Source organism: Nocardia sp. NPDC051052, assembly GCF_044456045.1.
Classification (GTDB): Bacteria; Actinomycetota; Actinomycetes; order Mycobacteriales; family Mycobacteriaceae; genus Nocardia.
This window is the reverse complement of record NZ_JBITFL010000014.1, coordinates 57,672-234,968: the sequence shown is the minus strand read 5'-3', so window position 1 is coordinate 234,968 and position 177,297 is coordinate 57,672. Positions and strand designations below refer to the sequence as shown.

The 177,297-nt window shown below is 65.8% G+C and carries 135 protein-coding genes and 2 pseudogenes (1 of these 137 cut by a window edge); 61 read left to right on the top strand and 76 right to left on the bottom strand.

The features are described 5' to 3' along the window. Positions 1–297: 297 nt before the first annotated feature. Positions 298–1,095 carry a hypothetical protein gene (locus ACIBCN_RS36925; protein WP_396996607.1) on the bottom strand — a complete coding sequence of 266 codons (798 nt, stop codon included), beginning with the start codon at positions 1,093–1,095 and terminating at the stop codon, positions 298–300. A 169-nt stretch (positions 1,096–1,264) separates the two neighbouring features. On the opposite strand from ACIBCN_RS36925, the gene ACIBCN_RS36920 reads away from it, so the two are divergent. The 5 genes and pseudogenes from ACIBCN_RS36920 (at position 1,265) to ACIBCN_RS36900 (ending at position 5,390) form a co-directional block, all read left to right on the top strand. After that, positions 1,265–2,059, top strand: a complete 795-nt coding sequence (locus ACIBCN_RS36920; RefSeq protein WP_396996606.1) for a TniQ family protein — start codon at positions 1,265–1,267, stop codon at positions 2,057–2,059. Positions 2,060–2,978: 919 nt separating this feature from the next. Beyond that, on the top strand, positions 2,979–3,494 hold the full coding sequence (locus ACIBCN_RS36915) for a hypothetical protein (protein WP_396996604.1): 516 nt from the start codon (positions 2,979–2,981) through the stop codon (positions 3,492–3,494). Positions 3,495–3,745: 251 nt separating this feature from the next. After that, a pseudogene (locus ACIBCN_RS36910) lies at positions 3,746–3,949 on the top strand (DUF664 domain-containing protein); the annotation flags it as partial. A 97-nt stretch (positions 3,950–4,046) separates the two neighbouring features. Beyond that, positions 4,047–4,301: a DUF664 domain-containing protein gene (locus ACIBCN_RS36905; RefSeq protein WP_396996603.1), complete on the top strand. Its 255-nt coding sequence runs from the start codon at positions 4,047–4,049 to the stop codon at positions 4,299–4,301. Positions 4,302–5,228: 927 nt separating this feature from the next. After that, positions 5,229–5,390 carry a hypothetical protein gene (locus ACIBCN_RS36900; RefSeq protein WP_396996601.1) on the top strand — a complete coding sequence of 54 codons (162 nt, stop codon included), beginning with the start codon at positions 5,229–5,231 and terminating at the stop codon, positions 5,388–5,390. 605 nt (positions 5,391–5,995) lie between these two features. Here the strand turns inward: ACIBCN_RS36900 and ACIBCN_RS36895 are convergent. The 3 genes from ACIBCN_RS36895 to ACIBCN_RS36885 form a co-directional block, all read right to left on the bottom strand. Beyond that, the gene (locus ACIBCN_RS36895; protein WP_396996600.1) at positions 5,996–6,142 is read right to left on the bottom strand and encodes a hypothetical protein; all 147 of its coding nucleotides are present in this window, start codon (positions 6,140–6,142) and stop codon (positions 5,996–5,998) included. A 171-nt stretch (positions 6,143–6,313) separates the two neighbouring features. After that, a complete protein-coding gene (locus ACIBCN_RS36890) occupies positions 6,314–6,451 on the bottom strand; it encodes a hypothetical protein (protein WP_396996598.1) in 138 nt (45 codons plus the stop codon). A 168-nt stretch (positions 6,452–6,619) separates the two neighbouring features. Continuing rightward, positions 6,620–7,738 carry a helix-turn-helix domain-containing protein gene (locus tag ACIBCN_RS36885; protein WP_396996616.1) on the bottom strand — a complete coding sequence of 373 codons (1,119 nt, stop codon included), beginning with the start codon at positions 7,736–7,738 and terminating at the stop codon, positions 6,620–6,622. Between the two features lie 1,010 nt (positions 7,739–8,748). Between ACIBCN_RS36885 and ACIBCN_RS36880 the strand changes: the two genes are divergently transcribed. The 4 genes from ACIBCN_RS36880 (at position 8,749) to ACIBCN_RS36865 (ending at position 12,272) form a co-directional block, all read left to right on the top strand. After that, positions 8,749–9,282, top strand: a complete 534-nt coding sequence (locus ACIBCN_RS36880) for a hypothetical protein (protein WP_396996596.1) — start codon at positions 8,749–8,751, stop codon at positions 9,280–9,282. A 60-nt stretch (positions 9,283–9,342) separates the two neighbouring features. After that, entirely contained in the window at positions 9,343–10,635 is a 1,293-nt protein-coding gene (locus tag ACIBCN_RS36875; protein WP_396996595.1) for a hypothetical protein, read from the top strand. 433 nt (positions 10,636–11,068) lie between these two features. After that, a complete protein-coding gene (locus ACIBCN_RS36870; protein WP_396996594.1) occupies positions 11,069–11,476 on the top strand; it encodes a hypothetical protein in 408 nt (135 codons plus the stop codon). A gap of 58 nt (positions 11,477–11,534) precedes the next feature. Continuing rightward, complete coding sequence (locus tag ACIBCN_RS36865) at positions 11,535–12,272, top strand: copper homeostasis protein CutC (protein ID WP_396996592.1); 738 nt, start codon at positions 11,535–11,537, stop codon at positions 12,270–12,272. Between the two features lie 45 nt (positions 12,273–12,317). Here the strand turns inward: ACIBCN_RS36865 and ACIBCN_RS36860 are convergent, their stop codons facing one another. The 3 genes from ACIBCN_RS36860 to ACIBCN_RS36850 form a co-directional block, all read right to left on the bottom strand. Further along, positions 12,318–13,223: a cutinase family protein gene (locus ACIBCN_RS36860; protein ID WP_396996591.1), complete on the bottom strand. Its 906-nt coding sequence runs from the start codon at positions 13,221–13,223 to the stop codon at positions 12,318–12,320. A 361-nt stretch (positions 13,224–13,584) separates the two neighbouring features. Further along, entirely contained in the window at positions 13,585–14,673 is a 1,089-nt protein-coding gene (locus ACIBCN_RS36855; RefSeq protein WP_396996589.1) for a fatty acid desaturase family protein, read from the bottom strand. Between the two features lie 291 nt (positions 14,674–14,964). Continuing rightward, positions 14,965–15,777 carry an IclR family transcriptional regulator gene (locus ACIBCN_RS36850; protein WP_396996587.1) on the bottom strand — a complete coding sequence of 271 codons (813 nt, stop codon included), beginning with the start codon at positions 15,775–15,777 and terminating at the stop codon, positions 14,965–14,967. 306 nt (positions 15,778–16,083) lie between these two features. On the opposite strand from ACIBCN_RS36850, the gene ACIBCN_RS36845 reads away from it, so the two are divergent. Beyond that, positions 16,084–16,284, top strand: coding sequence for a DUF5988 family protein (locus tag ACIBCN_RS36845; protein WP_396996586.1), 201 nt, complete (start codon positions 16,084–16,086; stop codon positions 16,282–16,284). Between the two features lie 68 nt (positions 16,285–16,352). Further along, entirely contained in the window at positions 16,353–16,946 is a 594-nt protein-coding gene (locus ACIBCN_RS36840; protein WP_396996584.1) for a GNAT family N-acetyltransferase, read from the top strand. A gap of 44 nt (positions 16,947–16,990) precedes the next feature. Here the strand turns inward: ACIBCN_RS36840 and ACIBCN_RS36835 are convergent, their stop codons facing one another. The 5 genes from ACIBCN_RS36835 to ACIBCN_RS36815 all read right to left on the bottom strand — a co-directional run bounded on the left by ACIBCN_RS36835 (position 16,991) and on the right by ACIBCN_RS36815 (position 20,535). After that, entirely contained in the window at positions 16,991–17,317 is a 327-nt protein-coding gene (locus ACIBCN_RS36835) for a hypothetical protein (protein WP_396996583.1), read from the bottom strand. 60 nt (positions 17,318–17,377) lie between these two features. Further along, positions 17,378–18,523 (bottom strand): alpha/beta hydrolase family protein, encoded by a 1,146-nt coding sequence (locus ACIBCN_RS36830; protein ID WP_396996582.1) that lies wholly within the window; start codon positions 18,521–18,523, stop codon positions 17,378–17,380. A 126-nt stretch (positions 18,524–18,649) separates the two neighbouring features. Continuing rightward, positions 18,650–19,039, bottom strand: a complete 390-nt coding sequence (locus tag ACIBCN_RS36825; RefSeq protein WP_396996581.1) for a hypothetical protein — start codon at positions 19,037–19,039, stop codon at positions 18,650–18,652. Positions 19,040–19,187: 148 nt separating this feature from the next. Continuing rightward, the gene (locus tag ACIBCN_RS36820; protein ID WP_396996579.1) at positions 19,188–20,201 is read right to left on the bottom strand and encodes an NAD(P)-dependent alcohol dehydrogenase; all 1,014 of its coding nucleotides are present in this window, start codon (positions 20,199–20,201) and stop codon (positions 19,188–19,190) included. Between the two features lie 100 nt (positions 20,202–20,301). Further along, positions 20,302–20,535, bottom strand: a complete 234-nt coding sequence (locus ACIBCN_RS36815) for a hypothetical protein (protein ID WP_396996578.1) — start codon at positions 20,533–20,535, stop codon at positions 20,302–20,304. A gap of 19 nt (positions 20,536–20,554) precedes the next feature. On the opposite strand from ACIBCN_RS36815, the gene ACIBCN_RS36810 reads away from it, so the two are divergent. Beyond that, complete coding sequence (locus ACIBCN_RS36810; RefSeq protein ID WP_396996577.1) at positions 20,555–21,208, top strand: hypothetical protein; 654 nt, start codon at positions 20,555–20,557, stop codon at positions 21,206–21,208. Here the strand turns inward: ACIBCN_RS36810 and ACIBCN_RS36805 are convergent, their stop codons facing one another. Then, on the bottom strand, positions 21,209–21,907 hold the full coding sequence (locus ACIBCN_RS36805; protein WP_396996576.1) for a response regulator: 699 nt from the start codon (positions 21,905–21,907) through the stop codon (positions 21,209–21,211). It abuts the gene before it with no gap. Then, complete coding sequence (locus ACIBCN_RS36800; RefSeq protein WP_396996575.1) at positions 21,897–23,135, bottom strand: sensor histidine kinase; 1,239 nt, start codon at positions 23,133–23,135, stop codon at positions 21,897–21,899. Before ACIBCN_RS36800 ends, ACIBCN_RS36805 begins: the two co-directional genes overlap by 11 nt. Positions 23,136–23,300: 165 nt before the next feature. Between ACIBCN_RS36800 and ACIBCN_RS36795 the strand changes: the two genes are divergently transcribed. Further along, positions 23,301–23,879, top strand: coding sequence for a hypothetical protein (locus tag ACIBCN_RS36795; protein ID WP_396996574.1), 579 nt, complete (start codon positions 23,301–23,303; stop codon positions 23,877–23,879). Between the two features lie 90 nt (positions 23,880–23,969). Here ACIBCN_RS36795 and ACIBCN_RS36790 read toward each other — a convergent pair whose 3' ends face one another. The 3 genes from ACIBCN_RS36790 to ACIBCN_RS36780 form a co-directional block, all read right to left on the bottom strand. Further along, entirely contained in the window at positions 23,970–24,152 is a 183-nt protein-coding gene (locus tag ACIBCN_RS36790) for a 2-hydroxymuconate tautomerase family protein (protein WP_396996573.1), read from the bottom strand. 100 nt (positions 24,153–24,252) lie between these two features. Beyond that, positions 24,253–25,125: a LysR family transcriptional regulator gene (locus tag ACIBCN_RS36785; RefSeq protein ID WP_396996571.1), complete on the bottom strand. Its 873-nt coding sequence runs from the start codon at positions 25,123–25,125 to the stop codon at positions 24,253–24,255. Positions 25,126–25,154: 29 nt separating this feature from the next. Further along, positions 25,155–26,339, bottom strand: a complete 1,185-nt coding sequence (locus ACIBCN_RS36780; RefSeq protein ID WP_396996570.1) for a glycoside hydrolase family 76 protein — start codon at positions 26,337–26,339, stop codon at positions 25,155–25,157. A 283-nt stretch (positions 26,340–26,622) separates the two neighbouring features. Here ACIBCN_RS36780 and ACIBCN_RS36775 point away from each other — a divergent pair, with 283 nt between their 5' ends. Next, complete coding sequence (locus ACIBCN_RS36775; RefSeq protein WP_396996569.1) at positions 26,623–28,062, top strand: short-chain fatty acid transporter; 1,440 nt, start codon at positions 26,623–26,625, stop codon at positions 28,060–28,062. Here the strand turns inward: ACIBCN_RS36775 and ACIBCN_RS36770 are convergent. From ACIBCN_RS36770 to ACIBCN_RS36755, 4 genes are all read right to left on the bottom strand, one after another. Further along, positions 28,029–28,928 carry a response regulator gene (locus ACIBCN_RS36770; RefSeq protein WP_396996568.1) on the bottom strand — a complete coding sequence of 300 codons (900 nt, stop codon included), beginning with the start codon at positions 28,926–28,928 and terminating at the stop codon, positions 28,029–28,031. The two genes, ACIBCN_RS36775 and ACIBCN_RS36770, sit on opposite strands and share 34 nt — an antisense overlap. Positions 28,929–28,969: 41 nt before the next feature. Beyond that, entirely contained in the window at positions 28,970–30,289 is a 1,320-nt protein-coding gene (secY, locus tag ACIBCN_RS36765; RefSeq protein ID WP_396996567.1) for a preprotein translocase subunit SecY, read from the bottom strand. A 174-nt stretch (positions 30,290–30,463) separates the two neighbouring features. Continuing rightward, positions 30,464–31,024, bottom strand: a complete 561-nt coding sequence (locus ACIBCN_RS36760; RefSeq protein WP_396996565.1) for a DoxX family protein — start codon at positions 31,022–31,024, stop codon at positions 30,464–30,466. A gap of 37 nt (positions 31,025–31,061) precedes the next feature. Continuing rightward, entirely contained in the window at positions 31,062–31,820 is a 759-nt protein-coding gene (locus ACIBCN_RS36755; protein WP_396996614.1) for a DODA-type extradiol aromatic ring-opening family dioxygenase, read from the bottom strand. Between the two features lie 98 nt (positions 31,821–31,918). Here ACIBCN_RS36755 and ACIBCN_RS36750 point away from each other — a divergent pair, with 98 nt between their 5' ends. Next, entirely contained in the window at positions 31,919–32,374 is a 456-nt protein-coding gene (locus ACIBCN_RS36750) for a MarR family winged helix-turn-helix transcriptional regulator (protein WP_396996563.1), read from the top strand. Positions 32,375–32,380: 6 nt separating this feature from the next. On the opposite strand, the gene ACIBCN_RS36745 is transcribed toward ACIBCN_RS36750, so the two are convergent. Both ACIBCN_RS36745 and ACIBCN_RS36740 read right to left on the bottom strand, forming a co-directional pair. Further along, positions 32,381–34,309 carry a M3 family metallopeptidase gene (locus tag ACIBCN_RS36745; RefSeq protein ID WP_396996561.1) on the bottom strand — a complete coding sequence of 643 codons (1,929 nt, stop codon included), beginning with the start codon at positions 34,307–34,309 and terminating at the stop codon, positions 32,381–32,383. Between the two features lie 61 nt (positions 34,310–34,370). Then, positions 34,371–35,981 carry a DUF6119 family protein gene (locus ACIBCN_RS36740; RefSeq protein ID WP_396996559.1) on the bottom strand — a complete coding sequence of 537 codons (1,611 nt, stop codon included), beginning with the start codon at positions 35,979–35,981 and terminating at the stop codon, positions 34,371–34,373. A gap of 325 nt (positions 35,982–36,306) precedes the next feature. Between ACIBCN_RS36740 and ACIBCN_RS36735 the strand changes: the two genes are divergently transcribed. From ACIBCN_RS36735 to ACIBCN_RS36715, 5 genes are all read left to right on the top strand, one after another. Beyond that, a complete protein-coding gene (locus ACIBCN_RS36735; RefSeq protein ID WP_396996558.1) occupies positions 36,307–37,257 on the top strand; it encodes an AraC family transcriptional regulator in 951 nt (316 codons plus the stop codon). A gap of 174 nt (positions 37,258–37,431) precedes the next feature. Next, positions 37,432–39,381 (top strand): hypothetical protein, encoded by a 1,950-nt coding sequence (locus tag ACIBCN_RS36730; RefSeq protein WP_396996556.1) that lies wholly within the window; start codon positions 37,432–37,434, stop codon positions 39,379–39,381. Continuing rightward, on the top strand, positions 39,382–40,881 hold the full coding sequence (locus ACIBCN_RS36725; protein ID WP_396996554.1) for a hypothetical protein: 1,500 nt from the start codon (positions 39,382–39,384) through the stop codon (positions 40,879–40,881). Next, entirely contained in the window at positions 40,878–42,347 is a 1,470-nt protein-coding gene (locus tag ACIBCN_RS36720) for a glycosyltransferase (protein ID WP_396996552.1), read from the top strand. Before ACIBCN_RS36725 ends, ACIBCN_RS36720 begins: the two co-directional genes overlap by 4 nt. Further along, on the top strand, positions 42,344–44,020 hold the full coding sequence (locus ACIBCN_RS36715; RefSeq protein ID WP_396996551.1) for an ArnT family glycosyltransferase: 1,677 nt from the start codon (positions 42,344–42,346) through the stop codon (positions 44,018–44,020). Before ACIBCN_RS36720 ends, ACIBCN_RS36715 begins: the two co-directional genes overlap by 4 nt. Here ACIBCN_RS36715 and ACIBCN_RS36710 read toward each other — a convergent pair whose 3' ends face one another. Then, entirely contained in the window at positions 44,021–45,166 is a 1,146-nt protein-coding gene (locus ACIBCN_RS36710) for a beta-mannosidase (RefSeq protein ID WP_396996550.1), read from the bottom strand. 138 nt (positions 45,167–45,304) lie between these two features. Then, positions 45,305–46,480, bottom strand: coding sequence for a PucR family transcriptional regulator (locus ACIBCN_RS36705; RefSeq protein ID WP_396996549.1), 1,176 nt, complete (start codon positions 46,478–46,480; stop codon positions 45,305–45,307). Positions 46,481–46,629: 149 nt separating this feature from the next. On the opposite strand from ACIBCN_RS36705, the gene ACIBCN_RS36700 reads away from it, so the two are divergent. From ACIBCN_RS36700 to ACIBCN_RS36665, 8 genes are all read left to right on the top strand, one after another. Then, complete coding sequence (locus tag ACIBCN_RS36700; RefSeq protein ID WP_396996548.1) at positions 46,630–47,007, top strand: hypothetical protein; 378 nt, start codon at positions 46,630–46,632, stop codon at positions 47,005–47,007. 455 nt (positions 47,008–47,462) lie between these two features. Beyond that, positions 47,463–48,806: a DegT/DnrJ/EryC1/StrS family aminotransferase gene (locus tag ACIBCN_RS36695; RefSeq protein WP_396996547.1), complete on the top strand. Its 1,344-nt coding sequence runs from the start codon at positions 47,463–47,465 to the stop codon at positions 48,804–48,806. Further along, positions 48,803–49,972 carry an MFS transporter gene (locus ACIBCN_RS36690; RefSeq protein ID WP_396996545.1) on the top strand — a complete coding sequence of 390 codons (1,170 nt, stop codon included), beginning with the start codon at positions 48,803–48,805 and terminating at the stop codon, positions 49,970–49,972. Before ACIBCN_RS36695 ends, ACIBCN_RS36690 begins: the two co-directional genes overlap by 4 nt. Beyond that, positions 49,969–50,913, top strand: coding sequence for a sulfotransferase (locus tag ACIBCN_RS36685; RefSeq protein ID WP_396996544.1), 945 nt, complete (start codon positions 49,969–49,971; stop codon positions 50,911–50,913). Before ACIBCN_RS36690 ends, ACIBCN_RS36685 begins: the two co-directional genes overlap by 4 nt. A 4-nt stretch (positions 50,914–50,917) precedes the next feature. After that, positions 50,918–51,757 (top strand): SDR family NAD(P)-dependent oxidoreductase, encoded by an 840-nt coding sequence (locus ACIBCN_RS36680; protein ID WP_396996543.1) that lies wholly within the window; start codon positions 50,918–50,920, stop codon positions 51,755–51,757. Between the two features lie 49 nt (positions 51,758–51,806). Further along, on the top strand, positions 51,807–52,682 hold the full coding sequence (locus ACIBCN_RS36675; protein WP_396996542.1) for a family 3 encapsulin nanocompartment shell protein: 876 nt from the start codon (positions 51,807–51,809) through the stop codon (positions 52,680–52,682). Positions 52,683–52,690: 8 nt separating this feature from the next. Beyond that, positions 52,691–53,998: an NAD(P)/FAD-dependent oxidoreductase gene (locus ACIBCN_RS36670; protein WP_396996540.1), complete on the top strand. Its 1,308-nt coding sequence runs from the start codon at positions 52,691–52,693 to the stop codon at positions 53,996–53,998. Positions 53,999–54,008: 10 nt separating this feature from the next. Beyond that, a complete protein-coding gene (locus ACIBCN_RS36665) occupies positions 54,009–54,728 on the top strand; it encodes an aspartate/glutamate racemase family protein (protein ID WP_396996538.1) in 720 nt (239 codons plus the stop codon). Positions 54,729–54,795: 67 nt separating this feature from the next. Here the strand turns inward: ACIBCN_RS36665 and ACIBCN_RS36660 are convergent, their stop codons facing one another. From ACIBCN_RS36660 to ACIBCN_RS36645, 4 genes are read right to left on the bottom strand one after another with little or no spacing between them, the layout of a single operon-like run. Then, positions 54,796–56,031 carry a SpoIIE family protein phosphatase gene (locus ACIBCN_RS36660; protein WP_396996536.1) on the bottom strand — a complete coding sequence of 412 codons (1,236 nt, stop codon included), beginning with the start codon at positions 56,029–56,031 and terminating at the stop codon, positions 54,796–54,798. Further along, on the bottom strand, positions 56,028–56,834 hold the full coding sequence (locus tag ACIBCN_RS36655) for an alpha/beta fold hydrolase (protein WP_396996534.1): 807 nt from the start codon (positions 56,832–56,834) through the stop codon (positions 56,028–56,030). The genes ACIBCN_RS36660 and ACIBCN_RS36655 overlap by 4 nt, the downstream gene beginning before the upstream one ends. Before the next feature lie 49 nt (positions 56,835–56,883). Further along, positions 56,884–77,664, bottom strand: a complete 20,781-nt coding sequence (locus ACIBCN_RS36650; protein ID WP_396996613.1) for a non-ribosomal peptide synthase/polyketide synthase — start codon at positions 77,662–77,664, stop codon at positions 56,884–56,886. After that, positions 77,664–92,942 (bottom strand): amino acid adenylation domain-containing protein, encoded by a 15,279-nt coding sequence (locus ACIBCN_RS36645; RefSeq protein WP_396996532.1) that lies wholly within the window; start codon positions 92,940–92,942, stop codon positions 77,664–77,666. The genes ACIBCN_RS36650 and ACIBCN_RS36645 overlap by 1 nt, the downstream gene beginning before the upstream one ends. Positions 92,943–93,422: 480 nt before the next feature. Between ACIBCN_RS36645 and ACIBCN_RS36640 the strand changes: the two genes are divergently transcribed. Next, complete coding sequence (locus ACIBCN_RS36640) at positions 93,423–96,737, top strand: AfsR/SARP family transcriptional regulator (RefSeq protein WP_396996530.1); 3,315 nt, start codon at positions 93,423–93,425, stop codon at positions 96,735–96,737. Here the strand turns inward: ACIBCN_RS36640 and ACIBCN_RS36635 are convergent. From ACIBCN_RS36635 to ACIBCN_RS36610, 6 genes are all read right to left on the bottom strand, one after another. After that, positions 96,636–97,202 (bottom strand): VanZ family protein, encoded by a 567-nt coding sequence (locus tag ACIBCN_RS36635; protein ID WP_396996529.1) that lies wholly within the window; start codon positions 97,200–97,202, stop codon positions 96,636–96,638. The genes ACIBCN_RS36640 and ACIBCN_RS36635 overlap by 102 nt on opposite strands. Before the next feature lie 74 nt (positions 97,203–97,276). Beyond that, positions 97,277–98,665 carry a PQQ-binding-like beta-propeller repeat protein gene (locus ACIBCN_RS36630; RefSeq protein ID WP_396996528.1) on the bottom strand — a complete coding sequence of 463 codons (1,389 nt, stop codon included), beginning with the start codon at positions 98,663–98,665 and terminating at the stop codon, positions 97,277–97,279. After that, positions 98,665–100,044, bottom strand: a complete 1,380-nt coding sequence (locus ACIBCN_RS36625) for a hypothetical protein (protein ID WP_396996527.1) — start codon at positions 100,042–100,044, stop codon at positions 98,665–98,667. Before ACIBCN_RS36625 ends, ACIBCN_RS36630 begins: the two co-directional genes overlap by 1 nt. A gap of 171 nt (positions 100,045–100,215) precedes the next feature. Next, the gene (locus tag ACIBCN_RS36620) at positions 100,216–101,241 is read right to left on the bottom strand and encodes an alpha/beta fold hydrolase (protein WP_396996525.1); all 1,026 of its coding nucleotides are present in this window, start codon (positions 101,239–101,241) and stop codon (positions 100,216–100,218) included. Between the two features lie 30 nt (positions 101,242–101,271). Beyond that, positions 101,272–101,766, bottom strand: a complete 495-nt coding sequence (locus tag ACIBCN_RS36615; protein ID WP_396996524.1) for a DinB family protein — start codon at positions 101,764–101,766, stop codon at positions 101,272–101,274. A 39-nt stretch (positions 101,767–101,805) separates the two neighbouring features. Then, positions 101,806–102,432 (bottom strand): class I SAM-dependent methyltransferase, encoded by a 627-nt coding sequence (locus tag ACIBCN_RS36610; protein ID WP_396996523.1) that lies wholly within the window; start codon positions 102,430–102,432, stop codon positions 101,806–101,808. A gap of 86 nt (positions 102,433–102,518) precedes the next feature. On the opposite strand from ACIBCN_RS36610, the gene ACIBCN_RS36605 reads away from it, so the two are divergent. Continuing rightward, positions 102,519–103,100: a helix-turn-helix domain-containing protein gene (locus ACIBCN_RS36605; RefSeq protein WP_396996522.1), complete on the top strand. Its 582-nt coding sequence runs from the start codon at positions 102,519–102,521 to the stop codon at positions 103,098–103,100. A 61-nt stretch (positions 103,101–103,161) separates the two neighbouring features. Here the strand turns inward: ACIBCN_RS36605 and ACIBCN_RS36600 are convergent, their stop codons facing one another. The 3 genes from ACIBCN_RS36600 to ACIBCN_RS36590 form a co-directional block, all read right to left on the bottom strand. Further along, the gene (locus tag ACIBCN_RS36600; protein ID WP_396996520.1) at positions 103,162–103,554 is read right to left on the bottom strand and encodes a nitroreductase/quinone reductase family protein; all 393 of its coding nucleotides are present in this window, start codon (positions 103,552–103,554) and stop codon (positions 103,162–103,164) included. Positions 103,555–103,675: 121 nt separating this feature from the next. Continuing rightward, positions 103,676–104,470: an adenylate/guanylate cyclase domain-containing protein gene (locus ACIBCN_RS36595; protein ID WP_396996518.1), complete on the bottom strand. Its 795-nt coding sequence runs from the start codon at positions 104,468–104,470 to the stop codon at positions 103,676–103,678. A gap of 35 nt (positions 104,471–104,505) precedes the next feature. Further along, positions 104,506–107,121, bottom strand: a complete 2,616-nt coding sequence (locus ACIBCN_RS36590) for an AAA family ATPase (RefSeq protein ID WP_396996516.1) — start codon at positions 107,119–107,121, stop codon at positions 104,506–104,508. Positions 107,122–107,348: 227 nt separating this feature from the next. On the opposite strand from ACIBCN_RS36590, the gene ACIBCN_RS36585 reads away from it, so the two are divergent. The 4 genes from ACIBCN_RS36585 to ACIBCN_RS36570 all read left to right on the top strand — a co-directional run bounded on the left by ACIBCN_RS36585 (position 107,349) and on the right by ACIBCN_RS36570 (position 109,445). After that, positions 107,349–107,489 (top strand): hypothetical protein, encoded by a 141-nt coding sequence (locus tag ACIBCN_RS36585; RefSeq protein ID WP_396996515.1) that lies wholly within the window; start codon positions 107,349–107,351, stop codon positions 107,487–107,489. Positions 107,490–107,541: 52 nt separating this feature from the next. Then, positions 107,542–107,988 (top strand): ester cyclase, encoded by a 447-nt coding sequence (locus tag ACIBCN_RS36580; RefSeq protein WP_396996514.1) that lies wholly within the window; start codon positions 107,542–107,544, stop codon positions 107,986–107,988. A 20-nt stretch (positions 107,989–108,008) separates the two neighbouring features. Beyond that, positions 108,009–108,362, top strand: coding sequence for a hypothetical protein (locus tag ACIBCN_RS36575; RefSeq protein WP_396996513.1), 354 nt, complete (start codon positions 108,009–108,011; stop codon positions 108,360–108,362). 72 nt (positions 108,363–108,434) lie between these two features. Continuing rightward, entirely contained in the window at positions 108,435–109,445 is a 1,011-nt protein-coding gene (locus tag ACIBCN_RS36570) for a hypothetical protein (protein WP_396996512.1), read from the top strand. Between the two features lie 4 nt (positions 109,446–109,449). Here the strand turns inward: ACIBCN_RS36570 and ACIBCN_RS36565 are convergent, their stop codons facing one another. Further along, the gene (locus tag ACIBCN_RS36565; protein ID WP_396996510.1) at positions 109,450–109,830 is read right to left on the bottom strand and encodes a PLDc N-terminal domain-containing protein; all 381 of its coding nucleotides are present in this window, start codon (positions 109,828–109,830) and stop codon (positions 109,450–109,452) included. An 833-nt stretch (positions 109,831–110,663) separates the two neighbouring features. On the opposite strand from ACIBCN_RS36565, the gene ACIBCN_RS36560 reads away from it, so the two are divergent. Beyond that, a complete protein-coding gene (locus tag ACIBCN_RS36560; RefSeq protein WP_396996509.1) occupies positions 110,664–113,033 on the top strand; it encodes a hypothetical protein in 2,370 nt (789 codons plus the stop codon). A gap of 475 nt (positions 113,034–113,508) precedes the next feature. Next, positions 113,509–113,998: pseudogene (locus ACIBCN_RS36555) on the top strand (MerR family DNA-binding transcriptional regulator). On the opposite strand, the gene ACIBCN_RS36550 reads toward ACIBCN_RS36555, so the two are convergent. From ACIBCN_RS36550 to ACIBCN_RS36525, 6 genes are all read right to left on the bottom strand, one after another. Then, positions 113,995–114,882 carry an aromatic prenyltransferase gene (locus tag ACIBCN_RS36550; protein ID WP_396996508.1) on the bottom strand — a complete coding sequence of 296 codons (888 nt, stop codon included), beginning with the start codon at positions 114,880–114,882 and terminating at the stop codon, positions 113,995–113,997. The pseudogene ACIBCN_RS36555 and the gene ACIBCN_RS36550 sit on opposite strands and share 4 nt — an antisense overlap. A 120-nt stretch (positions 114,883–115,002) precedes the next feature. Next, entirely contained in the window at positions 115,003–115,509 is a 507-nt protein-coding gene (locus ACIBCN_RS36545; protein ID WP_396996507.1) for a hypothetical protein, read from the bottom strand. A 263-nt stretch (positions 115,510–115,772) separates the two neighbouring features. Beyond that, on the bottom strand, positions 115,773–117,209 hold the full coding sequence (locus tag ACIBCN_RS36540; protein ID WP_396996505.1) for a CHAD domain-containing protein: 1,437 nt from the start codon (positions 117,207–117,209) through the stop codon (positions 115,773–115,775). 52 nt (positions 117,210–117,261) lie between these two features. Next, complete coding sequence (locus ACIBCN_RS36535; protein ID WP_396996504.1) at positions 117,262–117,906, bottom strand: endonuclease; 645 nt, start codon at positions 117,904–117,906, stop codon at positions 117,262–117,264. 10 nt (positions 117,907–117,916) lie between these two features. Next, entirely contained in the window at positions 117,917–119,254 is a 1,338-nt protein-coding gene (locus ACIBCN_RS36530; protein WP_396996503.1) for an NAD(P)/FAD-dependent oxidoreductase, read from the bottom strand. A gap of 46 nt (positions 119,255–119,300) precedes the next feature. Continuing rightward, a complete protein-coding gene (locus ACIBCN_RS36525) occupies positions 119,301–119,762 on the bottom strand; it encodes an SRPBCC family protein (protein ID WP_396996502.1) in 462 nt (153 codons plus the stop codon). Positions 119,763–119,954: 192 nt separating this feature from the next. On the opposite strand from ACIBCN_RS36525, the gene ACIBCN_RS36520 reads away from it, so the two are divergent. Further along, positions 119,955–120,155 (top strand): hypothetical protein, encoded by a 201-nt coding sequence (locus ACIBCN_RS36520; RefSeq protein ID WP_396996500.1) that lies wholly within the window; start codon positions 119,955–119,957, stop codon positions 120,153–120,155. 70 nt (positions 120,156–120,225) lie between these two features. Here ACIBCN_RS36520 and ACIBCN_RS36515 read toward each other — a convergent pair whose 3' ends face one another. Both ACIBCN_RS36515 and ACIBCN_RS36510 read right to left on the bottom strand, forming a co-directional pair. After that, a complete protein-coding gene (locus ACIBCN_RS36515; protein ID WP_396996499.1) occupies positions 120,226–120,558 on the bottom strand; it encodes a plasmid stabilization protein in 333 nt (110 codons plus the stop codon). 122 nt (positions 120,559–120,680) lie between these two features. Then, entirely contained in the window at positions 120,681–120,926 is a 246-nt protein-coding gene (locus ACIBCN_RS36510; RefSeq protein ID WP_396996498.1) for a CsbD family protein, read from the bottom strand. 296 nt (positions 120,927–121,222) lie between these two features. Between ACIBCN_RS36510 and ACIBCN_RS36505 the strand changes: the two genes are divergently transcribed. Further along, positions 121,223–122,461, top strand: coding sequence for an MFS transporter (locus ACIBCN_RS36505; protein ID WP_396996497.1), 1,239 nt, complete (start codon positions 121,223–121,225; stop codon positions 122,459–122,461). Next, positions 122,458–123,090, top strand: a complete 633-nt coding sequence (locus tag ACIBCN_RS36500; protein ID WP_396996496.1) for a CGNR zinc finger domain-containing protein — start codon at positions 122,458–122,460, stop codon at positions 123,088–123,090. The genes ACIBCN_RS36505 and ACIBCN_RS36500 overlap by 4 nt, the downstream gene beginning before the upstream one ends. A 50-nt stretch (positions 123,091–123,140) precedes the next feature. On the opposite strand, the gene ACIBCN_RS36495 is transcribed toward ACIBCN_RS36500, so the two are convergent. Beyond that, complete coding sequence (locus tag ACIBCN_RS36495) at positions 123,141–123,884, bottom strand: class I SAM-dependent methyltransferase (RefSeq protein WP_396996495.1); 744 nt, start codon at positions 123,882–123,884, stop codon at positions 123,141–123,143. Positions 123,885–123,954: 70 nt separating this feature from the next. Here ACIBCN_RS36495 and ACIBCN_RS36490 point away from each other — a divergent pair, with 70 nt between their 5' ends. From ACIBCN_RS36490 to ACIBCN_RS36460, 7 genes are all read left to right on the top strand, one after another. Next, positions 123,955–124,527: a CGNR zinc finger domain-containing protein gene (locus tag ACIBCN_RS36490; RefSeq protein WP_396996494.1), complete on the top strand. Its 573-nt coding sequence runs from the start codon at positions 123,955–123,957 to the stop codon at positions 124,525–124,527. Positions 124,528–124,626: 99 nt separating this feature from the next. Further along, positions 124,627–125,556 carry a TauD/TfdA dioxygenase family protein gene (locus ACIBCN_RS36485; RefSeq protein ID WP_396996493.1) on the top strand — a complete coding sequence of 310 codons (930 nt, stop codon included), beginning with the start codon at positions 124,627–124,629 and terminating at the stop codon, positions 125,554–125,556. 236 nt (positions 125,557–125,792) lie between these two features. Beyond that, positions 125,793–126,437, top strand: coding sequence for an ABC transporter permease (locus ACIBCN_RS36480; RefSeq protein ID WP_396996492.1), 645 nt, complete (start codon positions 125,793–125,795; stop codon positions 126,435–126,437). A 23-nt stretch (positions 126,438–126,460) separates the two neighbouring features. Beyond that, positions 126,461–127,765 (top strand): ATP-binding cassette domain-containing protein, encoded by a 1,305-nt coding sequence (locus tag ACIBCN_RS36475; protein WP_396996612.1) that lies wholly within the window; start codon positions 126,461–126,463, stop codon positions 127,763–127,765. Then, positions 127,762–128,493: an ABC transporter permease gene (locus ACIBCN_RS36470; RefSeq protein ID WP_396996491.1), complete on the top strand. Its 732-nt coding sequence runs from the start codon at positions 127,762–127,764 to the stop codon at positions 128,491–128,493. The genes ACIBCN_RS36475 and ACIBCN_RS36470 overlap by 4 nt, the downstream gene beginning before the upstream one ends. Beyond that, positions 128,490–129,470 carry a glycine betaine ABC transporter substrate-binding protein gene (locus ACIBCN_RS36465; RefSeq protein WP_396996490.1) on the top strand — a complete coding sequence of 327 codons (981 nt, stop codon included), beginning with the start codon at positions 128,490–128,492 and terminating at the stop codon, positions 129,468–129,470. Before ACIBCN_RS36470 ends, ACIBCN_RS36465 begins: the two co-directional genes overlap by 4 nt. Before the next feature lie 78 nt (positions 129,471–129,548). Beyond that, positions 129,549–130,427: a type II CAAX prenyl endopeptidase Rce1 family protein gene (locus tag ACIBCN_RS36460; protein WP_396996489.1), complete on the top strand. Its 879-nt coding sequence runs from the start codon at positions 129,549–129,551 to the stop codon at positions 130,425–130,427. Here ACIBCN_RS36460 and ACIBCN_RS36455 read toward each other — a convergent pair whose 3' ends face one another. Next, positions 130,428–130,847 (bottom strand): nitroreductase/quinone reductase family protein, encoded by a 420-nt coding sequence (locus ACIBCN_RS36455; RefSeq protein ID WP_396996610.1) that lies wholly within the window; start codon positions 130,845–130,847, stop codon positions 130,428–130,430. It lies immediately after the preceding gene. Positions 130,848–131,020: 173 nt separating this feature from the next. Beyond that, on the bottom strand, positions 131,021–131,614 hold the full coding sequence (locus ACIBCN_RS36450; RefSeq protein WP_396996488.1) for an HIT family protein: 594 nt from the start codon (positions 131,612–131,614) through the stop codon (positions 131,021–131,023). 559 nt (positions 131,615–132,173) lie between these two features. On the opposite strand from ACIBCN_RS36450, the gene ACIBCN_RS36445 reads away from it, so the two are divergent. Continuing rightward, positions 132,174–133,088 carry an NmrA family NAD(P)-binding protein gene (locus ACIBCN_RS36445; protein WP_396996487.1) on the top strand — a complete coding sequence of 305 codons (915 nt, stop codon included), beginning with the start codon at positions 132,174–132,176 and terminating at the stop codon, positions 133,086–133,088. Here the strand turns inward: ACIBCN_RS36445 and ACIBCN_RS36440 are convergent. Then, a complete protein-coding gene (locus ACIBCN_RS36440; RefSeq protein ID WP_396996486.1) occupies positions 133,085–133,939 on the bottom strand; it encodes a MerR family transcriptional regulator in 855 nt (284 codons plus the stop codon). The genes ACIBCN_RS36445 and ACIBCN_RS36440 overlap by 4 nt on opposite strands. Before the next feature lie 154 nt (positions 133,940–134,093). Between ACIBCN_RS36440 and ACIBCN_RS36435 the strand changes: the two genes are divergently transcribed. After that, a complete protein-coding gene (locus ACIBCN_RS36435) occupies positions 134,094–134,891 on the top strand; it encodes an alpha/beta fold hydrolase (RefSeq protein ID WP_396996485.1) in 798 nt (265 codons plus the stop codon). A 3-nt stretch (positions 134,892–134,894) separates the two neighbouring features. On the opposite strand, the gene ACIBCN_RS36430 is transcribed toward ACIBCN_RS36435, so the two are convergent. The 11 genes from ACIBCN_RS36430 to ACIBCN_RS36380 all read right to left on the bottom strand — a co-directional run bounded on the left by ACIBCN_RS36430 (position 134,895) and on the right by ACIBCN_RS36380 (position 148,082). Continuing rightward, entirely contained in the window at positions 134,895–135,353 is a 459-nt protein-coding gene (locus ACIBCN_RS36430; RefSeq protein WP_396996484.1) for an SRPBCC family protein, read from the bottom strand. Between the two features lie 124 nt (positions 135,354–135,477). Then, positions 135,478–136,356: a helix-turn-helix domain-containing protein gene (locus ACIBCN_RS36425; protein ID WP_396996483.1), complete on the bottom strand. Its 879-nt coding sequence runs from the start codon at positions 136,354–136,356 to the stop codon at positions 135,478–135,480. A 19-nt stretch (positions 136,357–136,375) separates the two neighbouring features. Next, positions 136,376–136,570, bottom strand: coding sequence for a hypothetical protein (locus tag ACIBCN_RS36420; protein ID WP_396996482.1), 195 nt, complete (start codon positions 136,568–136,570; stop codon positions 136,376–136,378). 97 nt (positions 136,571–136,667) lie between these two features. Further along, entirely contained in the window at positions 136,668–138,383 is a 1,716-nt protein-coding gene (locus ACIBCN_RS36415; RefSeq protein WP_396996481.1) for a fatty acyl-AMP ligase, read from the bottom strand. Next, positions 138,380–139,120 (bottom strand): 4'-phosphopantetheinyl transferase family protein, encoded by a 741-nt coding sequence (locus tag ACIBCN_RS36410; protein ID WP_396996480.1) that lies wholly within the window; start codon positions 139,118–139,120, stop codon positions 138,380–138,382. The genes ACIBCN_RS36415 and ACIBCN_RS36410 overlap by 4 nt, the downstream gene beginning before the upstream one ends. Further along, positions 139,117–139,875, bottom strand: coding sequence for a thioesterase II family protein (locus tag ACIBCN_RS36405; protein WP_396996479.1), 759 nt, complete (start codon positions 139,873–139,875; stop codon positions 139,117–139,119). Before ACIBCN_RS36405 ends, ACIBCN_RS36410 begins: the two co-directional genes overlap by 4 nt. Continuing rightward, positions 139,872–140,939: an HAD-IIIC family phosphatase gene (locus tag ACIBCN_RS36400; protein WP_396996478.1), complete on the bottom strand. Its 1,068-nt coding sequence runs from the start codon at positions 140,937–140,939 to the stop codon at positions 139,872–139,874. The genes ACIBCN_RS36405 and ACIBCN_RS36400 overlap by 4 nt, the downstream gene beginning before the upstream one ends. Before the next feature lie 22 nt (positions 140,940–140,961). Beyond that, a complete protein-coding gene (locus tag ACIBCN_RS36395) occupies positions 140,962–142,119 on the bottom strand; it encodes an acyl-CoA dehydrogenase family protein (RefSeq protein WP_396996476.1) in 1,158 nt (385 codons plus the stop codon). After that, positions 142,119–142,391: an acyl carrier protein gene (locus tag ACIBCN_RS36390; protein WP_396996475.1), complete on the bottom strand. Its 273-nt coding sequence runs from the start codon at positions 142,389–142,391 to the stop codon at positions 142,119–142,121. The genes ACIBCN_RS36395 and ACIBCN_RS36390 overlap by 1 nt, the downstream gene beginning before the upstream one ends. Positions 142,392–142,428: 37 nt before the next feature. Further along, positions 142,429–143,271, bottom strand: coding sequence for a 3-hydroxyacyl-CoA dehydrogenase family protein (locus ACIBCN_RS36385; RefSeq protein WP_396996474.1), 843 nt, complete (start codon positions 143,269–143,271; stop codon positions 142,429–142,431). Beyond that, entirely contained in the window at positions 143,268–148,082 is a 4,815-nt protein-coding gene (locus ACIBCN_RS36380; RefSeq protein ID WP_396996473.1) for an SDR family NAD(P)-dependent oxidoreductase, read from the bottom strand. The genes ACIBCN_RS36385 and ACIBCN_RS36380 overlap by 4 nt, the downstream gene beginning before the upstream one ends. A 716-nt stretch (positions 148,083–148,798) precedes the next feature. Here ACIBCN_RS36380 and ACIBCN_RS36375 point away from each other — a divergent pair. The 10 genes from ACIBCN_RS36375 to ACIBCN_RS36330 are packed head-to-tail and all read left to right on the top strand — an operon-like array spanning position 148,799 to position 159,591. After that, positions 148,799–149,908: a 4-hydroxyphenylacetate 3-hydroxylase N-terminal domain-containing protein gene (locus ACIBCN_RS36375; RefSeq protein ID WP_396996471.1), complete on the top strand. Its 1,110-nt coding sequence runs from the start codon at positions 148,799–148,801 to the stop codon at positions 149,906–149,908. A gap of 28 nt (positions 149,909–149,936) precedes the next feature. Further along, the gene (locus tag ACIBCN_RS36370; protein WP_396996469.1) at positions 149,937–150,959 is read left to right on the top strand and encodes a methyltransferase domain-containing protein; all 1,023 of its coding nucleotides are present in this window, start codon (positions 149,937–149,939) and stop codon (positions 150,957–150,959) included. Further along, on the top strand, positions 150,952–151,932 hold the full coding sequence (locus ACIBCN_RS36365) for an arginase family protein (RefSeq protein WP_396996467.1): 981 nt from the start codon (positions 150,952–150,954) through the stop codon (positions 151,930–151,932). The genes ACIBCN_RS36370 and ACIBCN_RS36365 overlap by 8 nt, the downstream gene beginning before the upstream one ends. Then, positions 151,925–153,043, top strand: a complete 1,119-nt coding sequence (locus tag ACIBCN_RS36360; protein ID WP_396996465.1) for a pyridoxal phosphate-dependent aminotransferase — start codon at positions 151,925–151,927, stop codon at positions 153,041–153,043. The genes ACIBCN_RS36365 and ACIBCN_RS36360 overlap by 8 nt, the downstream gene beginning before the upstream one ends. Continuing rightward, positions 153,030–154,172: an acetyl-CoA carboxylase biotin carboxylase subunit family protein gene (locus ACIBCN_RS36355; protein ID WP_396996463.1), complete on the top strand. Its 1,143-nt coding sequence runs from the start codon at positions 153,030–153,032 to the stop codon at positions 154,170–154,172. The genes ACIBCN_RS36360 and ACIBCN_RS36355 overlap by 14 nt, the downstream gene beginning before the upstream one ends. A 51-nt stretch (positions 154,173–154,223) precedes the next feature. Beyond that, positions 154,224–154,850, top strand: coding sequence for a GNAT family N-acetyltransferase (locus ACIBCN_RS36350; RefSeq protein ID WP_396996462.1), 627 nt, complete (start codon positions 154,224–154,226; stop codon positions 154,848–154,850). Between the two features lie 40 nt (positions 154,851–154,890). Then, the gene (locus ACIBCN_RS36345; RefSeq protein WP_396996461.1) at positions 154,891–156,123 is read left to right on the top strand and encodes a cytochrome P450; all 1,233 of its coding nucleotides are present in this window, start codon (positions 154,891–154,893) and stop codon (positions 156,121–156,123) included. Continuing rightward, positions 156,123–157,067 carry an NAD(P)-dependent oxidoreductase gene (locus tag ACIBCN_RS36340; RefSeq protein WP_396996459.1) on the top strand — a complete coding sequence of 315 codons (945 nt, stop codon included), beginning with the start codon at positions 156,123–156,125 and terminating at the stop codon, positions 157,065–157,067. Before ACIBCN_RS36345 ends, ACIBCN_RS36340 begins: the two co-directional genes overlap by 1 nt. Positions 157,068–157,090: 23 nt before the next feature. Then, positions 157,091–158,281, top strand: a complete 1,191-nt coding sequence (locus tag ACIBCN_RS36335) for an MFS transporter (protein ID WP_396996457.1) — start codon at positions 157,091–157,093, stop codon at positions 158,279–158,281. Further along, a complete protein-coding gene (locus ACIBCN_RS36330; RefSeq protein WP_396996455.1) occupies positions 158,281–159,591 on the top strand; it encodes a cytochrome P450 in 1,311 nt (436 codons plus the stop codon). The genes ACIBCN_RS36335 and ACIBCN_RS36330 overlap by 1 nt, the downstream gene beginning before the upstream one ends. Positions 159,592–159,619: 28 nt before the next feature. On the opposite strand, the gene ACIBCN_RS36325 is transcribed toward ACIBCN_RS36330, so the two are convergent. From ACIBCN_RS36325 to ACIBCN_RS36285, 9 genes are all read right to left on the bottom strand, one after another. Further along, the gene (locus tag ACIBCN_RS36325) at positions 159,620–160,393 is read right to left on the bottom strand and encodes an ATP-binding cassette domain-containing protein (RefSeq protein WP_396996453.1); all 774 of its coding nucleotides are present in this window, start codon (positions 160,391–160,393) and stop codon (positions 159,620–159,622) included. Further along, positions 160,390–161,214: an ABC transporter ATP-binding protein gene (locus tag ACIBCN_RS36320; protein WP_396996452.1), complete on the bottom strand. Its 825-nt coding sequence runs from the start codon at positions 161,212–161,214 to the stop codon at positions 160,390–160,392. Before ACIBCN_RS36320 ends, ACIBCN_RS36325 begins: the two co-directional genes overlap by 4 nt. Further along, positions 161,211–162,107 (bottom strand): ABC transporter permease, encoded by an 897-nt coding sequence (locus tag ACIBCN_RS36315; RefSeq protein WP_396996450.1) that lies wholly within the window; start codon positions 162,105–162,107, stop codon positions 161,211–161,213. Before ACIBCN_RS36315 ends, ACIBCN_RS36320 begins: the two co-directional genes overlap by 4 nt. Further along, positions 162,104–163,054, bottom strand: a complete 951-nt coding sequence (locus ACIBCN_RS36310; RefSeq protein ID WP_396996449.1) for an ABC transporter permease — start codon at positions 163,052–163,054, stop codon at positions 162,104–162,106. Before ACIBCN_RS36310 ends, ACIBCN_RS36315 begins: the two co-directional genes overlap by 4 nt. A 10-nt stretch (positions 163,055–163,064) precedes the next feature. Continuing rightward, the gene (locus ACIBCN_RS36305) at positions 163,065–164,591 is read right to left on the bottom strand and encodes an ABC transporter substrate-binding protein (protein WP_396996447.1); all 1,527 of its coding nucleotides are present in this window, start codon (positions 164,589–164,591) and stop codon (positions 163,065–163,067) included. A 132-nt stretch (positions 164,592–164,723) separates the two neighbouring features. Continuing rightward, complete coding sequence (locus ACIBCN_RS36300; RefSeq protein ID WP_396996446.1) at positions 164,724–165,740, bottom strand: TauD/TfdA family dioxygenase; 1,017 nt, start codon at positions 165,738–165,740, stop codon at positions 164,724–164,726. A 15-nt stretch (positions 165,741–165,755) separates the two neighbouring features. Beyond that, positions 165,756–167,027 (bottom strand): hypothetical protein, encoded by a 1,272-nt coding sequence (locus ACIBCN_RS36295; protein ID WP_396996445.1) that lies wholly within the window; start codon positions 167,025–167,027, stop codon positions 165,756–165,758. 6 nt (positions 167,028–167,033) lie between these two features. Further along, the gene (locus ACIBCN_RS36290) at positions 167,034–168,626 is read right to left on the bottom strand and encodes an NAD(P)/FAD-dependent oxidoreductase (protein WP_396996444.1); all 1,593 of its coding nucleotides are present in this window, start codon (positions 168,624–168,626) and stop codon (positions 167,034–167,036) included. Positions 168,627–168,628: 2 nt separating this feature from the next. Further along, entirely contained in the window at positions 168,629–169,060 is a 432-nt protein-coding gene (locus ACIBCN_RS36285; protein WP_396996443.1) for a hypothetical protein, read from the bottom strand. Between the two features lie 283 nt (positions 169,061–169,343). Between ACIBCN_RS36285 and panC the strand changes: the two genes are divergently transcribed. The 3 genes from panC to ACIBCN_RS36270 are packed head-to-tail and all read left to right on the top strand — an operon-like array spanning position 169,344 to position 172,060. Beyond that, entirely contained in the window at positions 169,344–170,177 is an 834-nt protein-coding gene (gene panC / locus ACIBCN_RS36280; RefSeq protein ID WP_396996609.1) for a pantoate--beta-alanine ligase, read from the top strand. Positions 170,178–170,206: 29 nt separating this feature from the next. Beyond that, positions 170,207–171,178, top strand: a complete 972-nt coding sequence (locus ACIBCN_RS36275) for a hypothetical protein (protein WP_396996441.1) — start codon at positions 170,207–170,209, stop codon at positions 171,176–171,178. Positions 171,179–171,193: 15 nt separating this feature from the next. Beyond that, entirely contained in the window at positions 171,194–172,060 is an 867-nt protein-coding gene (locus ACIBCN_RS36270; protein WP_396996440.1) for a P1 family peptidase, read from the top strand. 16 nt (positions 172,061–172,076) lie between these two features. On the opposite strand, the gene ACIBCN_RS36265 is transcribed toward ACIBCN_RS36270, so the two are convergent. The 5 genes from ACIBCN_RS36265 to ACIBCN_RS36245 all read right to left on the bottom strand — a co-directional run. Further along, positions 172,077–172,649, bottom strand: a complete 573-nt coding sequence (locus ACIBCN_RS36265; RefSeq protein ID WP_396996438.1) for a LuxR C-terminal-related transcriptional regulator — start codon at positions 172,647–172,649, stop codon at positions 172,077–172,079. A gap of 146 nt (positions 172,650–172,795) precedes the next feature. After that, positions 172,796–174,223 carry a cation:proton antiporter gene (locus ACIBCN_RS36260; RefSeq protein WP_396996437.1) on the bottom strand — a complete coding sequence of 476 codons (1,428 nt, stop codon included), beginning with the start codon at positions 174,221–174,223 and terminating at the stop codon, positions 172,796–172,798. A 57-nt stretch (positions 174,224–174,280) separates the two neighbouring features. Continuing rightward, positions 174,281–174,757: a PaaI family thioesterase gene (locus ACIBCN_RS36255; RefSeq protein ID WP_396996435.1), complete on the bottom strand. Its 477-nt coding sequence runs from the start codon at positions 174,755–174,757 to the stop codon at positions 174,281–174,283. Then, complete coding sequence (locus ACIBCN_RS36250) at positions 174,754–175,563, bottom strand: alpha/beta fold hydrolase (protein WP_396996434.1); 810 nt, start codon at positions 175,561–175,563, stop codon at positions 174,754–174,756. Before ACIBCN_RS36250 ends, ACIBCN_RS36255 begins: the two co-directional genes overlap by 4 nt. After that, a protein-coding gene (locus ACIBCN_RS36245; RefSeq protein WP_396996433.1) for a long-chain-acyl-CoA synthetase crosses the window boundary here: on the bottom strand, positions 175,560–177,297 show its 3' portion. It continues 44 nt past the right edge of the window; only the last 1,738 of its 1,782 coding nucleotides appear in the window; the start codon falls outside the window, past its right edge — the gene reads right to left on this strand; its stop codon occupies positions 175,560–175,562. Before ACIBCN_RS36245 ends, ACIBCN_RS36250 begins: the two co-directional genes overlap by 4 nt.

Sequence of the window (177,297 nt, the reverse complement as noted above, 5' to 3'; positions counted from 1 at the left end):
TCTCACAGTGCTCACCGGCCGGCGGCTCAGAGACCAGCATCCCGAAACTGGAAGCTATCCGCGTGCGGTTCGCTGATCTACACCCATTAGGGTCTCAGAACTCGTGGCGGAATCTCAGTGTCCTGTGACAGTCAATCTTGCTCTGTGCCAGTGAATCTTGCTCGTCCGGCCAGTTCTGCTACTACAGTTTGCTCGTTGTCTTGATCGTATCGGGCGGGATGGTGGCCGGTGGCGGATGCTGCTGTCGAGTGGGCGCAGACCTCGGCTGGGCTGGTTGAGCTGGACTTCGTCTTGATGTCAGTTGACCCGGACAGGGGTGAGGTCCACGCCGGCCGGAGGGCGGATCCGGCGGAAGGTGCCGTCGAAAGCGGTGACGTAGAGAGCCCAGCCATCACCGTCACGGCCGATGCGAACCGAGGACGGACCGTCATAGGCGCTGGAAATGCCGCTGGCGACCGTACAGGTTGCTCCGGTAGTGGGATCGAGGCGGTCGATTTCGCCGGCGATATGCCCTGCGACGTATAGGGTTCCGGACCGAGTGCTGGTGAGATCGTCGTCGCCGGGTAACAACCCTGGCAGCCGGCCCACGACCGTCCACTGCTGGGGTGTATCGACCGGGATCCGGTAGACCTGGCCGGTGAACAGATCATCGGTGAACACGGCGGTGTGGTCCGGACTCAGTGCCAGGCCCTCACCATGGGGCACCGGCGACCAGTCGGGCTGCACGACACCGGTGTCCCGATGGTAGCGGGACACCCCCGCGGCGGGGGTTCCCTCGGTGCCGACCCACGTGGTCAGCAGGTCACCGTCGGGCAGCCGCAGCAGTCCGTTCCCGGCCAGCGGCCCTACGGTGGTCACCGTGCCAGTCGTCATGTCCAGCGCCTTGACGGCACCGTTGCCCACATCCATGATGTCCAGGGTCGTGCCGTGGAGTTGCAATCCGGCGGCCTTGGTGCCGTCGAGCACGACCTCGGCGTTCCCGGCCGAGTCGATGTCGTATACCTTGCGGGCTTGCATGCTGGACACATAGAAGCCGCCATGGCCGTCGGCTTCGAGATTCTCCAGCTCGCCGAGTCCTTTTGCGAGCGTGTCCATCTGCCATCCAGCACATTCCGACACCGGACCGGCGTGCGCGGTCGCGTTCGACAATGTTGCGGCGATTACCGCAGCGGCAACGGCGGTAGCCCGAATTCGGTTGGCTGAATACCCCATAGCGCGGAACACTACGTGATCACCGTGTGGCAGGCGCCACGCCGGAGATCTCTTGCTGGACTTGATCAACCGATCCCGCCCTCTCGGCGGCCCAGCCGAGCGGGCGGTGGTGCTGCCCCGCACGGTCACGCCGATCACCGGCGAGCAGTTGAGCTCCTACCTGCCACGGCTGGCCCGAGCCAACCACCTCACCCTCGCCGAGGTTCTGGCCGTTCTGCCACCCTGGTTCGCCACAAAAGTCAACAACCCCGACGAACTCGCCCAGCACCACATGCTCGCACCCGCGACCACCGGCGCGCTATCGGCACTCGCTCGTCTGGCCCGGACAACCCCGCAGCGCCTGGCCGGGGCGCTACCAGCCTTCGGCGCCACCCACACCCGCGGACCGGTCCGCGCCACCACCGCCTGCCACCTCTGCACAGCCCGACGCGGCGTCGGCGAACCTATCCCCGTCCACCTGCCCGTTCACCTGAAAGTCTGCACCCGCCATGGTATTTGGCTCAGCGATACCGGCCAGCCCAACCTCGACGTCACCGCCTGCCCCGACATCATCGCCGCCCAGCATCGCATCAACCGGCTCCTGCGCCAATGCACACCCCAGCAGCTGATCTACGCCCACGAATCCGCCCTCGCGGCCATCACGCCCTGGCCAGCCACACAGGACGCGATCCCGCTGCACTGGCGGCACCGGCTACCCGCCCTCCAGACCCTCAACCACCACCGCGGCCTCAGCACCGACCACGACGCCTACACCCGCGCAGCGAAATTTCCCGACGCTATCGCCCTCGTCCCGGAGATCCTCAGCGCTCGCGAAAACGAGCAAGATCTAATGGCACGATCACCCTAATCCGGCGACCCCAGCGACCCTGACCCGCACCAGTTCGCCATTCAAAATTCCTCACCGCAGGTCAGCACACCCACCACGAGGACGATTCACTGGCACAGGACACTCAGAATGTTTGGCGGTGACGTGGCGGATCCGCCACGGTTTTGAGATTCGGCTCCCCCTGCTGGCTGATTGGTGGATGATCTTCGTCAGTTAGCTTCCGCAACAGGAGGTTTCGAGTTGGCGAGCGCGAAGGCCCACCAGGGTCTCGACGGCCGGTCGGCGTTGATGCTGTTCAGGTTGACCTGACACCATGCCCGGGTTCAGCACGATTCCGCCAGCATCACGAGCCTCTCACCGGCTCCGCCCCGCCATGTGCTGACGATATACGTTCGGCCATGTTCGTTGGGGATGCAGACCTGCCCTGGAAGATCCACGTGGTCTGCCACCTCCGTCGCCCAGAAGGCCATTCGCTCGCCGGGTTCGAGCCAGACCAATTCCGCTCCATCGGCGCCGGCACGCTCGACGACGACCAAGCCGGTGGCCCGTCGAACGAAGCCGCGGGCCTCCCGCTCAGTCAGCCACCGTCGCTGCCGCCGCCACACGGTGCCGTCGGGGCCGACCCACTCGAGTCGCGACGACCGCCACAACGAATCCTCCACACACCGAGTATGTGCCGCTGACGCAACCTCTTTTACGGTTCGGCGACCGGCCAAGCCTGCGCTAGTGCTGTGTCAGCCGACGTTCGGTAGGTAATCGGGGTGTCGGATCTTGGAGCTGACGGCGAAGTCAACGGACCGAGCCGGGCAGTGCAAGCCGACGCCCGGTACCGCAGCAACCTATTCAGACGCGGGACTAGCTGGGGTGAACGTTCTTCGCCAGTTATGTTTCATGCCAGGAGGATTCGGGTTGGCGGGTGCGGTGCAGGCACCCTGGTGACATGGAACGGTCCAAAGATCAAAAACTGAGCGATGCAATTACAGAAGCCGGCGCTGCCTCATGGTCCGTCAGGGCCGCGGCAGGGCGGTTCCTGGCGGCAGCGCCTGAGATCGAGGCCGTCGCCGACGTCCTGCACCGCCTCCTCCTCGACGCTCAGAACACTGCAGTGACATCGGATACGGCCGCCGCCCTCTTGGCACGCGGGGACCTGCCCGGTCTACGTGCCGTTCTCGCAGCCCTTGCCCAGACGACTGACGACGATGGCGGAACCGCCGAGCAGCTCAGTGCGGAACTCGACTGTGACCCACGCTGGACGACCCGCGACAGCGTCGCCGAGCTCATCCGGCAACTCCAGACCCTGACGTCCGATACGGACCCAGGGGTTCGTGACGAGGCTCGGTGGCGACTCTCGCGCCTTGATCAACAGGCGATCGCGGATCACGGCATACAGCTGCACCTTGGAATTCCAAGCTCCGCCGCGGTGGCGTGGAACGATGAAGGAATGCCACAGTTTTGAGACTGGAGGCAGTGGCGGGGCCTGAGACTGGATCTGAAAGCCACAGGTCACAGCGTCATGAGATGCCACGACTTTCGGGACCCTACATATGGGACGTTCGCACCTGCAACCTGGTCGCCCCACAGATTGGCCGACCACGCGCGCGGATCGCATGTTGAGCCCAACGGCGGCGAGTGACAGGCTCGTGAACCGTGATCGATGACTTCGCAAAAGAGTACCTGCACAGCGATTTACGAGAGATACGCGAGGCAATGCTCTGGAAGCTCGACGGGCTCTGCGAGTACGACATCCGCAGGCCCCTGACTCCAACAGGCACCAACCTTCTCGGCTTGGTCAAGCACCTGTCGATCTGGGAGTCCAGGTACTTCGGCGAGGTGTTCGATCGACCGTTCCCTGAGCTTCTGCCTCGATGGGACGACGCCGACGAGCGCGGCGCCGACATGTGGGCGACCGAGCACGAGACGCGTCAGGCGATCACCGACCGTTACCGTCGAGTCTGGAAGGCATTCAGACGCGACGATCACCGCACTCGCCATCGACTCCCCGGGCCACGTGCCATGGTGGCCCCGCCCCGACGTGAAGCTGTTCAACATCCTGGTCCACATGCTCACCGAGACCAGCCGACACGCAGGACACGCCGACATCCCGCGCGAACAGATCGACGGCTCGACGGGGACAACAGCGCAATACACGCCATTACCGGACGTTCGTCCCATGTCACAGAATGTTGAGCCACGCGCTTCGTTCCCAAGGATTGGCTCAGAATTCGGGCTGAGGCGCACCTTGCTTGATCGGCTGACCCGGTAGTGCGGCATGTCATCGGCGATCGCAGCACCTGACGCGAACCAACCACGAAGGATGGTTCCTATACCGGGGAGACTTAATCCAACTCGCTATCCGACCGGGCCTACTCCGAGTAGTCGCTTTCTGCCTCAATGGGCGGATCGGTTTCGTAGTCTTGATCTACCGCGAGGCGCCTGGAGGTGACAGGCGGAGTGGGCTGTTCGGTTGCGGCAGAGTCGGTCTCGGCGTCTCGGTCCGGGGTGGGCTGCTCTTCGGTAGACACTGACTGTTCCCCTCGATGGTGGAATGAAGCGCTGCTACCAGCCTAGCCCCCTCACGTGAAACTGCGGAAGGGACAGAAGGTCAGCGTTCCAAGAACAGAGCACCGGCGAGCGGTTCGATCACCAAGGGCCCGTTCGTGATTCGAAGCCGGACTCGACTGCCACCTGCCAGCCGATCACGTTCGGTGATCATCGTCGTCGCATACTCGACTGCCAGCGCCCGGATCTGCGGCTCCATCACAACGACACATCACCCGCCACTCTGCGGATGTAGGCAACTCGGGCAATATCGTGCGTGGGGCGGCCGAGTCGAATGCTATGCCAGGTCAACCGATCCGGAGTGAGCTCTGCTGGCTGATCGGATGCCCGCGCAGCGGTGCGAGCTCAGGCATTTCCGGACGTTGGCTTGGGCGGACGCCCCCACCGAAACGTCGTACCTCCCGACACGTTTCTCCGACACTCACCGGGCAGGGGGCGACTAGGGAATCCGGGCGTGGCGGCCCAGTCTCGGTGAAATGATCGTTTTCGAGAGATCCCGACGACGCGCCGTTCGGGGATGACGTTGGCGCGAGATCTCAGTAGGAGATCCTCAGATCCCTTGCGGGCGCGTAACATTGATGCGTCCAGGCTATCGAACGGCGATGCCTGAACACGCCTAGGAGGAGATGCTATGAGCAGCGAGTTCGAGGAGAGGGAAACGGCGGCGCAGAACATGTACAAACGAGAGCAGGAGGAGAAGAAGCTCAAAGCCTTGCAGGAGCAGCTAAGCAAGGTTCGGCAGGAGGCCGATAGCTTGCAGCGGCAGGTCGACGAGGCGAAGGCCCGAAAGTAGAAGATCCGTCTAGCGGTCGGTGAGGTCGACGCGCGCCATGATGTTCCGGTACCAGCGGATACCGGGGGAATCACCTCGCCACAAGCGTTGAACTGGTTCTCTGTCCGTATCGGTGGCTGTGGATCCAACCCGGCCGTGTCGACCCCTTCGTGGCCTCGCTGTTGGCGGCAAGAGTCAGTTGCTCGATGCGCGTCATGCATTCTGCTGTGGACGTCAGTGACTCGTGCAGATCCCGCTACCCCAACAGATTCGAGTATGGGCCACCCCAGGCGCGTCACCCGCTAAGCCTCTATCCGACCCACTCTCGGGAAGTAGCAGCGTCGAACACAACGGTGTAGCACCCTCAATTCGACACTACCGCGCATTCTGTGGACACGCCTATCCCGCGTAACACGCTCGTCAGTAACGTCAGATTTCACCGATATCAGCTGATCTCAGCTTCGTCGCCTGACGTCATGACTCACCGATAAGCGACGTCGGAGTTCACCGCCCTAGCCAACTCGGAGCACCGTGTCGGCTGCGCCTGCACGAGCATACGGTTTCGCGCCTGCCCCCAGTGGAGTACTTGATCGGGGCCGTTGCGAGTTCCGATTTCACCGGCTCATCTACGCGACGAGCAGTGTTCTAGCACGCTCGTTGAAGCCCACCACCAATGGATGCGGCCCGAACGCCACCATTCGTTGCTGGATGTCTCGAACAGCTTCCACCGACCGCGAGGACTTGACCTTGCTCGACAGGTTCACCGTTCGCACGCTGGCAGCGTAAGCCGCGTAAAGGTCCCGGTTCTGAAGGTGGCTGACAGGCAAGGCCGCATGCGACAACGCACCGCGCCGGGCTCGATTCTGGCTGCGGGCGTATGCGATTGAGCGCTTGGCGTGCGGTGCAGCTTCATCCGGCTGCCCAAGATCCCGGAAGGCGTTCGCCTACTCGCCACAGATATATGCCTCATCAATGAACTCCGCCCACTCGGCTTCCCGCTCCGGCTCGACTTGTTCGAAGGCCCGCTCAGCCGCATTGACCGCGTGCGCGGTGCCGACCTTGTCACCAGTCGCTGCTAGCACCCGTGCCTCGAGCGTCCACAGGTCGGCAAGGCAAGCCGCGGAGTACTCGATTGCCGAGGGTTACATCCCGCGAGGATGCACCTATGTCGAGCCCGATCCGAAGGACGGACCGAGCTGGGGGCTCACAGCGCCAGTCGCCCTCTTACGGTTGAACTCTTGCGGCTTCGCTCAGCCCCCGGCCAGCAACAGTTCGATCTCGCCGACTCGGCGATCGAGCCGGGCAGAATGCACCGCGTCCGCCGCCTTACGAGCAGCAGCGATCGTCGCCTCGGCCGCATCGAACTCACGGTTCCGTAGGTACGACTCCGCTAGCCACGTTTGGTACAGCGCCACCTCTCGAGGGTGCTCCTGTGGGTAGTCCTCAATCGCCTGCAGAAGTAGCGGACTGGCGAGGCCCGGCTGGCCCAGCTCAACAAAGCAGCGTCCAGCCATCACATTGATTTCAGAGCGATCCAACCAGTAGACCCATTCCGGCTCTTCGATGTCTGCCGACCGCCGCTCGTACGCATCATCGACCGCATCAAGGGCACGCATCGTCCCGTCCCGATCACGAGACCGAGCCGATGCCCATGCAACTCGCTCTGTCAGAAGTGCTTCAACTACTGGCGTAGCGTCTCGTGCACCAGTTACCGCAGTCTTTGCAAGAAGCGCTGCGTCCGCCGGATCGCCGATGTTCGAAATCTGATAGGCGAGGCTCGATAACAACTGACCGGCTAACACTCGATTTTCTGCCGCTGTCGCGGCCTTATGCCCGTCTAGATACGCGCGCTGAGCCTGCGCGTACCGACCGGCGTCGCTGGCAACCCATCCAACAAGTTGTGCCAACTCCCCGGCGCTAGTCCGGAGCCGCCGACCGATCTCATCGGTGTAGCTGCACTCCTTGATGGCCCAGCGAGCGTCTTCGAACTCCCGGTCGACCAGAGGCAGTAAGTCTTTTCCACCGACGTGGTCGTCCAGGTGACGCAGTTCGATCACTCGGTTCTCTAGGTCGGTCGCCAGGTCGTTTCCGACGCGTCGCCCGGAAGCAGAATGGATCGTCGCCACAGAGTCGGCTACAAGCCACTCGTGCGCGATACGAATCGGATCATCCGGAGGTGCCATCAGAGCATCTACAGGGACGTTCAACGCGCGCGAATACGCGGTGATGTGCTCGGCCCTGATGTCCCGCTGACCGTTCTCCAGCATCCCCAGAAGCGACTTGGAGTAGTGAGTTCGCCCAGCAAGCACCGCCAGGCTAACTCGCTGCGATTCGCGAGCGAGTCGGAGAAGTGCGCCGGGACTATCCATCGCGTCGCCGAATCCGATCTGTGGACCTTTGTGGACACCGAACCTGTTCTGCGTCAAGCGGTATAGCACGAGACTACTACTCAACGCCCGGCTGGGAGTTGGACCAAGATCCGCATCGACTTCCGCTTCGGGTGCTTCCTTCGTACTACCGGAGGCCGGGCCACCTAAGCCGTAGTCGACGCAGGGGAGGTCGGCAGATGCCGAACAAGCTTCCACCACGCGACCCGTCCAACGGGCCACTTGTCCAGCGATGGACAGCGCTCACTGAATCCGCCCGGTGCTGGGGTGCCGCACCAACCCTCAGCACCGGGAGGCACCACCGGGAGGTGACGTAATGAACCGAGATCGGTTGCGTACCAACGAATCCCCCGATAGCCGGAAGGTCGTGACGTGGCGGCTCGTAAGTCGCGACTGTCAGGTACTCAACTTTCGGAATCGGGCCGATTCGTCGCCGGCCTACCGATGGCCCAGTGGGACTGAACTCCCGCTGCACCGGGATTAGTGATACTCGACGGCCCGCCATCGCTGTGGGAAGCGCGCGAGGCGTTCTACGACCATCACGACCTGTGGGACGCCCTACGCCATGACTATTGGGTCGCGCTACTCGATCCGACCGATCAACCAAACCCGTTGGGAGCGTAGAAGATGACGACGAAATGTGAGTGCGGGTCTGACCCATGGATCAAGGCATCCCAGCGCAAAGGCGGGGCCGCGATGTTCCACAAGACCACGGGTGAACTGCTCAGGGTTGGTTGCACGTCCATGCTCTGCCTTGGCATGGTTCCGGTGGTTGACGGGAAGATCAGCGATCACGACGGGATAATTCCGGGCCGCTGCCGGTGGGTCGGAACGCGGGTCGTGGACGACCGCGCTGACTTCGTGCCCGACACTACGAAGTCGGGGGCGCGGTCATGAGGATGTTCGAGGACCGATCTCTGTCGTGAGCTGCTTGTATCTTGATCCGTGCACGCGGACACTGGCCCGTTCCGGCCATAACGAGAGGGGTAGACGTGAGTGACGACGAACAGCTGACGATGGATCTCGGCGTCGAGCGAACCGAGTGGGGCAAATGGGTCGACCCCAACCGCCGCAAAGCGCAAGCACAGAAATTCATGGACTACGCAGGCATTGGCGAAATCCCTGCGGAGCCGTGGCCGGAAGACTCGCCCGAGGTCAGACGGCTAGATCCGATCGTCGCGGAGCTGTTCCCAGATATGGCTACTGCGGCAGCTCCTGAATGCGCCGACATGGTCGATGCATTTATTTGCTTTATGGGAGAGTGCTTTGTCAGGTTCACCAAGGCCGAATGGATCGAATACAAATGGTTCGGCCGTGAACATTCTTTTTATGACCACGTCAATCCAGCACTTCGATTCGACACGCTAGACGAAGACGTAGACACAATATGGGGCCTAATGGAAAGCGTCATAGAATACGACGCGGATGTCCATGACGGAATGTTCTCGACACTCGCCGAAATATTTCGCGAGTATGCAGCCTATCACCAAGAGAAGCTTGATTCAGAAGCGTCGTCCGCTCCGTAGCCCTCGCCTCGTAATACCTTTCACTCGCATGTTCTGCACACCGGGGGGGTGTGGCCAGCTATGTCCGACGAATACGACAGAGACCGCGATAGATTCGACAACAACTCGCGTGGCAGGATATTCGAGAACGGTGCCGACCGATTCTTTCACGACCGCGAGAATGGGTACGTCCAGGGCTCCCGCACATTCGAGACCATCAAAGGCAATATTCAGTTCGACCACGTCAAAGAGGCCAACGGGCACACGTTCTCCATAGAGGATAAATCCGGTGGGGTTGGAGGGCAGAAAGACAAAAAGCAGCTAGAGGCGATACGGGAGCTTCTCAAGGCGAACGACAAGCACCAGCACTTGCTGCGATCGGTCGAACGTGAGCCGGTCGCGAAAGACCTACAGAAACTGATTGACGGATTGCGTCGGGACTTCCCGAATCAATTTCAGCATCAGGTAATATCAAGAACCGACGCTCGGGAAATTTGGGCGAGAGGTCTTGCCGTCGAGCGAGGGAAAGCGCAGCAGCTCGAACTATCCGGAATCAGGGAAAAGGCGCGGGAAGGGAAAGCGCAGGCGCTAGAAAATCGTCGGGCGAAGATCGCAGAGATCGCCAAGGCGCGCGATCGTAAAGAGCGCGCTCGGGAACGGCTCACGAATATACGGGAAATCGTGAAGGCACGGGAGGACAAGGACCGCGCTAGAGCCGCTAGCGAGCTGGCCGCTAGACGGGTGGCGCTGGAGTTCCCGGCTCCTGATCAGCTCCGTCGAATTGAAGCGCCGACAGCCGACCGAGCCAAAGAAGGCAAAACGCCGGAGGCCGAGCGCGATCGGGTCACCCGTGAGGCTGCCGAGAAAGCCGTACGGGAATTTCAGGCCCGACTTGCGGCTGGGTCAACCTCGACAGGTAAGGCGCCAGAGAAGACCACCCCGGAGCGTGAATCGCCCGAAGCCGCCCGCGCCAGGATCGAGCGCGAAGCCCGTGCACAGGTATTGCGCGAATTCCCATTCCCGGTGCCTAAACAGTCCCAGGAGCGAGAAACAGTCGAGATCGGGGAACGACCTACCCCGGAGCTTGCCGACGCTGCCAGCACCGAACGCGAGGCGGCAGACAAGGCGCAGGCAGCCGAGAAGGAGCAACAAGCTCGGGAGACGGCGAGAGAGCAGGACGCGGCTCGCAACGCAGCGTTCGAGCGACTCCAGGAACAGGGTCGGCTTACGGAAGTGGAACGGCTGCACTGGCTAGGGCAAGCCACCGATCCTCGTGGGGCAGTGCGGGAACCACCCGGTCACGCGACGAGTGTTGAACGTGGCGGGACCGGACAGGCACAAGGCCGCGACCGGGGACAGTCCCGCGACCGTTAACCAGACGATACCGATCTGAAAGCACTGCCGCGCCCCTCCAGGGCTTGCCGCCTAATTGTGTCGGCGAGTTTTCCATCCAGCCAGGATTCCACGATGCCGATAATGAACTGTCGGGCTTGCGGTTTCGACATCGATTTCTTGGGGGTGCCTCCCCGAGCCCTCGTGTGCCGACCCGTAGGTCCACTGATAGCCGGATGACAAGCAGATGCAGTGAACGCTTTCAGCTGAGTTCTACTGACTCCCCAGCTCTGTTCCCAAATCCGCTGTGCGGAACAACCGATCACGAAGAATGACAAGACAGCCTGCCCGACCCCTGGCAAAACAATCCGGTTGTGGTGTGTCGGGACACGGTTCTACGCCATGCCCGACGGTTCTCCGATGGAGGTGCTCGATACAGGTGGCCACAGCAAGTACGGGCGATAGTCTCGACGCCATGACCTCACGATTCGGTTCCGTCACCACAATCACGGGGGCGAGCCCGGCAGTGATCTCACTTCTCCGCCGCGCCGCACAAGTCGCTGAACAACACGGCCGCAACGATCTGGCACCGGAGGACCTCCAAGTTGCGTTGCTCCAGGGGGTTCCATGGTCAACGCTCGAGGTGTGGTGGCCGCAAGTCGGCGGGACGCCATTACAACGCGGTGTCATCAATGATTTCGACCCGTCGGCGCCGCAAAAGGCGTTGACCTATACAGAGTTGGTGGCGTTGGTGGCGTCAATGGTGCCTGGCCCGCCCGCACGTGCGGAGTTGAACCCAGAAGAGCCGATCACAGTCACCTATGAGCTGTCAGGACCGGACGCCGACGAGTTCCGGCAGGCGATCGAAGGCGCCACACAGTGATCCCGAGCTGCGGTCCGTCGGCAGGCTGTCCAGTTGCGGTTAAGGGATACTCGGCGGTGTGCGCGTAGAGATTTGTGTTGAGTCGGTTGGTGGGGTGCGGGTTGCGGAGGGGGCGGGGGCGGATCGGGTCGAGTTGTGTAGTGGGTTGTCCGATGGGGGGTTGACGCCCAGTGCGGCGTTGATCGAGGACGCGGTGGGGCGGACTGTGAAAACGCAAGTGCACGTGTTGATTCGGCCGCGGTCGGGGGATTTTCAGTACTCGGCGGATGAGGTTTCGGTGATGGTTCGGGATATTCGGGCGGCTCGATTGGCGGGTGCCGACGGGGTTGTGGTTGGTGCGATCGATGCGGCCGGGGCGCTTGATCCGGTGTGCGCGGCGTTTGTGGACGCGGCGGAGCACATGGATATCACGTTTCATCGGGCGATCGATGTCAGTGCGTCTTCGCGGCATGCCTTGGATCAGGCGATCTCGTTCGGTTTCACTCGCGTGCTCACCTCAGGCCGGCAACGGTCCGTGCTGGATGGGGCACCGGTGATCAAAGATTTGGTGCTGCATGCCGGCGGGGCGATCGAGGTGATGGCGTGCGGTGGTGTCCGGCCATCGAATGCTGTCCAGGCGATCGAAGCGACCGGGGTCTCGGATCTGCACGCGGCGGTCCGCACGCCGGTGCCGGGTGCCGCGAACAGCGCGGCGTTGTTCGCGGGAGTTGGTGTCCCCCAAGGCTTCGATCATTTCGACACCGATCCCGCCGAGGTTGCCGCGCTCTGCGAGATCGTGCACGGTCGAAGCCACTGAGTGAGCCGCGGTCCGGCCGCTGTTCGCCGCCGGACCGCGCTGCGCTCAGCGAGTCGCGTCGATCAGGCGTTGCCGCAGCCAGGTGAGCGGGGTAGCACCGCCGCCGATGGCATAGCCGGGGTAGCTCTGGTGAATCCCGGACTTCAAGAAGTCGTCCACCTGACGCTTGCGCTCTTCGTACGCCGAGTTGTTCAGCTGGTCGGCCAGCAGGCCGAGACCGCCGGCCGCGAGAGCGTCGGCGATCAGCTGGTTGGCTTGCTGCTGATAGTTGCCGAACAGCGCGGGATTCGGGTTGGAGATCTGCGCGAAGAGACCGGCGAAACGGGCGGCGAAGTCGCCGTCGGGGGTCGCGCAGTACAGGTCGCCCGCGGCGCAGAACGTGTAGGTCTGCGGGCTGAGCCAGCCGAAGCCGCCGATCCGCGGACCACCCGCGCCCGCGCCGGCGACGGGCGGGCCGATCAGGGTGTCGGTGGGTGAGCGACGCGGATCGGAGATGAGCCCGACCAGCGCGACGCGGTTGGGCGAGACAACGCCGAGCCCGGTGCCGATCTCGGCGGCCAGATCACCGGCCGCGTCCGCGCCCTGGCTGTAACCGAGCAGCGCGAATCGAGTGTTGTCGCAGTGCTGCGCCATCGTGGAGACCAAGCCGCGCGCATGGTCGATAGCCTCCCCCTTGGAACGACCGTAGACGTCGCCCTCCCAGGGGAACGCCGTCGCCGGGTACACGACATAGTCGGTCCGGACGTTGCCCGGCAAGTTGTCGGCGACCGCCGAGAGCATGCCCTTGCCTGGATCGGTATTCGAGGTCTCCCAGGTACCGGGAACCGCTACGACATACATTTCGGGGCAGTCCTGCGGGGCGGCCTGTGCGGTCGACGCGACGCCGACCGGTAGCGCGGCCGTGACCATCGCTGCCGCGCAAGCGGCCGTGTTCTTCCATCGCGATAACATCGTGTACTCCGTGTTCACTGCCGGGCATTGCCCGGTCGGCGAAGGCGCTCGGTGTCCGTTTGAGCGCCGATGACTGTCTTTTCTTCAGGTGGATACTTCAAGTTGTCGTCGGGAACTTCCCCGCAGATGGGATCAGTGTCCCCAGAAAGTCCGTCCAGCGCCAGCCTGTTCGACAGTACGTGAGGAGTATTCGCGTCGACGTGCGGATTTCGAATCGGTGACGGATCGGCGGTATCCCGGACGGATCGTTGCGGCGCGATGAATCCGCACTCGACCAGGCCGGTGCGGATATCGCCTTTCGGCCACCCAGCGAACGCCGAAACGTGCGGGGCGTGGCATCGTCGGTCAGGTCCGTATGTGGTTATGCCTCAATCTGGTTCACCGACCCGGCCGGCCGGGTCGCTTGGCCGACGGTGTGCAGGTGCCCCAGCGCCTGGGCGTAGGAGTCGAAAAGGCCAGTCTCGCAATAGGGCACCCCGATCTCGCCGCAGAACTGCGCCACCATCGGCTGCGCCCGGCGCAGGTTCACCCGCGGCATGGACGGGAAGAGGTGATGCTCGATCTGGTAGTTGAGGCCGCCCATCGCGGTATCGACCAGAAAACTGCCACGTACGTTGCGGGAGGTGAGCACCTGGCGGCGCAGGAAATCGGTGGCATCGTCCTCGGCAAGCACCGCCATTCCCTTGTGGTTCGGCGCGAAGGTGCAGCCCATGTAGAACCCGAACAGGCCCTGCTGCACCACGATGAACGCCACCGCTTTGGCCGGCGAGAGAATCAGGAACACCGCGGCGAGGTAGCCGGCGGCATGCGCGGCGAGCAGCACACCCTCCCAGACCCGATTCGGGATGGACCAGCGCAGCACCGCCCGCACGCTGGAGAAGTGCAAGCTGCCCGCCTCGAGCAGCAGCATCGGAAGGAACAACCAACCCTGGTGGCGGAAAATGAAGCGCCGGAAGCCTTTACCGGTCTTGGCCCGATCGCCGGAGTGCGCAAGGATGCCCATGATGTCGGGATCGGCGCCCTCGGTGTTGGGGTGCGCGTGATGCCGGTTGTGATTGCTGGTCCACCAGCCGATGCTCAGCCCGATCCCGAGATTGCCCGCGATCACCCCGTACAGGTAGTTGGCCCGCCGGGTGCCGAAGATCTGCCGATGCCCGGCATCGTGGCCGAGGAAGGCGATCTGGGCGAACACCGCCGCCAGGAACACCGCGGGGACCAACGTCCACCACGAGTCACCGAGCCAGCAGAACGCGGCCCAGCCTGCCACGAACGCGCCACCGATGACGACGCTCTTGCCGAGGTAGTACCGCAGCTGCCGGTCGAGCAGTCCAGCGTCCCGCACCCGCCGCAACAGCACCGCGTACTCGCTGCCGCGCTTCGGCGTACGGGTCTGCGCCGTCGATGGCGATTGCGCGGCGTCCGGCCCGCCGGGATCCATGTAGTCCAACACGTCCGCGACCGTACTCGTCGCGGCGGCGGATCTCGGTGCCGCCGAGCCGGTAGATCTTCCTGTTACCACGGGGCGCCTACGCATCCTGCTAGCAGTGGGTGTTCTGTTGGCTCTAACTGTCGCCTGCCGGGCCGCCGCCGACTACAGCGGGTATCGGAAGTCGGCACCCCGCGGCTTGCCTGTCGCCATCCAGGATGAAGCGACGAGGCCACGATCAGGTGAACGCGTGTCCGGATCGGCGACACATCTGCGTGACAATTCGCTGGCGGCGTAGGCGGTTCATCCCGCCCCTCAGCACGTGCGGCTCATGTCCTCTTGCCTGGACGACGCGTGCCTGGCGTGCGCCGCGGCCCGGACCGCGACCGATACGGCGAAGGCGGTCTGCCGGATCTGCATGCTCGCGCGTTCCACGTCCAGACTCGACGTCGCGTCGCCGATGGCCACCGCCGCGATCGGCTGATGCCGCTGCCGGTCCAGCACCGGGCTGGCGACACAGCGGACGCCGCGCACGAATTCCCCGTCGTTGACGGCGATTCCGATGCTGCGCGCCGCGTCCAGCTGCGCGCTCAGTTCATCGATGTCGGTGATCGACCGCGGGGTGACCGCGGCCAGCGCGCCCGGCGGGGCCAGCTCGAAGGGGCGGTCGTGCGCGTAAGCCAACAGGATCTTGCCGATCGCGGTGCAGTGCGCCGGTGCGAAGGTGCGACCATAAGACGGCGTTCGCGCCGCCAGGTGGCCGTAAATCCGTTCCAGGTAGCGCACCTCCGAACCGGAAAGCACGCCGAGCGAAACCATCGCCCCGGTGCGCACGTGCAGATCGACGAGGAACGGTATCGCCGACGCGCGGAGCAGTTCGTGGTCCTCGGGCAGCGCCGCGATGTGCACCAGCCGTGGCCCGACGATATAGCCGACCTCCTGCCGCTCGACCAGGCCGTTGGCGCTGAGGATCTTGAGCAGCCGCCACACCGTGGTCTTCGGGATGCCGGCCCCGCGGGCGATGTTCGACAGCGCTACCGGAGTCGCCTGGTCCCCCAGCAGATCCAGCACGCGAGCCGCTCGACTCACCAGATCGTCGGCGTCGGCGTCGGCTGACACACGCATCATTTCAACTCCCTTACGAAGCCCTCGTCCCCGAGCTCGCGAATACGCACCCTACGTCAGCGGCGACGCGCGGCGGCACTGCCGCCACGGCCTTTGCACGTACACCGTGCAAAGGCCGTCGCCGCAGCTGAGGCCCGGATTCATGATCGAAACCCCGGTCCGGCACGGGGCCGGCGCGACCATTCGAGTGACGTTCCATTGCGCGGAACACGGCCTTCATTGCCGCTGGGCGCCTGCCTAGTGTCCTCGGTAGTCGGTAACCCCCGACGTTCTCGGCAGATAGCAAGACAGGTGAGCACGGTGTCACAGATGATCGATATCGTCCTGGTCGGTGGACCATCCGCGGAACCCCAGCTCTGGCACATCGATGCGGCCACCGCGTCCGACTCGGTGAAGGTGCCCCGGCTGAGTGGCTACGAACACTTCGATCCGACCGGCTTCGACGTCGAACTCGACGGGCGCCACCTTCCGGTCTACCTGTGGTCGTTCCGCACCCGAGCCGCCGAGTGAATCGGCTCCGAGCACATTGTGTGCAGGGGGCACGCGATTCCCTGCGTGTGCCGGTTAGCGTGTCGGGCATGCCAGTACTACCGGTACCCGATCCGCCGCTAACCGATGACATTGTCGCGCTACGTCTTTGGCAGAACAATGACCTTGATCAACGGCTCGCGGGCTACGCCGATCCGGAGTTCCAGCGCTTTACGTTGTCGACCGACGAGCCGGTCACCGAGGCGCGTATCCGCGAGCACATCGAGCAGGAGGAGCGCGCGCGGGCCCGCGGCGAGAAACTCAGCCTCGCCATCGTCGACGCCGCCGCGCTGGACCAGGTGTGGGGCGGATGCTCGGTGTACGACATCAATCTCGACCAGCGACGCGCGGGCGTCGGCTACTGGCTCACCCCGCAGGCCCGTGGCCGCGGCGCGGCAACCAGAACCGTTCGCCTGCTTGCACAGTGGGCATTCGACGTGCTCGACCTCGCCCGCCTGGAACTGGCCTGCGCCCCCGACAACATCGCGTCCCAGCGGGTCGCGGTGCGCTCCGGCTTCTTTCTCGAGGGAATCATGCGCTCGTATATGCGCTTTCAGGGCGGACGACGCGACACCATGCTGTTCAGCCTGCTGCCGGGCGACCTGCGCGATGCGGACCGGCCCGATCGACAGCCGACAGAATGAAGGTTCCGCCTGCGGGGCAGGCGGAACCTTTTCTGTGCGGTAAATCAGCGATAGAGCCAGACGCCCCCGCCGCCGAGCGCGATGACCCGGTCCAGCTGGTGCGGCACACCGTTGTCGTCGTTCTGCGTGCAGTCGTACGGGAACAGCGAGTAGTGCCCGTCACCGCCGCTGCACATGATCGGACGGCTGGTGCCGTACGGGCTGATCACGATCCGCGACGACAGCCGCAGATTGTTCTGGGACATGAACTCACCGGACCAGTCGTGCCGGTTGGCGAGCACCGCGTCGGCGTCAGGGTCGGCAGCGGCGATCGGAGCAGCGAACATCAGAGCGGCGGCACCGATACCTACGCATGCGAGTATTCGTTTCATGCCTTGACTATCGGTGATACCGGCAGACTATTACAACTGCCAGGTATCGCCCGCCCATAGTCACTGATTGTTGGACCGCACCTCGGGGAAGGTGGAGGCCAGATCGTCCAGGGACGGTCGCGCGATGCCCCGCAGGTGCTGATCGAAGAACGCCGCGACGTAGGTGCGCGTGATATCCACCGCTCGATTGCCAGGCAGCGCGGTCTTGCCCGACGCACCGGCCTGTTCAGCCAGCGTGCCGGTATCGGCGAACGAATCATGCTCCGCGCCAACGACAGTCATCCATCGCTTCCAGCCGTGCAGTCGAGTCCACGCCTCGTCCCAAGACGGATCCCCGCCGCCGGGACTGGTCTGGCCATCGACGCCGAGCATCAGGAAAGGCCGCTCGCCGAGCCCGTCGGCCGGCACTTGGAACGATCCATCCATGTTCACGCCGGCCCGCACTCGCGCGTCGATCGCCATCGCGGCGGCCGTGCTCGCCCCGCCGATCGAGTGGCCCGCCATGCCGATCCGCGTGGCATCGATGAGGTTGGCATGCGGCCAGATCGGGGCGGGGCCGGTGAGACGGTCGAGCAGGAAGGACGTATCGCGCGCCCGGGTCTCGGCCATCAGCGTGAACGCACCGTCCTCGCCGATGCGCTCGCACGCCACGCACGGGGACATCCGACCGCCGGGAAACTCGGTCCCGAACGACTCACCGGCGTGATCGACGGCGGCCACCACATAGCCTCGGCTGGCGAGCTCCTCGCTCACCGCGGTGAGGGTGAAGCGGGCCGCGGTGAAGCCGGGTGACAGCACCACCAGCGGATAAGAGCCGTCGACCGGCGCGGCATCGACCACGGCGTGGGTACCGGCCTTACTCAGCGCCTGCACCGGAACGCCCGTCAGCCCCGCGCCCTCGATCAACGATCGACTCTCCTCGTCGGTCGCGTACGGCGCGCGGACTCCCTCGCTCTGCTGCGCCGGGTAGTACATGCTGACCAGCAGCTCGCGGGATTGCGTCGGCGTCCACGGATCCTGCCGTGCCGCATCGACCAGGTGCAGCACATTGCGGCCGACCGTGAAAGAACCAGTGGGAGTGGGCAATTGGGTCCCCGGGGTCGATACCGCCGAACGCGGCGGCGCCGTCGTTTCGCTGTCGAGCGCCCACACGAGCCCGGCCGCGGGCACTGTCAGGGCGAGCATGATCGCGGCTACAGCGCGCATCTTCCGAACTCCTCTTGTCGTCGGCGCACCCGGCGGCAATCACCAAGTGTTCGCCGTCGATCTTGCGCAGCCGTCGGCAAATCAACGCCAGACCGATGACAAAACGAAGTAAGAAAGCGAGGACTCTCAGCCCGGATAGACGTAATGGGTCGGGCCGAAGCGCCCCGTCTGGGCGGAGCCGGCCCACGGCACGTCGAGCGGCGCCTTGTTGAGTTTGTGTGGGTTGCCGTCCAGGTCGGCTTGCCAGCAGTCCTGCTGGACACCGTGGAAGCTGGTGCACACGATGCGGGTGCTGGTGCCGAACGGTGAGCTCAGCCGGTGCCGGTCGGAGAACGGATTCCAGTAGTCGGCGTCGCTCGGGACGGCGAAGTCCTTCGTCTCGTATACCGACAGGGCGCCGCCGTTGTCCGAGGGCCATTCGTCGGCGGTGGCCGTTCCGGCACCGATCAGTAGTGCCGCGGCCGCCACCGAGGCGAGCGCGGCACCGCGCGCAAGACGTTCGGAGTTGATGGTCATCGACATCCTTACCCCTTCCGTAGTCGCCGAGGTATCCCGGTCGGTCTCGACTTTAGAGGTGTTCGCCGATGCGCACGACCGATTGGCGCGCCCCGCAATGTGGCATGCGGTGAAATGTTGCGGGCCATGATGTTTCGGGGACGGTTCGTCAGCTGCCCGGCCGCACGATCGGCTTGATCGAGCCCGGGTCGACGCGGGCGCTCGTCAATGCCGCCGTTACCTGATCCAGGCCGAACCGGCCGGTCACCAGCCGGTCGAGGTCGACCCGGCCGCTGGCCGCGAGCTCGATCGCGGTCGGCCAGGTGTTGGCGTAGCGGAAGGTGCCGGTCAGCTCCAGCTCATGTTCCTGTAGATAAGGCAGCGGCAACGGCACATCGTCGCCGCCCATGCCGATGAGCACCACCCGTCCCGCCCTGGCCACGGTGCGGATCGCGGCACCGATCGCCGCCGGCTGCCCGGAGCATTCCAAGAGGACATTCGGCTCGAACCCGATCGCGCCGAGTTCGGTGACGCTGACGTCCACCGCTCGCGTGCACCCCAGTTCGGTAGCCACGGCGAGCCGCCGCGGGTTCACATCGGTGATCACCACCTCGGCCGCGCCGAATGCCAGCGCGGTCTGCGCGGAGACGAGCCCGATCGGTCCGGCACCGTTCACCAGCACTCGATCGCCCGGGCGCACGCGTCCCTTCCGGCACGCCCAGACACCCACCGACAGCGGCTCGAGCAGCGCCGCCGCCTCGTCGGTCAGCGAGTCCGGCACCGGGTGCGCGAATTCCTCGTGCAGCACCACATATTCGCAGAACGCCCCATCGATCGGTGGTGTGCCGAAGAATCGCATATTCGGGCACAGGTTGTAGCGGCCCGCCCGGCATTGCACGCAGGTGAAGTCCGGTACGCCCGGCTCGAGCGAAACCCGTTGCCCGACAGCATGACGTCGAGCGTTGGCACCGAGCCCGATCACCACCCCGGACGCTTCGTGACCGAGTACCAGCGGCCGCTCGACGATGTGCCCGCCGATCCGGCCGTGCTCGAAGTAGTGCACGTCGGAGCCGCATACCCCGACCGCCCCGACCTTGATCAGTACCTCGGCCGGGCCAGGTTCGGGCACAGCGCGTTCCACGATCGTGATCTCGCCGACCGTCGCCAACACCGCTGCGCGCATGTCGTCACTGCCTTCCGGAGCCCAGCATCCCGCATCGATCAGAACACCGAATATCGGCCGCGCGCAGCGGAATGCGCCGGTTCAGCGTGGCGGGGTCCGGTCAGCGCCGAAACAACCGGCGTAGGCGGGCAAGAATCCCCCGGCCCTCCGCCGGTGCCGGATCAGCGGTTTCGACAGCCTCCGCCGACGTCGCCTGGGCGAATCGCACGTGCAACTGTTCACGAACCTGGTCCGGGGTGTACGCCCGACGGCGCCGCTCGGCGCGCACAACCACCACACCGGTAGCCACCACTCCGGCCGCACCCGCCAATCCCACTGCTTTCCACCACCTCATTCCGCATAGGCTACGGGTCATGACGGGGACGAGCATCAATCTCGACCGAGCGCTCGAGCTCACGAGAACGGGCGACATCTGGCTGTTCCGTGGCCATTCGGCGGCTGACCGGGCGATCAGGATGACAACGAACAGTCCGGTGAACCATGTCGGCATGTCGGTCGTGCTCGACGACATGCCGCCGTTGATCTGGCACGCGGAGCTCGGCCGGTCGCTGCCCGACATGTGGTCCGGCGCCACGCACCGCGGCGTCCAACTACATAATCTGCGCGATGCGGTGCTGGTGTGGGCGCACCGCTACGGTCAGCGGGCGTGGTTGCGTCAGCTGAACCTGCCTGCCACCCGCGAGATGGAAGACAGCCTGCTGCGCACCATCGCGCGCCTCGACGGCACGCCCTTCCCGTCCACCGCCGGTCTCGCCGGGCGCTGGCTGCGCGGCCGGGTGAGCCTGCCGCTGCCCAAGCGACGCCAGGCGGCCGCCCGCGAGCTGGAGCAGGCGTATTGCGCGGAGATCGTGGCCGCGACCTATCAGGCGATGGGGCTGCTTCCTCAGCATCGCAGCCCCAATTGGTATGACCCGGGCCGCTTTTGGAGCGGCGACGGACTGCGCCTCACCGGGGGCTACGAATTGGGTGACGAAATCGCGGTCCAGACACCGGCAAAGCCGGACTGATCAGTTGTTGCCCGGCACCACGATGCCGGTTTCGTAAGCGAGAACGACCAATTGGGCGCGGTCGCGGACGTCGAGTTTGGTGAGCAGGCGCCCGACGTGGGTTTTGACGGTCGCGACACTCACGTAAAGCGTGTCGGCGATTTCGGCATTCGAGCGGCCGGCGGCGATGTGCTCCAAGACTTCTCGCTCGCGGTCGGTGAGCGCGGCCACCGCGCCGGGCAGCGACGACGGCGCCGAAGGCTGGCGGGCGAACGCGCTGATCATCCGACGGGTGATGCTCGGCGTGAGCAGGGCGTCACCGTTGGCGACCACCCGGATCGCGCGCAACAACTCCTCGGGCGGTGAGTCTTTGAGGATGAAACCGCTTGCGCCGCTGCGCAATGCCTGGAAAACGTGCTCATCTTGATCGAACGTCGTCACTATCAACACGTGCGGCCCGTCCGTGCCGCCTGCCGCGATGTGCCGCATCGCCTCCAGGCCGTCCATGATCGGCATCCGGATGTCCATCAGCACGACATCGGGTCGCAACTGCCGGGTGAGCCGGACCGCTTCGCCGCCGTTGCTCGCCTCGCCGAGGACGGTGAGGTCCGCCGCGGAATCGACGAGAACGCGGAACCCCGCCCTTACCAGTGCTTCATCGTCGGCGATCAGTACCCGGATCGGGTCGCTGCCAGTCGGTTCGGCGGTCTCAGTGGACATAGTGATCCTCATCGATCGGGAAGTACGCGGCGACGGCGAAGCCGCCCTCGGGTCGCGCCCCTGCCTCGAAACGGCCGCCGAACAACGACACTCGTTCACGCATCCCTACCAGGCCCAGACCCGAGCCACTCGCGTCGCGCGGCTCGGACGAGTCGGCGACCGGTCCGTCGTCGGTGACGGACACGGCCAGCTCATGCGGCGCGTGCCGAATCTCGATCCTGGCGCGGGCGGTGTGCGCGTGCTTCACGACGTTGGTGAGTGCTTCCTGCACGATGCGGTAGACAGTGGTCTGCAGCAGCGCGGGGCACGCGACCGGTTCGCCGGTGACCCGGTACTCCACGACCAGGCCGTCGTGATGCAAGCCGTCGACGAGGTCGGCGATCTCGTCGAGCCCGGGTTCGTCCGAGGCCGGCTCGCACCCCGGTTCGCGGATCTGCGCCAGCACCCGCCGCAGTTCGTTCAGCGCGGACCGGCTGGCCGTCTCGATCGCGCCCAGCGCCTGACGGGCCTCGCCCGGCTGCTCGTCGAGCAGTAACCGAGCGACTCCGGAGCGGACGGCGACCATGCTCAAAGTGTGCGAGATCAAATCGTGCACGTCGCGCGACACTCGCAACCGTTCCTCGGCTCGGATCCGGCGTTCCTCCTCGGCGGCCCAATGCCGTTGCTGCGCGGCCATACTGCTCCGGTAGTCGCGTCGGGTACGGATCATGTCGCCTGCCAGCCAAGCGGGCACGGCGATCAGTAGCTGCACGGCGTCTTGGTCCTGATCGGGATGCAGGTGCGTACCGACCAACGCGGCAATGCAGATGGCGACGAGCGCGGCACCGGTGGCGAGCAATGAATCGCGGCGCGAGCGCCGGTCGGCCAGCGTGAGCACGGCGACGCCGAAGGCCGGCCCGGTATTGCTCACCCACGGCGTGAATCGAACGCCGAGTAGCGAGGCGAGGCACAGCACCGCGGTCACCGCGATGAGCACGGCGAGCGGCCAGCGACGCCGGACCAGCAGCGGGGCCACCGCGGCGGCGCCGAGTATCGCGATGGCGGCCGTCGAACCGATCCCGCTGACGGTGCCCACCAGCAAGGGCAGGGTGAACGCGGCGAAACTGCCGACCGCGATCGCGATGTCGATCGCGTCCGGACCGGCATTGCCCGGCCGGTGCCGGAGCGGCGTCAGCCGCTGATGCCACGGCCGCGCGGTCTGGTCCGGCGGCAAGGAAGTGATTGCCATAGCGCAGACGGTAATCGGCCAGGGAGTACCGGCACATCGCCCCGAGGTCGAGCGCGCGAATCATCCGCAAGTCGGACAGGTCGTGCGATATCCGTCCAGAGCGGGTGGCGATCTCGTGGCCACGGGATGACGACAACGCCCAGGTCAGCGGACGACAGTTGGGACATGAACACATACGGCACTAGGTCAGTCAGCGCTCGCTCCGAGGACATCCAGTCGTGGCTGTCGCGCCCGCTGCTCGCCATCGCCGCCACGTCGCTCACGCTGGGCATCGTGTCCGGTGGGGTGAGCTACTTGAACCGGTCCCCGGAGCACGAGGCGCACGTCGAAGGGACGGCCGCTGTCCTGCCGCACACCCTGCTGTTCGTGCTGGCCGCCGCCCTCATCTCCGTCGTACTGCGTCGGCGCGGCATCGACTCGTTCCTACTGCTCTTACTGGCTCCCGTCAGCACGTCCGCGGCGCACCGGCTGGTGCGCACGCTGCGGTCGATCCTGACCCACCCGACCGCTCTCTTGCGGCTGCTGCTCAGCATCCTGCCGATCGCCCTGCTCGTGTATAGCCCGTTCCGTATCGGCATGCAGGTCCTCGGCGGCCTCGACCCGAACTTCACCGTGAACGCCTGGGGCGGCCCGACCTATCTCGGCGCGATGGCGTTTCACTATTTCGACGGAGCACTGCTGATGGCCGCGGCGGCCGCCTTACTGAACGTGCTGCTGTTGCCGAGCAAGCAGGCGAGCCGGTAACCCGCGTGGCTGCCAACCACGGTGCCGCCCTGCGCAGTTCGTCGCGACCGACCCCGCCGAGTTCCGGCGGGGTCCAGTCGCGCCGACCGACTACTTGTCGGCAATGAACTTTCCGCCGACCGCGTAACCATCGGCCGGGAACTCCTCGATCCAGACGTGCACCGACTCGGCCGGCGACTTGTAGGCGTCGACGAACGCATCGGTGATCCGGCGGACCAGCTCGCGCTTGGCTTCGTCGGTCTTGGGCAGCTGCTGGACGATGACGTTCGGCATCGGTTTTCCTTTCTCGGTGTCCGCTCGGCTCGAGCGGGCCTACCGACAAATCTGCTGCATATCACCTGCTTGACCAAGACCCGGTTCGCGCACGCAGCGATCACCGATGGTGATCGTCGAATTCGCAGGCGGCGAGCAGGATCTCCAGCGCCAGCGGCGGCGCGGCGCTGCGCACGATGAGCGCGGTGTCCAGCGAAAGTCCCGGCGCGGCAAGCGAACTGAACACCACCCTGGTGCTGCGCAGCTGCCGGGCGTGCGCGGCGTAGACGACGGTCCAGCTGGTGTCCGAGCCGATCATCGCCAGGGTGTCGGAGAGCGCGGAACTGACCGGACCCGGCACCGGCTCGAATCCGGCCTCGTGACAGGCGTCGACAACGAGGTCGACCAGCGGCGCGTTGGCGCGACGCTCGGTGAGTCGCAGCGGGTAGGGCGCGAGCTCGGCCAACGCGAGTTCCGGTGCGTCGGCCAGCGGGTGCCGCGCCGAGATCGCGACAAGCAGCGGGTCCTCCCACACCGGGATGCGCCGCAGACCCGGATGGTCGACCGGACCGCGGACGAACGCGGCGTCGAGTCGCCCGTCCAGCACCTGTTCGACGCGCGCGCGGGTGGACGCGGACACGGTCTCGACCCGCACCTGCGGCACCAGCCGCTCCATGATGCGATCCAGATGATCGCCCAGACCGGTGCTGGTGCCCAGCCGCAGTGTCGCGCCGGCGACGAACCCGGTGATCGAGGCCTTCGCGCGCGCGGCCGAGGCCAACGCGTCGCGCGCACCGGGCAGGAATTGCGCACCCGCCTCCGTCAGCACGACCCGCCGCGGCGACCGATCGAACAGTTCGACGCCGAGCTCGCGTTCCAGCTGACGAACCTGCTGGCTGACCGCCGACTGCACGATGTGCAGCCGCTCGGCGGCCCGCCCGAAGTGCAGCTCCTCGGCGACGGTGACGAAGTATCGGAGTTGACGCAATTCCACCGGCCCGACCCTACGGGCAGGTGGTGTCGCTACAGTCCGGCGGCGGTGAGTTGGTAGTCGGCCTCGAGCAGCATCCAGCCGCTCAGTTGAACGGAGAGATCGCGGGCCGGGTTCGCCGACGCGGCCGTTCTGCCGTTCGACAGATGCAGCGGATTCTCCGGCTGATCGGGCACACTGGCCTGCTCGGACCAGTCCGCGCCGAACAGTGGGAGGCCGTTCACGTCGGCGCGGTGCGTCCAGGCCGACTGCGCGGAGGCGTGCACGATGCGCGCGGCGGTGGTGTCGCCCAACGTGATTGCGGCCAGCGCCAGGTAGCGGGCAAGGATGCCCATGAAGAGCCCGCCGTCGCCGCCACCGGCGCCGACTATCACGCCGTTCTTGGTCATTCCGGTACCGGTCGCGGTGATCAGCGCGGTCGCTCGACGGCGCTGCTCGGACGACCCTGTGCGCGTTGCCAATTCGGATTCCAGCCCGATGGTTGTGCCCTGGTTATAGGTGTAAACGGCAGGCTCGACTTGGGAACCCGGTTCATGGACACCGTCGATGATCAGACCAGAGTTGTTCGCGCGCAGCCGAGTATCGAGAAAATCGGCGAGCTGAGTGGCGCGCGCGAGGTCACCGAGCCTGGCCAACGCGATGCCGGTCGACGCATTGGTGCACGAGTTGTAATAGTCCGAGCCGACCCGCCACCGCATCGCACCGACCGCCGGATCCCAGCCCTCGTCCAGCGCCGCCCGCAGATCATGGATGCCGTCGGCGAATTCGACACCGAGCGTCCGATCGGCCCGTTCGAGAGCCAACAGCAGCCAGCCCATGTCGTCGTAGTACTGATTCGTCCAGCCGGTGAGGTTGCGCGCACGAATACCGTGCACTATCGCGGCAACTCGATCCCTGCGCTCAGCCGCGGGAGCGCGCAACGCGGCGTCGACCGCACAGTCCACCAGATGCGCCTGAAACCAATAGTTCCACTCTTCGAAGACCTCTTCCAAGGGCGACGGCGGCCAAGCCGTGACACCGAGCAACGTCCCTGGCAAACCCCACAGCGGCCGCAGATGCCGCACCGAAATCGCCTGCTCCGCAAGCCCCGCCCGCCGCGCACTCTCCGCCTGCGCCTGCGCGGACGCCACTACCGGGGTCGCGGCCACACCGAATCCCACCCCGGCCGCCGCCCACAGCACCGCCCGCCTACTGACCCCACTCCGACCGCGACGCATCGACCGACCTCCTTCGCGAGCGACTCTATCCGCTACTCCCCCGGGCAATCCGGCAACTCGACCGCAGGGAGCATCGTCCCTCGCTGACGCTGTGTGATCGGAAATTTGGGCATTGATGCTCATCGATCGCCCAGACCATCGGCGCTTTCTGCGCTTTCGCAGATGACACCTGCGCAATTCCCCCTTGTCTGCGCACAGGTGGGCACCAATACTGACCAACCGAACCCGTGTGCGGTGCGTCACACGCGTGCGGGCAGCGTTGGGAAAGTAGAGGAACAACTCCATGACGTCCACGATTGAAGAAGCCGGCTCCGAAACGGGACTAGCGCGGATCGCGCAGTCGCTCGCACGGTGGACGGAGAAATGGTTCCCGGACGCGTATGTCTTCGCATTGGCGGGTGTATTCATTGTCGCCCTTGCCGCGTTCGTCAACGGCTCGTCACCCAAATCAGTCGCCACCGCCTTCGGTGACGGCTTCTGGGATCTGACCGCGTTCACCCTGCAGATGACGATGGTGGTGCTCACCGGCTATGTCGTCGCCACCTCCCCACCGGTCGCCCGGCTGATCGACAAGCTCGCCGTCATGCCGCGATCCGCGGCAGGCGCGGTGAGTTTCGTTGCGCTGCTTTCGATGTCGATTTCGTTTCTGAACTGGGGCCTGAGCTTGGTCTTCGGCGGACTGCTCTGCCGGGCGATCGCGCGGCGCACCGACCTGCGGGTGGACTATCGCGCACTCGGCGCGGCGGCCTTCATGGGGTTGGGGGGCGTATGGGCACTTGGCCTTTCGTCCTCGGCCGCGCAGCTGCAGGCCACCGCCAGTTCGCTGCCGCCCGCGCTGCTGAAGATCACCGGCGTGCTCGACTTCGGACGCACCATCTTCACCTGGCAGTCCCTGCTCATGTGCGTCATCCTGATGGCGCTGACCGTGGTGATCGCGCATCTCTCGGCACCGAAGGGCGAGGCCATCAAGACCGCCGAGCTACTCGAAGTCGACCTGGACGACCAGCCCGAGGAGGTGACGCCGCGCTCCCGGCCCGGTGAATGGCTCGAATACAGCCACATCCTGCCGATCCTGGCCGGGCTGCTGACGTTGGCCTGGTTGCTCTTCCAGCTGCTCGACAAGTCCGTCCTCACCGTGGTCAGCAGCCTGAACAGCTACCTGCTCGTCTTCCTGGTCCTCGGCCTGGTACTGCAGGGCACGCCGCGCAGGTTCCTGCAGGCGGTCACCCTCGCCGTGCCCGCCACGGCAGGCATCCTCGTCCAGTTCCCGCTGTACGCCGCCATGGCCGCGATCCTCACCAAGGCGAAAGGCCGTGGCGGATTTACCGTTTCGCAGCACCTCGCGGAGTTCTTCACCAGCATCGGTGGCGGCGGCAGCTTCGCCGTCGTGATCGCCATCTACACCGTGGTGCTCGGCATCTTCGTCCCATCCGGCGGCGGAAAATGGCTGGTGGAAGCGCCTTACGTGATGCAGTCGGCCACCGACGTGCACATGAACCTCGGCTGGACGGTGCAGATCTACAACGTCGCCGAGGCGCTGCCCACCCTCATCAATCCGTTCTTCATGCTGCCACTACTGGCCGTACTCAAACTCCGGGCGCGCGATCTCGTCGGATTCACGTTCCTGCAGTTCATCTTCCATCTACCGGTGGTGCTGCTGCTGGTGTGGTTGCTCGGCTTGACGTTCGACTACGTCCCGCCGATCATTCCCGGCGCACCGTAACTCGCACCGCCGAGAATGGTGTACTGCGGGAACGCATCCGGCGCGGAAAGCGCTTCCCGCGCGACGATGCGACGGGTGTGCGCGTAAACGGCCGCGTGCACCCGATCGCGAACGCCCAACTTGGCCAGCACATTCGAGACATGCGTCTTCACGGTCTGCTCGCCGACGCCGAGCGCGTCGGCGATCTCCGGGTTCGTATACGCCTTGGCGATGAGCAGCAGCACCTGATGCTCGCGCGCGGTGAGGGTCTCGACCTCCGGCGCACTGGGGAATGGTTCGATCCCGGTGGTCAGCCGGGTGACCAAGCGACGGGTCAGGCCCGGATCGATCAGCGCGTCGCCGCGGGCCGCCATCCGGATGGCCGAGACCAGGCCGGTGGACGGCAGCGTTTTGACGAGGAATCCGGAGGCGCCGAGACACAGTGCGCGGTAGAGGTTTTCATCGGTGCCCGAGGTGGTGAGCGTGAGAATACGAGTGGCTCCACCGAGCGCCGCGACCGCGTCGATGGCCGCCGGTCCGTCCAGACCCGGCATGTCGAGATCGAGGAGCGCGACATCGGGCCGCAACCGCTCGATCTCCCGGATGGCGGCGAGGCCGTGGTCGACCTCCGCGACGCATTCGATGTCCGGCTGAGCCCCGATCGCCGCCCGCAGCCCCGTGCGGAATACCACGTGATTGTCGGCGAGCAAGACCGAAATCGTTGCGCGCGAGGTGGACTCGGTGTCAACCCGGGATACATCGATGTGCCGGTCACAATCGACCGGCTGATGGGTGTCGACCGCGCCGCCTGCCGCCGCCGAGGCGGTGGGCACGCCGGTCACCGACAGCGTCGCCGCGGTGATAGCTAGGACGAATGAGGACGCCACCCGGCGCAGTGGGTGGGTCGACGCACCTTCCGGCCGGATGTTCAGCGCAGGAACCCTTCGTAGTTCTTGGTCATCAGTTGACTCTCGAGCTGTTTGATCGTATCCAGCCCGACGCTCACCACGATAAGCGCGGAGGTACCACCGAACGCAAGACTCGGCACCGAACCGGAGCCACCGATGCCGAGCAGCAGGTTCGGCAGCACGGCCACCGCGCCGAGGTAGACGGCGCCGGGCAGGGTTATTCGGCTGAGCACGAAATTCAGGTAGTCCGAGGTCGGCTTACCGGGCCGGTAGCCCGGCAGAAAGCCGCCGAACTTGCGCATCTCGTCCGCGCGTTCCTGCGGGTTGAAGGTGACCGCGACATAGAAGTAGGTGAAGAACACGATCATCGTGAAATAGATCGCGACGTACACCGGGCTGCCCGGATTGACCAGGTACTTCTGAATTATCTCCTGCCACTTGGACTGCGGGCCCGAGCCGTGCTGCGTCAACTGCGCTAGCAACTGCGGCAGATACAGCAGAGACGACGCGAAGATCACCGGGATGACACCGGCCTGATTCACCTTCAGCGGCAGATACGTCGACGAACCCCCATACATCTTCCGCCCGACCACCCGCTTGGCGTACTGCACCGGAATCCGGCGCTGGCCTTGCTCGACGAAGATCACGCCGATGATCAGCAAGAACACCGCGACGCACACGGCAGCGAACAGCAACCCGCCCTTGCTGTCCAGAATCGACTTGCCCTGGCTCGGAATCTGCGCCGCGATACCGGTGAAGATCAGCAGCGACATGCCGTTGCCGATGCCGCGCTCGGTGATCAACTCGCCGAACCACATGACCAGCGCCGCGCCCGCCGTCAGCACCAGCACGATGATGATCATCCCGAACAGCGAGCTGTCGGACAGGATGTCCTCGGGACACCCGCGCAACAACTGTCCTCGCGCGGCGAGCGCGACCAATGTCGATGCCTGCAGCACCGCGAGTGCCAGCGTCAGATAGCGGGTGTACTGGGTGATCTTCGTCTGGCCGGTCTGGCCCTCCTTGCGCAGTTCCTCGAACCGCGGGATCACCACGGTCAGCAGCTGAATGATGATGCCCGCCGTGATGTAGGGCGTGATCCCGATGGCGAATACCGAAAGGTGCAGCATCGCACCGCCGGAGAACAGGTTGATCAGCTGGTAGATCCCCGCGGATTCACCGCCGGAGACGATGGCGATACAGGCGCGCACCGATCGGAAATCGACGCCGGGCGATGGCAGGGTCGCGCCGAGCCGATACAGCGTGAGCAAGCCCAAGGTGCACAGAATCTTCCGCCGTAGATCCGGGGCTCGAAAAGCCGATACGACGGCGGAAAACACACAATCCTCCTGGCGAACGACGCTGGTGGACAGGGCGATACCGCCGGGAACGCGGGGATTCGAACCTGCCAAGGGCCTTCGACGCTACGGAGTTTCCGTAGCCGTCCACGTCGCCCGTGAGTTGGACTTATGCCTCCCCCAACTGGGGGAAATTCACCTGTTTACGCAGGTGGCTTAGTTCCGCACCACCAATACCGCACCGGCGGCGAGCAGCGCGAGCACGAGGGCGGCGAGGCCGTACACCAGTCGGTGCGCGCGCAATACGGGCACGAGGCGGTCGACGGCATAGCGGCCGGGCCCGGTCAGGGTGATGGTCGCGGCGGCCGCGGTGAGGATCAGTTCGTACTCGATGCCCTTGGGCGCGAAGAAGGCGCCCGTGCCCTTGACCGCGAGCGCGTTGAGCATGGTGCCGACCACCGCGGCACCCGCCAGCGGCGTCAGCAGTCCGATCGCGAGCGCGAGTCCGCCGAAGGTTTCGGTCACCCCGGCGACCAGCGCCATCGCCTCACCGGCCGGATATCCCTTGCTGGTGAAGAACTGCCCTGTTCCGTCCAGGCCGCCACCACCGAACGCGCCGAACAGCTTCTGCGCACCGTGCGCGGCCATGGTCAGCCCGACCGCGATGCGCAGCAGGAGCAGTCCGGCGTCATAGGCATGCGGGGTGGCGGCATGCCCTGTCGTCTCGATCGGAGCAGAGGTGGATTCGGTGCGCGAAGTTGTTGCGGTGTAACTCATCTGGTGTTCCTTTCGGGTGGGGAGAGGTCGGTCGGAGTCAGCCGAATTGGAGGGAGCGTTTTGCCAGGCCGAGCCAGAAGCCATCGATCACGCTGCGCTGGGTGGCCAGGTCGGCGTCGGCGGCGCCGAGTGCGACGAACAGCGGCGCGAAGTGTTCGGTCCGCGGATGTGCCAAATGCGCTGCGGGAGCTTTGTGTTCGAAGTCGAGCAGGGCATCGACATCGCCCGCGGCCAACGCGCGCTTGCCCCATTCGTCGAACTCGGCCATCACCGGGTGCACCGATCCGTCATCGTTGAGTGCCCGCAGGTTGTGTGTGAAGAATCCACTGCCGACGATCAGCACGCCTTGGTCGCGCAACGGTGCCAGCTTGCGGCCGAGCGCGAGCAGCCCCGACGGGTCCAGGGTCGGCATCGACATCTGTAGCACCGGCACGTCGGCATTCGGATACATCGCCACCAGCGGCACGTACGCGCCGTGGTCGAGTCCGCGATCCGAGGCGTCGTGCACCGACATGCCGGGTCCGCGCAGCAGTCCGCGCACGTCCTCGGCCAATTCCGGTGCGCCGGGCGCGGGGTAGGTCACCCCGTAGTAGTGCTGCGGGAAGCCCCCGAAGTCGTAGATCAGCGGAACCGTGCCTGTCGCACCGATGGTCAGCGGCGCATCTTCCCAATGTGCCGAAATCATCAGCACCGCTTCGGGTTTCGGCAGTTCCGCCGACCATGCGGCCAGCTGGCCCGGCCAGATCGGATCATCGGCCAGCGGCGGGGCACCGTGCGACAGGTAGACAACGGGCATCCGCATCGCTCTCAACCCTTCCATGTAGTTCAAATTTGAACAGCTACCCTGATGGTAGGTTATTGTTTGAATTTGAACAACCTCGAGAGGGTGGGCCGATGGCCGAGCCGCGCTGGCTTGACGACGAAGAGATGCGCGCCTGGGAAGCGTTCCTTGCCGCGACGGCACTGCTCAACCGTCGCATCGAACAGCAGCTCAAGGACGAGGCCCACCTGTCCCACACCCAGTACGAGGTGCTCGTACGACTGGCCAGAGCCCCCGGCGCCGAACTCCGGATGACCGAACTCTCCGCCGCCCTCTTCACCTCGAAGAGCGGCCTCACCTACCAGATCGACCAGCTCGCCAAGGCCGGCTTCGTCCGCCGCAGCCCCGCCCCCGACGACCCACGCGGCATCGTCGCCACCCTCACCCCCGCCGGACTCCGCAAACTCGAAGCCGCGGCCCCCGGCCACGTCGCCCTGGTCCGCGATCTACTGATCGACGTACTGACCCCCGCCCAGCGCAAGGCGATCGCGGACGGCCTCGGCGAAGTAGCGACCAGGCTCCGCGGCTGACCGGACTTATGCAGCCGACTGTGGCACCGGCGCGCGATCGAGCCACGCCGCGAAGGCGTCGAACGTAAAGGGGCGACCGAGGAAGTCTGCGACTAGATCGGCTGCGTCGCGTGACCCGCCGGGAGCCAGGATCAAGTCGCGGTACCGGTGCGCCACCGAGGGTTCGAACAGGTCACCGGAATCAAAGGCCGAGAACAGATCTTTCGCGATGACCAAGCTCCACAGATACGTGTAGTACGCGGAGGTGTAGCCCGCGAGGTGCCCGAAGGAAGCTTGGAAATGGGTGCCAGGCAACGCGGGAATCACGCCGTAGCGTTCCATCGCTGCCGAGACCGCCTCGGTGTGATCGGCAGGCCGGTCGCGGTGCAGTAGATAGGACACCGCGGTGTAGCCGACCTGGGTCTGCACGCCCATTCCCTTGCCGAAGTCTTTCGCCGCCCGCATCCGTGCCACCAGCTCGGCGGGGATAGCCGCGCCGGTCTCGTCGATGGCGAAGGTGCCGAGAATCGTTGCGTCCCATGCCCATTCTTCGAGCATTTGGGAGGGCGCCTCGACAAAGTCCCACTCGGTGGCCACGCCGGAGAACCGGACCCATTCCTGCCGCCCACCGAGCACATGATGGATCAGGTGCCCGAATTCGTGGAACAGCGTGACGACGTCTTGGTGTTCCATCAGCCCGCGCGAGAAGTTGCACACCAGGACTCCCTCGGGCAGCAGGCGGTCGGTGACACCGCTGACGAGGTCGAATTGCGCGGCGTGCTTGTATTTGCCCTCGCGCGGATGCAGGTCGAGATAAATTCGGCCGCGCCGTTCACCTTCGGCATACACGTCGTAGGCGGCGACATCCTCATGCCAGCGCGGCACGTCGACCTGCTGGTATTCCAGGCCGAACAGCCGCCCGGTGACGTCGAGCAGTCCGGCCCGCACCCGGGTGAAATCGAAGTACCGGCGCACCTCCCTGGCATCGACGTCGAATTGTTCGCGCCGGATCAACTCGGTGTAGTAACCGATGTCGGAACGATCAACAGTGCCTGCGGGGTCGTCCTCGCGTCGTCGCGCGAGCACCGCGTCCAGGTCGCGCCGGCCCGCGTCGGCCGCGGCAGTCGAGATCCGCTCGATGAAGTCGGCTATGGCGTCGCCGGTGCCGACCATCTTGACCGCCGCGTCGTAATCGGGCCAGTTGTCGTAGCCGACGAGCCGCGCCTTCTCGTGCCGAAGATCGAACATCTCATGCAGGACAGCGTCATTGACGGGCCAACCGCGACTCTCGAACTCGATCGTGAGGTCGCGGCGGGCCTCGGCGTCGCGGGCATACGCACGGAACGGGCGGTAGTCCGGATAGTCGGTGGTGACCGCGATCAATCCGTCCTCGCCGGGCGGATGCGCCTCGACGAAGTCCGCGGGCAGCCCCTCGAGCTGTTCGGCGGCGACCCGAATCGCGCGTACGTCATCCCGGATGGCCCGGCCGAAATCCTGGTCGAGCACGGTGAGTCGCTCGGAGATCTCACGCAGCCGAGCACGCGTCTGATCGTCGCGGTCCACCCCACTACGCTGAAAATCGCGCAGCACATGATCACGCATCCGCAACGCGGGCTCATCCATACCGGCCGAGTCGGTGGCCGCGACCACGTCGTAGAGCGCCCGATCGAGATCGCGCTCGGTCCGGACCCGATCCACCTGCTGAACCAGCTCCTCGCCACGCCGACGCACGACGGCATCGGGATGGACTTCGACGAATAGCGAGGCAGCCGAGCTGGCACCACGCAGCGCGATGTCCGCGTCATTCCACAAGCCGAGCACCGCGGCGCTATCGCGGCGGCTGCCGTCTTTGAGCAGGTCCAGCGTCGCGGAGACAGTCTCCAGCCTGCTGAACACGTAATCGGCGAGCCAGTCGGACCAGTCGGCTGAGGGCAAGGCAAGCGGCTGCGAACTCATTCCCCGACAGTAACCGCCGCCCTCACGCCAGTCATGACAGAGCTTTCGGCTCAGCACCAACTCACTTCATGATCGCCGTGTGGTCGATCTTTGCGATCGCGACCTTGAAACCCCTCCCGCCGACTGCTTCGCCATGCATCTTCAGTGCGGCGCGGGAGAAGAAGTACATGATTTTCTCTAGATCGCCCTCTTTGGCAGTCGCGATCGCGTAGACCACCGTCCACTCACTGGCCGATCCGAATTCGGCCGAAGGGTCGAGGCGATGCAGGTCGGCCATCACCTTCTCCCGATAGTCGTTGTCGTCCGCCAACATCCGTGCTGACACCGAGCCTTGCTGGAACAGATGACTCATCTTGTCGGAGCCATCCATCCGTTTGACGCACAGCAACTTCTTGTCCCGGGTCAGCACGTCGCACACCTCGATCTTCACTCCGGGCCGACCACGGTAGAGCTGTCGATCGAGGACGATTGCGTCCGAGAGTTCTTGTCCGAGAAAGTTGTTGTATCGTTCCTCACCGTATTTTCCTGGCACATTGTCCAGCAGGAACTGGTCGTCCCAGGGCGGCAGTTTCAGATCCTTCGTCATATCGACGATACTGTCGCGCATGTACCGGTTTACCAGCTCGACGTAGTCGTTGTTGATCCTAATCCAGGCCCCCGCAGTGAGTGCGTAGTCTTGCGGACGACCATTGAGATTGCTTTTGGCGGAACCAACTACATAGTTCCGTAGCGGCTCTCTCTCGTTGATCGGCTCCCCGCCTAGGTCAAACGCCTGAACCTTTACCGCGTTGAGCGGGTCAGCCCACCCATCAACGTCATCAATGGCGGAGTAGACGTCGTCTGTGAGTAGTTCCCACACAGTTTCGCCCGCACGACGACGGGACAGCCGGAACACATCAGCAGCGAGGTCTGAGTCGTCGGGGAGCGCGAAGCCGATTTCGCGATCCCGTCCTCGCATCGCCTCGGCGATCTGGAGATCCAGCTCGGCGATCTTCTCCTTGTCGGTTTCTCTCCGGAAGTAGTCCAGGAACGGGAAAATCGAGGTGTAATCGTCAGATACGTAGAGCTCCAGCACTTTTCCAAGTCTGTCCGACAACGCCGTGAAGTCGAAACTGTCGACATTCAGCTGCAGGGCATCGGAACCGTTCACGGTTTTGGCGAAACCGGGGATCTTGACTTCTCCACCGAACCTACGAATCCATTCCTCATCGGTCAGCAGCCCAAGAGCGAATGCATCGTTGGGTGTCGGCAACCGACTTGTCGCGTTGCGCCGCCCCTTGCCGAGCCCTCGCGTGTCGGCGAGGTTGACTCGGTCCGGGTCGATCGAATTCGCCGCAACCTTCAACCCGAAATCGTGCTCTATCAGGGATCTATCGATTGCCTGGAAACCGTGTCCGAAAGTGATCGCGAAGACTCGAGCATGTGCCGCAACGAGCAACACCGCTCCGGCCGACCTGCCAGTAATCGGCTCGTCTTCATCGACCTGGTCCAACAACGGAACCAGATAGTCATGCCAGCAGACCGGCTTGTCGCACCCCTGATAGACAAACAGCCGCCACTGCACCCCCTCCTCGGCAGGGATGAGCGGTCGTTCCTTATATCCGCTGGGTTGCCGTAGGCATTCCGGCGAAAGGTCCGCATGTTCTCGCAGTAGATATACGGTCACTCGCATGAAAGCTCTACCCCCACACTGCAGAGGGACAACCTGAATGCTCGCACTTTCGGGTGGCGGCAGTTCATCATCGGGGCGGATGTACCGCGCGCGCCCGACAGCCCTTCTAGTCGCTTGTTCAATTCGACATAACTAGCACTAGATTCATGGCACACTCTCAGCGATCCTCTGTCAAGAGGCAGCTCAGCCTGCATAGGTGAGAACTGTTCCTTCCTAACCGATGTGTTATTGGTACTCTGCACGCAAAGGCTAGGGGGAGAACCAGATTCGGTGCCACCGGATCTGCGCACACCTGACACCGAATTTGCGCAGGAGAGGGGGCTACGTGGCGGATCTGGAGTATCAGAGAGAAACGTTCTCAACGCTCCACGTCTCCGACGGAGACCGGGCCGACTATTGGACACGTCATGTCCGAATGAACCACGGTGAGTTGCGGTTCGATTTCGGCCAACATCGCGATTTCGTCGGCAGAACCGAGGTCCAGCGGTGCGGCGCCTACCAGCTGGTCGAGTTCGAATCCCTGCGCATCCGCTATCAGCGAACCACCGCCCATCTACGCAACGACGACGACCGCAGTGCGCGGCTCGTGATCCCACTGCACGGACGCATAGAGCTCGCTCAAGGAGAAGGCGCGGCAGTGCTGACACCCGGACAGATGGGCATGGTTTCCCTGGATCGTCCGCTGAGCCTGGCACATGACGACAATGCCCACGCTTGGATTCTCACCGTCCCAGCCGAGGACATTCCTGCCGATCTCGACAACGGCGTGCCGATCACCCTCGACTCACGACAAGCGATCCTCGCGACAGTGCTCGCGATGACCAAAGAACTCGCCACGCATCGCGAGACCATGTCCGGGTGGGAATTCGCGGAGATCGCCGGTCGGCTCGTTGACCTACTAGGGCGGTCCATCCATGAACGGCAGGCACCATATCTGGATCGCCTCGCGTCGATCGCCAAGGATGCCGCGACCTACGTCCAGAAAACCTCCGACGACCCCGCCATTACTCCACACTCCGTGGCGGATCATCTCGGCTGCTCGCGACGCCAGCTCGAACTTGCACTGCGGACAACCGACACTCCCCCGGCACAGCTCATTCGCGAGGCCAGATTGAAGCAGGCCCGGCGGCGCCTTCAAGATCCGTTCAACGTCAGCACGATCGATGCCATCGCTTTCGAGTCCGGATTCAGGTCGCTCAGCGCGTTCAGGGAGGCGTTCGCGAAGCAGTATGGTCTCCGCCCCGGCCAGGTGCGGAAGGCTTACCCTCGCAAGTAATACAAGCCGCCTGATGGTTGCCGGAGGGCGAATTAACGCCCAAATCTGGCATGTCGTGGACACATCAACGCAGGTCCACCCTAGGATTCGACCTGTAGGTCCAGGATTCGCTCGCGCGGTGCTGGCCGGACTTGGCCAGGTCTGCTGCCGCGGTTGACACCAGGGAGACCGCTCATGACCTTGCGTGCACAGTCCGGCGCGACAGCGCGGCGACTACCGGGTTGGCGTCGATCCGTTGCGCTGGTCGCGGCGGTTTTGGCGGTGTCGGGGGTGCCGATCGCGACGGCCGAGCCGGGTGATGTGCCGCTCGGGTTGTCTGCGCTCGGGCTTGGTACGTCGTTGAGATTCCCCGGGGCCGAGCATCAGGTTTCGGTGAACATTCCGTTGTTGCCGGGGCTGGTGCCGACCGCACTGGTCGGCACCATTCAACTTCCGCCGCATGTGGCGCGCGGGTCGCTGGAGGTGCATTCGGGTGAGCGGCTGATCGATCGGGTCGAACTGCCGCTGGTGCCGCGCGCGCCGATCCGGTTGTCGCTGGGCGGTGCCGAGGTGGTCGATAACGCGATCGCGGTGACGGTGACCTCCTCGCTGATCTCCGAGGCCGGCGCCTGCGTCATCGACTGGCTGGGGCGGCCGCTGACCATGATCGAGGCCGGCGTCATCTACAACGGCACGGAGCAGCAGCCAGCGACGGTCGCGGACTTCCTGCCACCCGTGTTGCAGAAGCTGACGGTGTATCTCCCCGCCGATCCGAAGCAGGTCGAGAGCGCCGCGGCGATGTCGCTGACCACCGCGGTCATCGCCCGCTACGGCAATCAGCAAGTGGCGGTGGATGTCCGGCCGATGCAGCCGGGCGCGGCGGTGCCCGATCATCCGCCGGGCTTGCTCGAGCGCCAAGTGGTGATCGGCGAAACCGCCGACCCGGGACTGCGGTTGGCGGGCGAGCCGACGCCGGTGCTCACGATCAACGGCAATGAGAAGACCCTGCCCGACCAGATGCGGCTGCTGGTCAGCGATCTGGCCAAGGTGGCGATCTCCTCGGCCGCGACGGCGGTGGCGCTGCCGCCCGCACCCCAACTCGCGCCGGACAGTACGACTCTCGGCGCACTCGGTCAGACTCAGCTCAGCTCGACAGCGATCGGCCCGGTGCGCGTCGAGGTGGGAATCGACCAGTCGCGCCTCGGCCGGCCGAGCAAGGATGTGCGAGTTCGGTTGCGCGGCAGCTACACCCCGCTGCCGGATACCTTGAACGGTCAGCTCACGGTGAGCGCGGGTGAAACCTATATCGACAGCTGGCCGGTGGACGGTTCCGGCCGGATCGACCGGTGGATTTCCATCCCGAATTCGACCCTGGGTCGGTTCACCACCTTGTCGGTGACCTACCAGCAGGCGGGCCTCACCCACGGCTGCGGCCTGGAAGCGCCGCTGACACTGACGATCGATCCGAGCAGCGAGGTCACCAGCGCCGTCGCGACACCGCCGATCCCCGGCGGCTTCGGCGCACTGCCACAGGCTCTCCTGCCCGATGTGCAAATCGGTTTGCGGACACCGGGTTTCGCGGACACCGTGCGCGCGGTGACGGTACTGACCGGACTGCAGCGGCTCACCACTATCCAGTTGCGCCCAGAACTGGTGACCTTCGACCAGGCGGTCGCGAGCAAATCACCTGCGGTCCTGATCGCGACCAACGGTGAAGTGCCGGAGTCGATTCAGCTGCCACTGCGGCAGACCGACGCGGGCCTGGCCTTGACCGGTGAGGACGGGAAGACGATCAGCAGGATCACCACCGACCCGAAGACGCCGTTCGCGTCGCTACAAAGCACCTGGTCCGGTGGCCGAACGATCGTCGTCGGCGCGTCGAGTGACACCCCCGAGCATCTGGACCGGGTACTCGGCTGGCTCAACGCCGATCTGAACCGCTGGTCCCGACTGCACGGCGCGGTGCTGTTCCAGGCCGGGGATCGGCAGCCGGAGTTCCTCGATCCGGCCACCGCCGCCGCCAAGACCGCCGACAGTTCCGAAATGACCTCGCTGGCAAAGATTCTCACCGGAGCCGGGGCCGCCGTGGTGCTGATCGGGGTGCTGGCTGCAGTGGCCGTACTGCTGCGGCGCGGCAGGCGGTAGATGTCCACCGGCACGGTATCGCGCGGCCACACCCGCGGGACCGTCACCAGAATCGCGGCGCGGCTGGTGCTGATTCTGCTCGCCACCGCCGCCGCGTTCTGGACCACCTGGGTTCGCCTGCTGCACGATACGTGGACCGGATCGAGCATCGGGTTCGTCTTCGTGCTGCCGGTGCTCGCGATATTCTCGGCGATCGGAATCACCCTGCGCCGCGGGCCGGAGCTACCGATTCACGACCGCCAGACCGATCTGATCGTCGGCGTGATCGGACTCGGATTGTCCGCCTGCACACTGGGTTTGCTGACACCGCGCTATCGCTATCTGTACGAGATGCTGCACCTGGACCTGCTGGCGGCCTGGCTGTTCGTCATCTCCGCGTGCGTTCTGCTGTTCGGCCTGCGCCCGACCACCCGGTATTGGCCATGCTGGCTGCTGCTGCTCGCCGCGTTCCCGCCACCGTATCGAGCCATGCGCGTCATCGTCGGCGGCGGCAGCGTCTCGGCGGGCGCGACCATACTGCTGCTTGCCGCGTTCGCCGCCGCGATCGCGGTGGGCCGCAGCAGAACCCGCGCCTGGGTCGGTGCGGGCCTGGCGTTCGCCGTCGGCTGCGCGGTGCTCGCGGGGCTGCGGATCTGGTTCCCCACCGCGCGCGTGCTCGTCTATCAGGCGGTTCCGTCGGTGATCGCGGTGCTGGTCGTCGCGATGGTGATGTATGTGGACTGGCGTCGCCGCCGCGGGACATCGCTGCGCCCGCTGGACCGCGAGCTGGACCCGCTCACCGCACCGCAGGCGTGGGCCGCCGCGGCGACGGTGGCCGCCGCCGCGATCCTCATCATGATCATTCCGATTCCGCCGGATTACGACCGCGGCTTTCCGGTGATGCCCGGACTCGTTGTCGCGCAGCCGCATACCGTGCCGCCCGGCTGGAACCAGCTCAGCGAGCGGCAATTTCCGTGGGCGCAGCACTACTTCGGCCAGGGCACCTCGATGACCAGGCAGCTGCTGCGGGCCCAGGAACCCAACCCGCTGTGGGACAACGAGTCTCGGCGTCGCCGCCTCGTCATCGACACCGTGCGCGCCAAGGATCAATACGCGATCGATCGGTACCCGGAATTCGTGCTCTACAACATGCCTCAGCCAAGGATCAGCCCGCCGACCCGGATCGATCTCGGCCACGGCATCACCGCCCGATTGAATACCGTGCTCGACGATCGACGGCTGCTCAGCTGGACCTGGCTCACCTGGAATTGGAGCGGCACGGACGGTGCGGAGCGGATCAGCCTGATCGCGGCGGACAACCACGAGTCCGATGCCGCGTTCCCGCCACCGCAACCCTCGATGCTCGGCATCTTCGAGAACTTCCTGCATCAGTTCCTGCGCGGGAAAGCCGTTGTCCTGGACTCGGAATCCGCGGACGTCGACGCCGACACCGAGCACAAGGACCGTGACATGCTGCTGTCCGTCGCCCGGGCGATCGTCGCCGGAACCGAGCGCTCATGACGGCCACGGGTGGCCCGGAACCGGGCTCGGCCAGCGCCCGCGCGCTGCATTCAGCGGTGCACGGCCTGCGCGAAGCCGACCCGATGGCGTCGGCCTCGGTGGCTTTCCTGCCGTGGCAACGCAATACGGCGCTTGCCCTGGTGCTGCTGATCGCGGCGTGCGCGGTGTTCTTCCCGATGGGCACCTGCACCGTGCTCGTCGCGCTGTGCACTCTCGGCTATCTCACCGCCATGGGCGACCGGCTGCTGATCTTCCGGCGCGGGATGGCCAGGGACGCGATCATGACCGTCAGCGACGAGCGAGCGCTGGCGCTGACCGACGCGGAACTGCCGCCCTACACGATTCTCGTTCCCGCGTACGGCGAACCGGAGGTAGTCGGCGATCTGATCGGCGCGATGACGGCGCTCGACTATCCCAAGGACCGCCTGCAGGTGCTGCTGTTGCTGGAGGAGGACGACTCCCCCACCATCGAGGCGGCCCGGCGCGCGGGCATCGGCATGCTGGCCAGCGTCGACCACGTCACCATTGTGCTGGTGCCGGCGGCGCAACCGCGCACCAAGCCCAAGGCCTGCAACTACGGTCTGCACCAGGCCACCGGCGACATCGTCACCATCTACGACGCCGAGGACATCCCCGAGCCGCTCCAATTACGGCGCGTGGTAGCGGCTTTCGCGGAACTACCCGACGACGTGGTCTGCATCCAGGCCAAACTCGCCTTCCACAACGGGCGGCAGAATCTGCTCACCGCCTGGTTCACCGCCGACTACGGACTGTGGTTCGGATTCCTGCTGCCGGGACTCATGCGCAGTAAGGCGCCGATTCCGTTGGGCGGCACGTCGAATCATTTCAAGCGCGACGTGGTGACCGATATCGGCGCGTGGGATCCGTACAACGTGACCGAGGACGCTGATCTCGGGGTGCGCATCGCGGTGTCGGGTTATCGCACCGCCGTGATCGATTCGACCACGCTCGAAGAGGCAAACCCGGACCCGATCAACTGGGTGCGGCAGCGGTCCCGCTGGTACAAGGGCTATCTGCAGACCTGGCTCGTGCACACCCGGCGGCCGATCCGGTTGTGGCGCAGCATCGGCACGGTCAGTTTCATCCGGTTCACGCTGATCCTCGCGGGCACCCCGATTATCGCCTGCCTGAATCTGGTGTTCTGGTTCATCACGCTGTCCTGGATTCTCGGGCAGCCCTCGGTGATCGGCGAGCTCTTTCCCTCCGCCGTCTACTTTCCGTCGCTGATCGCGATGATCATCGGCAACGGGGCGACGATCTACATGAATCTGCTTGCCTGCCGGGAGAACAACCGGTCGGATCTGCTGCTGGCCTGCCTGACGGTGCCGCTGTACTGGCTGCTGATGAGCATCGCCGCGGCCAAGGGTTGCTATCAGCTGGTGCGCAATCCGTCGTACTGGGAGAAGACCTTTCACGGCCTCGGCACCAAGGAGGCCACCGAGTGAGAGTGCGCTGGATCTTCCTCGCGTCGACGCTGCTGTACCTGGCCGCGGGTGCCTGGTTGAGCGCGGGCCACGGCTTCCTGATGGGCGACGCGCTCAGCCGGGTCTCCGCCACCCAGGCGACGCTGTTCAGCCGGGACCCGCACCTGTCGGCGATCGGATTCGTCTTCACGCCGTTGACCTCGCTGGCTCAGTTGCCGATGGTCGCACTGGCACAGTGGTTTCCGGGCATCACCACCTGGGGGCTGTCCGGTGTGCTGATGTCGGCGTTGTTCATGGCCGGTGCGGTGGTGCTGGTGTTCGGCATCGGCACCGATCGCGGCGCGCCGCTCTGGCTGAGCGGGGGCGTCGCGCTGGTGTTCGCGCTCAATCCGATGGTGGTGTTCTACGGCGCCAACGGAATGAGCGAGGCGCCGTTCCTGTTCTGCCTGTGCTGGGCGATGCGCAGGCTGCTGCGCTGGATGCGCACCGATGACGCGAACGACCTGACGGCGTGCGGCGTCGCACTCGGGCTCGCCTACCTCACCCGGTACGACGCGCTGGCGCCCGCGGCCGCCGCGGGGGCGCTGGTTTTCGCGGTGACCTACCGGCGCAGTCGCTGCGAAAGCCACCGATGGCATTGCGCCGTCATGGATTTCATCCTCGTCGTGCTGCCGGCGGCGGCCGCGTTCGTGGTGTGGGCGGCCACCAGCTGGCTGATCACCGGGCAGGCGTTCCAGCAGTTCAGTTCGCAGTACGGAAACTCCTCGATCCTGCAGCAGTCGAGTTCAGCGGCGATCGAAACCACTGCGGCGCTGGAGTATTCGACGGCCGCGACGCTCATTCTCGGGCCGGTGCTCCCGCTGCTCGTGCCGATCGCCGGCGCGCTCGCGGTGCGCAGGCGCGACCCGCAGGTGGTGGTGCCGATCCTGCTGTGTGGTGCGGTGCTGGCCTTTCAAGCGTTCAGCTACGCGAGCGGGTCGACGTTCGCGTTCCTGCGGTTCTACGTGGCGGCGATACCGCTGGCCGCGGTCTTGACGCTGCAGGTGGCGCCCGTGCGCGGGCTCCCGCCGAGCCGCAGGCCGGGCAGGCACGCGAAAACGGCAGCACCGGAACCGGAACCGACCTCCGGCAGGCACCGCGCCCGCGCGGCCCTCGGCGCACCGGCCGTCGGCATGGCGCTGACCCTCGCACTGCTGGCCGGTGCGATTCCGTTGACGGCGTGGGGAATGTCGAGTCATGCCATCTCCGTGCAGGAGTACTCGCTGGGCGCGGTGCTGTTCCCGGATCCGGACAACGCCTCCGAGCGCCGGGCCGACGAACGCCGGATCGCCGCCACCTTCGGCACCGAGCGGCGGCTGGCGAACTATCTGGACGCGATGGCGCTGCCGCGCGGTGCGGTGCTGATGGATACCGTGTACGGCTTCGCCGTTGTCGTCGCGTCGCACCGGCCCGACCAGTTCGTGGTGCCGTCGGATCGTGACTTCGTGAAGGTACTCAACCGGCCCGCCGAGCGCGGCGTGAAATACATTCTGGCGGTGCCGAATACCGGACGCGGCACCTCGGACGCGGTGAATCGGCGCTATCCCACCCTCTACGAGAACGGCAGCGGCATCGCTACATTGGTGCTGGAGGTGCCCAATGACGGTGCGGGTCAGCCGGAGTGGCGGGTATACCAGGTGCTCGGGGCGGACTGATCAACCCACGGTGGTCCGCTGGGCGACCAGCGACCAGAGCGGATCCTCGGGGCCGACGTCGAAGGTGCACTGATCGGGGCGCGGATCGGGGACGAATGCCCAGATCAGCGCACCGGCCGACCCGGCGGCCCGCTGCGCGACGAACTTCGCGTCCAGATACCCGCGCCGGTCCTGGATGCTGCCGCAGGATCCGGCCTCTTCGCCGATCTCGGCCACCAGCAATGGTTTTCCCAGTTCCGCGGCCTGACGCAGCCGAACACCCAAGCCGTTCCACTGGTCGCCCGGCAGCGAGCCACGGATGTAGTCGTGGTACTCGACCACATCGACGTTCGGGGACGCGCTGACCGTGCGGAACTCGTCACCCTGGGTGCCACATTGGCCGCCGCCCGCGTACCCGGCGAAGATCAGCCGGTGCGGATCCAGTTCTCGCACAATGCTTCCGGCGTCGTCCATGAACGTGCGCAGCACCGCTGCCGCGTCAGGCGGGCAGGTGCGGGCGGGCAGATCGCAGTGACTTCCCGTGCAATTGCTCGGCTCCGGTTCGCCGACCAGTTCCCACCCGGCGAGGACCGGAACGCTCTTCCACCGGTCGACGGCGGCCGTCGTCCAGTCACGGAAGCTCATCACGGACCGGCCATCGACCGGTTGGACGGTGGTCCAGCCCTTGACATACCACTGTCGCTGTTTGAACTGCTCATCCGCGCAGCCGCCGTCCTGCGGCGACAGCACCGGCAGCACGATCTGCCCGTACTTCTCGGCGGCGTTGAACACCGCGTCCGCGGCGCTGAAATCCACCGCGCCGGTTCGCTTGTTGATCGCCAAGGCTTGGAAGAGGTTAAAGCGGGTCAACGAGTTGGCAGGCAGCGCACCGAAGTAACTGTCCAGGTCGGTCTGCGCGCCGCACCCGAAGTTCACCGACCAGTTCGTCGCCAATTGTGGCGCGTTGAACCCGGCGGGCCACCACGGCGCGCCACGCAGCCGCAGTCCCTGCGGCGAGGCCGTGACGGCCGCCTCGGCCGCCGGGCGCGTTGCCCGCGGCGGTCGTCCGTCTTTCGGTGTGAAGGGATGATCCGAACAGCCGCACACCCCGAGTAGCAGGGCGGCGACAGCCAGCAGGCTGGCGCGACGCGCCCCCTTGGCAGCCATCGCCCCGTCTAGCGCATGAGCGCGGACTCGACGGTGAAACCCGGGCAGTCCTGCGCATTACGCGTGGTCACAGCCTCACGCTACGCGCCGCACCGACGCCCGACACGGCACCACGCCCTAGGCGCTCGCTCGGTTCCCTCATCGGGCGGCCGTTCCGATCTGGTCGTATCGCCAGCTGCGCAGCGCCCACCACCAACGCAACGTGTGCTGGACGGCTCCGGCGCCGGGCGGCGGATCGAGTGCCACCCCGGTGAGTTCCTGGAGTCGGCGCAGGCGGTATTTGACGGTGTTGGTGTGCACGTGCAGCGCGGTTGCTGCGGCGTCGAGCCGACTGTCGTGATCGAGATAGGCGAGGGCGGTGGCGACCAGCTCCCGATGGAATCTGTCGCCGGTCGACAACGCCTCCAGCAGCGGTCCGGCCAACAGCCGGTCCAGATCGGGCGCGGCGCGCTGCGCGAATTCCAGGGTGACGTCGGCGGCCAGATCACCCAGCAGCACCAGCCCCCGCAGACCGAGATGCAGTCCCGCGTCGCGGGCCGCCCCGCACAGCCCATAGGTGGTCGGCAACTCCGCTATCGCGCACGCGGGACTGGCCACCACCAAGGTTTCGCCGACGGCATCGGCGGCGGGCAGGCTGCCGACCACTCCGCACAGCACCCCGTTGACCAGTCCGAACAGTCCGCCCTGCACGGCAAGACGGGCTTCGAGCCGTTGCACTGCCTGCGCGCCGTACTCCGCGGTGACCAGGCAATGCGCGCGCCCGGCGTGGTCGATCCCGGCGCGGCGCAGTAGTTCGAAGTCGAGCTCAGCACCGCCGAGCATGAGTTGGCGGAGCAGCTGGTTGCGCTGGTCCCGATCGGTGCGGGCCTGCCGTAGTTCGGTGGCGCGGTGCGCACGGGTGGCCTGATGTTCCTGCTCGACGGCTAGTCCGTGCAGTTCGAGGACAACATCCAGCAACGCGTCCGGATCGGCTCCCGCCGTTCGTAGATATTCGACGAGGACCGACAGCGCCACCGAAGCGTCGGCCCGCATGCCTTCGTGCATCGCCTCGAGCGGCACTCCCTGCTCGGCGCAGTCGGTGCCCAGCTGGCGTGCCACATCCAGCTCCGCCGCCGCGAGCGGGCGTTTCTCGGACAGCGACCGTAGCGTCGCGGTGCCGATCCGGCGCAGGTAGCTCGATCTCTCCCCCTGTGGTAGCGCGGCGAGTTGCGCGGACTCGATGCGGACCGGTTCCGCCAGCGGGCCGAGCAGGTCGAGATTGTGACTCAGCTCGCCGACCAGCCTCCGCAACGCTTGCTCAGGTAGATCGCCCATCGCGGTCTCCGTTGTCTCTCATCGACAAGTTTCAGCTGCAACGTTAGCCCCGACCAGACTATTAGCGGAAGATTTGCTGATGTTTCATTGAGACAGGCCGATCAGAGCCTGTACGCATCAATCCATTCGCGCCAGGAAAGTGAGCCCTCATGAACATTCGAACCATCGCCCTCGCCGCCGCCACCGTTGCCACCGGAGCCGCCGCAGCGGCCGTGATCGGCGCCGGATCCGCCTCGGCCGTCGTGCCGATCGCCGCCCCCGAGGCCGGTATCTACGGAGTCCAGCTCTCCCCGGGCGAGACCCAGGCCATGGCCAACGGCCCGCTGCCCGCGCTGATCAGCCAGGTGGTCCCGCATAGCGCCCTCAGCGTGGGCATCGAGGACGACTCGGCACTCGACCAGGACGACGACAACGTGTACGCGTCGCTGCGCGAGGTCATCGGCGAGGCCGCCAGCCGCCCCAATGGCAAAGTCGATCTTTTCCTCGCCCCCGGCCCGGAACTCGTCATCTTCCAGGATTGGTCCTGAATTTACCGGCGACAGACACCAATACCACTGTGTCACTGAGCATCTCGACCAGCATCGAGCACGAATCGACGCGACCATCGGCGGGGAATGGTCACGGCGCAGCGCGTAGGTCACCATATCCAGCCGCCGACCGGTGGCCTACGCGCTGATCCAATCCAGCCCTCGAGCGAGGGTTTGTCGCACGGTCTGCACCAAACCCATTCGGGGGCGACTCCTTTCGTGCCATGGCGCAGCAGTGCCACGCATGCGGACCGCAATTTTGGCCAACCGTACAAGTTGTTCCCAGGCAAGCCCCAAGATCCGATGTCATTGGCGAGCAATCGATTTCGGGTATCCGAAATGAAATCTCGGTGTACCGTTTGCCGGAAACGTCCTGTCGAGTTTCCGACGGAACTCGACGGGCGATGCGAGCGATAGCTCGCCAAGCTTTTCTGGTAGTTGGGCAGGGAATTACGATGGCGGACAACGAAGTCGACCATTCAGCGGAAAATAGGCAGTTGTCCGGTACCCGGATTGCCGCCGATGTACAACTGGCTCTCGACGGTGGAAATCCCGTTAGACAAGAACCATGGCCGACTTACGACCGCGGTGCGGTGTGCGTCCATCCGGATGACGAAGAAGCGGCACTGCGCGCGATCCGCAGCCACCTGTACTTCCGATACGACTATCGGTCCCCGCAGGAGACCGAGTGCGGGCAGTTCGAGGCGGAACTGTGCCGCTATTTCGAGTGCGAACACGCACTGGCTACGTCGAGCGGCACCACGGCCCTGGCACTGGCCATTATGGCCGCCGGTATCGAACCCGGCAGTCTGATCGCCTGTCCCGGTTTTACTTTCGCCGCCACCCCGAGCGCCATCATCCTCGCCGGCTGCACGCCATTTCTGGTCGACGTGGACGAAAACCTCCATTTGGACGTCGCCGACTTACGGAGCCGGTGGACCACGCAGGTCAAGGCCATCATGGTGGTGCATATGCGCGGCTTTGCCGGAGATATGGCCGCGCTGATCGGTTTCGCCGAGGAAATGGGTGTGCCGATCTTCGAGGACGCGGTCCCGGCGCTCGGCGCGGAACTCGACGGCCGCAAACTCGGCACCTTCGGCCTGGCCGGCGCCTTCAGCACCCAATCGGACAAGGCGCTCAACAGCGGCGAGGGCGGCTTCCTGCTCACCGACGACAGCACCCTGTTCGCCCGCGCCACCGTGCTTTCCGGCGCCTATGAGGGGCGGCTGCGGCGGCACTTCCCGGACGGCGCGCCGCCGATCGACACCGATCTCGAGCTGCCGCTGCTCAGTTTCCGGATGGATGAGATCCGGGCCGCGCTGCTGCGCGCCGAGCTCGGCAAATTGCCGAACCGGCTGGCCGCGTTCCGGCGCAACTACGACTACGTCGCGACGGCACTGGCCGATATCGCCGGGATGCACATCCGGCGACCGGTGGCACCCGGCGCCTACCTGGGTGAAGCGTTCATCTTCCTGGTGCCCGCCGGGGCTGCGCAGTGGTTCGCGCGGGCGCTGTGCCACGAGGGCATCGAGGCGCGCAATCTGGGCTCGGACGACGATCACAATATCCGGGCCTTCTGGAACTGGCGGTTCATGTTCCGCGGCATGGAGACCGCGGCCATCAAGGAGCTGCTGCCCAACGCGACGCGCTATCTGCAACGGGCAGTGGACATTCCGCTGTCCTCGACGCTGACGCAGGCGGACTGCGACCAACTCGTCGCCGCGGTGCGCAAGGTCATCGGCGCGCTCACCGCGACCTCCGACAAAGGCTCCAGTTCCGCGTGGGCCGGACAGCGATGACGGCGCCCTCCGATACGGGAGCGTTCCCACGCCTGGCCCTTGCCGGCGTGTTCGGCGGGCTGTTCTGCGGATACCTCGGCTTGTCCGCGGCGATTCCGGTGCTGCCCGCGCACGTGCGGGATCAGTTCGGCGCGGGTGATCTCGCGGTCGGGCTCGCGGTTACCGCCACCGCGCTCACCGCGCTGCTCACCCGCCCGATCTTCGGCGGCCTGGCGGACAAATACGGGCATCGTTCCGTCATGCGGTTCGGCGCGCTCGCCATCGCGGCGGGCGGGCTGCTCTACTTCCTGCCGATCGGCCTGGCGGGCCTGATGGTGGCGCGCCTGCTGGCGGGCGTCGGCGAGGCCGCGCTGTTCACGGCGGGCGCGGTCTGGACCGTCACGCTGGCCCCGCACAACCGGCGCGGCCAAGTGATCGGGCTCTACGGCGTCGCCATGTGGGGCGGCATCTCACTCGGCACCGCGCTCGGTGCGGTGTTGCGGCACTTCGGCATCGACGTGGTGTGGGCCTTCTGCGCGGCGGTGCCGCTGGTCGGACTGATCTCGATCAGCATTGTTCCGCCACAACCGCACGTCGAGCCGTCGGGTGGTGGGCGCGGACTGCTACTGCGGCCCGCCGTGCTGCCCGGTCTCGGCCTCGCACTCGGGGCAGCAGGCTACGTCGGGCTGGCCGCGTTTGTCATCACCGGCCTGCAGGAACGCGGAATCGACTCGGGCGTCATCGTTTTGAGCACCTTCAGCGCGGTGTACGCGGGCACCCGGCTGGTCATCGGGCACCTGCCGGACAAGCTCGGGCCGCGCCGGGTCGCATCCTGGTGTGGCGCGGGCGAAGCCGCGGGACTACTGATCATCGCGTGGGCGCCGAACCTGCTGGCCGCGGTGGTCGGGGCCGTGGTGATGGGTGTCGGATTCTCGCTGCTGCACCCCTCACTGGCCTTGATGGTCATGAACAACACCGAAAGCGCCAAGCAGGGCGCCGCACTCGGCGCCTACACCTCGTTCTGGGATCTCGGGCTGTTCGTCTGGGGCCCGGCCACCGGGGCCATCGCGACTGGGTTCGGCTACCCGGCCGTCTTCGTGGTCGGCGCGGGCTGCGCACTCGCGGCCTCGGTGCTGGCCATGACGATCCGGCAATCGGTGACCACGGAGAAGGCGGTCGGCAGATGACGAACACACCCGCGGACAACGCGCCGCTGAAGATCCTGTGCATCACCGGGTGGTGCCGCAACGGCAGCACCATCATCGGCAATATCCTCAACGAGATCCCCGGCTTCTTTCACGTCGGCGAGCTGCATTTCCTGTGGAAGAACGCGGCGGGCCGCGGCGTGAACGAGGACTGCGGGTGCGGGCGAAAGCTGGTCGACTGCCCCGTCTGGTCCACGGTCCTGCCGGTCGGGCAGCCCGCGGGAACCACCTTCGTCGAGCACGCCGACGCGGTGATCCAACGTCAGCTCGGTAGCGTCCGGACCAGACACACCTGGCGGGTGCTCCGGGGCCTGCGCACCGAGCAGCTCCGCGCGCACGCCGCACTGATGACCCAGGCCTACCAAGCCATCGCCAAGCGCAGCGAGTCACGCGTGATCGTCGATACCTCGAAGGTTCCCGGCGAAGCGGCGCTGCTCGCACACCTCGACGGCATCACCCCGTACTACGTCCATCTGGTGCGCGATCCCCGCGCGGTGGCCCAATCATGGAGTAAGCCGAAGGAATACGTGTACGCCATGGGGCCGGGGAAGAGCACCGGCTACTGGACCGGCTTCAATCTCGCCTCGCACGCGATCACCAAACGCTATCCGCAACGGTCCATGTTCCTGCGGTATGAGGACTTCATCGCCGATCCGGCGGGCACGATCGACCAACTGCTGCGACTGATCGACAGCGATCCCGCGGCCAACCCGGTCACCGATCGAACGGTCGAGTTGCACACCAATCACACGGTCACCGGAAACCCGGACCGGTTCCACACCGGCGCCACCGTCATCCGCCCGTCCGACGACTCCTGGCGGACCGGACTGTCGAAGGGTGCCAGGCGAACGGTCGCGGCACTGTCGTGGCCGCTCTCGCGCCGGTACGGATACGGCGCCGCGGACTCGAACGGAAAGGGCTAGTCGAGTGGATCTGGGTCTGGAGAACAAGGTCGCGCTGGTAGCGGGCGGATCGAGCGGCATCGGCCTGGCCATCGCCAGGGAGCTTGCCGCCGAGGGTGCGCACGTGGCCATCGGTGCGCGGGATCCCGAGCGGCTGGTGGCGGCCGAACGGGCCATCAAAGAGGTTGCGCGCGGCCGGGTTTACGCCACCAGCGTGGACATCACCGACAGTGCGGCGGCCCGCCGCTGGATCGACGAGGTCGTCGCGGAGTTCGGCGGGCTGCACATCGTCGTCATCAGTGGCGGTACGCCGCCGACCGGTAACGCGGCGGCGTTCGAGATGTCGGACTACCGGGGGGCGGTCGACGCGGTGCTGATGCCCGCCGTCGACGTGGCGCTCACCGCGTTACCTCATCTCCGGAGAGCGGCTTGGGGCCGACTGCTGTTCGTCGCATCGGAGACGGCGAGTGTCCCCATCAGCGGCCTGGCCATGTCCGGCGTGACCCGCGCGGCCATCGTGCGGTTCGCCCAGTCCCTCGCCGCCGAGGTGGGCCGCGACGGCGTGACCGTCAACGTGCTCGCACCGAGCGCGACCCGCACTCCCCTGCTGGAACGCGTTGCGGCACAACGAGCCACCGACGGCACGGTCGAAGCACAGTTCGATGCGATGGGCACGCATACGGCGGTCGGCCGGATCGCCCATCCGGAGGAGATGGCCGCCGCTGCCGCCTTCCTGGCGAGCGCGCGGGCCTCCTACATCACCGGCACGGTCCAGCTGGTCGACGGTGGCGCGAGCGTGCTCGGCCCGACCTCGGCGCACCTGCCCTGGGAAGCCGAAGTGATCGGTTCCGGGAAACCGGAGTGAACAGCACCGCTCTCGGCGCAGTCGCCGATGACATGGAAGGAATCACTACATGCTGAAGACCGAAGGCATCAAAGAGACGCTCGCGCAGGTGGTCTCGGATCGGAAGAAGGAGCTTTCGCCGGGGCGGATGTTCGTCGAGGCCTGCGCGGAAAAGGGACTCGACGCGTCGGTCGAGTACGACGTGACCATCACCGACACCCTCACCAGCTCGCGGCGCAAGCCGCGTTACCCCGCGCGCAATGTACTCAAAGCCATTGACCTGTCTCGTGATCCGCGCAAGTTCTATTGGCACGAGAGCGCGCCGGGCACGGCGGACGCACCGATCGAGGGTGCCGAGGTCCGGCGCGAACTGGCCAGCCGGTTCCACAAGTCGCCGATCCCGGAATTGCTCACCACCACGGCCTGGGTGCAGGTACCGCCCGAAATGTGGGCGGACCCGGAGACTTTCGAATCGTTCATCAACTATCGGTTGATCGTCCGGCTCTGCACCGCCGAGAACTACACCATCATCAGTGGCGAGGGCGGCCTGCTGAACATCCCCGGTATCGCACGGATAACCAGCCCCGGCCCCTTCACCTCGACGATCCTGTGGGCCTGCAACGAGGTCGAGCAGATGGGCGGCACCGCCGATGGGCTGATCATCAACCCGGTTGACTACTACCGCGCCCTTGGCACCAGCCGCCTGATGGCGGACCTCGAAGAGAACGGCGTGTTCATCTGCCGCACCCGCCTGGTCGAACCGGGCAGCGCCATCGTCGGCGACTTCGGCCATGGCGCACAGCTTTTCGATGCGGGACGGTCGGTGATCCGTTTCGCCGAACCGCCGCCGGGGACCTTCGCCGAGCCGGGCGCGGCGGTCAAGGCCGAGATCTACGAGCGGGTCGTGGTCAACCTTCCGACCAACTTCTTCGTCGTGACCGTGTAGGTCGGTCCGTGACGAGTGAGCAGGCGGCCCCCGTGCCCAAGGGCACGGGTGACCGCAGCGACCCGGACGTGGTGGTCGTCGGCGGCGGGGTCGCCGGATTGTTCTGCGCCTATCACCTGCGCCGCGCCGGGGCCTCGGTCACGGTGCTCGAACGTGGGGCGCTCGGTGGGCCGCAGTCGTGTTCGTATGGGAATACGGGTTTCGTCGGCACCCACGGTGCCGCGCCACTGGCCGAGCCGGGGATGCGGTCGCTGCGCTCGCTCGGCATGCTCAGTGCGGACGCGCCCTTTTACGTCAAGCCGAGCGCGGACCGCGAATTGCTGCGCTGGCTGCGGCTTTTCGGGCGTGCCTGTACCCCGGCGGCCGCTGCGGCGGGTTTCCGGACACTGATCGGGATGAAGAAGCGCAGTCTCGAAATACTCCTCGAGCTGTGTGAATCACCAAGTATCGCCGCCACTTTCGAGTCACCGGGAATCGTGCTGGCCTACAAGACCGCCCACGGATTCGCCGACGCCAGCCGAGCCGTCTCGCGCACCGTCGCCAACGGAGTACCGCTGCGTGTCCTCGGCCCAGGGGAACTCGAGGAGCTCGAGCCGAAGACTCGCTTCGACATTCGTGGTGCCCTGTACAACCCGGACGGCGCGTATCTCCAGGTGCCGGAGTTCGTTGTCGAATTCGGCCAGGTGCTGCGCGAGATGGGCGTCGAGATCCGCGAACACACCGACCTGACCGGCTTCGAGGTCACCGCGGGCGCAATCGAACGGCTGCACACGAATCGCGGGGATTTTCACCCCGGTGAGGTGGTCGTCGCCGCGGGCGCATGGTCGACCGAGTGCGCGCGCATGGCTGGCGTCGGCCTGACGCTGCAACCGATCAAGGGTTACAGCGTCACCATGGACATGCCGCCCGGTGGCCCCAGCCGACCGGTGTTGCTGAGTGAGGGCCGCATGGCGATGGTGCCTCTGGGTGACCGGCTACGCATCGGGGGCAGGCTCGAGCTGATCGGAATGAGCACCGCCATCTCCGAACGGCGCGTGCGGGGAATGCTGCGTACTGTCGGCGAATACCTGCCCGACTTGGCGGAAACGCGAACCCGCGAGACCTGGAGTGGTTTGCGTCCCTGCACGCCGGACGGGGTGCCACTGATCGGCCGCACCGGCCTGCGCAACCTCGTGGTCGCAGTCGGCTACGGCCACATCGGCATGGGACTCGCACCCGCCGGTGGCGAACTCATCAGCCACATCCTGGCCGGCCAGGATCCGACCACCGACCCGACCCCACTACAGCCGGACCGTTTCGACAGCATTATCTCTTAAGGCGTTACCAGTGATCGAAAACCCAGGTGTCAAGGGCGACACCATCATCGGCGTGCTCTGCCTCGACACCGCATTCACCAAAATCCCCGGCCACATCCGCAACCGCACCACCTTCGACTTCCCCGTCATCTATCAGGTGGTGCACGGCGCGACCCCGCAACGAATGGTCACCGAAGCCGACCCCACCCTGCTCGAGCCATTCATCATCGCCGCCAAGGAACTCGAAGCCCAAGGGGCAGCGGCAATTACCAGCGGCTGCGGCTTCCTGGTCATCTTCCAACAACAATTGGCGGACGCCGTCCAAATACCCCTGTACAGCTCCAGCCTGATCCAAGTCCCCATGGTCCACCGCATGCTCGCCGCGGACCGCAAAGTAGGCCTACTGGTAGCCAAAAAAGCCGCCCTGACCCGACGCCACCTCCAAGCGATCGGCGCCGAATCAGTACCCATCTGCATAGCCGGAATGGACAACCAACCAGAATTCCGCGAGGTAATCCTCGAAGGCCGCCGCAACAACCTGAACGCCGACCGCCTAGGTCAGGAAGTCCTACACGAAATCGACCAACTGGCCGCCGCCAACCCCGACATGGGCGCCCTGGTAATCGAATGCACCGACCTGGTCCCCTACGCCCACACCATCCAATCCCACCTAGCCCTCCCCGTCTTCGACATAGTCACCCTCACCCAAATGGTCCACCAAACCCTCACCCACCGCCCCTTCCCCCGCTAACGGCGAAATCCACAGTCCGAATAGGGCCGTGGAACCGGTGCGAATCCCGAAAATGTGCGCGGATTGTCTAGGTGGGGAGGCTTAACGCGAGCAACGCGGTGTCGTCGTCGACGCCTTCGCCGAAGCGAGCCAGCAGGTCGGTCACCGCGCCGACTACTCCGGGTGCGGTGGTCGGGGCCAGCGGGCCGAGGAAGGTCAGCAGCTCCTCTTCGGTGTGGCGAACGGAGCCTTTTGTGCGCGCTTCGGTGAGGCCGTCGGTGTAGAGCAGCAGGGTGTCACCGGGGTCGAGACGGAATTCGATGCTCGCGAAGTGGGCGTTGGGTAGCGCGCCGACCAGTTGGCCGCCGGGGATGTCGAGAAACCGTGCGCCGCCGGTTGCCCCGAGCAGGACCGCGGGCGGGTGGCCGCCGCTGGCGAGAATGACGGTGCAGCCGTTGGCATCCGGGATCAGCTGGCCGTAGATCACGGTGCAGAAGCGGGGATCGATGCCGTGGTATTCGTGGTTGAGCACGGTGTTCAGGATGGCCAGTGCCGCGACGGGATCCGGGTCGGAGGCGGCCGCGGCGCGCAGGGTGTATCGGGCCAGCGAGGTGACCGCGGCCGCCGGGGCGCCCTTGCCGGAGACGTCGCCGAGGAAGAACCCCCAGGTGTCCCCTGCCAGTGGAAACAGGTCGTAGAAGTCGCCGCCCACCTCGTCGATCGATGCGGGATGATAGTAGGCGGCGACGTCCATTCCGGGGATCGTCGGCAAGGTGGGCGGGATCAGCGTCCGCCGTAGCGTGGTGGCGAGTTTCAGCACGCGGTCGCGTTCCCGGTCGGCATCTTGGCGGGCGCGCAACAGTTCTTGCTCGTAGGCGCGGCGGTCGCGGGCGTCGAAGATGGTGGTGCGAATCAGCTGCGCGGTGCCGTCGGGCCCGGTTTTGACCACCGACGTCACCAGCACCGGTAGTCGAGTCCCGTTGGCGGCCTTTAGTTCCAGTGCGAGCCCGCCGATTTCGCCGTGCATGCTGAGCGTCGGCGCGATATGCGTCTCGTGATAGATCCGCCCGCCCACGCTCAGCAGATCGGTGAACCGCCGTCGGCCCACCAGTTCGTCGCGTCGGTAGCCGAGCCAATCGAGCAACGTGCCATTGATTTTGGCGATCGTGCCGTCCATCAGCGTGGAAAGGTAACCGCACGGGGCGTTTTCGTAGAGGTCTTCGGCGCTGTCTTCCAGCAGCGCCGAGAAGGCCGGATTCGCGCCGACATCGTCGGGCTCGCCGCAACCACCGCTGCTGCGGTCGTCGTCGGCCTGGCGGATCATGGCGCGCTCGCCGCCGCGAAGTCCGCTATCGCTCGAAAGGTGGCCTGGGGTGCGCTCAGCTGCGGGCAATGTCCGGTCGCGTCCAGGGTCACGAGGGTGCTGCCCGCGATCTGGTCGTGCACGAACCGGCCGACCTCGGGCGGGGCGATGGCGTCCTCGCGGCTCTGGATGATCAACGTCGGCACGGTGACATGCGCCAGATCGGCACGATTGTCGGACAGGAACGTGGTCTGCGCGAAGACCCGCGCGATCGCGGGGTCGGTGCGGCAGAAGCTCTCGGTCAATTCCGCGCCGAGCTCGGGCCGTTCGGGATTGCCCATGATCACCGGCGCCATGGTCGCCGACCAGCCCAGATAGTTGCTGTCCAGCGATTCGAGCAGCTCGTCGATGTCCGCGCGACTGAACCCGCCCCGGTAGTCGCCGTCATCGATGTAGCACGGGGAGGGCGTCAGCAGGACCAGCTTGGCGAACCTGTCAGGGTCGCGGACAGCCGCCAAGACGGCGATCATCGCCGACACCGAGTGCCCGACCAGCACCACGTCACGCAGCTCCAGCTCGGCGCACAGCTCGACAATGTCGGCGGCATACCCGTCGAGCGTGCTGTACCGCTGCGCCGACCACGCCGCCAGATCCGACTTGCCCGCGCCGACGTGATCGAACAACACCACCCGGAACCGCTCGGCCAAGGCGGGCGCGACGAGCCGCCATAAATTCTGGTCGCACCCGAAACCGTGCGCGAGCAGCACCGTGGGACCGTCGTCTCGACCGATCACCACGACATTGTTCTTGCTGCTCGCATTCACTTGGCCATCCTGCCACCTCGCGGCCCGAAGGCGCGCGGTGGCGTACCGATCACAGCAGGGTGTTCAGTATTCGGCCGACCAGACTCATCATTTCGGGGCGATCGAAGTCGCCGTGCGCACAGTCCACCTCGATGACCTCGAGATGGCCGCCGAGGTATCCGTGCCAGGCGTGTTCGAGCTCGTTCTTGGCGTCGACCGTTCGGTTCCCCTCCTGATCGAGCGTCGCGCCGAAGACTGTCATGTCGCCGTCGTAATGCGGCGAGGTGTAGCCCTCCCACAGTCGGCAGTTGTTGACGAGGACCTTGGTCAGCCGTTCCACCAACTCCTGAATGACCGGCGCGTCCAGCTGATCGCCGAACCGGTCGTCGGCCCAGGCCCGGATACCGACCATGGCCTGCTCGTCGGTGACGTCGGAATCCGCGGCCGCCCCCTGCGGCGGCTGACTGTCCAGGACGCCGAGGAATCCGACTCGCATTCCCCGCCTGGACAATTCGGCGGCCATCGCGTGCGCGACCACGCCACCATAGGACCAGCCGAGCAGATGGTAGGGCCCCTCGCTCTGCAGCGTCTGCAGCCGATCGATGTAGTCCGCCACCATCTCCGCCATGGAGGCTGCCGTCGGTCCGCCGTCGAGGCCGCGAGACTGAATGGCGTACACCGGCCGATCGGGCAGGTGCCGGCCGAGCTGCTGGTAGAACCAGCCGAGACCACCGCCGGGATGCAGACACCACAGCGGTTCCCGCGAGCCGGAACTCTTCAGGATCAGGATCGGATCGAAATCCGTGCCCGCGGCGCCGCCTTCGTCGAGCCTGGCCGCCAGCTCGGCGACGGTGGGCGCGTCGAAGATCACCCGAACCGGCAAATCGACACCGACCACCGCCCGGATCCGGCTGGTGAGGCGGGTGGCCAGCAGCGAATGCCCACCGAGTGCGAAGAAGTCGTCGTCGATGCCGACACGGTCGAGGCCGAGGATCTCGGCGAACAACTCCGTCAACGTCCGCTCGCGTTCGTCGCGCGGGCCGCGATACTCGTTGGCGGACAATACTTCCGGGTCGGGCAGTGCGCCGCGATCGATCTTTCCGTTCGCCGTCAACGGCACGCTGTCGAGCACCAGCACGGTCGCGGGCACCATGAACTCCGGCAACCGCTCATCGGCCCACCGGCGCACGTCGGCGGCCAGCAGGCTCGCCTGCGGGCTGTTGGCGTACCTCGCCGGTTCCGCTACCGCTGCCGGGGACAGGTACACGCCGGTCAGCGGGCGATCCTTGGCCGTCTCGGTCTCGACGAAGACCGCGTCCATGTGTCCTGCCACCGCCGACCAGGTGACCGCGGTGGTGTATCCGAGTTGCTGTCCGAGGACGTGCAGGTCTTCGGGCAGCAGACCCGCGTCGAGTCGCGCGGCGTGGTCGGCGACCACGCCTTCGAAACCGACCGCGAGCGGAACGAGTTGTGCGTCGGCCTGCACCGGATTGCCCGCCCGGATCTGCTGCACGGCTTCGATCTGCCCGGTCAGTCCGGCATGCGGGATCCCGAGGACCCGGATGCCGTCGGGATGCCGGGTGCGCAACAGTGCGCGCAGCCAAACATGGTCACAGAACTGGACTTTCGGCGCGTCGGCGACCGACAGTGTGGTCGCCGGGGTCTTGCGCAGGACCACGTCGTATCGATATCTGGTCAGCTCGTTCACGGCGTATCCGCGCTTCAGCTCGATATCGACGCCGTCGAAGTCGAGGGCACGACTCACGGCCAGGAAGTACTCGGGCGAGAGCAGCAGCTCCTGCTCCGCGGCGATGTCCCGGCGCACTCGGTCGCTGACGGCCGCTGGATCGTCGCCGCCGTTGCGTGCGATCTGGACCGCGGTGGTGAACTCCGCCAGCAGCGCCAGATTACGGATATCGCCGAGGAACACGGCACCGCCGGGAGCGAGCAGGCCCAATACCTGTTCGAGTACTCGACGCAGATACCGCTCGCCGGGGAAGTACTGGATCACCGAGTTCAACACCACGGTGTCGAAATAGCTCTCCGGCAATCCGTCGATGTCGTCCGCGCCGCGCACGCTCAGCTCGACCCGGTCGGCCCAATCCTCGTTCAGCTCACCCAATCGCGCCCGCAGCGTGGCGATTGTCGCGGCCGAGAAGTCCGTGGCCCAGTACTCGTCGCATTCCGGAGCCAGCTGCGACAGCAACAGGCCCGATCCGACACCGATCTCGAGTACCCGCCGTGGCGCGAGCGCGCGAATCCGCTCGACCGTGGCCGACTGCCAGACCCGCATCTGGTCCAGCGGAATCGCGGCTCCGGTGTAGCTGCTGTTCCAGCCGCCGAAATCGGCACCGAACGGAGCACTTTCGGTATCCGCACCGCTCTCGGTGTCGTCCGCGGCGGAATACAAGTCGTCATAGACCCGCTGCCACTGCCCGACCAGTTCGTCTTCACCGACCACCGGTCCGGACCGCTCGGGCACCACATAGCCGATCAGCTGCTTGCCGCCGATGTCGGTCTCGCGCACGACCACTACGGCTTGGGATACCGAAGGATGTTGCGCCAGCACGGTTTCGACCTCGCCGGGTTCGACTCGGAAGCCGCGGATCTTGACCTGATCATCGACTCGGCCGACGAACTCCAGTGCGCCCGCCGAGGTCCAGCGCACCACATCGCCGGTGCGATACAACCGACCGCCTGCCGGGTCGAAGGGGTCGGCGACAAACCTGGTCGAGGTCAATCCAGCCCTGCCCCGATATCCCCGCGCCAATTGGGCACCGGCTACATACAACTCACCGGTGACGCCAACTGGGACCGGCAGCAAGCGCGAATCCAGCACGTACGCCCGCATATTGAGCAACGGCCGCCCGATCGGCACGGACCCCTCCGAGTCCGCGTCGGCAGCGAAGGTCGTCGCGAAAACGGTGGTCTCGGTCGGTCCGTAGCCATTGACCACCGCTACCTCAGGGGCCACGGCCTTGACCCGGCGCACCAAGGCCGAGGAGAGTTCGGCACCACCGGCAATCACCTGGCGCACACCCTGGAATGCATTGCCGGGCATAGCTTCGACGCGCTCCAGCAACACCGACAGCAGCGCCGGTGTCGCGAATATCCTCGTCACCGATCGCCTGGCGACCAGGTCGAGCATTTCACCCGGATCCGAACGCAGCTCACTGGCTATTACCAGACCGCCACCGGCACACAATGCCGCCCACATCTCGTAGGTCGACGCGTCGAAGGCCATCGACGAATGCACCAGCACCCGCTCGGCCGGTCCGGTCAACCATCCCTGCGAAACGTGATTCACCACGTTACGGTGTGTGATGCCAACACCTTTGGGGATGCCGGTAGAACCGGACGTGTAGATCACATAGGCCAAATTCTGCGGCCGCACCACCACCTGATCGAAGCTGTCCGACCCGTCAATGGTCTCGAGAGCATCCAAATACAAGCGCGGAGTGGCGGTAGCAGGCAGGGTGTCGGCGGTGTCATGATCGGTCACGACGACGACCGGGGCGGCATCGTCGAGGATGAACGCCAGCCGCTCCGACGGATACGCCGGATCGATCGGCAGATACCCGCCGCCGGCTTTCAATACCGCCAGCAACGCCACGATCAGTTCCGCGGATCTGGGCAAGGCGACCGCGACGACATCGTCCGGACCCACCCCACGCGAGATCAGCACACGCGCAAGCGTGTTCGCCCGGGTTTCCAGGTCCCGATACGAGAATTCGGTATCGCCACAGATCACCGCGGCTGCCTGGGGCGTACGAGCGACGTGGGCCTGGAACAGCTCGACCAGGGTGATGCCCTCGACGTCGACCGTGGTGTCGTTCCACCTGTCCAACAGCAAGTCGCGTTCGTCGGCATCGAGTACATCGATGGACCCCACCGGCGTACTCGGGTCCGCCACGACCTGCCGCAGTATCCGGGCCCACCGCGCCGCCATTGCCTCGACCGTGGACCGGTCGAACAACTCGGTCGCATATTCGACGAACCCGCCCCACTGTTGACCGGCAGGCGCATCGGCGATATTGAAGAACAGGTCGAACCGCGAGGTCGCGATGGATGCGTTGTAAGGCTCGACCTCGACTCCCGGCAAGTCGATCGTTGACAGGGTGTTGTTCTGAAATGCCAACGACACCTGGAACAACGGATGATGTGCCGCCGACCGCGTCGGGTTGAGCAACTCCACAAGAAACTCGAACGGTGCGTCCTGATTCTCGTACCCGGCCAGCGCTTTCGCCCTGACCTCGCCGAGAATTTCGGCAAACGACGCGGTGGGAGCCACTTTCGCCCGCAGCACCCAGCTGTTGACGAAGAACCCGACCAGATCGGTCAACGCCTCGTCGGTGCGGCCGGCAACCGGTGCGCCGATCGGAATGTCCTCCCCCGCGCCGAGCTTGAACAACAGCACCGCCAAGGCCGACTGCAACACCATCGACATCGTCGCACCCTCGCGGGCGGCCAATCGTTCCAGTCCCGTCCTGGTGTCGGCATCGATGCTGAAGAAAACCATGTCGCCGCGATAACTGGCGACCCGAGGCCGCGGCCGATCCGTCGGCAACCGCAGTTGCTCCGGCAAGCCGTCGAGTTCACGACGCCAATAGTCGAACTGTTGTGAGAGCACGCTGTCCGGGTCGGTCTGCGAACCCAGCAAGTCCCGCTGCCACAACGTGTAATCGACGTACTGCACCGGCAGCGGTGACCACCCTGGCGCTCGATCCTCAGCGCGCGCGGAATACGCCACCGAGAGATCCCGCAGCAACGGCGTCATCGACCAGCCGTCACCGGCAATGTGATGGATCAACAAGACCACGACACACTCGTCCACGCCGTATCGCACCACCGTGACCCGAATCGGGATCTGCGTCGACAGGTCGAACCCGTATCGCGCCGCCTCGATCACCGCCGCGTCCACCTCAGCGGGCTCCACGTCGGTGATGCTCACCGGGACCTCGACACTGCCGGCATCGAGCACCTGCTGTGTCGGGACACCGTCGGCTTCGACGAAGATGGTGCGCAAACTGTCGTGCCGGACAACGACATCACCGACCGCGGCGGTCAACACCGACACGTCCGCCCCGCGCAACCGCACGGCCAGCGGGATGTTGTAGGTGGCAGAGGGCCCCTCCAGCCGATGGATGAACCACAACCGCCGCTGCGCGAACGACAAGGGCACCACATCCGGACGCGGCCGCGCCAGCAACGCCGGACGCACCCGCACCCCGGCATCGAGCCGAGTCACCAACTGCGCCACCGTCGGAGCATCGAACACCGTCCGGATCGGCACCTCGACGCCGAGCACCACCCGAATCCGACTGATCAGACGGGTAGCCAGTAGGGAATGACCACCCAACTCGAAGAAGCTGTCGTCGACCCCGACCTGTGTCAGCCCCAAGACCTCGCCGAACAACTCGGCCACCATCCGCTCCTGGAGCGTGCCCGGCGCCCGATACGCCACGGAGGACACCAACTCGGGCACGGGCAGCGCGGCACGGTCGAGTTTCCCGTTCGCGGTCAGCGGCACCGAGTCGATCACGATCACCGCGGCGGGCACCATGAACTCCGGCAGGCGCTCGGCGGCGAACCGGCGCACCTGTCCGCCATCGAGTCCGTCGCCCTCGATCGAGCTAGCCCGGCCGGCGACCACATACCCGATCAGCTGCTTGCCGCCGACGGCGGTGCCGCGCACCACTACGACAGCCTGGGAGACCGCGGGGTGCTGAGCCAGTGCGGTTTCGACTTCACCAGGTTCGATCCGGAAGCCCCGGATCTTGACCTGATCATCGACCCGGCCGACAAACTCCAACTCGCCCGCGGCATTCCAACGCACGACATCACCAGTGCGGTACAACCTGTCACCAGTTGGGTCGAACGGATCAGCCACAAACCGCTCAGCGGTCAACCCAGCGCGACCGCGATAACCACGCGCCAACTGCGCACCGGCCAAATACAACTCACCGGCAACCCCGATCGGCACCGGCTTCAACCACGAATCCAGCACGAATGCACGCACATTGGCCAGCGAGGAACCGATCGGAACCGAACCGCCGTCGAGGCGTTGCGCAGATTCGAACTGTCGTCGGATCGCGAACGTCGTTGTCTCGGTAGGGCCGTACGTATGCACGATGCGCGTCTCGGGGCACATCCGCAACGCACGGTCGAACACCTCCGGCGGCATCTCCTCGCCACCAGTCCACACCTGGCGAAGCCCGGCGAGCGCCTCGGGGCAGTGGTCGACGAACAACTCGAACAACCGGGTGGTGAGGAATGCCGCGGTGACCCCCCTCGCCACGAGCAGCCGGCCGAGCGCCGCGATATCGGTGCGTTCCGACTGCGCGACAACTACCCGGGCACCGCCCAACAGCGGAACCCATATCTCATAGGTGGAGGCATCGAATGCGACCGAGGAATGCACCAGCACCCTGTCGTGCGCACCTCCCCGCCAATCCGGCTTAGTCGCGAAGGCCACCACGTTGCGGTGGGTGACGGCAACACCTTTGGGGACACCGGTGGAGCCGGAGGTGTAGGTCACATAGGCCAGATTCTGTGGCCCCACCGCGACAACCCGATCCAGACCGGGCCCGTCCGGCGCGAGTGTTTCGAGGTAGAGGTGCGGCGCCTCGGCAGCGGGCAGCAGTGGTGCGGTAGCGGAATCGGTCACGACGACAACCGGCGCAGCATCGCTGAGGATGAACGACAACCGATCCGACGGATAAGCCGGATCGATCGGCAAATACGCACCACCGGCCTTCAACACGGCAAGCAACGCCACGATCAGGTCTACCGATCGGGGCAAGGCAACCGCGACAACATCATCCAGGCCCACCCCACGGGAAACCAGCACCCGCGCAAGACGATCGGCACGAATATCGAGCTCTCGGTACGTCGGCTCGTCGTCACCGTAGACAACCGCGACGCTATCCGGTGCCGCGGCAGCCTGCGACTCGAACAGTCCGTTGATTGTGGTGTCCGGGAATTCCGCGGTGGTGTTATTCCACCGACGCAGCACCAACTCGCGTTCGTCGCTGCCGAGGACATCGATCGATCCCACCACGACATCCGAATCCGACACGACCTGCCGCAGAATCCGCGCGAACCGGGTCGCCAACGCCTCGACCGTGCGCCGATCGAACGAATCGGTGCGGTATTCGAAGTGCAGTCGCAAGGCTGGGGCCGCATTGGCTACGACCGTCAGGGGGTAGTGCGAGGGCGTTTTGGGTTCTACATCGGTGATCGCCACACCGGATGAGGCCGCGACCGCACCTATTCCGGCCTGGTCGACGGGATAGGACTCGAACCCGATCAGGGTGTCGAACAAGACATTCAAACCGGTCGCCTGATGGATATCGACCAACCCGACGTGATGATGGTCGAACAGCGCGGCTTGCCGGGCCTGCAGCCCGGTCAGCACGTCGGTGAGGGTGTCGCGGGAACCGAACCGCACGCGCACCGGCACGGTATTGATGAACAACCCGACCATCGAATCCACACCCGGCAGCACCGGCGGACGACCCGACACGGTCACGCCGGTGATCACGTCGTGCCGGCCGGTCGATACGGCCAGCAGAATCCCCCACCCGCCTTGCACAACAGTGTTCAGCGTGATGCCAAGGGCCGTGGCCCGGCGGCTCAATGCCAGCGCCGTCTCCTCCGGCAGCGGTACCTCGACCCGCGCTACCTCGCCCACGACGGCATTCCCGGCGTCGGCCTTGCCGGCGAGGAGTGTCGGCTCACGCACGCCGTCGAGTTCCCGAGTCCACGCCTCGATGGCCGCCCGGGAATCCTGCTCGCCCAACCACTTCAAGAACTCTTTGAAGGCGGGTGGTTGCGGCGATACGGTGGTGTCGGCACTGGAACCGTAGCGGCCGAACAGGTCTCGGATCAGCATTGGCAACGACCAGCCGTCCACCAGCACATGATGGGCGGTGAATACCAGCTCAGAGCGCACATCGGACAGCAGCACCAGCGTCAATCGCAGCAACGGCGGAACCGTCACATCGAAATGGGTGTGCTGATCCTCGATCAGCAGCCGCTCCACCGCCGCATCACGTGCGCTATCGTCCAGCTCACGCAAATCCAGTACACACCAGGGCAATTCGACACCGTCGACAACGACCTGCACCGGATCACCATGGGCGCCCGCGACAAAGCCCACCCGCAGATTCGGATACCGGTCCAGCATCCATTGACCGGCCGCCCGCATTCGCTGCGGATCCACCCGTCCGGACAACCCGAAAACGACCTGCATGTGATAGGCGTCGAACCCCGAACCCGCGAATACCTGGTGGAACAACAACCCCGACTGCATCGACGTCAACGGCCACACGTCCGCCAACCCCGGATACCGAGCCGCCAACACCTCGATCTCACCCTGACCCAACGGTGCCAACAGGTCCGACGACGTCAAACCCCCCGCACCCGGCACGGTGGCATGCCGGGCCAACCCCATCGCCGCGCTCCGCCACAGGTCGGCCAGCTCCCGAATCTCGGTGTCCGCCAACACTCCCGCAGGGGCGGCGAATACCGCCTGCAACACCGGACCTTCGTCGGTATCGACCACCAACATGTTCACCGTCAGCACCGACATCGCAGGCATCGCCGGATCCAGCGGCGTAATCATCTGTCCGACATCGGCCGAGGGCGTCCAGCCCGCTCCTCGCAGGCGCGGCGGCAACAGGTCCATCGAGGTGACCCGGCCCAGGTAGTTGAATCCGATCTGGCCGGTCGAATACTGTCGCAGCACAGCGGCTGTCTCGGGATTGAGGTAGCGAAGCAACCCGTATCCGATGCCCTTGTCCGGCACGCCGCGCAGTTGCTCCTTCACCGACTTCACCAGTGTCCCCGCGGCCGGACCACCGGCGCACAGCTGCTCCCACTCCAGTGCCGACGCGGCCAATCGAACCGGGAACATGCTGGTGAACCAGCCGACCGTACTCGAAAGATCGGCACCGGGAACAGTGTCCTCCTCGCGGCCATGGCCTTCCAACCGGATCAGAACCGATTCCGCACGCACACCGTGCTCGTCGCGCCAGCGGGTCACCGCGGCAGCCAAGGCCGCCAGCAACCCGTCTTCTACGCCGCCACGGAACACCGCGGGCAACATTGTCAACAGCGGTTCGGTCACCGACACCGGAATCTGGACCTGAACATGCTCGACGGTGGCCATCACGTCGATCGTGGGGTCCAGTGCCCGGCGTCCCAATATCGGATCAGGTCCGTCGAGAACCGAAGACCACCAAGACAACTCGGCCACCCGCTCCGGCCGGGCCGCTTGCTCGACCAACCCGTGTGCCCAGCGCCGCATCGAGGTCCCGGTCCCCGGCAACACCGGAGTCAGTCCCGCCGACACGTCCCGCCACGCAGACGCCAAGTCCGGCAACAGAATCCGCCACGACACACCATCGACCACCAAGTGATGAGCCACGATCGACAACCAGCCCGCCCGAGCGGGTCCGGCATCGAACCACACGAATTGCACCAAGACCCCCGCCGCCGGAGCCAACCGCCCGGCCGCCGCCCCCGCCAGCGCGACGATCGCCTCGGCCTTATCGCCGTACTGCTGCTCGACGGCGGCCATCTCGACGCGGTGCAGCAACCGATCCACGTCCACGCCGCCCACCGGCGCCACCTCGAGCCCGGCACCGCGCTCGTCATCGACCAATCGCGACCGCAAGACATCGTGTCGATCGAGCACCGCGGCCAACGTCGCCACCAACCCCGCCCGATCAATACCCACTGGCAGATCGAGCGACATCGACTGCGTGAAACTGTCGAATCCCGCACCCAACTCCCGCACGAACCGCGCTACCGGCAGCAGTGGCATCCATCCGGTCCCACCACCGGCCAACTCCGCCAATACGGGACCCGTCACCGTACGGGTGTGCGCGACCGCCGCCAATGCCGCTGCCGTCCGATACTCGAACACCTCCCGCGGACTGACCTCCACCCCCAACCCCCGCGCCCGCGCCACCACCTGAATCGAGCGAATACTGTCACCACCCAGCTCGAAGAAGCTGTCATCCACCCCCACCCGTGGTACACCGAGAACCTCGGCGAACACACCGGCCAGCACCTGCTCCTGATCCGTACGCGGCGCTCGATACGCCACCGACGAGCTCAGCTTCGGATCCGGCAGCGCCTTGCGGTCGAGCTTGCCGCTCGCGGTCAACGGCACCGAGTCGATCACCAGCACCACCGTCGGCACCATGAAGTCCGGCAACCGCTCGGCGGCAAACCGGCGCACCTCTCCCCCGTCGAGTCCATCGGCACCCGCCCGGTCGGCGACCACGTACCCGATCAGCTGCTTGCCACCCGTGTCGGTGCCTCGTGCCACCAGTACCGCCTGAGATACCGCCGGATGTTGCGCCAGAACGGTTTCCACCTCACCCAGTTCGACCCGGAAACCTCGGATCTTGACCTGATCATCGACCCGGCCCACGAACTCCAACTGCCCGAGGATATTCCAGCGCACCACATCACCGGTGCGATACAACCGACCGCCAGTCGAGTCGAACGGATCAGCCACAAACCGGGCCGAGGTCAGACCCGCCTGACCGCGATAACCACGCGCCAATTGGGAACCAGCGACGTACAACTCACCAGCAGCCCCGATCGGAACCGGCATCAGCCACGGATCCAACACGAATACCCGGGTGTTGGCCACCGGGACACCGATCGGAACCACCACGTCCACATCCTCGGGCACGCGATAGGTCGTTACATTGACAGTCGCCTCGGTCGGACCGTACAGGTTGTCGATCCGCTCGACCCCGCACTCGGCCTTCAGCCCGCCGACCAGTTCGGCGGTGAGCGTGTCCGCTCCGGTATTCACCTGCCGCAAACTCCGCAAAGGATTGTCCGGCAACGAGTCCACGTAATCGACCAAGGCCGACAACAGCGGTGGCGTCGCGAAAACCTTCGTCACCGCGCAGGTCTGCACCAGCCGAGTGATCTCCACCGGATCCGACCGCTGTTCGCTGGCCACCACCAAGGTCGCGCCACCGCACAGGGCGGGCCAGATCTCATAGGTCGAGGCATCGAAGGCGATCGAAGAATGCGCCAGCACCCGATCCGCAGGACCGGACGACCACGCCTGGGCGACCAGGTTCATCACGTTACGATGCGTGATGCCAACACCTTTAGGTACGCCTGTCGAGCCAGACGTATAGATCAGATAGGCCAAATCCGCTGGACGCACCGCAACCGGGCCAGTCCAGGCCAAGCCATCGGTGGTGTCGATCGCATCGAGGTAGAGGTTTGGTGTTCCGTTGTCGGGCAACGTTTCCGCGGTCGCCGAATCGGTGATGACGGCAACCGGCGCGGCATCGGTGAGCACGAACGCCAACCGATCCGAGGAATACGCCGGATCGATCGGCAGATACCCGGCGCCGGCCTGCAACACCGCCAACATCGCCACGATCAGCTCCGCCGACCGAGGCAACGCGACCGCGACAATGGTGTCGGGACCCACCCCACGCGAGGTCAAATAGCGCGCCAAATGCCCAGCACGAGTGTCGAGTTCGCGATACGAGACGTTGACATCAGCACAGACGACGGCAATCGCCTCCGGGGTCGCGGCGACCCGCGCCTGAAACAGTCCGACCACGGTGGTGTCGGGCACTTCGGTCACGGTGGCGTTCCACCGACGCAGCACCAACTCGCGTTCGTCGGTGCCGAGGATATCGATCGATCCCACCGGGATATTCGGGTCCGAAACCACCTGCCGCAGTATCCGCACGAACCGCGCCGCCGTCGCCTCGATAGTGGCCCGATCGAACACATCGGTGCGGTATTCGAGCCGGAGTTGCAGCGTGGGTGCGGCGCCCGCGACGACCGTCAGCGGGTAGTGCGTTGGCGCGTTCGGGCGCAGATCGGTAATGGCGATACCGCTGGTGGTTGCGGCCGCGCCGATCCCGGCCTGGTCGACGGGATAGGACTCGAACCCGATCAGGGTGTCGAACAAGACATTCAAGCCGGTCGCCTGATGGATATCGACCAACCCGACGTGATGATGGTCGAACAGCGCGGCTTGCCGGGCCTGCAGCCCGGTCAGCACGTCGGTGAGGGTGTCGCGGGAACCGAACCGCACGCGCACCGGCACGGTATTGATGAACAACCCGACCATCGAATCCACACCCGCGATGGCAGGCGGACGACCCGACACAGTAGCGCCGGCGACCACGTCGTTGCGGCCGGTAGATTTGGCGAGCAGGATTCCCCACGCGGCCTGCACGACAGTGTTCAAGGTGATCGCGAGTTCACCAGCCCTCGTGGTCAAGGCCGAAGCCGTTGCCGCAGTGAGTGGTACATCGACCTGCTCGACCTCGGCGCCCTCAGCGCTGCCGGTCGTACTGGCGAGCAGGGTGGGTTCATACACGCCGTCGAGTTCTTCCACCCAGGCCCGCACACTGGCGTGCGAGTCCTGCTCGGACAACCATTTCAGGAAGTGCTTATATTCGGGCGCTTGCGGCAACGCCGAAACGTCACCATCAGACCCGTAGAGACGCAACAGATCCCGGAGCAGCAGTGGCAGCGACCAACCGTCCAGCAGCAGATGGTGCGCGGTGAACATCAGCTCCGAGCGCTGCTCGGACATCAGCACCAGCGTCAGCCGCAACAGCGGCGGAACCGCAATCTCGAAATGCGTGTGCTGATCCTCGATCAGCAGCCGCTCCAACGCCGCACCACGATCGGACTCGGCCAGCTCGCGCAGATCGACTATCCGCCATGGCAATTCGACACCGCTGACGACAACCTGGACCGGATCACCGTGGGAGCCCGCGACAAATCCCCCTCGCAGATTCGGATACCGATCCAACAGCCCCTGCCCGGCCTTGCGCATCCGCTCTGGATTCACTTGCCCGGACAACCCGAATACGACCTGCATGTGATAGGAGTCGAATCCCGATTCCGCCATCACGTGGTGAAACAACAATCCGGCCTGCATCGAAGTCAACGGCCACACATCCAGCAAACCCGGATGGTCGGCCTCCAACACCTCGATCTCGCTCTGTCCCAACCGCACCAACGACAGGTCCGACGGCGTCAAACCACCCGCACCCGTCGTGCCTGCGTGCTGCGCCAACCCCAGTACCGCGTCTTGCCACAGGTCCGCCAGGCTCGCTGTATCAGTCTTCGACAGCACTCCCCGGGGTGCCGCGAATACCGCTTGCAGGACCGGGCCTTCGTCGGTGTCGACGACCATCGTGTTGACATCCAGCACCGCCATCACCGGCATCGCCGGGTCCGGGGCCGCGATGGATCCCACACCACCCTCGGCCGGGGCCCAGCCTGTCCCCCGCAGCCGTTGCGGCAACAGATCTGTCGAGGTCAACCGCCCGAGGTAGTTGAATCCGATCTGGCCGCTCGACAACTGTTGCAGCACAGGAGCTGTCTCGGGGTTCAGGTAACGCAATAACCCGTACCCGATGCCCTTGTCCGGCACGGCGCGCAGTTGCTCTTTGACCGACTTGAACAGGACGCCCGCGGCCGGACCGCCGGCACAGAGCTCATCCCACTCGTGCGCCGACGCGGCCAGCCGCACCGGGTACACGCTGGTGCACCAGCCGACGGTACTGGACAGGTCGGCACCCGGAACCGTGTTCTCCTCGCGGCCATGGCCTTCCAACCGGATCAACACCGATTCCGCACCGGCGCCGCGATGGTGCCGCCAGCGGGCGACCGCTACCGCCAGTGCCGCCAGCAAACCGTCCTCGACCCCACCGTGGAACGCCGAAGGCAAAGCGGTCAACAACGTTTCGGTCGCCGTCACCGGAAGCTGGACACTCACCTGCTCCACGGTCGCCATGACATCCACGACCGGATCCAGCGCACGCGCGCCGAGCATCGGATCGGGCGCGTCCAAAACCGAACGCCACCACGACAACTGCGCCACCAGTTGCGGTGCGCGAGCTTGCTCGACCAACCCGTGCGCCCACCGGCGCAGGGAGGTTCCGGCCCCGGCCAGCACCGGCGCCACCCCCGCCGACACGTCCCGCCACGCGGCAGCCAAGTCCGGCAACAGAATCCGCCACGACACGCCATCGATCACCAGGTGATGGGCGACCACCGACAGTCGGCCCGCCTGCTCGGGTCCGGAGTCGAACCACACGAACTGAACCATCAATCCCGCCGAGGGAGCCAATCGTCCTACCGCCGCACGCACCTGGGCGGCGATCAACTCCGCCTGTTCGCCGGAATCCTGTTCGACGGCATCCATTTCGACACGGTGCAGCAGCCGATCCACCTCGACCGCACCCACCGGTGCCACCTCGAGGCCCGCGCCGCGCTCGTCATCGATCAGCCGCGACCGCAGCACATCATGGCGATCGAACACCGCGGTCAACGTCGCCACCAAACCCGCCCGATCGATGCCCACCGGCAGCTCGAGCAGCAGCGACTGCGTGAAGCTGTCGAATCCCGCGCCGAGCTCCCGCACGAACCGGGCCGCGGGCAGCAGCGGCAGCCATCCGACCCCGCCACCGGCCAACTCCGCCAACACCGGAACGGTGACGGCCCGTCCGGCGGCCACCGCCGCCAACGCCGCGGCAGTCTGATATTCGAACACCTCCCGCGGACTGATCTCGACGCCGAGTTCCCGTGCCCACGAAACCACCTGGATCGAGCGGATGCTGTCACCGCCGAGTTCGAAGAAGCCGTCGTCCACGCCTACCCGGTCGAGCCCGAGCAGCTCCGCGAACACCGTGGTCAAGATCTGTTCCTCGGTGCTGCGCGGTGCCCGATACCGCGCGGCGGAGGTGATTTCCGGCTCCGGCAGTGCCGCCCGATCCAGTTTTCCGTTGGCGGTCAGCGGCACCGAGTCGAGCACCACGACCGCCGCGGGCACCATGAAATCCGGCAACCGCTCGGACGCGAACGCGCGTACGTCCGCGCCGTCGAGTTCCTGCTGAACCGGCGCGGAACCATCGGCGACCACGTAGCCGATCAGCTGCTTGCCATGACCGGTGTCGCGTGCGATCACCATCGCGCGCGCGACCGAAGGATGTTGCGCCAGTATGGTTTCGATCTCGCCCGGCTCGACCCGGAACCCTCGGATCTTCACCTGATTATCGACCCGGCCGACGAACTCCAACTCCCCCGCGCCATTCCAGCGCACCACATCACCGGTGCGATACAGCCGACCACCCGACGGATCGAACGGATCGGCCACAAACCGAGCCGCGGTCAGCCCGGGCCGGCCGCGATAGCCACGCCCCAGCTGGGCACCGGCGACATACAGCTCACCGGGGACGCCGACCGGAACCGGCAGCAGCCACGAATCCAGCACGAAAAACCGCACATTCCCCAGTGGGCGGCCGATCGGCACAGTCCCGGCGTCGCTGCCGACGTCATAATTGGTGACACAGGCGGTGGTTTCGGTAGGCCCGTATCCGTTCACGACCTGAACGTCGGCGTACTTCGCGTTCAGCTTGCGAACAAGGGCTTCGGTCAGCTCGGCACCGCCGACGATGACCTCCCGCAAACCCCGCAAAGGGTTGGCGGGCAAGGAATCCGCGTGATCGATCAAGGCCGCCAGCAACGGCGGTGTCGAGAACATCCTCGTCACCGACCGCGTCGCTACCAGCTCGGCGATCTCCAGCACATCCGATCGCGCTTCACCGGCCAGCACCAACGACGCACCGCAGGCCAGCGTCGGCCAGATCTCATAGGTGGAACCATCGAACGCGATCGATGAATGCACCAGCACCCGATCGTCGGTACCGACCGGCCAAGCCTGGGAAATCAGGTTCGACAGGTTACGGTGCGTGATGCCAACACCTTTCGGCACACCCGTGGAACCGGAGGTGTAGATGACATAGGCGAGATTGTCCGGGCCTACCGCGACGGTCCGCCCGCGACCTGACTGATCCGCCTTCTCGATGGCATCGAGGTACAGGTGTGGTGCCGCGTTCGGCGGCAAGGACTTTCCGGTGGCGGAGTCGGTGACGACGACAACCGGCGCGGCGTCGGTGAGGACGAACGCCAACCGATCGGACGGATACGCCGGATCGATCGGCAGATACGCACCACCGGCCCGCAACACACCCAGCAGGGCCACGATCAAGTCGGCGGACCTCGGCAGCGCGACCGCGACAACGCTGTCCGGGCCGACCCCGCGCGAGATCAATTCCTGGGCAAGCTGACCAGCCCTGGCATCGAGATCCCGATACGACAGCGCCTCAGCACCGGAGAACACCGCGATCGCGTCCGGAGCCGCGACAACCCGCGCCCCGATCGAATCGACAATCGTGGTGTCGGGAATCTCGACAGTAGTGTCGTTCCACCGACGCAACACCACGTCGCGTTCGTCGGCATCGAGGACCTCGACCGAACCCACCGCCGCGCCCGGCTCCGACACCAGCTGCCGCAGTGTACGCACCAGCCGCGTTACCATGGCCTCGACCGTGGACCGGTCGAACAGCTCGGTCGCGTACTCGACGAGACCGTGCCATTGCTGGCCGGCGGGCGCGTCGGCGATATTGAAGAACAGGTCGAACCGCGCGGTCGCGATCGACGCACCGTAGGGCTCGTATCGAACGCCCGGCAGCTCCAGTGTTGGCAGGGTGTTGTTCTGGAAGGCCAACGACACCTGGAACAGCGGATGATGCGCCGCCGAGCGAGCCGGCTTCAGCAGCTCCACCAGCAATTCGAACGGTACGTCCTGATTGTCGTACCCCGCCAACGCTTTCGCGCGAACCTGACCGAGGAGTTCGGTGAACGACGTTTCCGGCGACACCCGGGTCCGCAGCACCCAGCTGTTGACGAAGAACCCCACCAGGTCGTTCAGGGCGTCGTCGGTGCGTCCGGCGATCGGCGATCCGAGCGGAATGTCCTCCCCCGCACCGAGTTTGAACAGTAGCACGGCCAACGCCGACTGCAGCACCATCGACACGGTCGCGCCGGCCCGACCGGCCAGCCGTTCCACGTCGGCGCGCAGCAGCGGATCGATATCGAAGGCGACCACATCGCCGCAGTAGCTGGCCACGCGCGGGCGCGGCCGGTCCGTCGGCAGCCGCAACTGCTCCGGCAACTCGTCGAGTTCGGCGCGCCAGTAGTCGAACTGCTGGGACAGCACGCTGCCCGGATCGTCCGGCGAACCGAGCACGTCCTGCTGCCACAACGTGTAATCGACATATTGCACCGGCAATGACCCCCAGCCGGGCGCTCGATCTTCCAGGCGCGCGGTGTAAGCCACCGAGAGATCACGCAACAGCGGCGCGGCCGACCAGCCGTCACCCGCGATGTGGTGGATCAACAACACAAACACGCAGTCCTCGGCGCCGCACCGAAACACACTGGCGCGCAACGGTATCTCGGACGACAGATCGAACCCGTAGCGCACCGCGCCGTCCACCGCGGCCGCCAGCGCGGCGGGTTCGACGTCGGTGATCGTTACCGGCACCTCGGCGCTGTCGATATCCAATACTCGCTGGGCGGGGACACCGTCGGCTTCCACGAAGATCGTGCGCAGGCTCTCGTGCCGCGCGACCACGTCACCGATCGCGGACCGCAGGGCGTACTCGTCCGCCCCGTGCAACCGCACCACTATCGGCATGTTGTAGGTCGCCGACGGACCTTCCAGCCGATGGATGAACCACAACCGCCGCTGCGCGTACGACAGTGGAACCACCGCCGGGCGCTGCCGGGCCTGCAATGCCAGCCGGGCTCGATGATGGCCTTCGAGCCTGGTGCCCAACTGCGCCACCGTCGGGGCGTCGAAGACCGTCCGAATGGGCACCTCCATGCCCAATACCACCCGGATCCGGCTCACCAGGCGGGTGGCCAGCAGCGAGTGGCCGCCCAGCGCGAAGAAGCTGTCGTCGATGCCGACTCGGTCGTGGCCGAGGATTTCGGCGAACAACGCGGCCAGCATTTGTTCCTGGATGGTGCCGGGCGCGCGATAGGTCACCGACGATCGGAGCTCCGGCACCGGCAACGCGGCGCGGTCCAGTTTGCCGCTGGCGGTCAGCGGCACCGAGTCGATCACGATCACGGCGGACGGCACCATGAAATCGGGCAGCCGCTCGGCCGCGAACCGGCGGACCTGCCCGCCGTCGAGTTCCGGTGTGTTGGCCTGGCCCTCGGCCGGTTTGGTGCGGTCGGCGACCACGTAGCCGACCAGCTGCTTACCACCGTCGGTGTCGCGCGCCACGACCACCGCCCGAGATACCGAGGGATGTTGCGCCAGCACCGTTTCGACTTCACCGGGCTCAACACGGAAGCCACGGATCTTGACCTGGTCATCCACCCGGCCAGCGAACTCGAGCACTCCGGCCGAGGTCCAGCGCACCACATCGCCGGTGCGGTACAACCGAGCGCCTGACGGGTCGAACGGATCGGCCACAAACCGAGCCGCGGTCAGCCCTGACCGGCCGTGATAGCCGCGGGCCAGCTGAGCGCTGGCGACATACAACTCACCGGCGACCCCGACCGGAACCGGGGTCAACCACGAATCCAGCACGAACACCCGGGTATTGGCCACCGGGGTACCGATCGGCACGACAGCGCCCACGACGTCGTCGGGAACAACGAAGGCCGTCACATCGACCGTCGCCTCGGTCGGGCCGTACAAGTTGTCCACCCGGTCGACCCCGCACTTGGCTTTCAGGGCGTCCACCAGCCCTGAGGTGAGCGTATCGGCACCGGTATTTACCTGCCGCAAGCTGTGGAACGGGTTGTCGGACAACGACTCCGCATGATCGACCAATGCCGACAACAGCGGCGGCGTCGCGAACATCTTTGTCACCGAACGGGTCTCGACAAGTCGGATGATCTCCACCAGATCCGACCGCTGCTCACCGGCGACCACCAACGTCGCACCACCGCACAACGCAGGCCAAATCTCATAGGTCGAGGCATCGAACGCCACCGACGAATGCACCAGCACCCGATCCTCAGACCCCGCCGCCCACGCCTGAGCGACCAGATTCACCACGTTACGATGCGTGATACCAACACCTTTAGGAACACCGGTCGAACCAGAGGTGTAGATCACGTACGCCAAATTCTGCGGCCGCACCACCCTGACTCGATCCAGCGCAACCACGTCACCGATGTCGGTCGTATCGATGCAGAGATGCGCTATCGCGGTATCCGGCAACACCTTTGCCGTAGCGGAATCGGTCACGACAACAACCGGCGCGGCATCGGTGAGGACAAATGCCACCCGGTCCGAGGGATATCCCGGATCGATCGGCAAGTACGCCCCACCGGCCTTCAACACGCCCAGCAACGCCACGATCAACTCCGCCGACCGTGGCAAGGCCACCGCGACAACATCATCCGGACCGACGTCACGCGAGATCAGCTCGCGCGCCACTCCGTTGGATCGGACATCGAGTTGCCGATAGGTCACCTCGGTATCGGCGCAGGCCACCGCGACCGCGTCCGGCGTCCGAGCGACCTGCGCTTGAAACAGTCCGACGGCGGTGCCATCCGGGTCGACGGGCACGGTGGTGTCGTTCCACCGACGTAACACCGACTCACGTTCGTCGGCATCGAGCACATCGATCGACCCCACCGGCGCCGCCGGATCCGCCACGATCGACCGCAGGATCCGATCCAGCCGCGCCACCATCGCCTCGATGGTGGACCGGTCGAACAGGTCGGTGGCGTACTCGGCGTACACGTCCCACCCGGCCGGGCCGGGGGCGTGGCCGTTGCGTCGCTCCCCCGTGGCGGCATCGCCGATGTTGAAGGTCAGATCGAATTGCGCGGTCATCGCCGCGAGGGCATACGGTTCGAACTCGACGCCCGCCAACTCCAGGGTGGGCGCGGTGTTGTTCTGAAAGCTCAACAGCACCTGGAACAACGGGTGATGCGAGGCCGACCGAACCGGGTTGAGCAGCTCGACAAGCAGTTCGAACGGAATGTCCTGATTCTCGTAGGCGGCCAAGGCTTTCGCCCGCACCTGGCCGACTATTTCGGCGAACGACGCCTCCGGCGCGACCGCGGTCCGCAAGACCCAGGTGTTGACGAAGAACCCCACGAGATCGTTCAATGCATCGTCGGTGCGTCCGGCGATCGGCGACCCGATCGGAATATCTTCCCCCGCTCCGAGTTTGAACAGCAGCACGGCCAAGGCCGACTGCAACACCATCGACACCGTCGCGCCCTCGCGGGCGGCCAAGTTTTCCACCGCGGTGCGGATCGCGGGATCGATCCGGAAGACCACTATGTCCCCGCGATAGCTGGCCACGCGCGGCCGCGGCCGGTCGGTCGGCAACCGCAACTGCTCTGGCAGGCCATCGAGTTCGGCACGCCAGTACTCGAACTGCTGCGACACCACACTGTCCGGGTCGGCGTGCGAGCCGAGCAATTCCTGCTGCCACAACGTGTAATCCACATATTGCACCGGCAACGGCTCCCACTCCGGTGCCTGACCGAGCCGCCGCGCGCCGTACGCCTCCGACAGATCCCGCAGCAGCGGGCCCATCGACCAACCGTCACCGGCGATGTGGTGAATCAGCAACATCACCACGCACTCTTCGGACGCATACCGAAAGACGTTGGCGCGGATCGGAATTTCCGTCGACAGATCGAACGCGTAGCGCGCCGCCGCGGTCACCGCGCCGGCCAGTTCGGCGGAATCGACGTCGACGATGGTGACCGGCACGTCGACCCGGTCGACGTCGAGCACTTCCTGGCCGGGCACGCCGTCGACTTCCACGAAGACCGTGCGCAGACTCTCGTGCCTGCCGACCACGTCACCGACCGCGGCCGCGAACGCCGCCGCATCGAAGACACCCGTCAATCGCACCGTCAACGGCATGTTGTAGGTGGCCGACGGCCCCTCCAGGCGGTGGATGAACCACAACCGCCGCTGCGCAAACGACAATGGAATCATCACAGACCCACCTCTCGATTCATCCTGCGAAGCGCCGGCCGACGAGACTGCGCCAACTGGGGCCATCGGCCCGTGAGTTCGGCGACCGTCGCCGCCTCGAACATCACTCGGATCGGCACTTCGACGCCCATCACCGCGCGGATCCGGCTGGCCAGGCGGGTCGCCAGCAGCGAGTGACCGCCCAGCGCGAAGAAGCTGTCGTCCACGCCGACCCGGCCGACGCCGAGTATTTCGCTGAACAACTCGGTCAGTGTCCTTTCTCGCTCGGTCCGCGGGGCACGATATTCTTTGGCGGACAACAACTCCGGATCCGGCAGTGCGCCACGATCGAGCTTGCCGTTCGCCGTCAGCGGCACCGCGTCGATAACCATCACCGCCGCCGGAACCATGAAATCTGGCAATCGCGCCGCCACGAACGTGCGCACGCCCGCGGGCAGCAGGGTGTCCTGCGGATAGTTGGCGTAAACGGCCGGATCATCGACCGCGTCCGCCGGCACGTAGATGTCGGTCAAGGGTTGTCCCGCTACTGCCGCGGCGTCGAGGAATACCGCGTCCATCCGGCCCGGCTTCGTGGACCAGGTGACCGCGGTGCGGTAGCCGAGTTGCCCGCCGAGCACGTGCAGGTCTTCGGGCAGCAACCCCGCGCTCACCCGGTCGGCAATGGACGCGAGCGTTCCTTCGAAATTCGCTCCTAGGGGGTCTGTTCGGTCGCCGGGCGACGTCGAATGGCCGCTGCGGACCCGGTCGACGGCGTCGATCTGTCCGGTCAATCCGGCGTGCGGAATGCCTGTGACGCGAATGCCGTCGGGGTGTTCGGTGTGCAGCAGAGTGCGCAGCCAATCATGATCGCGGAATTTCACTTTCGGCGTATCGGCGACGGACCGCTGTGCCGTCGGGGACTTGTGCAGCACCACGTCGTAGCGATACCTGGTCAACTCGTTGACCGAGAATCCGCGTTTGAGCTGGATGTCGACGGCGTCGAACCCGTTCTCGCCGTGCCGAAGTGCCAGGAAGTACTCCGGCGCCACCAGCAGCTCTCGCTCGGCCGACATCTCGCGGCGCACCCGATCGGCGACCACCGCGGGGTCGTCGCCGTCGTGGCGACTGATATGGACCGCGGTGGTGAATTCCTCCAGCAGTGCGAGATTGCGGACATCGCCGACGAACATCGCGCCACCGGGAGCTAACAGGCCGTGCGCCTGTTCGAGGACTCGACGCAAATACCGTTCGCCGGGGAAATACTGTGCGACGGAGTTCAATACGACGGTGTCGAAGTAGCCGGTCGGCAATCCGGTGATGTCATCCGCCGCCTGAGCGCTCAGCGAGACCCGGTCGACCCAGCCCGCATTCAGCTCGGCCAGCTGCTCTCGCACGGTGGCGATGGTCGCGGCGGACAGGTCCGTCGCCCAGTACTCCGCGCAGTCGGGTGCCAACTGCGACAACAACAATCCCGAGCCGACACCGATCTCGAGCACCCGCCGCGGTTTCAGTCCCCGGATCCGATCGACCGTCGCCGACCGCCATTCGCGCATCTGCTCGACCGGAATCGCCGCACCGGTGTAACTGCTGTTCCAGCCACCGAAATCCGAACCGAACCCGGCCGCACGCAGGGAACCGTTCCCATTGCCGTTGCCATTCGTCTTGCCGTTGCCGTTGGTCTTGCCCGCTCCGGCGTACAGGTCGTCGTACACCCGCCGCCACACGCCGACCAGTTCGTCTTCGGCGACGACCGGCCCGGAACGATCGGCGACGACGTAACCGATGAGCTGCGTGCCGCCGATCTCGGTGTCCCGAGCCACCACCACCGCTCGAGATACCGCAGGATGCTGTGCCATCACGGTTTCGACTTCGCCGGGCTCGACCCGGAAGCCACGGATCTTGACCTGATCGTCCACCCGGCCCGCGAACTCCAGCACCCCGGCCGAGGTCCAGCGCACCACGTCACCGGTGCGATACAGCCGACCACCGCCGCTCGAATCGAACGGGTCGGCCACGAACCTGGCCGCGGTCAACCCCGCGCGGCCGCGATAACCGCGCCCCAATTGCGCACCGGCGACATACAACTCACCCGCGACACCGATCGGCACCGGCACCAGCCACTCGTCGAGCACGAACGCCCGGGTATTCGCCACCGGCACACCGATCGGAACGGGCCCGTCCTGCTCGTCCACCGCGTCGAAATCGGTGACACACGCCGTGGTTTCGGTGGGCCCGTACCCATTCATAACCTGAGCCTCGACGTACTTCGCGTTCAACTTCCGCACCACCGTCGCCGTCAGCTCCGCACCACCGACAATGATCCGGCGCAGTGACCGTAAGGGGCTGTCGGGCAAACAATCCACGTGATCGACCAACGCCGACAGCAACGGTGGCGTCGCGAACATCTTCGTCACCGAGTGCGTCGCGATCAGCCGGGTGATCTCCACCAGATCCGAACGCTGCTCACCGGTCACCACCACGGTGGCACCGCCGCACAGCGCAGGCCAGACCTCATAAGTAGAGGCGTCGAAGGCGATCGAGGTATGCACCAGCACCCGATCATCGGGACCGGCCGACCACGACGAGCCGACCAGGCTCGCCACGTTACGGTGCGTGATACCAACAGCTTTGGGGACTCCGGTGGACCCGGACGTGTAGATCACATAGGCCAAATTCTGCGGCCACACCGCGACGGTCGGTGCGGTGCCGGGCCGTTTCCATACCTCGGCGCCGTCGAGATAGAGGTGCGGCGCGGTGGTGCTCGGCAGCAGAGGTGCGGTTCCGGAGTCGGTCACGACGACGACCGGCGCGGCGTCGTCGAGAATGAACGCCAGTCGATCCGACGGATAAGCCGGATCGATCGGCAGGTACCCGCCACCCGCTTTCCATACCGCCAGCAATGCCACGATCAGGTCAGCGGAACGGGGCAGTGCCACCGCGACGATGGTGTCGGGACCAACGCCGCGCTCGACCAGGGCACGCGCCAATTGCTCAGCGCGAGCGTCGAATTCCCGATAGGTGAGCCGCGTTCCGCCGCAGACCACCGCCACCGCGTCCGGGGTGCGGCCGACCTGCGCCTCGAGCAGGCCGACCATGGTGCCGTCGGCGACCGCGGCGGTGGTGTCATTCCATCGGCGCAACACCAGTTCGCGTTCGCCGGTATCGAGAACGTCGATCGAGCCCACCGGCCAGCCGGGGTCCGACACGATCTGGCGCAGTATGCGCACGAACCGCGCCACCATGGTCTCGACCGTCGGCCGGTCGAACAGCTCGGTCGCGTACTCGACCAGCCCGTTCCACGGCTGACCGGCGGCGGCGTCGGCGATATTGAAGAACAGATCGAACCGTGCGGTCGCGGTGGTCGCGCGGTACGGCTCGATCCGCGCACCGGACAATGCGAGGTCGGGCAGGGTGTTGTTCTGGAACGCCAGCGACACCTGGAACAACGGGTGATGCGCCGCCGACCGAGCCGGATTGAGCAACTCGACGAGCAACTCGAACGGGACGTCCTGGTTCTCGTAGGCGGCCAGCGCTTTCGCCCTGACCCGAGCCAGGATCTCGCGGAACGACGCCGCCGGAGACACCCGCGCCCGCAGCACCCAGGAGTTGACAAAGAACCCGACAAGATCGGTCAGCGCCTCATCCGTGCGTCCGGCGATCGGCGAGCCGAGCGGAATATCGTCCCCCGCACCGAGTTTGAACAGCAGCACCGCCAATGCCGACTGCAGCACCATCGATACCGTCGCACCCTCGCGCGCCGCCAAACGCTCGACCGCGCCGCGAATCTCGGCGTCGATCCCGAACAGCACCATGTCACCGCGATAGCTGGCCACCAGTGGACGCGGACGATCGGTGGGCAGCCGCAGCTGTTCGGGCAGCCCGTCGAGCTCGGTACGCCAATAGGTGAACTGCCGCGACAGCGGACTGTCCGGGTCGTCCGACGACCCGAGCACTTCCCGCTGCCACAGCGTGTAATCCACGTACTGCACCGGCAGCGGCTCCCACTCCGGCGCCCGATCCGCGAGACGCGCGGCATACGCCTCCGAAAGATCGCGCAGCAACGGCGTCATCGACCAGCCGTCGGCGGCGATGTGATGAATCAGCACCACGGCGACACATTCGTCGGCACCGTGCCGGAACACGCTGGCACGCAGGGGTATCTCGGACGACAGATCGAATCCATACCGCACCGCCGCGGTCACCGACGCATCCACTTCGGCCGGATCTATATCGGCGACAATTACCGGCACCTCGACGCTGTCGGCATCGAGAACCCGCTGCGACGGCACACCGTCGACGTCGATGAAGACCGTCCGCAAACTCTCGTGCCGCGCGACAACATCACCAATCGCCGCACGCCAGACCGACACATCCACCCCGTGCAACCGCACGGCCAAGGCCATGTTGTAAGTGGCAGAGGGCCCTTCGAGACGGTGGATGAACCACAACCGCCGCTGCGCGAACGACAGCGGCACCACGTCCGGCCGCGGCCGAGGCGACAATGCCGGGCGCACTTGCGCTTCCGCATCGAGTCGGGGCACCAACTCCGCCACCGTCGGCGCATCGAAGACCGTCCGGATCGGCACCTCGACGCCAAGCATTACTCGAATCCGACTGACCAGGCGAGTGGCGAGCAACGAGTGGCCACCCAGTGCGAAGAAGCTGTCGTCGACGCCGACCCGGTCGAGTCCGAGGATCTCGGCGAACAAGTCGGCCAGGACCCGCTCCCGCTCGGTGCGCGGGGCTCGATACTGCAGAGCGGCGCCGAACTCGGGATCAGGCAGCGCCGCACGATCGAGCTTGCCACTCGCGGTCAGCGGCACCGAGTCGATCACCAGCACCGTCGCGGGCACCATGAACTCGGGCAGGCGCTCGGCCACCCAGCGGCGCACCTCGGCGGCCAGCAGGCCCGCATGGGGGCTGTTGGCGTACCCGCGGGGATCGTCCACGGGCGCCGCTGCGGCATACACGTCGGTCAGTGGTTGGCCCTGTGCGGTCGCGATCTCGATGAACACGGCGTCCATCCGGTCCGGCTCCGCGGACCAGGTGACCGCGGTCGTGTATCCGAATTGCCGGCCGAGCGCGTGCAGATCCTCGGGCACCAGACCCGCACTCGGCCGGTCGGTGATGGTTTCGAGAATATCCTCGAAACCGGCGCCGAGTTCGTCGGTGGTGGTGCCGGGCAGACCTGCCCGGATTCGGCGTGTCGCTTCGACTTCCCCGATCAGTCCGGCGTGCGGGATCCCGGTGACCCGCACTCCGTCGGTATGTCGGATGTGCAGCAGGCTGCGCAGCCATTCGTGACCGCGGAAAACGACTTTCGGCACATCGGCAACCGAAAGGGGTTTCGTCGGAGCTTTGTGCAAGACCACGTCGTAGCGGTATCGGGTCAGCTCGTTGATCGACAATCCGCGTTTGAGCTGGATATCGACGGCGTCGAATCCGGTTGCGTCGCTGCTCAACCCCACGAAGTACTCCGGCGCCAGCAACAGCTCTTGTTCAGCGGAGATGTCTCGACGGACTCGGTCGCCTACCGCGACAGGGTCTTCACCACCGTTGCGACTGATCTGTACCGCGGTGGTGAACTCCTCCAGCAGCGCCAGATTGCGCACATCGCCGACGAATACCGCACCACCGGGGGCCAGCAACCTCAGCACCTGTTCCAGGACGGTGCGCAGGTAGTTCTGGCTCGGGAAATACTGAATGACGGAGTTCAGCACCACAGTGTCGAAATGACCCTCCGGCAGCCCGTCGGAGTCATCGCCCGCTTGCGCCCGCAACACGACACGATCAGTCCATCCCGCGTCGAGTTCGGCCAACTGTTGTCGCAACGAGGAGATGGTGGCGGCGGAGACGTCCGACGCCCAGTACTCTTCGCAGTCGGGCGCCAACTGCGACAGCAACAATCCCGAGCCGACACCGATCTCGAGCACCCGCCGCGGTTTCAGTCCGCGAATCCGGTCGACCGTCGCCGACCGCCATTCCCGCATCTGCTCCAGCGGAATCGGTGCCCCGGTGTAGCTGCTGTCCCAGCCGCCGAAGTCCGAACCGAACTCGACCACCTCAGTGGAGACACGGTGAGTGCCATCGTCTTTGCCGATGTCGAGTCCGGAGTACAGGTCGTCGTATACCCGACGCCACTGCCCCACCAATTCGTCTTCACCGACGACCGGCCCGGGCTGGTCAGCGACCACATACCCGACCAGTTGCTTGCCGCTGTCCGTATCGCGTGCCACCACCACCGCTCTGGTCACCGAAGGATGTTGCGCGAGCACCGTTTCCACTTCGCCAGGCTCTACCCGGAAGCCGCGAATCTTGACCTGATCGTCGGCCCGGCCCTCGAACTCCAACTGGCCCGCGCTGTTCCAGTGCACCACATCACCGGTGCGATACAGCCGACCACCACCGCTCGAATCGAACGGGTCGGCCACGAACCTGGCCGCGGTCAACCCCGCCCGGCCGCGATAACCACGCCCCAATTGCGCACCGGCGACATACAACTCACCCGCCACACCGATCGGCACCGGCACCAGCCACTCATCGAGCACAAACGCCCGCGTATTCGCCACCGGCACACCGATCGGAACCGGCCCGTCGAGATCGTCCACCACATCGAAATCGGTGACACACGCCGTGGTTTCGGTGGGCCCGTACCCATTCATAACCTGCGCCTCGACGTACTTCGCGTTCAACTTCCGCACCACCGTCGCGGTCAGCTCCGCACCACCGACAATAATCCGGCGCAGTGACCGTAAAGGGCTGCCGGGCAAACAATCCACGTGATCAGCCAACGCCGACAACAACAGTGGCGTCGCGAACATCTTCGTCACCGAGTGCGTCGCGATCAGCCGAGTAATCTCCACCAGATCCGAACGCTGCTCACCGGTCACCACCACCGTGGCACCGCCACACAGAGCCGGCCAGACCTCATAAGTAGAGGCGTCGAAGGCGATCGAGGTATGCACCAGCACCCGATCATCAGGACCGGCCGACCACGACGAACCCACCAAGCTCACCACGTTACGATGAGTGATCCCAACACCTTTAGGAACACCGGTAGATCCGGACGTGTAGATCACATACGCCAAATTCTGCGGCGCGGCAGCCCGATGCTGACCCGTCCAGTCCTGCGCACCGATCGTATCGAGGTGCAGGCGAGGGGTTGCCGTGTGCGGCAACGAGGGCGCGGTCGCGGCATCGGTCACGACGACGACCGGCGCGGCGTCGGCGAGTACGAACTCCAACCGATCCGAGGGATATGCCGGATCGATCGGCAGATACGCGCCACCGGCCTTCAGCACCGCGACCAGCGCCACGATCAGTTCCGCGGACCGCGGCAACGCGACCGCGACAACACCATCCGGACCCACCCCGCGCGCGGCCAGCGCTCGCGCCAACCTGTCGGCTCGGAGATCGAGTTCCCGATAGGTCAGCTCGGTATCCGCGCAGACCACAGCGACCGCGTCGGGTGTTCGGGCGACCTGGGTCTGCAACAACCCGACCAGAGTGGTGTCGGGGACGGCAACGGTGGTGTCGTTCCAATGATTCAGCACCAGTTCGCGTTCAACACTGCCGAGCACATCGATCGACCCCACGGCGACCTCCGGGGCCGACACCAGCTGCTGCAGCAAGCGCACCAACCGCTGCGCCATCGTGTCGACCGTCGACCGATCGAACAACTCGGTCGCGTACTCGACGAACCCATCCCAGCCAGCACCGGCGGGCGCATCGGCGACATTGAAGAACAAGTCCAACCGCGCGGTCGCGATGGACGCGGGGTAGGGCTCGATCCGCACACCGGAAAGATCCAGGGCAGGCAGCGTGTTGTTCTGGAACGCCATCGTCACCTGGAACAACGGGTGATACGCCGCCGAGCGGGCCGGGTTCAGCAATTCGACGAGCAGCTCGAAAGGAACATCCTGATTTTCGTACCCGGCCAACGCTTTCGCCCTGACCTGGCTCAACAGCTCGGCGAACGACGCCGCCGGAGCGACGGTCGCGCGCAGTACCCAGGTGTTGACGAAGAACCCCACCAGGTCGGTCAACGCTTCATCGGTACGACCGGCGATCGGAGCACCGATCGGAATATCCTCTCCGGCACCGAGTTTGAACAGCAGCACGGCCAATGCCGACTGGAGCACCATCGACACCGTGGCACCTTCACGGCTGGCCAATCGTTCCACCGCGGTACGGCTCTCGGGATCGATGCCGAACGGGACCACGTCTCCGCGATAGCTGGCCACGCGCGGACGCGGCCGATCCATCGGCAGTCGCAACTGCTCGGGCAATCCGTCGAGCTCGGCCCGCCAATAGTTGAACTGCTGCGACAGCAAGCTGTCGGGATCGGATGCGGAGCCGAGCAATTCCCGCTGCCACAACGTGTAGTCCACGTACTGGACTGGCAACGGTCCCCACCCGGGCTCCCGATCCTCCAGACGCGCCGCGTACGCCACCGACAAGTCTCGCAACAGCGGAGTCAGCGACCAGCCATCGCCGGCGATGTGGTGAATCAACAACACCAACACGCACTCACCGGCGGCGTAGCGGAACACGCTGGCGCGCAGCGGGATTTCCGACGACAGATCGAATCCGTAGCGCACCGCCGCGGTCACCGACGCAGCCAGCTCGGTACCACCGACGTCGGTCACCGCGAACGGAACCTCGACGCGATCGGCGTCGAGCACCCGCTGAGCAGGCACGCCATCGGTAGCGACGAAGACCGTACGCAGACTCTCGTGCTTGGCAACGACATCGCTGATTGCCGCACGCAACGCCGCGACATCCGCACCATGCAACCGCACCGCCAGCGCCATGTTGTAGGTGGCCGACGGGCCCTCGAGTCGATGGATGAACCACAGTCTCCGCTGCGCGAACGACAACGGAACAACCTCAGGACGCGGTCCGGCCAACAGTGTCGGGCGGACCTGCACACCCGCATCGAGCCTTGTCACCAACTGCGCCACTGTCGGAGCATCGAAGACCGTCCGGATCGGCACCTCTACGCCCAACACCACCCGAATTCGACTGGCCAGGCGGGTAGCCAGCAGCGAATGACCACCCAGTTCGAAGAAGCTGTCGTCTACGCCGACTCCGTCACGTCCGAGGACTTCGCCGAATAATTCGGCCAGGACCCGCTCCCGCTCGGTGCCCGGCGCCCGATACCGCACCGAGGACACCAGCTCCGGATCCGGCAACGCTTCACGATCCAGTTTCCCGTTCGCGGTCAACGGCACCGAGTCGATCACCATCACCACCGACGGCACCATGAACTCCGGCAACCGATCCGCCACGAACTTACGCACCTTGGCACCATCAAGCGCAGTCTCAGCCGCATGACCGTTGCCCTCGACCGGGATGGTTCGATCGGCGACCACATAGCCGACCAACTGCTTGCCGCCATCGGTCTCGACCGCTACCACCACCGCCTGAGATACCGAAGGATGGTGCGCCAGTGCGGCTTCGACCTCGCCGGGTTCCACTCGGAACCCGCGGATCTTGACCTGATCATCGGCCCGTCCCACGAATTCCAGCTGCCCGGCGGCATTCCACCGCACCACATCACCGGTGCGATACAACCGCCCGCCGGTCGGATCGAACGGATCGGCCACGAAACGGGCGGCGGTCAATCCCGACTGACCGTGGTAGCCGCGGGCCAACTGCGCTCCAGCGACGTACAACTCGCCGGCCACCCCTACCGGGGCCGGCAGCAGCCACGAATCAAGCACGAACACCCGCACGTTCGCCAACGCAGAGCCGATCGGCACTGAGGCAGGGCTGTCCGATGCGCAGGTCGCGGCGAACACCGTAGTGAACACTGTAGTTTCGGTCGGGCCGTAACCGTTGGCTACCTCGACACCGGCGGTGCTCGTTCGCAGTCGGCGCACCAAGCCCGAGGTGAGTTCGGCGCCACCGACGATCACCTGCGTCAAGCTTCGGAATGAGTTGTCGGGCAGCGCTTCGACCTGATCGAGCAACACCGAGAGCAAGGCCGGTGTCGAGAACATCTTGGTGACCGACCGGGCCGCGACCAGGCCGGTGATCTCGGCCGGGTCCGAGCGCTGCTCGCCGGCCAACACCACGGTGCCGCCGCCGATCAGCGCGGGCCAGATCTCGTAGGTGGAGGCGTCGAAGGCAATCGAGGAATGCACCAGGACCCGCTCACCGGGCCCGATCGACCACGACTGGGCGGCAAGGTTGGCCACGTTACGGTGGGTGACGGCAACACCTTTGGGCACGCCGGTCGAGCCGGACGTGTAGATCAGATATGCCAAGTTGCCGGACCGTACGGTGACAGCCTGGGCGCTACCAACCGCGCCGGTGGTATCGAGTGCATTGAGGTAGAGGTGTGGTGTCGTGTTGTGCGGCAGCGTGTTTGCCGTGACTCGATCGGTGAGGACGATGACCGGGGCGGCGTCGGTGAGGATGAACGCCAACCGATCCGAGGGATATGCCGGATCGATCGGCAGATACCCGCCACCAGCCTTCAGTACCGCCAGCAATGCCACGATCAAATCCACCGAGCGAGGCAACGCTACCGCGACAACGCAATCCGGACCCACGCCGCGCGAGATCAAGACCCGCGCGAGCCGATCAACCCGAGTATCGAGGTCCCGGTACGACACCTCGGTATCCGCGTGGACGACCGCGACGGCATCCGGGGTCGCAGCGACCTGCGCTTGGAACAGCTCGACTATGGTGACATCCCGGTCGTCCGAAACGGTGGTGTCATTCCACCGATTCAGCACGAGGTCGCGTTCGTCGGCATCGAGCACATCGATGGATCCGACCGGGGCGTCCGGGTTCCGCACCAGCAGTTGCAGTATCCGCACCAGACGCCGCGCCATGGCCTCGACCGTGGACCGATCGAAAAGGTCGGTGGCGTATTCGATGTACCCGTCCCAGCCGAGTGGGGCAGCAGCGTTCCCGTTGTCTCGCCGACCGGCGACGGCGTCACCGATGTTGAACGTCAGATCGAATCGCGACGTGGTGACAGGCGCCGTATACGGTTCGACCACGACCCCGGGCAGCGCCAAGTTCGGCACGGCGTTGTTCTGCAACGTGAGCAGTACCTGGAACAACGGATGGTGTGCCGCCGACCGGGCCGGGTTGAGCAACTCGACCAGCGTGTCGAACGGGGCGTCCTGATTCTCGTAGGCCGCCAACGCTTTTGCCCGGACCTGGCCGAGCAGCTCGGTAAACGACGCAGCCGGGACGACGGCAGCACGCAGCACCCACGTGTTGACGAAGAAGCCGACCAGATCGGACAGGGCGTCATCGGTCCGACCGGCGATCGGCGAGCCGACCGGAATATCCTGCCCCGCACCGAGTTTGCTCAACAGCACGGCCAACGCCGACTGCCACACCATCGACACCGTCGCACCTTCGCGACCGGCCACCCGCTCCACGTCCGCGCGCAGTTGCGTAGCTATGCTGAAACGCACCGCGTCGCCGCGGTAGCTGGCCACCCGCGGGCGAGGCCGATCGGTCGGCAACACCAACTGCTCCGGCACACCGTCGAGCTCCGCACGCCAGTACTCGAACTGCCGCGCCAGCACACTCTCCGGATCGGTCGGCGAACCGAGCAACTCTTGTTGCCACAGCGCGTAATCCACGTACTGCACCGGCATCGGCGCCCACTCCGGGGCCCTGCCTTCGGTACGCGCCGCATATGCCGCGGACAGATCCCGCAACGTCACCGTCGCCGACCAGCCATCACCGGCGATGTGGTGAATCAACAGCACTAGCAACCAGTCGTCGGTACCGTACCGAAACACACTGGCCCGCAACGGGATCTGCGTCGACAGGTCGAATCGATGCGCGGCCGCCTTGGCAACCGCCGCATCGACTTCGGCCGGATCCACGTCGGTCACCGTGATCGGCACCTCGACGCTGCCCGCATCGAGAACCTGCTGAGCGGGCACACCATCGGCCTCGACGAAGATCGTGCGCAGACTCTCGTGCCGCGCAACGACATCGCCGAGTGCGGCCGCGAAGGCCGCCGCGTCGAACGCGCCGGTCAACCTGGCGGCCAACGGCATGTTGTAGGTGGCCGACGGCCCCTCCAGCCGGTGGATGAACCACAACCGCCGCTGCGCGAACGACAGGGGAACCACCTCCGGCCGCGGACGGACCTGCAGCGTCGGGCGGATCTGCACATCGGTATCGAGCCGAGTAGCCAACTGCGCCACCGTCGGCGCGTCGAAGACCGTCCGAATCGGCACCTCGACGCCGAGCACCACCCTGATCCGGCTGATCAGCCGGGTGGCGGACAGGGAATGCCCGCCGAGCTCGAAGAAGCTGTCGTCGACGCCGACCCGGTCGAGCCCGAGCACCTCGGCGAACAACACGGCCAGCGCCCGCTCGCCGTCGTTACTCGGCACCCGGTACGCCATCGAGGAGGCGAACTCGGGGGCGGGCAGCGCGGCGCGGTCGAGCTTTCCGTTCGGCGTCAGCGGCACCGCGTCGATCACCATCACCACGGTCGGCACCAGGAACTCCGGCAGCCGTTCGGCGGCGAACCGGCGCACCTCCGCGCCATCGAGGCCGGACCCGTGGCCATTGCCCGCCGCCGGGATGCCGTGCTCGGCGACCACATACCCGACCAGTTGCTTGCCGTCCTCGGCGTCGAGGGCGACCACCACCGCCTGCGACACCGAAGGGTGTTGCGCCAGCGCGGTTTCGACCTCGCCGGGCTCCACCCGGAACCCACGGATCTTCACCTGATCGTCGGCCCGGCCGACGAACTCCAGCACCCCGCCCCAGGTCCAGCGGACCACATCACCGGTGCGATACAACCGGCCGCCATCCGGATCGAACGGGTCGGCCACGAATCGGGCCGCGGTCAGCCCCGCCCGACCGTGATAGCCACGCGCCAATTGCGCACCGGCGACATACAATTCACCGGCCACCCCGACCGGAACCGGCGCCAACCACGGATCGAGCACGAACGCCCGCAGATTCCCGAGCGGGGCTCCGATCGGGCTGCCGCCACGGGTGACCTGCGCCGCCGACAGATCCAGCTTGGTGACGTGCACCGTGGTTTCGGTGATCCCGTACATGTTCACCAGCTCGGGCAGGTCGCCGTGACCGGAGGAATACCAGGGCCGCAGGTGGGCTGGGTGCAGCGCCGCACCGCCGAATATCACCATCCGCAGCGCGGATTCGGTAGTGCCACAAGATGATCGAGCCTCCGCCAGCGCATAGAACGCTGACGGCGTCTGATTGAGGATCGTCACGCCCTTGCCGACCACCAGGTGCCACAGCTGCGCGGGGGTGCGCACCACGTCCCAGGGCACCACGATCACCCGGCCGCCGTGCAGCAGCGCGCCCCAGATCTCCCAGACCGAGAAGTCGAAGGCCTGGGAGTGACACCACGCCCAGACATCGTCGGCACCGAACGCGCACCAGGGCGCGGTGCTCTGGAAGAGCGAGGCCGCGTTGCGGTGGGTGACGGCGACGCCCTTCGGCGTTCCGGTGGAACCGGAGGTGTAGATCAGGTACGCGAGATTGCCGGGCCGCGGCGTCGCAGGCCGGTCCACCGCAGACCGTGCTACCTCGATCTGTTCCATGAGGACTTGGGGACTCTTGTTGTGCGGCAGCACTTTCGAGGTGGCGACGTCGGTGAGCACGGCGACGGGTGCGGCATCGCCGAGCACGAACGCCAGCCGCTCAACCGGGTAGGCCGGGTCGATCGGCAGGTACGCGCCACCGGCTTTCGATACCGCCAGGATCGCGACGATCAGCTCCACCGACCGCGGCAAGGCCACCGCCACCACGCTGTCCGGGCGTACGCCGCGCGAAATCAGGGTTCGGGCAACGCCGTTCGCCCGCGCGTCCAGCTCGCGATAGGAGACCTCGACATCACCGGACACCACGGCCACCGAGTCCGGTGCTTGCCGCACCCGGTCTTCGAACATCCCCACCAAGGTCGCCGCCGGATCCACCGGCACCGCCGTGTCGTTCCACCCCTGCACCACCAGCTCGCGATCGGCGCCGAGCACATCGACCGACCCGATCGGCGCGCGATGGTCCGCTATCGCCTGCCGCAGGTAACGAGCGATCGATCCGAGGTAGCCCTGCAGGTCGTCGTCGGTGTAGAGCTTCGCGTCCCCCTCGATCCGCAGGTAGCCGCCGCGAGACGACTGCCGCTCGTAGTAGAAGACGATCGTCAGATCCCCGCTGTTGCCCGCCGAGTAGACCTGGAGATCGGCCGTTCCGCCGGTCATCTCCAGCGCACCGAAGAACGACATGACGTTGATCACCGGGCCGAACGGATTCCCTTGGGTGTTCGGCATTTTCAGATCACGCCGGATGTCCGACAAGCCGTATCGCAGGTGGTCGCGCGCACTCGAGATGGTGTGATGGATCCGCGCGGCAAGCTCGCCGAGCGAGAGGTCCCTGCTCGACTCGACCAGCATGGGCACGGTGTCCGAGAGCTGACACGGCGTTCGGCCCGCGACGCCGACTCGATTGGACACCGGTATCTGCACACAGAATTCGTCGCGCAACGCGTAGCGCTGGATGGCCGCGGCCGCGACGGACATCAACAGGTAGGGCAGCTTGACACCGATCGATTGCGCGACACTCATCAGCTCGCCGAGCTCAACGCCCGAAAAGCCGTGGGTGCCACCGACTCTGCCCGGCCCGACGCCATCGTCGGCGCTGCCGGGAAGTCGCACCGGATCGATTCCGGCCGGGATCCGGCTGCCCCAGTACGCCCGATCAGCCGCCTGCTGGGTGCGGCGATACTCGATATCACTGTCGATGATGTCGTCGATATGCGCGAATCCCGCTGGCGCGATGGGCTTTCCGGCTACCAACGCGCCGTACACGTCGAGTACCCGCTGGGCCCAGGTGGCCACGCCGACACCGTCCATGATGATGTGGTCGAAGCACATCGACATGATGTAGTGGTTGTCGCCGACCTCGAGCACCGCGACGCTCAGCAGCGCGTCCTGCTCGAGATCGAAACCGACCTCGCGTTCGCGAGCCATGTAGTCGAGTGCGGCGGCGACCGGATCCCGCTTCTCGGTGAGATCCAGGTAGGACGGTGTCCAGTCGGTGGTGTCCCGTTCGACCTGCATCGGCCCGTCGGCGCCGCGCACGAAATTCACCGTCAGTGCCTCGGATTCGGCGAACGCGTGCCGCAGCGCGGTGAAGAAATGGTCCAGTGCCAACTCGGCGTGAATGTCGACGTAGATGATGCAATTATTAGGAATATCCGCCAGCTCGTGCGCTATCCACAATTCTTTCTGAATAGAAGTCAGACTGCGCAGCAGTGATTTGTTTCCCGATTGCATGGCAAACTCCCTCGCTTATCACCTTTGCCGGGCGGTATCGATCTGCAGCTGGCCAAAAATGTTCGTTTTCGGCGATACCGACCCGCAGCGCGTGCATCGCCGGTTAGCTCTGCGACGCGTCCTACTGACCCCGACTCCGTTCCCCCCGAAACACCGTGGGCGACAACCCGGCCCGCCCGGGGTAGCCCGATCGGGCGGTTCCGCAACCGGTGCACCGTCCGGCCACGCCCGGAAGTGGGCGCTTGTCCGTAACTGGATGCACTGTCGCGAAACCCATCACCGATCGACGACCGCAGACGTCGGACCCCCCGAAACATGCTGTCGCACACTCGATCAGGATGTAGCAGGCGGCATAACTGACGCTGTACTAGTGCGTAAATGACTGGTCAAAGTGGTAACTATCCCCCCGAACCCGCGTGGCGCGAGGCCGGCGCCCCCTATGCTCATCGCTGGCAGCACATGGTTCAGGAGGGCTTGTCCATGGCGCACACACAGATCAGATACGGCGTGCTCGGCTCGTTCACGGCGTGGTGGGACGACCGTGAGATCGAGCTGGGACCTGCGAAGCAACAGGCAGTGCTCGCGGCACTGCTGCTAGAAATGAACCGCCCGGTTTCGGTGAACGCGATCATCGATGGCGTATGGGGCGAGCACCCACCGAGCGACGCGCGCAACGGAGTACAGACTTACGTCAGCCGCCTGCGCCGGGCGCTGGCACCGCGCCGCCGCGTCGCCGAACCCGCTCTGGTGCGGGCGGATACGGGATACGTGCTGCACGGCGACCCGTCACTGTCCGACCACGTCGCGTTCGACCGGCTCATCGCTACCGCCGAGCGATGCAGGCGCGACAGCGACCTCGCGGCGGCGGCCGGGCATACCGACGCGGCGCTGGCGCTATGGCGCGGTGAACCATTCAGCGGCTTGGCCGGCCCGATCATCGAAGCCGAACGCCGACGGCTGCAGGAGCGATACCTGGCCGCGCTCGAGCATCGCGCCGGGATCAAGCTGGCCCGCGGGCAGCACACCGAGGCCGTCGCCGAGCTCGCGCCGTTGGTCAGCTCGTATCCACTGCAGGAACGGTTTCGGACGCTGCTCATGCTCGGGCTCTACCACTGCGGTCGGCAAGCCGAGGCGTTGATGGTCTTCCAGGACGCGCAGCGGCGCCTGGCCGACGAGATAGGCATCGAGCCGGGGCGCGAACTGCGCGAACTGCACCGGCGGATCCTGCGCGACGAGATCGAACCGCCGGCCGAGGTGACCCCAACACCGACCGGTCGGAATGAAACAGGCTACGGCGGAGTCGATTTCACCGACCTCGACCAGAAGTCGCCGTGGCCGTCCGCCACGGTGCCCGCCGAAACAGCTCCCTCGCCCGTAGCAGGCGTCAGCAGAGCCGAGTCCCGACCCGAGGCGTTGCCGAGCCGAAACCAGCTGCCCGGTGATATCGCGGATTTCACGGGGCGCACCGCCGAAATAGGCGGGTTACTCACCGATATTCCCCCGGAAGCGGCCCGGCCGACCGTATTCATCGAAGCCATCGATGGCATGGCCGGGGTCGGCAAGACGACGCTGGCGATTCATGCCGCCCATCAACTCAGCAACCGGTTTCCCGACGCCCAGCTGTATTTGGACCTGCACGGTCATGCCGCCGAGAGCACGCCGCTCGATCCGATGGTGGCGCTCGACCGGCTGTTACGCGCGGTAGGGGTGCCGAGCGAGACGATACCGCCGGACCTGGATGCCCGAGCGGCGTTGTGGCGCACCGAGATCGCGGCGCTCTCGGCGCTGCTCGTGTTGGACAACGTCGCCGACGTCGATCAGATCCGACCGCTACTCCCCGGCACGCCCAGCTGCCTGGTGCTGATCACCAGCCGGCGCAGGCTCGTCGACCTGGAGGTCTCCAAATCCCTGTCGCTGGACGTGCTTTCGCGCGAGGACGCGACGGCGCTGTTCACCTCCATCGTCAACGACGACCGCGTGATCGCGGAGCCCGATGCGGTCGCGGAGACCGTTCGGCTGTGTGGTTACCTGCCGCTGGCGATCCGCATCGCGGCCGGGCGGCTGCGCGCGCGGCCGGTGTGGCCGATCGATCGGCTGGCGGAGCGGCTTCGGCATCCCAACAATCGGCTCGAGCATCTGTCGGCGGGGTCGCGTAGCGTGGCCGCCGCCCTCACCGCCAGCTTCCAAGACCTGCCCACCGATCACCAACGCGCGTTCGGGCTGCTCGGGCTGCACCCCGGTCGCGACTTCGACACCTATGCCACCGCCGCTTTGGCCGATATCGGAATCGACGCGGCCGAGCAGATTCTGGAAGCTCTGGTGGATGTCCATCTGCTGGAGCAGGTTGTCTCCGAACGCTATCGATTCCACAATTTGGTGCGCGATTACGCCGCGACCCTGGTTCAGCCGTCCGATCTGGACGGCGGCGCGGCGCTGACGAGACTTTTCGACTATTACCGATATGCCGCCTGGGCGGTCGGCAGCAAGATCCTGCCGGATCGGGTCAGTCGTGTCGTCGATCTGCCCAGGCCGGTGACGCCGATGCCCGCGCTGGCCACTCACCAGGAATGTGTCGACTGGTTGCACAGCGAGCGACTGAACCTGCTGGCCATCGCGCGCGAGGCGACCAGGGGGCGCTGGTCGGACTACACGGGCTTGTTCTCCGAGATTCTGTGGTGGCCTTACGTCACCGGGCTGCGCTGCTCCGACGACGCCATCACGCTGCATTTCGACGCCGTCGAAAGCGCGCGCACCAGTGGCGAGCAGGCGGAGGAGTGCCGGTTGCTGGTCAATCTCGGCTACACGCTCTGGCGGATGCGGCATTGCCGGCAGGCGCTGGTGGTACTCGATGACGCCGTGCGGCTGGCCCACGGCATGGGCGACTACGGCAGTGCGGCAAGGGCTATGCACCACAGCGGGTTGGTCTATTTCCGACTGGCCCGGTATCGGGACGCGCTGATGGGTTACCACCAAGCGCTGTCGCTGTCGCGTTCGTGCGGCGACAAGTTCATGGAGGGCTACGCATTACAGGGCCTGGGGCAGGTCAACGAGCGGATGGGTTGCTACGACGACGCGTTCGACTATCTGCGGCAGGCGGTCAGCCTCGCCGACGAGACCAGCGATCCGTACCTTCGCTCCTGTGCCCTGATGCGGATGAGCGACACCGCTATGCGGATCGGCCGATACGACGACGCGCTCGTGCACCTGGAGGACGCCAGGAAGTCACTGACGCCGATGCCGTCGAATACGTTGTTCCACAACTACTTCTCGATTCGGCTCGGCAATGTTTATTGCGCGGTGAAGCAGTACGACGCGGCGCTCGACAGCTTGCGGACGGCGCTGGCGCGGGCCGACCGGAACAATGATCTGATCCTCAAATGCTGCACGCATCTCGGGATCGGGGATGTCCACCGTCGGCAGGGCCAGTATCGCGAAGCACTCGGCCACTACGAGCGCGCGCTGCACATCGCCTACGCGTCCGGTTCGCCGTATGAAGAGGTGCTCGCCTTCGATGCCATCGCGACGGTCAATTATTGCTCGGCACACTTTTCCGTGGCCAGGCAACGCTGGAAGGCGGCCCTGAAGATCGCCGCCGGTCTGGGCATACCGGAGACTCAGCGCATCGCCAATCATGTTGCCAGCATTGATTCGTCGTTCCTCGCGGCCACCGCGACGCGGGCCGCCGAGTCACGCTCAGCCGAGTTCCGCCGCGCCGCGGATTTGATCCGGGGTGGCATTTCGCCCGGCCAGCGGGCGTCGGCCATGGCCGCGATGGCGGATCCACCAATGCCGTGAGAGCTGGCCCGCCAGATAGGCGCCGATCGCGTTCAACAGCACGTCGTCGATCGATGAGTGGCGGCCGATGGCGAGGGCGAACTGCATGGACTCCACCGCGATCGACGCGCCCGCGGCCGCCAGCAGGATGCGGTAAGGGCGGGTGAACCACGGTAGCCGGACCGGCAGCAGGAAGCCGAGGGCGGCGAAGACCAGCAGGTTGCCGCCGAACTGCTCGATCACCCTGTCGTCGGTGAGTTGTTCGGCGAGGTCACGTAGCGGTACGAGATTCAGCGAGCGCCCAGATCCCGTGGGCGTGAGGATCATCCACAACCATGGGGCGGTACCCACCACCGTCCCGACATCGCACAGCGCGGGTCGCCAACCGTAGCGCCGCGCGAGCCACCATGCCGCCACACCGGCCGGCGGTAGTGCGGCGATCGCGGCGAGCACTACCCCGCCCCAGGTCTCCCACGTTCCGTTCATTCGGCCAGTCTCACTCGAATTACCTGCACCACAGGTCGTCTCCACGAACCCTGCACACGATCCACACGACCGGCCTAGTGATCGATGGGGCGCAGGCCGATCATGGTGTGGGCGGCGGCGTAGGTGTAGCGGCCGTTGTCGTGGGCGGTCAGTTGGCCGTTGCCGTTAAGAGCGTCGGGGGTCTTGTCGACCGCGAGGAAGGGGATGTCCCAGACTGGGCTGCCGGTTTTCGGGTCGATCGCCCATAGGCCGGTGTAGTCGGATTGGACGACTACGCTTCTGTCCCATGCGGTCACGGTGCCGGAGCGTTCGGTCTTGATCTGCCACAGTCGGTGGCCGGTTCGCATGTCCAGGCCGGTCATGGTCCGCGCGGCGTCGTCGCGGAGTAGCGCGAGGTCGCCGAGGATCGCGGTCGCGGTGCCGCTGATTGCGTTGCCGTTGTCCGTCTTGGTGCGGAGGTCCGGACTGGTCCAGACCAGGTTTCCGGTATGGCGATCGTGGGCTCCGTCGGCGAGCAACACCGGGATGGTGTCGTCGGTGGGCCGGTCGATCGACAGGCTTTGGGCGACTTTGCCGTCGCTGGAAGCGAGGACATGCCCGGTGCGGTCGAGGAGGTCGGTGCCGGTGGTCCCGCCGGTGCAGTCGGCATTGATTCGGACGACCAACGCCGCGCTGGTCGCGGCGGTGCGGGCGCACCCGGCCAGGTCCGAAGTCCAAGTCGGCGCGCCGGTGCCGAGATCGAAGCCTGCGAGTTGCGCACCTAGGGTGAGCAGGCCCTGCCCGTGGGAGACGTCCAATGCGTCGGTGGAGACGCTCTCCCAGGAGGTTCCCATGGCGAACGAGCGGGTCCAATCGGCCGCGGGGTCGGCGAGCGTGCCCGCGTGGACCCGCACGTCATCGGACTCGACATCACCTTCGGCGGCGTATACCCGATTGTCGGCGGTGGCGAGCGCGAAGATCTGCCAATCGGTCGGCGTGCGGGTTACCTTTCCGCTGGCGATGTCGTAGCAGACGAGGGCAGGCGGGTCAGTGGACGGGGCGACAAAGCAGACGACCCGGCCGTCGACCGGCGTACGAGCGCAACCATCCAGGTGGGCGGCCGGTGCCCGCCAGCGCACCGCGCCGGTCGCGGCATTGATGCCGACCATCATCGGATCCCGCAGGGGCATATTGCCATTCGAAGCGCCGAGCACGGTGACGAGGGTGTCGCCCGCATCGATGAATCCTGGGCTGCCGACATCGTATTCGGTTCCCGCCACGGGATCACGAAATTCCGAGGTCGTGTTGCCGTTTGTGGCCGCGGCGTCGACCGTCCACGCGAGACCAGGGGCCGACTCCACGGTTCCGGTGATCTTGCGGGTTGCGTCGGCGGGCTCCATCATGACGACAACGGCTCCGGCACTTGTTATTACCGCCGCCGCCGCGGCGAGAATCAAACCGCGCAAACCTGGGATCGATGACATCACGACACCTCCAGACCGGGGGTCAGGGCGATCGACTCCAGCTGTTCGAAGGACAATGGCTCCGTGGGGCGTTCAGCGGTGGAACCGATTTCGACCCGGGAGCCCGTTGGGCGGGTGACCGTGACAGTGTGTTCGATATTCGGAACGGGCTGTGCCCCTGGTCGATTCGAAGTAGTACTGAACCGCGACTCCCGGCTCTCGACTGCCGTCCCGTCCGGAAGCCGCCGCAATGTCGTGCGATTGCCATCGGAGTCGATCGTCGCCGGAGCTTCCGACGGAAGGCTCTGTCCCGTAGTAATTTTGATGCGCAGGCTGGATTGCTTTCCCGGCGTGGTGATCCGAACTATCTGACACAGGCCGCCCCCTCGGGAGCTTACCGGTCGCAGGTACCCCAACGGCCGGTCGAGGGTGAGGCCGTCGAGCGGGATCCGCGCCAGTACGGCCTCCAGCCGGTGTGCGACGCTCTCGTCGACCTTGCCGCCGGTGCCCGAACCGAAATCGAAACCGAGGCCGCAGGATTCAGGCACGTCCGGCGTGCCCGGCGGCACCGCCGCGGTGACGCTGAGTCCGGGCGCGGTGGCGAGGGCGGCGAGTTCGTCGACGGTCAACGGCACTGTCCCGGAATGACTGCCGCTGTCCTGGCCGACGTCGAAGGCGGAGGTGGTGACGGTGGTGCCGTCGGTCAGGTAGGCGTTGGCGGTACGGTTCAGGGTGCGTACCTTATCGACCTCGAACCAGGTGTCGTGGACGTCGACTGTCGTGCCGTCGGCGAGGTGTCTGCGCTCGTCGAGATTGCCCGCGACACAGGGCGGAATCGGCGCGGCGGACTGCCGGACCGACACCATCAGATCACCCGATTTGCCGCCGCGCAGCAGGGTGGCGTCGGCCATGGTCCAGCCGCCGGCGTCGAGGTGCTCGCCGGACTCGGAGGTTGGATCGAAGATAGGCTGGAAGAACAGCGACCGGCGGACGGGGGCGAAGCCGATATCGACACCGTCCGGCAGCCCAGCACGCAGCGCCTGCGACATGGCAACGGCCTTCGGACCAGAGAACCACGGAAAGGCAGGGTTGTCGTAGCCGAACTTGTCGGACGTGACATAGCCCTGCGTTTTACCGTCGCCGGGCGGCTCGACCACATCGCAACCCGGGATGCGCACCGGAAACACCACGGGCGGCGTGACATAGGAGCTAGTCGCCTTCGGCCGCGCGGGCGTGGTCGACACGGGCACCGGCTGGGTCGTCAGCTCCGGCTCCGGCTTGTGCAACAGCCCGCTGACGATCACGCCGCAAGCAACGATCGCCGCGCAGATCAACCCGACCGTCCACCCGGTAATCGCCCGCGACGGCTCGCTCGTCTCGCGACCCGCACCGCTTTCCATGTACCGCCCTTACCGTCGATGTCCATCACACGCGCAATACGCCCAAAGTTCGATCCGACCAGCGAACGTTTGCCACCGCAACCCATTTATCCGCGTGGCTGTCCGCCGGTCGACGTGCAAGATAGCCCACGCCGGATGCCGTGCGGCACCCGCGTGGGCGATCGGCGGGACTCAGCTGTCCAGGAACTGCAGCAACTCCGCGGCGACAAACTGTGGGTTCTCCTCCACAAGCCAATGGCCCGCGTGCGGAACAGCTACGGCACGAACGATATTGGCCATGCGAGGTGCCGTGGTGGACTTGATCGGTTCGAGTTGACCCTCGGCGGTCATGAGCAGGGTGGGCACGCTTGTCGGTGCCGCCGCGACGGTGTCGCGGACGTCCTTGTCGAGGGCGCGGTAGAGCTCGAATCCGTCGGAGAGGGTTTCGGGGCGGCGGTAGGTTCTCGCGTACTCGGTGATTTCGGCGTCGGTGAACGGGGAGCGATCCGAGGTACCACCGAAGGCGGTGCCGCCGTAGGAGACCTGGGGGTAGAACAGGGCCAGGTACTCGCGAACGTTGTCGCTGACCACAGCCTCGGGGACGCGGCGTTGGGACTGGAAGGCGATGTGCCAGCTCAGAGTTCGGTAGGTCGCGGCATCGATCGCGGGGCCGGGTAGCGGTAGGTCCAGGTAGCCGAGGCGGTTGGTGTCGGCAGGGAACTGGGTGGCGTATTGGTAGGCGACCGCGGCTCCCCAGTCGTGGCCGATCACGCGGGCGTCGCGGATGCCGAGCCGATCGGCGATCAAGGTGTGCAGGTATCGGGCCAGGGTGGCTTTGTCGTAGCCGGTCGGCGAACCGGTGCTGTCGCCGAGACCGGGGAGGTCGATGGCGTATACGGTGTGATGTTCGGCGAGGGCGGGCATGATCGGCCACCAGCCGAACCAGGTCTGCGGCCAACCGTGGATCAGCACCACCGGCGAGCCGCTGCCGCCGGTGACATAGTGCATTCGGACGCCGTCGACGTCGGCGAACTCATGCCGGAAGGTCTTCTCGAACCGAGAGTCGCCTTGGGTGGCGACGGCGTAAGGCGGAACGTCGGCGGCCGAGGTGGCGCACGCGGCGGTGCCGATGGTGAGCAGGAGGGCGAGCGCTGCGGTCGCCACCGCCCGCGCGGGTCGGCGGGAGCGGCGCACTGCCGGAGGTGCTGCGGTGATCATGTAATCCTTTGCTGCGGAGGGTGTTCGGACTCAGCGGCCGGTCGCGCCGTCGATGAGTTCGCGGAGGAGGTCGGCGTGGCCTGCGTGGCGGCCCGTCTCTTCGATCAGGTGGACCAGCGCCCAACGGACGCTGGGAGCGGGACCGTCCCGCCGCGGCACCGGTGCGCCGAGGTCGGTGCAGCCGTCGAGTACTTTGTTGGCGCGCTCGACCGTCTCGCGATAGCGGGCGACGACGTCGGCCACGCTGTCTTCCGGTGCGGCATGGAACGTCGCCTGCCAGTTGGTGACCTTCTCCCCGAGGAACGTCGAGCGCTCGACGAATGTCAGATGCTCGAGCAGGCCGAGCAGGTTCGTGCCCGAAGGCACTGCGGCAGTGCGGACCTGTGGTTCGGGGGCACCGTCGATCTTCGCGGCGATCGAGGTCCTGAGGTAGTCGAGGAATCCGCGCAGCACAGCGGTCTCACTGCTGCCGGTTCGGGGCGGCGGTGCGTCGCTGCGGCGTGCGCGGCGAAAGGCGGCGGGCATGATGATTTCCTTTGTCGGGGATCGGCTTTCGGTGCCGCGTCAGGCGGTACGGCGGATGACCAGGACGTGATCGGTGACCTCGGCGCGGCGCCCATCCGGGCCGGTGGCCATCCGGCGCGGCGCGTCAGCTCGCTCGACAGACCATGTCGCGGGGTCCAGATCGATGCCCGCGGCGACCTGCCGCGGGGTCGGGAACCAGGCATCGGGGTCCTGATTCCACGACCACGGCATGGTCGAGCCATGGTTGACGACCAGCAGCAACCCCTCCGGGCGCAGCGCGTGCGCGGCCGCGCGCAGGACGAGCGCCCGGTCCAAACCGAAGGAGGTGTGCAAGTAGTGGGCGCAGATCAGGTCGAACTCCCCCGGCGGGAAGGACTCGTCCAGGTCGTGTCGTGCGGCGCTGACCAGCCCGCTCAGCCCGGCGGAGCGGGCGAGGCGGGTGAGCCGCTCGACCGCCACGGACGAGATATCGACGGCGGTGACGTGCCAGCCACGGCGGGCGAGCCAGAGCGCATCGCCACCGTCGCCACACCCGAGGTCGAGCACGTCGCCGGACGGCAGGCCCGTAACCGTCTCGGCGAGAAGGTCATTCGGTCGCGGATCGGTCGCCGCGGGTCGGGCCGCGTAGACCTCGTTCCAGAACGTGACCGCATCGGTGGTGCTCATCGAGGCTCCTTTTGTCGGATGACCTCAGTTTCCGCAGAACCGCCTGGTTTTGGCACGCAAACTTGCGGTTCCGGCAAGATGGTCTGGTGGACCGCGAAACCGAAGACGTACTCGATGTGGTGGGACCGCGACTGCGTGCGCTGCGCCGCGACCGCGGCATCACCCTCGCCGACCTGGCCGCGACGACCGGGGTGTCGGAAAGCACGCTGTCCCGGCTCGAGAGCGGGCAGCGCAGGGCGACCCTGGAGTTGCTACTGCCGCTCGCCCGCACCTACAACGTCCCGCTGGACGATCTCGTCGGCGCTCCGCGCACCGGCGACCCCCGAATCCATCTGAAGCCGATCCACCGTTTCGGGATGACCTTCATCCCGCTGTCCAAGCGGCCGGGCGGTACGCAGGCGTTCAAAATGCTCATACCCGCACAACCGAAACCGCTCGAACCGACGTTGCAGACGCACGAGGGTTTCGAGTGGCTCTACGTGCTCAACGGTCGGCTACGGCTGGTGGTCGGCGAACGTGACCTCACCCTGCCCGCCGGTGAGGCAGCCGAGTTCGACACCTCCTTGCCGCACTGGCTCGGCAGCGCCGACGGCGGCGTAGTAGAGCTGCTCATCCTCTTCGGCCTACAAGGAGTGCGCTCACACGTCCGCCCCTCGGCCAAGTCCTGACACACTGACTTGCGCGGCTACCCGCAACGCGCCTTGGCACCCAGCTTTTACGGCCTATGCGCTAGTCGAGATCTACGCGGACGGTGAGCAATTCACCACCGATTACCAGGACGCCGCCGCTATTGATCCGCGGCAGCTCGCGCAGCCGTCGTCGCGCGTCATCGGTAGGGACCAGACGAGCGACACCCGTGTACCAGCGGCCGCGGATCCGCACGCGGACACGGGGATTCGCGTCGATGTTGCGAATGTAGTCCGAACGGTGACCGAATTCGGAGACGAACCAGAACGCGTCGCCGACACGTCGGCCACCGATCGGCGTATGACGGGGCAGACCACTGCGCCTGCCGACCGTTTCGATCAGCGTCTGACGAGGTAGCCGCCGGGCGACCGGGTTGGCGACATGCCGCTGCACCCACCCGACAACGTGCCGTTTGACCTCGACCCGATCGCGCATCGATACTCCTTCGTCAGATACTCATGAGACATATTCAGTCTCTTTGTCTCGATATTAGAACGCACATCGCCGCGTGACAAGGAACGCTGGTGGAGACGCACCGCCTCTGTGCTCGGCGGATTCAGACCGCGCGGTCGACCGTGTAGAGGATGTGGGTGCCGTGCAGACCCTTCAGTTCGACTTCGCGTTCGGCGACGACGGCGATATCCGGTTCGTCGACGACCGCCTCGCGTACCGGCTCGCTGATGAGGATCTCGCCGCCGTCGGCCTGTCCGGCGACCCGGGCCGCCATGGCGACATTGCGGCCGAACAGGTCGTCGCCGCGACGAACGGACTTGCCCATGTGGATGCCGATGCGCACCCGAACATGTTCGCGGCCACTGAGTTTGGCGCCGTTGCCGAGTGCGCTCTGAATGTCCAGGCCGCAGTGCACCGCCTGCTCGGGCTCGGCGAACGCGATCATGAAACCGTCGCCCTGACTCTTCACGATGTGTCCGTCGCGCTTGGTGACGCGGTTGCGGATCAGGCGGTCATGGCGTTCGAGCAGTTTGACCCAGGACTGGTCGCCCAGTCGTTCGTTGAGCGCGGTGGAGCCCTCGATATCGGAGAACATGATCACGACGTGGCCGTCGGGGGTCAGCCCGGCCAGGTCTGGTCGTTCGACCTGCGCCCAACCCGCCAGGTTCTCGATCGAGGTGAGGACGGCACCACGGAAACCCTTCTTGCGCAACAGGTTCGCGGTATCCCACATGGTCTTCACCGCCTCGCGGCCACTGATCATCAGGAGTTGCCTGCTGTCGACCTTGTGTTGCAGCTCGTCGAACTGGCGGCGGCTACGCCGCAACAGCACGACCAGCACGACCAGGCCGATGGCCTCCGACGCGGCAACCGCGGCGAGTACGAGCTCGATCATCATGGGATCCGTCTCAGGTAGTGGTCGAGCGGATGGTGTTATCGGAGGGCGGGCAGATCGCGTAGTTGCCGTCGGGAGGTGATGTCGAGTTTGCGGAAGATGTTGCGCAGGTGCGCATCTACGGTACGTGGGCTGAGAAAGAGTTTAGCCGCAACCTCTTTCGAGGTGGCGCCCTCGGCGACCAGGCGGGCGATGTGTACTTCTTGCACGGTGAGAGTGTCGGAGACATCGGCGGATCGACCGCGGGTCTGCTCCCCCGTGCCGCGCAGCTCGGCGGCCGCGCGCGCCGCGAACGCCTCCGCGCCGAGCGCCGACAGCCGCTCATGGGCGAGCCGCAGTTCGGCCCTTGCGTCGCGGCGGCGGCCTTGGCGGCGGAGCCATTCGCCGTACACCAGGTGCGCACGGCCCGCGGCGATGGCCAGGCTGCTGGTCTCCAGCAGAGCCACCGCCTGACGGTAGGTGTCTTCGTCGTCGTCCACCAAAGCCCGTGCATACGTGGCGATTCCGAGTCCCCACGGTTGTCCGCCCGCACCGGCCCGCTCGGCCGATGTGGCGAGCGCGGCGCGCGCGGTTTCCGGCTGATGGCAGCGCACCGCGGCCTCGACCAGCTCCGGCAGCGCCTGGCCCGCCAAGCCGAGATCGCCGGTCGCGACGGCTTGCTCAGCGGCCCGCAACGCCGCAGGGTAGTCGGCCAGGCCATTGTTGAGGACGGCGGTGGCGTAGTGCACGCTGAGGGTCATGTGCGGCGCGACCCCGGCGAACAGTTCCTCGGCTTCGGCCCGGCGGCCGCGCAGTCCCGCCAGGTGGATGCGCGGGTAGACGAGCGGTGCGGCGCCGGTGGCCTCCGCGATCGCCTCCTCCTCGGAGATCATCGCCGTCGCGGCGCCGAAATCGCCCTGGTGCGCGGTAACGGTGGCGAGCATGGCCAGCCCGATCGGCAGCATGTGAAAGGAGCCGAGCTCGCGGCCGGACGCGGTGACCCTGGTGCCGATGCCGGCCATAGCCTCGATATCCCACAGTTCCACGGCGAGTAGGAATCCGAGCGTCGGCCAGCGCGTCCACGCCTCGTCGGTTCCGCCGGCGACGACCGGGCGCAGCAACTTCGCGGCCGCCTGATGGCCCTCGATCACCAACGCGAGCACGCCGTCCAGGATGATGTCCGCGCTGGTGTGCGGTTCGGGGTTGGGTGGCGCGGTGCGCGCGGCGGCGATCACCGTGTCGAGGCCGCCGGTCAGCATCGCCATTTCGAGCGCGTCCACATAGCACTCGCGCGCACGGGCGGGTTCGAGGTCAGACAGCCGCGCGGCGGCGCGGAGCAGATGATCGGTCGGCTGGTCGCCGCCGCGGAAGCGAGCGAAGGAGATCCGGCCGCGCAGCAGGTCGATGCGCGGATCGTCGGAGTCGAGGGTGGACAGCAATTCGGCGGCCACACCGAAGTCACCGACCGACAGCTTGGCTTCGACGGCGGCGAGTACCCGCTCGGATCGCCTGCGGGGTTCCAGGGTCAGCGCGGCCGCGCGTTCCAGGAACGCGGCGGCGGCGGCCTCACCACCGCGCGCCCGTGCGCGGGCGGCCGACCGCGTCAGCGCGACGGCTACTTCCTCGTCGGGGCCGACGCTGGCCAGTGCCCGATGCCAGGCGACTCGGTCAGGGTCGGCGACAGCGTCGCTCACCTGGGCAAGAGCGCCGTGCGCACTGCGCCGCTCGGCGGCGGTCGCGGCCTGATAGACCGCAGAACGCGCCAGCGGATGAATGAAACGCACCCGAGTGCCGAACTCGACCATCGGCACCTCTTCTTCGGCGGCGTCCTCGATGCCCAAGAGCTTCGCCGCAGACCACAGCAGGGCCGGATCGCCGACCGGCTCCGCGGCGGCGACGGTCAGCAGCAGCCGGGTCTTGGGTGGCAGCACCGCGAGGCGGGCGCGGAAGCTCCGCTCGGCGGCGCGCGGCGCGGGCAGGTCGAAACCGCCCGCCATGCCCGCCAGTCCCGCGCTTCGCGGCAGTTCCACCAGGGCCAGCGGGTTGCCGCGCGATTCGGCAAGGATGCGGTCGCGCACGCGGGCGTCCATCGAGGTGGGCAACTCGCGGACCAGCACCGCGCGTGCCTCGGATTCGCTCAGCCGCTCGACGTGCACCTGGGGAAGTTGGTCCAGCCCGCTCGCGCTGTCGCGCGCGGCGAAGACCATCGCCACCCGCTCGGCACCTATCCGGCGAGCCACGAACGCCAGTGCCCGCGCCGAGGCATGATCCAGCCACTGCGCGTCATCGATGAGGCACAGCAGCGGCCGATCGTGTTCGAGCAGCAGGCCGAGCGTGGCCGCGCCGGCCAGGAACGCGTCGGGCGTGCCGGTTTCCATGCCGAACGCGATCCGCAGCGCGGTGCGGTGCGGGGGCGGCAGCGCATCGAGGTGTTCCAGCACCGGAGCACACAGTTGATGCAGGGCCGAATACGGCAGTTCCATCTCGAACTCGGCACCGGTGGCCCGCATGATCACGAAGCCGGAGGACGCCATGGCCAAGTGCTCGAGCAGCGCGCTCTTGCCGATGCCCGCCTCGCCGAGCAAAATCACCGCGCCGCCACGGGATTCTCGCGCCTCGTGCAGGAGCGCGAGCAGTCGCGCGGTCTCCTCGGATCGCCCGACCAGATAACTCACGAGCGCACCACGCGGCCGGTCGTCCTGTGTTGTTGATTCACTCGCTTGCTCACGTTCTCGATCTTGGCGCCGATAGCACCGTAGCGCCATCCGCATATAGGTAGGTATTGCCGACGCGAGCCAATGTCCAATGCCGCGAAACTTACTGGCATGGGAACGCGATCACAGCCGTACATTACCGGCCATCCGCACCGACTGCCGACGAGCTCACCGCAGTCGAGCTGATCGTGCACGGCACCCTGCCGCCGGAGTCGGACGGTCGACGCTTCCGCAGCGACCACAATCCCAAATCCGTTGTCACGCTGACCCATTGGTCTTGTGGTGCGGGCGTGCCGCACGATGTCGAGCTGTCCGCCGACCAGGACTGATCCTTTATCCCAAATTCCGAAAACCGCACCACCACAACACGAAAGGCTCGTCATGGAGCAGAACAGCACGACCACCACCACGCCGAACGTAAAGACCTTGCTCGACGATTGGCTGACCCTCTGGAACGGTGACTACACCCCCGTCAACGACATCATCGCCCCCGACTTCCATGTGCACGCCGCACCGATGGGGGGCGGCGAGCAGACCATCGAAGGGCCGGACGGCTTGGTCGAGTGGATCGCGCAGACCCGGGCGGCCTGCACCGAACTGGTGTTCACCGTGCAGGTCGGACCGATCGTCGATCGCGACCATCTCGCGCTGCGCTGGATCGCCGTCGGCACCTACGGCGGCGGATTTCCCGGTGCGACCGCGCCCGTGGGGACCGCGATCCACTTCACCGGTACCGACATCGTGCGCATCGAGCAGGACAAGATCGTCGAGTACTGGATCAATTCCGACATTCATGTGTTGCTGGCCACGCTCGGCGTGCACGCCTGATCACCGGCGAGGAGAAGATCATGTCTACTGGAACACTGCGCCGTAATCGCACTGATTATCCCGCCGCCCGGACGGTCCTCATCTCGGCCTGGGCGGTACCCGTCTTGATCATCGGCCAGTTCGCCATGGTGGCTGTCGTTCCCGTCACACTCGTGCTGATCGGCACGCTGCGAGATGCCCGGCTCCGTCCGCTCCGCTGGTTTTCCGCCGCACTAGCCACGGCTTACGCTGTGCCACTTGGCATCTGGATACTCCGGCCGGATCGTGCGCAGAGTCTGTCGAAGGACATGAACCCCGTCCTGGCCGGCGTGATCGTGGTCGCGGCCACCGTCGTCGCGGTCGTCCACCAGCTCTTGCGGCGCGCTGAGCACTGATGGCAAGTCGTTGGCCACCGGATGATCACCGGCGGTTTAACGGTGTGGCCAGAATCCGCTGTACGGTCGGGCATGACCTCCGAAGTGATCGCCAAGGCGAATTACCCAGGCGGAACTGCTGTTGCCCGGCGGACGACCGCGGACCGAGTGCGGGCGTGGATCGTGCTGCTGTTGTCTGCGATACCGTCCGCGGCGTCGATAACGGTGTTGCTGTACGGACTCGGCCGCGCGCTCGGCGTCGGCGTCCCCGGCGCGCTGCCGGTGGCCTGGTTTCTGGTGTGTATCTGCTGGTGTGTGGTGAGTTTCCGGGCGCGCGAGCGCCGATTGTTGTTGCGGATGTTCCGGCTGCGGCAGCCGACGCCCGAGGAACAGCCCGTGTTGAGCTCCGCATGGGAGAAGGTCGCGCACAAGGCAGGCGTGCCCGCTGAGTCGTACACCCTCTGGGTGCAGGCGACGGACCGGCAATTCGTGGTGCCGGACCGGATGATCACCACGACGCCGGAGTCGCTACACCGGCTGCCGCCACCAGAGCTGCAGGCCGTGCTCGCCCACCAACTCGCGCAACGAGTACAGGGGCGAGTCACGTTCTGGCAGTTGGTGTTTCGTCACTACAACTTGCCCGTGGTCTGGATCGAGCGCGCGTTGCTTTCAGGATTGGGGCTGACGGCCATCGGCGAGGCGATCGCACGGCGGCTGCCCGCGCGGACCTCCCGGGTGTTCGTCATCGGCTGGACCGCGCTCAGCAGGATCCTCGTCGCGTGTCCCGCGGTCGCGGCGGCCACGGTAATCATCGGCCTCGCGCCCGCGCTGCTGCTGCGGCTGACGCCCGAGCTCGCGGCGTTGGCGGTGCGGCCGATCGTCGACCGCTGCGAATATCGCAGCGACCGAATCGTGGTCGATCTGGGATACGGGCCGGAACTCGGTGGTGTGTTGCAGCACACCGACGTGCCGCCGCCCGCATGGCCGCCGAACCGGCTGTCGGTGTCGCTGTTCGTGCCGAAAACCGCACACGACAATAGGATTCGGCGCATCCGCGATCGGCTCGACGAGCTGGCGCGGCGCTGGAACCCGCCGTCTTCTTAACCGGTCAGAGCTGTTCGCCCTGCTCGCGCCGCCGGTCCAGGTCGCTCTGCCGAGCGGCTTCCTGGCGGCGGGCTTCGGCCCGTTGCTGTTCGGCCCGTTCGCGCAGGCCGCGCAGGAACGCCGCGTCGGCCTCCGGATCCTGGGCGACATAGCGGCCCGGCCGGTCGTACTCGGCGTAGCTGGTGGTCGAGCGCGGGCCGGTCTCGTTGACCGGGCGACCGATGAAGAGCCAGAGCAGGGCGCCGATCGTGGGCACCAAGATGACGATGATCAGCCAGCCCCCCTTGGGCAGGTGCCGAATGCCCACGTCAGGGCAGGTAATGATGTCGATCAAACAGTAAACCCACAGCGCAAGGGTCAGCAGACCCACCATCGCGAACGGCATCAATATCTCCTAGTGCACGTGCCAGCCAACGACCTGACCGTGCGGCGATTCGCGGCGAATCTCCCCCAACCGGCCCGGACACTCCGTGCCCGAAACTGGCAAACCTTGAACATCCAGCGACCCCGATCAACCCCCGCGGCCGCGCCACCGCACACCCTATCGGACCGCCGAACATCGCGCGTACCGAGTGCGACGCGCGTCTCACCCCCTGACCTTCCGACCTTGCGACGGAGGACTACTTCGTCATTCGGCGACACGGGTTGCGGTCGGCGTCGGACCAGTACACCACCTGATCCTCCTGTGACCCTCATCGCCGCAGTGCGGGTATCGCTGGTGGTCCTAGCGTCGGTGTGGCACGAGGGGGCGGCAGACGGCGGACCAGTTGTGATTCTCTACCGCCTGACTGAGTCTGAATGACCAAAGTCTCTGCGCAGCCTCTCGGCGCTGTATAGACTGACAGCAGTCGGCAGTATTCGGCCACGTTTGAGGTGCTTTTGGTGAAGGGCGGCGCATCCGCCCGTGTGCTAGTAAATAATCGAGTCGGGGAGATAGGGGCCACACAGGTCGCCTTGTTCGTCGGCGCTGCGCGGGGACCACAGTGTTACCTTCACATTGAGGCGAAATCGACGCACTCAAACCTCTTGGTGGAAACTGACGGGCATTCTTCAATATATCTATTGCGAACGCTCTGGTGCGTGTCAGCTGTCGTACTCTCTGAAGCGAACTAGAGGAAAGTGTAGCTTTCATTTGTTCGGGTTAGGAAGTGCACCATGATTACGGTGCAAATGAGGTCGCAAATTTACACTGCACTCGTTCGGGGGGAAGCTGTCTTGGTGACAGGTGCGGGTTTTTCGCACGGAGCAGTGGATCGCAACGGGCACCCGATTCCGCTGGGAAGGGAACTTGCCGAGCAAATATGGCCTATTGCATTCGGCGATTCTACCTTCGACCGAAGTTCGAATCTCGGAGAGGTTTTTCGGCTTGCGAACCGGAAGTCCGGTACGTTGCTGCGTAATCACTTGGAATTAGTTCTGTCGGTTGATTCCGAAAATATTCCGCGCCGATACTACGACTGGTTCTCATTGCCATGGCATCGAATATACACCTTGAACATAGACGACTTGGACCGAGCAGTCTCAATGACCTTGAAGTCACCCAGGGCTCTTCGTATTCTGTCTGCATTTACGTCGACTCCAGGCGATGCAGCCTCTCGCGATCATCTGGCGGTAGTACATTTAAACGGTCGAATGGTTGATTTTCCGAATCTTACGTTCGACCCACCGAGCTACGGCGCCCGCACCAGCCTTCCGGATGCATGGTATCAACAATTTGTGACTGATATTGTCACACGGCCCACCTTCTTTATTGGAACGGTTCTCGATGAACCACCGTTCTGGCACTACCTAAGTCAGCGGGGCTCCAAGGGTGCGACAGCCGAGACGAGACCGCGATCGTGGCTCATAACGAGGAACCTGCCCGCTGCGCGTCGTGAATTGCTCTCCGAATTCAATATTTATCTCGTTGAGCAGTATGAAGAAGAATTCTATACAGAGTTCATCAGTCCAAATGTTGGAGAGCTCAAGCAGATAGCAAAGGCCAGGAAGGCGCTGGCAAATACCGAGGAGGAATCCTATTTGGTGGATGTTGCCGGTGTTATAGCTTCCGGCCCGAAAGGGGATGCCAACTTTCTTCTGGGTCGCGAACCTACATGGGGGGACGTGCACGATGGTTTCGCCGCCCAGTTCGACTGGGACGCTGAAGTAATCGAGGATCTCCGAACCATGAGTGATGGCACATACATCGTGCACGGCGGATCGGGTACGGGCAAGAGTACGACGATGCTTCGAGCTGCTGCGGTCCTAGCGGCAGATGGAAATCGAGTGTTGTGGGTATCGAGGGACACCGACAAGTCGCCCAGCGAGATCCGAGCCGGAATTCTCGATAGACAGCCTGATTATGTATTTATTGACAACCTGGACCGGTTTGGTGACACTGGTCCTAGTTTCATGGATTCGCTAATGAACAAGCTCGACACAACTGTGTTCGTTGGCGCTATGCGTACTCAACGGCTATATAGACTCGAATTACCGACGAGACTTACAGCAAAATTTAAACCCGCACCACACCTATCCGACTCGGACGCGATACGGCTTATAGCCGCACTGAGTAAGGGGAACCGGCTTGGCGCATTGCTACAATTGACTGCATCGGACCGCGTTGACGCAATAACCCGGCGCGCTGGCCGACAATTATTGGTGTCGCTCATTGAGGCTACATCCGGCCGGAAATTTCACGACAAGGTAGCCGATGAATGCCGGAACCTGACCGGAATGGAACTTGCAGCCTACGGGGTTGCTTGCTGTGCAGATTCGGCGGACGGACAGTATCTCACAAGCAGTGATATTCTGATCGCGATCGGCGCTGCCAACAACGAGGGCGTGAAAGCGGTACGAGCATTGACAAGAGATGGCCTCTTAACTGATACTAGAGGAAAATTGAGAGTGCGACACCGTGTCATCGCCGAATCTGCAGTTAATTACTTCAGATCAGAAGACAGGTTGCAAGAATGGATGGAGCACCTCATTTTCTTGTGTGCTGTCAAGTACACTCCATCAGCAATGACGCGTGGCCGATACGGCCGTTTACTGATTAGATTTCTAAATCACGACTTCCTCAAGGAACAATTGGGCAGCGTGATTGCAGTTCAAACCCTTTACGGATCGGTCGAGACGATATTGAGTAATGAGTTCCACTACTGGCTCCAGCGCGGCAGTTTCGAAGTCGAAGTAGGCGATCTCGGCCAGGCTGAAACCTTTCTTCTACAGGCGCAAGCGCTGAAGCCTGATGACTTCTTCCTCGAAACCGAGTGGTGCTATCTTTTGCTGAAGAGGGCGTTATACGCGCCCAACTCGGCGACATCGACACCTGACGCCGAGGATGCTCTCAGGCGTCTCGAAGCACTAATGACGGCCAAATCCGAACAGTCTCCTCATACATATCATGTCTATTTGAACTTGGGATTGAAATGGCTGCTGGCTGCACCTTTGAGTGTCGGTGAGGCTCGGTTGTTGCGAGATAACCTCAGACGCTACGCAGTAATTGCAAAATCACAATTCAGAAGCAGCAACATGATAAATGGGGTTGTCTCACAGGTCGAGCGGAGGCTAATGACACTTTCACTCGAACAGTACGAGAACAAATAGTTCCGATGCGGACAACAGCCTAGGAGATCGATCGGCCTCAGCCGGGCGTCATCGTACGCTCGATCGACCGCACCCCGTTCAATCCTGAATGAGCGCCGACCGATTGCCAGCGGTCCATCTGGATGGTTGAGCCTTCCAGTCAGCCTGCGTTGGCAAGTGTCAGAGCCCCGAATGATCGGTGACACCCGCCGCATGGTGCAGATTCCCGCAGCGCGGAGGGCCAGAGGGGGGCGTCGTGATGAGGCCATCCCATTGTTCGAGCAGATTCTGGCCGATCGGGACGGCTCCATGGGACCGACGACACCTTCGTGGAGGCCGCCCGTGCGGATCTCCTTCGCGTGTAGCGGGCGGTAGGGCGCCACAATGAGGCGGATGCGCTGCGGGAGCGGGTTGACTGTGCCGTGGGGGCATGGTTTTGACTGAGGGAGGTGCCGGTGGAGTTGGGCTGGCTGGGTCGAGGTTGAGGAGGGTGGTTGTGGCGTGGAGTACGCGGGAGGTCGCGGAGCTGGCGGGGACTAGTTTGCGGACGGTGCGGCATTACCATGCGGTGGGGTTGCTCGACGAGCCGGAGCGGAAGGCCAACGGGTACAAGTGTTACGGGGTGGCGCATCTGGAGCGCGCTGCTCGTCGTGTTGAGCCGTGTGCTCGGGCCATCGACATTGCGCGGCTATGCCGAGGCGATGCGGGACTATTACGCGGACCCCGGGGTCGTCGAGTTCGATAAGCTCCCCGCGGATGCCGACGAGCGGACCCGCGGCGAGCTGGCCGCACGCCTGATGACCCCGGTGCGGACGCTGCTCTCCGAGCACCCGCAACTCCAGCAGCGCGATGTCGAGACTCCTCGCGGCACGCACTTCGCCAGCCGCACGATCACCGAGGCGCTCAACGACCTCTACAACCCCGCCCAGCTCGACGTCCTACGCCGGATGGGAAAACTCCTGGAGGCACAGCAGCCGTCACCCTAACGGCATTGGGGGACTTCGACGCCGCCCGGCAGCGTCTGCAGTGCCGCTGAGGTGTAGTCGGCCTGCACCTTGTAGTACCGCTCGGTGGGGCCGTAGGCGGCGTAGAAGGCGAATCCGCGCGGACCGGGCCCGGCGAACGGCGCTCCGTTGACGAAGCGGCTCAACACCGGATCGATCGCGGGAAACGTCTCGGCGGTGTAGCGGGCGGGGAAACAGATCCGCTGGATGCTCGGCGAGTTCCAGTTGAAGGTCGCGTACACCGTGTAAGGCCAAGCGAGGGCGGCCAATTCGTCCGGGTCGGCGGCGACGAAGTCGAGTTCACGCAGAATATCGGCGATATCCGTGGCGGTGAGCTGGCCCGGCCGCAGGATCTGCGTGTACAGGTTCAGCGTTCGGTTGACGAAATCGATTGCCATCAAAGCAATTTTTTCGCCACCCCACCGGTTGAGCTGTTCGGCGTGGCCGCGGGCCGATTCCGGGATGCCCGGAAAGTCCACTATCCGGTCCACACTGATCAATTCCGGGAACGCGGTCCAGATCTTCTGAACCCCGGTGTCGACGGCGAGGTCGACGCCCACGCCCACCGGCACCGCGGCCGACACCCGCGCCAGCAGTTCCTCCATCGGATGCCCGACGAAGCTGAGCAGCCCGGCCTCGCGCAGCGCACCGACCGGGTCCGCGGCCAACGGTAGATTCATGAACCGCGCACTGACCTGGCGCACCGGTAGTGGATGCGTCGTTGTGCGCACGGCCAGCCAGCCGTCGGCCCACACGCCGGTCAGCGCGTCCAGCACCGCATCGACAACCACGGGGTCGTAACAGGTTTCGGCCAGCCTCGCGAACTCGCGCAAATCCTGCCGCAGGTTCTCCGCTGTCACGCTCATAGACCATCACCTCAAAATGCAACAGGCAGTGCAGGTGTGGGACCTCTCCACGATAGCGCTCACCGCGGCCGCGCGGAGACGGACCAGCAATCAACCCAGCAAACGCACCGCGCGAACCCGCTACGGGAACTGCGCGGTCGTGATCACACCTTCGACGCCCGCCGTCTGGGTCGCGCGATTGGGCAGCACCGGTGTCGCGTTGTCGCTGTAGCGACGCTTGACCATCGCCGCGGCCTGCTCCGGGGTTTCGGGGCGCCACGGTCGGGTCGACAGCTTCTCCAGCACGCAGATCAGCAGCATCTGCCTGGTGCGGGTGACCGGATGGCAGTTCATGCCGTTCTGGCCGAAACCCTCGCCGGCCGGTGCGCGGTCCTCAACCGGAACGGTCTCGGTGAGCAGCCAATACAGTTCCGGTCCGAGCAGGACGGATTCGCCGTTGCTGTCGTTGAACCAGCGGACCGAATACTCGATCAGCAGTTCCGCGATCGGCCCGCTCTGGCGCAGCGCGTCGACGAAGCGCGGCAATCCGCCACTGCCTTCGGTGTTGCGCTGAATGAGGGTCGCGATCCGGTCCGCGACCTCACGTAGCTGTGTGATGTCATGGTCCGGCCACTGCGGCAACGTCATCAATTCTCCTAACACATGCGATGGCGGTTTTCGCCGACTCGGCCCGTTCCCCGTCACCCGGCAAGAATTCAGCACCATTCGCCTGTTGTCAATGGCGCATCAATAGCAGACAGGTATCACTAAACCGTCGGTCCCAGGCGATGCCGAATTGCCACGAAACCGGTTGAACAGCAGCCCGATTCATCGATGCGCCCAGGAGAATTACTATGCGCAACTACGCATACTTCCGTTTGGTCAGTACTATTCCGGACACGAGCCGGAAACTACCGATGTCCGGCGATTGCGGCAATCGCGTCTCGCGCCCGCTCGGCCGCATGCTTTTCGTTCGCATAGAGCAGCCCGTAGGTGAACCCGTTCTCGGCACCGGCCGTGCCCGCCGCGGTCGCGATTCGCCAGAGGAACTCGGCCGATACGACGCCGTCATTGTGGTCGCCGAGCACGCTCTGTAGTTGCTTGTAGTACTTGATGTTCGCCTTCGCCTGTGTCCGATGTTTGACCGGTTTGTACAGTTCCGCCGCGTAACGAGCGCGTTTGGCGGCCTTGCGCGCGCGGTGCAGCGACTCGTCGCGGCGGTCCCGCCTCGCCTTCGTGAGCCGCTTATCGGCTTTATGCGCGGCGCGGCCTGCCTGCCGCACGAGTTCGCCCTTGCGAATCCGGATCAGGAACGGCGGCTGCGTCTGCCATGCCTGCAGGGTGGCGAGTAGCGCCAGGTAGCGAGGCGAGTCCATCGCCTCGGCAACCACCGCCCTGGCCGTCAGCTGTCGTTTCAGCAGTGTCGCGTCGACGCGGGCGGCCACCGGGCCGAGCACGAGTTCGGGCGGTAGCTCGTCGATCTTGCCCGCGAGGCGGGCGCGCTGCACCTGGCAGTCGCGCACCTCGCCGAGCAGGCCCGCGTACCACTTCAACTCGTCCGCGATGCCGTCGATCGCCGAGCGGTCCAGCAGCTTGCCGAAGACACGTAGCGTGCTGCGGAGCCGGCGGGTGGCGACCCGGGTGTCGTGGATCGGGTCCTCGCCGCGGCGCAGCGCGACGTCCCCGGTGAAGATGGCGTCGATCTGCGCGGTCAGGTATGCGTGGATTGCCCGTTCCGCCTTGGAGCCGGTGACTTTTCGCGCACTCCGCTGCGGCAACGCGCGCGAGAGCTTGGAGGGGTACCTCGCCCGGTGCGCACCCGCCTCGGCGAGCCGATCCGCCAGTGCGGTCGGGACGGCGTCGGTATGTGGGCCGAGCTCGACCTCGATCTCGCGCCAGGCCAGCGCGTCCGCGTTACCGTCCGCGGGTGTCGTGTGGACGATGTCGTCGTCGACCTCGATAACCAGTTCGCCATCAGGCCCGAGTACCCGGTGCCGGTGACGCACTGTGTGAATTGTCGTGATCGCCTGGAGCTGCCGACCGAGCGCGGCGCCGCTGACGACCTCCGCGAGTTCACTCGGCAGTTCCTCGGACCAGGCGGCCGTCACCTCGACGCGTCCGTCGGCCTGCGGAACCTTCAGCTGCCACCCTGATTCGTCCGCACCGGCCCGGCGCCGCAACGTCAAATTGTGGGTGAGCAGGTCGAGCGCCGTGGTGTCGAAATAGATGCTGGTGAGTTCGACCGACGTCGCTTCGACGTGGCCGCCGGGAACGAGATCATCGATCGGCGGAAGAGTGAATTCGCGGTCGACCTCCCATTTGGTTTCGCGTTCTAATACGTCCTTCATCCCTATAGCCTTCCCGGCTCGCAATACCCGAAACAGCCCGTGGACAGCGCCTTCAACGAGTCTCGGCGAGTACCTGCTCGGCAATCTCGTCGTCCAATGCGACGCGGACCAGCGCGGCGGCCAACTCCGCCGCGCGATTACCCGGCGCCAGTTCGCCGAGCGTCCGCGCGTCGGTGGGAAGGTGGATACGCTCGGCGCCTCGAAAGGCTCGCTCATCGAAATACGGCCGGGCCCAGGTCCATACGTCTTGGACCTCACGCAGAAAAATGTCGCTGCCGGTCGGCCCGATGCCTTGGAATTCCCGGAGCAGTAGCGCCGCCCGCTTACGGTCCTTTCCCGCTGCTTCCGCCAGGTTGCGCAGGTCACCGTCGTATTTGTCGAGAACCGCGCAGGCGTTCGCGCCGAGGCGAGTCGCGGTACTTTCGTCATAGCGTTTGTAGTGGGCGCGACCGAGCGCGTCGACGAGTTCTTGCCATTCCGCGTCCGCGATGCGCTGCGGGGTGCGGTATCCGCTGCTGATCAGCTCTTCGGCGGCGGCGACGGCGATATCGGCGGCGATACGGGTGCTCAGCAATTCGGTAAGGATCAGCAGCTGGAACAGCGGCGCGGGTTTGTCGGCAAGGGTGATGCCCGCCTGCGCCGCGTAGCTGGTGCCTGCCCGTTCGAGCAAGGCGCGCACGACATCTTGTTCGCTCATCGGGCCTCCTTCATGCTCCGCTCTTGTGCGGAATCCCTTCGCTACCAACGAAACTGGATTCCTCCGGGCTGACGAGACCGAGCCGGGTGAGTGGACGCGGTGTCACCACATTGGTGGCGTAGGTCAGCGAGATCGCCCAGCGGTTGACTCCCCTGGGCAGGGCGTAGGTGTGATAGGCGCGCGTCACCAGTTTGGCCAGGCGTCCGGAGAGGTGCACGCCCATCGGGTTTGCGACCGCGAAACCCGGGCCGAGGTCGACGACTAGACCCATGTCGCGGTGCTTGTACGGCGCAGAATGGCCGATGCCCAGGCTGGCAGCCACATTTCGGGCAAGCGCCTTGCCCTGGCGGGTGGCGTGCTGCGCGGTCGGCGGGGTGATCTTGCCCGGCGAGGCCAGGTCCGGCACCGCCGCCGCGTCGCCGCCCGCGAAAACATCGGAATGGCCTGGCACGCTGAGGCTCGTGTCGACCACCAAGCGCCCGCGTTCCATCGGCAGATCGAGGGTTTCCAGTAGTGGAGCGCCGGTCACGCCGGTCACCCAGGCGACGGTGTAGGTCGGGACCACAGTCCCGTCGGTGAGCACCACCTGATCGTCGGTCAACTCTTTCAGCGACGTTTTCAGCCGGATATCAATGCCGCGGTCCCGCAACACATTCAAGGCCTTGTCGCCGAGCCGCTCGCCGACCTCCGGCATCACCCGATCCGCCGTATCCAAGAGGACGAAACGGATCTCGGACGGGTCGAAGCCACGGCGGTGCGCGTACGCGTCGGCCAGCGCACGCAACTGCGCGACCAATTCGGTACCCGCATAAGACGCTCCGACGACAACGACGGTGCGGCGCGCGGATCGTACCTCCGGATCATCTTCGCCGTCGGCCAATTCGAGCTGGCGCAGCAACTGCTCGCGCAGGTACAGCGCCTCGGCGACGGTCTTCAAGCCCCGCGCGTGCTCGGCCAGGCCGGGCACGTCGAACAGCCTGGTCACCGAGCCCGGCGTGAGCACGAGCCGATCCCACGACAGTTCCCGCGGCGGGTGATCCTCACCGGCCACCGTGATCGTCTTGTGTTGCAGGTCAACCGATTCCGCCTTCGCGACCACGAGGCGTACCCGCGGCAAGGCGTCGGCCAGCGAGATGACCACGAACCTCGGATCGATCAAACCGCCTGCCACGTCGGGCAATAGCGGCGTGTACAGCATGTAGTCGTTGGGCGTGACGAGCACGACTTCGACGTCGCGGCCCGCTTTCGCGAACGTGCGGCACAGTTTCCTGGCGCAGGTGAACCCGGCGAATCCGCTGCCGACGATCACGACGCGCTCCTGGCTTGCGGTGTTAGCTGCCGGCACCACCGGCACCTCCTTGCATCGGGGGCGTCTGGACGTGACGCGCGGCTGATCAGGCGTCGGGGCGCGCGATATCACCGCGCCACGCACCCGTTTCCTGGCCCTGGCTCTCGATGAACTTCTTGAAGCGCTGCATATCGCCGTGCACCCGGTGCTGCAACACGCCGAGCAGTTCGGCGGCGTTTTCCACGAAACCCTCTGGGTCGACGTCCATCTGGGCGGTGATCCTGGTTTGGGCGTCGTTCAGGCGGTGGAAGGTGATCACGCCCGCGTGCTGCGGGCCCGAATCGGATTTCCACGCGACTCGTTCGTCGGGGTGCTGCTCGGTGATGGTCGCGTCGAACTCCCGCGTCGACGGACCGACGTGGATGCGCCAGTGCGTGTGCCGATCGTCGAGCTGCCGCACCTCTTCGACGCCCTCCATGAACTGCGGAAACGACTCGAACTGCGTCCACTGGTTGTAGGCGGTGCGGACCGGTACCTCAACGTCTACGGTGGCGGCCAAGGTGCTCATATGTACCCCTTTCCTCGCTGGACCCCGCAGTCGCTGGGTCGAGCCCTTCGACAGTCGCTCCCGGCGACTCGGTCAGAGGTCGCAATACCCGGGCAGTCCGTGCAGAAACAGCCGACGCCGGGCCGGGTTTGCCGCGCGCTGCCGCGGGTAGAACGCAGGCGACCATATCCCCGGCTCGAAAGGTTGACTCGCATGCAGGTCACGCGCGGTGCTCTTCTGGTTCGGCTCGACGACAAGGATCCGGTGCTGCTGCGGGTCAAGGCGGTCCGATACGCCCCGGTCCCCTACGCCGAGGTCGAACCCGCCGGTGGTGGTCGGCGAAGTACCGTCCTGTTGGCCGAGGTGGAGCGGGAATTCCGGGTCGAGCCGGGCGTGCTAGCTATCGATGGGTAGTCGCGACGACAAGGACCGCGCGACATGGTGATGGTCCCGCTCGCGCGAGCGGGACCATCACCGTGTTCGGCTACTTCTTGCCGCCGAGCGCTTGCGCCAGCTGGCTTTTGGTCATCTTCGAACGGCCCTTGACGCCACGCTGGCGGGCCTCGTTGTAGAGCTGGTCGCGGGTCGGGCCCTTCGGGCCGCGGCGTCCGGATCGCTCACCGCCACGTTGCTGCGGCGACTTGTCCTGCAGCGACGTTCGGCTGGCGGTCTTGGTCTGACCGGCCTGCGCGCGATTCTTGTTGACCACGCGCGCCGCGATCTCCTTGGCCCGGCGGGTGCTCGCACCTTGCGACTTTTCCGAATCCCGGACGTGCTCGTATTGACGTTCCTGTTTGTCGGTCCATTCCTTCGGCATGATCACACCTCCTTTTCGGCGGATAACCCACGCGGCCGACAACAAACCACCCGCGGCAAAGGCACAGGGCTGACGGGCGGCCGAACGCACCGACCCGTCAGCCCCGCACGTGGCGCTGCCCGCTACTGGTCGTGCTGATAGCCGGCCTGCTTCGCCTCGTCCACGTTGGCCTCGGCGCGCGCCTTCTCCGCTGCCGCTTCCTTCTGTGCGGCTTCGCGTTCGGACTCGGCCTTGTCCTGCTGAGCTTGACCCTCGCCTTTGAGGTTCTCGTCACCGGTGACGACGCCAGCGGCCTCCTTGACCTTGCCCTTCACGCCTTCGACGACGCCTTCGACACCCTCACGGGGACCACTCTCATGCTCCGACACTGAAAACCTCCGACATATCCGACGAACAACTGACATGTGGGCGCTTACCCGCTATCCGCGGCACCAATCCGCCCGCCGCTAGTCGCGGAGCTGAAAGCCTTCCTGCGCAACATAACTGGCGCACCTGCGACCGGCGGTCGAATGCACAGGCCGGGCCACCATCTATCCGCCTACAGCGGTATCACAGAGATTCACGTTTCGCGCAGAACGGCGTCGGGTATGCGAGGTGACGTAAGGCGTTCATACCGCTAAAGCACATTTAGCCGGTATGACCTGATCGACGCTATAGGAGTGGCATGGTTTACTGCGAGCTCGGCGGGCCCGTGGCAGCATCTCTGCGCGAGACCGAAACGCCGACCACCGCGCAGCGGCACGGAGCGCTCCGCATCGGCGTGCCCGGACTGCTGACCCTTGCCATCGTCTTCGGTTTCGGCCGTTACGGCTATGGACTCTTCTTGCCGCAGCTGCGGCGCGAATTCGGCGGCAGCGCAGGCATTCTCGGGGCGGTAACCAGTGTCGGCTACCTCGCCGAGCTGGTTGTTCTCCTCGTCGTCGCGCGACTGTCCAGCCGTTGCGGCGCTCGCGTTCCGGTGGTGATCGGCGGCTTGTGCGCGGCCGCCGGAATGGCGCTGATGGCCGCCGCGCACAGCACCGCCGCGCTGGCGATCGGCGTCGCCCTTGCCGGAACCGCGCCGGGCTGGGTGTGGGCACCGTACTCCGACGCCGTGGCGGCATCGACTCGACCCGATGCCCGCGGGCACGCGCTTTCCATGATCAGCACCGGTACGACCTTCGGCGTACTGGTCGCCGGGCCGGCCGTGCTGCTGGTCAGCGGCTCGGGCTGGCGGACCATCTGGTTCGCCGCCGCCTGCTGCGCGTTGGCGGTCACGGCGTGGAACTTCCATGTGCTGCCCAAATCCGCGCATCCAATCCCATCTGGCAGCAATGCGAGCGGCCCGCGCTGGTTCACGCTGCTGCGCGATGCACGCCACCGCCGACTACTGGCCGTGGCATTCTCCGGTGGTCTTGTCGGCGCGGTCTTTTGGTCCTACGCGGGCATTCTGGTGAGTGGCGGCGTCGGTGCGCCGTTGTTGTGGACTGTGATCGGCGTCGCCGGTCTGGCCGGAATCGGCACCGGCGCGCTCGTCGCCAAATGGGGTATGCCAACGGTTTTCGGTGCCGCTCAGGTCTGCATCCTGCTTTCCTGCGTCATTCTCGCCATGGGCCGACCGTCGGTCGTGTTGTTCGTCGCGGCCGGTGCGCTCTACGGCGCGGGTTTCATGGTGGCGGGCGCGGTGGTGCCGTTGTGGAGTGCTCGGCTCTTTCCGGATCGGCCCACCGCAGGATTCAGCGTGGCCGTCATCGCCCTCGCGGCAGGCTCGGCCGCGGGGCCCGCGGCCTTCGGTGTTCTCGTCGACTTGTTCGATATCCAGTTCATGTTCGCCGTACTGTCGATCGTGGTGGCGGCAACAGTATTGGTCCGCCCGCGCCGAAAAGATGCCGGCCCGCTCGATCGGCAGGTGTCGGCATCATGAACCAATCCGGCAAAAGTATTCCCATGGAATGGGAGCGGGTGGGAGGCGAGTTGTGTTTGGACTTCGCGAATACCGTGGGTCCGCGATACTCGCGCCCGGACAAGGAATCCGAAGACATCCTCGAGTCCCTCGGCGACCTTCTGCGCTGGTGCGCGGAGGTGGGCATCATCGCTACCGACAGCGTCGCCGCACTCGAGCGCGACGCGACATCCGCCGGGCTCGTCACGTATTCGTACTGCCTCGGTGTTCGCGAAGCGATTTATCGCACCTTCGCTGCCATCGCCGCGACGCGCGAGCCACATCCAGGCGATGTTTCGGCCATCATGGCGAGTCACACGGCGTTGCTGAGTGACGCCGTCCTGCGCGTAGATGCCGATCGTGCGGCGCTGACCTGGCCCGGCATCAGCGCGACGGCGGCGCTGGGGCCGATCGTACTGTCCGCGGTCGACCTGCTGCGCCGAGGGTCATTCGATCGCATTCGACAATGCCCGGGGCATGACGGTTCCTGCGGCTGGCTTTTCTACGACACGTCCAAGAACAACTCACGTCGATGGTGCAGCATGGCCAACTGCGGCGCGCACAACAAGTCCCATCGCCAGACCGTGCGCAAACGCACCGCCAGGAATTAGCCGCCGGCTCGGACGACGCATCGAGGCATCGCCGAGCCGCGGGCCGGTAATCAGTTGACGGCGGCGATGATTCGACGACGACCGTATTGCCAGATCGGTTCCGCCGACCGGAAACCGGCCGCGCGCAAGAACTTCAGATGCTGCTCGTAGGTCACGCCGTTGTCTTCCGGGTGCTCCCAGCGCCGGTTGTCTCGTTCGGCAACCGCGGTGGCCAGTTCCGGCTCGGCGGTGATCGCCGACCACCAGTCGACCCAGCCCTCGCGATCGCCGACACCTTCGCGTTCGAGCTGACGCGTACCGATCGCCGCGTGGAGTTGGTCGATATCCGTTGTCTCCGCGACCATGTCGTCGCCATTGAGGAGGACGCCGCCGGGGCGGAGCAGCTTGGCGGACTGCGCGTAGAGCGCGGCGAGCTGGTCGGCGCCGAGCCAGTGCAGCGCGGTGGTGCTGACGAACGCGTCGATCGGCTCGGCGGGCAGGTCGGCCGTCCACGCCGGGTCGGCGAGGTTGCGGTCGACGAGGTCGAATCCGTATGCAGTGCGGGCCAATTCGAGCAGCACCGGGTCGGCGTCGATGCCGATGACGCGCGCCTGCGGCAACCGTTCGCGAATGCGGGCTCCGAGCGAGCCGGGCCCGCACGCCACGTCGAGTACGAGCGGGTCCGCACGGTCGGTATTGGCGGCGACGGCGTCCGCGATCACCGCGAACATGATCTCGCGGTCGGGCAGATACCCCTCTTGCTGACGATCCCAGCGATCGATCCAGGTCCGGGCGAGGGTGGGGGTGAGCGACATGGACTACTCCGTTACTGTCATAATCATCAACGACAGTAACTACTGTAGCGAGAGTGAGGTGACTGATCAAGTGCGTTTAGACAGTCACACGTTGGGTGTGGTCGAAGACGGGGTCGCGCTGGTGAACGCGGCCGTCCCCGGCGAACGCCGGGGACGGCGGTATCCACCGGCGGCCGATAACGCCGAGCTGCACGAGCGATTGGACGAGATGGTCTCGACGGCCTACGGCTATCACGTCGAGCCCGAGGACGCGGCGGAGCTGGCACGGGCCGCCGGGCAGCTGCGCCAGGTTTTCGGCGCGGTCGCCGACAACGACATGGATGCCGCCGCCGCGCAGGTCAACGCGCTGATCACCGAATACGGCGCTAGGCCAACACTTATCCGGCACGGCTCGCGGCCGTGGCACCTGCATTTCCATGCCGCGGATGCCGCGCTCGTCCCCGGGATCGCCGCCGCCTGCGCCGTCGGCCTCGCCTACGTGCTCGGCAGCGAACACGCCGATCGGATCGGCGTCTGCTCAGCCGACAACTGTGACCGCGTCTATCTGGACACCTCGCGCAACGGCACCAAGCGGTTCTGCAGCACCGCGTGCCAGAACCGCGCCAAGACCGCGGCATTCCGCGCACGTCGCGCGTCGAGCTGAGTTGTCCCGGTTCCGATCTCGGTGACCGTAATGCTGGTCGTGCTGGGCCGGAGCTGGTTTCGTCTGTCTGGACCATGCGGATGAGCGAAAGGCCTTGGTATGTCCGTCGATTACCCATCGGAGACCGTGCAGGTGGTCAAGCTCGGCGCCCGCCTCGGCGCGCGAATCGAAGGCGTCCGGCTGGGCGGCGACCTGGACGCGGCGACCGTGGCGACGATCCGCGCGGCACTCAACGAGCACCGGGTGATCTTCTTCCGCGGGCAGCAGCACCTCACCGAGGACGGGCAGTACGAGTTCGCCGAACTGCTCGGCAGCCCGACCACCCCGCACCCGACGCTCACCTCGGCGGGCGTGAAGACCCTGGCCATCGACTCGAAGCACGGCCGGTCCAACGTGTGGCATACCGACGTCACCTTCGTCGATCGCGTCCCGCGGGCATCGATCCTGCGCGCGGTCACGCTGCCCAGCTATGGCGGCTCGACCACTTGGGCCTCGACCGTCGCCGCGTACAACTCGCTCCCGGAACCGCTCAAGCGGCTGGCCGAGAACCTGCGCGCCCGGCACACCAACCAGTACGACTACGCCGCCGACACCGAAGAACGTTTGGACGACGGCACCAAGGCTTACCGTCGCGAGTTCGAGTCCACCTACTTCGAGACCGAGCACCCGGTGGTGCATGTGCACCCGGAGACCGGTGAACGTGCCGTGCTGCTCGGCTGCTTCGTGAAGCAGATCGTCGGCCTGTCCAGCAGCGAGTCGCAGGCACTGTTCCGGCTCTTCCAAGACCGGGTGACGCGTTTGGAAAACACCGTGCGCTGGGACTGGTCCCTCGGTGACGTCGCGATCTGGGACAACCGCGCCACCCAGCACTACGCCATCGATGACTACGACGGCAGCGAACATCGCAGGCTGACGCGCATCACGCTGGCAGGCACCGTCCCCGTCGGCGTCGACGGCACCTCCAGCACCGTGATCGCGGGCAATGCGGAGTACTACTCGGCCATCGAGCCGCTGCAGGGTGCGGCTTAACCTGCCGTCGTCGCGGAAGTATTTGTCACCACGGTGGATTCGCGCGGTGTGAAATGCGCGCGGCATTGTTTGGCGGCCGGGAGCAAGGGGAAAACAAGCGCGGGATCGCTGATCCGGCGATTCAACGCGCCGCGCGTCGTCCAGAGCCGAACGCGCGGCGTCGATTACTCTTTGACGGCTCGCTTCCGGTCACTCCGCACAACAGGTAACCGACTTCGCCTGACGATGGGAAACGCGTGAATTTATGGAACTATGTCCGGGGACGAGGCGAATTTCTGACGTTCCTCACCTATCAGCATGCCTCCCTGGCGTTTCAGACGGTCCTGGTCGGGACGGTCGTCGCGGTCCTCGTCGCCGTCGCGGTATATCGGCTGCCGCTGGCCTCCGCACTCACCCTGACCTCTAGCCGAGTCGCACTGACAATTCCCTCGCTCGCGCTGCTCGCGCTGCTATTGGTCCCGTTCGGACTCGGCGTTGTTCCGTCGTTCATCATGCTGGCGTTCTTCGCCGCGCTGCCGGTGATCGGCAACGCGATCGTCGGCCTGCGGGCGGTGCCCGAGTCGGTCATCGAATCCGCGCGCGGCATCGGCTTTTCGCGCGGGCGCATTCTGCTCACTGTCGAATTGCCGATCGCCTGGCCGGTGATCCTCACCGGTATCAGGGTGTCCACCCAGATGATCGTCGGCGTCGCCGCCATCGTCGCCTACGTGCTCGGCCCGGGTCTCGGGTCGCTGATCTTCAACGGGCTGTCCCGGCTCGGTGGCGCGAACGCCATCGAAATGGCGTTGACCGGAACCATTCTCATCGTCCTCATCGCGTTGGTGTTCGACGCACTCCTCGTCCTGCTCGGACGCCTCACGATCGCAAAGGGACTCCAATGACAGAAGCATCGCGCAGCGATTCCATGAGGGGTGGCGGCCGGGTGACGGGTGGGCCGGAGGTGACCAGTCAGCCCGCTCCTGGCGCGGAACGCAATGTGACCGGCGCGGCCATCACGCTGGACGGGGTGGTCAAGCGCTACAAGGGCCAGGACGATCCCGCGGTCGAGCGGCTGGACCTCGAGATCGACGCGGGCGAGATCGTCGCGTTCGTCGGGCCGTCCGGGTGTGGCAAGACGACCACGCTGAAGATGATCAACCGGCTGATCGAGCCGTCCGAGGGGCGGATCTTCATCGGCGGTCGCGATGTCACGCGGGAGGATCCGGACAAGCTGCGGCAGTCGATCGGGTATGTCATCCAGTCCGGCGGGCTGTTCCCGCACTGGACGGTGGCCAAGAACGTGGGTGCTATCCCCCGGGTGCTCGGATGGGACAAGAAGCGGATCGCCGAGCGCACCGAGTATCTGCTCGATCTGGTTGGGCTCGATCCGGGGGTCTTCGCCGACCGGCTGCCCAAGGATATGTCCGGCGGTCAGCAGCAGCGGGTCGGCGTGGCGCGGGCACTCGCGGCGGATCCGCCGGTGCTGCTGATGGACGAGCCGTTCGGTGCGGTCGATCCGATTACCCGGGTTCGCTTGCAGGACAGCTTGATTGCGATTCAGCACGAACTCGGCAAGACGATCGTGGTGGTCACGCACGACTTCGAGGAGGCAACCAAGCTCGGCGACAAGGTGCTCATCCTGTCCGAAGGTGGGCACATCGAGCAGTACGCGCGGCCGGAGGAGATCCTCACCGATCCGGCGACCCCGTTCGTGGAGGAGTTCGTCGGATCCGGCGCGAAGTTGGCGTATCTGACCGTGTCGCGGGTGCGAGATGTGGAGTACGACAAGGTGATCACCGCGCGGGTCGGCGAGTCGGCGCAGGCGGTGCTCGGACGCGCGAAGGCGGCCGGGCACACCTGGGTGGTGGTGGTCGACGAGGCCGGACGACCGCGGTCGTGGCCGTCGCTGGCGGAGGTGGCGACGAAGCCGGAGGTGTCCGACTTCCTGGATCGGCGGTTGCCGGTGGTCGCGCGTTCCTCGACGCTCAACGACGCGCTCGATGCGATGCTGGCCGCCAGCCAGGGTGCGGCGCTGGTCACCGATGGTCGCGGCGCGGTGGTCGGCTCGCTCAGCATCGATTCGGTGACCGAGACGATCCAGGCCAAGCTCGCCGAGGTGCGCTCGGCGGAGGCCGAGCTCTCGTACGAAACCTACGTCGACGGCACCGATCCGGCGCCGACACCGGTGGTGGCGGCCGACGAGGAACCCGGATCGGCGGAGCCGTCATGAGTCGCCGCGTGCCGATCGACGTGTGGTTCGAGCCGATCATCATCGGCGTCATCGGTATCGGGTACTTCCTCTGGTATCGGTCGACGACGTTCACCCCGACGGAGAAGGCGTCGCTGGGGTGGGACAACCTGCAGACCACGATCCTCGCGCACATCAAGCTGACCGTGGTGGCGACGCTGATCGTGGTGGTGGTCGCGATTCCGTTGGGTATCGCGTTGACGCGGCCCGCGCTGAAACGGCTGGAACCGATCGCGGTGAATGTCGCGAATATCGGTCAGGCGGCGCCCGCGGTCGGGCTGCTCGTCCTGTTCACGTTCTGGTTGGGCACCGGATTCCGTACGGCGATAGTCGGTTTGGTGGTGTACGCGATTCTGCCGATTCTGCAGAACACGATCGTCGGGCTGCGGCAGGTGGATCACCGGACCATCGAGGCGTCGCGCGGGATCGGATACTCGGGGGCGCGGACATTGTTCCAGGTCGAGTTGCCGCTGGCGGTGCCGGTGATCCTGAACGGGGTGCGCACGGCGCTGGTCATTCTGGTCGGGACCGCGACGCTGAGCACGTTCATCGGGGCGACCAGCCTCGGCACGCTGATCACCACCGGGGTCACGCTGTTCCTGCCCAAGCTGCTCATCTCCGGCGCGATTCTCGTCGGGCTGCTCGCGTTGATCATCGACTGGCTCGGGCGTCTCGTCGAGCTGGCCGCGACGCCGCGAGGGATCTCATGAAATCGACGCGGGTCCAACAGGTTACGCTGATTTCCGCGCTCGTCGTCGCACTGCTCGCCGGGTGTGGTCTGGTGAGTTCATCAGGGACGTTCCATGAGGCGCACTTGCCGGACGGAAAGCAACCGCTGGATGGCGCGAAGTTGGTCGTCACCTCGAAGAGCTTCACCGAGGGGGTGTTGCTCGGCAAGATCACCGCGACCTATCTGGCCGCGGCGGGCGCCGAGGTCAAAGACCTCACCGGGGCACCGGGTTCCGCGTCGTCGCGGCAGGCTCAGCTCAACGGTGACGCCGATATTCTCTGGGAGTACACCGGCACCGGGTGGGTCAACTACCACAACGAGACCGAGACCATCGCGGACCCGAACGAGCTCTGGCGGCGGGTGCACGAGATCGAGAAGCGCGAAAACAACCTGGAGTGGTTGCCGCCCGCGAACTTCAACGACACCTACGCCTTCGCCGCGTCGACGCCCAATGCCGAACGGCTGCACGTGAAGTCGCTCTCCGATGTGGCCGGGCTGCCGGTCCCCGATCGAACGTTCTGTGTCGACGATGAATTCTTCAGTCGCTCAGATGGTTTCATTCCGATGCTGCAGAAATACGGGATTCCGTACAACGATCCCAATGGTGTTCCGTCCGGCAACGTGACTCGGATGGACGCCGGGGTCGTCTACACGGCGACAGCGAAGGGTGCGCCCTGCAATTTCGGGATGGTCTATACCACCGATGGGCGGGTCAAGAATCTGAATCTTGTTGTGCTGGATGATGATAAGAAGTTCTTCCTGCCTTACAGCGGCACGGCGGTCGTGCGTGCGGCCGTCCTCGATCGGCATCCGGAGTTGCGGGACCTGATCGGGACGATTTCCGAACATCTCACCGATCAGCTGATGCAGGAGCTCAACGGTCGCGTCGATATCGACGGGGAGGATCCCGCCGATGTCGCCTACGACTGGCTGAAGAAGGAGAAGCTGGTCGCGTAGGGGTCAGGGTTGTCCCGGAGGGGAATACCGTTCTCCGGGGTGACGACCCGGCTGGTTGACGCCACCTACTGTGCCTACATGACACCCGGGCGACGCGAGGATCAGCAGGCGGAGTCGCCGAAGGTGGCGCCGGACCGGCGGCGAGAGGCACGACGGGGCATCGGCGTCTTCCTCGTCGCGCTGGTCGTATTGTCGGCGCCCGCTATGGTTTTCGCCGTTGTCGCGCGCAATGACATCGGGATCCTCGTGCTCATGTGGGCACCGGGTCTGGCGGCCTTGGCCACCCGGCTGATGCTGCGGGAGGGGTTCGGCGATATCTCGTTGCGGCTGGGCCGGCGCAGTGGGTGGGCGCTGCTGATCGCGCTCGGCTATCCGGTCGGCATCGCGACCGCCGCGTATGGCCTGGGGTGGGCGAGCGGGCTCGCCCACTTCACCTCCCCCGCAGGCACTTCCAGCGGATGGGGTTCGTTCGCTGGGGAACTGCTCGTCGGCACCGTGCTCGGTACGGCGGTCGGGCTGGTGTTCGCGCTCGGCGAGGAGCTCGGGTGGCGCGGCTATCTGCTCACCCGGCTCATCGATGCCGGCGTTCCTCGGCCGCTCATGGTGAGTGGATTGATCTGGGCGGCTTGGCATTTGCCGTTGATCATCGGCGGCAGCTATCTCACCGGCAATGGTGGGTCCATGCCGGTGATCGCCGTGCTGTTCGTCGTGCAGGTCACCGTGGTTTCGTACGTCTTCGCCCGGCTCCGGCTCGATACCGGGAGTATCTGGCCGGCCGTGCTGCTGCACGCGTCCTGGAACAGCGTCATCCAGTCCGTGTTCGACCCGCACACCTCGGGATCCCAAGCCTGGCTGTGGCTCGGCGAGCAGGGCGTGCTGACGTTGGCGGCCAACGTGATCGGTGCCGTTATCCTCTGCCGGCGTCCCGGCAGAGTGCTACGGCAACCGCCGACCTGATCAGTTCGACGCGGGGTCAGCGGCCGGACTCAGCAGCACCAGCGGGATTTCCCGCGTGGTCTTCTTCTGATAACCGGCATACACCTTCTGCGCGGCGGTCACCCGCGGCCACAACGCCGCCCGCTCGGCAGCGTCGGCGATCTTGGCGACCATCGGCACGCGCGGTCCGCTGCGCACCGACACCAGGACGTTCGGATTGTCCCGCACATTGTGGTACCACGCCGGATGCGTCGGGTCGCCGCCCCGCGAAGCGACTACGACATAGGTATTCCCGTCGACGATCGGCGCGGTCAACATCACCGCGTGCTCCCGGCCCGACTTGCGTCCGGTGGTCACGAGCTCCACCGACGGCATCCCACCGAAATCATTGCCCAACTTGCCGCAACTAACCTTCAACAGCGCCCGATGCGCCGTGTTCATCGTCTTGAGAGCGAAATTCGATGGCATAAGGGTCCTTACCACGCTGCCGGGGCCCGATCTTTTGACCCCGCAAGCGTACCCCCGGTACCGGGTACCTGCGCAACGAGGTCGAGGCCGACTGCCCCCTCCCATCGGTTTTGCGCCGCTGGTTTCTCAGCGGTTTTGCGTCGCCTTCAGCTCGATGGGCCGATGGTTGGGTGGGCCAGGGCTGCCATGCCAGCTCCGACTCGCTGTGCCAGTTCGTCGAGCTCCGCCTTTTCGATGACGAGGTAGTCGAGTTTGTCGACTGCGGCGAACTGTTGTTCGCGGAAGGGCGTCCCGGGTGGGAGCGGCGCCAGGTGCCAGTGAACGTGTGCGACGCCTTGCATGCTGCCGAAGCTGAACACGTAGAGGCGTTCGGTGGGCGTGATCTCCGTGAGGACCCGACCGAGGCGATGGACGCGCAGCTGAAGTGCGAGGTAGTCGTCTTCGGTGAAGTCCGAGACGACATTCGTCGCGTGCCGTCGGGGTGCGAGCAGACAGTAGGCGTAGAGGCGAGGGTAGGGCGGGAAGAACACAATGCAGTATTCGTCACGATAGGCGACGGTTTCGCGCGTGCGAGTTGTCTGCTCATCGGCCAGTTCGCAGATGAAACATTGACCGGCGGCATTCTCGGCTTGGATTCTGGCCATGTAGGCGTTGGCATCGATCGTCCCCGTCTGCCTGCCGACGACCGTGCTCGCACCAAGCGTTCCGGGCCGTTGTGCCGATGCGCTCGGTGGCTCCATAACTACTGCTGCTCCATTTCGTGGCGTGGCTCGTGCACGGTCGCTGGAAGAGATAGGCGACTCCCGTTGATGCCCAACGATTTTACGTCCCCGACCCCATCTTGCCTTCGCGCATTTCTGAACACCCCCAGCCCGTGACGGGTCCAGATTCACAGACCCCCCATACCTCCCACAGGCGTTCAGGCCTTGTGAAAGGTACGGATGCTCTGTGAGATCGGCTATTGAGGCCTGCCGCATGGCGCCGCACGAGAGGGGCCGGGTGGTCCTGTTGAAACGGGATGAGCTCACCGTGCATTGGATGCCCGGGTTCGTGAGCGCTGTCGAATGGGCCGACGGGCCGCTAAGACGGCGACGGGCCGCGCTTGCGGGGGCTCGAGATCGGCGAGTGTCCTGAGGCGATCTGTGGGTCGTCGCATACTGGACAGCGGGCCACCACATTCGATCGACCTTGTGCGCCACCGGGCAGGCAGTCGGTGAGGGTTAGGACGTCGTCGACCCCGATGTGTGCGAACGCATCGAACTGACTCCTGAGCTGGATGCGCGCCGTGCGAGGAGCATTATGTCCACCGATTCCGAGCCTGTTCTGGTCACCGGGGCTACCGGTAAACAGGGGGGCGCCACCGCTCGGGCGTTGCTCGGCGCGGGCGTTCCCGTCCGGGCTTTTGTGCGGGATCCCGAGCGGGCCAAGGCGATCGAGGCGCTTGGCGCCGAACTGGTCGTCGGCGATCTGCTCGATCGTGATTCCGTGATTCGGGCCGCCGAGGGTGCCCGCGCGGTGTTCTCCGTGCAGCGGCCCGTGATGGGTGCGGCGGGTCTCGACTTCGAAGGTGAAGTGACTCAGGGATTCAACCTGATCGAGGGTGCGAAAGCTGCTGGGGTGCGGCAATTCGTGCATACGTCGGTCAGCGGTGCGGGCCAGCACACCGCGGTTCCGGGGTGGGCCGAAGGGCGGTGGGCGTCGATGGAGCCGTACTTCGGCGCTAAATGCGCGATCCAGGACGGGGTTCGCGTGGCGGGTTTCCCGCGCTGGACGCTGCTCGCGCCGGGGTTCTTCATGGAGAACTTCCTTGTCTCCCTGCGGTTTCTGTTCCCGCGCGGCATCGAAGGCGGCTTGGTGACGGTCCTGAAACCCGAGACCCGGCTGTCCCTGGTCGCGGTGGACGACATCGGCAGGGCGGCCGCCGCGGCCATCGCCGAACCGGAGCGATTCGACGGGGTCGAGCTGGAGTTGGCGAGCGACTACCTATCGATGACGGAGATCGCCGAGGTCCTTTCGCGGGTGCTGGGCACGCCCCTGTCCGCGCCGGACATGACCGAGGAGCAGGCTCTCGCCGCCGGGATGCCGGGCTCGGGTGCCGCGCATGAGTGGATGAACGTGGCCGGACAGCCTGCCCGCCCGCAGTATGCGAGGGACCTCGGCATTCCGCTCACCAGCTTCGAGGAATGGGCGCGGGAGCACATGGTCGGTGCCTAGTCTGCGGTCAGCCGGTCCGCGTCCCGGTGTGGGGTGCTGGTGTGGAAGACAGGCCAGCCGATTTCGGTGCACCACAAGGAGGTATCGGGGGTTTCGGGTAGACCGACCGGGTAATACTCGCGGATCGGGCCGGGCACGCCGAGGGCGTGGTGCGTGACATAGGTGGCGAGGGTGGCGTAGGCGCGGTCGACGCCGGTCGCTTCGCCGCGATAGGTGATGATCGCGAGTTCGGCGGCGGGGATGACGGTCGGACGCACCCGGCCCAGCGGGCGAACGGTCCCGGCGCAGGGGACGAAGATGGTCGATTCGCCGCGGTCGTCGGTGAACACCTCGTCTGCGTAGATGCCACCGGCCTGGCCGCTCGGCGCGAGCCCCTGCGCGGTCAGGGTGGCGTGCAGTTCGCCTAGCGCGCCCTGCAACCAGACCGGCCCGTCCGCGGCGTCGATGACGTCGGTGATCGCCGCGGCCGCGGCCGCGGGGACAGCTCGCAACTCGACACCGGTCGCGTCGGGCACCGGGTGGGTCAGCAGGTTGCGCAGGTCGTCGACCGCGCGCTGCGTGCGACCGAGCTGATCCCGCAGTCGAGCCAGGTGCGCGACGATCCGCTTGTTGCGCAGGCCGGGATCGGGAGTCGCCAGTATCGCCTGGATCTCCTCCAACGGCATGTCCAGGTCGCGGAACCGCCGGACCACCTGCGCAACGGACAGTTGGTCGGTGGTGTAGCGGCGATAGCCGGTGTGCGGGTCGACCTCGGCGGGCGCGAGCAGTCCGATCTGGTGATAGTGCCGCAGCGTCTTGACGGTCAGATGGGTGGCACGAGAGAAGTCGCCGATGGACAGGTACGCGGTCATAACGCCATTGTGCGGTCTCCCCCTGCGGGAGAGTTCGGCCCGGCAACGGGATTGACTGTCCGGCCGCCGCACCGTCGAGGGTGAGGACAGCGGCGGGACGAGAACGCCTGGGCCGCAAACACCTCGCTGGACCTCGACACCGAAGGAACGCACCATGACCTCCTTGACCACCTCGGACGAGACCACACTGTTCTTCCGTGACTACGGAACCGGCCGACCCGTCGTATTCGTGCACAGCATGCTGATGAGCAGCGACATGTGGCAGCACCAGATGCTGCACCTCACTGAGCACGGCCATCGGGCGGTCGCCTACGACCGCCGCGGCCACGGTCGATCCGACGACCCCGGCCGAGGCTACGACTTCGACACCCTGGCCGACGATCTGGCCGCGCTGCTGGACCGGCTCGACCTCACCGACGTCACCCTCGTCGGGCACTCCATGGGCGGCGGCGAGGTGATCCGCTATCTCACTCGCCATGGCGCGCAGCGCATTTCCCGCATCGCGCTCGTCGGTGCGACCGCGCCGCATCTGGCGGTCGATGCACACCTCGCTGCCGCGTTGCTCGACCAGCTGCGCACCGGGTACGGCAGCTGGGTGGCCGGCAACGCCGCCCGCTCCTTCGGCAACGACCTGCCCGGCTGCGACATCCCGCAACTCGAACAGGACGCGACGATCCGGGACTGGATGCGGGTCTCCCTCCATGCGGCGGTGGAATGCACCCGCGCCAACCTGGCCGCCGACTTCCGCGCCGAAGCGCGGGCGATCGCACTCCCCACGCTGGTGCTGCACGGCGACCACGACGCCTTCGCCCCGCTCGACACCTGCGGACGGCGTTCGGCCGACCTGATCCCGGACAGCAAGCTCGTCGTCTATCGGAACGCGTCGCACATGGTGCATCTGTCGCACCGCGCGCGCCTCAACGCGGATCTGCTGGCGTTCGCACAGTCGTAACGACTACACGGTCTTGCCACTGGACGACTGCACCGCCGCGTAGGCGGCGAGGCCGTCGGCCATCTGCTGCATCGCGCGCCTCATGGTGCGTTGCAGCAGCCAGCCCAATCCCCAACGGGCGGTGTAGGTTCCGTACCAGTGAATGGTGGTGCGGCCGTCGGGCGCGGGTACCAGATCGATGACCGCGCTGTAGTTGCGGAGTACCCAGCTGAAGGCGTCCTCGTAGGTCAACCGGTTGCCGACGTCGAGTCCGGTGATCCGCTCGCCGGTCACGACGCGTCCGGTGCGGAATGCGCGGACCGCGCCAACGGGGTCGTTGCCGTCGGGGTCTAGCCCGCTGGAACGCTCGGTGACCAGAGCGTCGACGATCGACCAGACCGGCCAGGTGCGTGCGTCGGCGAGCAGCGGCCAGATATCGGCCGGCGATGCTGTCGTGGTCGCGGTCGCGTCGTAACTCTGCATGGCGGAGGTCCTTTCGTTCATCCCCGTGGCGCGGGCTCGGCGCGCACGCGAGAGTTGTTGCGCCAGTTCGAAACTATGCGACGCGGCCGATCAGCGGCCATGCGCTGGATTGCCGACCTTTCGGTCATATCTTGCGGTACACCGACGGACGGACACCGACCTGACCGACGAAGGCCGACGACAACGCTCCCGGACTGGCGAATCCGCAACGCTCAGCGATCTGTTCGACGGTAAGCGTGCTGCTGGACAGCAGCCGCCGCGCCCGCTCGATCCGCAGCCGGGAGAGGTACCGGTGTGGCGTCTCACCGGTCTCGGCCCGGAAGACGCGGATGAAGTGGTACACGCTCAGATGCACCTCGGCGGCAATGTCGGCCAGCGTCAGCGGCTCGGCCAGCCGGTCCCGCATGAGGGCGATGCCCGCGCGGACCGCCGCGTGTTCCGGGCCGGGCAGACAGTGGTGCTTGCCCTTGGTCAGCAGGTGCGTCGCGAGGAACGCCGCGGCGGATTCGGCGTAGGTGTCGTCGGTGGACACGGCCGCGGGCATGGCACGCATGACCTGTTCGACGACCGGGTCGCCCGCGTTCAGCGCGTCCGACAGCGCTTCGAAGTCCGGTCCCGCACCGCCGAGTTGGGCCGCGGCACGATCGACGGTGGCGGCGGGAATGTGCACCTGGATGGTGCGCAGGGCCGCGGTCGCGCGGTACTCGCGCACTATTTCCCGGCCGGGAATCACCAAGTCCAGATGGCCGGGAACCCAGCGCCGTCGGGTCGAGTTCCCGTCGGCGTGCGTGCGCATGACCGCGTCGCCGGCCACACAGAGCACGACATGCACGTCGGCCACCGCGGGCATCGGCAAGTCTTCGGCCCGCGGTGCGTGGTCGAAGCGCTGCACGAGCAGCGACCGCCAGCCCGAGTCTTGCCAACTGCAATAGGTGCGCCGCACGTAGGCCGCCATGTCGAATCCCGCGTACGGGGTCAGGTCGAAGTCGAGCGAGTCGAGCACCACACCAGCCTAGGACGCCTTACTGAACCTTCACGAGCTTGAGGGCCCCGTCGGGACCGGCGATATAGTCGATGAAGACACGGTCGCCCGCCTTCAACCGGATGTCGTTCTCCACCACCGCGTCTCGCGCGATGACCTCTTCGCAGTCCTCGGTGATCAAGACACCGAAGCCCTCATACGCACCGGCATACCACTTCTCGACGACTGCCCACATGTCAGCTCCCCGTCCTGTTCGAAGTACCACCGACCCTATCCGCAGGTAGAGCAAACTATCGTCCCGTTCACAGTGAGGCGTGTCGTCGCGGTGCCCGTCAGGGCAGGGGGGTCAGGGCGCCGTCCCGGTATTGCTCGCGGACTACATAGCGGCGGACTTTTCCGCTGGAGGTCAGGGGTACCGAGCCTGCGGTTACCAAGACCACGTCGTCGAGCCGTAGTCCGTTGTGTTCGCCGACCGCTCGGCGGACGGCGGTGACGATGTCGGTCCGGTCGGCTTCTTCGGCGGCTGGGTCCCGGTTCAGTTCGGCGACCAGGACGAGGGAAGGCTGGTCGCCGTCGAGGACTTGGAATGCCGCGCAGCGGTCGGGGCGCAGGGCCGGGTGGCTGTCCATGGCGGAAGCTTCGATGTCGGACGGGTAGTGGTTGTAGCCGTCGACGATGATGAGGTCCTTGCGGCGGCCGGTGACGTAGAGCTGGCCCTCGTGGATGAAGCCGAGGTCGCCGGTGCGGAGGAAGTGGCCTGCGCGGCCGGTGACGGTCGCGGTGAAGGTTTCGGCCGATGCCTCGGGGGCGTCCCAGTAGCCGAGGCCGATGCTGTCGCCGCGGAGGCAGATCTCGCCGACCTGGCCCTCAGGTAGCGGGATGTGCGTGTCGGGGTCGGTGAGGAGGAGTTCGTAGGCGTTGTTGAGTTCGCCGCTGGCCACCAGGCGGCGACCACCGCTCGACACCGGTTCGACGCGGCCCTTGGTCAGGGCGGTCGGGTCCACTTCGACGGTGGTGAGTCCGCTGCCGGCCGGGCCACCGGTCACCAAAAGCGTTGCCTCGGCGAGGCCGTAGCAAGGGAAGAGGCTGTGCACGTCGAAGCCCGCGGCACCGAAGTGCTCGGCGAAGGCGACCATCGTGTCCACCCGGACGGGTTCCGCACCGCAGAGCGCCACCCGCAAGTTGGACAGGTCGTATCGCGCCACCTGATCGGCAGGCACTCGTCGCACCGCGAGCGCGAAGGAGAAGTTGGGGGCGACGGTGTGCGTGGCCTTGTACCGCGACATCGCCGAGATCCAGCGTGCGGGCCGTTGCACAAAAGCCAAGGGGGACATACTGATAACGGTCGAGTCGCTGTACACCGGGTAGGTGACCATGCTGAGCAGACCCATGTCGTGGAAGGTGGGCAGCCAGGCCACCCCGACACCCGCGCCGATCTGCGCGGTGACCAGCCGAAGGTTGGCGAGCACGTTGCCGTGGGTGAGCGCGACGCCTTTCGGCTCCCCGGTCGAGCCGGACGAGTACTGCAGGTGCGCGATGGTGTCACTGGTGATGCCGGGGTCGGTGTACCGATCGGATTCGGACGGATCGATGCGGTCGGTGACCACCGTGCGCAGCCCCGCGAAGCCGTCGGCGTCGGCGAGCACCGGGCCGAGCAGCGGCTCGATATCGGCGCTCGTGAACAGCAGCCGCGCACCGGAATTGGCGGCAATGGCGGCCAGCCGCGACAGTCCATCTGCCAGTTTGCTCGGCTGCGGCGGCGCGACAGGGACCGCGATCACGCCCGCGTAGAGGCAGCCGTAATAGGCGACAACGAATTCCAGCCCGGGGGCATAGAGCAGCAGCGCCCGCTCCCCCGGCCGGGTGATCTGCGCCAGATGGGCGGCCAATGCCCGCGCGGCGCGCTCGAGTTCCGGGAAAGTCATTGTCGCGGTGGGCTCGTCACCGTCAGCGAGGTGGTGGAAATTCACCTTGTCCGGCGTGGCGGCGGCGCGGGCGGTCAGCATCTGCGCCAAGGTGGTGGGTTCGACCGCGAAATAGGTTGTCATGCTTGCACTCCTGAGGTACGGCGGCGGAGATTCGAGTCGGCGCAGGCCGATTCGGCCGGGCGCAACGTGAAGCGGGGCGGCGGCCGACCGCCGACGAAGGCCCCGACGTAGTGGGAGTTCAGGCCGAAATGATGGACGTACCCGGTGGGCAGATCGGCGCCGTCGACCGCGGTGAGCACGGCGCGCCCATCGCGGTCGGCGCGCAGCTCGATGGTGTCGGGCGAGATCGTCAGCCCGCTGCCCAACCATTTCAGATAGCTCTCCTTGGCGACCCAATGGTGTAGAAAGCGCCGTCGATCCGTGCCTACCCAGTCCGCTTCGCGTGCGGTGAGCACCCGCGACGCCAAACTCGCCAGGTCGAAATCGGCGTCGACCCGTTCGACGTCGACCCCGACTGATGCCGAGCCCGCGACGGCGACAACGGCGAGCCCTCGGGTGTGCGTGAGATTGAATGCCGGTGCATAGCAAGGCAATTCCGGCTTGCCGTGCGGCCCGATGGTGAAAACGAGTTCCTCGGGCGGACATCCGGCATAGGCCGAGAGCACGCGCCGCAGCGTGGCCCTGACGCGAATGAAATCACCGGCGAACTCGACCGTGTCGAACCGGACGCTGCGGGCCAGTTCCTCGGGAGCCAGCACCCGGCAATCGCCGGACGCGCACTCCCCGGTCAACCGCAGCCACCACAATTCGACGTCGTCCGGAGCGATCGCCCGCCGCGCCACGATGCCGACGGTCACGGCGTACCCGCCACGCACTGGCGGACCCGGCGCAGCACGGTATCGCGGTGGGTCACCACGAAGAAGTGCCCGCCGGGCACGAGCCGGATATCCACCCCGGCCGAGCCACACTCGGCCCACGGTTCCAGCTCGGCCATCGTCACATGACTGTCGGCACTGCCGCTGAGCACCGTCATCGGCACGTCGAGCGGCGGGTCCGGCCGGTACCGATAGGTCTGGTCGACACCGAGATCCGCGCGCATCAGCCGGAGCACCAGCTGCCGCATGCGCTCGTCGTCGAGGATCTCGTCCGGGGTGCCGCCGAGCCCGCGCACGATCTCCAGCAGCATCGGATCATCCGCCATCCGGATCCACGGCAGCCGCGAAGGATGTTGCGGCGCACGACGTCCGGACACGATCAGGTGCGCGGGCCGCGGCCCCTCGCCCGCGCTGAGCCGACGGGCCAGCTCGAACGCGACGAGCGCACCCAGGCTGTGGCCGAACAGCGCGAACGGCTCGCGCCAGGCACCGTCCATGGCCGCGAGCAGGTCATCCAACAGGGGCGTGAGATGCTCGAAAGGCTCGTCGCGCATCCGCATTTCGCGGCCGGGCGGCTGCAGCGGCACCACGTCGACGTCGGGCTGTAGCTCCTTGCGCCATGGCAGATATGTCGACGCGCCCGCCCCGGCATGCGGCAGGCAGTACAGCGTCATCGGCGCGCCGCCCGCCGACGAGTACGGCATCCATTTGCCTGCGTCGATCGCGGGCGCGTTCATCGTCGATGCTCCACGGCGACCGTCTCGACCGTGAGATACGACGGTGGCGGCGCGGGCGGCATCGAGGAGGCCGCGAGCAGCGTGACGCCGTCCTCCTCGCCGAGCTCCGCGAAATTGGCGAATCGATAGGTGATGTACATGATCCGATTCCGGTCGGTGGGAACATATTCGGCCACCAGCCGCGCGCCTTCCGAATGGGCAAGCCGGACCACATGATTCAGCAGCACCGTGCCCACTCCGCGCGATATCACCCGGCACGACATCAACAGCAACTTCAGCCGCCACTGGTGCACACCGCGCTTCACCAGCGCGAGGCCGACCTGCCCGTAGGTCCCGTACTTGTCTTCCAGCTCGGCCATCAACAACAGGTGATCGTCGGATTCGGCATGGGCGGCAAGCTGTTCGGCCGAGTACATGACCCCGGTCGAATTCAGCTGATTGGTGCGCACCACGAGTTCCTCGGCGCGACCGATATCCGCGGCACCCGCCGGACTGATCCGGAAACGCATCCCGAGGGTGGCCAGGAACTCCTCGTTGGTGCCGGAGAAACGTTCCTCGGCTGTCGAGCGTTCGATACTCGCCTGGTACATGTGCCGCCGCGCCCGCGAATCCGCGGTGACGTGCTTCGGCTGGAATTCCGGCCGGTCCGCCAGCGTCGCGGCCTGCTCGGCGTCGATGCAGAGCACCTCGGGATGGGCGAAGCCGACCTCGTCCCGTTCGAGTTCCTGGTCGTCGACGAAGGCGAGCGTGTCGATCCCGATATCGAGCCGCTCGGCGATCGTCGCGACCGCCGCGGATTTGTTGTCCCAGCTGATCTGCGGGTGCAGGAAGTACTCCGCGATCCCGAGCTCCTTCAGCTTGGCGAGCGCGATGTCCGGATCGTTGCGACTGGCGATGGAATGCAGAATGCCGCGTTCGTCGAGGGTGGCGATGGTCTCCCTGATCCCCGGCTTGAGATCGGTGACCGCGGCGTTCTCCAAAAGGATTCCGTCCCACAGGGTGTGGTCGAGATCCCAGACCACGCACTTGATGTAGCGGGGACGGTTATGGACATCTGCTTTCATCGAATTCCCTGATCTCTGCGAATCACTCGACGTCGATGACGCGTGCCTGATTGCGGCACGCGTCGGCGGCGATCAGTACGTGTTGCATCTGCGTGCTGCCCTCGATGATTTCCATGACCTTCGCGTCGCGCAGATACCGGCCGACCGGATATTCGTCGCTACAGCCGCGCGCGCCGTGCAGTTGCACCGCGTCATTGGCCGCGGCTACCGCCGAGGTCGCCGCGAATTGCTTGGCGATGCACGTCGCCATGAGGGTGTCGGGACTGCCCGCGTCCTTCAGCTGCGCGGCCTGCCGGACCAGCAACCTGGCCGCCCGGGTGTTGGTGGCGATGGTGGCGATCATCTGTTGCACGAGTTGGTGTTCGCGCAGCAAGGCGCCGCCTTGGTGACGAGTGTTGGCATAGTCCACGCTGGCCTGTAAACACGCCTGCAGAATGCCGACGCAGCCTGCGGCGACGCTGAACCGGCCGATGTCGAGCACTCCGGTGGCAATGGCCAACCCCATGCCCGCGGGCCCGACGATCGCGTCGGATCCGATGCGGCAGTTCTCGAAGACGATCTCGGCGACCTGACTGCCGCGCGTACCGGTGATCCCCGGAACCGGAATCCGGCGGATGCCCGGACTTGCCGCGTCGACCAGGAACACCGCGGGCCCATTCGCGGTGCGGGCGAACACCAGCAGCACATCGGCGAGCTGACCGCCGGTCACCCAGAGCTTGTGACCGTCGAGAATCCACTCGTCGCCCGCCCGCTGGGCCGTCGCCCGCACCGCGGCGAAGTCACTGCCCGCCTCGGCCTCCGTCAGGCAGAACGCACCGAGCGCGGCACCGGAGACCAGGTCGGCCTTCCACCGGCTTTTCGCGGCCTCGGTCCCCCACCGGTCCAGCGCGTACAACGCCATCGAGTGCACGGTAAGCAGGCTTCGCATGGCCGAACAGCCGCGCCCCACCTCCTCGTGCACCCGCGCGAGCGCGGTCATTCCGGCGCCGGTACCGCCCGCCGCGGTCGGCAGCACCGCGCCCCACAGGCCGTGCGCGGCGAACTCGGTCACCATGCTCAGATCGATCCGCGCCGCGCGATCGAACTCCGCGGCCCGCGGCGCCACCACCTCGTCGACGAACGCGCCGATCTCGGCCCGCGAAAATGCTTGGCCTAAAACGGGTTCCGCCTGCACCGCCATCACGCCACCTCGGTGGCCGCGCCATGACCGTTGCGCCCGTTGAGCCTGGCGACCAGGTCGGTCATCACGTCCACGGTCCGGAAATTGTCGAGCATCAGTTCGTCGTTGGGAATCCGGTCGCCGATGTTCTGCTCGATGAACATGACCAGTTCCATCGCGAACAGCGAATTGACGAAGCCGCTTTCGAAGATGTCGTGATTGTCCTGGAGCCGCCCTTCGGGAAACCTCTTGGCGACGAAATCGCGGATTTCGGAACGGGCATCGGAGAACATAACTACCGTCCTGTCGGTAACGGGGGTAATGGTTCGGTCATGAGTACGAGAAGAAGCCCTGACCGGACTTCCGGCCGTGTAGTCCGGCGTCCACCATCTTTTTCAGCAAGGGGCACGGCCGATACTTGCTGTCTCCGTAGAACTCCTGGAGTCCCTCGATGCTGTACAGGATGGTGTCGAGCCCGATGAGGTCCGCGGTCTCCAGCGGGCCCGACGCGTGCCCGAAGCAGGACCGGAAGATCTCATCGACCTCGGCCGCCGCCGCGACGCCGTCCTGCAGCAGGAAGATCGCCTCGTTGACCATCAGCATCAACACCCGATTGGAGACGAAGCCCGGCATGTCGTTGACGATGATGCCGCGCTTGTCGAGGTCGGCGAGCAGTTGCAGCGCGATCGCGATGGTGGTCTCGGAGGTGTGCCAGCCGCGGATCACCTCGACGGTGGATTTCATCGGAACGGGGTTCATGAAATGCATGCCGATCACCCGATCCGGGCGATGGGTGACCCCGGCTATCTTGGTGATCGGAATGCACGAGGTATTCGCCGCGAAGACCGCGTCGGGCGCACAGATTCGGTCCAGCTCCGGATATATCTCTGCCTTGAGCGCCCAGTTCTCGGTGACGTTCTCGATGACGAATTCCGCGGCCCCGACATCGCCGATATCGGTGGTGTAGCTGACCCGCTTGGTGAGATCGCCGTACTTCTCGGTGTCGTGGCCGAACAGGCGTCCGGTGCGCGAGTACCGAACGACCTCGCTTTCCGCGCGCTCGAGCTGTTCGCGGGAGCTATCCACGAGGACGACCGAAATGCCGTGCGCGGCAACGGCTTGTGCTAGACCGGTGCCCATCACACCGGCACCGATGACGCCGAGAAGTTTCATGCCCGTGACTTCCTTTCGTCTGCGGTGGCCGTGAGGAGGTAGTCGGCCATGTCGGCGATCGTCGGCGCCTCGAATAACGCCACGGTTGGCACGATCGCGCGGAACTGTTTCTTGATCGAGTTGATCAGCTGCAGGCCGACCAGCGAATTGCCGCCGGACTCGAAGAAGTTGTCGTGCGGGCCGACCTGCTCGACGCCGAGCGCCTGCCGCCACAACTCCGCGAGCTGGCGCTGGTACTCCTCGACGGTTCGGCCGGGCGGCGCGGCCGCCGGTCGGTCCGGTGCCGACGAGGGGGCCTCACCGAACGGATCGTCGCCGCCGACCCATGTTTCGATGCGGTCGTGCAGCTGACCGGCGGAGACCACCGCGCGACGCGGCCCGCTCGCGATGAGCCGGTCCAGCACCGCGAGCGCAGCCGCGGCGGTGAACGAATACTTGTCCAAAGAGGCAGCGACACCGGGCTTTTCGCCGTGCCGGACGGTCGACTGCCAGGTGTCCCAGCACGCCGAGCGCCACGCGGAACCGCCGGGCAGGCCGGGCATCGTGACGAACTGGTCCTGAAACGCGTTGGCCGCCGCGTAGGACGCGAACCCGATGCCGCCGAGGACCGCCGACATCGAGGACAGCAGGACGACGAAGTCGGGACGTTCGCCGCGCAGTGCGGCGGCGAGCGCGATCGTGCCGTCGATCTTTGCCCGGAAATGTGCGGCGCTGATCTCCGGCGTCGTCGCTTCGATCGTGGTGAACGCGTCCGGCGACAGCACGCCCGCGGCATGGATCACGCCGTCGATCGCGCCGAAACTGTTGCGGGCGTTGGCGATTGCGGTGGCGGTGGCCTTGCGATCGCCGATGTCGCAGGTCAGCACCAGCACCTGGGCACCGGCACGCGCCAGGTCGCGTACCGCGGCCGCCTTGGCGCGCGACGTATCACCGGCCTGCGCGACCGATTCCGTGTCGTAGAGATCCGGCAGCGGCGTCCTGGCCAGCAGGACGAGTTTGACATCGGACGCCGCGGCGGCCAGATGCGCGGCCGCCTGCAGGCCGATACTTCCGGTCCCACCGGTGATCACGTAGACGCCGCCGTCGCGTACGTAGGGTGCGGGTGCGTCGAGGGTGAGCGGGCGGAAGCGTTTTACCAATCTTCGCCGCCCACGACGCGCGATCACGGTATCGGTGCCCGGCCAACGCATCTCGGCGACGACGGCTTCGGTGAGCTCGTCCCACGAACCGTGCTCGTCGTCGACCGGCGTCACGACATCGAGCGTGCGCACCGCCAGCCCCGGATATTCCTGCCCGGCCGTCAGCGCGGGACCCGCCACGACGGTCTTGCCGGGATAGAGGACGTCCTCGGGATCAACGAACTGCGCGTGATCGGTGACGACCAGGACCCGGCACCCGTCGACGCAACGGCGACCCCATTGGCCCGCCAGGGCCATCAGACTGTCGAACCCGAAACGTCGATGCACCGTCACACTGTCGACGGTGGCGGGATCGTCCGTCGTACCGTGCACCGACCACAGGTGAACTATGGTGCGTGGCAGCAGGTTCCGCTCGTCGAGCGCCTCGATCAGCCGGGCGTAGTCGTCGGGCTCGCCCGGCCGGACACGGTAGCCGCCCGCGGTAGCCGGCCCGAATTCGGTGCCGGGGACCACGGTGACCAAGTCGGCGCCGTCCAGCGCCTTGGCCATATGACCGGCGAGATCGGCGCTGCGGGTGCCGGGGTCGGTGAAGACGAGGTAGGGCCCGTACCGGTCCGTCGAATCGGACGCGGGCACCGCGACCCACTGTGGTTCGAAGAGCTCCGTGGCCGCGGCGTCGGTAGCGGCAAGCGGCCGGATCCGGTCGATGCCACGAGTCTTCTCGGTGGCGGGCCAAAACTGCTGATGCTGAAACGAATACGTCGGCAGCGAGAGTGAAGGCCCGGCCGATCCGATACGCGACCAATCCACGTCCACCCCGCCGGCCCACAAACGACCGAGGGTGCGAGACACGACCATCTCGTCCGGATCGCGCGTCGACGAGCCGCGCAGCGTCGGCAACGCGGTGGCACCGCCGGTGTGCACCAGCGCCTGGCTGACCAGGCTGGCCAGCTGACCGGCCCCGAGGTCGAGCACCACGCATGGCTCCGAGTCGGCGAGCGTGTGCACGCCGTCGGCGAAGGAGACCGTCGCGCACATGTGTTCGGCCCAGTAGTGCGGGTCGCGCGCTTGATCGTCGGTGATCCATTTGCCGGTCAGGTTGGACACGAACGGAATTCGGGGCGCGCGCAGCTCGATCCCGTCGAACAGTTCGATCATCCGCTCGCGCAGCGGATCCAGGAGGTACGAATGCATCGCGCGGGTGGTCGGCACCCGCCGCGCGGCGATCTCGTCGGCGGCGAGGCGTTGTTCGAGTGTGGTGATCGCGGCATCGGTTCCGGCGACGACCACCGTGTTCGGACCGTTGACCGCCGCGCAGGACAGTTCTGGGCCAAGGTAATCGGCGACGCGGTCCGCGGCGGCCGCGACGGTGAGCATGGCGCCGGGTTCGGCGGCCGCGACGAGCTGTGCGCGCCGAATGACCAGCGGCAGCGCCACATCGACATCGAACACACCGGCCAGGCAGGCGGCGGAGTATTCGCCGAGGCTATAGCCGAGCAGGCCTCGCGGCTCGATGCCATAGCTGTGCCACAGCCGCGCCGCCGCGTAGTTCAACGCGAAAATCACCGCGTGCGCCAGGTCGATTCGAGTGATCAGCTCCCCGGCGGCGGTGGTCGCGTCGCCACGCAACGCCGCGAAGGGGTCCGATACCACCGGTGCCGCGTCCGGGTACAGGGCGGTGCGCAGGTCCATGCCCAGCGACTCGGCCGCGATGTCGGCACACTGATCGATCGCCGCGCGGAATGCCGGATGCGATCCGTAGAGGTCGCGCCCCATCCCGGGGAACTGATCGCCGGTGCCCGGCAACACGAATCGCACGATCGGCAGCGGCCCACCCGGCACGGACGCCACCGGAACTCTGCGTCCGACCTCATCGAGTGCCTCAGCCGCCTCGAGGAGTGTCCGGAAAGGCACCGCCGTTCGGCACGGCATGCAAGTTCGCCCCGTCTGCAAGGTGGCAGCCACCGCAGCGGGAGCGAGTCGCGGGTTGCTGCGCAGGTACTCCGAGATCGCATGTGCGGCAGCGGTCAACGCCTCGGGCGAGCGCCCGGACAGCGGCAGGATGTGCCAGCGCCGCCGACCTTCGGGATCTTGTTCGGCCACCTCGGCCGGCGGCGCGGACACGATGACGTGGGCGTTGGTGCCCGACCATCCGAACGAACTGATACCCGCGGTAGGGACGCGCTCGTCCTCGCGCGGCCACGGAATGTTCTCGTGCGGCAGGCGAACCGGCGTGGCGGACCAGTCGACCGCCGGATTCGGTTGGCGCAGATGCAGGTTTCGCGGAATCGTCCGGCGGTTCAGTGCCAGCACGGTTTTGACCAACCCGGCCATCCCGGCCGCACCGGTGAGGTGGCCGATATTCGTCTTCACCGCGCCCACGTACAGCGGCCTGGATCCGCCGAAAACCTCGGTCAGCGCGGCGATCTCGATGGCGTCGCCGAGCTGCGTCCCTGATCCGTGCGCCTCGACGTAATCGATATCGTCGGCATTGACGCCCGCGCGCTGCTGCGCCTCGCGAATGACCGCGACCTGCGCGGCCCGGTTCGGGGCGGTGAGGCCGTTGCTCATGCCGTCCTGATTCACCGCCGACCCACGCACCACCGCGAGCACCTGGTGCCGCCGGGCTTTCGCCTCGGCGAGCCGTTCCACGACGACCGCGCCGCATCCCTCGCCGAGCAGGAATCCGTCCGCGGTCGCGTCGAAGGTTTTGCAGCGACCGTCCACGGCAAGCATCCGCATCTTGCACGCCTGCACGTAGGTATCGGGATGCACGATCGCGCTGACTCCGGCGACGACGGCCCGATCACATTCGCCGTTGCGGATGCTGTTCATCGCCAGATGCAAGGCGACCAGCGAGGACGAGCAGGCGGTGTCGACGACCAGGCTCGGCCCACGCAGATCGAGCAGATACGAAACCCGCCCCGCCGCAACGCTGGTCGCGCTGCCGAGCCCGAGGTACGGATCGTCCAATTCGCCGCGACCGCCGTGGTCGACCAGGACGCTCGCGTAACGACTGTCTGCCATCATCCCGACGAACACTCCGGTCCGGCTGCCCCGGATCTGGTCGGCGGGGATGGCGGCATCCTCGAACGCCGCCCAGGTCGCCTCGAGCAGCATCCGCTGTTGCGGGTCCATCCGCATCGCCTCGCGGGGCGAGATGCCGAAGAACTGGGCGTCGAAGCCCGCGATGTCGTCGACGAACGCACCCTTCGTGGTGTAGGTCGTTTCCGGCGCGTAGGGGTCGGGATCGAAGAATTGCCGCGCGTCCCAGCGTTGCGGCGGCACGTCGGTCGCCGTGTCGATGCCGTCTGCCAGGTTGCGCCAGAACAGCTGTGGTGAGTTCGCTCCGCCGGGGAATCGGCAGGCCATGCCGACGACGCACATCGTGTCGTCCGCCGCCTCCGGGCCCGATCCAGTCGCGGCCGCGGCGTCGACATCGATTGCGGGACCGAGGAAGTCCGTGGGTGTGTCGACTAATGCCGCGCTCAACAGCGCTACTGTCGGGTGCTCGTACAGGAGCGTTTCGGGAAGGTCGCGTCCGAGCCACTCCTCCAGCTCGCCGGACAGGCCGACCGCATCCGACGACGTCAGCCCGTAGGCGGCGAAGGTGGTGGTCCGATCGATCGCCGCCGGATCCATTCCGATGATCTGGCTAATCTTGTCTGCCATCCATTCCTCGATCGCCGAGCGATCGAAGGCACCGGACCCCACCCGATTTGTCTCCACCGATACCACCCTTCAGACATCGGGGCCGTGGCTTTAATGCTCGAATTCATACAGAGCTTTTGCCATACACCCGATCAGGGCGAGCTCAGCCCCTGGTGGCCCCGAATCTAGCACCGACACACCCACCTCGCAACGCTGCTTCCAGCATACTTCATGCCGATGCTTATTTGAATGAAAGTCGCTGCGCCAGACTAAGCTGCATGCTCGATGGCGACCGCATTTTTCGCTTTTTTCAGTAAATCCACAACCCCCCGATAAGGGGGCTTTCAGAAGAATAAGATCCCCCCGATCGGGGGGTTTACAAACCGTCTTTCCGATGCTTTCCAGATAGTCGTAAACGAGCAGTTCAGCGCGCGATCAAGAAATGATACAATGTGATGAGGGTCACAGAAACTGGAATGGTTACACTTCGTTAGGTCGGCTATCTTGAAAGCGGCGCGGGCTACGGGTTGGCCATACTCAGAGTCGGGGTGTTACGGGATCAGGTTCTATTAAATAGTATTGCATTTCAGACTTCCGGGTCGCAGGGCTAAGGATATCCATTGGAAACTCAGCAGATCAGCTGCTCAACCGAAACTATTTCGGCTACTTTTGCGGAAAGAACCAACACCCCTTTCGCAAAAACTCTGGACGGCCTGCGGACCAATCCCGATCTCAAATTGTTCTGGGACTGCATCTGGACACCACCGGAAACACAAGAGCAATTCTTCGAGTACGCCGGGCAGCTGCGCCGGTTCGCCGCGCACAGCGGCGGACTGCTCGGACGCAGCCCCGATTTCCTCGCGGGCATCGTCTCCGCCTGGGCCGCCAACGCCGACCATTTCGGCGACGGCGCCGGACCGATCCGGGAGTTCCACCGCGAATGCCGCGCCGATAACGCGATACTCACCCACGCCATCTCCGACATCTCCGAACGCGGGCGAATCTCCGAGGACCACCTGCTGAAAGTCGTCGCGCGCGACGCCGACGGCATCTACCTCAGCGGCTACAAACAGCTGGCCACGCTGGCGCTCTACGCCGACGTGCTGCTGATCTACCCCTATCGCATGCTGACGCAGGCGGAGGAGTACACCGCGCTGTGCGTCGCGATCGAACCCGACAGCAGCGGCGTGACGGTGCACTCCAGGGCGGGCTTCCGCGGCGCGCACGAGCTGCCGGACCAATCCATCGATGTGCTCGATGAACAAGACGCGATCATCGAACTGGATCACGCGTTCGTGCCCAACTCCCGGGTCTTCATCGACGGCTCCATCGAACAGTGCAATACCTTGCGGGCACGCACCGGGATGACCCATCCAGCCTGGATACAGGCGCTCGCCCGGATGTCCGCGAAGGCCGAGATGTATTACACCTTGGCGCAACGAGTACTGGACGGCGGCCAGACCTCCGTCAAGGAACCCGCGGTAATCCTGGCGAAACTGCGCCGATTCGCCGCGAGCACCCAGCGCGATTTTACCGCCGCGCTCGACTCGGCGACATTCGACGAGCGCTACGGTTTCTGGGCCGCCGATCGCGCCATGCTCCTGCAAGGCATCGGTAATTTCACCGAACGCATCGAAGGCGCTTCGACGCTGCTTTCGCAGATCGCCGGATTGGACCTCATCTGCCCGAAACCGGGCAGAACCACCCAGCACGGCTTGATCTCCGCCGCACCACAGCTCTCCGATTGGACATTGTTCACCAATCTCTCGTCGGGGGCGTACGGATATCGACAGAACAAATACGAGCTGGCATTCGTCGGTGATCCCGATCGGCTCGCCGCTGGCTGACCGGGGCGAAAAGCACCGAAAGAGAGGTATGAACGACATGCTCAACCGGAAACGCCTGATCGAAGCGCTGGAGCCGTTCAGCGGATACGTGCAGTCGGCAGTGTTGTACAACCTGATCGAGCACGGAATTCTGGAACAAATCGTGGTGCACGAAATTTCCGCGCGCAAGGCGTTGGAATCGGGCATCACGACACCGGAGCGGGTCGACGCGCTGCAACTCTTCCTGCACACCGCGGGATATATCGACAACGACCGGGCCACCGATAAACTCGTGCAGATCTGGGAAGCACGCGGCTGGTATCAGATGATGATCGGCGGATACGGCCGCACTTTCCTCGATATCGGCAGCGGATTCACCGGCTCTGCCGCGGTACCGAGGGACGGCCGCATGGTCGGCATCGGCAGCTGCGAGATCAGCGTGCACGACGCCATCCCGCTGATGTATCGCGTGCTCGAGCAGCGCGGCAAGAACTACACCAGCGGCATCGACCTCGGTTGTGGCAGCGGCATCTTCCTGACCACGCTGGCCGAGAAGTATCCGGACATGCGCCTCACCGGGATCGAGCCGAGCCCCGAAGGCGCCGCCGCCGCAGTGGAATTCGTGTCCGGATCGCCGCACGCCGACCGGATCGACATCGTCAACGCGGACGCGATCGGCCATCTCGAGCACACCGAATCCCGCTACGACTTCGGCATCATCAGCTTCGTCATCCACGAAATCCTGGGCCAGGAGGGCGAAGCCGGCGTCCGGAAGTTCCTTCGGTCGCTGTTCGACACCAACCCCGGCATCGAACTCCTGGTCATCGATATCGACTATTGCTGGGACGACCCGGAGAAGATGCGCGACCCGCATCGCACGAACTATTACAACCACTACTTCCTGCTGCACCCGTTCACCGACCAGCGCCTGGCCCCCAAGCAGTACTGGACGGACCTGTACGCCAGCGAGGGACTCGAGGTCGTGGTGGACGACGTCGACACGCCCGGCCTCGACGAGACCGGCATCGTGACGGCAATGCTGTTGCGGTCCAAGGGAACCCACGATGACTGACTACACCGACAGCCAGGCGGTCTCCCGGCTGAGTTCGGGTCCGCGCACCTTCTTCCGGCTCCCCTATCGGCCGATCCGGGAGCTGACCGCCGCCGACGGGGTGGACGCGGTGATCCTCGGGGTGCCGATCGACGGCGCGACCGGCTATCGCAGCGGTGCCCGCTTCGGGCCCGAGGCGGTCCGCTCGGCGAGCACGCTCGGCCGGTTGGGCAGCAGGGAACGCGATCTGGTCATCACCGATCTGCTCACCGTCGTCGACGGCGGCGACGTGCACATCGTGCCCGGCTACCACCTGCAGACCCTCGAACTGATCGAGAACAGCGTCAAGACCGTGCACGACATCGGCGCGCTGCCGATCCTGGTCGGCGGCGACCACAGCCTGGCCATCGCCGAATTACGCGCGGCCGCAGCGCAACACGGCCCGCTGTCGCTGGTCCAGCTGGACGCGCACCGCGACGTGCTCGACAACTACTTCGGGATGAAGCACTTTCACGGCACGGTGTATCGCCGCGCCGCCGAAGAAGGCCTGATCGATCCGACGACCAGCATCCAGATCGGCATGCGCGGCAGCGTGCCACGCGAGGACCTGGTCGACGACGGCCTCGGTTTCACCGTGATCCAGTGCGAGGAGGCGATGGCGCTCGGCTGTGCCGAACTCGGCCGGATCGTCCGGGACCGGGTCGGCGCCAATCCCGTTGCGCTGACCTTCGATATCGATTTCGTCGATCCCTCGTGCGCACCTGGCACCGGAACCCCCGAGGTGGGCGGGCCCTCCTCGGCGTTCGCGCTCCGACTGCTGCGCGAACTGCAGCTGCCGGATATTCGCACCGTGTCGCTGGTCGAGATCTCGCCACCGTACGACACTGCCGATATCACCGCGCATCTCGGTGTCGCGGTGATCTTCGAAATCATGACCCTTGCCGCTGCCGCACGGCGGGCCAAGACGCAACAGGATGGTCGTTTGCATGCCTGATAACATCACCGACCTCGAGGTCAGAGCCCTGGTCGACGGTGTGAACCTGTCCGATGGACATCCGCGAATGTCGTTGTCCACCAGCCAATCCGACATCGTCGCGGCCTTTCCAGCGGTATTCGCGCAGACCAGGAAGCTGCCGGTCGACGTAGTCGAGCGCAGCGCGCGTAACTCGTTCTTGTCCTCGATCGGTCAGCACGGCGCGCTGGCCGACGAGGTCACCTTTCGCAGCTGCTACTCCTCCTCGACCGCTATCGACATGATCGGCAAGGCGATTCGCCTCGCCGACCGTCGGGTGGCCATGGTCGAGCCGACCTTCGACAACCTGCACGACCTGCTCGCGGGCCACGGACTCACCATCCATTCGGTCGCCGAGACCGAATTGGCGACCGGCCCGCTCGAGGACGTAATCCCTACGCACGGCGTGCTGTTCACCGTCTCGCCGAACAATCCGACGGGCACCGTGATCGACGCGGATCGGCTGCACGAGATCGCCGCCGCCTGCGCCGACCGCGACACCGTCCTCGTCATCGATTCGTGCTTCCGCGCCCAGGACCTGCGCGCGCAATACGACATGTATGCCGTGCTCGGTCGCTACAAACTCGACTGGGTGGTCATCGAGGACACCGGAAAGCTGTGGCCGCTACAGGAATTGAAGGCAGGGTTCCTGAACTGGAATGTCGGCAATCCGCTGCCGTTGGCCAGGATGTACTCCGATCACATGCTGTCGGCGTCGCCGTTCATCCTGCGGATCGTCGACTTGTTCGCCGAGGACGGCAGGCACGGTGGCTACGACCGTCTGCGCGGCGGCATCCAGAGCAACCGGACGCTGGCGCGCGACCATATCAACCTGGCGCCCGCCTATCCGGCGTCCAGAATCTCGGTCGATACGTTCCGGCTACCGGAAGGTGTCGAGGCCAGCGCGCTCTACACTGAACTCGGCGAGGCTGGTGTGCACGTGCTGCCCGGCGAGCTGTTCTACTGGGCGCAGCCAAAACTCGGCACCGATCTGATCCGTATCTCGCTGGCGCGCGATCCGGAAGCCGTCGTCCTCGGCTGCCAGCGGGTCGACCAGCACCTAGAGGCGTGGAGGCGTGTTGTCATCAGGTGATCGCGCAACGGTGGTCCTGCTCCAGGCGAAGCAATCGCTGGGCACCGTCGGGTTGACCGAGTTCGGGGCGGCCGTCGCGGCCGCCGGCGCCGAGCTACGGGTACTGCGGACGGGCGAGGTTCCGCTGGTCCGCGAGGGCGACGACGAGCTGGCCGGGATCGGCGCGCAACAGATCGCCGACATCGACGAATGGCCGTCGCTGATTCCCGCCGGGACGACCGCGATCGTCACCAATGACGAGTACCTGCTCGGTCTTGCCGCGCAACTGTGTGGCGACTTGGGCCTGCCGACACCTATCCCCGCTGGCTCCTTGGAGAACTACCGGCACAAGGGTGTCATGCGCCGGGCGCTGGAAGCCGCGGGTATCCCCGTCCCGGAAACACTGATCGTGACCGAGGGCAGCGTCGAAAAGGCAGGCGGCTGTACGGGGTTCGCCGATGACGAGCTCGTCATCGTCAAACCGGCCGCGGAGGCGAACCTGCGCGGGATCCGGACCGAGAGGTTCGGCACGGTCGATCTCGGCGCGCTGGGCGATGGCCTGATCGAACGGTTACTCGAAGGCCCGCAATATCATTCCGAAGTGCTGGTCTCGAATGGCACTGTGACACATCTGTTTTCGGGACTATACATCCGTTCCCTGCTCGATTTGACCAAGGGCGGCGGCTCCGGGTCGGCCCGGACAACCCCCGCACTGGAAGCCGAACTCGCCGAGCTCGCCATCCGGACGTGTACCGCCCTCGGCCTCGACGGCACGTTCACCGCGCACGTCGAATATCTTTCCAGTGGTCCCACTTTCGCCGATGTCGTGGTCAGCGAAGTGTGCGCGCGTGCCTCCGGCGGCGACGTCCCGTTCCAATCCGGGATCATCGCGGGCATCGATCTCGAGCTGCTCAACTTGCGAATCCAGGCCGGCTTCGACTGGGCGGAGCCGACCATCGATCCCGACGCCTCGGGCGGCTGGATGTGGCGCGTCGGCCAGCCGATCGCCGGGGCCGACCGCATCGATCACCTGCCCGTCGACCCGTCCTTCGATCGAATCCGCCTCGGTGGGCGGGCCAGGATCACCGGCCGCACCGAGGCCGTCCTCGCCGCGCTCGAACTGCTGGCAACCGCGAACGAGGTGCCGTGAGTGACGAGTGAGCGACGACCCATAGATCGGTCTCGGCGACGGGGTAAACCTTTGACCGACTTCGCCTTTCAGGAATGGCGGGCGCCGGTGCTGCCGCCTCCGTGGGAACTCACCCCGGTCACCCCGTCCACCGCGGCCGAGATCCACCAGGTCGTGCACTGGATGGCGCAGCCGCACGTACAGATCGCGATGCACAAGGACTGGGACCGCGCGGGCTGGCAGGACGAAATCGATTTCCAGTTCTCCGACAACAAGACTCGCCCCTTTCTCGTCGGACAGGACGGGCAGCGGGGCGGCTACGTCGAGCTGTACCGCGTCGCACTGGACGCGGTCGCCGACTACTACGACACGCCGGACAACGACATGGGCATGCACGGCTGCATCGGCGAACCCGACTACTTCGGGTACGCCTTGCCGTTCTGGGTCGCACTCATCGCCGGCGTCTTCGAGACCTACCCGGACTGCACCGGCGTGATCTCGGACCCGACCGCCTCGAATCAACTGGTGCGCACGCTCGACCGCAGTGTCTGCAAGGTCGTGGACGGCCAGGAGCTCGGAGAGGTGGATCTACCGCACAAACAGGCCGCGCTGTTCCGCTTCGAGCGCGAAAGCTTCTATGCCGCAATGAAACGACAAGGGGGTGTCGACATTGTCCTCCGCGAGCTCGGTGGTCACTGATCCTATTCGCTGGTTCCTACTACACGGTCCGCTTCGATTGTTGCCCGACTCGATGCTCGGCGACGAAAACGATGTCGGCCGGTTGTTTCTCCGGCCACCGGAAAAGGGTGCTCCTTACCGGGCGGTCCTGACGAAGATCGGCGCGACGGCGGGCGTGCACGACAGCGCCGCGGGCATCGTCGTCACCGGGTACGCGGAAAGCGAGGAAATCCTGCGCAGCAACGACTGGTCGGCGGACCAGCCCGTGGCGATCCCCCCGGCGGCCGGGGTCTACCGCTGGCTGACCAGGCGATCGGTACCCATCGCGCTCGACGCCCCCGCCCTGGTCTTCATGGACCCGCCCGAGCACACCAGGCTACGGAAACTGGTGTTCCCGATGTTCACCCATCGCGCGGTGACGAGCTCGATCGATATCATCACCAAACACACCGAGGCGGTGCTCGCCGAGCTCGACGGCCGGGAAAACATCGACCTCGTCGCGGATTTCGCGCGCAAGATTCCCATCCGGGTCATCTCCGACTTCCTCGGCATCCCCGATCTCGGCGACGACATGCTCGACTCGCTGGGCGGGCACGGCGCCAAACTGCTCGACGTCGGCATCACCTTTCCGGAATACCGGCGCGGCATGACCGAGGCGCGCAAGTTCACCGACTTCGTGGTGGACTGCACGAAGGATCCGGGAATTCTGCACGAGGGATTCCTGAAGGATTGCGTCCGCATGCACGCGGCAGGCGAACTCACCTTCGCGGAATTGCTGACGCTGGTCGGTTTCGTCTTCGCGGCGGGATTCGAGACCACCGTCAGCTTCATCGCGAATTCCCTCGTGACGCTGCTCGAACACGGCCTCGGCGCCGAGGTGCTGGACGAGGGCCGCCTGACCGATCCGTGGTTCGAGGAACTGCTGCGCTACGACTCCCCCATCCAGCTGACCCACCGCACCGCCCGGGTGCAGACCACGATCGGTGATCGGGTCGTCGCGCCGGGCACCGGGGCGTTGATCTGGGTCGGCGCGGTCAACTACGACACCCGCGCCTACCCGAATCCGGGCCGGCTCGACGTCCAAAACGTCACGGCGCGAACGAGTATGAGCTTCTCCACCGGCGTGCACCGCTGCCTCGGCGCGTCCTTGGCGAAGGTGCAGGGGCAGGTCGCGGTAGGCAGCTTCCTCACCGCGTTCCCGAATGCCCGGCTGCTACCGGGTCGGCAATGGCGGGATTCGATTGTCCTGCACGGACATATCCGAGCTCCGCTGGCGTTGACCAGCGCGCGCTGATGCGGGCCGTCACGGTGGATCCGGCGACGCTCTACTGCGTGGGGGCATCGGCCGATCCGGCCGCCGTCGCCGGTGCGCTTGGGGTGCACGTCGAGCCGGTGGCGCCGGGTACCGCGCTCGAGCACAAGATGATCGCACTGGCCGCGCATGACCTCACCGCCGCCGAGCTGGCCGAAACCGCCGCCGCGACAACGGATTCCTGGGTACACCTGGTGTCGTCCGGTCCCAGCTATCCGCATATTCCGGCGCTCGCGCGGAACAACCTGGTGACCAGAAGCGCGCGGGCCTACGCGCCGTCGCTGTCGGAATACGTCATCACCCAGCACGTCCTGCACTGCGCCAGCGACGCGGCCGACGACATGCCGAAACCCTTCAACCGCCGCGAAGCCCTCGTAGTCGGGTACGGGGCCTTCGGTCACACCGTCGCCGAAACACTGGCCGGACTCGGCGCCCGGGTGACCGTGGTGCGGCCGCGCTCGCGCACCGCGCATCCGTTCGGCAGCGGGGAGGCGACGCCGCTGGATCATCTGCCGCATCGATTCGCGCACCTGATGGTCGTCGCACTGCCCGGTCTGCCCGAGGTGTCCGACTTCATCGGTGACGCGCTGTTTCGCTGCCTGCGGCTCGACGGGCATCTGATCAATCCCGCCCGCTCCTCCCCCGTCGACGGCGACGCCCTGCTGCACTGGCTCGCCGCGGGCACCGGCCGGCTCACCAGCGATGTCGAAACCGACGACCGGGCAGAGCTGTTGCGGCCTTGGATGGATAAGGGACGCGTCACGCTGACGCCGCACACCGCATGGCGGCCGTGGGATGGCGATCCGCTGTATCACCGGGACTGGGCGGCAATCCACGCCACCGGGACCCTTGATCAGTCGACAATGAGGGAGCCGTCCCTGCGCATCGACCCGCGCACGATCGCCACGGACTACCTGATTCCCTGACCACCCGTGCCACTGGAGGCCCGATGCCGTTCTGGTTGATAGCGATCACCTTCTCCGTATTCGTCTTCTACACCGACGATTACATGATCGCGGGCGTGCTCCCCGAACTGGCCGCCGATCTCGGCGTCTCGGAATCCACTGCGGGACAACTCGTTACGGCTTACTCGCTGGTGCTCGTCATCGGCGCACCGCTGATCGCGTTCGCCTCGGCGCGCCGCACCAGGCTCGGCGTCTTCGTCGGCGCCTCGATCGTCTTCACCCTGGCGAACCTGCTGGCCGCCATGGTCGATTCGTTCTGGCAGCTGATGGTGCTCCGGGTGCTGGCCGCGGGTGCCGCCGCCGCCTGCCTGCCCGCGATGTTCGCGCTCGCCCCCACGCTGGCGCCACCGGAGAAGCGCAGCTCCTATATCGGCATCGTGTCCTCCGGCATTGTCGGCGCGTTGGCGATCGGCGTTCCGTTCGGCACGCTCTGGGCCAGCATCTTCAGCTGGCGTGGCAACTTCGTCGTCTTCGCCGGTCTGAGCGTGCTGTCGATGGTGCTGCTGTTCGGGGTGCGTGGATACCTGCGTAAGCCGGGCGAATTGGTCTCGGCTCGAACACATCTCACGGCCCTGTCCAGCAGGCCGGTGATCACCGTGCTGCTCGGCAACACTATCCTGCTCGGTGGCGCGCTGATGATGTTCACCTACTTCGGACCTTTCGCGGCCGACTTCTCGAATTCGTCGCTGCGGCAACGTGGTCTGTTGTTCGCGGTGGCCGGCATCGCGGGTCTGATCGGTTCGGTGGCCGGTGGCAGCTACGTGGACAAGAAGGGCGCGTCGGCCGCGCTGCGCATCGGCTTCGCCTTGTTCCTCGGCACCATGGTCGTCTTCGCGATCCTGACGATGTTCGCGCCGATTCCCTTGGCGGTGCTGGTGGCGCTGACCCTCGTGTGGTCCTTGTCCCTGTACTGGAACGCGCCCGCCATGCAGACGATGTTGCTCGACTCCGCACCCGATTCGGCGACGCAGGTGCTGGCGCTCAACTCGTCGTCGACCTATCTCGGGGTCACCCTCGGCAGCATCGCCGGTGGCCTGACCCTGGCGTTGTTCAGTCCCTTCGCGCTCCCGGTCGCCGCGGCGGCGCTCAGCGCGGTCGCCCTCCTCGTCATCGAGGTGCTCGGGCGCGGGGCGTCGGCGCGGCTCGAACACAACTCAGCAGAAAGGACAACCTGATGACCGGCACATATCCACCGGCCTCCCGACTACCTCGACTGCTACAAACGGTGCTGCACACCAAGCGACATGCCCAGTTCCTCGGCGCACAGGCGCGCCGCTTCGGCGATGTGTTCACGGTGCGGCTGCTGCCGCCGTATCCGGACCGGATCGTGGTGTTCTCCCGGCCCGACCACATCAAGGAGATATTCACCGCGGATCCGGCGGATCTGCATGCGGGCGAGGCCTATCGGGAGCTCGCGATGATCATGGGCGAGCATTCGGTGCTGCTGACCGACGGCAGCCAGCATGCCCGCGCGCGCAGGCTGCTGATGCCCGCCTTCGCCGGGGCGGCCCTCAACGGCTATCGCGCGCTGGTCGAGGACATCGCCAAGACCCAGGTGGAGCGCTGGCGTGCCGGTTCGACGGAACGCGTGCTGAGCCGGATGGAGGAGCTGACCCTCGACGTGATCACCCAGGTGGTCTTCGGCGTCGCCGACGAGCGCCGCAGGGCCGCGCTGACACCTCAGCTGCGTCGGGTCACCGATATCAGCCCGGTGGTGCTGCTCGGCTGGAAATGGCCGTGGCTGCGGGAATTCGGGCCGTGGCAGCGGTTCGCCAAGACCCGCACCGACATCGACGAGCTGCTCTACGCCGAAATCGCCAGGCGCCGTGACCATCCGGAGATCGATCAGCAGGCCGATGTGCTGTCCCGGCTGCTCGCGGTCGGCGCGGGCGACGATCCCGGCACCGAACCGCTCAGCGACGCGGAACTGCGCGACCAGCTCGTCACGCTGCTGCTCGCCGGACACGAGACCACCGCGTCGGCACTGTCCTGGGCGCTGCATGAATTGGCCGCCGCACCCGATATTCAGGATCGGGCCAGGCAGGCGGCTCGCGACGGGGACGACAAATACCTCGAGGCGGTGGTGAAGGAGGCATTGCGGCACCGCATGGTGATCGGACGGGTGCAGCGCCAGCTCACCAGGGACCTGACCATCGGCGGCATACCGCTGCGGCGCGGCACCAGGGTGTCGACGTCGATCGTGCTCGCGCACCAGAATCCGGCCAATCATCCGGCGCCGGAACGGTTCCGGCCCGACCGCTTCCTCGACGGCGGCGTCGCGCCGAATACCTGGCTGCCGTTCGGCGGCGGCGTCCGGCGCTGCATCGGGGCGGGCTTCTCGCTGATGGAGGGTGCCGTTGTGCTGCGAGCGGTGCTGACGCACTACCGGCTCGCGCTGCCCGGGGCTCCGGAGCGTGGGCGGGTTCGCAATATCACCAACGTTCCCGCGCGCGGTGCGCGGATCGTGATCACCGCATTGAACTGAAGACCTTGTCGAAGAGCGGTTTTCGATGTCAGAACGGCAGCACGGGAACCGCGTCCAGCAGGGCTTGCGTGTACGGGTGCTCGGGATGCTCGAGCACCGTCTCGGCGGCGCCGCGTTCGACAATGGCCCCGTCCTTCATCACCAGCAGCTGATCACACAGCTGCTGGACGACGCCGACGTCATGCGAGACCAGGATCAGCGACAGCCCGAACCGCTGCACCAGATCGCGCAGCAGTTCGATGATCTGGGCCCGAGTGGACGCATCCAAGGCGGAGAACGGTTCGTCGCCGACCAGCACCTTCGGATTAGGCGCCAGCGCACGGGCGATCGCGATGCGCTGGCGCTGCCCACCGGAGAATTCGTGCGGATACCGCACCGCCGCATCGGGTTCCAGGCCGACCGCGACCAGCAGTTCGGACACCCGGTAATCATGGTTGCCCGGAATACGCAGGCACTCCAGGGGTTCGGCGATCGAATCACCGACGATCATTCGCGGATCCAGCGAACTCAGCGGATCCTGCAGCACCACTTGGACTTCCCTGCGGAACCAGGCGAGGTCGCGGCCTGTCACGAGCCTGCCCTGATAGTGGACCTCCCCCTGGTCGGGCCGGTCGAGGGCGAGCAGCAACCGCAGCAAAGTCGACTTCCCGGAACCGGATTCGCCGACGATGCCGAGGTGGCTGCCCTCGTTGAGCGACAGACTGACCGCGCGCACCGCATGCCGCTGTGGCGGGCGGTGCCACAGGCTGGTCCGCGGCAACCGGAACGACCGGCTCAAATCCGTTGCCTCGAGCAGGATCACGACACCACCTCCGCCGAACCGCTGTCGATGCCGAGCCGGGACGGCCGCCGGAACGAGGTGGCCCGCGCCAGCTCCAGCAGGGTGCGCAGGTACGGGTCCTTCGACCCGTGCAAGATCTCCGCCAAGTCGCCGTCTTCCAACACCCGCCCCTTCCCCAGCACCAACACGCGTCGCGTTACCTGCGCGAGCACCGCGAGGTCATGCGTGACGAACAGCAGCGCGGAGCCCTCCTCGTCCACCAAATCTTTTAGCAGCGCCAAGATTTCGGCCTGCACCGTGACGTCCAGGGCCGTGGTCGGCTCGTCCGCGATCAACAATGCGGGCCGCGCGGCCAGGGCCATCGCGATGCCGACCCGCTGCCGCTGCCCACCGGAGAGCTGATGGGGAAAGGCGCGCACGGTGTTCGCCGGATCCGGCAGCCCCACCCGGGCCGCCAGCTCGGTCGCCGCGGCATGCGCCTGCCGCCTGCCCATCCCCTGATGCAGCCGCAACGGTTCCGCGATCTGCTTGCCGACCCGCATCAGCGGATTCAACGCCGACAGCGGTTCCTGGAACACCATGGCCATCCGGCTGCCGCGAATCTTCGACAGCGCGCGGTCGCCGCGGCCGATCAGCTCGACGCCGTCGAGCAGGATGCTGCCGCGCACCGTCGCCTCTTCCGGCAGCAGACCCATGATCGCCAGGGCGAGTAGGGATTTGCCGGATCCGGAGACACCGATCAGGCCGAGTCGCGCACCGGCGTCGATGCTGAAATCGACCTTGTCCAGCAGGACCTGGCCGTCGATCGCGACCGTCAGGTCGGTCACCCGCAGCAGCGTCATCGCGTCGGCACCCCCTTGCGCAGCCGCGGATCGGTGACGCTGCGCAGCGCGTCACCGAGCAGGTTGAAGCCGAGCACCGTGAGTGCCACCGCCAATCCCGGCCACACCACCAGCAGTGGGCGAACCTTGATGTAGTCCTGTTGCGCACGCAGGATGCCGCCCCAGGACGGCGCCGACGGCGAACTGCCGTAACCGAGGTAGGTCAGCGCGGCCTCGGCCAGCACCGCAAGGGCCATCACCCAGGACAGCTGCACGATCAGCGTCGGCGCGATGGCGGGCAGCAGGTGTTTGCGCACGATCCGTGCGGTGGACGCGCCGGCTGCCCGCGCCGCGAGGACGAAGTCGCTGGTCAGCACCCGCGCCACCTCGCCGCGCGTCACTCGTGCCACGGCGACGCCCGAGCTGATGCCGATGGCGACCGCCACCGTCAGCATCGATCCGCCGTAGACCGCCGCGAGCACCATCGCCAGCAGGAGCGCGGGGAAGGCGATCATGATGTCGATCAGTTGCACCACCACCGAGCCGACCGCGTGCGGCGTGAGCTGCGCAGCCAAGGCCAGGATCAGGCCGAGCGTGCCCGCGATGGCCGCGACCACCAACGCCACGGCCAGCGTCTGCCACGCCCCGGCCAGCAACTGGCTGAAGACGTCGTGCCCGACTCGGTCGGTGCCGAGCAGATGGCCCGCGCTGAACGGCAGCAACCACGCCTTGCTCGGGTTGGTGGCCTGCGGATCGTAGGGCGTCCACCACAGCGACACCAGGCTGGCGAGCACCAGTGTGCCGACCACGGCCAGCCCGAAAACCCCACTCGGCCGCCGGATCAGGGCGGCGAGCGCGACCTGCACCGCGCGGCGTCTGCGCAGCCAGGTGGGCCTGTTGACGGCGTGAATCACAGCGTGGCCTCCAGCCGGGGGTCGATGAGCCGGTGCACGATGTCGACGGCGAAGCCGATCGCGAGCACCGCGCTGACGATCAGCAGCACCTCCCCCTGGACCTTCACCAGATCCCGGTTCGCCACATCGGACAGCAGCATGCTGCCGACGCCGGGCAGCGTGAACACCCGCTCGATCACCACGGCCCCGACGATCAGCACCGCGAACTGCAGCCCGAGGATCGAGACCACCGAGGGCGCGGCATTGCGAAAACCGTGCCGCACCAACGCCTGTGTGCGGGTCAAACCCTTGGCCCGCGCGGTACGCAGATACTCCGAATACAGCACCCCGAGGATGGCCGAGCGCACGAAGCGGAACAGCACCGCGCCCTCGGAGATGCCGAGCGTCACGCAGGGCAGGATCAGGCTGCGTATCGCGGCACCGGGGTCCGCCCAGCGATCAGCCGGAAAGCCCTGTGCGGGTAGAACTTTCAGTTCCACCGCGAATACCAGGATCAGCAGCATGGCCAGCCACAGGCCCGGAATCGCGATGCCGAGCTGGGAGACCGCGTTGGCGGCCTCCCCGGTCCGGCTGCGATGCCGCACGGCGGCCCAGGTGCCGAGCGGTATCGCCAGACCCAAGGCGATCAGCAGTGATCCGATGATCAGCGGCCCGGTGACCGCCAGCTTCTGCTCCAGTTCGGCGCCCACCGACGTGCCGTTCAGCTGGGAATGGCCGAAATCGCCGTTGAAGACACCGCCGATCCAGGACAGGTACTGCGCGGGCAACGACCGATCCAGGCCGAGGTCGGCGCGGATGGCGGCGATCTGCGCCGGCGTCGCCTGCAGGCCCGCGACGGTGGCCGCGACATCGCCGGGCAGCAACCGCAGCATCCCGAAGATGAGCACGCTCGCCACCGCGAGCGACAGCAGGAGCAGCCCGGCGCGCCGCATCAAATACCAGAGCAAGACACCTCCGTCACTTGGCGACCGCGAGCTTGGTCGCCGGGAACCGGTTGTTGGTCTCGTGCTGTGGGACGCCGTACATGCCCTTGCGCACCACCGTATTCAGTTCGACGAGGAACAACCAGTCGCACGGTGCGTCCTCGGAGATCTGCCGGGTCATCTTCTTCAGCAGGTCGTTGCGGGCCTGCTCGGTCTCGGCGGTGAGCGCGTCGCGATACCACTGCTGCACCTGTTTGTTGTCGTAGCCGAAGTAGTAGTCGGCACGGGCGTAGTTGTTCACGTCGTGCGCTTCCGCGTGATTCACCACGCTCAGCTCGTAATCGTGGTTCTTGTACACCTTCGACAGCCAGGTCTGGAATTCGATAGCGCGCACGTTGAGCGTGATGCCGACGTCCTTGAGATTGGAGACGAGGATGTCGCTGAGCGCGGTGACGTAGTGGTTCGGGAACTCCAGCGTCAGCTGCAGGCCGTTGCCGTAACCCGCGGCGGCGAGCAGCTTCTTCGCGTTGTCCGGGTTGTATTGATCGATCGAAGTCAGGTCCTCATACCAGGGATCTTGCGGCGGGACAGGCCCACCGATCTGAATGCCTGCGCCGATCGCCTTGATGATGGCCTTCTTGTCGAGCGCTTGCCGAATAGCATGGCGCACATCAGGATTCGTAAAGATCGGGTTGGCCTCGTTGAACGCGAGAGTGTATTCGTCGGTGCTGTTGCCGCGCAGCATGTCGAACTTGTCGTTGCCGGTGAACGCTTGCAGCAGCGACGGATCGGTCGCGGTCTGGATATCGGTCTGCCCGGTCAGCTCGGCGTTGTTCGCGGTGTTGGGGTCGATGATGTAGTGGAACACCACCTTTGCCACCTTGGGCGCGGGACCCCAGTAGCCGTCCACTCGGGACAGCGTGAGGGTGGAGCCGCGGTTCCACTGCGTCACCCGGAACGGACCCGAGCCGTTGTCCGCGCCGTCGAGGGCGGCGAAATCGGTGCCGGTCTTGTAGACGATGCCGCCGCGCTGGGTCAGATTCCAGAGCAGGTTGGTGTCGCGTTGTTTCAGCTTGATCGTCACGGTGGCCGGATCCGACGCCGAGACGTCGGCCACGGAGGTGAAGTCCTGCGCGCGCAACGACTTCGAGCCGGGCGCGATCACCTGCTGCAGCGACCACACGACATCCGCCGACGTCAATGGGGCACCGTCGTGGAACTTCGCGTTCTGCACCAGATGGAAGGTGTAGGTCAGGCCGTCGGGGGTCTGATCCCACGACGTCGCCAGCGCGGGCACCACCTTGTCCTTGGCGTTGCCGTCGACGGTGACCATGCCCTGGTAGACGTTGTCGAGCAGCGCCTGGTCGAGCGCGACACCGGCGGTGGTGAAGGTGTTCAGGCTGACGGGCTCCAGCGCGAATCGGACGTTCGCGGTGGCGTTCAAGTTCAGCTGATCATCCGGTGGCGTCTCGGACTGGGTCGCCTTGCTCGCGTCCGATCCGACGTCACCGCCGGTACCGCACGCCGCACTCCACAGGCAGACCGCGAGGGTCAGTGCCATCACAGCAATCGGACGACCGCGCCTCACATTCCGCTCCCGACGATGCGAACGATGTTACGAGACTGCAATTTGGTTCTCCTGACCTCGGTTAGAGGCTGAACGAGCGAGACGTACATCCTACGATGCCGTCGTTCAGCGAATCTGCTTCTGCGGCATACCCTCACGGAACGCCGCGTGTCCCGGCGGCGGAGTCGGCGCACCGAACGGGTTCAGCCAGACGCGCAATAGCTCGCGGGCGACCTGATCGGCATCGACGAACGCCGTACGGGCGTGCACGATGACGTTGTTGTTGAGGAATTGGATGTCACCGGGATTGATCCGCATGGTGACCTTGTTCTCCGGCCGGGCGGCGATCGCCTCGAAGGTCTTCAGCGCGAGGCGTTCGACCTCGGAGATGTCGAGGTCGAATCGTTCGCTCGCCGACTCGATGAAATGCCGGACGTAATAGCGGCAGGTGAGCCTGCCCTCGTGCCACGCGTAGACGGAATTGCGGTAGTACGGCCGCTCACCATCGAGCTGTTCGTCGCGTCGGTCGTAATAGAAACCGGCGTAGTACAGGCCGAGCAACTCGCGATGCTCGCGGAGCAGCTCGTTGTGGATGGTCACCGAGCTGGCGAGGCTGCTGTGGCCGCCCTCGCCCGCCGAACGCAGGCACAGCAGGCCGACGATGTCCGAACTGTCGGTGTGAAAAGGGAGCGCCTCGTTGGTCTGGTAGCCGCGGGTGGTCGCGTTCAGCAGGCCGCCGTTGCCATAGTTCTTGACCGGAACCATGATTTCGCCGCGCCCGTTCTGCGTGACCGCCGGGCCGAGGTGGGCGCACAGGCCCCAGTACATGAGTTCGATATCGGAGCGCGAAATGTCGGCGGCGATGGGGAAGCCGCTGAGCACCGCGAAACCGCGCCCGTCGACGAGGGCACGGGAGACGGATTCGAGTTTCGTGGCGAGGTTATCGAGTGGAAAGTCCTCGCGGGTGATGTCGCCGAGTTCCTTGCCCGTCTGCCGACTGTGCCGCAATGCCGTGAACAACTCGCCGATATCGTCCGGGGTCAGCGGGGTCGTCCACTGGGCGGGGTCGGTGAAATCGCTGCTCCGCCATGCGGCGGGACCGGTGATCGTTCGGGTGCAGATGGGCGACGATGGGTTAGCCATTTCGTTCGGTCATTCCTATCGCGAGCGTAGGTACGTTACCAAGGGGCGCCTATCGATACCGGCCGGAATGGTCAGGTCCGACTCTCGGCCGTTGGCGCAGGTGACCAGCAGTTCCAGCGCGAGATCGCGTTGCACCATGCTGCCGCCCATGCCGACCACGGCGGGCAGTACGGAAACCAATTGCCGCACTGCCTGTTCCGGGTTCGATTGGCAGTAATACAGAAAACTTTCGGCGACACCGACCGCGGTGCGGCGGGTGCCGGTCAGGTGTGCCGCCAGATCGGTTGCGTCGGCGCCTATTTCCGCCGCGACCTGGGTGGCCAGCTCGTGCCGGTCGGCACCGATGATCGCCAGCAGGACGTGCAGATCGACGAAGGCCGAGTTCGACGCGTCGCGGATCTCCAGTGCCTTGTCGGCGACGGCGATGAACTCATCCGGGCCCGCGATGCCCGCCAGCCGAAGTCGCCACAGCAGCGACACCGCGTCACTGAATTGCATTGCCGAGCATTCGGTTTCGAGCACCCTGGTGACCTCGGCGGTGAGCTCGGTGAGCGCGTCGTTGTCGGCTTCGGCCATCGAGTTCAGGGCGTGGTGCCAGCTCAGATGCGTACGCAGCAGGCAACTTTCGGAGTTCCACCGGCCGCGCGTCGAGGACAGCAGTTCCGTGACGGCGCTGTTGTCGCGTGTCTCGAAGAGTGCGTGCGCGCAGGCGTGGACCGCCCACGGGTTGTCGTCCGGGGCCAGGGTCAGTGCTCGACTGCCCGCGGCGTACGCCTTGGCGAATTCGTTGTTCTCGCCGTAGGCGAAGGCGAGCATCGCCAACAGGTAGGGGTAGTTCTCGGCGGCCCCCTCGGTCAGCAGTGGGCTGCCGGACAGTCGCGACTGCAAAGTTTCCGTCGCACCGGTCAGGAAATCCACCTGATGCCCTGCGGCCAAGGCAAGTTCGTCCGTCGGGAACTGCTTGGATATCTCCAGCAACGTGTCGCCCGCCGCACCGTAGGCACCGTGCAGCAGGTGCCGGATCGCGTCGAGATGCGCGGTTTCCAGCACCGATATCGCGGCGGGATCGATATGCCGCAGGGCCTCGACCACCTCCGCGGGCGGACGGACGCCGCCGAGCAGATACAGGTAGGCGCGGAGCATGACGACAATGGGTTGATCGGACTCGTCCCGATCCAGTCCGTCCAGCGAAGTCACCATGGAGCGGTCGAATCTGAGCAGTCCGTTCAAGGATCCGGACACGGCCGCCGTCACCCGGTCGCTGTACGACGTGGCTATCGCGTTCATCTGCACCTAACCTTCCGAGGCGGGCAGCCCACCGAGATAGAGCTCGCGAATACCGGGCCGCGCGTTGCGTGCCCAGGCTACGGCGCTGGCCACCTTGTCCATATCGATGTCGAAGTAGGGCTGCGACATGTCCGTCAGCCCGAACGATGGCGGCACGAAGTCGACGTCGGCGAACAGCTTGCGGAATTCCGCCACCGCGGCATCCCGGCTGATGCGTTTGTCCCAGTAGGAGTCCATGATCTGATCGGACTTCTGATAGAACGCGTCGATGAATCCGTCCAGCCCGGCGCCGGGCGCCACGTCGATCCGCGGTAGCGGGGCGTTCGTATTGCCCTGCGCCGCAGCCAGTTCGGTGATCCGGCGCAGCCTGTTTTCGGTGCGCATGGTGCCGGTCACCTGATTGACCTGCCACACCCGGAACCACGCGTTCCAGAGCTCATAGTCGGTGAACGAACGGAAGGCGTTGCCGACGATGAAATCGTTTTCCTGGATCAGGCTGGACTGCATCTGCTCGATGTCGTCGAAGGTCTCGGGCGTGCAGCCGCCGCGGAACTGATCGATCAGCCGCTCGGCCAGGCGGTCCACCACGACGGCCGTGTTCTGCATGCCCCGGGAGAACAGCGGATCGATGAATCCGGCGGCATTCGAGGTCAGGCACCAGCGATCGCCCACCGTCTGGGTGGCGGTGTATTGCAGCCGGCCCGCGCTCACCCATTCGCGCGCGTTTTCGGCGTGCTCGAACTGCCTGCCGATTTCGGGGTAGGTCGCCAGGAAGTCGGCGAAAGCCTGCTCGGGGTTTTGCTTCGGCGTCTCGTCGCCGTCGTCGATCCGCCAGGTGATGCCCACGCTGCACAGCGGGTTCGACGATTTGTCGTTGTTGTCGAAGGGGATGACCCACATCCAGCCGCCGTCGAAGACGTGATGCAGCGTTCCGGTGTGCCAGTTCCGTGGCGCCCTGATGCCGGTGATGTCGTCGAACGGGGTTACGCCGGTCATGTGGGTGAAGATGGACTTCGACATGGTGCGCAGACCCTCGGTGGTCCGCAGGCCGAGCGTCGCGGCGACGGGTGAACCGCGCCCGCCCGCGTCGACGACGTATTCGGCCGAGATCTGTGTGCCCTCATCGCCTTCGAAGTTCACACCCTGTTCGGTGATGTCGAGGCGGCGGGTGCCGACCCCCTCCAGCAGGACCGAGCCGTTGTCGCGGGCGCGGAGCGCGAGCCACTGATCGACGTCGGCCCGGAACAGGTGCGACTCGGTTTCCACGATTTCGGACAGTGGGAACTGGTGCGCGCGGTCGGCGATGCCGCCGGGCTCGTGATAGACGAAACCGAAGTTGTCCTTCATGCCGCAGGTGCCGACCGACCCGATGAGGTTGTCGAACGACGAGAGCACGGCCAGTTCCGGGGCACCGTATTTGATGCTCATCAGTTTGTAGAGCTTGGACGTGTTCGGAATGGTCGATTCACCGATCGCGAACCGTGGATGCGTTTTCGGGTCGACCATGCAGGTTTTCAATCCGGAGGCCTGTAGGCAGAGCGCGAGCGAACTGCCGGATAGCCCGGATCCCAATATCAGTACATCGAATTTATCGCCCACCGCTACTCCCCCTCGGCCGAGCCCCGGCGCAGCGGAGTCTGCTGGTGATATTGCATGAGCCAGCGTTCGTTGCGTCGGGTATACACCGTCGAAATTGCGGCGTAGATTCCGTCTAATCCCACGCGTTTCTGATACATCTCATAGAACACGATATGCGCGTCCGGGCCTAATGCTCGTTCGTGGAATTCGAGTATTTGATATGTCTCGATCGGCGGCGCTCCGGCGACCGCGTTCAGCGCGATCTGCTTGGACAGCGAGGCATGCGGGGACGGCACCGCCAAGACCGCATCATCGGCGAGCACGTCGTCGTAGAATTCCGCGCCCGAACCGGCGCTCAAGGCCCGCCATTGCTGAAATTCTATTTCGGCCGGACTCGGATCGGCCGAAATATCTTCTATCGTGCTACTGGAGTTTGTTTCCGCTGGTGTGACCATGAATACCCGTCCAATTCCCACGAGGAGACTGCCGGGCCGCCAGGACCCTCCTCTGGGCCGCCGAAAGTTTATGTTCCATCAAGAACAGTAGCACGCTCGACGCATGGCCTGCAACAGTTTTCGAGTTGTCCGACAGGCCAAATAATGATTCATCAACAAACTATTCATAATTCGCTCAACGGCTGCGTTGCCGACGCCGTTAGGGTACGGTCGAAGTGGTTCACGTACACCCCGAATCAGGCGCCCGAGCGCGTTCGCAGAAATCAGGAGGGAGAATCGATCAATGCCTGTTCATCACGATCCGGAAGTCATGTCCAGCGTATCGCAGAAGCTGCGAACGAGTGGTCGGGAGGTGGCGCTCGTCCCGACAATGGGAGCTTTACACGATGGCCATCTGGCTTTGGTCGAGCAGGCCAAAGAAACCGAATCCGAAGTGATTGTCTCTATTTTTGTCAACCCATTACAATTCGGGGCGGGTGAGGATCTCGACCGGTATCCGCGAACGCTGGATGCCGATCTCGAGATGCTGCGCGAAGTCGGTGTGGATTCGGTGTTCGCCCCCTCGCCCGTCGGCATGTATCCGGTCGGACCGCGGACAACCGTGGCGCCGGGTCCGCTCGGTACCGAACTCTGCGGCGCGACCCGGCCGGTGCTGTTCGGCGGAATGCTCACCGTGGTGGCGAAGCTCTTCCAGATCACCAAGCCGACCATCGCGTTCTTCGGCGAAAAAGACTACCAGCAGCTGATTTTGATCGAGCAGATGGTGCGGGACCTGAACTTCGACATCCGGATCGTCGGGGTGCCGACCGTGCGCGAGCCGGATGGGCTGGCGCTGTCCTCACGTAACCGATTCTTGACGCCGGACGAGCGGGTATCGGCCATCGCGATACCGGCCGCATTGCGGGCCGGCGCACGGTCGGGCGAGGCAGGCGCCGAGGCGGTAATGCGCGCCGCGCGCGCGGTCCTCGATTCCCACGAGGAAATCCGGGTCGAATATCTGGAATTGCGCGATCCCGATCTCGGCCCCGCGCGGGCGTCGGGCCGAGCCCGGCTCTTGGTCGCGGCATATGTCGGCCGCACCCGGCTGATCGACAACCTATCGTTGACCTTAAAATAACGTGAAACGGAAACACCATGTGCACCTGTATGTTTCTCCTCGACGAACCGAACGAACGATTCGTCGTCGTCGAGTCCCGCGACCAATCCAGCTATCGACCGCACGGTTACGATGCCGCCCGGAAGCTCGGACTGGCGCATCGTTTCTCGTACGGAACACACTGGCTCGACAATCCGGAACTCCGCGACCGAGTCTGGACCATCCAGGCCACGACCAACCCCGCGCTGGCCGATGTCGTCGGCGGACTCGATATCGACGGTGGCACGTGGCTCGCATTCCATCGCGGCACCGGTGTTTACAGCCGGATTTTCGTCGACGAGCCCACTCCCGCCGAATTCATCTCGCCATACGGACTGCCGATAGATTGCGCGACCGCCGAATCCGCGCGCGATGCCGTCGAGCTGCTCGAGACACGCTTGCTGCCCGCGCTCGGCGATGTCGCGAAGACGCCCGGATTCAACCTGTTGATCGCCGATCCGGACGACGCGTTCGTGGTCACGTTCGACGGCCACGATTCCGTGACTACCACCTCCCTGTCCGACGGCCGCCCGCACGTACTGACCACCGCGAGCCGAGCGGCCGACGAGGAATTCGGCAAGCGCATGCAAGAGCAGGCGGAGAAGGCCCCGGCGCCCACCGAGAAATTGAGCTCGTGGGCACCGTGGCTCTCGGTGTACACCAGCGCCGACACCGATGCCCCCGATTACTCGGACGCGAGGTGGCTCGCCAACACCTGCTCCGCTATCCGGCCGCCCTACCGGGACACCCCGGACGCGGACAGATACAAGAATGTCGCACTTTTTCCAGTGACCGATCCGAGTCAGGCGGCCTGGACGAAGAGCGTCTCGATATACTCTGCCGGAAGGACGGGGGCGGAGTTGTTCGCGTACAACGAGCGGCAATTGTTCGATTATCAACCACTGCCGACCGATGTGCGTCAGATGGGCTTCCCGACGACACCGGACGACTTCTTCGTCGTGATCGCGAACGAGAATTCCTGAGCTGAGGTGGTCGGTATGACGATAGGCGTTCCGGGGATACGGGTCGGACATTGGACCGATCCGCTCGGGGAGACCGGCTGCACCGTCGTCATCTTCCCGGAGGGGACGACCGCGTCCTGTGAGGTGCGCGGCGGTGCGCCTGCCAGCCGCGAATTGGACGCGCTGGCACCGGATAAGACCGTGCCCTGCATCGACGCGGTCCTGCTCACCGGCGGTTCGGCGTTCGGCCTCGCCGCCGCCGACGGCGTCATGCGCTACCTCGAGGAGACCGGTCGCGGCGTGCCGACCCCTGGCGGCAACGTGCCGATCGTGCCCGCGCTGGCCCTGTTCGATCTCAGCGCGGGCGACCCGAAAGCCCGCCCGACCGCCGACCGCGGTTATGCCGCGGCCCACGCCGCCGACGGCGAGCAGCTGCTCGCCGGACGCATCGGGGCAGGCACCGGCGCGTACACCGGGCACTGGCGCGGGCCGGCCGCGCGCAGGCCCGGTGGCCTGGCCTACATCGAACGCCGCTGGCATGAGCTCGTCGTCGGTGCGCTGTGCGTGGTCAACGCGTTCGGCGACATCGACGACGGCACCTCGGAGATCCTGCTCGACTCGGTCACTCAACTCGACCTGGTCAATACCTCGGCGCGGACGCACACCACGATCGGCACGGTCATCACCAACGCCCGGCTGGACAAGGTCGGCTGCCACATCGTCGCGCAGGGCGCACACGACGGCTTGTCGCGCGCGCTCACCCCGCCGCACGGCCGCTTCGACGGTGACGGATTCATCACCGCGGCAACGGGTTACGTCGATGCCGACGTCGATCTGGTGCGACTGATGGCGCTCGCGACGGTGACCGAGGCCATCCGCTCGGTCGCTGCGGCGCCCCGGTAGTGATCGCATCGATCGGCTACCAGTCGCCATCGTCGAACTCCGCGCGGACGGCGGCCACCGCGGCCTCGATCCGGCTGGTCACCTTCAGTTTCGCGAGAATGCGGCTGACGTATTCCTTCACCGTCTCCGGGCTGATGAACAACCGGGAGCCCACCTCCCGGTTGGACAGCCCGTCGACGACCAGCCGCAGAATCTCCCGCTCCCGTTTGGTCAGCGTCGAAAGCCGCTGCCGCACTTCATAATCCATGGCAACCCCGGCGTGCACCCGGCCCGCTCGTGGTGCCATCGCCAACACCGCGCCCGAGGCGAGCACCTCGAGCACCTCCAGCACCGCGACCACCCCACGGTCCATCGCCACCACCGCGTCGACCCGATCGATATCCGCCTTGGCGGCACCGTCTTCCACCAGCAGCGTGATCATCGGCGCGTGCTCCACCGCCCGCAGCCGAACCACGGTCTCGGCCAGCCCGGCCAGCCGCGCCACCGACGCGTCGAGGACCACCACGTCGGGATGCCAGCGCACGGTCCGATCCACCACCTCGCGCCAGGCACAGGTACCGGCGAGCGCGAACCTGTTCGAGGCCGCCACCGCATCCTCGAAATTCGTTCGGGCGAAAGGCAAGTCAGAGGCGACCAGCAGGGTCCGTGGCTGGACCACACCGACACTGCGTAACCCGACCCGACGGCGACGGCCGTTGTGGAGCTGGTTTACCTGATCCGATCCGAACCCGACTGTCATGGCGGACCATCGGCCACATCGACGCGAGACTTTCCCAGCACCTGCTCGGGGGTGCTGAGTGCTTGGTCCCCGGACGTTCGCGGTTCGGCGACTTCGGGCGCCAGGTGTTCCTCACCGGAGGGCCCGAAGACGATGCCGTGCTTCCATCCACTGCGCTCGAACAACCGCATGACCGGTGTCGCGACGAAGGTCGTGACGATCGTCATCAGGGCGAGGATGGTGTAGAGCTGGCCGGTGATCAGGCCCGCGGTGAGGCCGATGTTGAGCAGGATCAGCTCCATCAATCCGCGAGCATTGGCAAGGGCGCCCATCGCGCCCGCTTCACGCCAGCTCATGCCCTGCCAGCGGGCCGCGAGTCCGATGGCACCGAACTTGCTGGCGAAAGACACCACCATCACGACGACCGCGACCAGCAGCACCTTCGGCTCGAATATCAAACTGAGCTTGGTATTGAGCCCCGAGTAGATGAAGAAGGCAGGCAGCAGCAGGTAGGCGACCAAGGGTTCGAAACGATCCCGGACGGTGTCGAGCAACGCCCCACGCGGCATCACGCACCCTGCCACGAAGGCCCCGAACACCGAGTAGATGCCGACGTAATCGGTGAACCAGCTGCCGAGCAACACCACGAGCAACACGATCACCAGCGGCGTGACCGGCAGCCCGCCGGTGCGTTCGCCGTCACCGTCGAGCGGTTTCCAGGTGTTCAGTCGCGCCAAGAAGCGCCGCGCGACGACGGTCATGAACACCAGGTAGGCCAGACCGCCACCGATCGCGAGGAACGCACCGGACATGCTGTCTTTGGTGGTGGCGACGACGGTAGCCAGCAGCACCCAGGCGCAGGCGTCGTCAAAAGCCGCACAGGACAGCGACATTGTGCCCAATCGGGTGTTCAACAACCCCGAGGCGTAGATGATCCACGCCAGCATCGGGAACGCGGTAATGGCGACCGCCGAGGCAACGAACAACCCGCCCTGCACCGCACCGACTTTGCCGGTGAAATAGTCGCCCTGGCCGACCATCCACCAGCCGAGCAGCCCACCCAATACCAACGGGACACCGATACCGGCGAGCGAGGTGGCGCCCGCCTTACCGAGGTGCGACCGCAGAATCTGCAGCTTGAACGAGGCACCTACCAAAAACATGTACAGCACCAGACCGAGCTGGCCCACAACATAAATGGCGGTGAGGTTCGGGTGGGTGATCGAGGTCGTCCCCACCTTCAGTGTCGTCGGAAACAGCCACTCCTGCGCCGACGGCCACACCGCGCCCAACACCGATGGCCCCAAAACGAAGCCGGCGGCCATGATCGCCACCACCTGGACCTGCCCCAAACGCCGGAACACCGGCCAGAGCAGGCGACAAGTCACGAGAATGAACGCGACCTGCAAAAAGAAATGCGTCGTGACTTCGAGTAATGAGGGCATCGAAAACCTCTGCTGTCAAAGATGTCCACCTTCGCCGGAGCGAAGGTGGACAGTCGGCTACGGGGTCGGCATCGGTAGCACTTGCACAGTGGACCGCGCCGTCGCTACCAGCTTGTTGTCCTCGGTGTAAGCGTCAGCGTCGATGTAGATCGCCGTCCGGCCTGCCTTGCGCACGGTGGCGGTCAATCTCAGCCGTTGTCCTGGAAAGGTCTGCCGCATGAAATGCGTCGTCAGTTCCAGCGTCGTCGCCGGACCACGCGCCGTGAGATAGCTGAGCGGGCCGATGAGATTGTCGAACATCGCGGAAATGAATCCGCCCTGCACCAGGCCGACCGCATTCGCGTACTGCGGCGGTGCCGCCGCCGTCGCGGTCAGCGACTTTCCCGGGACATACTCTTCGAACTGCATGTCCATGTCCTTCGCCGACGGCGGCGGCAACTGCAGGGTCACGCCGGGCGGGGTAAAACTGCGAAAGAGCTCGATGGTGTATTCGAGGACCTTGTCGTGTCCGTGAATCGTGGCTTCATCGCTCATTTAGTGGCTCCTCCATTGCTGCGACTCTGTTCCGCGGCTGTCAGAAATGTTTCCAACATCGTGTTGAACCCCGGCGCATGCTGGACGGCATGCCCCGCTCCGGGCAAATGGGCCCGCTGCGCGTCCAGGCGCGCGGCGATGGCATCGCACACCCGCTCGAGCGCGGGGTGGTGATCTCCCGAGAAGACCAGCGTCGGCACGCCCGCCTCGGTGATCGTCTCGAACCGGGGCTTGGCCTCGCGCGGCGAACGGAGCTTGCGCCCCATGTCCATCGCCTCGCGCACGTCGTCGCTCACGTCGGCGAGCATCGCCGGATCGACGCCGGCCACCGCGAAGAATTCCCGCTCGGCCTCGGCGTCGTCGGCGCTCTCGGCGAATCGATCGGACAGCTCCGCCAGCTCACGCACGGTCTCGTCCTCTTCGGCGGCATGCCACAGCGGCGCCTCGATCAGCGTCAGCGACCGAACCAGGTGCGGCAGTCGCTCGGCCGCGATAATCGCGCCGAGCCCGCCGTAGGAGAAGCCGATGAGATGAACGCCGCCCGGTATTTCCTCGATGATCGCCGACAAATCGTCGGCGTCGGCGAGGAAGTCTTGCCACGGCGCGGCCGGGCTCGGCGAAAAGCCCCGGCGATTCGGCACGATCAGCGACCAGTTGGCCGCCAGATCCCGCTGCGCGGCCCAGGTCATCGGGGCGGGCATCCCGCCGTGCACCAGCACGACCGGGGGTCCAGTACCCGACTTCTGAATGGTCAGCGGCGCCGAGGATGGTGAGCCCACCGGGTCGAAAGTTCCTTCTAACGTCATAGCCTCTCGGTTCCTTCCAGAGTCATTGCTCTCTCCTCGGCCCGAACGATGGCTTCGTAACGCTCCGGCGTCAGCTCCTGGTAGGTGCGGTCCCCTGCGTCGCGCACATAGATCGGCTCCCCTTCCCGTGGCGCGAACCCCTCGCGCCGCAGTGCCACCTTGGACAGTTTCAGTGTCGCTGTTGTTTCCAGCGATGGTCGGACCCGAATGAAAATCGGTCGCGCGTAAGGCGGTAACGCCGCGTCGAGATGCGCGGCGAGCGCCGCGCCATCGAATCGGGCACCGTCGGCGAGCACGACGGCCGCCATTCCGGCACGGCCTTCGCGTCCGGGCACCGGCACGCCGTACACACTGGCCGAGGCGATACCGGGCCACCGCACGAGCTGCTCCTGCACCTCGGTGGTGGACACATTCTCGCCCTTATAGCGAAAGGTGTCGCCCAGCCGATCCACGAAAAACAGATTCTTCTTGGCATCCACGCGGAATACGTCGCCCGTGTTGTACAGCGCGTCGCCGTCGTGGAAGGCATCGGTGACGACCTTCGCGCGGGTGGCCTGTTCGTCCCGGTAACCGCCGAACGGTGTCTTCTTCCGAATCGGCCCGAGCAGCACCCCGACTTCACCGGGCCCGCTCGGCACCAGACGACCGTTGTCACGCACGAAATCGTCGCGATCGAAGTCCCATTTCGCGAGTTTGCCGCCGAGGCGCAGCTTGCCGACCGACCCGACCTCGCCGGACAGGTTGATGGTGGCGATATTGCCCTCGGTGGACGCGTACATCTCGACGATCCGGGGTATCGCGAACCGCTCTTGCAATGTCGTCCACACATCGGCCTGCAGCCCCTGGCCGACCATCACCCGGACCCGATGCCCGCGATCGCGATCGTCGGCCGGGGTGTTGACCAGGTACCGGCACATCTCGCCGATGTAGTTGCAGCCCGTCGCCTCGAAACGGTGCATGTCGTGCCAGAACGTGCCCGCGGAGAACCGGCGGCCGAGCGCCAGCGTGGCACCGTGCGCGAGCACGCTCGACAGCGCGATCACCAGCGCGTTGGTGTGGAACAACGGAAGGCAGTTGTAGATGACATCCGAGGGCTCGAGCCGCCAGGCCAGCGCGCCGGTGACCCGGCCGACGGTGGTCAACCGCTGATAGCTCATCACCGCGGCCTTGGGCAGCCCGGTCGTTCCGCTGGTGAAAATGTAGGCGCCCGTGTCGCCGAGGGTCTGCTGGGCGGTCTCCGGCGGATCGGTGGACGTCGGGCTCTGCACGAACCGCAGCAGACCTCCGGCGTCCCCGGCGGGCGCCTTGCGGTCCTCGTCCACCCGGCAGCGTGCGACCAGCTCGTCCGCCACGCGGTCGCGGACGGCAAGGAACGCGTGCAGGCACTCGGAACCGACGGTCAGCTGGTTCGCCCCGCAGACCGAGAGGGCGTGCGCGAGCCCGTCGCCGCGGGCCCGCGTATTCACCAAAGCCGCTACCACGCCGAGCTTTCCGGCCGCCAGGTAATGCCAGACGAACTCGGGCCGGTTCTCCATGAGCAGGGCGAGCACGTCGCCTTTGCGCACACCCGCGGCCCGATACGCGTGCGCGATCCGGTTGACGATGCGATTGGCCTGCGCGTAGTCGAACTGCTGATCCTCATACAGCAGGAAGGGATGCTCGGCCTGCCCCATGCTTCTGCGCTCGAGCTCGACGGCCAGCGTCCGGTTCGACCCGGTGCCTTCGAGCAGGCCG

Excerpts from the sequence above, each read along its gene's own strand:
- ACIBCN_RS36430 (WP_396996484.1), bottom strand. The coding sequence starts at position 135,353 with ATGCAGAGTTACGACGCGACCGCGACCACGACAGCATCGCCGGCCGAT.
- ACIBCN_RS36625 (WP_396996527.1), bottom strand. The coding sequence starts at position 100,044 with ATGGAAAGCGGTGCGGGTCGCGAGACGAGCGAGCCGTCGCGGGCGATT.
- ACIBCN_RS36330 (WP_396996455.1), top strand. The coding sequence starts at position 158,281 with ATGACCGGCACATATCCACCGGCCTCCCGACTACCTCGACTGCTACAA.
- ACIBCN_RS36450 (WP_396996488.1), bottom strand. The coding sequence starts at position 131,614 with ATGGAGCCACCGAGCGCATCGGCACAACGGCCCGGAACGCTTGGTGCG.
- ACIBCN_RS36275 (WP_396996441.1), top strand. The coding sequence starts at position 170,207 with ATGTTTCTCCTCGACGAACCGAACGAACGATTCGTCGTCGTCGAGTCC.
- ACIBCN_RS36495 (WP_396996495.1), bottom strand. The coding sequence starts at position 123,884 with ATGTCGCTCACCCCCACCCTCGCCCGGACCTGGATCGATCGCTGGGAT.
- ACIBCN_RS36720 (WP_396996552.1), top strand. The coding sequence starts at position 40,878 with ATGACGGCCACGGGTGGCCCGGAACCGGGCTCGGCCAGCGCCCGCGCG.
- ACIBCN_RS36835 (WP_396996583.1), bottom strand. The coding sequence starts at position 17,317 with ATGAAACGAATACTCGCATGCGTAGGTATCGGTGCCGCCGCTCTGATG.
- ACIBCN_RS36400 (WP_396996478.1), bottom strand. The coding sequence starts at position 140,939 with ATGAAAGCAGATGTCCATAACCGTCCCCGCTACATCAAGTGCGTGGTC.
- ACIBCN_RS36900 (WP_396996601.1), top strand. The coding sequence starts at position 5,229 with ATGAGCAGCGAGTTCGAGGAGAGGGAAACGGCGGCGCAGAACATGTAC.
- ACIBCN_RS36260 (WP_396996437.1), bottom strand. The coding sequence starts at position 174,223 with ATGCCCTCATTACTCGAAGTCACGACGCATTTCTTTTTGCAGGTCGCG.
- ACIBCN_RS36285 (WP_396996443.1), bottom strand. The coding sequence starts at position 169,060 with ATGGTCACACCAGCGGAAACAAACTCCAGTAGCACGATAGAAGATATT.
- ACIBCN_RS36565 (WP_396996510.1), bottom strand. The coding sequence starts at position 109,830 with ATGCCGTTCGCGATGGTGGGTCTGCTGACCCTTGCGCTGTGGGTTTAC.
- ACIBCN_RS36645 (WP_396996532.1), bottom strand. The coding sequence starts at position 92,942 with ATGCAATCGGGAAACAAATCACTGCTGCGCAGTCTGACTTCTATTCAG.
- ACIBCN_RS36685 (WP_396996544.1), top strand. The coding sequence starts at position 49,969 with ATGACGAACACACCCGCGGACAACGCGCCGCTGAAGATCCTGTGCATC.
- ACIBCN_RS36540 (WP_396996505.1), bottom strand. The coding sequence starts at position 117,209 with ATGAAGGACGTATTAGAACGCGAAACCAAATGGGAGGTCGACCGCGAA.
- ACIBCN_RS36740 (WP_396996559.1), bottom strand. The coding sequence starts at position 35,981 with ATGCGAGTGACCGTATATCTACTGCGAGAACATGCGGACCTTTCGCCG.
- ACIBCN_RS36575 (WP_396996513.1), top strand. The coding sequence starts at position 108,009 with ATGTCTACTGGAACACTGCGCCGTAATCGCACTGATTATCCCGCCGCC.
- ACIBCN_RS36810 (WP_396996577.1), top strand. The coding sequence starts at position 20,555 with ATGACGGGGACGAGCATCAATCTCGACCGAGCGCTCGAGCTCACGAGA.
- ACIBCN_RS36915 (WP_396996604.1), top strand. The coding sequence starts at position 2,979 with ATGGAACGGTCCAAAGATCAAAAACTGAGCGATGCAATTACAGAAGCC.
- ACIBCN_RS36750 (WP_396996563.1), top strand. The coding sequence starts at position 31,919 with ATGGCCGAGCCGCGCTGGCTTGACGACGAAGAGATGCGCGCCTGGGAA.
- ACIBCN_RS36370 (WP_396996469.1), top strand. The coding sequence starts at position 149,937 with ATGAACGACATGCTCAACCGGAAACGCCTGATCGAAGCGCTGGAGCCG.
- ACIBCN_RS36660 (WP_396996536.1), bottom strand. The coding sequence starts at position 56,031 with ATGATCCGCCAGGCCGACGACGACCGCAGCAGCGGTGGTTGCGGCGAG.
- ACIBCN_RS36700 (WP_396996548.1), top strand. The coding sequence starts at position 46,630 with ATGAACATTCGAACCATCGCCCTCGCCGCCGCCACCGTTGCCACCGGA.
- ACIBCN_RS36850 (WP_396996587.1), bottom strand. The coding sequence starts at position 15,777 with ATGATGCGTGTGTCAGCCGACGCCGACGCCGACGATCTGGTGAGTCGA.
- ACIBCN_RS36520 (WP_396996500.1), top strand. The coding sequence starts at position 119,955 with ATGCAGGTCACGCGCGGTGCTCTTCTGGTTCGGCTCGACGACAAGGAT.
- ACIBCN_RS36455 (WP_396996610.1), bottom strand. The coding sequence starts at position 130,847 with ATGAACACGGCGCATCGGGCGCTGTTGAAGGTTAGTTGCGGCAAGTTG.
- ACIBCN_RS36535 (WP_396996504.1), bottom strand. The coding sequence starts at position 117,906 with ATGAGCGAACAAGATGTCGTGCGCGCCTTGCTCGAACGGGCAGGCACC.
- ACIBCN_RS36780 (WP_396996570.1), bottom strand. The coding sequence starts at position 26,339 with ATGCGTCGCGGTCGGAGTGGGGTCAGTAGGCGGGCGGTGCTGTGGGCG.
- ACIBCN_RS36630 (WP_396996528.1), bottom strand. The coding sequence starts at position 98,665 with ATGTCATCGATCCCAGGTTTGCGCGGTTTGATTCTCGCCGCGGCGGCG.
- ACIBCN_RS36595 (WP_396996518.1), bottom strand. The coding sequence starts at position 104,470 with ATGATGATCGAGCTCGTACTCGCCGCGGTTGCCGCGTCGGAGGCCATC.
- ACIBCN_RS36775 (WP_396996569.1), top strand. The coding sequence starts at position 26,623 with ATGACGTCCACGATTGAAGAAGCCGGCTCCGAAACGGGACTAGCGCGG.
- ACIBCN_RS36870 (WP_396996594.1), top strand. The coding sequence starts at position 11,069 with ATGACCTCACGATTCGGTTCCGTCACCACAATCACGGGGGCGAGCCCG.
- ACIBCN_RS36580 (WP_396996514.1), top strand. The coding sequence starts at position 107,542 with ATGGAGCAGAACAGCACGACCACCACCACGCCGAACGTAAAGACCTTG.
- ACIBCN_RS36295 (WP_396996445.1), bottom strand. The coding sequence starts at position 167,027 with ATGAACGCGATAGCCACGTCGTACAGCGACCGGGTGACGGCGGCCGTG.
- ACIBCN_RS36470 (WP_396996491.1), top strand. The coding sequence starts at position 127,762 with ATGAGTCGCCGCGTGCCGATCGACGTGTGGTTCGAGCCGATCATCATC.
- ACIBCN_RS36320 (WP_396996452.1), bottom strand. The coding sequence starts at position 161,214 with ATGACGCTGCTGCGGGTGACCGACCTGACGGTCGCGATCGACGGCCAG.
- ACIBCN_RS36270 (WP_396996440.1), top strand. The coding sequence starts at position 171,194 with ATGACGATAGGCGTTCCGGGGATACGGGTCGGACATTGGACCGATCCG.
- ACIBCN_RS36545 (WP_396996507.1), bottom strand. The coding sequence starts at position 115,509 with ATGACGTTGCCGCAGTGGCCGGACCATGACATCACACAGCTACGTGAG.
- ACIBCN_RS36825 (WP_396996581.1), bottom strand. The coding sequence starts at position 19,039 with ATGACCATCAACTCCGAACGTCTTGCGCGCGGTGCCGCGCTCGCCTCG.
- ACIBCN_RS36760 (WP_396996565.1), bottom strand. The coding sequence starts at position 31,024 with ATGAGTTACACCGCAACAACTTCGCGCACCGAATCCACCTCTGCTCCG.
- ACIBCN_RS36335 (WP_396996457.1), top strand. The coding sequence starts at position 157,091 with ATGCCGTTCTGGTTGATAGCGATCACCTTCTCCGTATTCGTCTTCTAC.
- ACIBCN_RS36500 (WP_396996496.1), top strand. The coding sequence starts at position 122,458 with ATGAACCAATCCGGCAAAAGTATTCCCATGGAATGGGAGCGGGTGGGA.
- ACIBCN_RS36465 (WP_396996490.1), top strand. The coding sequence starts at position 128,490 with ATGAAATCGACGCGGGTCCAACAGGTTACGCTGATTTCCGCGCTCGTC.
- panC (WP_396996609.1), top strand. The coding sequence starts at position 169,344 with ATGCCTGTTCATCACGATCCGGAAGTCATGTCCAGCGTATCGCAGAAG.
- ACIBCN_RS36710 (WP_396996550.1), bottom strand. The coding sequence starts at position 45,166 with ATGGCTGCCAAGGGGGCGCGTCGCGCCAGCCTGCTGGCTGTCGCCGCC.
- ACIBCN_RS36440 (WP_396996486.1), bottom strand. The coding sequence starts at position 133,939 with ATGACCGCGTACCTGTCCATCGGCGACTTCTCTCGTGCCACCCATCTG.
- ACIBCN_RS36460 (WP_396996489.1), top strand. The coding sequence starts at position 129,549 with ATGACACCCGGGCGACGCGAGGATCAGCAGGCGGAGTCGCCGAAGGTG.
- ACIBCN_RS36365 (WP_396996467.1), top strand. The coding sequence starts at position 150,952 with ATGACTGACTACACCGACAGCCAGGCGGTCTCCCGGCTGAGTTCGGGT.
- ACIBCN_RS36845 (WP_396996586.1), top strand. The coding sequence starts at position 16,084 with ATGATCGATATCGTCCTGGTCGGTGGACCATCCGCGGAACCCCAGCTC.
- ACIBCN_RS36635 (WP_396996529.1), bottom strand. The coding sequence starts at position 97,202 with ATGAACGGAACGTGGGAGACCTGGGGCGGGGTAGTGCTCGCCGCGATC.
- ACIBCN_RS36360 (WP_396996465.1), top strand. The coding sequence starts at position 151,925 with ATGCCTGATAACATCACCGACCTCGAGGTCAGAGCCCTGGTCGACGGT.
- ACIBCN_RS36860 (WP_396996591.1), bottom strand. The coding sequence starts at position 13,223 with ATGTTATCGCGATGGAAGAACACGGCCGCTTGCGCGGCAGCGATGGTC.
- ACIBCN_RS36380 (WP_396996473.1), bottom strand. The coding sequence starts at position 148,082 with ATGGCAGACAAGATTAGCCAGATCATCGGAATGGATCCGGCGGCGATC.
- ACIBCN_RS36485 (WP_396996493.1), top strand. The coding sequence starts at position 124,627 with ATGTCCGTCGATTACCCATCGGAGACCGTGCAGGTGGTCAAGCTCGGC.
- ACIBCN_RS36755 (WP_396996614.1), bottom strand. The coding sequence starts at position 31,820 with ATGCCCGTTGTCTACCTGTCGCACGGTGCCCCGCCGCTGGCCGATGAT.
- ACIBCN_RS36925 (WP_396996607.1), bottom strand. The coding sequence starts at position 1,095 with ATGGACACGCTCGCAAAAGGACTCGGCGAGCTGGAGAATCTCGAAGCC.
- ACIBCN_RS36515 (WP_396996499.1), bottom strand. The coding sequence starts at position 120,558 with ATGCCGAAGGAATGGACCGACAAACAGGAACGTCAATACGAGCACGTC.
- ACIBCN_RS36820 (WP_396996579.1), bottom strand. The coding sequence starts at position 20,201 with ATGCGCGCAGCGGTGTTGGCGACGGTCGGCGAGATCACGATCGTGGAA.
- ACIBCN_RS36885 (WP_396996616.1), bottom strand. The coding sequence starts at position 7,738 with ATGGATAGTCCCGGCGCACTTCTCCGACTCGCTCGCGAATCGCAGCGA.
- ACIBCN_RS36390 (WP_396996475.1), bottom strand. The coding sequence starts at position 142,391 with ATGTTCTCCGATGCCCGTTCCGAAATCCGCGATTTCGTCGCCAAGAGG.
- ACIBCN_RS36615 (WP_396996524.1), bottom strand. The coding sequence starts at position 101,766 with ATGCCCGCCGCCTTTCGCCGCGCACGCCGCAGCGACGCACCGCCGCCC.
- ACIBCN_RS36730 (WP_396996556.1), top strand. The coding sequence starts at position 37,432 with ATGACCTTGCGTGCACAGTCCGGCGCGACAGCGCGGCGACTACCGGGT.
- ACIBCN_RS36695 (WP_396996547.1), top strand. The coding sequence starts at position 47,463 with ATGGCGGACAACGAAGTCGACCATTCAGCGGAAAATAGGCAGTTGTCC.
- ACIBCN_RS36340 (WP_396996459.1), top strand. The coding sequence starts at position 156,123 with ATGCGGGCCGTCACGGTGGATCCGGCGACGCTCTACTGCGTGGGGGCA.
- ACIBCN_RS36725 (WP_396996554.1), top strand. The coding sequence starts at position 39,382 with ATGTCCACCGGCACGGTATCGCGCGGCCACACCCGCGGGACCGTCACC.
- ACIBCN_RS36840 (WP_396996584.1), top strand. The coding sequence starts at position 16,353 with ATGCCAGTACTACCGGTACCCGATCCGCCGCTAACCGATGACATTGTC.
- ACIBCN_RS36800 (WP_396996575.1), bottom strand. The coding sequence starts at position 23,135 with ATGGCAATCACTTCCTTGCCGCCGGACCAGACCGCGCGGCCGTGGCAT.
- ACIBCN_RS36690 (WP_396996545.1), top strand. The coding sequence starts at position 48,803 with ATGACGGCGCCCTCCGATACGGGAGCGTTCCCACGCCTGGCCCTTGCC.
- ACIBCN_RS36550 (WP_396996508.1), bottom strand. The coding sequence starts at position 114,882 with ATGAGCGTGACAGCGGAGAACCTGCGGCAGGATTTGCGCGAGTTCGCG.
- ACIBCN_RS36305 (WP_396996447.1), bottom strand. The coding sequence starts at position 164,591 with ATGGCACTGACCCTCGCGGTCTGCCTGTGGAGTGCGGCGTGCGGTACC.
- ACIBCN_RS36525 (WP_396996502.1), bottom strand. The coding sequence starts at position 119,762 with ATGAGCACCTTGGCCGCCACCGTAGACGTTGAGGTACCGGTCCGCACC.
- ACIBCN_RS36570 (WP_396996512.1), top strand. The coding sequence starts at position 108,435 with ATGACCTCCGAAGTGATCGCCAAGGCGAATTACCCAGGCGGAACTGCT.
- ACIBCN_RS36675 (WP_396996542.1), top strand. The coding sequence starts at position 51,807 with ATGCTGAAGACCGAAGGCATCAAAGAGACGCTCGCGCAGGTGGTCTCG.
- ACIBCN_RS36745 (WP_396996561.1), bottom strand. The coding sequence starts at position 34,309 with ATGAGTTCGCAGCCGCTTGCCTTGCCCTCAGCCGACTGGTCCGACTGG.
- ACIBCN_RS36300 (WP_396996446.1), bottom strand. The coding sequence starts at position 165,740 with ATGGCTAACCCATCGTCGCCCATCTGCACCCGAACGATCACCGGTCCC.
- ACIBCN_RS36875 (WP_396996595.1), top strand. The coding sequence starts at position 9,343 with ATGTCCGACGAATACGACAGAGACCGCGATAGATTCGACAACAACTCG.
- ACIBCN_RS36395 (WP_396996476.1), bottom strand. The coding sequence starts at position 142,119 with ATGGCGGTGCAGGCGGAACCCGTTTTAGGCCAAGCATTTTCGCGGGCC.
- ACIBCN_RS36610 (WP_396996523.1), bottom strand. The coding sequence starts at position 102,432 with ATGAGCACCACCGATGCGGTCACGTTCTGGAACGAGGTCTACGCGGCC.
- ACIBCN_RS36815 (WP_396996578.1), bottom strand. The coding sequence starts at position 20,535 with ATGAGGTGGTGGAAAGCAGTGGGATTGGCGGGTGCGGCCGGAGTGGTG.
- ACIBCN_RS36650 (WP_396996613.1), bottom strand. The coding sequence starts at position 77,664 with ATGATTCCATTGTCGTTTGCGCAGCGGCGGTTGTGGTTCATCCACCGC.
- ACIBCN_RS36640 (WP_396996530.1), top strand. The coding sequence starts at position 93,423 with ATGGCGCACACACAGATCAGATACGGCGTGCTCGGCTCGTTCACGGCG.
- ACIBCN_RS36795 (WP_396996574.1), top strand. The coding sequence starts at position 23,301 with ATGAACACATACGGCACTAGGTCAGTCAGCGCTCGCTCCGAGGACATC.
- ACIBCN_RS36415 (WP_396996481.1), bottom strand. The coding sequence starts at position 138,383 with ATGACAACCTATTTCGCGGTCGAACCCACCACCTTGGCGCAGATGCTG.
- ACIBCN_RS36385 (WP_396996474.1), bottom strand. The coding sequence starts at position 143,271 with ATGAAACTTCTCGGCGTCATCGGTGCCGGTGTGATGGGCACCGGTCTA.
- ACIBCN_RS36790 (WP_396996573.1), bottom strand. The coding sequence starts at position 24,152 with ATGCCGAACGTCATCGTCCAGCAGCTGCCCAAGACCGACGAAGCCAAG.
- ACIBCN_RS36445 (WP_396996487.1), top strand. The coding sequence starts at position 132,174 with ATGTCCACCGATTCCGAGCCTGTTCTGGTCACCGGGGCTACCGGTAAA.
- ACIBCN_RS36805 (WP_396996576.1), bottom strand. The coding sequence starts at position 21,907 with ATGTCCACTGAGACCGCCGAACCGACTGGCAGCGACCCGATCCGGGTA.
- ACIBCN_RS36505 (WP_396996497.1), top strand. The coding sequence starts at position 121,223 with ATGGTTTACTGCGAGCTCGGCGGGCCCGTGGCAGCATCTCTGCGCGAG.
- ACIBCN_RS36250 (WP_396996434.1), bottom strand. The coding sequence starts at position 175,563 with ATGACGTTAGAAGGAACTTTCGACCCGGTGGGCTCACCATCCTCGGCG.
- ACIBCN_RS36255 (WP_396996435.1), bottom strand. The coding sequence starts at position 174,757 with ATGAGCGATGAAGCCACGATTCACGGACACGACAAGGTCCTCGAATAC.
- ACIBCN_RS36435 (WP_396996485.1), top strand. The coding sequence starts at position 134,094 with ATGACCTCCTTGACCACCTCGGACGAGACCACACTGTTCTTCCGTGAC.
- ACIBCN_RS36620 (WP_396996525.1), bottom strand. The coding sequence starts at position 101,241 with ATGATCACCGCAGCACCTCCGGCAGTGCGCCGCTCCCGCCGACCCGCG.
- ACIBCN_RS36405 (WP_396996479.1), bottom strand. The coding sequence starts at position 139,875 with ATGAACGCGCCCGCGATCGACGCAGGCAAATGGATGCCGTACTCGTCG.
- ACIBCN_RS36830 (WP_396996582.1), bottom strand. The coding sequence starts at position 18,523 with ATGCGCGCTGTAGCCGCGATCATGCTCGCCCTGACAGTGCCCGCGGCC.
- ACIBCN_RS36705 (WP_396996549.1), bottom strand. The coding sequence starts at position 46,480 with ATGGGCGATCTACCTGAGCAAGCGTTGCGGAGGCTGGTCGGCGAGCTG.
- ACIBCN_RS36420 (WP_396996482.1), bottom strand. The coding sequence starts at position 136,570 with ATGTGGGCAGTCGTCGAGAAGTGGTATGCCGGTGCGTATGAGGGCTTC.
- ACIBCN_RS36600 (WP_396996520.1), bottom strand. The coding sequence starts at position 103,554 with ATGCGCGATCGGGTCGAGGTCAAACGGCACGTTGTCGGGTGGGTGCAG.
- ACIBCN_RS36475 (WP_396996612.1), top strand. The coding sequence starts at position 126,461 with ATGAGGGGTGGCGGCCGGGTGACGGGTGGGCCGGAGGTGACCAGTCAG.